This window comes from Streptomyces sp. NPDC048258 (assembly GCF_043201995.1).
GTDB lineage: Bacteria > Actinomycetota > Actinomycetes > Streptomycetales > Streptomycetaceae > Streptomyces.
The window spans coordinates 53,956-266,539 of record NZ_JBICZH010000010.1 but is presented as its reverse complement, the minus strand read 5'-3'; the positions used below and the strand labels follow the sequence as shown (position 1 = coordinate 266,539).

The following is a 212,584-nucleotide window of genomic DNA, read 5'->3' as shown; positions in this document are numbered from 1 at the left end:
GGGCTCCGCAGCGGGCTTCGCGTCCTCGGGCTCCGCCTTGGGCGCACCGGCGTCGGCCACCGGCTCCGCGCCCTCGGGCTCCACCGCGGGAGCGGGCACGGCCTTGTCGGCCTTGGGCTCCGCAGCGGGCTTCGCGTCCTCGGGCTCCGCCTTGGGCGCACCGGCGTCGGCCACCGGCTCCGCGTCCTCGGGCTCCACCGCGGGAGCGGGTTCGGCCTCGTCGGCCTCGGACTCCGCCACAGCCGCAGGCTCGGCACCCTCCGGCTTCGCCGCAGGCGCGGCGGCCGCGGGCTTCGCGTCCTCGGGCCCGGCCTTCGTCAACCCCAGCTTCGCGGCCGCAGGCTCCGCGCCCTCAACAGGCGCGGCCTCGGCCGACTCAGCCGGAGCCGCAACCCCCACATCATCGGGCTTCGCCGCAGGCGTCCCGTGCTCCGGCTTCGACATGCGTCCCCTCTGCGATCGTGCCGCCCGCTCCGGCGGCCCCGGCAGCTGCCGGGGTCCGCGGTAACCCGCCCCGGCAGAACCCTCATTGTTCCTCACTCCGCAACGGACGGGCGCCCCGGGTCCGCGGTTCCCCCTTCCGCATGCCGGAGTTACAACGGAACGATGTCGGGCGCCCCCAGCCGCGCCGCGTCCGCCGTCTGGTCGTCGGGCTGGCGCTGCGATTCCCGCTCCGCCTGGACCCGCTTCTCGTAGTGCTCCACTTCCTTCTCGATCTGCTGCTTGTCCCACCCCAGGACCGGCGCCATCAACTCCGCGCACTCCCGCGCCGACCGCGTCCCCCGGTCGAAGGTCTCGATCGAGATCCGCGTCCGCCGCGTCAGTACGTCGTCCAGGTGCCGCGCCCCTTCGTGCGAGGCCGCGTACACGATCTCCGCCCGCAGGTAGTCGTCCGCCCCGGCCACCGGCTCCCCCAGCCCCGGATCGGCGGCGATCAGGTCCAGCAGTTCCTCCGTCAGCGATCCGTACCGGTTCAACAGGTGCTCCACCCTCACCACATGAAGGCCCGTCCGGGCCGCGGTCCTCGCCCGCGCGTTCCACAGCGCCCGGTACCCCTCCGCGCCGACCAGCGGCACGTCCTCCGTCACGCACTCCGCGACCCGCTGGTCCAGCCCGTGCACCGCCTCGTCGACCGCGTCCTTGGCCATGACCCGGTACGTCGTGTACTTGCCGCCCGCGACCACCACCAGCCCCGGCACCGGGTGCGCCACCGTGTGCTCGCGCGACAGCTTGCTCGTCGCGTCCGACTCCCCGGCGAGCAACGGCCGCAGTCCCGCGTACACCCCCTGTACGTCGTCACGCGTCAGCGGCACCGACAGCACCGAGTTCACGTGCTCCAGCAGATAGTCGATGTCCGCGCTCGACGCCGCCGGGTGCGCCTTGTCCAGATCCCAGTCGGTGTCCGTGGTCCCCACGATCCAGTGCCGGCCCCAGGGGATGACGAACAGCACCGACTTCTCGGTCCGCAGGATCAGCCCGGTGCTCGAATGGATCCGGTCCTTCGGCACGACCAGGTGGATGCCCTTCGACGCCCGTACGTGGAACTGCCCGCGCTCCCCGATCAGCGCCTGGGTGTCGTCCGTCCACACCCCCGTCGCGTTCACGATCTGCTTCGCGCGGATCTCGTACTCCCCGCCGCCCTCGACGTCCCGCACCCGCGCCCCGACCACCCGTTCGCCCTCGCGCAGGAAGCCGATCACCCTCGCCCGGTTGGCGCAGTGCGCCCCGTACGCCGCGGCCGTCCGCACCAGCGTGGCCACGTACCGCGCGTCGTCCATCTGGGCGTCGTAGTACTGCAGGGCGCCCACCAGCGCGTCCTTGCGCAGCGCCGGCGCCACCCGCAGTGCGCGCTTGCGCGACAGGTGCCGGTGCACCGGCAGCCCCCGCCCGTGCCCGCTGGAGACCGACATCGCGTCGTAGAGCGCGACGCCCGAGCCGGCGTACAGCCGCTCCCAGCCCTTGTGCTGCAAGGGGTAGAGGAACGGCACCGGCTTCACCAGGTGCGGCGCGAGGCGCTCCAGCAGCAGGCCGCGCTCCTTGAGCGCCTCCCGTACGAGGGCGAAGTCGAGCATCTCCAGGTACCGCAGGCCGCCGTGGATCAGCTTGCTCGACCTGCTCGACGTGCCGGACGCCCAGTCGCGCGCCTCCACCAGCCCGGTCGACAGACCTCTGGTCGCCGCGTCGAGCGCGGTGCCGGCGCCGACCACGCCCGCGCCCACGACCAGTACGTCCAGCTCCCGCTCGGCCATCCGGGCGAGGGCCTCGGCGCGCTGCGCCGGTCCCAGTGTCGCTGTCCTCACGGCTGCCTCCCGTTTGGTGCGGGTGTCCCCCGCGTCGTGCGGGTGATCCCGCTCACATGCCCCGTTTCATGATTCTGACCGCCCGCACCCTCATCAGCCACCGCCTGTGGACAACACAACGGCGACCACCACCCCAGAATGCGACATATCTTTCATATATACGCCTAGTCTGACATTGCGCCAGCTCCCTCCGGGCTTCCCCCGTCCACAGGACTTGCGCGCGCATCCCCCTCATGTCAGGGAAGGGACGGCACCCCCATGCCCGCAGACCTCGCCGTCATCGGACTCGGCCATCTCGGCCTCCCCCTCGCCCAGGCGGCCGTCGCCGCCGGGATCGAGACGGTCGGCTACGACAGCGGTCCGGTCACGGACTCCACCCTCACCGCCGCCGAGATCCGCCGCATGTCGGCGGCCGGCTTCCGGGTCACCACCAACCCCGCCGAGCTCGGCCGGGTCCGCACCGCCGTCATCTGCGCGCCCACCCAGCTCGGCGCCGATCGAGCACTGGACCTGTCCGCCGTCGGCGAGGCCGGGCACGCGCTCGCCGCCCGGCTGCGCCCCCACACCACCGTGATCCTCGAATCCGCCGTCCACCCGGGCGTCACCGAGGACTACCTCCGCCCGATCCTCGAAGAGGGCTCCGGGCTCCGGGCGGGCCGGGACTTCCACCTGGCCTACTCCCCCAGCCGCCTCGACCCGGGCAACCGCACGCACGGCATCTCCAACACCCCCAAGGTGATCGGCGGCCTCACCCCCGCCTGCACGGAGTCCGCGCACGCCTTCTACGCCCGCCTCACCGAGAAGGTCGTCCGCGCCCGCGGCCTGCGCGAGGCCGAGACCGTACAGCTCCTGGAGACCAACTACCGGCACGTGAACATCGCCCTCATGAACGAGATGGCGGTGCTCTGCCACGACCTCGGTGTCGACCTGTGGGACGTCATCCGCTGCGCCGAGACCAAGCCGTACGGCTTCCAGGCGTTCCGCCCCGGCCCGGGAGTCGGCGGCCACGGGGTCCCCCTCGACCCGAACTACCTCCCCCACACCACCCGCACCCCCGGCCACCCCCTGCGCATGATCGGCCTGGCGCAGGAGATCAACAACCGGATGCCGCAGTACGTCATCCAGCGTTCCGCCACCCTGCTGAACGAGCACGGCAAATCCGCCCGCGGCGCCCGCGTCCTCCTCCTGGGCGTCACCTACAAGCCCGACCTCGCCGACCAGGAGGGCTCCCCGGCCCGCGAGATCGCCAGCCGCCTCCTCGACCTGGGGGCGCTCGTCAGCTACCACGACCCGTACATCACGGGCTGGCGGGTCCGGGACCAGCCGGTCCCCCGTGCCGAATCGTTGTACGAGGCCGCCGCCAACGCCGATCTGACGATCCTGCTCCAGCACCACCGCACGTACGACCTGCAAGGCCTCGCGGTGAAGGCCCAGTTGCTCCTGGACACCCGTGGCGCCAGCCCGGCGGGCGCGGCCCACCGCCTCTGAACGCACCGGGAAATGCCCCTCACGGATGTCATGGCCGCCTGCTAGCCTGCGGCGTCACTTATCTCGCACATACGTCCCCCTGGACACGTGTGCCCCACGCATCCCTGGGGGGGATCACCCATGAGCCAGAACATCCAGCCGCCCGCGCCCGACTCCGTCATCGAGGCGCCCGCCGCCCCGGCCCCGGCCCGCACCGGCAACTTCGGCCTCGGCATCGTCGCCGCCGTCGTCGCGGCCCTTGTCACCACCGGTGTCTACGGCGCGATCATCGGCGCCAGCGGCTACCAGATCGGCTACGCCGCCGTGGGTGTCGGAGCCCTCGTCGGCTTCGCCGCCGGCAAGCTGGGCGGCCCGAACCCGGTCCTGCCGGTCCTCAGCGCCATCCTCTCCCTGGCCGCCATCTTCGCGGGCCAGATCTTCGGCATCGCCTGGATCGCCGCGGACGAGCTCGGCACGACCACCATGGACGTGCTCGGCGTCGGCGTCTCCCCGCTGGTCGAGCTGTGGAAGGAAGCGTCGAGCCCCATGACCTACCTCTTCCTCGCCATCGGTGGCTACGCCGCCTTCCAGACGGCCCGCAAGATCGGCACCAACTGACGCGGTCGCACCGCACACGCCGGAGGGCCGGCACCCCGCTCGGGGTGCCGGCCCTCCGGCGTACGTACGGAAAGGAGCCGGTCAGCGGCTGTGCTGCGAGTCCGCGATCGTGACCTCGACCCGCTGGAACTCCTTGAGCTCGCTGTAGCCGGTGGTGGCCATCGAGCGGCGCAGCGCGCCGAAGATGTTCATCGAGCCGTCCGGGCTGTGCGACGGGCCGGTGAGGATCTCCTCGGTGGTGCCGACCGTGCCCAGGTCGACCTTCTTGCCGCGCGGCACGTCCTCGTGGACGGCCTCCATGCCCCAGTGGTTGCCCTTGCCGGGCGCGTCGGTGGCACGGGCCAGGGGGGAGCCCATCATCACGGCGTCCGCGCCGCAGGCGACGGCCTTCGGGATGTCGCCCGACCAGCCCACGCCGCCGTCGGCGATGACGTGCACGTACCGGCCGCCGGACTCGTCCATGTAGTCGCGGCGGGCCGCGGCCACGTCCGCGACGGCGGTCGCCATCGGGACCTGGATGCCGAGCACGTTGCGCGTGGTGTGCGCGGCGCCGCCGCCGAAGCCGACCAGGACACCCGCGGCGCCGGTGCGCATCAGGTGCAGGGCCGCGGTGTAGGTGGCGCAGCCGCCCACGATGACCGGGACGTCGAGCTCGTAGATGAACTGCTTGAGGTTCAGCGGCTCGGCGGCGCCGGAGACGTGCTCCGCCGACACGGTCGTGCCGCGGATCACGAAGATGTCCACGCCCGCGTCCACGACGGCCTTGGAGAACTCGGCGGTGCGCTGCGGGGAGAGCGCGGCGGCGGTGACGACGCCCGAGTCGCGCACCTCCTTGATGCGCTGCCGGATCAGGTCCGCCTGGATCGGCGCGGAGTAGATCTCCTGGAGACGACGGGTCGCGGACTCCTCGTCCAGCTCCGTGATCTCGTCGAGCAAGGGCTGCGGGTCCTCGTAGCGGGTCCACAGGCCTTCGAGGTTCAGCACGCCGAGGCCGCCGAGCTCGCCGATGCGGATCGCGGTCTGCGGGGAGACGACCGAGTCCATGGGGGCGGCCAGGAAGGGGAGCTCGAAGCGGTACGCGTCGATCTGCCAGGCGATCGAGACCTCCTTCGGGTCCCGGGTCCGCCGGCTCGGGACGATGGCGATGTCGTCGAACGCGTACGCCCTGCGGCCGCGCTTGCCGCGCCCGATCTCGATCTCAGTCACGTGTGGTGGCCTTTCCTCTGGGTCTGCCCGTCCAGTATCCCCGAACGCCGGAGAGTCGCGTTCCCATGACCGCTGTACGGACGTCACGGCGGGCACGGCGAAGGGGCGGGCCCGACGGGCCCGCCCCTCACACGGTCACTCTGTTCAGCCCTTGCGGCTGTAGTTCGGTGCTTCCACCGTCATCTGGATGTCGTGCGGGTGGCTCTCCTTGAGGCCCGCCGAGGTGATCCGGACGAAGCGGCCCCGCTCCTGCAGCTCGGGGACCGTGCGGCCGCCGACGTAGAACATCGACTGGCGCAGGCCGCCGACGAGCTGGTGCACGACCGCGGAGAGCGGGCCGCGGTAGGGAACCTGGCCCTCGATGCCCTCGGGGATGAGCTTGTCGTCGCCGCCCACGCCCTCCTGGAAGTAGCGGTCCTTGGAGAAGGAGCGCTGGTCGCCACGGGACTGCATCGCGCCGAGCGAGCCCATGCCGCGGTACGACTTGAACTGCTTGCCGTTGATGAAGAGCAGCTCGCCCGGGGACTCCTCGCAGCCCGCGAGCAGCGAGCCGAGCATCACCGTGTCGGCACCCGCGACCAGGGCCTTCGCGATGTCGCCGGAGTACTGGAGGCCGCCGTCGCCGATGACCGGGACGCCCGCGGCCTTGGCGGCGAGGGAGGCCTCGTAGATCGCGGTGACCTGCGGGACGCCGATGCCGGCGACCACGCGGGTGGTGCAGATGGAGCCGGGGCCGACACCGACCTTGATGCCGTCGCAGCCGGCGTCGATCAGCGCCTGGGCGCCGTCGCGGGTGGCGACGTTGCCGCCGATGACGTCCACGCCGGAGTTCGACTTGATCTTGGCGACCATGTCGCCGACCAGGCGGGAGTGGCCGTGGGCGGTGTCGACGACGATGAAGTCGGCGCCCGCCTCGATCAGGGCCTGGGCGCGGTCGTACGCGTCACCGGCGACACCGACGGCCGCGCCGACGAGCAGCCGGCCGCCCTTGTCCTTGGCGGCGTTCGGGTACTTCTCGGCCTTGACGAAGTCCTTGACCGTGATGAGGCCCTTGAGGATGCCCGCGTCGTCGACCAGCGGAAGCTTCTCGATCTTGTGGCGGCGCAGCAGCTCCATGGCGTCCACGCCGGAGATGCCGACCTTGCCCGTGACCAGCGGCATCGGGGTCATGACCTCGCGCACCTGGCGGCTGCGGTCCGACTCGAAGGCCATGTCGCGGTTGGTGACGATGCCGAGCAGCTTGCCCGCCGCGTCCGTGACCGGGACGCCGGAGATGCGGAACTTCGCGCACAGCTCGTCGGCCTCGCCCAGCGTCGCGTCCGGGTGCACCGTGATCGGGTCGGTGACCATGCCGGACTCGGAGCGCTTGACCAGGTCGACCTGGTTGGCCTGGTCCGCGATCGACAGGTTGCGGTGCAGTACGCCGACACCGCCCTGGCGGGCCATCGCGATGGCCATGCGGGCCTCGGTGACCTTGTCCATCGCCGCGGACAGCAGCGGAACGTTCACGCGCACGTTCCGGGAGATGAGGGAGGAGGTGTCGATCGCATCAGGCGACATGTCCGACGCGCCCGGCAGCAGCAGCACGTCGTCGTAGGTCAGTCCGAGCGTGGCGAATTTGTCGGGCACTCCGTCGGCGGTCATGACACCTTCCCAAATGGTCTTGCTCAGCGCGGATGTCCATGCTAACGGGATCCCGACGCGTCTCATTCCACGACCAAGGTCAAGCCCAATTTTCGTAGTTTCCTACGGAGATCCTTGCCGGGATTCTCGCGGGAATGCCTGTCGGCATTCCCGCGGGGACTCCTACTGCTCGGCGAGCGCGCGGAGCCGGCTGAGCGCCCGGTGCTGGGCGACGCGCACGGCCCCGGGGGACATGCCGAGCATCTGCCCGGTCTCCTCGGCGGTCAGCCCGACGGCCACCCGCAGTACGAGGAGCTCGCGCTGGTTCTCCGGAAGGTTGGCCAGCAGCTTCTTGGCCCAGGCCGCGTCACTGCTGAGCAGCGCCCGCTCCTCCGGACCCAGCGAGTCGTCGGGCCGCTCCGGCATCTCGTCCGAGGGCACGGCCGTGCTGCCCGGGTGCCGCATTGCGGCCCGCTGCAGGTCGGCGACCTTGTGCGCGGCGATGGCGAAGACGAAGGCCTCGAAGGGCCGCCCGGTGTCCCGGTAGCGCGGCAGCGCCATCAGGACGGCGACGCAGACTTCCTGCGCCAGGTCCTCCACGAAGTGGCGAGCGTCACCCGGGAGTCGCGACAGCCGGGTGCGGCAGTAGCGGATGGCGAGCGGGTGGACGAACGCGAGCAGGTCGTGCGTGGCCTGCTCGTCGCCCTCCACGGCTCGGCGTACGAGCGCGCTGACACCCCCGGCACTACCGCCTTTGGCGGCGCCGGTGGGGCCTGTGGCCGCGGGTGACCCCAGGGCCTCGTCGTCGCGCATCAATCCATGGTGCCTTGACGCCGGAGCTTCCGTGGCACCACGGCCGGTTTCGTGCATCGAAGCGTTATGAGCGGGTGCGCCGGAACTCATGATTGCGCCCTCCCCTCCCGCTCGGCCGAATGGTCCCCAAGGACGAGGACTCCACATCTCCAAGAATGCGGCACACCCTCAAGGATGCGGCATCGCGCACGAAGCGACACGTCCCCCGGATTGTGCCCCGCCAATCCCCGGGTGCGCACCGGGTACGGCGGGACACGGACCGGACCGCGACCCGTGGGTCAGCGGACCAGGCCCCAGCGGAAGCCGAGCGCCACGGCGTGCGCCCGGTCCGAGGCGCCGAGCTTCTTGAACAGCCTGCGGGCGTGCGTCTTGACCGTGTCCTCGGAGAGGAAGAGCTCGCGCCCGATCTCCGCGTTGGACCGGCCGTGGCTCATGCCCTCCAGCACCTGGATCTCACGGGCGGTGAGGGTGGGCGCCGCGCCCATCTCGGCCGAGCGGAGCCGGCGCGGGGCCAGCCGCCAGGTCGGGTCGGCGAGGGCCTGGGTGACCGTGGCCCGCAGTTCGGCGCGCGAGGCGTCCTTGTGCAGGTAACCCCGGGCGCCGGCGGCGACCGCGAGGGCCACGCCGTCCAGGTCCTCGGCGACCGTCAGCATGATGATGCGGGCGCCGGGGTCGGCCGAGAGCAGTCGGCGGACCGTCTCCACACCGCCGAGCCCGGGCATCCGTACATCCATCAGAATCAGGTCGGAGCGGTCGGCACCCCAGCGGCGGAGGACTTCCTCGCCGTTGGCAGCCGTCGTCACACGCTCGACGCCGGGCACGGTGGCAACCGCGCGACGGAGCGCCTCTCGGGCAAGCGGGGAGTCGTCGCAGACGAGGACGGATGTCATGACCGCCCTCCGCAGCTGCTGATGCGCGTCACCTTGAGCCTCCAGGCTGGTACGTATCGTCACCTGTGCGGTCGATGCTCCCGGACACCTGTCCGAGAACTTATTGGTTCAACCGCCTTCGCACTCTCAACGATGGTCACTCGAAAGAGTTACGGGTCGGACGGACACCTTCAGCACTCTACGTGAGGAAGCGATCACGCCGTTGGAGGCGCGAGCCGCTCGTCCTCCATCTGGAGCTATGCCCTATTTGGCGGCTTTCCTTCCGTTTGGCACGTGTCTGAGGCTAGATTCCCAATGAGTCATATTTACATCTACTACGACAGTAGGTGTGGAGACATGGACCGTATCCGCCTCAGTACCGGCACCAAGAGGACTACCAATGGCAGATTTCTCCCGCCTCCCCGGACCGAACGCCGACCTCTGGGACTGGCAGCTGCTCGCTGCCTGCCGCGGGGTCGACAGCTCCCTCTTCTTCCACCCGGAAGGTGAGCGGGGCGCGGCCAGGAGCGCGCGCGAGGCCTCGGCTAAAGAGGTCTGCATGCGATGCCCGGTGCGTTCGGAATGCGCCGCGCACGCACTCGCCGTCCGCGAGCCCTACGGGGTGTGGGGAGGCCTCACCGAGGACGAGCGCGAGGAACTGATGGGCCGCGCCCGGCATCGCCTGATCCCCGCATCCAGCACGATCGGACCGATCCCGCCGCACTGATACGAGTACAAACGTCCGAAGGAACGTTGCTGCGGTGTCCGCGAGATTCTCGGACCGCCGCCGTCGCCGGGCGTGTCGCAGTCCCGCGCGGAATGTCACCCGTTCGGCCGTACCCGACACCATGAGCACGGTCAGCGCGTGGCGGCCCGCTCCAGCTCGGCCAGGGTCGCGGCCACCGCCGGGACCCTGGCCAGGTCGGGCAGGGTCAGCGCCACGACCTCCCGCTCGACGGCCGGCTCCACGGCCACCGTGCTGACGCCCTTGGCCCGTACGGACTCCACCGCGAGCTCCGGCAGCACCGCGACGCCCAGCCCGGCACCGACCAGACCGACCACCGCCGGGTAGTCGTCGGTCGCGAAGTCGATCCGCGGGGTGAAGCCCGCGCTCTCGCACACCTCCACCAGATGGCGGCGACAGCGCGGACAGCCCGCGATCCACGGCTCGTCGGCCAGCTCCGCCATGCCCACGCGCTCCGCCCCGGCCAGCCGGTGCCCGTCGGGGACCAGCCCGACGAGCCGGTCGGTCAGCAGCGGGCGCACCACGAGGTCCTCCCACTCCGCCACGGAGCTCGACGATCCGCCGTACCGGAAGGCCAGCGCCAGGTCGCAGTCCCCCTCGCGCAGCATCTCCACCGAGCGCGGCGGTTCGGCCTCGACGAGGGAGATACGCGTGCCCGGGTGCTCGGCGCGCATCGCGGCGAGCGCGGTGGGCACCAGCGTGGAGCTGCCGCTGGGGAAGGACACCAGCCGGACCCGGCCCGCGCGCAGCCCGGCGATGGCCGCGACCTCCTCCTCGGCGGCGGTCAGCCCGGCCAGGATGCCCGCGGCATGCCGGACCAGGGCCTCACCGGCCTGGGTCAGCCGCATCTCGCGGCCGGTGCGGATGAGCAGCGGGGTGCCGGCCGACTGCTCAAGCGCCTTCATCTGCTGGGAGACGGCGGGCTGGGTGCAGCCGAGCTCGCGGGCGGCGGCGGAGAAGGACCCGGTCCCGGCGACAGCGCGCAGAACCCGGAGATGACGTGCCTCGATCACCTTTTGAGCATAAGCCCTGCTTTGACCGTCGCGCGAATACCGTTGTGACACTTTGGGGCGGGCTCGGTTAGCGTGTGCGCATGGGTCCCATGCATCTGATCTCCGTGAACGTCGGCCGCGCCGAGGCCGTCGACTACACCGACGCGGAGGGCGGGGTAACGGGCCACGGCAAGCGCCCGGTCCCCGGGCCGGTCCGCGTCTTCGCCCCGGGCCCGAGGGCGACCGGCCACGGCAGCGGCCTGGAGGGCGACACCGTGTGCGACCGCCGCCACCACGGCGGCGACCACCAGGCCGTCTACGCGTACGCGCGCGAGGACCTGGACCTCTGGGAGGCCGAGCTGGGCCGCGAGCTGCCCGGCGGGATCTTCGGCGAGAACTTCACCACCTCCGGCATCGACCTGAACGGCGCGCGCCTCGGCGACCGCTGGCGGGTCGGCGCGGACCTGGTCCTCGAAGTCGCCTCGGCCCGCATCCCGTGCCGGACCTTCCAGGGGGCCCTCGGCGAGAGCGCCTGGGTCAGGCGGTTCACCCAGGCGGCGCGGCCGGGCGCGTACCTGCGGGTGGTCGAGGAGGGCTCGGTCTCCCCCGGCGACGCCATCGAGGTCATCCACCGCGCGGACCACGAGGTGACGGTGGAATTCTGGTTCCGCGCCTTCACCACGGAGCGCGCGCTGCTGCCGCGCACCCTGGCGGCGGGCGACGCGATGGAGCCGGAGGGCCACGAGACCGTGCGCCGGTACGTGGAGAAGTACGGGGCCGGGGCCGGGGCGAGGTAGAACCACACCCGGGGCGGCTAGGTTGCGCCTATGACGACTGCGTTGATTACGGGATCCACGGCGGGCATCGGCGCCGCCTTCGCCCGGCGGCTCGCCGCCCAGGGCCACAACCTGGTGCTGGTGGCGCGTGACGCCAAGCGCCTCGGCGAGCAGGCCACCGAGCTGCACGACCGGCACGGCATCGAGGCCGAGGTACTGGCCGCCGACCTGTCCACCGAGGAGGGCATCGCGGCGGTCGAGGAGCGCCTCGGCGACCGCACCCACCCGGTGGACCTGCTGGTCAACAACGCCGGCTTCGGCAACAAGGGCCGCTACCTCGAGGTCTCCATGGCCGACGAACTCACCATGCTGAAGGTGCACGTCGAGGCGGTCCTGCGGCTGACCTCGGCGGCCGCCGGATCGATGCGCTCGCGCGGGCGCGGCGGCGTGATCAACGTGGCCTCGGTGGCCGCCTTCGTACCGCGCGGCACCTACGGGGCGAGCAAGGCCTGGGTCGTGCAGTTCACCCAGGGCGCGGCGAAGGACATGGCGGGATCCGGGGTGCGGCTGATGGCGCTGTGCCCCGGCTTCGTCCGGACGGAGTTCCACGAGCGCGCGGGCATGGGCACGGACAACATCCCCGGCTGGATGTGGCTCGACGCCGACAAGCTGGTGGCCGCGGCCCTGGCCGACCTGGCGCGGGGGAAGACGGTGTCGATCCCGGACCCGCGGTACAAGGCACTGATGGGCGTGGTGAAGCTGACGCCGCGCGGGCTGCTGGGCGGCGTGTCCTCGCGTACGGGCCGCAAGTACGGGCCGCAGTAACTCGCCGGTACACCAGCTGAATGGATGAAATCTACCTAAACTGGACGTGTCCCATCCAGCCCGGGAGACGCCATGACATTCGTACAGATAATCGATTACAAGACCAGTCGGCAGGACGACCTCAACCAGCTGCTCGACCGGTACGTCTCGCAGAGCCAGGGCAAGCGCACTGTCACCCACAGCATCGTGGGCAAGGACCGCGAGGCCGAGAACCACTTCGTGGACGTGGTCGAATTCCCCTCGTACGAAGAGGCCATGAAGAACTCTCATCTCCCGGAGACGGACAAGATGTTCCGGGAGATGGTGGCGCTCTGCGAGGGGATGCCCACCTTCACCAACCTCGACGTGGTCCGCGACGAGAACCTCAACAAGATGCTCGCGAACCGGGTGTTCGAGGAGATCCTCCAGAAGGGCAACATGGCGCTCGTCGACGAGTGCTTCGCGACGAACTACATCGACCACGACGTCAGCAAGGAGGAGTCCACCGTCATCGGGCGGGACGTCATGCGCGAGGACGCGCAGATGTGGCGCGCGGCCTTCGACATGACCTTCGACATCACGGCACAGCTGGCCGAGGGCGACTTCGTCACCACCGTGTGGACCTGGCACGGCACCCACAAGGGAGAGTTCATGGGAGTCGCTCCCACCGGGAAGACCTACGACATCCTCGGCAGCACCACCTTCCGCTGTCTGGACGGCGAGATAACCGAAGCCTGGTGGCAGTACGACATCGGACGCCTCATGCGCGAGATGGGCATGTCCGGGTCCTGACCACGGGTACGGGGAAGGCCCCGTTCCGCAACTGCGGAACGGGGCCTTCCTTACGCCGTGAGGCGATCAGTGGCTGTGGCCGTGACCGTGGCCGTGACCCGCGTCGCCCTCTTCCTCGGCCGGCTTCTCGACGACCAGGGTCTCGGTCGTGAGCAGCAGGGAGGCGATGGAAGCGGCGTTCTCCAGCGCGGAGCGGGTGACCTTCACCGGGTCGATGACGCCGGCCTTGACCAGGTCGCCGTACTCGCCGGTGGCGGCGTTGAAGCCCTGGCCCTTGTCGAGCTCGGCGACCTTCGAGGTGATGACGTACCCCTCGAGACCGGCGTTCTCGGCGATCCAGCGCAGCGGCTCGACGGCGGCGCGGCGCACGACCGCGACACCGGTGGCCTCGTCGCCGGTCAGGCCGAGGTTGCCCTCGAGGACCTTGACGGCGTGGACGAGCGCGGAGCCACCGCCGGAGACGATGCCCTCCTCGACCGCGGCGCGGGTCGCCGAGATGGCGTCCTCGAGACGGTGCTTCTTCTCCTTGAGCTCCACCTCGGTGGCGGCGCCGACCTTGATGACGCAGACGCCGCCGGCGAGCTTCGCCAGGCGCTCCTGCAGCTTCTCGCGGTCCCAGTCGGAGTCCGTGGACTCGATCTCGGCCTTGATCTGGTTGACACGCCCGACGACTTCCTCGTGGCTGCCGCCACCGTCGACGATGGTCGTGTCGTCCTTGGAGATCGTGACGCGGCGGGCGGAGCCCAGTACGTCCAGACCGGCCTGGTCGAGCTTGAGGCCGACCTCCTCGGCGATGACGGTGGCACCGGTGAGGGTGGCCATGTCCTGCAGCATCGCCTTGCGACGGTCACCGAAGCCGGGGGCCTTGACGGCGACCGCGTTGAAGGTGCCGCGGATCTTGTTGACGACGAGGGTGGAGAGCGCCTCGCCCTCGACGTCCTCGGCGATGATCAGGAGCGGCTTGGAGGCGCCGGCCTGGATGACCTTCTCCAGCAGCGGCAGGAGGTCCTGGATGGAGGAGATCTTGCCCTGGTTGATCAGGATGTACGGGTCGTCGAGGACGGCCTCCATACGCTCCTGGTCGGAGACCATGTACGGCGAGAGGTAGCCCTTGTCGAAGGCCATGCCCTCGGTGAACTCCAGCTCCAGGCCGAAGGTGTTGGACTCCTCGACGGTGATGACACCGTCCTTGCCGACCTTGTCCATCGCCTCGGCGATGAGCTCGCCGACCTGCTGGTCCTGCGCGGAGAGCGCGGCCACGGCGGCGATGTCGGACTTGTCCTCGATCGGACGGGCGGTCGCGAGGAGCTCCTCGGAGACGGCCTTGACCGCGGCGTCGATGCCCTTCTTCAGGGCGGCCGGGGACGCGCCCGCGGCGACGTTGCGCAGACCCTCGCGGACCAGCGCCTGGGCCAGCACGGTGGCGGTGGTGGTGCCGTCACCCGCGATGTCGTTGGTCTTGGTCGCCACCTCCTTCACGAGCTGGGCGCCCAGGTTCTCGTACGGGTCGTCCAGCTCGACCTCGCGAGCGATGGTGACACCGTCGTTGGTGATGGTGGGCGCGCCGAACTTCTTGTCGATGACGACGTTGCGGCCCTTGGGGCCGATCGTCACCTTGACCGTGTCGGCAAGCTTGTTGACGCCGCGCTCGAGGGCGCGACGGGCGTCCTCGTCGAACTTCAGGATCTTCGGCATGGGAGCGGTTCAGTCCTCTCGTTGCGATCCTCGGCCGCTCACCGCGACCTCCACCGCCTAGAACGAACTACGCCCCTCGCCGCCCGGCATCAGCAGGGTGACCAGGGGCGCAGCTCAAATCAAAACTGGAAGCGAATTACTTCTCGACGATCGCGAGCACGTCGCGAGCCGAGAGGACGAGGTACTCCTCGCCGCTGTACTTCACTTCGGTGCCGCCGTACTTGCTGTACAGCACGATGTCGCCGACGCTGACGTCCAGCGGGAGACGCTGGCCGTCCTCGAACCGGCCCGGGCCCACGGCGAGGACGACGCCCTCCTGGGGCTTCTCCTTCGCGGTGTCCGGGATGACCAGGCCGGAGGCCGTGGTCTGCTCGGCGTCGAGCGGCTGGACCACAATGCGGTCCTCAAGCGGCTTGATGGCAACCTTGGAGCTGGCGGTCGTCACGATCCGACCTCCCCCTTCGGAGATCCGGGGTTAACTGTCTGAGGTGGCGACCAGGTCGATCCGTCGTCGCGGGTGCCGGACCTGCCTGTCGCTGTGTTGGCACTCACCAGGGGCGAGTGCCAGGTGCGAGACTATTCCGGCGATTAGCACTCGGTCAAGCGGAGTGCCAATTCCCGCCGCCGGGCGTTGCGCGGATCAGGCCGCGGACCCCCGGAAACCCGGGCGGACGCATGTCCGGATCACCAGCCGCGCGGGGGCTTTGCGCCCGGTATATGACGCTTGGGGGCGTGCGCATCCTCGTGGTCGAGGTCGCGCACGACGGCCACCACGGCCTGGACATGGGCGGCCCGGACCCGTCGAACGCCTTCGGAAGGAACCACGGGGAGGACATCAACGTCATAGATGATATGAAGATAAAGCGCCTCATTGCCGAGCAGATCGGGCCCAAGGCCCCAGCGAGCCCGAGCGCACCGGGCGCCGCTTCCTCCTCGCCCGGCGCGGCCCCGCCGCCGTCCTCACCGCCGCCCTCCCCCGCCCCCGCGGCCGGTGGCGGCATCCCGTGCGTGGACTGAAACCCCTGACGTCGGCGGGCGTGCGCCGCCGCACCGAGGCACTGCTGCTGGTCTTCGTCGTCGCGATCGCCGTCCTCGGCCATGCCGCCGCGGGCCTCGCGATGAACGACGAGCTGCCGCCCAACCTCACCGGCTTCACGATCAGCATGACGCTGCTGTCGCTGGTGGGTCATCTGGGCGTGCGCCGCTTCGCCGCCTACGCGGATCCGCTGGTCTTCCCCCTGGCCATGCTGCTGACCGGGCTGGGGCTGGTGCTGCTGCACCGGCTCGACCAGGGGTACATCGAGCGGTACAACTCGGAAGCCAACGCGCCCGGGCAGCTGATGTGGACGGTGGTCGGGGTGGCCGCCTGCATCCTGGTGCTGGCACTGCTGCGCGACCACCGGCTGCTGCAGCGCTTCATCTACATCACGATGGCCCTGGCGCTGGTGCTGCTGATCGCACCGGCGTTCTTCGGCGCCGACACCTACGGCGCGAAACGGTGGATCAAACTCTTCGGCTTCTCGCTGCAGCCCGGCGAGTTCGTGAAGATCATGATCGCGGTCTTCTTCGCGGGGTACCTGGTCATCCACCGCGACTCGCTGGCCCTGACCGGCCGCAAGTTCCTGGGCATGCGGCTGCCCCCGATGCGCCAGCTCGGCCCCATCGTGACGGTGTGGATCGTCTCGATGCTGGTGCTGGTCTTCGAACGCGACCTCGGCACCTCGCTGATCTTCTTCGGTGTTTTCGTGGTGATGCTCTACGTCGCCACCGAGCGCACCAGCTGGATCGTGTGCGGCGTGCTCATGGCCGCGGCCGGCGCCTTCGTGGTGGGCTCGACGGAACCGCACGTCAAGGCGCGGGTGGCGGCCTGGCTGGAGCCGCTGTCCTACTACTGGGAGAACCGGCCCCCGGGGGTCACGTCCGACCAGTCGGCGCAGGCCCTGTTCAGCTTCGGCACGGGCGGCATCTCGGGCACGGGCCTCGGCCTGGGGCATCCCGAGCTGATCGCGTTCGCCGGCCGCAGCGACTTCATCCTCACCACGGTGGGCGAGGAACTCGGCCTGGCCGGGGTCATGGCCGTCCTGATCCTGTACGCCCTCCTCGTGCAGCGGGGGCTCCGGATGGCACTCGGCGCCCGCGACCCCTTCGGCAAACTCCTCGCCGTGGGCCTCGCCTCGGCGCTGGCCCTGCAGGTCTTCGTGGTCGCGGGGGGCGTGACGGGCCTGATCCCCCTGACGGGCAAGGCGCTGCCGTTCCTGGCCAAGGGCGGCTCGTCCCTCCTGGCCAACTGGATCATGATCGCCCTGCTGCTGCGCATCAGCGACAGCGCGGAACGCCAACGCGAGGCGGACGCCCGCGACCCGGTGGAAACGACGATCACCCCGGTGGTGTCGAGGGCGGGATGAATCCGGTGCTCCAGGGGGGCTCCTACAGGTAGTCCTCCAGCCGCCCTATCCGGTACCCCTGTTCCTGGATCCGCTGGAGCATCCGCGTCGTCATCTGGGTCTCCGTCGTGCCCTTGAGCTCGGACGGGCCGCGGAAGTGGGCCAGGATGATGTCGCCCGGTTTGAGGGCGGAGCCCTCGGCGTACTGGAAGTTGTTGATCTGCATCGAGACGCGCCACAGGACCAGGGACGAGACTCCGCACTCCGAGGCGGCCCGGAGGGTGTCGTCGTTGTAGTTCCCGAAAGGCGGGCGGAAGAACGGCGGGCGGTGGCCGAAGCGCTTCTCCAGGCGTTCCTGCTGGCCGCATATCTCGTGCTTCTGCGCCGCGTAGGACAGGGTCCGCAGGTTCGGGTGCGTCAGCGTGTGGTTGTTCACCGTGCTCGCCGAGCCGTTGTCGCGGAGCTTCTCGAAGTGCCCGTAGTCCGGCGAGGCCACACTGTCCGTCAGGAACATGCTGATCGGCAGCTTCAGCTCGGCCGCCATCTTCAGGAACTCGGGGTCCTTCTCCGCGCCGTCGTCGAAGGTCAGGAAGACGACCTTCTCCCCGGCCGGGACGGGTATTCGGTCGACCACCGGGACCTTGCCCGGGGCCGCCTTCGGTATCTCGGGCTTCTGGGCCGGCTTCGGGGCGTACTCCAGGGGGCCCTTCAGGCCCCACTTCCTGTACGCCTCGTCCGAAGCCGTGCCCGCCCCGCCCGCCCCGCCCGTCGGCGACGGCGCGGGCGGCGACACGGACGCGCCGGGGGCGCCCGGTGTCTCCTGCGTCGCCTTCGTCCTGGGCCCCAGCCGTTCGGTGGTGTCCGCGCCGTCCCCGCACCCCGTCAGGGACAGCGCGAGCGCGCCGGCCGCCAGCGTTCCGGCTACCAACCGGCGCGCGTGCTTCACAAGTAGTCCTCCAGGCGAGCCACGGCATACCCCTTGGCCGTGACGGTCTTCATGACATGACGGATCATGTCAGGCATCGTGCCCTTCCAGTCGTCCTTGCCCCGGAAATGCGTGAGGATGATGTCACCGGGGTGCAGATCGCGATCCCACTCCCGGTAGTCCATCCGGTTCGGGAAGGCCTCGGCGTTCCACAGCGGGACCGCCTTGATTCCGCAGGACTTGGCCGCGCGCAGCGTGTCCTGGTTGTAGTTGCCGTACGGCGGCCGGAAGAGGGTCGGCCGCTTGCCGAACTGCTTCTGGATCGTGTCCTGCTGGCCGCAGATCTCCTCGCGCTGCTGCTCGTACGACAGGCCCGGCATGTAGCGGTGGTTGAGCGTGTGGTTGTTCAGGGTGACGCCGGCGGCCTGCATCTCCTTGAAGTACGGGTAGTTGTCGCGAACGATGTAGTCGCTGAGGAAGGCCGTGTACGGGATCTTCAGCTCCTGCATCATCCTCAGGAACTCGGGATCCTTCTCCGCGCCGTCGTCGATCGTCAGGAAGACGACCTTGTCCTCCGTCGGGACGGTGGTGAAGACGTGCGGGTACTCCTCCTGGTCCTCCACCTCGAAGCCGTCGCGGGTGGTGATCTCGGGCTTCTCCTTGGGCGCCGCCGGGGCCGTCAGCGGCGTCTTGGCCAGCTTCCACTTCTTCGCTGCGGCGATGCGCGCCTGCTGGAACGCCTTTGCCTTCTCGGCGGCGCTGAGCGCGCCGGCCGCGCCGGCCTCCGTGCCCTTGGCGGCCTTCGCCTTCTCGGCCTTGTCCGGTGCGCCGGACTCCCCGGAGCCGCACGCCGTGCCGAGGGCGGCTACGAGCAGGGCGGCCACGGCCACCCCGAACCGGCCGCGCGGACCCGCCGCGTACCGGTGACCGTGTTGCGTCTTATCTTCCTTTTGTCGTACTAGCTGCATAGCTGCGCATCCTGGCACCCGACACGCGGGGTCCCCGGACGACACCGCGAGCGGAACCCGACCTTCCATCGACTGGCCCACACCGGCCGGCCCCGTCGCCGACAATGGACCCGTGACCCCCGAAGACTTCGCCGCCCTCCTCACCCCCGAGGGGCACGCCCTCCTCGACTCGCTCCGCGAGTACGACCCCGCCCAGGAGCTGGCCGTCGCCACCCGGCTGCGTCGCGAGCACCCCGCCGGGCTGGTCTCCGCCGCGCTCGGGCAGGCCCGGCTGCGGCAGCGCGCGGTGGCGAAGTTCGGCGCCGAGGACGCCTTCCGGATGTACTTCACCCCCGGCGGCGGCGAGATGGCCACCCGCGCGTCGGTGGCCTCGTACCGCGCCGAGCGGCTCGCCGACCTCGGTGTACGCAGCCTCGCCGACCTGTGCTGCGGCATCGGCGGGGACGCCCTCGCCCTCGCGCGGCTCGGCATCCGGGTGCTCGCCGTCGACCACGACCCGCTGACCGTGGCCGTCGCGCGGGCCAACGCCGAGGCGCTGGGGCTGGCGGACCTGATCGAGGTCCGGGAGGCGGATGTGACGGGCGTGGACGTCTCCTCGTACGACGCCGTCTTCATCGACCCGGCCCGGCGCGGGGGGCGCGGCCGGATCTTCGACCCGGAGTCCTACTCGCCGCCGCTGTCGTGGGCCGTGGAGACGGCCCGTACGGCGAAGTACGCCGCCATCAAGATCGCCCCCGGCATCCCGCACGAGGCGGTCCCGGCCGAGGCCGAGGCCGAGTGGATCTCCGACCAGGGGGACGTCAAGGAGGCCGTGCTCTGGTTCGGCACCGCGCCCGGCACCGTACGCGCCACCCTGCTGCCGGGGCCGCGCGCCCTGCACACCGCCGATCCGCTGCCCGACCCGGAGGCCGGGCCGGTCGGCCGCTGGCTGTACGAGCCCGACGGCGCCGTCATCCGCGCGCACCTGGTCGCCGAGGTCGCCGAGCAGCTGGACGGACGGCTGATCGACCCGACGATCGCCTACATCACCGCCGACGAGCTGCGCGCGACGCCGTACGCGACGGCGTACGAGATCACCGACGTGCTGCCCTTCGGCCTGAAGAAGCTGAAGGCCCTGCTGCGCGAGCGCGGGGTCGGCATCCTGACCGTGAAGAAACGCGGCTCCGCGATCGAGCCCGAGGAGCTGCGCAAGAAGGTCAAGCCGCAGGGGCCGAACTCGGCGACGGTCTTCCTGACCCGGGTGGCGGGTGCCCCGTCGATGCTGATCGGCGCACCGGCGAAGGCTGCTCCTACGGCGTAGGCGGGCCGAAGACCCGCATCGCCCAGCGGTAGTGCGCGCCCGCCTTGCCCAGTCCCAGCAGTCCCGTGATCCACAGGATCATGCCGAGGCCCATGTAGTACGCGATCTCGCCGTACTTCCCGTCGACCACCGGGACCGATGCCGCGGTCCCGAAGGTCAGGAACAGTCCCCCCGCGGCCAGCCCGAAGGAGGCGAGCAGCCAGACCAGGCTCCGGCCCGGCGCGCGCACCCGGGAGTCGGCGGCCGGATCCCGGTCCGACTCCGCCCACGCGTACAGCAGCCTGCGCACCTGGCGGTCCCGCCGGGCGCCCCAGGCGAACCAGAACCCGGCCGGCACCAGCACACCGATGCCGAGCACCGCGAAGACGAGGCCGAGGCCGAACGACATCACGTCGCCCTCCTCGAAGGCCATCAGGCCCATGGCGACGAAGGTCCAGCCGAGGGCGAAGACGGCCGAGACCGCCCAGAGCAGCAGCAGCCGCCCGACGCCCAGGCTCCGGCGGCCCAACTCCCGCAGGATGCGCGCGCGGTCGGCCCGTACGGCGCCCTCGTCCAGCCAGGCGCGCATGTGCGCGGGGGGCGGCGGAGGCGGAAGATCACGGCGAGGCATGCACATGACCATAGCCTCACCGCGGCCCGGCCCGGGAGCCGGACCGCGCCGGGTCGGCCGCCGGTCGGCCGCCGGTCAGCCGCCGGTGACCTCCACCGACTCGAACCGCCAGCGGTGCACCGCCCGCGCGATCAAGTCGGCTGCGGGCTCCGGGAGTTCGGGCAGGTCCGCCGACACCCCCTCGGCCGCCTCCCACCAGGTGACCACGAGGACCCGGTCCTGCGGGGCGCGGAACACCTCGCGGCGCACCGGCTCCCGGGCGAGGACCTGCGAACGGGCCCACTCCAGCAGTTCGTTGCCCCGGCCGTCGGCGGCCCGGGCCTCCCACATCAGTGCGACGGTGCTCATGAGTACAGGTTGTCCTTGCTCAACTCGTGCACGTGGTCGTGGTCGTGGCCGTGTCCGTGCGCGTGGCCGTGCCCGTCGGCGGTACCCGGCACGTGCGGGTCCGTCACCGGCAGCGAGGAGTCCGCCGACAGGTCCCAGTCCGAGGCCGGCCGGTTCCGCTTGACCATCTCCGCGCCCAGCGCCGCCACCATCGCGCCGTTGTCGGTGCACAGCTTCGGCCGCGGCACCCGCAGGATGATGCCCGCGTCGTCGCACCGCTCCTGCGCCAGCGAGCGCAGCCGGGAATTGGCGGCCACACCGCCGCCGATCATCAGGTGGTCGACCCCCTCGTCCTTGCACGCCCGGATCGCCTTGCGCGTCAGCACGTCCACCACGGCCTCCTGGAAGGACGCGGCCACATCGCGCACCGGCACCTCCTCGCCCGCGTTCCGCTTCGCCTCGATCCAGCGCGCCACGGACGTCTTGAGCCCGGAGAAGGAGAAGTCGTACGGGGCGTCGCGCGGCCCCGTCAGCCCGCGCGGGAAGTTGACCGCCTTCGGGTCGCCCTCGCGCGCCAGCCGGTCGATCACCGGGCCGCCGGGGAAGCCCAGCTGCAGCACGCGGGCGATCTTGTCGAAGGCCTCGCCCGCCGCGTCGTCGATGGTCGCGCCGAGCGGCCGTACGTCGGAGGTGATGTCCGGGGCCAGCAGCAGCGAGGAGTGCCCGCCGGAGACCAGCAGCGCCATGGTCGGCTCCGGCAGTGGCCCGTGCTCCAGCTGGTCCACGCAGATGTGCGAGGCGAGGTGGTTGACCCCGTACAGCGGCTTGCCGAGGGCGTAGGCGTACGACTTGGCCGCCGAGACGCCCACCAGCAGCGCCCCCGCGAGGCCCGGACCCGCCGTGACCGCGATGCCGTCGAGGTCGCGGGCGCTGACCCCGGCCTCCTTCAGGGCGCGCTCGATGGTGGGGACCATCGCCTCCAGGTGGGCGCGCGAGGCCACCTCGGGCACGACCCCGCCGAAGCGCGCGTGCTCGTCGACGCTCGACGCGACCGCGTCCGCGAGGAGGGTGGTGCCGCGGACGATGCCGACGCCGGTCTCGTCGCAGGAGGTCTCGATGCCGAGGACGAGAGGTTCGTCAGCCATTGCTCTCACTGCTCTCAGTTCGTGCTTGTGCGGGGTCGGTCAGTCGCATGACGAGCGCGTCGACGTTGCCGGGCTGGTAGTAGCCGCGCCGGAAGCCGATGGGCTCGAAGCCGAAGCGCTCGTAGAGCTTCTGGGCACGGGTGTTGTCCACCCGTACCTCCAGCAGCACCTCGGCGCACTCGAAGGCGGTGGCGGCGCGCAGCAGGTCGGTCAGGAGCCGGGCGCCGAGCCCGGTCCCCCACTGGTCGCGGGCGGCCGCGATGGTCTGCACGTCGGCCAGGTCGCCGGCGGCGGCCAGCCCGGCGTAGCCCACCAGCCGGCCGGTCCCCGCGGTGCGGCCGCTGTCGGGAAACGCCTCGGCCACCACGTAGCGGCGGGTGGCCCGCGGGCCGCGGGCGTGGGCGAGCTCGGACCAGAACATGCCCGCGGACCAGGCGTCCTCGGGGAACAGTTCGTGCTCCAGCTCCAGCACCGGCTCGATGTCCCACCAGCGCATCTCGCGGAGTACGACGTCAGGGGCGGCCGTCACTGCGGGGTGACCACCTTGTAGTTCTTGGGCACCTGGGCGTCGGGCCGGCGCAGGTAGAGGGGGGTCGGCGGAAGGAACTCCTCCCCGGCCGCGAGTCGTTCCACGGCGAGGGAGGCCAGCGCGGCGGCCGACTGGTGCTCGGGCCCGCGCGCGTCCGGGAAGACCTCCGGGTACAGCAGCGCGCCCTGGCCCACCGCCGGAAGGCCGGCGACCTGCTCGGCGATGTCGGCCGGCCGGTCCACGGCCGGCTCGCCGACCCGGGTCCGCGGGTCCTCGTAGCGCGCCCAGTAGACCTCCTTGCGCCGCGCGTCGGTGGCGACGGTGAAGGGGCCCTCGATCCCGGCGGCCCCCGCGGCGTAGGCGAGGCCGTCGAGGGTGCACAGGCCGTGCACGGGCACGCCCAGCACGGAGGCGAAGGTGGCGGCCGTGACGAGGCCGACGCGCAGCCCGGTGTAGGGGCCGGGGCCGACGCCGACGACGATGCCGGTGACGGCTTCGAGCTTCAGCCCGGCCTCGGCGAGCACCTTGTCGACGGAGGGCAGCAGCAGCTCCCCGTGGCGGCGGGCGTCGACCTGGTTCGACTCGGCAAGGACGGACTCGCCGTCGTGCAGGGCGACGGTGACGGCGGGCGTGGCGGTATCTACAGCGAGCAAGAGCACGCGAACAGCCTACGACTCCGGAACCCCAAGGGTTTGCGGGCGGTTGCGGAGCGGGCCTGCTGCTACCTTTCGACCAGGTATCCAGGCAGCGCGGAGAGGTGGAGCAAGGTGGCACGCAGCAGCTCGGGAATCGTGGCCGGGCTCACCGCCGCGGCAGTGGCCGCGGTCGGCTTCCTCGGCTACCAGGCGTCCGCGACGGCGCCCGCGCACCCCCCGAAGGCGGCCGCACAGGCCCCGGCCCCCGCCCCGAGCCAGTCCGCCGCCAAGCAGGACCCGTCGAAGCCCGTGCCCGTGCCGGAGGGATCCGGCACCGGGGTGCGCGTCGTGTACTCGGTGGGCCAGAAGCGCGTGTGGCTGGTCGGCGACGCCGGTCAGGAGCCGAAGTCGTTCACGGTGATGCCGAGCACGGTGCACCCGAAGGCGGGCAGCTACCTGGTCGGCTCGCGCTCGGGCGCGGTCACCGGCTCGGACGGGGTGCCGATCGAGCACGTCGTGCGGTTCGCCACCGTGGAGGGCGTGGCGATCGGCTTCAGCGCCCGCGGGGACGGCGCGACGCCGGCGCCCGATCCGGACAAGAAGACCGGCGGCATCCGCATGACGAAGGCCGACAGCGACGCGATGTGGGCCTTCGCGACGATCAACTCGAAGGTCGTCGTCGTTCCCTGAGGGCACGACTTCACCCGTACGAGCTCAGCACGCCGTACGCTCAGGCCGCTTCGGACTCCGGAGCGGCCTGTTCGCGTACGCCGCCGTCCGGCCCGTCCTCGTCCGCCGGTACGTGTTCCCGCGCGGGCGGCGTCGAGACGGCGGTGGCGGCCACCCCGGCGGCGAGCAGCGCCCGCATCGACACGACGGACGGGCGGGGTTCGCGCTGCGCTCCTGATGGTGCCGACATGGCTGCCTCCTGGGCCCCGGCACGCCGAACTTAGGCATACCTAAGAAACTCTCGGTACCATGTCATCACGGGCGCCGCCGCGGGCGCAATATCTTGCCGACGAGTTGTCGGTACGTTTACTCCGTGAGGGCGCCGGCCAGCGCGTCCAGCCCGGCCCCGCCGGCCCAGCGCGCCCCGACCCCGCGGACCGACACCTGCCGTACGTCGTCCAGGACCTCCTCGTGGCCGACCGCCCGGGCGATCACCACGTGCAGCCGGTCGTCGGAGAGCTCCTCCACCTTGCCGTCGCCCCACTCGACGACCACGACGGACTCGGGCAGCGAGACGTCGAGGTCCAGGTCCTCCATCTCGTCCAGCCCGCCGCCCAGCCGGTACGCGTCCACGTGCACCAGCGGGGGCCCACCGCCCAGCGGCGGGTGTACACGGGCGATCACGAAGGTCGGCGAGGTCACGGCCCCGCGCACGCCCAGGCCCTCGCCGAGCCCGCGCGTCAGCGTGGTCTTGCCCGCGCCCAGCTCGCCGGTGAGCAGGACGAGGTCGCCCGGGCGCAGCAGGCCGGCGAGCCTGCGGCCCAGTTCGCGCATCGCGTCCGGGGAGTCGACGGTGATCCGGGTCTCGGCCCCGGCGCCGGCGCCTGCCTCAGGTCCCGGTGCCTGGCTGCGCTGTGCTTCCAGCGGTACTTCTTCCATGCCCGCCAACGTTAGTCGGTGCGGCGCCCGGGACCGCCCCGGTGCGCGCCAGCAGCTCGGTCAGCAGCCACGTCACCGTCTCCGGGTGCTCCAGCATCATCAGGTGCCCGGCGGACTCCAGGACCACCAGCTCGGCGCTCGGCAGCGCCTCCTTGATGGCCACGCTGTGCCCGGCCGGGGTGATCATGTCCTTGTCCCCGGCGATGACGGTGACGGGGATGTCCGCGAACCGCTGGAGCGCGGCGGTCTTGTCGTGGCTCTGGAAGGCCGGGTAGAACTCGGCGACCACGTCGATCGGGGTGGCCTCGATGAGCCGTTCCGCGAAGCGCGCGACGGCCGGGTCCACGTCCCGGGAACCGAACGAGTACATCTTGATCATGCCGGCGAAGAGGTCGGCGGTGGCCCTGCGGCCCTTCTCCACCAGCTCCACCTGCGAGCCGAGCGCCTTGAGCACGCCCGGCAGGATGCGGCGTACGGCACCGAGGCCGACGGAGGGCAGCCCGTACGTCACCTCGTCGAGGCGGCCGCTGGAGGTGCCGACCAGGGCGACGCCGACGACGCGGTCGCGTACGAGGTCGGGGAACTGCTCCGCGAATCCCATGATGGTCATACCGCCCATCGAGTGACCCACGAGGATCAGCGGGCCCTCCGGCGCGGCGGCGTCGATGACGGCCTTCAGGTCGCGGCCGAGCTGCTCGATGGTCACCGGATCGCCGTCCGCCTGGGCCAGTCCGCGGGCGCTGCGGCCGTGGCTGCGCTGGTCCCAGTAGAGCGAGCGGGCCACTCCGCGCAGGGCGGCGCGCTGGAAGTGCCAGGAGTCCTGGCCGAGGCAGTAGCCGTGGCAGAAGACGACGGTGGCCGGCGGGGCGGGCTTGCGGCGCAGCCGCGACCGCGGCCGCTTGTCGTCCTCGGGGAGCTCGTCGACCTCGTAGTAGAGCTCGGTGGCGTCCTCGGCCTGGCAGGTCCCCTGCGTCCCGCGCAGGGACCCGTAGTCGCCCGCGGCGTCGAGGGCGAGGCGCGCCTTCATGCGCATGCCGCGCCCGACGGTGATCCGTTCGACCGCGACACCGGCCGCCGCGCCCGCGGCTATCACGCCGATGGCGGCGCCGGCCCAGCCGGCCTTGCGCCAGTTCTCGCTCACGCCGCCGCCCTCACTCCGTCTCAGGCGCCCAGGTACACCCGGGGCACGCGCCCTCCGATACGGGTGACGATCTCATACGCGATCGTGTCCGACGCTTGAGCCCAGTCCTCGGCGGTGGGCTCGCCGCGCTCCGCGTCCCCGAAGATGACGGCTTCGTCGCCCACCGCGGCCGTGTCGCCGTCCAGGTCGACCACGAACTGGTCCATGGCCACGCGCCCGGCGACGTGGTGGATCCTGCCGCCGACGAGGACCGGGCCGCGCCCGGAGGCGTGCCGCGGGATGCCGTCGGCGTAACCGGCCGGAACCAGCGCGAGGGTGGTCTCGGCGTCGGTGACGTAGTGGTGCCCGTAGCTCACGCCGTGCCCGGCCGGGACGGCCTTGACCAGCGCGAGGGAGGCCTTGAGGGCCATGGCGGGCCGCAGGCCCAGCTGGGCCGGGGTGCCGAGCTCGGGCGCGGGCGAGACCCCGTAGACGGCCAGCCCGCAGCGCACGAGGTCGAAGTGGGACTCGGGCAGGGTGAGGGTGGCGGGCGAGTTGGCGATGTGCCGGACCTCGGGCTCGACGCCCTCCTTCTCGGCGTACGCGAGCATGTCGCGGAAGGCCGTGAGCTGGAGCTGGATGGACGGATGCCCGCGCTCGTCGGCGCAGGCGAAGTGCGACCACAGGCCGGTGACCCGGACGGTGCCCTCGGCCTGGGCGGCGACGGCCGCCCCCACGAGCTCCGCCCAGTCGCCGGGCTGGCAGCCGTTGCGGCCGAGTCCGGTGTCGGCCTTGAGCTGGATCCTGGCGGGCCGGCCCGCCGCCCTGGCGGCTTCCCGTACCTCGTCCAGGGCCCACATCCCGCTGACGGAGACGTCGAGGTCGGCCTCGACGGCTTCCCGCCAGGGCCCGCCGGGGGTCCACAGCCAGCACATGATCCGGCCCTCGACGCCGGCGGCGCGCAGCGCGAGCGCCTCGTCGGGCGTGGCGGTACCGAGCCAGGTGGCGCCGGCCTCCTGGGCGGCCTTGGCGCAGGCCAGGGCCCCGTGCCCGTAGGCGTCCGCCTTGACCACGGCCATCAGCTCGGCCCGGGGTGCCCGTTCGCGCAGCGCGCGCACGTTCCCCCGCACGGCATCGAGGTCGATCTCGGCGTACACACGCGTCGGTGTCTCGTTCATCCCCCACAGTCTCTCAGAACCCCCGCCTGCCCCCTGGTCGGGGCGCTGCGCGCGCCGCCGCCCCTGGGCGGCGCCCCGATGTTTCAGCCCCGCCGGCGTTTGAGGCGCGGGGTCCGGGGGCGGAGCCCCGATCTCCAGCCCCGCCGGCGCTTGAGGCGCGGGGTCCGGGGCGGCGCCCCGATCTCAGCCCCGCCGGCGCTTGAGGCGCGGGGTCCGGGGGCGGAGCCCCGATCTCAGCCCCGCCGGCGTTTGAGGCGTGGGGGTCCCCCCGGACGGAGTCTGGCGGAGGGTCCGGGGCGGCGCCCCGGCAGCGGCGCCGCACCTGGGCCCGTCACGGTCGGCGGACGTCCCGCCAGGCGCCGGGCAGGGCTTCGGCCACTTGCTGGGCCAGCACAGGGGCCCCGGAGCCGGCGGCCAGCCGTCCGGCCAGGCCGTGGAGGTACGCCGCCACCGACCCGGCGTCCGGCCCCGACAGTCCGGTCGCCAGCAGCGCACCGGCCAGCCCGGACAGCACGTCCCCGCTCCCGGCCGTGGCCAGCCACGGAGTACCGGTCGGGTTCACCCGGACGGGCGAACCGCCGGAGGCGACCAGCGTCGTCGAGCCCTTCAGCAGCACCGCCGCCCCGTACCGGCCCGAAAGCCGCCGTGCCACGCCCAGCCGCCCCGCTTCCACCGATTCCCGCGACACCCCCAGCAGCGCCGCCGCCTCCCCCGCGTGCGGGGTCAGCAGGGTCGGGGCCGTCCGGGCCCGCAGCACCTCGGCGTCCAGCCCGCGCAGCCCGTCCGCGTCGACCAGTACCGGCACGTCCTGCGCCAGCAGGTCCGCGACCTCCCCGCCGCGCCCCTCCCCCAGCCCCGGCCCGACCACCCACGCCTGTACGCGGCCCCGCCCGATCAGCGTCTCGGGGAAGCGCGCGAGCACGGCCTCCGCCGCCGGCCCCACGTACCGCACCGCGCCCGCGCCGCCCCGCAAGGCCCCCGCCACGGCCAGCACGGCCGCGCCCGGGTACTGGAGGGACCCGGCGGCGATCCCGACGACCCCCCGCCGGTACTTGTCGCTCGACGCCGTCGGCCCCGGCAGCCGCCCCGCCACATCCGCGTGCTGCAGGGCCTCCACGGCGGGGCCGGACAGCTGCAGCCCGATGTCCACCAGGTGCACCACGCCCGCCCGCGAGGCCCCGGGGTCGATCAGCAGCCCGGGCTTGTACGCCCCGAAGGTCACCGTCACATCGGCCGTGACGGCCGGCCCCGCCACCTCCCCGGTGTCCGCGTCCACCCCGCTCGGCAGGTCCACGGCGACCACGGGGACCCCCCGCGGGATCCGCTCCACCAGCGCGGCGGCCGCCGGCCGCAGCCCGCCCCGCCCGCCGATCCCGAGCAGCCCGTCCACCACGAGGTCCGCCCGCTGCGGGAGCTCCGGCTCGATCCGCCCGCCGGCGGCCCGCAGCGCGGCCAGCCCGCCCGCGTGCATCCGCTCGGGGTCCATCGGCACCGCCGTCACCCCGGCCCCGCGCCGGGCGAGGCGCGCCCCGGCGTAGAGCGCGTCGCCGCCGTTGTCGCCGGGCCCGACGAGCAGGACGACCCGCCCTCCGTAGACCTTGGGCAGCAGCCCCGCGCAGACGGCGGCCAGCCCCGCCGCGGCCCGCTGCATGAGGGCGCCTTCGGGCAATCGGGCCATCAGCTCGCGCTCGGCGGCCCGTACGGTCTCCACGCTGTAAGCAGTACGCATGGCACCAGCCTGCCCGACGAGGGGGGTTATCCCTCGGCGATGACCACGGCCGAGGCGACACCGGCGTCGTGACTCAGCGAGATGTGCCAGGACTTCACGCCCAGCGCCAGCGCCCGCGCCTCGACCGTCCCGGACACCCGCAGCCGCGGCTGCCCGGAGTCCTCCACATACACCTCGGCGTCCGTCCACAACAGGCCGCTGGGCGCGCCCAGCGCCTTGGCCAGCGCCTCCTTGGCCGCGAACCGGGCGGCGAGCGAGGCGATCCCGCGCCGCTCACCGCTCGGCAGCGTCAACTCGGCGTCGAGGAAGAGCCGCTGCGCCATGTTCGGCGTCCGCTCCAGCGCCGCGCCGAACCGCTCGATCTCCGCGACGTCGATCCCCACGCCGATAATCACAACGACAACCCCGCTTACTCCACCGTCACGGACTTTGCGAGGTTACGCGGCTGGTCCACCTCGTTCCCCCGCGCCGTCGCCAACTCGCAGGCGAACACCTGCAGCGGCACCGTCGCCACCAGCGGCTGGAGCAGCGTCGGCGTGGCCGGGATCCGGATCAGGTGGTCGGCGTACGGGACGACCGCCTCGTCACCCTCCTCCGCGATCACGATGGTCCGCGCCCCGCGCGCCCTGATCTCCTGGATGTTCGACACGATCTTGTCGTGGAGCACCGACCGCCCGCGCGGCGACGGGACGACCACCACGACCGGCAGGTCCTGCTCGATCAGCGCGATCGGCCCGTGCTTGAGCTCGCCCGCCGCGAAGCCCTCGGCGTGCATGTACGCCAGCTCCTTGAGCTTGAGCGCGCCCTCCAGCGCCACCGGGTACCCCACGTGCCGCCCGAGGAACAGCACGGTGTCCTTGTCGGCGAGGGACCGCGCGAGCGCCCGGACCGGCTCCATCGTCTCCAGTACGGTGTCCACCGCCGCGGCGATGTCCGACAGCTCGCGGATCACCGCCTCGATCTCGTCGCCCCACTTCGTGCCCCGTACCTGCCCGAGGTACAGCGCGACGAGGTAGCAGGCCACCAGCTGTGTCAGGAACGCCTTGGTCGAGGCGACGGCCACCTCGGGACCGGCGTGCGTGTACAGCACGGCATCGGACTCGCGCGGGATCGTCGACCCGTTCGTATTGCAGATGGCCAGCACCTTGGCGCCCTGCTCGCGCGCGTGCCGCAGCGCCATCAGGGTGTCCATGGTCTCGCCGGACTGCGAGATCGCGACCACCAGCGTCCGCTGGTCCAGGATCGGGTCGCGGTAGCGGAACTCGCTCGCCAGCTCCGTCTCGCACGGGATGCGGGTCCAGTGCTCGATGGCCAGCTTCGCGATCATGCCCGCGTGGTACGCCGTACCGCACGCCACGACCACGACCTTGTCGACCTCCCTGAGCACCGAGACGGGGATGCGCACCTCGTCCAGGGTCAGCGAGCCGCTCGCGTCGATCCTGCCCAGGAGGGTGTCGGCGACAGCCTTCGGCTGCTCGGCGATCTCCTTGAGCATGAAGTAGTCATAACCCCCCTTTTCGGCCGCCGAGGCGTCCCAGTCCACGTGGTACGCCCGCACGGACGCGGGCGAACCGTCGAAGTCGGTCACCGTGACCCCGTCGCGGCGGAGTTCGACGACCTGGTCCTGCCCCAGCTCGATCGCGGACCGGGTGTGGGCGATGAACGCGGCCACGTCCGAGGCGAGGAAGTGCTCTCCCTCTCCAACGCCCACCACCAGAGGCGAGTTCCGGCGCGCACCGACCACCACGTCCGGCTCGTCGGCGTGCACCGCGACCAACGTGAAGGCGCCCTCCAGCCGTCGGCACACCTGTCGCATCGCCGCCGCCAGGCCCCCGGTCGCCGAGAACTGCTCGGCGAGCAGGTGCGCCACCACCTCGGTGTCCGTCTCGGACTCCAGCCGGTGCCCGCGCTCGGCCAGTTCGGCGCGCAGCGCGGCGAAGTTCTCGATGATGCCGTTGTGCACGACGGCCACCCGCCCGGAGTTGTCCAGGTGGGGATGGGCGTTGACGTCGGTGGGTCCGCCATGGGTGGCCCACCGGGTGTGCCCGAGCCCGGTGGACCCGGTCGGCGGTGGGTTGCCGACCAGTTCCTTTTCCAGATTGACGAGCTTCCCGGCCTTCTTCACGGAGGTCAGGCCCCCGTCGGAGAGCACGGCGACGCCCGCCGAGTCGTAGCCGCGGTACTCCAGCCGCTTGAGTCCGGCGATGACCACATCGAGCGCCGACTGCGCTCCCACGTAACCCACAATTCCGCACATAGGCCGCAGCGTACGCCGAAGTCGGCCGCCTGCCCCGTACCCGAACAAGACGAAAACCCGCCCCGGCGAATGGCGCCGGAGCGGGGTTGACGTTCAGTCAGCCGGGGCAGTTCAGCCGAGCTTCTTGACCTGCGCGTCGACGACGGCCTTCGGCTGCTCGGCGGTGCCGGCCAGGCTCAGGGCCGAGAAGGTCGCGAGGGTGTTGCCCTTGCGGACGACCACGAGCTCCATGCTCATCACGTCGCCGTCCGCGTCACCCGTCACGGTGTACGCGAGGGCCTCGTCGCCCGCGGTGACGGCAGCGCCCGGGGCCACCTTCGTGATCTTGAGGGAGTCGCCGCCCTGGCCGCCGGTGTAGCCGCCGGCGCAGGCCGTGCCCGCGGTCTTCACCGCCGCGAAGGCCTCCTCCGCGCCCTTGCCCTCGTACGAGGCGAGGGTGACCGACGTGGCGGTGGCGCCCAGGGCGCCCAGGGCGGCCTTGGCCTTCTCCTCGGGGCTGGCGTCCGCGGCGGGCTCCTTGCCCTTGGCGACGGCCTTGGTCCGGGCCGTGCCCGCGGCGGTGCCGACCGGGTTCATGGACTGCGCCGAGACCAGCGGCTGGCACTGCGGCTTGTCGCTCTTCGCACCGGCCGCGGCGGCCGCCTCGGCCGGCGTGGCCTCCTTGACGACGTGGTCCGGCAGGTCGGCCTGGACCACGATCACACCGGCCAGCTCGGCGTTCGTCTTCGCCTTGGCGGCGGCGGCCGGGGCCGACGAGGACGCGGGGGCCGACGGCTTGGCGTCCGTCTTGGTGTCGGCCTTGTCGCTGCCGCAGGCGGTGGCCAGCAGGGCCAGGGACACCGCGGACGCGGTCAGGACGGTACGACGGACAAGAGCGGTACGCACGAAGATCTCCCCCATGGAACACAACGGATTCAGGGCAGCACGAAGAGTTCCTCCGAGCCGCGGTGATCCACAATGTACGGGCCGTTCGATCACCCGATCGGGATTTTTCGCGTCCCGCACTGATTGTGACCAGGGCGAGACCCCCCCTTGCCCCGAATCGAGACCGCCCCCGCCACAACCGCCGGACCCGCCTCTCCCCGCCCCCACCCCCCGCTCCGTACGTGACCGACCACACCACCCACAACCGCCCCCGAGCCCCGACAATGGCGGTGTGATCACTTCGCCGCCACGAAGCAGCACGCCGGACAGCGCAACGGAGCGCAACGGCCGGGACGGGCACCCCACGCGCCCCGCCCACCGCCGGGGCCCCGAGCCCTCGCCGTACGTCGACCTCACCCGTGCCGAGTGGAGCGCCCTGCGCGAGCGGACCCCGCTGCCGCTCACCGCCGACGAGGTCGAGCGGCTCCGCGGCCTCGGCGACGTCATCGACCTCGACGAGGTCCGCGACGTCTACCTGCCGCTGTCCCGCCTCCTGAACCTGTACGTCGGCGCCACCAGCAATCTCCGGGGCACCCTCAACACCTTCCTCGGCGACGCGGGCAACGGCCACGGCGCCCAGCAGGGCACCCCCTTCGTCATAGGGGTCGCCGGCTCGGTCGCCGTCGGCAAGTCCACCGTGGCCCGTCTGCTCCAGGCGCTCCTCGCCCGCTGGCCCGAGCACCCGCGCGTGGAGCTCGTCACCACCGACGGCTTCCTGTACCCGATGAAAGAGCTCCAGCGGCGCGGCCTCACCTCCCGCAAGGGCTTCCCCGAGTCCTACGACCGCCGCGCGCTCACCCGCTTCGTCGCCGACATCAAGGCCGGCAAGGACGAGGTCCGGGCCCCGGTCTACTCGCACCTGATCTACGACATCGTGCCGGGCGAGGAGCTCGTCGTACGCCGCCCCGACATCCTCATCGTCGAGGGCCTCAACGTGCTCCAGCCGGCCCTGCCCGGCAAGGACGGCCGGACCCGCGTCGGCCTCGCCGACTACTTCGACTTCAGCGTGTACGTGGACGCGCGCCCCGAGGACATCGAGCGCTGGTACCTCAACCGCTTCCGGAAGCTGCGCGAGACCGCCTTCCAGAATCCTTTCTCCTACTTCCGCAAGTACACCCAGGTCTCCGAGGAGGAGGCCCTGGAGTACGCGCAGACGATGTGGCGGACCATCAACAAGCCCAACCTGCTGGAGAACGTGGCCCCCACCCGCGGCCGCGCCACGCTGGTCGTGCGCAAGGGCCCGGACCACAAGGTCCAGAAGCTGAGCCTTCGCAAGCTCTGACCCCGCTCCCCGGACCGAATACTCTGCGGGCATGCTGCATCTGCGGATGATCACCCCGCACCACCTCACGGACCAGGTGGTGGAGCTGATCGACAAGACGGTCGGCACCACTCACCTGGTCGTACTGACCGGCGCCGCCCGCAACCCCGAGGGCGATCTCGTGCTGTGCGACGTCGCCCGCGAGGCGGCCGACGAGCTCCTCCAGGAGATGCGCGGGCTCGGCATCGACAAGACCGGCTCGATCGCCGTCGAGAACATCGACCTGTCGATCTCCAAACGCGCCGAAGCCGCGGAGGAGGAGGCGCCGGGCGAGGCCGCCGACGCGGTGGTCTGGGAACAGCTCGCCGAGTCGACGCACGAGGAATCCACCCTCACGATCACCTACAGCGTCTTCATGATCGTGGCGACGATGATCGCGGCCTGCGGCGTGGTCCTGGACAACGCGATCCTGATCGTGGGCGCCATGGCGGTCGGCCCTGAATTCGGCCCGCTCGCCGGCATCTGCACGGGCCTGGTGCAGCGCCGGCCGCGGCTCGCCGGGCGGTCGCTCTTCGCGCTGGTGATCGGCTTCGCGGCGGCGATCGTGGCGACGACGGTCTTCAGTCTGGGGATGGACGCGCTCGGCCTGTTCCACGAGGGAATGCTCGACGACCCCCGGCCCAACACCAGCTTCATCTGGCAGCCCGACCCGTTCTCCTTCGTCGTGGCACTGCTCGCCGGCGTGGCCGGCATGATGTCGCTGACGTCGGCGAAGGCCGGTGCGCTGGTCGGCGTGGCGATCTCCGTCACCACCGTCCCGGCGGGCGCCAACGCGGCCGTGGCACTCAGCTACGGAGATTTCGCCCAGATGTGGGGCTCGGCCATCCAGCTGGCGCTCAACCTGGGCGGCATCATCCTCTCCGGCACGCTCACCCTCATCGCCTGGAAACTGCTGTGGCGCACCCAGCAGAGCCGGATGATCCGGCAGCCGGGTGCGCCAGGAGCGGCGAACGGCGGGGGTTAGCCGAGCGCCGACTTCACGACGTCCGCGAGCCGGCCGGCCACCGCGCGGGCCTGCTCGATGTCGGCGGCCTCCACCATCACCCGTACGAGCGGCTCCGTACCCGACGGACGGAGCAGCACCCGCCCGGTCGTGCCCAGCTCGCGCTCGGCGTCGGCCACCGCCGCCGCCAGCTCCCCGGAGGTCCCGACCCGGGACTTGTCCACGTCGGGAACGTTGATCAGCACCTGCGGCAGCCGCTGCATGACGCCGACCAGCTCCGCCAGGGACTTGCCGGTGGCCGCGACCCGCGCCGCCAGCAGCAGGCCGGTCAGCGTGCCGTCACCGGTCGTCGCGTGGTCGAGGATGATCACGTGGCCGGACTGCTCGCCGCCCAGCGCGTAGCCGTGCTCCTTCATCGACTCCAGCACGTACCGGTCGCCGACCCCGGTCTGCACGACCTGGATGCCCTCGCCCTCCATGGCCAGCTTGAAGCCCAGGTTGGACATCACGGTGCCGACCACGGTGTTCTCGCGCAGCTGCCCGGCCTCGCGCATGGCCAGCGCCAGCACCGCGAGGATCTGGTCGCCGTCGACCTCCGCGCCGGTGCCGTCCACGGCCAGGCAGCGGTCCGCGTCACCGTCGTGCGCGATGCCGAAGTCGGCGCCGTGCTCGACCACGGCCGCCTTGAGCAGTCCGAGGTGGGTGGAGCCGCAGCCGTCGTTGATGTTCAGGCCGTCCGGCTCGGCGCCGATCGTGACGATCTCCGCGCCAGCCCGGGCGAAGGCCTCGGGCGAGACGTACGCGGCCGCGCCGTGGGCCTCGTCCAGGACGATCTTCAGGCCGTCGAGGCGGTTGGGGAGCACCCCGATGAGGTGGGCGACGTACTTCTCGAAGCCCTCGGTGTAGTCGGAGACGCGGCCGACGCCGGAGCCGGTGGGCCGGTCCCAGGGAGCGCCGGTGCGGTGCTCCTCGTAGACGGACTCGATGCGGTCCTCCAGCTCGTCGGCGAGCTTGTGGCCGCCGCGCGCGAAGAACTTGATCCCGTTGTCGGGCATGGCGTTGTGGCTGGCGGAGAGCATCACGCCGAGGTCGGCACCCAGCGCACCGGTGAGATACGCCACCGCCGGGGTGGGCAGCACACCGACGCGCAGGACGTCCACGCCCGCGCTCGCGAGGCCGGCCACGACCGCCGCCTCAAGGAATTCGCCCGAGGCCCGGGGATCCCGGCCGACCACGGCGGTCGCCCTGTGACCCGCGAACGTACCCGCCTCGGCCAGTACGTGGGCTGCCGCCACGGAGAGGCCGAGCGCGAGCTCCGCCGTCAGATCCGCGTTGGCAACGCCGCGTACACCGTCCGTCCCGAAGAGTCGTCCCACTGTTGTCCTCCCGAGTTTCCGCTTCGCTTTGTGACCGCTTGTGACAGGTATTTGCCGCTTGTGGCGGTAAACGAACCGCCCCGGCAGCACAGAGAGTGCTGCCGGGGCGGTTTCGTTGCAGAACAGCAGGCGCAGATTAACGCTTGCTGTACTGCGGAGCCTTACGGGCCTTCTTGAGACCGGCCTTCTTGCGCTCGACCGCACGGTCGTCGCGGGAGAGGAAGCCGGCCTTCTTCAGCGCCGGGCGGTTGTTGTCCACGTCCGCCTCGTTCAGCGCACGGGCCACACCGAGGCGCAGGGCGCCGGCCTGGCCGGAGACGCCGCCACCCGCGATGCGGGCGATGATGTCGTAGCGGTTGTCCAGCTCAAGGAGCTTGAACGGCTCGTTGACTTCCTGCTGGTGCACCTTGTTGGGGAAGTAGTCCTCAAGGGTGCGACCGTTGATCTTCCACTTGCCGGTGCCCGGAACGATCCGGACGCGGGCGATGGCGTTCTTGCGACGGCCCAGGCCGGCGGCCGGCTGGGGGTCGCCGAAGCGACCGGCAAGGGACTCGGAGGTGTAGTCGCCCTCGACGACGACCTCAGACTCGCTGGTGTACTCCTCGACGTTGCCCTCGAACTCGTCGACGGGGGTCGTCTCGGCGGTGGTCTCGGCCACGATGCTCCTCAGAATTTTCTACGTCTTAGGGGGTGGCCGGAACTACTGCGCGACCTGGGTGATCTCGAACGGCACCGGCTGCTGGGCAGCGTGGGGGTGCTGGTCGCCCGAGTAGACCTTCAGCTTCGAGAGCATCTGACGGCCCAGGGTGTTCTTGGGGAGCATGCCCTTGACGGCCTTCTCGACGGCCTTCTCCGGGTTGTTCGCCAGGAGGTCGTCGTAGCGCACGGAGCGGAGACCGCCCGGGTAGCCGGAGTGGCGGTACGCCATCTTCTGGGACGCCTTGTTGCCGGACAGGTGAACCTTGTCGGCGTTGACGATGATGACGAAGTCGCCCATGTCCATGTGGGGGGCGTAAGTCGGCTTGTGCTTACCCCGCAGGAGGGCAGCGGCCTGGGTCGCCAGACGGCCGAGGACAACGTCCTGGGCGTCGATGACGAGCCACTGGCGCGAGATGTCGCCGGGCTTGGGGCTGAACGTACGCACGCGTATGCCTTCGCTTCTTCAGTGGTGGTATCCCAAGGGCGCAAGCCCCACGGGAAGGTCCTGACAGGGTCACCACGGACGATCACGACAGCCCTCGTTCACATCGGGGACGCAACCCGTGTGAACCGCTGGTCATCGGTCCGGTGGACCGGCGCAAGGCCCTTTCACGTGAGAATGAGAAAGCCAATACGCATAACAAACCAGCAGGATACCCAAGCAGACCCTTACGGGTCAAAACGCGGTCCGCGATGCCGATTCTGCTGGCGTCGCGGCGCACTCCGGTTCGGTCCTGGGTGGGGACCCCGCAGTTGTTACGGGCTCCAGAGTAACCCGACCGGAGCGCAGCGCACGACGCGCCAGCAGAATCGAGAGCCCGCACAGGGTGGCGCAGTCCTTGAACGCCCGCCGCTTCGCCTCCAGCTCCCGGGGCCACGGAATCCCCGCCACCTGAGGCCCCAGGGCCGCCCAGAACCAGGGCGAGCGGGGCATCGAGCCCGGCCGCACCGCCGAGGCCAGCAGCAGCGGCAGCACCACCAGCAGGTAGTGGTCGAAGGACGGCCGCGAGACCAGGAATGCGGCGAGCATCACCATGCAGGCCGTCTCCACGAGCCGCAGCTCTCCCCCGTCCGTCTCGTCGTGCGTACGCCGCCACCGCGTCCAGGCCGCCCACAGCCCCGCCCCGGCGCCCGCGAAGGCCACCAGCACCGCCAGCGGCTCCGGCACCCCCAGCCGCGGCAGCACCGCGATCGGCGAGGCGTCCCACGGCAGCGCGTAGGAGTCCTGCCCCTGGAGCAGGAACGGCAGGGTCTTGGTGAAGAACAGCGACGGGTTCGGCATCAGCAGCGCGCCGGCCAGCGACATCCCCAGCGGCACCAGCACGGCCGCGGCCAGCCCCCGCCACCGCCGGGCCAGCAGGAAGACCAGCCCCATCGGCACCAGCATCGGCTTGCAGGCGATGGCCAGCCCCACCACCAGCCCGGCCGCCCCCCAGTGGCGCCGGTGCGCGAGCAGCAGCGCCACCGGCAGCGCGGCCGCCGAGATGGCCGTCCAGTTGCCGATCAGCACGAGGTTCACGTACGGCTTGTAGGCGAGGGCCAGGACCGGGAAGCCCACCACCGCGAAACGCGAGCGCAGCGGCACCGAGAACAGCCGCAGCGCCGCCAGCCAGCCCGCGCCCAGCAGCGCGGACATCCCGACCGGCAGGGTCCACCTCAGCACCGTCTGCGGAAGCAGCGCCTCGGGCACCGCCATCAGCACGGCGCTGGGCAGGTACAGGAAGCGCTTGTCCTCGTACGGGGACCCGCCCGCCAGCAGCGTTTCCGCGGCCTTGACCACGAAGGCGTTGTCCGAGCCCCAGTTCTCCCGCAGGCTCGTGGAGACGGCGATTCCCAGGAGCACGGCGAGCGAGAGGAGCTGCCAGGGCCGTGAGGCGGGCCGCAGCAGCCAGTCGATCAGCCGGTTGCCGGAGGTCTGGGTCTCCCACTTCATGAGCCAGATGCTAGGCCGCAGCCCCACGGCGACTTCCCCTCACTCCGGCAGGGGCGGTCTCCCCCTAGCGCTTGCGTTCGACTCTACGTTCGTCCCAGACGGGTTCCCGAGTCTCCCGCACAACACCGTCCGAACCGAAGACCAGGTAACGGTCAAAAGTGCGCGCGAACCAGCGGTCGTGTGTGACACACAGCACAGTTCCCTCGTACGCCTCCAGACCGTCCTGCAGCGCCTCCGCGGATTCCAGGTCCAGGTTGTCCGTCGGCTCGTCCAGCAGCAGCGCCGTGGTCCCCGCCAGCTCCAGCAGCAGGATCTGGAAACGCGCCTGCTGGCCGCCCGAGAGCTTCTCGAACGGCTGGTCGCCCTGGCGCTCCAGCTCGTAGCGGCGCAGGGCCCCCATCGCCTGGCCCAGGGGCTTGGCCGCCTCCGTCCACAGGATGTCGACGAGGGTGCGGCCGAAGAGCTCCGGGTGCGCGTGCGTCTGCGCGAAGTGGCCGGGAACCACCCGTGCGCCCAGCTTCCAGTTACCCGTGTGCTTGACGTCCTCGCCCGCCAGCAGCCGCAGGAAGTGCGACTTGCCCGAGCCGTTCGAGCCGAGCACCGCGACCCGCTCCCCGTAGAAGACCTCCAGGGAGAACGGCTTCATCAGCCCCGTGAGTTCCAGGTTCTCCACAGTCAGCGCCCGCACGCCGGTCCGTCCGCCCTTGAGCCGCATCTTGATGTCCTGCTCGCGCGGCGGCTCCGGCGGCGGGCCGGCCTCCTCGAACTTCTGGAATCGGGTCTGCATCGCCCGGTAGCGCGAGGCCATGTCGGGGCTGGAGGCGGCCTGGTTGCGCAGCCGCAGCACCAGGGCCTTCAGCCGGGCGTGCTCCTCGTCCCAGCGCCGCTTGAGCTCCTCGAAGCGCGCGAAGCGCTCCTTGCGGGCCTCGTGGTACGTCGCGAAGCCGGAGCCGTGCACCCACACGTCGCTGCCCATCGGGCTCGCCTCAAGGCTGATGATCTTCTCGGCGGCCTGGGTGAGCAGCTCCCGGTCGTGGGAGACGAACAGCACGGTCTTGCGGGTGGCCTTCAGCTGCTCCTCCAGCCACCGCTTGCCCGGGACGTCGAGGTAGTTGTCCGGCTCGTCGAGCAGCAGCACCTCGTCCGGACCGCGCAGCAGCGCCTCCAGCACGAGCCGCTTCTGCTCACCGCCCGAGAGCGTGCGCACCTCGCGGAACTGCGCGGTGTCGTACGGGATCGCCAGCGCGGCCATGGTGCAGACGTCCCACAGGGTCTCCGCCTCGTAGCCCTGGACGTCCGCCCAGTCGCTGAGCGCCTGCGCGTACGCCATCTGCGCGGCCTCGTCGTCGACCGTGAGGATCAGCTGCTCGGCCCGGTCCACGGCCTTCGCGGCCTCCCGGATCCGCGGCTGGGCCACGGAGACCAGCAGGTCCCGCACGGTCGTCTCGTCCCGTACGGAGCCCACGAACTGCGACATCACGCCGAGCCCGCCGCTGATGGTGACCCCGCCGCCGTGCGGCTGGAGCTCGCCGGAGACCAGCTTGAGCAGGGTGGTCTTGCCGGCCCCGTTCGCCCCGACCAGGGCGACCACCGAGCCCTCCCCCACGCGGAAGGAGACGTCGGGGAGCAGGACCCGCCCGTCGGGAAGGTAGTACTCCAGGTGGCTGGCTTCGAGATGTCCCATGCCGGGCATTGTCCCGGTCGGGCCGCGATCCGCCCAAACGGATTAGCAGCAGCCCGCCCCGGGAAGGGTCCGCATGTTCCGGGCCTCCTTGCTGCGCGCGGCCAGCAGCTCGTCCGCCGGGTAGCCGACCTCCTCCAGGGTCAGCCCGTGCGGCTTGACCACGTGCACCGAGGAGTCCCGTACGGCCGCCTCCAGCACCTTGCCGGGCCAGTCGGTCGGCCGGTGGCCGTCGCCGACGTGCAGCAGGGCCCCCACCAGCGAGCGGACCATGTTGTGGCAGAAGGCGTCGGCGCGGACGGTCGCCGTGATGATCCCGTCGTCGCCGCGCTCCCAGCTGAGCTGCTGGAGCGTACGGATGGTCGTGGCGCCCTCGCGCTTCCTGCAGTACGCGGCGAAGTCGTGCTCGCCGAGCAGCGGGGCGGCGGCCTCGTTCATGGCGTCCACGTCGAGGGGCCACTGGTGCCACAGCACGTGGCCGCGGCGCAGCGGGTCGACGCCGCCCTGGTGATCGCCGACGCGGTAGGCGTAGCGGCGCCAGATGGCCGAGAACCGCGCGTTGAAGCCCTCGGGGGCCTCGGCGACCTTCCACACCCGGATATCGTGCGGCAGCCGGCCGGCGAGGCGGCGCAGCAGCTTGTCGTGGTGCTCGGCCCACACCTCTTCGGCCAGGTCGAACTGCGCGACCTGCCCGCGGGCATGCACGCCCGCGTCCGTACGCCCGGCCACGGTCAGCTCGACCGGCTCGGACAGCCGCATCACGGTCTTCAGGGCCGATTCCAGCTCCCCCTGGACGGTCCGCAGCACGCGCTGCTTCGCCCAGCCGGAGAAGTCCTTGCCGTCGTAGCTCAGGTCCAGCCGCACCCGGACGTGCCCGGGCTCCACCTCGTCACTCACGTGACAGATCCTCTCAGAGTCGCCGAAATGCAGATCGGGCCCGCCCCCGGAAGGGGCGGGCCCGATCAAAGCCGATCAAGCAAGCTCGATCCCGAAGCGGGATCAGGCCTCCTTGGTCTCCTCGGCGGGGGTCTCGGTGGCCTCGGCCTTGGCCTCCGCCTCCTTGACCGCGCGCTTGGTGGCGGCCTCGGCCTCACCGGTGGCCTGCTGGGCGACCGTAAGGGCCTCGACCAGCTCGATCACGGCCATCGGGGCGTTGTCGCCACGACGGTTGCCGATCTTGGTGATGCGCGTGTAACCACCGGGGCGGTTCTCGTAGCGCGGGGCGATCTCGGTGAACAGCGTGTGCACGATGCTCTTGTCCGTGATCGTCTGCAGCACCAGGCGACGGTTGTGGATGTCGCCCTTCTTGGCCTTGGTGACCAGACGCTCGGCGTAGGGACGCAGGCGACGGGCCTTGGCCTCGGTGGTGGTGATGCGGCCGTGCTCGAAGAGCGCCTTCGCGAGGTTCGCGAGAAGGTGCTTCTCGTGCGCGGCGCTGCCGCCCAGACGGGCACCCTTTGCGGGACGCGGCATGGTGTTACTCCTTCATATCTGCACCGGCCGTGTCAGGTACCGGTGTCAGTTCCCCCGAGGCGGATGCCGCGGGAAAGATCTACGGGTGCTGCTTAGTACTGCTCGGTCTCGACGAAACCGGCGTCCGCGTCGTCGTCGGCGCCGAAGGCGTCGGCGGCGGCGGTCGGGTCGAATCCGGGCGGGCTGTCCTTGAGGGCCAGGCCCATGCCGGCCAGCTTCGCCTTGACCTCGTCGATCGACTTCGCACCGAAGTTGCGGATGTCGAGCAGGTCGGCCTCGGAACGCGCCACGAGCTCACCCACGGAGTGGATGCCCTCGCGCTTGAGGCAGTTGTACGAGCGGACCGTGAGCTCGAGCTCCTCGATCGGCAGCGCCAGGTCGGCGGCCAGGGCGGCGTCCGTCGGGGACGGGCCCATGTCGATGCCCTCGGCGTCGATGTTGAGCTCGCGCGCCAGACCGAACAGCTCGACCAGGGTCTTGCCGGCGGACGCCATGGCGTCACGCGGGCGCATGGCCTGCTTGGTCTCGACGTCGACGATCAGCTTGTCGAAGTCGGTGCGCTGCTCGACTCGGGTCGCCTCGACCTTGTAGGTGACCTTGAGGACCGGGCTGTAGATGGAGTCGACCGGGATACGGCCGATCTCCTGGCCCAGCTGCTTGTTCTGGACGGCGGAGACGTAGCCGCGACCGCGCTCGACGGTCAGCTCCATCTCCAGCTTGCCCTTGCCGTTGAGCGTGGCGAGGACCAGGTCCGGGTTGTGCACCTCGACACCGGCCGGGGGCGCGATGTCGGCAGCGGTGACCAGGCCGGGACCCTGCTTGCGCAGGTACATCACGACCGGCTCGTCGTGCTCCGAGGAGACGACCAGCTGCTTGATGTTGAGGATGATGTCGGTGACGTCTTCCTTGACACCCGGCACGGTGGTGAACTCGTGCAGGACGCCGTCCACGCGGATGCTGGTGACAGCGGCACCCGGGATCGAGGACAGGAGCGTACGGCGCAGGGAGTTGCCGAGGGTGTAGCCGAAGCCCGGCTCCAGCGGCTCGATCACGAACCGCGAGCGGTACTCGTCGACGACCTCTTCGGTCAGCGAAGGACGCTGAGCGATAAGCATGTCTGTGTTCCTTCAGTCGTGGACGCCCACTATTTGACGCCCGACGGGATGCCGTACCGGGGTACGGCTACTACAAGGGTACGGGCGGTACGTCCCCCGAAGGGTTCGTACCGCCCGGACACTCAAGAACGCACAAGTGCGTCCGCTGCGTCAGACGCGGCGGCGCTTCGGCGGGCGGCAGCCGTTGTGCGGGGTGGGGGTGACGTCCTGGATCGAGCCGACCTCGAGGCCGGTGGCCTGGAGGGAGCGGATCGCGGTCTCGCGGCCGGAGCCCGGACCCTTGACGAAGACGTCAACCTTGCGCATGCCGTGCTCCTGCGCGCGGCGGGCGGCCGACTCGGCGGCCATCTGCGCGGCGAAGGGGGTGGACTTGCGCGAGCCCTTGAAGCCCACGTGGCCGGCGGAGGCCCAGGAGATCACGTTGCCCGAGGGGTCGGTGATCGAAACGATGGTGTTGTTGAACGTGCTCTTGATGTGGGCGTGCCCGTGAGCGACGTTCTTCTTTTCCTTGCGGCGCACCTTCTTGGCAGCGCCCTGACGACCCTTGGGGGGCATCTAAATCTCCTACGGGAGGTGGTCGGTCCTACAGCGCAAGACCGCTGAACAGGACTACTTCTTGCCCGGCTTCTTCTTACCGGCGATCGCGCGACGCGGGCCCTTGCGGGTACGCGCGTTCGTGCTGGTGCGCTGACCGTGCACCGGCAGGCCACGACGGTGGCGGATGCCCTGGTAGCACTGGATCTCGATCTTGCGGCGAATGTCGCCCTGGATCTCGCGGCGGAGGTCACCCTCGGTACGGAGGTTGGCGTCCACGTACTCGCGGATCTTGACGAGGTCCTCTTCGGCCAGGTCACGAACGCGGGTGTTCGGGTTCACGCCGGTGGAGGCGAGGATCTCCTTGGACCGGGTGCGCCCGATACCGAAGACGTAGGTGAGTGCGATCTCCACACGCTTTTCGCGCGGGATGTCAACACCGGAAACGCGTGCCACAAATGGCTCCTGTGTGATCGGGGGTCTTCCGCAGAACCACTCCCGACCGCCGACCACCCTTGATGGATGGTGGTACGTCCGGGTCCCCGGCCCCCGCCGGAGGTACCGCCGGCCCCGTACAGGGCTGGGCGGGTTCTGCGTATGTACGTTTTCTTACGTCGCGCGAAGAACTGCGGAAGGCAGGTCGGTCGGCGTGCGTCAGCCCTGGCGCTGCTTGTGGCGCAGGTTGTCGCAGATGACCATGACCCGACCGTGACGGCGGATCACCTTGCACTTGTCGCAGATCTTCTTGACGCTCGGCTTGACCTTCATGTTGGTGAGGTTCTCCGGGTCAGTGCCACCACCCGCGCCGGGACAAGACGCCCAGGCGGGAGTGAAGACAAGATCTACTTGTATCGGTAGACGATCCGGCCACGCGTCAGGTCGTACGGAGACAGCTCCACGACGACCCGGTCATCAGGGAGGATGCGGATGTAGTGCATGCGCATCTTGCCGCTGATGTGCGCGAGGACCTTGTGACCGTTCTGGAGTTCCACCTTGAACATCGCGTTCGGGAGGGACTCGATCACGGTGCCCTCGATTTCGATGGCACCTTGCTTCTTGGCCACGCTTCGCCTTTCGAATCGGCTACCTTGATCGGCCTCGCGCGCCATGCAGGCATGGAAGTGCACGAGAGCCGACGAGTCAGTCTACGTCAGGGCACCCAGAAAGACGAATCCGGAAAGTTTGCCCCAGAGTGTAGATCATTACGCCAGAGGGTCCGGAGCCGTGGTGACCCCGGCCCCTCTTCCCCATGCCGCTCTCGCGGGCTCGGCGCTGGCGCGCCTCAGATGCTTCGAGCGGCTGCGCCGGACTCCGTCCGTCGACCACCCGGCCGGGGGACGCGGAGCATGGGCCCGGGCGCCGGCGTCAGCCCAGAGGGTCCGGAGCCGTGGTGACCCCGTACTCCGCCAGCTTCGCCTTGCCGCAGTCCGGGCTCGTCAGGACGATGGGTCCGTCCTCGGTCAGGGCGATGGAGTGCTCCCAGTGCGAGGACCAGGTGCCGTCCGTCGTGATGACCGTCCAGTCGTCCGCCAGGACCTCGGTCTGGGCCGTGCCCAGGGAGACCATCGGCTCGATCGCCAGGCAGACGCCCGGGACCAGCTTGATCCCCTTGCCCCGCTTGCGCGAGACGTAGTTCAGCAGGTGGGGGTCCATGTGCATCTCGGACCCGATGCCGTGGCCGCCGTAGTCCTCGATGATCCCGAACTTGCCGAGGCTGTGCTCACCGGTGGACGGGCGCGGCTGGCGCTTGATGTACGTCTCGATCGCCTTCGAGATGTCCACGAGGCGGTTGCCGAGCTTCATGGCGGCGATACCGGCCCACATGGACTCCTCGGTCACCCGGGAGAGCTCCACGAGCTCAGGGGCGTGCCCGGTGCCCACGAAGGCGGTGTACGCCGCGTCCCCGTGCCAGCCGTCGACGATCGCGCCGGCGTCGATCGAGATGATGTCGCCGTCCTTGAGGACCGTCTTGTCGTCCGGGATGCCGTGGACGACGACCTCGTTCACCGAGGTGCAGATGGTCGCGGGGAAACCGCCGTAGCCGAGGAAGTTCGACTTGGCCCCGGCGTCCGCGATGACCTTGCGGGCCACCATGTCCAGATCCCGTGTCGTGGCGCCCGGGACGGCCGCCTCACGGGTCGCCGCGTGGATCGCGGCGACGACCAGCCCTGCCTCGCGCATCTTCGCGATCTGCTCGGGGGTCTTGATCTGCACCATGGGACGGGCCTTCCCTCTTTTGCGGCTGAACCGCCGCCGCTCTCGCGGAGGTGGTTGATCTCCGCTGTGGTTCCTCAATTATTGGCTGATGTCACAAGAAGCCGCTTCATGCAGATGGCCGCGGCGCCCCGAGGGCACCGCGGCCGTACCTGCACAACAACGGGTGACTACTTCTGCAGCGCTTCCATCGCGCGCTTCGTGACGTCCGCGACCTCACCGAGGGCGGGGATGGTCACGAGCAGGCCCTGGGCCTTGTAGAAGTCGATGATCGGCTCGGTCTGCGTGTGGTAGACCTCCAGCCGGTTGCGGACCGTGCCCTCCGAGTCGTCGCCGCGCTGGTACAGCTCGCCGCCGCAGGTGTCGCAGACACCCTCTGTCTTCGGCGGGGCGTACGTGACGTGGAAGACGTGCGCGGAGTCGTTGCGGCAGATCCGGCGGCCGGCGATCCGCTTGACGACCTCGTCCTCCTCGACCTCCAGGTCGAGGACGGCGTCGAGCTTCATACCCGCGGCCTGGAGCATCTCGTCGAGCGCCTCGGCCTGGGAGACGTTGCGCGGGAAGCCGTCGAGCAGGAAGCCGTTCACCGCGTCGGGCTGCTCCATGCGGTCCTTGGCCATGCCGATGGTGATCTCGTCGGGGACGAGGTCGCCGGCATCCATGAACGCCTTGGCGCGCAGGCCGAGCTCGGTGTTCTGGCTGATGTTGGCCCGGAACAGGTCGCCCGTGGAGATGTGCGGGATCGACAGGTTCTTGGCAAGGAACGCGGCCTGCGTTCCCTTGCCCGCACCGGGCGGTCCAACGAGGACGATTCGCATCAGCGGAGGAACCCTTCGTAATTACGCTGCTGGAGCTGGCTCTCGATCTGCTTCACGGTTTCCAGACCCACACCCACGATGATCAGGATGCTCGTCCCGCCGAACGGGAAGTTCTGGTTCGCTCCGAAGCCCGCCAACGCCATCGTCGGCACAAGAGCGATGAGACCCAGGTACAGCGACCCCGGCCAAGTGATCCGGTTGAGCACGTAGCTCAAGTACTCGGCGGTAGGTCGACCGGCACGAATACCCGGGATGAACCCACCATACTTCTTCATGTTGTCTGCAACTTCCTCGGGGTTGAACGAGATCGCCACGTAGAAGAACGCGAAGAAGACGATCAGGAGGAAGTAGGTCGCGATGTAGTACGGGTGGTCGCCCTTGACGAAGTGCTTCTGGATCCAGGTGGCCCAGCCGGCGGTGGAGCCGCTGAACTGGACGATCAGCGCCGGGATGTACAGCAGCGACGAGGCGAAGATGACGGGGATGACACCCGCCTGGTTCACCTTGAGCGGGATGTAGGTCGAGGTACCGCCGTAAGCACGGCGGCCGATCATGCGCTTCGCGTACTGGACCGGGATCCGGCGCTGCGCCTGCTCGACGAAGACCACCAGGGCGACCATCGCGAGGCCGACGAGGATGACGACACCGAACTCGACCCAGCCGTCGGCGATCTTGCCCTGGAGCTTGATCTGCCAGAGGGCGCCGATGAAGCCGGCGGCGATCGAGATGAACATGAGGATCGACATGCCGTTGCCGATGCCGCGGTCGGTCACGAGCTCACCGAGCCACATGACGACACAGGTACCGGCGGTCATGGTGACCACCATGACGATCGTGGTGAAGATCGACCGGTCCGGGACGATCTGGCTGGCGACCTGGCAGCCCTGGAACAGGGCACCAGTGCGGGCGGTGGCGACGAGGCCGGTGCCCTGCAGGATCGCGAGTGCGACCGTCAGATAGCGCGTGTACTGAGTGATCTTCGCCGTGCCGGACTGTCCCTCTTTTTTGAGGTTCTCCAGCTTCGGGATGACCACGGTCAGCAGCTGCAGGATGATGCTCGCGGTGATGTACGGCATGATGCCGAGCGCAAAGATCGTGATCTGCAGCAGCGCACCGCCGCTGAACATGTTGACGAGACCGAACAGCCCGTTGCTGCTGCCTGCCTGGTCGACACAGATCTGAACGTTCTTGTAGCTCACGCCGGGTACCGGGATGTGGGACCCGAGCCGGAACAGCACGATGATGCCGAGCGTGAAGAGCAGCTTCTTGCGCAGGTCGGGCGTCTTGAACGCCCGGGCGAACGCGGTGAGCACGGTGCCTCCTGCGACCCCCGCGCTACTGCGTCAGAGGTGACGGTCTGAGGGATCGACGAATACGACAAAGCAAAGGTGCACGCCACCTTACCGGCGAGTGTGCCTCCCGTGGAACGACCGACCGGGGATGCCCCATATGTGAGGCATCCCCGGTCGGGTTTCGAGCTATTTGGTCACTGGATTCGTCTTAGACGAGCTCGGTGACCGTGCCGCCGGCAGCGGCAATCTTCTCCTTGGCGGAGGCGGAGACGGCGTCAACCGAAACCTGCAGCGCCACGGAGAGCTCGCCCTGGCCCAGGACCTTGACGAGGCTGTTCTTGCGAACCGCGCCCTTGGCGACCAGGTCGGCCACCGTGACCTCTCCACCCTCGGGGTAGAGAGCGCCGAGCTTGTCCAGGTTGACAACCTGGAACTCGGTGCGGAACGGGTTCTTGAAGCCCTTGAGCTTCGGCAGGCGCATGTGGAGGGGCATCTGCCCACCCTCGAAGCGCTGCGGGATCTGGTAGCGGGCCTTCTGGCCCTTCGTACCACGACCGGCCGTCTTACCCTTCGACGCCTCACCACGACCGACACGGGTCTTCGCGGTCTTGGCGCCGGGGGCGGGACGGAGGTTGTGGGCCTTCAGCGGGCTGTTCTCAGCCATGTTAGTCAACCTCCTCAACCGTCACGAGGTGGCGGACGGTGTGAACCATTCCGCGGAACTCGGGGCGGTCCTCCTTGACGACCACGTCGTTCAGGCGCTTGAGCCCGAGCGAACGCAGAGTGTCGCGGTGGTTCTGCTTGCTGCCGATGTACGACTTCGTCTGCGTGATCTTGAGGCGAGCCATTACGCACCCGCCCCAGCACGTGCACGAAGGAGAGCCGCGGGGGCGACGTCCTCGAGGGGCAGACCACGGCGAGCCGCGATCTCCTCGGGACGCTGCAGGCCCTTGAGGGCCGCCACGGTCGCGTGCACGATGTTGATCGCGTTCGAAGAGCCGAGCGACTTCGACAGGATGTCGTGAACGCCGGCGCACTCCAGAACGGCGCGCACCGGGCCACCGGCGATAACACCGGTACCGGGGGAAGCCGGCTTCAGGAGCACGACGCCCGCGGCACGCTCGCCCGTGATCGGGTGAGGGATGGTGCCCTGGATGCGCGGAACCTTGAAGAAGGACTTCTTGGCTTCCTCGACACCCTTGGCGATGGCCGCGGGAACTTCCTTGGCCTTGCCGTAACCGACACCTACAGTGCCGTCACCGTCGCCCACCACGACCAGCGCGGTGAAGCTGAAGCGGCGACCACCCTTGACAACCTTGGCGACGCGGTTGATCGCGACAACGCGCTCAACGTAAGCGGTCTTCTCGGCGGCAGGGCCACCGTCGCGACCCTTCCGGTCCCGCCGCTCGCCGCCACCGGCACCGCTTCCGCGGCGCTGGGGTCCAGCCATTGGATTACCTCTCTCTGTTACGTCCGTGAGTCCCGGAACCGGGGCTTAGAACTTCAGCCCGGCTTCGCGGGCGGCGTCAGCCAGAGCGGCAATGCGCCCGGCGTATCGGTTGCCACCGCGGTCGAACACGACGGTCTCGACACCCGCGGCCTTGGCACGCTCGGCGACGAGCGCGCCGACAGCCTGGGCGTGGGCGCTCTTGTCGCCTTCGCCACCGCGGATCGAAGCGTCCAGGGTCGACGCGGACGCCAGGGTGTGACCCTGGAGGTCGTCGATGACCTGAGCAACGATGTTGCGGTTGGAACGCGTCACGACGAGGCGCGGACGCTCCGCCGTACCCGAGACGTTCTTGCGGATGCGGATGTGGCGGCGTGCCTTGGCAGCGCGCTTGTACGCGTCGCCCTTGGCGATCTTCACACCGTATGCCATGGCTACTTACCAGCCTTTCCGACCTTGCGGCGGATGACTTCGCCGGCGTACTTGACACCCTTGGCCTTGTACGGGTCGGGCTTCCGCAGCTTGCGGATGTTGGCGGCGACCTCGCCGACCTTCTGCTTGTCGATGCCCTCGACCGAGAACTTGGTCGGCGACTCGACCTTGAAGGAGATGCCCTCGGGCGCCTCCACCAGGATCGGGTGGCTGTAGCCGAGCTGGAACTCCAGGTTGGAGCCCTTCGCGGCCACGCGGTAACCGACACCGCTGATCTCGAGAGCCTTGACGTATCCCGTGGTCACACCGGTGATCATGTTCGCCACCAGCGTGCGGGACAGGCCGTGCAGGGCCTTGTTCTGACGCTCGTCGTTCGGGCGGGTGACGTTCAGAACGCCGTCCTCACCCTTGACGATCTCGATCGGCGCCTTGACGGTGAGCGCGAGGGAACCCTTGGGGCCCTTCACAGCGACCGCCTGGCCGTCGATGGTGACGTCCACACCGGCGGGAACCTGGATGGGGAGCTTGCCGATTCGCGACATTGCTTTTCCTCCGTTCCCGACTACCAGACGTAGGCGAGGACTTCCCCACCTACGCCCTTCTTGCCTGCCTGCTGACCGGTCAGGAGACCGTGGGACGTGGAGATGATCGCCACGCCCAGGCCGCCGAGGACCTTCGGCAGGTTGGTGGACTTCGCGTACACGCGCAGACCGGGCTTCGAGATCCGCTTGATGCCCGCGATGGAGCGCTCACGGTTCGGCCCGAACTTCAGCTCGAGGACGAGGTTCTTGCCGACCTCGGCGTCCTCGACCTTCCAGCCGGTGATGAAACCCTCCTGCTTGAGGATCTCCGCGATGTGCGACTTGATCTTGCTGTGCGGCATCACGACGGTGTCGTGGTACGCCGAGTTAGCGTTACGCAGACGCGTGAGCATGTCTGCGATCGGGTCAGTCATGGTCATGAAGTGGCCTTCGGCCTCTCTCGCCGGGGTTTCCTGTATGCGCCATCCCTCTCCCCACTCAGTGGCGGGACGGGTGCGGTGCGGGGACCTACGGCGTAGTAAGTCGTTATGGGCGGCGGACGCCCAACCACACAAGCCTAAGGCATGCGCGGCCGGGCACCCACCGTCCAGATGCTTACCGAGAGTGCCTGGTACCCCCCAAGTCCTTGCGGACGAGGGTGATTTACCAGGAGCTCTTGGTCACGCCCGGCAGCTCGCCACGGTGAGCCATCTCACGAAGGCACACGCGGCACAGGCCGAACTTGCGGTACACGGAGTGGGGACGACCGCAGCGCTGGCAGCGGGTGTACGCACGCACACCGAACTTGGGCTTGCGGGCAGCCTTCGCGATGAGAGCCTTCTTCGCCATCTCGCTTACGCCTCCTTGAAGGGGAAGCCGAGGTGACGAAGGAGCGCGCGGCCCTCAGCGTCGTTGGTCGCCGTGGTGACCACGGTGATGTCCATACCCCGGGTACGGTCGATCTTGTCCTGGTCGATCTCGTGGAACATGACCTGCTCCGTGAGACCGAAGGTGTAGTTGCCACGGCCGTCGAACTGCTTCGGCGACAGACCACGGAAGTCACGGATACGCGGAAGCGCGAGCGACAGCGTACGGTCCAGGAACTCCCACATGCGGTCACCACGGAGGGTGACGTGGCAGCCGATCGGCTGACCCTCGCGCAGCTTGAACTGCGCGATGGACTTGCGGGCCTTCGTGACGGCCGGCTTCTGACCGGTGATCGTCGTCAGGTCGCGGATGGCGCCGTCGATCAGCTTGGAGTCGCGGGCGGCGTCGCCCACACCCATGTTGACCACGATCTTCACGAGACCGGGGATCTGCATGACGTTCTCGTAGGAGAACTCCTCACGCAGCTTGCCCGAGATGTCCTCGCGGTACTTCGTCTTGAGACGCGGAGTGGTAGCCATCAGATGTCCTCACCCGTCCGCTTGGCAACGCGGATCTTGTTGCCCTCGTCGTCGAAGCGGAAACCGACGCGGGTAACGACCTTCTGGCCGTCCTTCTCCACAACCAGCTGAACGTTGCTGACGTGGATCGGCGCCTCGGTGATCACGATGCCACCGGTCTGCGAGCCACCAGCGGTCTGGCCGGCCTTGGTGTGCTTCTTGACCCGGTTGACACCCTCGACGAGGACGCGGTTCTCAGCGGGGAAGGCGACGATGACCTTGCCCTGCTTGCCCTTGTCCTTACCGGTGATGACCTGAACCAGGTCGCCCTTCTTGATCTTCATGCTTACAGCACCTCCGGCGCGAGCGAGATGATCTTCATGAACTTCTTCTCGCGCAGCTCACGGCCCACCGGGCCGAAGATACGGGTGCCGCGAGGGTCGCCGTCGTTCTTCAGAATGACGGCGGCGTTCTCGTCAAAGCGGATGTACGAGCCGTCCTGGCGGCGACGCTCCTTGACGGTGCGAACGATGACCGCCTTGACGACGTCACCCTTCTTCACGTTGCCACCGGGGATCGCGTCCTTGACGGTGGCGACGATGACGTCACCGATGCCCGCGTAGCGGCGACCGGAACCACCGAGAACACGGATGCAAAGGATTTCCTTGGCACCAGTGTTGTCGGCGATACGCAGTCGCGACTCCTGCTGGATCACGTGTATCTCCTGTTTGTCTGCCGGTTCCCGGCGGGGGCTTCACTCCGAGGAGCTGGGCCCCCACCGAGCCTGGCGGAACGAATCCGGGGGAAACCCCCCGGACGAATTACTTGGCCTTCTCGAGGATCTCGACGATGCGCCAGCGCTTGCTCGCCGACAGCGGACGCGTCTCCATGATGAGGACGCGGTCGCCGACGCCGGCAGCGTTCTGCTCGTCGTGAGCCTTGAGCTTGTTCGTACGGCGGATGACCTTGCCGTACAGGGCGTGCTTCACGCGGTCCTCGACGGCGACGACGACGGTCTTGTCCATCTTGTCGCTGACGACCAGACCCTCACGGGTCTTGCGGAAACCGCGCTCGGTCTTCTCAGTCACGTTGTTCTCGCTCATCAGGCGCTCTCCACCGTCTCGATACCGAGCTCACGCTCGTGCATCAGGGTGTAGATGCGAGCGATGTCCTTACGGACGGACTTGAGCCGGCCGTTGTTCTCCAGCTGACCCGTGGCCGCCTGGAAGCGGAGCTTGAACAGCTCCTCCTTGGCCTCGCGCAGCTTGCCAACGAGCTCCTCGTTGCCGAGCTCACGCAGCTCGGACGCCTTGGTTCCCGTCGCCATCACGACTCACCTGCCTCGCGCCGAACAATCCGGCACTTCATCGGAAGCTTGTGAGCAGCGCGGGTGAGCGCCTCACGAGCAATCTTCTCGTTCGGGTAGGACAGCTCGAACATGACCCGGCCCGGGTGCACGTTGGCGATCCACCACTCGGGAGAACCCTTACCGGAACCCATGCGGGTCTCGGCAGGCTTCTTCGTCAGCGGGCGGTCCGGGTAGATGTTGATCCAGACCTTGCCGCCACGCTTGATGTGGCGGGTCATCGCAATACGAGCCGCCTCGATCTGGCGGTTCGTCACGTACGCCGGGGTCAGCGCCTGGATGCCGTACTCACCGAACGTGACCTCAGTACCGCCCTTCGCCATACCACTGCGCTTGGGGTGGTGCTGCTTGCGGTGCTTGACCCTACGAGGGATCAGCATGTCGGTCAGGCCTCCGTTCCGGTGCTCTCGGCCGGAGCGGCGGCGGGAGCGTCGGCCTTGGGGGCCTCGGCACCAGCAGCCTGCTGCGGCTTGCGGCCACCACGGCCGCCGCGCTCGCCACCACGGCCACCACGGCCGGCGGGACGGTCGCCAGCGCCCTGAGCACCACGGGCCGGGCGGTTACCCGCACGGGCCGCAGCGTTCTCGGCGCGAACCTCGGCGATGTTCTTGACGTCGCCCTTGTAGATCCAGACCTTCACACCGATACGGCCGAAGGTGGTCTTGGCCTCGAAGAAGCCGTAGTCCACGTTCGCGCGCAGCGTGTGCAGCGGCACACGACCCTCGCGGTAGAACTCGGAGCGGGACATCTCGGCGCCGCCGAGACGGCCGCCACACTGGATCTTGATGCCCTTGGCGCCGGCCTTCATCGTGCCCTGCATGCTCTTACGCATGGCGCGACGGAAGGAGACGCGGGAGGAGAGCTGCTCGGCAACGGCCTGGGCAACCAGCTGAGCGTCAAGCTCGGGGTTCTTGACCTCGAGGATGTTCAGCTGGACCTGCTTGCCCGTGAGCTTCTCGAGGTCGCCGCGGATGCGGTCGGCCTCGGCGCCACGGCGGCCGATGACGATGCCCGGACGAGCGGTGTGGATGTCCACACGCACGCGGTCACGGGTGCGCTCGATCTCAACCTTCGAGATGCCGGCGCGCTCCATGCCGGACGTCATCATCCTGCGGATGGCGACGTCTTCCTTGACGTAGTCCTTGTACAGCTTGTCGGCGTACCAACGCGACTTGAAGTCGGTGGTGATGCCGAGCCGGAACCCGTGCGGGTTTACCTTCTGGCCCATTACCGGGAACCTTCCTTGCTGCTGACGACCACGGTGATGTGGCTGGTCCGCTTGCGGATCCGGTAGGCACGGCCCTGCGCACGCGGACGGAACCGCTTCAGGGTCGGGCCCTCGTCCACGAACGCCTCGCTGATGACCAGCGTGGAGGCGTCCGGGTGGTTGTAGTTGTGTGCGGCATTGGCAATGGCGCTGTCAAGCACCTTGCCAACCGGCACGCTCGCGGCCTGCGGGGCGAAACGCAGGACCGCCTGAGCCTCCGTGGCATCCATGCCACGGATAAGGTCCACCACTCGGCGGGCCTTCATGGGCGTGACGCGGATGTACCGCGCCTGGGCCCTGGCTTCCATGGTTGTCCCTTCGGTGTAAGTCATAGTCGTAACCACCCCGCCTTTAGCGGCGCTTCGACTTCCGGTCGTCCTTGACGTGGCCGCGGAAGGTGCGAGTCGGCGAGAACTCGCCGAGCTTGTGGCCGACCATCGACTCGGTGACGAACACCGGGACGTGGGTCTTGCCGTTGTGCACCGCGATGGTGTGACCCAGCATGCTGGGGATGATCATCGAGCGACGGGACCAGGTCTTGATGACGTTCTTGGTGCCGGCTTCGTTCTGGACGTCCACCTTCTTTACGAGGTGGTCGTCGACGAAGGGCCCCTTCTTGAGACTGCGCGGCATCTAAACCCGCTCCTAGCGCTTCTTGTTCGTCTTGCGGCGGCGGACGATGTACTTGCTCGAAGCCTTCTTCGGCGAGCGAGTACGACCCTCCTTCTGACCCCACGGGGAGACCGGGTGGCGACCACCACTGGTCTTGCCCTCACCACCACCGTGCGGGTGGTCAACCGGGTTCATCGCGACACCGCGGACGGACGGGCGAACGCCCTTCCAGCGCATGCGGCCGGCCTTGCCCCAGTTGATGTTCGACTGCTCGGCGTTGCCGACCTCGCCGACGGTGGCGCGGCAGCGCGCGTCGACCAGGCGGATCTCACCGGAAGGCATACGAAGGTGGGCCATCGTGCCCTCCTTCGCCAGCAGCTGCACGGAGGCACCCGCGGAACGGGCGAACTTGGCGCCACCACCGGGACGGAGCTCGATCGCGTGGATCGTGGTACCGACCGGGATGTTACGGAGGGCCAGGTTGTTGCCCGGCTTGATGTCGGCCGTGGGGCCGTTCTCAATCCGGTCGCCCTGCTTCAGAGCCTTCGGCGCGATGATGTAGCGCTTCTCGCCGTCCGCGTAGTGCAGGAGCGCGATGCGCGCAGTGCGGTTGGGGTCGTACTCGATGTGCGCGACCTTGGCCGGCACGCCGTCCTTGTCGTGACGACGGAAGTCGATCACGCGGTAGGCGCGCTTGTGTCCACCACCCTGGTGGCGAACGGTGATCCGACCGGTGTTGTTACGGCCGCCCTTGCTGTGCAGGGGGCGAACCAGCGACTTCTCCGGCGTGGACCGCGTGATCTCGACAAAGTCGGCGACGCTGGAGCCACGACGGCCCGGGGTCGTCGGCTTGTACTTGCGGATACCCATTTCTCAGTCCTCGTCCGATTCCGGACGACTAGACCTCCGTTAGGAGGCCTGGCCGCCGAAGATGTCGATTCGGTCGCCCTCAGCGAGGGTCACGATGGCGCGCTTGGTGTCAGCGCGCTTGCCGAAACCGGTCTTGGTGCGCTTGCGCTTACCCTGACGGTTGATCGTGTTGACCCCGGTGACCTTGACCCCGAAGACCGCTTCCACGGCCTGCTTGATCTGGGTCTTGTTGGAGCCAGGCGCGACGATGAACGTGTACTTGTTCTCGTCCAGCAGCGCGTAGCTCTTCTCCGAGACAACCGGCTTGATCAGCAGGTCGCGCGGGTCAGTGAAGGTCTTGCTGGTAACGGTCGCCTCAGACATCAGGCGTCGCTCCCTTCGGTCTCATCGGCCTTGGGGCCAGACACGAAGGACTCGAAAGCGGCCTGAGTGAAGACCACGTCGTCAGAGACGATCACGTCGTACGTGTTCAGCTGGCCCGGCTCCAGGATGTGAACCTGGGGCAGGTTGCGGGCGGACAGCCACGCGGCCTCGTCGGCGCGCTCGACGACCAGGAGCAGGTTCTTGCGCTCCGAGATCTTGCCGAACAGCGTCTTGGCGGCCTTCGTGGAGGCGGAACCCTCGACCACGCCGGTGACGACGTGGATGCGGGAGTGACGCGCACGGTCCGAGAGGGCACCGCGGAGGGCGGCGGCCTTCATCTTCTTCGGGGTCCGCTGGGAGTAGTCACGCGGCTGCGGGCCGTGGACAACGCCACCGCCGACGAACTGCGGAGCACGGGTCGAACCCTGGCGCGCGCGGCCGGTGCCCTTCTGGCGGTACGGCTTGCGGCCACCACCACGGACTTCGCCACGACGCTTGGTCTTGTGCGTGCCCTGACGGGCAGCAGCCAGCTGGGCGACAACGACCTGGTGGATCAGCGGAACGCTGGTCTTCGCGTCGAAGATCTCCGCGGGGAGCTCGACGGTACCGGCCTTGTCGCCTGCCGGCGAAAGGATGTCAATGGTGCTCATTACCTCAAGCCCCCTTGGCCGCGGTACGGACCAGGACGAGGCCGCCGTTCGGACCGGGGACCGCGCCCTTGATGAGGAGCAGACCCTTCTCCGCGTCAACCGCGTGGATGGTCAGGTTCTGGGTGGTGACACGCTCGTTGCCCATACGACCGGCCATGCGCATGCCCTTGAAGACACGCCCAGGGGTGGCGCAGCCACCGATCGAACCGGGGGAGCGGTGCTTGCGCTGCACACCGTGACCGGCGCCGAGGCCCCGGAAGTTGTGCCGCTTCATGACACCGGCGAAGCCCTTGCCCTTGCTGTTGCCCGTGACGTCAACCTTGACGCCGGACTCGAACACCTCAGCAGTGATCTCCTGGCCGAGCGTGTACTCGCTGGCGTCGGAGGTGCGGAGCTCCACCAGGTGGCGGCGGGGGGTCACGTCGGCCTTGGCGAAGTGGCCCTTGAGGGGCTTGTTCACCTTGCGCGGGTCGATCTCGCCGAAGGCGATCTGGACCGACTCGTAGCCGTCGATGTCGTTCGTACGGACCTGGGTAACGACGCAGGGTCCGGCCTTGACCACGGTCACCGGGACGACACGGTTGTTCTCGTCCCAGACCTGGGTCATGCCGAGCTTCTCGCCCAGGACGCCCTTGATCTGCTTTGCCATCTTCTCGACGCCTCTCAGAGCTTGATCTCGATGTCAACGCCGGCCGGAAGGTCCAGGCGCATCAGCGAGTCAACGGTCTTGGGGGTCGGGTCGAGGATGTCGATCAGGCGCTTGTGCGTGCGCATCTCGAAGTGCTCGCGCGAGTCCTTGTACTTGTGCGGCGACTTGATGACGCAGTACACGTTCTTCTCAGTGGGCAGCGGCACCGGGCCCGCGACCGACGCACCAGTGCGCGTCACCGTCTCGACGATCTTCTTCGCCGAGGAATCGATGACCTCGTGGTCGTAGGCCTTGAGCCGGATGCGGATCTTCTGTCCCGCCATGGCTACTCCGTAGTCCTGTCTGTATGTGGAAACGCTCTGGCTCTCGGTCGGCTGCGGGACGGATCCCGCGGCTTCTCTCCGACCCACGCGGTCGGGCGTGTCGCACTCCCTCTACAGAAAATTCCCATACGGAAATTCCCTCGTCCAAGGGGGTGCGGTCCCTGTGACCGCGTTTCGGGGGAGAAACACCCACCGAGCGCCTGGTGGGCACCGTGCTGACACTTCCCAGAAGATTCCCGTACGTCCGTCCCCATTGCTGCCCCGGAAGGCAGATTAAGGACGACGAGTACTGTGGGACTCGCTTCCGGTCCTCCCGGCGGGAGGCGCGCAGCATCGGCACTCAGCCGAGCAACTTGAGTAGTCTGCCATACGAGGCACGTACCTGGCCAATCGGGCGGAAGAGAATACCCCGCCACGCTGAGTGGTCAAACTGCCGCACCCGTATCGCCCGGCGGGGTTTCTCCCCCGGTCAGGAGCGCGACACGGTCCCGCAGCCCTCCTGGCGGGTCGCGTCGATGCTCTTGCTCCGGTCGTACGGGTCCTCGGGTGTTCCGGAGGGCCTCGTACCGGTCACCGGGTCCGCGTCGAAGGCCGGGTGCACGTACCCGTCGTACACCTCGCACGCGCTGTTCGCGAGGTCGACGCGGTAGGCGTCGAGCCAGAGCCGCCCGGCGGTGGCCTCCCACTTGCGCGGGTCGACGATCGAGAAGGTCATCTCGCGGCGCACGATGGTCCGCTCGACCTGGTCCGCGCCCTCCTTCGCCTTCACCAGCGGGTAGACGAACGTGTAGTCGGCCAGCACCTTTGCCTGACCGGGCTCCTTGCCGGGCTCCACCCACATCCGGCCGCGGACCTTGACCACGTCGCCCACGAGCTTGAGCTCGGCCGGGTCGTACCGGGTGAACGCGTTCAGCGGGTCCTGGTCCTTGCCTGGCTTGGCCAGCGACGCGTCCAGGCGCTCCACCGTCTCCGGGTCCTTCGGATCCAGCACGGCCAGCGCGGCCTCGGGCCGCCCTCCCCGCAGGGTCGCCGGGTCCAGGTTGGCCGCGATCAGGAACTCCTTGGCCTTCCCCAGCGCCGCCGCGACCTTCTCCGCGGACAGTCCGCCGACGGCCGTGGCCTCGGGGAGCTCGATCCCGGCGGCGCCGTCGGCCCACTGGGCGGCCGGGGAGCCGCGGAAGGGTTCCCGCAGGGTCGGCCGGTCCGGGTCCACCGACGGCGGCGGAGCGGTCGGGCGTACCGACTCCGCGGGTATCGGCGCCGCGGCCTTGGCGTCGTGCCGGGCCTCCGCCCTGCCCGTGACGCGGTCGATCAGCAGCTCGGGGCGTACGGCGATCAGCGCGATCCCGGCGATGAAGACGATGGCCGCGGCGGCCTTGAGCCGGCGCCTGCCCGCCCTCTCCCGCCGCACGGGGGCGGTGCGCCAGCCCGGCGGTTCCGGCTCGTTCCGCAGCCGCTCGGTGACCATCCGCGCCCGCGCGGAGGGCTCCCTCGGCGCGTCCCCCGCCCCCTCGGCGGCCTGCTCCATGAACCGGGCCCACTCCTCGTCGGAGAGGCCCGGCCTGTCGTTGTCGTTGTTCCCCATGTCCCACCCCTGGTACGGCCGAGAGGCCCCGCACCTTTCGGTGCGGAGCCTCTCACCTGCGGTTCTGCACGATCTAGATCACTTGCTGAAATACCCGGTGATGTCCGCGATCAGGTCCACGGTCCCCTGGTTGTTGTAGAAGCTGACCTTCCCGTCCACCACCGGGACGATCACCAGGTTCGGGATCGTGAGGCCGGGGGTGAAGTTCAGGTTCGAGGCGCTCGTACGCGTCGTACCGCTCGGGAAGACCGAGACGAAGCTCGGCTCCGTCGGGTTCGTCGCCGTCACGTTCAGCACGACCGCCTTGACCCCGGTGGCCGGGATCCCCTCGATACCCGCCACCGGCAGGGTGACCACGGTGCCGCCGGCGACCTTCGCCTGCGGGACACCCAGGCCCGCGCGGGTGTCCATCAGGCGCTTCGGGCCGATGTTGGTGTGCGTCGAGCCCGCGGTGCTGTCCGAGAAGTAGCCGGTGACGTCCGCGATCAGGTCGACGGTGCCCTGGTTGTTGTAGAAGCTGACCTTCCCGTCCACGACCGGGACGACCACCAGGTTCGGGATCGTCTGGCCCGGGGTGAAGTTCAGGTTCGACGCGCTCGTACGCGTCGTACCGCTCGGGTACACCGAGACGAAGCTCGGCTCCGTCGGGTTCGTCGCCGTCACGTTCAGCACGACCGCCTTGACCCCGGTGGCCGGGATCTCACCGACGCCGGCGACCGGGAGGGTGACCGAGGTGCCGCCGGCGACCTTGGCCTGCGGGACGCCGAGGCCCGCGCGGGTGTCCATCAGGCGCGTCGGGCCGTAGTTGGTGTGGGTGGCGCCCGCACCGCTCGACGTGAAGTAGCCGGTGACGTCCGCGATCAGGTCGACGGTGCCCTGGTTGTTGTAGAAGCTGACCTTCCCGTCCACGACCGGGACGACCACCAGGTTCGGGATCGTCTGGCCGGGGGTGAAGTTCAGGTTCGAGGCGCTGGAGCGGGTCGTACCGCTCGGGTAGACCGAGACGAAGCTCGGCTGCGTCGGGTTCGTCGCCGTCACGTTGAGTACGACGGCGGTCACGCCGCTCGCGGGGATGCCGCTGTTGCCCGCCACCGGGAGGGTGACCGAGGTGCCGCCGGCGACCTTCGCCTGCGGGACGCCCAGGCCCGCCCGCGTGTCCATCAGGCGCGTGGGGGTGACCGGGACGAACTTGACGTCCTTGATCTCCGCCACGACGGTGACCGGGAGGCTGGTGGCCACCTTGCCGTTCGTCGTGGTCGCCACGACCTGGAGCTGGTGGCTGCCGACGGCCAGCGTGGTGGAGGCCGTACGGGCGGTGCCCGCGGTGGTCGCGACCGGCTTGCCGTCGACCAGCAGCTCGAACTGGGTCACCAGGGCGCTGGCCGTGCTGGTCTCCCAGCTGAGCGACACCGGACCGGGGGTCTCGATCGGGGTACCCGGCTTGGGCGCGACCCCGTTCACCGAGGTGATGTTCAGCTTCGCCGCGGGGCCGGACTTACGGATGGTGTCCAGCTGCGGGTAGAGCGAGTTGCCCGGGCACTGGGTGTTGAAGCCGTCCCGGTGACCCGACAGCGTCTTGAACGTGTACGACTGCTTGTCGATGAAGTCGGTGCCGAAGAAGTTCTTCTGCGTGGCGCCCGCGGTCAGCGTCGTCGTGCCGTTCATGTCGCCGTCGTACTGGCCCAGCTTGTACGCGGCGACCTTGGAGATGGATTCGAGCGCGGCGGCCGAGGCCCCCGCGGTCGTGTAGTCGCCCAGTACGGCGATGCCCGTCGACTCGGCGTTCCAGCCGAAGGTGTGCGCGCCGTAGACGGGCTGGTCGGTGCCACCCTGACGGCCCTCGAAGACCGTGCCGCACTTGTCGACCAGGAAGTTGTAGCCGAGGTCGCGCCAGCCGTTGGACTGCACGTGGTAGACGTGCAGGCTGCGGACGATGGCCGCGGACTCGGAGCACTCGTACGGCGCGGTGGCCGCCGTGTGGTGGACGAAGACCGCCTTGACCTTGCCCCCGGTGAGGTAGATCGGGCCCTCGTTGTTCAGGCTCTCGTCCGCACCCCACGCGACGCGCGAGACCATGTCGGGCTTCGGCGCCGTGGAGGCGGGCCCGGGGGTCGTCGGCGGCGTGGTGGGCGGGTCGCCGTCCGCCGTCGGGAGGGCGAAGGCCACCGGGGCGGCGCCCAGGTTGGCGTCCTTCTTCTTGGCGGCCGGGGCGGCGCCCGGGTCCACCAGGTTGAGCTCCAGTCCGGCGGGGAGCGCGGCGGCGTTGCCGCCCACCCGTACCTCGGCGCCGTCGGACGGGCCGACCCAGACGGGTTCGGTCGCGCCGCGGAGCCCCGGGCGCTTGCCGTCGAGACCCGCCTTGGCCGCTTCCAGGGTGATCCACTTGGACCACTCGCCGGTCTCCGCATCGCGGGTACGGGCCTCGATGGTCCCCTTGACCTCGGCGGCCGGGTCCGTCCAGGAGACGCCCAGGAGGCCGAAGGGCTTGGTGTCCTGCTGCGAGAGGACGGCCTTGCCAGCCCCCTGCGACTTCAGCGCGAGCTTGTGGACCTTGCCCGTGACGGGACCGTTCGCCTTGCCCGAAGCGCGGTAGCGCGCCCCTGCGTTGTCATCCAGGGAGTCCGCGCCGAAACCGTTGGCCGCCCCCTGGAATCCGAGTACCGCAACCACACCGAGCGCGGCTGCAAGAGCAGTACCGCGCACACGCCCTATCTTCAAGTTGTCCCAACCCCTTTGGCGAACACACCAGGTGAGAGCACTGGTTGACCGGGATACTACTGGCTCCCGGTGACAGCCGATCGGGGTGGGACGACGTGGTCCGTTTCAGTCGGGTTCGTACGGGTGCGCTATTCCACCGACTTGTCCTTGAAGGGCGCCTTGCGGCCGCAGACGGCGGGCCAGTCCTTGGCCACGATGTTCGCGCACCAGATCTCGCCGTCGTCCTTGAACTGCTTCCAGAGCTTGACGTTGAGGTCGTCGCAGTTCTTGACCGGCGAATAGCGCGGGCACTGGCCGTTCGGCTTCTTGATCACGTGCGCACGCCAGGCGTCGAGGCCCATGGTGTTGTCCGACTCGGGCGCCGGCATGTAGCGGTTGGCCGACCAGGACGCCCCCATCGTGGCGAACAGCGCCACCGCGCACACCATGCCGGCCGAGAGCTGCCGCACCGCCCGGCGCGGGACGACCCGCGCCGCCGGGTCGGCCCCGGCCGGGCGCAGGGTGCGCTCGGCCCAGCCGGTACCCCGCTGGACCACCATCATCATGCCCAGCACGGCCAGGATCATCAGGCAGTACATGATGATCCACGTGGTCCGGGGGAAGAGCTGCACCGCCTTGTCGTGCGCCATGTTCGAGGCGAACCAGAAGCGGGCCAGCCAGGCACCCGCGAGGACCGCCGCCGCGGTGCGGACCATGATGTTCCGCAGGCCCAGGCCGACTCCGAGGCCCACGCCGAAGAGCAGCAGCAGCGCGAAGCCGGTCTGTCCCGCCATGTCGCCGGAGACCGGCCAGTCCTGGTAGGTGAGGGTTCCCGTCCGGTCGGAGGTCCAGCCCAGGACGTACGCCGGGTCCGCGTACACCCCGAGGTACGCGTAGCGGTCCGGGGTCTGCGCACCGAGCCGCACCATCTGGTACAGCAGCGGGGCGCCGATCACTCCGGCCGTGACCAGGACGGCCGCGACGAACGCGGCGGCCCGCTTCACCGTGGGGGCGCCCGCCCGCCACGGGAAGAGGAAGAGGAAGAGCAGGGCCGCACCGGGCGCGGCCCAGACGTACCAGCCGGAGTACCAGAGGAACAGCACGCCGAAGACCAGGCCGAGTGCCACGCCGCGCAGCACCAGGGACTTCAGGGAACGGGTGCCCGCCTTGCGCACCTGCAGCAGGCAGTAACCGAGGAGCGGCAGCAGCACGACCATCACGACGTGGCTGTACGGGCGGATCGGGTCGAGGAAGACCACCGCCGCCGGGACGGCGATCAGCAGGGCCCAGAACGGGCGGAGCAGCAGGCGCCACGCCAGGTACGCCATCGGGCCGAACAGGGCGCTGAAGAAGATCTGCATGTCCTGCAGGGCGAAGCCCGCCTGGCCCAGGCCGTCGTAGCGGACCTTCGCCCAGAGGGCCATCAGCGCCGGGAACGCGGGCGGGTAGATGCCCGACATGCCCTCGCCCGACAGGAACGAGTTGGCCATCTCCACCAGGACGCTCGGGTCGCCCTCCTGGCCGCCGAGCGGATGCGGCGTCCCGCGCAGCGCGACGACCACGCCGCCCGCCACCACGCCGGTGGCCAGACCGGCGAGCGCCGCGCAGACCAGGCGCTTCACCAACTGGTGGCGCCACGGGCGCCCGCGGTACGCGGTGTAGAGGAGCAGTGCGAGCAGGGGCAGCCCGAGCAGGGCCGCGTACTGCTGCATCTTGGCGAGGCCGCTGACCTGGCCGATGCGGTTGATCGGGTTGACGCCGATGCGCGTGCACAGCAGCGTGTAGCCGAGGGCCGCCACGAGACTGACCACGACCTCGGCCAGGGGGAGCACCCAGCGCCGGGACCGCCACGCACGGCTCCGGGAAACGGACGAGAGGCGCTTGCCTTCCGCTTCCTCGGAGGGGCGGTGCTCCGAGCCGGCCTGTCCGACCGCCTCGGGGGCCAGGTGTGTCATCTCAGTCCGTTTCGTGGTGTGCGGATCGGCTCAGTTCTGGCCGGAGGTGAAGGCGTGCTTCGCCAGGGTGCGGGCGCCCTCCCGGTGCCCGCGGCGCAGGGCGCCGGGAAGCATGGTGAGCGCGTGCAGGCGGGACGCGCTGTGGAAGCGGGCCGCGCGGGCCGCCTTGGGCCAGCCCCGGGCGTCCATCCGCGCGGCGACCGCGGCGAAGTACCGCGCGGCCTCGGTGAAGCGGGTGCCCGAGAAGGCCTGCACCGACGACTCGCTGACGGCGTGCCTGCGGTACTGGAAGACCGTGGTCGAGCTGTCGATCACCATCTCCTCGCCGTCCTCCAGCAGGTCGACCACCAGCGCCAGGTCCTGGATCACCGAGTAGTCGTCGCGGAAGTTCACCTTGCGCAGCGCCTCGCCGCGCCAGGCGATGGAGGGGAAATACAGCCAGTTGCCGCGCAGCACGCTGGCGGCCAGTTCCTCACCGGCCATCAGCCGACGGCCCTTCACCTGCGGCGCGTACAGCCGCTTCTTGGTGTTGTCCGCGAGTCCGCCCTGCGTCACGCGGCCTTCGCCGTCGATGACCTCGACGCCGGGCTGGACCATGCCGATGCCCGGGTGGGCGCCGATGATCGAGCGGACGGTCTCCAGGTAGTGCGGGTGCAGGAGGTCGTCGCAGCCCATGATGACCACGTAGTCGGACTCGGAGCGCTCCACGCACTTCTGGAAGTTCTTGGTGATGCCGAGGTTCTGCTCGTTGCGGGTGTACTGGACCCGCTCGTCGCCGAGCTGCTCGAACCAGCCGGGTACGTCCGGCTCCTTGCCGTCGTCGATCACGACGAGCCGGAAGTCCGGGTCCGTCTGCGCCAGGACGCTGCGCACCGCGTCCTGCATCAGCTGCACGTCCCCGTAGTAGGGGAGCATGAAGTCGAACGTCGCCATGGAGCGTCAGGCCTTCACGGAATCGGAGTCGGCAGCGGCATCGACATCGGCGTCAGCGGCCGCCGGTGCGGCGGGCGCGGGTACGGCGGGCGCGGGTACGGCGGGCGCGTCCGGGCCGAGGCGCTCGTCGTTGTGCCGGAGGCCCTCGTTGATGGCCACCGTCCGGGCCAGGTCGGTGATCTTCTTCTCCAGCGACCGGAAGCGCAGGAAGGTGTTGAGCGTGAGGAAGCCCATCGCGAGCACCATCACGTAGAGCACCAGGTCGGTGCCTCGGCCGACGCCGAGCTGATGGGCGACCCAGGTGACGTCGGTCGGGCGGAGCACCGCGTACACGTTGACGACGACGAACACCGAGAACGCTATGCGCTTCCAGGCCCGGTTCTTCGCCTGGCCCCAGGTCCGGATGAACATCAGTGCCATGGACACCGAACCGAGGATCAGCAGCAGCTGGATCCAGAAGTACTTCATCGACGCCCACGCTCCCGCAGCGAAATGTCAAAAAGGATGTTGACGCCGTTGATCAGGGACTGACCCTTGGCGCGTGAGTAATCGGTGTAGAGGATGTCCACCGGGACCTCGGTGACCCGCAGTCCGGAGCCGGCCAGGAAGCCGACGAGCTCGGACGCATGGGCCATGCCGTTCATCGTGATGTTCAGCTGCTCGGCGGCCTTGCGGCTCAGCACGCGCAGGCCGTTGTGCGAGTCGGTGAGCTTGAGCTTGCGGGCGGTGGGGCTGACCGCGGCGGCCGTACGCAGCACCACCTGCTTGATCCACGGCACCTGGCCGTTCTGCTCGATGAAGCGGGAGCCGAGGACGACGTCGGCCTCGCCGCCGCGCAGCACCGCGACCATCGTCTCGACGTCCTTGGTCTGGTGCTGGCCGTCGGCGTCGAAGGTGGCGAAGTACTGGGCGCCGGGCTGGGCGAGCGCGTAGGTGAGACCCGTCTGCAGCGCCGCGCCCTGGCCGAGGTTGACGGGGTGTCGCACCAGGTGGGCGCCGGTGGTCGCGATGTGCTTGGCCGAGTCGTCCGTGCTGCCGTCGTCGACGACGACGATGTTGGGGAACGTCTTGCGGGCCCCCTCGACCACGTCGGCGATCACCTGGCCCTCGTTATAGGCCGGTATGACCAGCCAGACATCGTCGTATTGGGACACGGTAGCTCCAGCGGAACGGGGCACAAACGAGTGCTCGGTGATCGGTGTGACGTCGTGGGCCTGCATGGTCATTTACCGACCGCACCCACGCCCGGGCTGCTTGTGTCGGCCATCTGCCCGGACCCTTCAGCGGCCGGTGCAGCCGCTCCGGGGAAGCTCAGCCTCAGAGCTGCCAGCATAGCGAGCACGGTGGCGACGGAACCGAGCGCGTAGGCAACGATCACGCGCAGGGCCACATCGCCCGGTATCAAGGTGATGCCCACCAGGACCGCGGTACCGACGGCCCAGCAGAGCAGTTGCAGGTTGTGCCGCTTGAATACCATGAGCGCCTGTCCGAGCACCATCGCGAACATGTACGCCACGGTGCCCGCGGACATCAGGAAGAAGTCGAAGCTGCCCAGCACCGGCTCGGCCTTGAAGAGCACCTCGATCAGCCAGGGTCCGAGCACCGTCGCGGGCACTCCGCCGAGCAGCCCGAGCGCCCCGACGACCACGCCGATCCGGCGCAGCATCGCCCAGAACGCTGCCCGGTCTCCGGCGGTGAAGGCGGCGGTGAGACCGCTGAGCAGCGAGGCCTGCAGCGAGCCGAAGACGAAGAGCGGCACCCGGGCCAGGACCAGCGCGCTGAGCAGGGCCCCGATCAGGGCGCCGTCGGTGGGGGCCAGCAGCTTGGTGCTCATCACCGCGGCGTTGACGACCAGCTGGGACAGCAGGGTCGCGCAGATGAGCAGGCCCAGTCCGCTGTACAGATCCCGCCAGGCGATGGGTTCGCCGGGGCCGACGGCGCGCAGCAGCGTCGGCAGGGTGACCAGGGTCGCGATGACGGGCGCGACGGCCAGGACCAGGCTGAAGGCGAGCGCGGAGTGCAGCCCGAAGAGGGCGCAGCCGGCCGCGAGCACGATCCGCAGGCCGCCGTCGACGGCGAGCTGGGTGCCGTACGCGCCGAACCGGCCGAGGCCGGCCAGCACGCCACGGGTGAGGTAGCAGACGGCCATGCCCGTGAAGGCGCCGCCGAGCGCGGCCACGAGGCCCCGGTCACCCTGGAACAGCAGGTCCGCGATCGGGCCCGCGCCGAGGCCCAGTACGAGCAGGGTCGCCCCAAGGATCCCCGCGGTGAGCACGGTGGCCCGGCGGAGCACCGGGGCGGTGCCCTGGCCCAGCACCACACGGGCCGAGACGATCCGGGTGAGCTCCTGCTCGATGGGGAAGAAGACGCCGATGCCGATGGACATCACGATCGTCCACAGCACCGAGACGTTCGCCATGGCCATGCCCCGCTCGGCCAGGCTGTGGCCGGCCACGCCCAGGTGGACGTAGGAGGCCGCGCCGAGCACGACGGTGCCGCCGGCCACCGCGACGGTGCCCGGCGGCAGCGCCGCGGTCAGCTTGTTCAGCAGGGCCCTCATCCCGTACGGCCGTCCCGGGCCTGCGCGGCCAGCGCGGTGAAGACCGGGGTGCCGAGGGCCTCGGCCAGCTGCTCCCGCCAGTCGGGCAGCGGGGCCAGGCCGGCCTCGGCCCAGCGGTCGTGCGCGAGCACGCTGAAGGCGGGGCGGACCGCGGGGCGTACGAACGCCGCGGAGTCGGTCGGACGGATCCGCTCCGGGTCCAGGCCGCTCAGCCGGTAGCTCTCGCGAGCCAGCCCGAACCAGGTCGTCCGGCCGCTCGCGGTGCCGTGGTAGACCCCGCCGGGGGCGCGGCCGTCCTGCGCGGCGAGGCCGAGTTCGACCAGTCGGCGGGCGAGCGCGTACGACCAGGTGGGCTGGCCGTGCTGGTCGTCGACGACGTCCAGGGTGTCCCGCTGGGCCGCCAGCTTCAGCATGGTGGCGACGAAGTTCGGGCCGTTCTCGCCGTACAGCCAGGCGGTGCGGACCACGTAGCCGTCCTGCGGCAGCAGCTCGGCGACGGCCTGCTCGCCGACCAGCTTGGTACGCCCGTAGGCGTTGACCGGGCCGGTCTCGGCGTCCTCGCGGTACGGCTCCGAGGCGTCGCCGGGCAGCACGTAGTCGGTGGAGACGTGCAGCAGGCGCGCACCGGCCGCGGCGCAGGCCCCGGCGAGCACGCGGACGCCGGTGCCGTTGACGGCGGTGGCGGCGTCCTCGGCCGTCTCCGCACCGTCCACGTCCGTCCAGGCGGCGCAGTTGACGACCACGGCGGCGCCCTCGACGGCGGCCCGGACGGCTGCCGGGTCGGTGATGTCGAGGTCGGCGCGGCCGAGGCCCACGGCCTCGATCCCGGCGTCCTTCAGGACGGCCAGGACGTCCTGGCCGAGCATCCCGGCGGCGCCGGTGACGAGCCAGCGCGTGGCCCCGGAGTCGGCGGTCACTTCTGCAGCGCCGCCTTCACCTTGAGCGGCTCCCACCAGGCGCGGTTCTCGCGGTACCAGTCGATGGTGGCCTTGATGCCGTCCTCGAAGGTGACCTGCGGCGCGTAGCCGAGCTCGGCGCCGATCTTGCTGATGTCGATCGAGTAGCGGAGGTCGTGGCCCTTGCGGTCCTCGACCTGCTCGACCATGTCCCAGCCGAGGCCCGCGGCCTCCAGCAGCACGCCGGTGAGCTCCTTGTTGGTGAGCTCGGTGCCGCCGCCGATGTTGTAGACCTCGCCGGCGCGGCCCTTGCGCATGGCCAGGTCGATGCCGCGGCAGTGGTCGGAGACGTGCAGCCAGTCGCGCACGTTGCCGCCGTTGCCGTACAGCGGGACCTTCTTGCCGTCCATCAGGTTGGAGACGAACAGCGGGATGACCTTCTCCGGGAACTGGTAGTGCCCGTAGTTGTTGGAGCAGCGGGTGACCACCACGTCCATGCCGTGGGTGCGGTGGTAGGCCAGCGCCAGCAGGTCGGACGACGCCTTGGAGGCGGAGTACGGGGAGTTCGGCACCAGCGGCCACTCCTCCGTCCAGGAGCCCTCGCTGATCGAGCCGTAGACCTCGTCCGTGGAGATGTGGACGAAGCGGCCGACGCCGTGCTTGCGGGCGGAGTCCAGCAGGACCTGCGTACCCACCACGTTGGTCATCACGAAGGGGCCCGCGCCGGCGATGGAGCGGTCCACGTGGGACTCGGCGGCGAAGTGCACGACGACGTCGTGACCGGGCATCACCTGGTCGACGGCCTCGGCGTCGCAGATGTCGCCCTTGACGAAGGTGTATCCGGGGTGGTCCGCGACCGGCGCCAGATTCGCCTCGACGCCGGAGTAGGTCAGCTTGTCGAAGACCGTGATCCGAGCGGCGGCATCTGCACCGAGCTGCTGGCGGACGAATTCTGAACCGATGAAGCCGGCGCCGCCGGTCACGAGGATGCGCATAATACGAAGAGTCTAGCGGCCTGCCGAACGTCACATTCCCTTGGCTCGGCTCCCCTGCACGCTCTCGCATAGGGTTCACCCATGCGTGGAATCCTTTTGGCCGGTGGCACCGGATCGCGACTCTGGCCGTTGACCCGGGCCGTTTCGAAGCAGCTGCTGCCCGTCTTCGACAAGCCGATGATCTACTACCCCCTCTCCACCCTGGTGATGGCGGGTATCAGTGAAATCCTGATCATCACCACCCCGGAAGACCGCGAGCAGTTCGAGCGGCTGCTCGGCGACGGCTCGCAGTTCGGCCTGCGGCTGGAGTACGCCGTCCAGGAGCGCCCGGAGGGCATCGCCCAGGCCTTCGTCCTCGGGGCCGACTTCATCGGTGACCAGTCCGTCGCGCTGATCCTCGGCGACAACATCTTCCACGGCAGCGGCCTCGGCACCCGGCTCGCCCAGCACACCGACTCCAAGGGCGGCCGGGTCTTCGCGTACCCGGTGGCGGACCCGACGGCGTACGGCGTGGTGGAGTTCGACGAGAACGGCCAGGCCATCTCCATCGAGGAGAAGCCGGTCAAGCCCAAGTCCCGCTACGCGGTGCCGGGCCTGTACTTCTACGACAACCAGGTCGTCGAGATCGCCCGCGGCCTGAAGCCCAGCGCCCGCGGCGAACTGGAGATCACCGCGGTCAACGACGCGTACCTCCAGGCCGGCGAGCTGAACGTCACCATCCTCGACCGCGGTACCGCGTGGCTGGACACCGGCACCTTCGTCTCGATGGTGCAGGCCTCCGAGTTCGTCCGCGTCATCGAGGAGCGCCAGGGCTTCAAGATCGGCTGTATCGAGGAGGCGGCCTGGCGGGCCGGCCTGATCGATTCCGCGCAGCTGCGCGAGCTCGCCCAGCCGCTCACCAAGAGCGGTTACGGCGACTACCTGCTGGCCCTGCTCGACGAGGAGGACGCCCGATGAAGTTCCGTGAACTCTCCATCGAGGGCGCCTTCGAGGTCACCCCGCAGCTGCACGGGGACCCGCGCGGCCTGTTCACCGAGTGGTACCGCTTCGACCGGCTGGCCGAGGTGGTCGGCCACCCGCTGAACCTGGCGCAGGCGAACCTCTCGGTCTCCTCCGCGGGCGTGGTCCGCGGCATCCACTTCGCCGATGTGCCGCGCGGCCAGGCCAAGTACGTGACCTGCGTGCGCGGCGCCGTGCTCGACGTCATCGTGGACCTGCGGGTCGGCTCCCCCACGTTCGGCACGTGGGAGGGCGTCCGGCTGGACGACGTGGACCGCCGGGCGGTCTACATCCCCGAGGGCCTCGGCCACGGGTTCTGCGCGCTGAGCGACGACGCGACGCTGTCGTACCTCTGCTCGGAGACGTACAACCCGACCGGCGAGCACTCGGTTCACCCGCTCGACGCCGACCTGGCCATCGAGTGGCCGGCCGACGTGCCGCTGCTGTCCGCGCGTGACGAGGCCGCCCCGTCGCTGGCCGACGCGGTCGCGTCCGGGCTGCTGCCCGACTACGCGGCCTGCAAGGAGTTCACCGAGTCGCTCCGCGTGAACCGACCCGCCTGACCCACCGCTGTCACGAGAGGAGGGCCGCACCCGAAAGGGTGCGGCCCTCCTCTCGTTCACCGTTCCCTCCCCGCTACGCCGAAGGGCCCCGCCCCACCGCCGAAGCGGTGGGCCGGGGCCCTTCAGTGCAACTTGGCGCTCGCGTCAGCGAGCTACCAGGTCAGAGCACGAATTACTTCGTGATCTTGGTGACCTGGCCGGCGCCCACGGTACGACCACCCTCACGGATGGCGAACTTCAGGCCCTCCTCCATGGCGACCGGCTGGATCAGCGCGACCGTCATCTCGGTGTTGTCGCCCGGCATGACCATCTCCGTGCCGGCCGGCAGGGTGACGACACCCGTGACGTCCGTGGTACGGAAGTAGAACTGCGGACGGTAGTTGTTGAAGAAGGGGGTGTGACGGCCACCCTCGTCCTTCGACAGGATGTAGGCCTGGGCCTCGAACTCGGTGTGCGGCGTGACCGAACCCGGCTTGATGATGACCTGGCCGCGCTCGACGTCCTCGCGCTTGATGCCACGGAGGAGCAGACCGACGTTCTCACCGGCCTGGCCCTCGTCGAGCAGCTTGCGGAACATCTCGATACCGGTGACCGTGGTGGTGGTCTTCTCTTCCTTGATACCGATGATGTCGACGGTCTCGTTGACCTTCAGGACACCACGCTCGATACGGCCGGTGACGACCGTACCGCGACCGGTGATCGTGAAGACGTCCTCGACGGGCATGAGGAACGGCATCTCGGTGTCACGCGGCGGGGTCGGGATGGCCTCGTCGACGGCGTCCATGAGGCCGATGAGCTTGTCGCCCCACTCCTTGTCGCCCTCGAGCGCCTTCAGCGCGGAGACGCGGACGACCGGCAGGTCGTCGCCCGGGAAGTCGTACTCGGAGAGCAGCTCACGGACCTCGAGCTCGACGAGCTCCAGGATCTCCTCGTCGTCCACCATGTCGGCCTTGTTGAGGGCGACAACGATGTACGGAACGCCGACCTGGCGGGCCAGGAGCACGTGCTCCTTGGTCTGCGGCATCGGGCCGTCGGTGGCGGCGACCACGAGGATCGCGCCGTCCATCTGCGCGGCACCGGTGATCATGTTCTTGATGTAGTCCGCGTGACCCGGGCAGTCGACGTGGGCGTAGTGACGCGCCTCGGTCTGGTACTCGACGTGCGCGATGGAGATGGTGATACCGCGCTGGCGCTCCTCAGGAGCCTTGTCGATCTGATCGAAGGCCGAGGCCGCGTTCAGGTCCGGGTACTTGTCGTGCAGCACCTTGGTAATGGCGGCCGTGAGGGTCGTCTTACCGTGGTCAATGTGACCGATGGTGCCGATGTTGACGTGCGGCTTAGTCCGCTCGAACTTCGCCTTCGCCACGGGGGTCCTCCTGAGAGTGGTTCTGTACGCCTTACAGATCGGCGCCAGGTGATCTTTGCTGGATAGCCGGCTCCCCCGGGGCAACGGGAGATTTCCTCCTGTTGCCCCAGAGGCTCCGGTGGCAAGCCTAAAGCGTGAACTCGGAAGAGTTACTCGCCCTTGGCCTTCGCGATGATCTCCTCAGCGACGTTCCGGGGAACCTCGGCGTAGGAGTCGAACTGCATCGAGTAGCTGGCGCGACCCGAGGTCTTGCTGCGGAGGTCTCCGACGTAGCCGAACATCTCCGAAAGGGGCACGAGGCCCTTCACGACGCGAGCGCCGTGACGCTCCTCCATGGCCTGGATCTGGCCACGGCGGGAGTTGATGTCGCCGATGACGTCACCCATGTAGTCCTCGGGCGTGGTGACCTCGACGGCCATCATCGGCTCAAGGAGCACGGGAGAAGCCTTGCGCGCGGCCTCCTTGAAGGCCTGCGAACCGGCGATCTTGAACGCGAGCTCGGAGGAGTCGACCTCGTGGTAGCCACCGTCGAGAAGCGTGACGCGAACGCCCGTCATCTCGTAGCCGGCCAGGATGCCGAACTGCATGGCCTCCTGCGCACCGGCGTCGACCGAAGGGATGTACTCCTTCGGCACGCGGCCACCGGTGACCTTGTTCACGAACTCGTACGCCGGACCGTCGGTCTCGGTGATGGGCTCGATCGCGATCTGCACCTTGGCGAACTGACCGGTACCACCGGTCTGCTTCTTGTGGGTGTAGTCGTGACGCTCGACGGCCTTGCGGATCGTCTCGCGGTAGGCCACCTGCGGCTTGCCGACGTTGGCCTCGACCTTGAACTCGCGCTTCATACGGTCGACCAGCACCTCGAGGTGCAGCTCGCCCATACCGCCGAGGATGGTCTGGCCCGTCTCCTCGTCCGAGTGAACGTGGAAGGAGGGGTCCTCCTCCGCGAGACGCTGGATGGCGACACCCAGCTTCTCCTGGTCACCCTTGGACTTGGGCTCGATGGCGACCTGGATGACCGGAGCCGGGAAGTCCATGGACTCCAGGATCACGGGTGCCTTGTCGTCACACAGCGTCTCACCGGTGGTGGTCTGCTTCAGGCCCATGACGGCGACGATGTCACCGGCGCCCACCGCGGCGATCTCTTCACGCTTGTTGGCGTGCATGCGGTAGATCTTGCCGATGCGCTCCTTCTTGCCCTTGACGGAGTTCAGCACCGCAGTGCCGGCCTCCAGGCGGCCCGAGTAAACCCGGACGAAGGTGAGCTTGCCGAGGTGCGGGTCGCTCATGATCTTGAACGCCAGAGCCGCGAGGGGCTCCTCGTCGGAAGGCTTGCGCTTCACGACGACCTCGGCGTCGCGGACGTCGTGGCCTTCGATGGCCTCGATGTCCAGCGGCGACGGCAGGTAACGGACGACGGCGTCGAGCAGGGGCTGAACGCCCTTGTTCTTGAACGCCGTGCCACAGAACACCGCGGTGATCGTGGGCTCGCCCTTGCCCTTGCCGCTGTTCAGGATGATGCGACGGACGGCGGCGTGCAGCTGCTCCACGGACGGCTCGTCGCCGTTCAGGAAGAGCTCCATGATCTCGTCGTCGTTCTCGGCGACGGTCTCGACCAGCTTGCCGCGCCACTCTTCAGCAGCCTCGGTGTGCGTGGCCGGGATGTCGACGACGTCGTACATCTCGCCCTTGGTCGCCTCGGCGGACCAGACGAACGCCTTCATCGTGACGAGGTCGACGACACCAGTGAAGTCCATCTCGGCACCGATGGGGAGCTGCATGACGATCGGAACCGCGCCAAGGCGGTCCTTGATCATGTCGACGCAGCGGTGGAACTCGGCGCCGGTGCGGTCCAGCTTGTTGACGAAGCAGATGCGCGGCACGCCGTAGCGGTCCGCCTGACGCCAAACGGTCTCGGACTGCGGCTCCACACCGGCGACACCGTCGAACACGGTGACGGCACCGTCGAGGACGCGGAGCGAACGCTCCACCTCGACCGTGAAGTCAACGTGACCCGGGGTGTCGATGATGTTGATGGTGTGGTCGACGTCCTCGAGCGGCCAGTGGCAGGTCGTCGCGGCGGACGTGATCGTGATGCCGCGCTCCTGCTCCTGCTCCATCCAGTCCATCGTGGCAGCGCCGTCGTGGACTTCACCGATCTTGTAAGACACACCGGTGTAGAACAGGATGCGCTCGGTGGTGGTCGTCTTGCCCGCGTCGATGTGAGCCATGATGCCGATGTTGCGCACCTTGGCCAGGTCAAGCGAAGTGGTAGCCATATCGGCTCAGTCTTCTCTCGGTCTCGATGTGGGTTGGGACTACCAGCGGTAGTGCGCGAAGGCCTTGTTGGACTCGGCCATCTTGTGCGTGTCCTCGCGCTTCTTGACGGCAGCGCCAAGACCGTTGGAGGCGTCGAGCAGCTCGTTCATGAGGCGCTCGGTCATGGTCTTCTCACGACGGGCGCGGGAGTAACCCACGAGCCAGCGGAGGGCCAGGGTCGACTGGCGACCCGGCTTGACCTCGACGGGGACCTGGTAGGTCGCGCCACCGACACGGCGGGACTTGACCTCGAGGGACGGCTTGACGTTCTCCAGCGCGCGCTTCAGCGTGATGACCGGGTCGTTGCCGGTCTTCTCGCGGAGGCCTTCCATGGCGCCGTAGACGATGCGCTCGGCGGTGGAGCGCTTGCCGTTCAGGAGGATCTTGTTGATGAGCGACGTCACCAGAGGAGATGCGTAGACCGGGTCGATGATGACCGGGCGCTTCGGGGCGGGGCCCTTACGAGGCATTCTTACTTCTCCTTCTTGGCGCCGTAGCGGCTGCGGGCCTGCTTGCGGTTCTTGACAGCCTGGGTGTCAAGCGCACCGCGGATGATCTTGTAACGAACACCCGGCAGGTCCTTCACACGGCCACCACGCACGAGCACGATCGAGTGCTCCTGCAGGTTGTGTCCCTCACCCGGAATGTAAGCGGTGACCTCGATGCCAGAGGTCAGACGCACACGCGCGACCTTACGCAGCGCCGAGTTCGGCTTCTTCGGGGTGGTCGTGAACACACGCGTGCAGACGCCGCGACGCTGGGGCGAAGCCTCAAGCGCGGGGGTCTTTGTCTTCTCGACCTTGTCCTGCCGGCCCTTACGGACCAGCTGCTGGATCGTAGGCACTACTTCTCCGGTTTCTGTGTGCCGTGTAGTGAAGCTAACCTGGAACATTTGCCGACCCACGCGGTCGGGTGTGTCGGATCCGGCGGACCTCCGCGCAAGCACGGAAACGCATGGATCGCGGTGGCCGATACGGGCTCTCCTGCGGTTGATGGACACGCACGGGAGCCCAGGCACACCCCAGGCACAAGGTCTGAGCGTACCTACCGCAACCACTCCGGTCAAAACAAAAGCCCGGCCGCCGGAGCGGGGAGATCGCCACGACCCGTGCGCCGCATGGGCGACACCCCCGTGCGGCCCCGCCGACTCGCACATGTGGTAGAGGCGTGGTAAAGACGCCCAGGTCAGTCCCCCCAAGAGGGCCGGCCCCGCGGCGGCCCCGTACGAGCACATGCGCGAGCCCCCGCACGCGGCCCCGCACCGGCCCCCTAAACTGCCCAGCGATTCAGCCCAAACGGCACGACCATCAGGGGAGCGGGACATTGGGGACGGTCACCTCGGAGCCGGTCACGGCGGACAGCCCGCGCCCCGACAGCGCCCGGGACCTCCCCTCCCCCCGCCGCCGGCGTCCTCGGCTCGCCCCGCTGTACGGGCCCCTGCTCGCCTTCCTGATCACCTCGGGCGCGTTCTGCGCCGCCTGGGTGGCGCGCGGCACCTTCCCCTTCGGCGACACCGGCCGGGCCATCAACGACCAGGCCAACCAGTACGTGCCCTTCCACCGCGCGCTGTGGGACCTGGTCCACGGCCAGGCCGCCGGTGACGTGCTCTTCACCTGGCGCGGCGGCTTCGGACAACAGTTCCTGTCCGACTACTACACGTACCTCGGCAACCCGTTCTCCTGGCTGACCGTCCTGGTCCCGCGCGCCCACGTCGACCTCGCCGTCTTCGCGCTCACCCCGCTCACCATGGGCACCGCCGCCGCCCTGATGACGGTGTACCTCGGCAAGCTGCACCCGGGCCCGTGGTGGCAGCGCGGCGTCCTCGGCGCCTGCTACGGCCTGTGCGGCTGGGCGCTCAGCGACGCCTCGTACATCCCCATGTGGCTGTGGGGCCTGGTCGCGCTCCCCCTGCTCGGCATCGCCGTCGAGTGGTGCCTGGAGGGGCGCCGCTGGCCGGGCGCGGCCCTGCTGGTCGCGCTCGCCTGGTACGGGAACTTCTACACGGCGATGATGGCCACGATGGCCGCCTGCGTCCTGCTGGCCATCCGCCTGATCACCCGCGACATGACGGGCGGGCAGCAGCTGCGCGCCCTGTGGCGGGTCTCTACGGCCGCCGCGACCGGGGTGCTGCTCACCCTGCCGCTCCTGCTGCCGTCGTTCCTGTCCAGCGGCTCGGCACAGCCCACCCAGGCCGCCGCCTTCGACCCGGTCCGGATCGAGGTCTTCCTCGCGGGCATGCTCCCGGCCACCCACCTGTGGGGCGGGCGTCCGCGCCTGTACATCGCCTCGCTCGGCCTGATCCTGGCGGGCTCCTTCGTCTTCAACGCCGCCCTGGCGCGCAAGACCCGCCTGGTGTGGGCGGCCGCGACCCTGCTGGTGGTCGCCTCGTTCCAGTTCCCGCCCACGCAGTACGTGTGGCACGGGCTGGCGGTGCCCAACGGCAACCCGTACCGCGAGGCCTTCGTCTTCAGCGGCATGGTGGTCGTCCTGGCCTGGCTGGCGCTGGCCCACCGGCCGCGTCCGCTCCACCTCGCGCTCACCGCCGGCCTGCTGGTCGCGGCCACCTTCGCACTCCGGCACACCGACGACTTCGGCGGCTGGACCTGGCCCGCGGTGCTCGGCGGCGGGGTCCTGTCGCTGCTGGCGCTGATCCTGCTCGCGCTGGGCGAGAAGCGCCGGTACCTGATCCCCGTCGCGGCCGTCCTCATGGTCGGCGTGGTCTTCGCCGAGTCCACGGTGGCGGCGGCCAACGCGGACGCCCGCCGGGCCCGCGAACGCTGGGCGAAGCCGACCGCCACCTCGAACCGGTCGATCGCCGACCACTACGACGCCGTCCGGCGGGTGGACGGCTGGCCCGCCCACCGGACCGACTCGGGCGCGCCGCAGACCTCGTACAACGACGCCCTCGCCCTGCGCGCCGAGGGCCCGCAGTACTACAGCAGCTACCTCCCGGAGGCCACGTACCGGGCGCTGGAACCCCTCGGCTACGGCTTCAAGAACGACGGCCGGACCTTCTTCGGCGCCGACAACCCGGTGCTCGACGCGATCTTCTCGATCGGTGCGCGGGTCCGCCCCGGGACCGCCCCGGGCAGCTGGACGGGCTCGACCTTCCCCGCGCCCCCGCTGGTCACGGTCCGCTCCGCCCCCTACACCTCGCCGAACCCGGCGGGCAGCGTCTACGCCCGCCAGGAGAACGTCCTGGGCGCCACCGTCTACCAGGTCCCGCAGGTCACCCGCGGCGGCAGCGCCACAGAGCAGACGTACGCGGCCCGGTGCGCCCCCGGCTCCGAGGCCTACTGGTACTCCCCCGAGCTCTACGGCACCCTCCGGACCGGCGGCGCCGAACGGCAGCTGGAGGACCAGATGTCCGGCGTGATCCCGCTGGGCCGGGTCCCCGCCTCCGGCCGGCTCGACGTCACCGTGCACACCCGTACACAGGGCGCGACCGCCGGGGACCACCCGCTGGGCTGCCTGGACCGTGCTGCGCTCGACCAGGCCGTCGCCCGGCTGAGCGCCGGCGGGGCCACCGAGGTCAAGGCGGGCGGCCACACCATCGAGGCCACCCTTCCCGAGGGCGCCGCCGGCACCGCGGTCTTCGCGATGACCGACATCCCGGGCTGGCAGTGCTCCGCCCCCGTGCGCGACTTCCACGGCCTGGTGTCGCTGCCCCTGGCCCCCGGCGCGAAGAAGGTCTCCTGCACCTTCACCCCCAAGGGCCTCACCCCGGGCCTCGCCGCCGCCACCCTCGCCCTCCTGGCCCTGGTCTCGGTCACGGTGGCGGGCGCGCGCCGACGCCGCGCGGGCGGGAGCGCGTGACCGGGCACTGTCCGTGATCGTCCGGCTCCAATCTCGTGGTTCCGGATCTGCGAGGGGCCCGCGGTCAGTACATTGACCGCCCTGACGCATCGGGGCGGGGGGCCGCATGGCTGTGGAGAACCTCCCGGGCGACGGAGGGCTGGACGACCGGGTCCCCTTCCTGGCCCGGCTGGAGCACGAGGACGGTACGGCGTTACGCGCGCTCGGCCGTGAACTGGCCTTCGCGCCGCGCGACCGCCTGATCCACCAGCACGAGCCCTCGTCGCACGTCCTGCTGGTCCTGCACGGCTGGACCAAGGTGACCATCGCCGCCCCCAACGGCTACCAGGCGCTGCTCGCCCTGCGCGGGCCCGGCGACATCCTCGGCGAGTCCGCCGCCCTGACCGGGCGCGTCCGCTCCGCCACCGTGACCGCGCTGGAGCCGGTCCGGGCCGTGGCCGTCGACCACGAGGCGTTCCGCGCGTTCCTCGCCGCCTGCCCCGCGGTCGCCCTCCAACTGCTCGCCCTCACCTCCGACCGCACCCGCGCCGCCGACCGGCGCCGCCTGGAGTTCGCGTCGTTGAGCGTGCGCGAACGCCTCGCCGTCCTGCTCCTGGACCTGGCCAGAACCCACGGCCGCGCCACCCCCGCAGGCGTGGAGCTGACCGTTCCGCTCACCAAGGAAGAGCTCGCCGGGGCCGTCGGGGCCTCCCGCGAGATGGTCCAGCGGGAGCTCAAGGAGCTCCGCGAACGCGGCGTCGTGATCACCGGCCGCCGGGCCTTGGTGATCGTACGGCCGGACGTCCTGCGCCGGATCGCGCAGTCGCAGCCCCCGGCCTAGCCACACCCGCAGGGGCTGACCGCGCCTTCAGTGCACGGCGTCACACTCCGGGTGCGTCATCCGCCCTCACGGCGGCGCACCCGCCTGCCCCACTCTCTTGTCACAGCAGGGATCCGCCGGGATCCACCACGAGAGGCGATCATGAACGACCCACTCCCCCGCACCATCCTCCTGGTCGACACCGAGCGCTACAGCGACCGCGACGACGTCCAGCAGGCCTTCCTCCGCCGGATGCTCTACGACGTCGTCGACCGGACCCTGCTGGCCGCCGGTATCGACCAGACGTTACGGCTGCGCGCCGACCGCGGCGATGCGATCATGGAGCTGATCGACCCGGGCGCTCCGCTGACCACACTGCTGCGCGCCCTGCTGACCGAGGTTCCCGCCCAGCTGCGCGCCGTGAACCGGCTGGCGGCCAGCTCGGCGCAGATCCGGCTGCGGGCCGTGCTCGCGACCGGGTACGTCGCGATCGACGAGTTCGACGGCTGGGTCGGCACGGACCTCAACCACGCCTGCCGGCTGCTGGACGGCGAACCCCTGAAGGAAGCCCTGCGCGAGCGTACGGACGACTACGCGCTCTGCGTCTCGGAGCCGGTGTACGCCGGCATCGTGCGGCACAACCACACCGGGATCCCGGCCGAGGAATTCACCGCGGTCACCATGCCCAGCAAGAACGGCCCGCTGGGCGCGTGGCTGTACGGGCCCCTGCCGAAGGGCGGCCCGGCGCCGGAGCCCGAGGGGGACTCCGGCGCCAGGAACGGGGCAGCAACGGCGGCCCGGTCGGCGAACCAGATCAGCGGCGGGCAGTTCGGCGGCACCAACTACGGCATCAACGGCGGCACCTTCCTCGGTGACATCCAGCTGGGCGGCGGTGACCGCCGATGAGCACCCCTGTGGCGGAGGCCCCGGTACCGGCCGAGGGCCCGGACCAGGCGGAATCCCCGGCCGAGCCTGCGGCCGCGGCCGCAGCTCCGGCTCCGGCGGAGGAAGCGCCCCAGAGCGCCTACGACGCCCGGCGCGACCTCTTCCGCGGCATCCCCGACGCCATGCGCGCCGGCGTCGGCGGCGGGCAGTTCGGCGGCCTCAACCAGGGCATCAGCGGCGGCACCTTCCACGGCGGCGTCACCGTGAACCACGTGACGGTCGGCGGCGCCGCGCACACCTCCGGCGAGGTCCCGAGAGCCACTCTCGCCCGTCTCGACCAGGTGTTCGTCGAGGACGGCAGCAACTTCCAGGACCTGCTGGAGCAGCTGCGCAAGGAGCGCGTCCTGGTGCTCACCGGCCCCCGTTTCACCGGCCGGCGCACCGCCGCGCTCCTGCTGCTGCGGCGCCTGGGCACCACGTCGGTCCACTCGCTGGACCGCAGCACCTCCCCCGAGGACCTGGCCGACCGGCTCGGCACCGGAGAGGCGCGCGGGTACGTCCTGTGCGACCCGATCACCACGCGGCGCCAGCCGCTGCGCGACACGCACCTGCTGGCCGCCAGGGACAAGCTCGACGACCACAGCTTCCTGGTGATCACCGCCGGCCCGCACACCCACCTGGAGGGCATCTCGGGCCACCCCTGGCAGCCTCCCGGCACGGCGGCCGTCCTGCGCTCCTCGCTGCGCGCCCAGGTGGACGACGAAGGCGAGTTGCGGCGACTGCTCGCCCTGCCCGCCGTCACCGACTTCCTGAACAGCCACCACCAGCTCCGCGAGGCCGCGCGTTTCGCGACCGTACTGGGGCGCCACTCCCTCCACGGCGGCGACCCGTCGGAGATCGAGACCTTCTCCCAGGGCGCCCTGGAGCAGCAGATCCAGGAGTGGTTCGAGGACCAGGACGGGACGCTCCACCTGCGGGAGAAGGCCTTCCTCGTCGCCCTCGCCGCCTTCCACAAAGGGCCGTACGCCCTCACCGCCGAGCTCAGCGACCTCCTCTTCGGCCTCCTCCAGCGCACCGAGGACCCGGATGTGCCCGCGGCCGTCCCCGTCTTCGGCACCAACCCCGCCAAGCGCCTCCAGCTGGCCCGCGCCATCCGCTACCCGAAGGAGGAGCAGACCGAGTGGGGCCCGGTCACCCAGTCGATGGCCGCCTTCCAGGACGACCGCCTCGCGGCGGTCCTGCTCCGCGAGGTGTGGACCGGCCACCCGTCCGCCCGCCCCGCGCTGGTCGGCTGGCTGCGGCTGCTCGCCGCCGACGGGCGGTCCTTCGTACGCACCCGGGCCGCGTCCACCGTCGCCGTGCTCGCCCTCCACGACCTGCCCTCCGCGATGGCCCTGGTCATCGAGGAATGGGCGCTGTCCGACCGCCCGTGGCTGCGGATCGGCGCCGTCAACGCCCTCACGCTCGCCCACATCATCGGCACCCCGAACATCCCGCGGATCATCGACCGCTGGTGCGCCGACGACACGAGCCACCTGCGCCTGCGCTGGGCCGCGATCCGCGTCCACGGGCTGATCGGCGAAGAGCGGCCGACGGAAACCGTCGAAGCACTGCGCGCCGTCGCCCGCACGCTCAACAAGGACCCGGAGTCGCAGGCCGAAGTCGCCCAGTCCGTCGAGCTGCTGCTCCTCTCCGAGGCGCGCGACGAGGTCCTCGCCGAACTGCTGCGCACGCGCGACGACGACGTGGTCGCCGTCCACGTCCTGCTGAACGGCTTCCTGCGCGCCTGCCGGCACACCGAGGGCGACGAGCCCCACGGCCGCCCGCTGGTCCTCGACTGGTACGCCCGGGCCGTCACCGGAAGGCCGGAGTCCGCCCAGGGCATCGCCTCCCTGTGGCGGGCCGCCCTCGACGGCTTCAGCATCGAGAGCCCCCTCGATCTGCTGCACGACTGGGTGGTGGCCGCGGACCGCGACCACGCCACCGAATGGGCGCTCGCCGCCCTGCTGCCCGCCCTGGTCACCCGCACCGACGAGCGCAACCGGCTGCTCCACCTGCTGACCTTCGGGAAGGACGGGCTGGTACCCGCCGTCTCCGAGCGCCTGCTGACCGTACTGCCGACCCACTGAACCGAGGAGAAGCCGCACGATGTCCGATCCCCGCCGCCACCCCGACTGGGAGCAGCCGGCCGACCGGCGCACCCAGCTGATCGACCCGGTGATCACCGTCCAGCAGCTGGGGCGGTTCGAGGTCTTCCGCAAGCTGCAGACCCGCATCGACCACGCCCTGGTCTTCTCTACCGCCAAGGGCGGGTACGTCGCCTTCCTGCCGCCGCAGCGGCCCGGCTCCACCCGCGGCTACACGGCGGTCTACGAAGTCGACACGGGAGTCCACCACATCCGGTCGGAGGTCGAGCTCCCCAGCGATAACGACGCGTTCCAGTTCGTCGTGGTCGTGGAGATCAGCTGGCAGGTGACGGACCCCGCCCGGTTCGTGGAGAGCCGTCACCGCGACGTGCCCCGGCTGCTGCTCGGTGAGCTGGAGCAGGCCGCACGGCCGGTCGCCCGGCGCTTCTCCATCGCGCAGAGCGCCGAGGCCGAGGTGGAACTGCTGCGGGCGCTGCCCGCGGCCGGCCCGCTCGGCCGGACGTGCGGGCTCCAGACCTCCTGGACCGTCCGGCTGCGGCGCGACCAGGAGAACATCGACCACCAGCTGCGCATGCAGGCCATCCACCACGGCACCGACGAGCAGATCCTCACCGAGCAGCTCGGCATGCGCTACGACGTCCAGCTCGACCAGCGGGCCCGCCAGCAGGACGAGCTCACCACCGAGCGGGCGCTGGCGTACGGGGGCCGGCAGCACGAGCTGGTGCTGCGGCAGCAGCAGTGGGAGCACCAGCAGCGCCTGGAGCTGAGCCGTCAGCAGGCGGAGCTCCAGCGGGTCGAGGCGGAGAAGATCGCCTTCTACCAGTGGCACCTGGAGCAGGGCGGCGTGCACGCGTGGGCCCTGCACCTGGCCCAGCACCCCGAGGACTCGGCCCTCGTCATGCGGACCATGCGCGAGGACCAGCTCCAGATGATCCGGGACCAGATGAGCCTGGTCAGCCAGGTGCTCAGCGACGGCGGGGCCGAGCGGCACGAGCTGCAGGGACCCAAGCAGCTGGCGCTGCGGGCCATGAACGACATCCTGAACCAGCGCCTCCCCGGCGTCCCCCACGACCCGACCCCGCCCTACCCGGGCCAGCTCCCGCCCGGGCCGCCGATGCAGGGCGTACCCGCCCAGGGCTACGGCCCGGCCGCACCCCAGCCGCCCGCAGGCCCGCCCGGGCCGCCGGTGCAAGGCGTCCCCGTACCGGGCTACGGCCCGGCCGCACCCCAGCCGCCCGCGGGCGCGCCCGGAGCGCCGGTGCAAGGCGTCCCCGTACCGGGCTACGGCCCGGCCGCACCCCAGCCGCCCGCGCCCGCGGGCCCGCCGGTGCAGGGTGTGCCGGTACCGGGCTACCCGCCGGCCGCACCGCAGCAGCCCGCGCCGTACGGACCGTCCCCGACGTTCGCCCAGTGGGAGCCGCCGCCCGGGTACGGGACCGCTCCCGTACAGCCGCCCGCCCCCGCGGCCGAGCCCGAGTCCCAGCCCGAGCCCCAGGCCCAGGCCCAGCCCGACGAGGAAAGGCCGCAGCCGTGACCGCGACGCAGTCCCCGGCCCCGGCCCCGACACCGCCCGCACCCGCGCCCGCGCCCGGCGGGGAGGCCGCCACCCGGCTGCTCGCCGACGTGCGCGCCGAGATAGCCCGGGCCGACAGCAAGGCCTCGGTGCTGGTCGGAGCCCTCGGGATGACCGCCGGGGTGATCAGCGCCCTGCTCGCCGGCAAGGGCTGGCGGCCCGGCTCGCTCTCCGCACCCGGCACGGCCGTCTGGTGGGCGGGGGCCGCCGCACTCGCCCTGGCCCTGCTCGCCCTGCTGCTGGCGGTGCTGCCCCGGTACCGCTCGGCCGAGTGGCGGCCGGGCTCCCCGCTCTCGTACTTCGGCGACATCCGCTCGGCGGTCCGCCAGGGCCGCCTGGCCGAGGCCCTCGCCGACACCGACCGCGACCCCGCCGCCTCGCTCATGGCCGCGCTCGCGGAAAACAGCCGGATCGCCGCCCGCAAGCACCAGTGGATCAGGACCGGCCTGTTCGCCCTCTGCGCCGGCGCGGTACTGCTCCCCGCCTCCCTGCTCATCGGCTGACGTCCCCGATACGACGAAGGATTCACCGTGAACCAGCCACCCGAACCCCAGTACCCGCAGGGTCCCCAGTACCCGCAGGGCCCGCAGTACCCCCAGAGCCCGCCACCTCCGGCGTATCCGCAGCAACAGCCGCCTCAGGCACCCGCCTACCCGCAGCAGCAGCCGCCTCAGGGACCGACGTACCCGCAGCAGCAGCCGCCTCCGCCCCAGGCCCCCGCGTACCCGCAGTACCCGCATTACCAGCAGTACCAGCAGCCACCGCAGGCCCAGCAGCAGCCCTCGTACCCCCAGTACCAGCCCGCCCCCGCGGCCCCGCCGGCCCCGTTACACGCACCGCCCGCCCCGCCGACCCCGGCGCCGCTGGACGACCTGGAGTACCAGAACGCCCCCGGCACCCGCGTCCACCTCAAGGCGCACCAGCGCAGCGCGGACGCCACCGCCTTCGGCCAGCTCGCGCTGCACGTCCCCGGGTTCCTGATGAGCCTGATGGTGGTCCTGCTCCTCGCCACGATCCTGGAGGCCCTGTCCGGACTGCCCTACTGGGTCCCCACCCTGCTCTGGATCGCCTCCGGGGCCCTCGTCTTCCACCGCCCCAGCGAGGACTTCTTCGCCCGCCACCTGCTGCGTCTGCAGCGCCCGCTCCCCCACGAGCTCGCCGCGCTCTCCCCGGTCTGGCGCGAGGTCACGGCCCGCGCCGGCGTCGACGGCGACCGCTACGAGCTGTGGATCGAGGACACCCACCACCTCAACGCGTACGCGGCCGCCGGCCACATCGTCGGCGTCACCCGGTACGCCCTGGAGAACCTGCCCAAGTCCCAGCTCGCGGCCGTGCTCGCCCACGAGCTCGGCCACCACACCGGCGGCCACGCCTGGTCCGGGCTGCTGGGCTGGTGGTACTCCCTGCCCGGGCGGATCGCCTGGCAGGTCATCCGGGCCGTGACCGTGTTCGTCATCCGGTTCACCAGCTTCTTCTCCTACCTGGCCGCCGGATTCGTGATCATCTTCGTCGGCCTGTTCACCCTCCTGACGATCACCGCCACCTACGGGCTCCCGCTGCTGCTCCTCGTGATGCCCTACCTGACGGCCGCGGTGGGCCGGCGCGCCGAGCTGCGGGCCGACGAACACGCGGCCGTACTCGGCTTCGCGCCGATGCTCGCCCAGATGCTGCACGGGGTGATGGCCCAGGAGGAGCAGGAGAAGCACGCGGTGCTTGTCCAGACCGGGAAGCCGTTCACCGAGCCCGGCACCCTGGACCGGCTGCTCTCCACCCACCCCGACCACCGGACCCGGCTGCACCACCTCCAGCCGTACCTCCAGCCGCCCCGCCAGTAGAAACGCCGCAGGGCGGCCACCCTCTCGGGTGACCGCCCTGCGGTTACTGCTCTGGTCCGACTCAGCCGTTGTACGGGCCGTAGTCGTAGTCCTCCAGCGGGACAGCCTGGCCGGAGCCGGTGCCGAAGGGCGAGTAGTCGATGTCGTCGTAGCCGACGGCCGAGTACATCGCGGCCTTGGCCTCCTCGGTGGGCTCCACCCGGATGTTGCGGTAGCGGGCGAGGCCCGTACCGGCCGGGATGAGCTTACCGATGATGACGTTCTCCTTGAGGCCGATCAGGGAGTCGGACTTGGCGTTGATCGCCGCGTCCGTCAGAACCCTGGTCGTCTCCTGGAAGGACGCCGCCGACAGCCACGACTCGGTGGCGAGCGAGGCCTTGGTGATACCCATCAGCTGCGGACGGCCGGAGGCGGGGTGACCGCCCTCGGTGACCACACGACGGTTCTCGGTCTCGAACTTCGACCGCTCGACCAGCTCGCCCGGCAGGAGCTCCGCGTCGCCGGACTCGATGATCGTCACGCGGCGCAGCATCTGCCGGATGATGATCTCGATGTGCTTGTCGTGGATCGACACGCCCTGCGAGTTGTAGACCTTCTGGACTTCGCCGACCAGGTGGACCTGGACGGCACGCTGGCCGAGGATGCGCAGCACGTCGTGCGGGTTGGTGGCACCCATGGTGAGCTTCTGGCCCACCTCGACGTGGTCACCCTCGGACACGATGACCTTGGCGCGCTTCGAGATCGGGAAGGCCGTCTCGTCGCTGCCGTCGTCGGGCGTGATGACGATCTTCTTCGTCTTCTCGGTCTCCTCGATCCGCACGCGGCCGGCGGCCTCGGAGATCGGGGCGACACCCTTCGGGGTACGGGCCTCGAAGAGCTCGACGACACGCGGCAGACCCTGCGTGATGTCGTCACCGGCCACACCACCGGTGTGGAAGGTACGCATCGTCAGCTGGGTACCGGGCTCACCGATGGACTGGGCGGCGATGATGCCGACCGCCTCACCGATGTCGACCAGCTTGCCGGTGGCGAGCGAGCGTCCGTAGCAGAAGGCACAGGTGCCGACCGCGGACTCACAGGTCAGGACCGAGCGGGTCTTGACCTCCTCGACGCCGTTGGCGACCAGGGCGTCGATGAGCACGTCACCGAGGTCGACGTTGGCCGGCGCGATGACCTTGCCGTCGATGACGACGTCCTCGGCCAGCATGCGGGCGTAGATCGAGGTCTCGACGTCGTCGGCCTTGCGCAGCACGCCGTCCTCGCCGCGAACGGCGATCTTCAGCTTCAGGCCGCGCTCGGTGCCGCAGTCCTCCTCGCGGATGATCACGTCCTGCGAGACGTCCACCAGTCGACGGGTCAGGTAACCCGAGTCGGCGGTACGCAGGGCGGTGTCCGCCAGACCCTTACGGGCACCGTGCGTGGAGATGAAGTACTCCAGAACGGTGAGGCCCTCACGGAAGGACGCCTTGATCGGACGCGGGATGGTCTCGTTCTTCGCGTTCGACACCAGACCACGCATACCGGCGATCTGTCGCATCTGCATCATGTTTCCTCGGGCACCCGAGTCAACCATCATGAAGATGGGGTTCGTCTTGGGGAAGTTCGCGTTCATCGCCTCGGCAACCTCGTTGGTCGCCTTGGTCCAGATCGCGATGAGCTCCTGCGTGCGCTCGTCCTTGGTGATCAGACCGCGCTCGTACTGCTTCTGGACCTTCTCGTCCATCGCCTCGTAGCCCGCGACGATGGCCTTCTTGGCCTCGGGCACGACGACGTCGGAGATGGCCACGGTGACGCCCGAACGGGTCGCCCAGTGGAAGCCGGCCGCCTTCAGGTTGTCGAGCGTCGCCGCCACGATGACCTTGGGGTAGCGCTCCGCCAGGTCGTTGACGATCTCGGAGAGCTGCTTCTTGCCCACCGAGTAGTCGACGAACGGGTAGTCCTCGGGCAGCAGCTCGTTGAAGAGCGCGCGGCCCAGGGTGGTGCGCAGACGGAAGCTGTCGCCCGGCTGGAACTCCTGCTCGCCTTCCTCGGCGACCGGCGGCACCCAGCCACGCGGCGGGATGGTGCCCACCGGGAAGCGGATGTCGACGGACGACTGGAGCGCGAGCTCGCCGTTGTCGAACGCCATGGTCGCCTCGGCCGTGGAGCCGAACGCGCGGCCCTCGCCCTTGACGTCACGGAGCTCACCGTCGGTGGTCAGGAAGAACAGACCGAGGACCATGTCCTGGGTCGGCATCGTGACCGGACGGCCGTCGGCCGGCTTGAGGATGTTGTTCGAGGACAGCATCAGGATGCGGGCCTCGGCCTGCGCCTCCGCGGAGAGCGGCAGGTGCACGGCCATCTGGTCACCGTCGAAGTCCGCGTTGAACGCGGTGCAGACGAGCGGGTGGATCTGGATGGCCTTGCCTTCGACCAGCTGGGGCTCGAAGGCCTGGATGCCGAGGCGGTGCAGCGTGGGCGCACGGTTCAGCAGGACCGGGTGCTCGGCGATGACCTCTTCGAGCACGTCGTAGACGACCGTACGGCCGCGCTCGACCATGCGCTTCGCCGACTTGATGTTCTGCGCGTGGTTCAGGTCGACCAGGCGCTTCATCACGAACGGCTTGAAGAGCTCCAGCGCCATGGCCTTGGGCAGACCGCACTGGTGCAGCTTCAGCTGGGGACCGACGACGATCACGGAACGCGCGGAGTAGTCCACGCGCTTACCGAGAAGGTTCTGACGGAATCGACCCTGCTTGCCCTTCAGCATGTCGCTGAGGGACTTCAGGGGACGGTTGCCGGGACCGGTCACCGGACGACCACGACGACCGTTGTCGAAGAGGGCGTCCACGGCCTCCTGAAGCATGCGCTTCTCGTTGTTCACGATGATCTCGGGGGCACCGAGGTCGAGGAGGCGCTTCAGACGGTTGTTGCGGTTGATCACGCGGCGGTACAGGTCGTTCAGGTCGGAGGTCGCGAAGCGGCCACCGTCCAGCTGCACCATCGGACGCAGGTCCGGCGGGATCACCGGCACGCAGTCCAGAACCATGCCCTTGGGCTTGTTGCTGGTCTGCAGGAACGCGGAGACGACCTTGAGGCGCTTGAGCGCACGGGTCTTCTTCTGGCCCTTGCCGGTACGGATGATCTCGCGGAGGCGCTCGGCCTCCTCCTCGAGGTCGAAGGACTCCAGGCGCTTCTGCAGCGCCGCGGCGCCCATGCAGCCGTCGAAGTACGTACCGAAGCGGTCGCGCAGCTCGCGGTAGAGCAGCTCGTCGCCCTCGAGGTCCTGGACCTTGAGGTTCTTGAAGCGGGCCCACACCTCGTCGAGGCGGTCGATCTCGCGCTGGGCGCGGTCACGGAGCTGCTTCATCTCGCGCTCGGCGCCTTCGCGCACCTTGCGGCGCACGTCGGCCTTCGCGCCCTCGGCCTCAAGTTCGGCCAGGTCGGTCTCGAGCTTCTTGGCACGGCCTTCGAGGTCCGCGTCACGGCGGTTCTCGATCTGCTGGCGCTCGACGGAGACGTGGGCCTCCAGCGACGGGAGGTCGCGGGTGCGGCGCTCGTCGTCCACGAACGTGATCATGTACGCGGCGAAGTAGATGACCTTCTCGAGGTCCTTCGGCGCGAGGTCCAGCAGGTAGCCGAGGCGCGACGGGACGCCCTTGAAGTACCAGATGTGGGTGACGGGAGCGGCAAGCTCGATGTGGCCCATCCGCTCACGGCGCACCTTGGCGCGCGTGACCTCGACGCCACAACGCTCACAGATGATGCCCTTGAAGCGGACACGCTTGTACTTGCCGCAGTAGCACTCCCAGTCCCGGGTAGGACCGAAGATCTTCTCGCAGAAGAGTCCGTCCTTCTCGGGCTTGAGGGTGCGGTAGTTGATGGTCTCCGGCTTCTTGACCTCGCCGTGCGACCAGGTTCGGATGTCGTCCGCGGTGGCAAGGCCGATCCGCAGCTCGTCGAAGAAGTTGACGTCGAGCACTGTGCGTCAATCCCTCTTTCGGGGTCGAGTCTCAATCATGGTCTGAACGGTCCCGGGGATGACGGGGGGCTCTTGAGCGAGCCCCCCGTCAGGCCCGTCAGACCTCTTCGACGCTGCTCGGCTCACGCCGGGACAGGTCGATACCGAGCTCCTCCGCCGCGCGGAAGACGTCCTCGTCGGTGTCGCGCATCTCGATGGACATGCCGTCCGAGGACAGCACCTCCACGTTGAGGCAGAGCGACTGCATTTCCTTGATGAGCACCTTGAAGGACTCGGGAATGCCCGGCTCGGGGATGTTCTCGCCCTTGACGATGGCCTCGTAGACCTTCACGCGGCCGGTGACGTCGTCGGACTTGATGGTCAGCAGCTCCTGGAGGGCGTAAGCGGCGCCATAAGCCTCGAGCGCCCACACCTCCATCTCACCGAAGCGCTGGCCACCGAACTGTGCCTTACCACCCAGCGGCTGCTGCGTGATCATCGAGTACGGACCGGTCGACCGCGCGTGGAGCTTGTCGTCGACCAGGTGGTGGAGCTTGAGGATGTACATGTACCCGACCGAGATCGGGTCCGGGAACGGCTCGCCGGAGCGGCCGTCGAACAGGCGTGCCTTACCGGTCGGGAGCACCATGCGCTCGCCGTCGCGGTTCGGGATGGTGTGCTGCAGCAGGCCGGCCAGCTCGTCCTCGCGGGCGCCGTCGAACACCGGGGTGGCGACGTTGGTACCGGGCTCGACCTTGTCGGCGCCGATCGCCTGGAGGCGCTGCGCCCACTCGTCCGCCAGACCGGAGACGTCCCAGCCGCGGCTGGCGAGCCAGCCGAGGTGGATCTCCAGGACCTGTCCCGGGTTCATTCGGGACGGGACACCCAGCGGGTTCAGGATGATGTCGACCGGCGTGCCGTCCTCAAGGAAGGGCATGTCCTCGATCGGAAGGATCTTGGAGATGACACCCTTGTTGCCGTGGCGGCCGGCGAGCTTGTCACCGTCGGTGATCTTGCGCTTCTGGGCCACGTAGACGCGGACCAGCTGGTTCACGCCCGGAGGAAGCTCGTCGCCCTCCTCGCGGTCGAAGACGCGGACACCGATGACCTTGCCGATCTCACCGTGAGGGACCTTGAGCGAGGTGTCACGCACCTCGCGGGCCTTCTCACCGAAGATCGCGCGGAGCAGGCGCTCCTCCGGGGTCAGCTCGGTCTCACCCTTGGGCGTGACCTTGCCGACCAGGATGTCGCCGGCGACGACGTCCGCACCGATGCGGATGATGCCGCGCTCGTCGAGGTCCGCGAGGACCTCCTCGGAGACGTTCGGGATGTCCCGGGTGATCTCCTCGGGGCCGAGCTTGGTGTCACGGGCGTCGACCTCGTGCTCCTCGATGTGGATCGAGGAGAGGACGTCGTCCTGCACGAGGCGCTGCGACAGGATGATCGCGTCCTCGTAGTTGTGACCTTCCCACGGCATGAACGCGACGAGCAGGTTCTTGCCGAGGGCCATCTCGCCCTCTTCGGTCGCCGGTCCGTCGGCGAGGACCTGGGACTCGATGATCCGGTCACCCTCGTTGACGATGACCTTCTGGTTGACCGAGGTGCCCTGGTTCGAGCGGGAGAACTTGGCGACGCGGTACGTGGTGTACGTGCCGTCGTCGTTGGCGACGGTGATGTAGTCGGCCGAGACCTCCTGGACGACACCGTCCTTCTCCGCACGGATCGAGTCACCGGCGTCGACCGCACAGCGGTACTCCATGCCGGTACCGACGAGCGGCGCCTCCGCCTTGATGAGCGGAACGGCCTGGCGCATCATGTTCGCGCCCATGAGGGCACGGTTGGCGTCGTCGTGCTCCAGGAAGGGGATCATCGCGGTCGCGACGGACACCATCTGGCGCGGGGAGACGTCCATGTAGTCGACGTCGTCGCCGGCGATGTAGTCGATCTCGCCGCCACGACGGCGGACCAGCACGCGGTTCTCGGTGAAGCGCATGTCCTCGGACAGGCCGGCGTTGGCCTGGGCGATGACGAAGCGGTCTTCCTCGTCGGCGGTCAGGTAGTCGACCTCGTCGGTGACGACACCGTCGACGACCTTGCGGTACGGGGTCTCGACGAAACCGAACGCGTTGACGCGGCCGTAGGACGCGAGCGAGCCGATCAGACCGATGTTCGGGCCTTCAGGGGTCTCGATCGGGCACATGCGGCCGTAGTGCGACGGGTGGACGTCACGGACCTCGAAGCCGGCCCGCTCACGGGACAGACCACCGGGGCCCAGCGCCGACAGGCGGCGCTTGTGGGTCAGGCCCGACAGCGGGTTGTTCTGGTCCATGAACTGCGACAGCTGGCTGGTGCCGAAGAACTCCTTGATGGAGGCGACGACCGGCCGGATGTTGATCAGGGTCTGCGGCGTGATCGCCTCGACGTCCTGGGTGGTCATGCGCTCACGCACGACGCGCTCCATACGAGCCAGACCCGTGCGGACCTGGTTCTGGATGAGCTCGCCGACGTTGCGCAGACGACGGTTGCCGAAGTGGTCGATGTCATCGGTCTCGACCACGATCGAACGGCCGGACTCGCCGGTCGTCTCGGTCTCGCCGGCGTGCAGCTTGACCAGGTACTTGATCGTCGCGATGACGTCGTCGGTGGTGAGCACACCGGCGTCGAGCGGCTCGTCGGCGCCGAGCTTCTTGTTCACCTTGTAGCGGCCGACCTTCGCGAGGTCGTAGCGCTTCGGGTTGAAGTAGAGGTTCTCGAGCAGCGTCTGAGCGGCCTCACGGGTCGGCGGCTCGCCCGGGCGCAGCTTGCGGTAGATGTCGAGCAGCGCGTCGTCCTGGCCCTGGGTGTGGTCCTTCTCCAGGGTGGCGCGCATGGACTCGTACTCGCCGAACTCCTCGAGGATCTGCTCGGTGGTCCAGCCGAGAGCCTTCAGGAGGACGGTGACGGACTGCTTGCGCTTGCGGTCGATGCGGACACCGACCATGTCGCGCTTGTCGATCTCCATCTCCAGCCAGGCACCCCGGGACGGGATGATCTTGGCGGAGAAGATGTCCTTGTCGGACGTCTTGTCGATGGAGGAGTCGAAGTAGACACCAGGGGAACGGACAAGCTGCGACACGACGACACGCTCGGTGCCGTTGATGACGAAGGTGCCCTTGTTGGTCATGAGCGGGAAGTCGCCCATGAAGACCGTCTGAGACTTGATCTCTCCGGTCTCGTTGTTCGTGAACTCGGCCGTGACGAACAGCGGAGCCGCGTACGTGAAGTCGCGCTCCTTGCACTCGTCGACAGAGTTCTTCGCCGGCTCGAAACGGTGGTCGCGGAAGGTCAGCGACATCGACCCGGAGAAGTCCTCGATCGGCGAGATCTCCTCGAAGATCTCTTCCAGACCGGACTTGGTGGGGACGTCCTGTCCACTCTCAAGCGCCGACTCGACGCGAGACTTCCAGGCAGCATTGCCGAGAAGCCAGTCAAAGCTCTCGGTCTGCAGCGCCAGGAGGTTCGGAACCTCGAGGGGCTCCTTGATCTTTGCAAAGGAGATGCGCAGCGGGGCAGTGCTGGCACCGGTGTTCGTATTGGTCGAGGCGTTGCGCGAGGCGGCCAAGAGGGGGTCCTTCCGAGGGCTCGGACTCACTACGCGCGTACCGGTCCCAGCCGACACAGAAGACAGGCGCTCCCGATCTGGTCAAAAGTCCAGGTCAGGGCGGATCAATCAAGTGTGCTCAAGCGTGGGCATGTCCCTGGCGACGGGCAGGGGACAGCTAACAGGCAGCGCAAAGGGTCAGTGTAGCCACTTGGCTCACTGATGTCCAGACCAGGTTTCCGGAAACCGGCAACAGGCCTTCCCCATGTTGTTGAAACCAACCCTGCATGCATCCAACGCTGCGGCCCTCGAACACAGAGCGCGTATCAGTACTGCCCTCTTCGTAGTCGATCCATGCCTCGGATCTCGGATCGAGGCGGTCGAGCTTGCGACGGGTCTGAGAATTGCGCGCCACGTCCCGTTCGTCAAGGCCCCCTGCTCCGAGCGGATCATCTCCGGACCCAGCTTCGAGGCAACGATGATCACCCTACTCCCCAACGAGACCAGGGCAAGTCAGGCACTACGGGTACGCCAAAGGGCGACCACCCTTACGGGTGATCGCCCTTGGTTGGAGCCCCTAGAGGGCCCCAGAGGTGTTACTTGACCTCGACGGCCGCACCGGCGCCCTTGAGGGACTCGGCAGCCTTCTCGGCGGCCTCCTTGGTGACCTTCTCGAGGACGGGCTTCGGGGCGCCGTCCACGAGGTCCTTGGCCTCCTTGAGGCCCAGGGAGGTCAGCTCGCGCACGACCTTGATGACCTGGATCTTCTTGTCGCCGGCACCGGTGAGGATGACGTCGAACTCGTCCTGCTCCTCGGCGGCCTCGACCGGACCACCCTGGACCGGGCCGGCAACGGCGACGGCCGCGGCGGCGGTGACGTCGAACTTCTCCTCGAAGGCCTTCACGAACTCGGAGAGCTCGATGAGGGTCATCTCCTCGAACTGGGCGAGGAGGTCGTCCTGAGAGAGCTTCGCCATGATGGGCGATCCTTCCACTAATTCGGCAGGTGCCGGATGTATATAGAGGCGGGCGTTACGGCCCGCTACGACCCACGCACTAGGCGGCGTAGATCAGTGCGCGAGCCGAATTACTCGGCACCGCCCTGCTCGGCGAGCTTGACGCGAAGCGCTTCCGCAGTGCGGACGAACTTCGACGGCAGCGCCTGGAAGAGCGAGGCAGCCTGAGACTGCTTGCCCTTGAACGCGCCGGCCAGCTTGCTGAGCAGAACCTCGCGGGACTCGAGGTCCGCAAGCTTCTTGATCTCATCGGCGGTGAGCGCCTTACCATCAAGGACACCCGCCTTGATGATGAGATTCGGGTTGTCCTTGGCGAAGTCACGCAGGCTCTTCGCCGACTCCACCGGGTCACCGGTGATGAAGGCGACCGCGGTCGGACCAGCGAAGTGCTCGTCCAGCGCGGTGATCCCGGCCTGGTTGGCCGCAATCTTGGTCAGCGTGTTCTTCACCACGGCGTACTGGGCGTTCTCACCGAGCGAACGACGCAGCGTCTTGAGCTGCGCGACGGTGAGACCCCGGTACTCGGTCAGCACGGCGGCGTTCGAGCTCTGGAACTGGTCCGTGAGCTCGGCTACCGCGGCAGCCTTGTCGGGCCTTGCCATAGAGCGTCGGCCTCCTTCCGGGTGATGAGGACCGCTCAGAAGGGGCTGAACAAAACGAAACGCCCCGGCGCATGCGCACGGGGCGTAAGCTCAACCGAATTACTCCGGGAGCTTTTCCACGAACACCTGCGCAGGACGTCCGCGCTCAGCGGATCCTTCGGCCGCCGCACCCTTGCGGGCACGGCAACGACCAGCGGTCTTTGGCTTCTGGGGAAGCGTACGTGAAGGGGTCCAGTCGAGGCAAATCGCCTCAGGAGCCGCTGCCCTTCAGCACGTCGTCGAAGGAGACGGCCTGGTCGGCGGGCGGTGCGGTGACCGGGGCCGCCGCGCCGAAGTCGGAGAACTTCGCCGTGGTCCTGGACGTGCCCTCGGCGTCGGTGCTCACCGAGTCGACGCGGACGGGGTAGCCGTCCTGGCCGATCCACAGGTCGACCTCGAAGGCCGTGACGTGCTTCACGGAGTCGTGGAGGTACTGGCGGTTCTTCTCCTCCATGACCTTGGTGGACTCGTCCGCCGCGAGCAGGTCCGCGTTGGTGAAGCTGCCCTTGTAGTGCCGGGCGTCGATGCCGTCGGTCTTCTCGGCCCCGACCAGCGTGAGCTTGGTCTGGCCCAGCAGCATCGCGAGGTACTCGGCCGGGTCCTCGTTCAGCCGGACGCCCGGCTTCCCGTCCTTGGACAGCTCCAGCCTCATCCAGGTCTTGCCGTCGATGGGCTTGTCCATCTTGGTGTAGACGGTGTCACCGATCACGACCGACTGCGCGCCGGTGTGCTTCTCGTCCTTGAGCGTCACGTCGTGGCTGGACGGGTACCAGCCCTTCGTGCCGGACTGGCCGGTGGTCTTGCCGTCGCTCCCGACGGTGGAGATCTCGGCCTTGGCGAACTTGGCCGCCGCCGTCTTCACGTACGAGGCCTTCACCGCGTCCGCCGGCGTCTGGGCCCCGGCTTCCGCGGCCTTGCCCCCGCCCGCCGCGCCCCCGCCCGCCGTGCCGCTGCCCGCCGTGCCGCTGCCCGCGGCGGCCTTGTCGCCGCCGCAGGCCGTGAGGCCGCCCACGAGCAGTGCGGTACCCGCCATCGCGATACCGGCCCGGGTCCGGACAGCCTTGTGCATCTGGTTCTCCCCCGTGAATGGATCTTTCAACAACCGGATACGGACCGGCCGCATCCGCGCGGGGCCGGTCAGGCCCCGGCGCCGGTCCCGCCCAGTTCCTTGAGCATGGCGAAGAGGTCGAGGGTCTCGTTCTCCGGCGGGGCCTGAACGGTGGCCGCGGAGCCGTAGTCCGAGTAGTAGGCGTCCATGTTCATGGACCCCTGGGGCATGCGGATGCCGACCTTCATGTGGACCGGGTAGCCGTCCTTGTTCACCCAGACGTCCATGTCGTAGTCCACGATGCCGGACTTCTTCATGGCCTCGACGAGCTTCGTGCGGTCGGCCTCGGACAGCCCCTTGGAGGACTCGTTGGCCGCGAGCATCTCCGCGAGGGTCAGGGTGCCCTTGTAGTGCTCGGTGTCCGTGCCCTCGACCTTCTCGGCGCCGAGGTGCTTCACGTTCGGCGAGCTGAGCAGCAGGGCGAGCTGCTTGGCCGGGTCCTGGCTCTGCTCCATGCCGCCGACGCCGCCGAGCTTCTTCAGCGCCTCCGCGTCCCCCGAAGCCTCCGCGGCCGCCTTGATGTCCAGCTTCATCCAGCGCTTGCCGTCCATCCCCTCGGACATCGGGGAGTCGGCCGGCATCTCCATGAACATGACGTCGTTCGACATGATCATGCGTATGGAGTCGACTCCGGAGCCCGGGGTGAGCGCCCCCTTCATGGTGATGTCCATGACGTTCGGGTCCCAGCCCTGGACGCCCGTCATCTCCATGGTGCCGCCGCCACCGGCGGACGCGGGCATCGACATGGTCATGCGGACCTTGGCCGACTTGGCGGCCGAGGTCTTCTTGTAGGCCGCGGTCAGCGCCTCGGTGGCGGAACCGCCCGCCACCGGCGTGCTCGGCTGCGCGGACGCACTGGCGGCGGCCTTGCCCGAGTCGTCCTTCTTGCCGTTCTCGCACGCCGTGGCGCCGCCCACGAGCAGTACGGCGGCCAGCGCGGCGCCGACGGTCTTCTTCCGGTAAACAGACACGGAGGTCCCCACCCCTTTGGTGATCGTTGGTCAAGGCGACCTTACGTTCCCCCGCCGACGGATCGCGCGCCCATTACCCCGCATCACGGCACATGTGGCGCTGAACACGGAAACGGGCCCCCCGCCACCCCGTGAGGGGGGCGAGAGGCCCGTTGCGACGATCAGAGCCGTGAGGCTCAGACAGCAGCCGGGTCTTCCTCGACGAGGAGGTTCCGGGTGCGGTTCTGGTCCAGCAGGATGCCGGGACCCATCGTGGTGCTCAGGGCGGCCTTCTTGATGTAGCGGCCCTTCGCGGCGGACGGCTTCAGACGGAGGATCTCGTCCAGGGCCGCGCCGTAGTTCTCGACCAGCTGCTCATCGGAGAAGGAGACCTTGCCGATGATGAAGTGCAGGTTCGAGTGCTTGTCGACGCGGAACTCGATCTTGCCACCCTTGATCTCGGTGACAGCCTTCGCGACGTCCATGGTGACGGTGCCGGTCTTCGGGTTCGGCATGAGGCCACGGGGACCGAGCACGCGGCCGAGGCGGCCGACCTTGCCCATGAGGTCCGGGGTGGCGACAACGGCGTCGAACTCGTTGAGGCGGTTGCCCTTGGCGATCTCGTTGATCAGCTCGTCGTCGCCGACAATGTCGGCGCCGGCGGCTTCCGCGGCCGCAGCACGGTCACCGGTCGCGAAGACCAGGACCCGGGCGGTCTTGCCGGTGCCGTGCGGGAGGTTCACGGTGCCACGGACCATCTGGTCGGCCTTGCGCGGGTCGACACCCAGGCGGAAGGCGACCTCGACGGTGCTGTCGAACTTGGTCGCGGAGGTCTCCTTGGCGAGACGGACGGCCTCGAGCGGGGCGTACAGCTTCTCCCGGTCGACCTTGGCGTCCGCAGCGCGGAGAGTCTTGCTGCGCTTCACTTCTGCTCCTGTGTTGTGACTTCAGGCATGGAGTCGTGGTGCGGACCAGCGCTTGGTCCTACCACTGGTGGTGCTGGGGGGTGGCTGGATCAGCCTTCGACCGTGACGCCCATCGAGCGCGCGGTGCCGGCGATGATCTTCATCGCGGCGTCGACGTCGTTGGCGTTCAGGTCGGGCATCTTCAGCTCGGCGATCTCGCGGACCTGGGCGCCGGTGAGCTTGGCGACCTTGGTCTTGTGCGGCTCGCCGGAGCCCTTCTCGATGCCCGCGGCCTTCAGGATGAGGCGCGCGGCCGGCGGGGTCTTGGTGATGAAGGTGAAGGAACGGTCGTCGTAGACCGTGATCTCCACCGGCACGACCATGCCACGCTGCGACTCGGTCGCGGCGTTGTAGGCCTTGCAGAACTCCATGATGTTGACGCCGTGCTGACCGAGCGCGGGGCCGACCGGCGGAGCCGGGTTGGCCGCACCGGCCTTGATCTGGAGCTTGATAAGCCCCGTGACCTTCTTCTTCTTGGGAGGCATTGCTCTCTCCGGGTCCTAGTGAGAGTTTTCGCCGCCAATCCGGTCATCCGGATGGAGGCATACCGCACCACGATAACGGGTATCGCTGCGGGGCTAAAAACCGAGCAGGTCAGACCGCCCTTCAGAGGGCGATCTGACCTGTCCGGAAGCTGAGTCTCAGAAGAGGTGGATCAGTTCTTCTGAATCTGGTCGAAGCTGAGCTCGACCGGGGTCTCGCGGCCGAAGATCTCGACGAGACCCTTGACCTTCTTCGAGTCCGGGTTGATCTCGTTGATGGTCGCCTGGAGCGTCGCGAACGGGCCGTCGGTGACGGTGACCGAGTCGCCGACCTCGAAGTCGAGCACCTCGATCGTGCGCTTGACGGCGGGCGCCGGCAGACCGGCCTCTTCCGCGGCGGCCTTGGCGGCCTTCTCCTGCGCCTCCGGGGCGAGCATCTTGACGATCTCGTCCAGGGTCAGCGGGTACGGGTCGTACGCGTTGCCGACGAAGCCGGTGACGCCAGGCGTGTTGCGGACGACGCCCCAGGACTCGTTCGTCAGATCCATGCGGACGAGAACGTAACCGGGCAGCTTGTTCTGCCGGACGTTCTTGCGCTCGCCGTTCTTGATCTGGACGATCTCTTCCTCGGGCACCTCGGCCTGGTAGATGAACTCCTCGACGTTCAGCGAGACGGCGCGCTGCTCCAGGTTGGCCTTCACGCGCTTCTCGTAGCCGGCGTAGGTGTGGATCACGTACCACTCGCCGGGCAGGAGGCGCAGCTCGTCGCGCAGGGCCTGGATGGGGTCGACGGGCTCGGCGGGCTCGACCTCGGCGGCCTCCTCGGCCTCCTCGTCGGCTGCGGCCTCGACCTCGGCCTCGGCGTCGCCCTCTTCCTCGGCGTCGTCGGCGGCCGGCTCGACCTCGGCGTCGTCCTCGATCTCGGCGTCAGCCTCGACCTCGTCCTCGACGTGCAGCGCGGCCTGTTCGGCGGCGACACCCGCCTTGGCGTCGGCGTGCTCGGCCTCGTCGGGGTCCACAGCGTCTGCCGCCTCGACGATGTCGAGCTCGTCCTCGACGGACTCGACGGAGTCGCGGCTCGCGTTCAGGTTCGGGTCAGACACGGTGGCTGCTTCTTCCTGGATACAAAAGGTGGTGGAACATGCGAAAACGGGCGGCACCCATCAAGGCGCCGCCCTCCGCGGGGATCAGCCGAAGACGAACTTGATGGCTTCCTGGAACCCATAGTCAATCACGGTCACCAGACCGATCATGATGACCACGAAGACAATCACCACGGTGGTGTACGTCGTGAGCTGGTTGCGAGTGGGCCATACAACCTTGCGGAGTTCCGCGACGATCTGGCGGTAGAACAGCGCGAGACGGCCCAGAGGGCCCTTCTTGCCGCGCTTGCCGCCCTTGCGGGCCTTCTTCTCGCGAGTCTCGTCCTCGGCGTCAGGCATGTCGATGGAGCCCAGGGCGTCCGTCACGTCTCTCACCTGAATCCGGGTCGTGGCCGTACCGCGCCCGGTTGCGCCGCACGGCGTTGCATCGAAGTACGTACCTGCGCACACACATCCGAGAAGGAGTGTGGAGCAGGGCCGGAGGGACTCGAACCCCCAACCGCTGGTTTTGGAGACCAGTGCTCTACCAATTGAGCTACGACCCTTTGCGTCCCCCAACCTACCGCATCCAAGCGAGTGCACGGAGTGCTCACGCTCTGGGGTGGTCGGCGAGGTCCAACGACAGGTGAGTGTACGTGAACCGGGCCCTGACGTCGAACAGAACCCGGCGCGGCATCCGCAGGTCCGGTAACTGAAACGGTGTGCGGCGCCTCTTTGCCGTCTGGGACGATTGCCCGCATGACCTCTGCAACGCCTTCTTCCGAGCGCCGGGTGTCCGCCCGTATCGGCGCCATCTCCGAGTCCGCCACCCTCGCCGTCGACGCCAAGGCCAAGGCCCTCAAGGCCGCCGGGCGCCCGGTGATCGGCTTCGGCGCGGGCGAGCCCGACTTCCCGACCCCGGACTACATCGTCGAGGCCGCGGTCGAGGCCTGCCGCAACCCCAAGTACCACCGCTACACGCCGGCCGGCGGCCTGCCCGAGCTCAAGGCCGCGATCGCCGCGAAGACCCTGCGCGACTCCGGCTACGAGGTCGACGCGTCCCAGGTCCTGGTGACCAACGGCGGCAAGCAGGCGATCTACGAGGCCTTCGCCGCCATCCTGGACCCGGGCGACGAGGTCATCGTCCCGGCTCCGTACTGGACCACCTACCCGGAGTCCATCCGTCTCGCCGGCGGTGTCCCGGTCGAGGTCGTCGCCGACGAGACCACCGGCTACCGCGTCTCCGTCGAGCAGCTCGAAGCCGCCCGCACCGAGCGCACGAAGGTCGTCCTCTTCGTCTCCCCGTCGAACCCGACCGGCGCCGTCTACTCCGAGGCCGACGCCGAGGCGATCGGCCGCTGGGCGGCGGAGAAGGGCCTGTGGGTCCTCACGGACGAGATCTACGAGCACCTGGTCTACGGCGACGCGAAGTTCGTCTCGCTCCCGGCGATCGTCCCCGAGCTGGCCGACAAGTGCATCATCGTCAACGGCGTCGCCAAGACGTACGCGATGACCGGCTGGCGGGTGGGCTGGATCATCGGCCCCCGGGACGTGGTGAAGGCCGCGACCAACCTGCAGTCGCACGCCACCTCCAACGTCTCCAACGTGGCCCAGGTCGCGGCGCTGGCCGCCGTCTCCGGCAACCTGGACGCGGTCCACGAGATGCGCACCGCCTTCGACCGCCGCCGCCAGACGATCGTGCGGATGCTGAACGAGATCGACGGCGTCATCTGCCCGACCCCGGAGGGCGCGTTCTACGTGTACCCCTCGGTCAAGGCGCTCCTCGGCAAGGAGATCCGCGGCAAGCGCCCGCAGACCTCCGTCGAGCTCGCCGCCCTGATCCTCGACGAGGTCGAGGTCGCGGTCGTCCCGGGCGAGGCCTTCGGCACCCCGGGCTACCTCCGCCTCTCCTACGCCCTCGGCGACGAGGACCTGGTGGAGGGCGTCTCCCGCGTCCAGAAGCTCCTGTCGGAGGCCAAGGCCTAGGCCTGACGCGGCCGGCAGCCCACCCCTGAGCGGCGTCTCCCCTACCGGGGCGGCGCCGCTCAGTCATTCCCGGGCCGCGGGCGGCACCACCCGAATCCAGCCCCGCCGGGCACAACCCGCCGGCGTTTGAGGCGCGGGGCTTGGGACGGAGCCCCGGTCTTTCAGCCCCGCCGGCGTTTGAGGCGCGGGTCCGGGCTGCGCCCGGGAGGCCCCGCGCAGCGGCCCCTCCCCCACCCCCGACCCCGCTCGCCCGTTCGGGCAAGCCCCCAATAGGTAAAACCCCCTCCCGCCGAGCGCAGCGGTACGGCAGGATCACCGGATGGAGCACGCACGCGATCTCACGCTTCTGCCGAAAGCCCACCTGCACCTGCACTTCACCGGGTCGATGCGACCATCGACCCTCCTGGAGCTCGCGGACAAGTACGGCGTGCGCCTCCCCGACGCACTGACCGCCGGCGAGCCGCCCAAACTCCGCGCCACCGACGAGCGCGGCTGGTTCCGCTTCCAGCGGCTCTACGACGCCGCCCGTTCCTGCCTCCGCGAGCCCGACGACATCCGGCGCCTGGTCCGCGAGGCCGCGGAGGAGGACGTACGGGACGGCAGCGGCTGGCTGGAGATCCAGGTGGATCCCACGTCCTACGCCCCCCTCCTCGGCGGGATGATCCCGGCCGTCGAGATCATCCTCGACGCCGTGGACAGCGCGTCCCGCGAGACCGGCCTCGGGATGCGGGTCCTCATCGCCGCCAACCGCATGAAGCACCCCCTCGACGCCCGCACCCTCGCCCGCCTCGCCGTCCGCTACGCCGACCGCGGCATCGTCGGCTTCGGCCTCTCCAACGACGAGCGCCGCGGCATGGCCCGCGACTTCGACCGCGCCTTCGCCATCGCCCGCGAGGGCGGCCTCCTCGCGGCCCCGCACGGCGGCGAACTCACCGGCCCCGCCTCCGTCCGCGACTGCCTCGACGATCTCCACGCCTCCCGCATCGGGCACGGCGTACGCGCCGCCGAGGACCCCCGGCTGCTCAAGCGGCTCGCCGACCGGCAGATCACCTGTGAGGTCTGCCCCGCGTCGAACGTGGCCCTCGGGGTCTACGAGCGGCCCGAGGACGTCCCGCTGCGCACCCTCTTCGCAGCCGGGGTGCCGATGGCGCTCGGCGCGGACGACCCGCTGCTGTTCGGGTCCCGGCTCGCGGCGCAGTACGAGATCGCCCGCCGCCACCACGGCTTCACGGACGCGGAGCTCGCCGAGCTGGCCCGCCAGTCGGTGCGCGGTTCGGCCGCGCCCGAGGACGTACAGGCCAAGCTGCTGGCCGGGATCGACCACTGGCTCACCGGGTGAGCCGCAGGTCCCCCTCGTAGCAGTCGGCGCGCACCCGTCCGCCGTCCGGGAAGCCGATCTCCAGGTGCGTGCGCCCCTGCTCGGGCAGCGCGAACTCGGCGACCGAGGCGACCGTCTCGCCGAGGTGGCGCAGGAAGGGGTGGTCGCCGAGGTCCTCGCCGACCTCGATGCGGCCCCACTCCCCCATGTCGTACGGCTCGTGCGGGGCGGCGGACTCGACGATGAGGCACTGGTCGGACCCGGTGGTGATGCGGATGGAGTCCCCGACGCTGTCGATGAGCCAGACGTCGAGGGGAGCCTCGGAGCGCTCGCCGTCGCTGATGTGCCAGGACGCGACGACTCGGCTGAGCGTGCGCCCCACGAGGCGGGTCGGGTCCGTACCGGCCCCGTGCAGGGGACAGAGCATGGGCGCCCGGGCTCCTCAGATGCTGACGCCGACCGTCACCGGCTCGTTGACCAGGGTGACGCCGAAGGCCGCGTGGACGCCCGCGACGACCTCGCGGGCCAGGACGAGGAGGTCCTCGGTGGTGGCCTCGCCCCGGTTGGTGAGGGCGAGCGTGTGCTTCGTGGAGATCCGCGCGGGGCCGGTGCCGTAGCCCTTGGTGAATCCGGCCTTGTCGATGAGCCAGGCGGCGCTGGTCTTCGTACGGCCGTCGCCCGCGGGGTAGGCGGGCGGGGCGGTGTCGGGGCCGAGGCGGTCCTGGACGCGGGCGAGGAAGGCGGCGTAGGCCTCGTCGGTCAGGATCGGGTTGTGGAAGAAGGAGCCGGCCGACCAGGTGTCGTGGTCGGCGGGGTCGAGGACCATCCCCTTGCCGGCGCGCAGACGCAGCACGGTCTCGCGGGCGGTGGCGGCGGGGACGCGGTCGCCGGCCCCGACGCCGAGGGCGCGGGCGGTCTCGGGGTACTTGATCGGCGCCGACAGCCCGCCGGCGTCCTCCAGGGCGAAGCGCACGCGCAGGACGACGTACCGCTCGGGCTCGTGCTTGAAGAGGCTGTTGCGGTACGTGAACGCGCACTCGGCGGCGGTCAGCGTGACCGTCTCGCGGCGGGTGCGGTCGTAGGCGACGACCTCGGTGATGGTGTCGCAGACCTCCTGGCCGTACGCCCCGACGTTCTGGATGGGGGTGGCGCCGGCGGAGCCCGGGATCCCGGCGAGGCACTCGATTCCGGCGAGGCCGGCTTCGACGGTGCGGGCGACGGCGTCGCTCCAGTTCTCGCCGGCGGCGAGTTCCAGGTGCGTGCCGTCGAGGTGGAAGCCGGTGGTCGCGATGCGCAGGGCGGTGCCGTCGAAGCCCTGGTCGCCGATGACCAGGTTGCTGCCGCCGCCGATGACGAGGAGCGGGGTGCCGCTCTCGTCCGCGGCCCGGACGGCGGCGACCACCTCGGCGTCGGTGGTCGCGGTGACCAGACGGGTGGCGGGCCCACCGAGGCGGAAGGTGGTCAGCGGGGCGAGGGGGGCGTCGTGGAGTTCCTGCACGTGGACAAGAGTACGGTCCGCACCCCTCGCATCCCTGCGGGGCCACGGACCGTGACTCAGTAGGCCGTCTTCTGCTCGGCCAGGCGGCGCTCCGCCTCGGCCCAGCCGATGGGGAGCTCGGCGGCCTTCACCGTCCAGAAGGTGAAGGCCGACTCCTTCATGAAGGCGGCGGCGGCCCGGGAGCTGGAGCGGTGCGGCTCGCTGCGGGCGAACCGGTAGAGCGCGTCCCGGTCCTCCCAGGCGGAGAGGGTCAGGAAGGTGCGGCCGAGGACGCGTGCCCGCAGGGCGACGCCGTGGGCGCCGGGGGCCTTGCGGATCTGGCCGATGATGCCGGGGGTCTTGAGGAAGAACCTGAGGGCGCCCGTGAGGGTGACGGTCTCGAAGCGGGAGGCCATGACGTAGACCTCGGCGTCGGGGGCGGCCTGGGTGGGGGTGGACCAGGGGATGTCGGGCATGGCGTCACTCCTTCATGGGGTCGCACGGACCGTAAGGGCTGCAACTGCCTTTTGAGTAGTACCTTGACGGACTGGATCAGCCGGCGACGGGAAGCTTGTCCGGGACCACGGCCGACGCGCCGACAGCCCGGGAGGGCTTGGCCCTGCCCGGCAGGAGCAGGGCGAGCGCGGCGGACAGGGCGACCGCGCCGGCGCCGATCCACAGGGCGGGGATCGTGCCGTCGGTGAAGGCCTGCGGGGACTCGTAGCCGCCCTGGGCGGAGAAGACCGAGGCCAGGACCGCGACTCCGAGGGCTCCGCCGACCTCGCGCAGGGCGTTGTTGGCGCCGGAGGCCTTGCCCTGGTCGGCCGGGGCGACGGTGGACATCAGGACGTTGGCGGCGGGGGCGAAGTAGAGGGCCATGCCGATCCCGCTGAGGATCAGCGGCGGCAGCTGGGCCGCGTACGAGACGTCCGCGCTCAGGATCGCCGCGAACCAGCCGAGGCCGAGGGCCTGGAACGCCAGCCCGGCGGCGACGACGGGACGGCCGCCGATGCGGTCGGAGAGGATGCCCGCGAAGGGGGCGACGATCATCGGCATGCCGGTCCAGGGGAGCATGCGCAGGCCCGCCTGGGTGGGCGAGTAGCCGGCGACGCCCTGGAGGAACTGGCTGAGCAGGAAGATCGAGCCGAACATGCCCAGGAACATCAGCAGGCTGGCCAAGTTGATCCCGAGGAAGCCGCGGTTCCGGAAGAGCCGCATGGGGAGCATGGGGTTCGCGTTGTTGAAGCCGTGGTGGATGAACCCTCCGACGAGCGCGGCTCCGACGATCAGGCCGGTGAGCACGGGGGCGCTGGTCCAGCCCTTGGCGTTGGCGTTGACCAGGGCGTAGACGATGCCGAAGAGGCCGCCGCTGATGAGCAGGGTGCCCGGGACGTCGAGGCGGGCGCCGGGGGCGGTGGACTCGGCGAGCCGCAGGCGGGCGAGCGGTATCAGGGCCAGGCCTATCGGAACGTTGAGCCAGAAGATCCACTGCCAGGAGATGTGCTCGGTGAGGCTGCCGCCGATGAGGGGGCCGCTGGCGACGGCGAGGCCCGTGACGGCGCCGTAGATGCCGAGGGCCATGCCGCGGCGGGCCGCCGGTACGGCGGCGGTGAGCAGGGTCAGGGTGAGCGGCATCATGATCGCGGCGCCGACGCCCTGGACGGCGCGGGCGGCGATGAGCGCGTCGATGCCGGACGAGAGCGCGGCGGCGGCGGAGGCGCCGGTGAAGATCGCGAGGCCCGCGATGAAGAGCCGGCGGCGGCCGAAGCGGTCACCGAGGGCGGCGCCGAACATGAGGAGGACGGCGAAGGTGAGCGTGTACGCGTTCACCGTCCACTCCAGGTCCTCCAGCTTGCCGCCGAGGTCCTCGCGGATGGCGGGAAGGGCGGTGGTGACGACGAGGTTGTCCAGGGCGGCCATGAAGCTGGCCACACCGGTGAGGACGAGGGCCCAGACGGCGGGCCCGCGGAGCTTGGTGTCCGGGTCTTGCGTGTTCACGATTTCCCCCTGCGGATTGTTAGTTATCGCTGACTAACTTTCGTGCGCATGAGCGGCCCGCCTGACAGACGGCATGCCCTCACTTCTCCAGGCGGCCCTTGCTGTGGGCCTCGGGGTACAGCCCCTCCCAGACCCGGTGCTCGGGCGGGAAACCCATGGCGGCGAGGGTGTTGATCAGCATCCCGTACGCCATGAAGGTCGTGGTCTCGCTCACGTCGCCGCCGAACGGCACGTGGACGGTGTCCCACAGCTCCATCCAGCCCTTCCGGACGAGCTCGCCGAGCTCGTGGTCCCCGGCCGCTTCGGCGGCGGCGACGGTGACGTACATCTGGAGCTGCATCTGGAGCTTGTCGGGATCCTCGGCGATGAGCCGGGTGTAGGCGTTCGCCATGGCCCGCGTGGCCTCCTCGCCGTACAGCCCTTCGGCGGCCTCGGCGAAGACCTCCCGGGTGTCGCGCAGACAGCGCTCGGCGGCGGCGAGGAAGATCGCGAGCTTGTTCGGGAAGAGCCGGAAGAGATACGGCTGCGAGACGCCCACCCGCTTGGCGATCGCCTCGGTGGAGGTCCCGTAGTACCCGCCGCGGGCGAACTCGTGCATCGCCGCGCGGATGACGCTCTCGCGCCGCTCTTCTGCGCTCATCCTTGCCATGCATTTAAGTTAGTGCTCAATCACTAACTTGGCAAGGAGTGGGGCTGCGGGGTGGGCGGGACGTGAGCGCCCCGCCCCGCCCTCACGCCAGTTCGACCACCGCGCGGGACATGCCCAGCACCTTCTGGCCGGCGCTCATGGCCGTCAGGTCGACCCGGACGCGGTTGTCGTCCAGCTTGGCCGCGACCTTGGCGGTGACCTCGATCAGGCCGCCCTGGTCGTCGTTCGGGACCACGACCGGCTTGGTGAAGCGCACGCCGTACTCGACCACCGCGCCCGGGTCGCCGACCCAGTCGGTGACCACGCGGACCGCCTCGGCCATGGTGAACATGCCGTGCGCGATCACGTCCGGCAGTCCGACCTCCTTGGCGAACTTCTCGTTCCAGTGGATCGGGTTGAAGTCTCCCGAGGCCCCGGCGTAGCGGACGAGCGTGGCGCGGGTCACGGGGAAGGACGCCGCCGGCAGCTCGGTGCCGACCTCGACGTCGGCGTACTGGATCTGCGCTGCCATGTCAGGCCTCCTCGGGGGCGCGGGAGACGAGCTTCGTCCACGCCGTCACCACGTGCTCGCCGGTCTCGTCGTGGACTTCGCCGCGGATGTCGATGATGTCGTTGCCCGCGAGGGACTTCACGGCCTCGATGGTGGAGGTCACCGAAAGCCGGTCACCGGCACGCACGGGGCGCGAGTACGCGAACTTCTGGTCGCCGTGCACGACGCGGCTGTAGTCCAGCCCCAGCTGCGGATCCTCGACGACCTGGCCCGCCGCCGCGAACGTGATGGCGAACACAAAGGTCGGCGGAGCGATCACATCGGGGTAGCCGTACGCCTTGGCGGCTTCGGGGTCGGTGTAGACGGGATTGGCGTCACCCACCGCTACCGCGAATTCGCGGATCTTCTCCCGGCCGACCTCGTAAGGATCGGTGGGCGGGTAGCTCCGCCCCACGAAGGACTGGTCGAGAGCCATGACTCACTACCTCCTGATGAAGGGACATGACGGAACACGAAAAACAGGTGCGGCATGTGCCACAGGCGCGGGGCGCCAAAACGACACAAGGCCGCCCCCAATGAAGGGGACGACCTCATGACGGTGCCTGTATACGAGACTTCGCTGGGGTCAGCGGGTCTCGCGGTGCGCGGTGTGCGAGTTGCAACGCGGGCAGTGCTTCTGCATCTCAAGACGGTCCGGGTTGTTACGCCGGTTCTTCTTGGTGATGTAGTTCCGCTCCTTGCACTCCACGCAGGCCAGCGTGATCTTCGGGCGGACGTCGGTGGCAGCCACGTGAGTGCTCCTTGACGGAAATTGGGACGGATGAACGCATACAAGAGTAGCCGACCGGGAGACCGACCCCGCAATCGGCTACTGTGTGTAGCGGCGACCGGACTTGAACCGGTGACACAGCGATTATGAGCCGCTTGCTCTACCGACTGAGCTACGCCGCTTTGATGTGATCCGCTCCCCACCCGAGGGTGGGGAACCTCTCTCACCAGAGCCCCAATGCGGAATCGAACCGCAGACCTTCTCCTTACCATGGAGACGCTCTACCGACTGAGCTATTGGGGCGAGCGATGAAGACATTACACGGTTGCCCGCCGATCGCCCAAATCCTTTGCGGGGACCGGGCTCCGAGGGGGTCCGGAAGCCTTTCTTGATCAGACCGCAGAGGCCTCTCCGGCCACTTCCGCCCCGGAATGTGTGCGGGCTCACGTCCCACCACCCGCGAACGGGGGCCGACCGGCGCCCCGTCGGCGCCTGTTGACGCCTGTTGACGCCTGTTGACGCCGACGGGGCGCACACGCGGGCGCCGAGGCGCACGCGCACCACACCGGTACGACTATTGCGCTCTTCCGTGAACCGGGCTGCCCCGCGCCCTAGGCTCTGAGCACGCTGCGTGATCTTGGGCCGCGGGCCGCGGCCAGGGCCCAGGAACCGCCCGAGCCACCGCAGGAGCGCGATGTCCGACAGCCAGCCGCAGCAGCCGTCCCACTCCCCTCGCAGCGGCCGCGGCGAGGGCGGCGGCCACGGACCCGCACACGGCCCCTCCCAGAGCCCCGCCCGCCTCCGCGTGGGCGGGATCGCGGCCGCCGCCGAGGCCACCACCCTGCTGCTCGCCGGGGCCCGCCTCACCGACGGCCGGACCGTCGACGTCCGCCTCAGCGGCGGCCGGATCCAGGCCGTGGGCACCGCGGGCAGCCTCCCGGCCCCCGCCCTCTCCCGCGTGGACCTCAGCGGCTATCTGCTGCTGCCCGCCCCCGCCGAGCCCCACGCCCATGGGGACACCGCCCTGACCGCCGACGGCGAGGGACCCGTCTCGTACACCCCTGACGAGGTCCAGCGCCGGGCCACCGAAGCGGCCCTGCTCCAGCTCGGCCACGGCGCCACCGCCGTGCGCTCGCACGTCCGGATCGGCGACGTGCACGGCCTCGGGCCCTTGGAGGCCGTGCTCCAGGCCCGCCGTTCGCTGCGCGGGCTCACCGACCTGACCACCGTGGCCGTACCCCGGCTGCTGACCGGGGTGGCCGGCGCCGATGGGCTCGCGATGCTGCGGGACGCGGTCAAGATGGGCGCCTCCGTGATCGGCGGCTGCCCCGACCTGGACCCCGACCCGACGGGCTTCCTGGAAGCCGTCCTGGAACTCGCCGACGAGCACGGCTGCCCCGTGGACCTGCACACGGACGGTGACGATCCCGCCCGCCTGTCCCGGCTCGCCGCGATGGCCGGCGGGCTGCGCCCCGGGGTGACCATCGGCCCCTGCGGCGGCCTCTCCCGGCTCCCGCTGGACGTGGCCGCCCGCGCCGCCGACCAGCTGGCCGCGGCCGGCGTACGGGTGACCTGCCTGCCCCAGGGCGACTGCGCGGCCCTGGAACGCCGCGGCCTGCGCGCCGCCCCCGTACGTCTGCTGCGGACCTCGGGCGTGCGGGTCACGGCCGGCAGCGGGGCGCTGCGCGACGCCGGGAACCCGGTCGGCCGTGGCGACCCGCTGGAGGCCGCGTACCTGCTGGCCTCCCAGGGCGGCCTCCGGCCGGGCGAGGCCTACGAGTCGGTCAGCTCCGCCGCCCGCGAGGCCATGGGCCTGCCGGAGGTCCGGGTGGAGGCCGGTTTCCCGGCGGAGCTGCTCGCGGTGCGCGGGGACCGGATCGCGGCCGTGCTCTCCCTCGCGTACAGCCGGATCGTGATCCACCGCGGGCGGGTGGTAGCCCGTACGAGTGCCGTGCGGGAGTACTGCGACTCCGCCGTCGCGGTGGCCCTGGACCTGCCCCGGCAGGGCCGTTCGGAGCCCGGACCCTGAAGGTTCGCCCGGCGTTCGCGGGCGTGGGCGCCCGGCTCGTCGTACGGTCGGGTCATGCGCATCGTCATCGCGGGTGGACACGGTCAGATCGCGCTGCGGCTGGAGCGCCTGCTCGCCGCGCGCGGGTACGAGGTCGCGGGCATCATCCGCGACCCGGCACAGGGCGACGACCTCAGGGAGGCCGGCGCCGAACCGGTGCTGTGCGATCTGGAGTCGGCCTCGGTGGAGCACGTGGCGGGCATCCTCCAGGGCGCGGACGTGGCGGTCTTCGCGGCCGGCGCGGGCGCCGGCAGCGGTGTCGGGCGCAAGGACACCGTGGACCGGGGCGCGGCGGTGCTGTTCGCCGACGCGGCCGAACGGGCACGCGTACGACGCTTCCTGATGGTCTCTTCGATGGGCGCGGACACGCACCACGAGGGCGGTGACGTCTTCGACGTCTACCTGCGGGCCAAGGGCGAGGCCGACGACCACGTCCGGACCCGGCTGGGCCTGGAGTGGACGATCCTGCGCCCCGGCTCGCTGATCGACGACGCCGGTACGGGCCTGGTCCGCCTGGAGGCGCGGACGGGCCGCGGGTCCGTGCCCCGCGACGACGTGGCGGCGGTGCTCGCGGAACTGGTCGAGACCCCGGCGACGGCGGGCCTGACCCTGGAGCTGACCTCCGGTTCGACGCCGGTCACCGTGGCCGTCAAGGACGTCGCGGGCAACTGACGGGGTATCGGCCCGGTCAGAACTCGGCGGTGACCTTGTCGTCGGACCGCCCGACCGAGTCCTGCCGGTACCGGTCCTCATAGGCCTGGCGGATCTTCTCGATGCGCGCGCTGCGCTCGTCGGCCTCTTTCTCGGGGTAGAGCAGCACCACCTCGTACGAGGTCTCGCGGACGGACCTGCCGTCCTTGCCGCGCCACTGGCCGTACCCGTCGTGGACGGTCAGCCCCTCGGGGAAGGCGGGGGTGATCTCGCGGTCCAGGAACCGCATGAACTCCGGCTCCCCGATCGGGTCGCGGCCGTCGGGGCGCTCCGTGCCGAAGTAGAGCCGGGTCTCCTGGTACGGCTCCCCCACGTCGGTGTGGAGCGCCGCTCCCACCAGGGCCGGAATCCCGGCGCCGAGCAGGGCGACGAGGACCCCACCGCTTGCTTTCCCCCGCGTGTCAAATGTCCATTTCACCCCTGGTGAACGAACAGGAGACCCCGACGATGCGGTCGATGACGGGCCTCACGGAGTCTCCAGCCGCCGGCGCCACCACGGATCACGCGGCGAGGCGTACGGATCGTTGAGGGTGCGCGCGAGGAACCGCTCGTCGAGCGGCGCGAGCACGGCACGCAGCTCGCGCGCGGGCCTCCGCGAGAGGCGGTGGCAGATGGCCTCCAGCGTCTGCCGGTGGTCTCCGCCCCAGGCGGGCTCACAGCACGGGCATTCGCTGAACCACCGCGGGTACGTCACCCAGGGCCCTGGCTCGTACACCGTCTCGCGCCAGCCGCGCAGAGCCTGGTGGGCAGCGCCCGGCGCATAGGCCCGGCGCTCGATGCGGGCGATCTCTGCGACGGTCTTGGCGGAGAGCCCGGAGATGACGGCTCGGTCGTCCCCACGGCGCACTTTTCGGGGCAGGTCCGCCCGGACCTGCGACACGGGCTTACGCGGCATGGGCCTTTCGGATGCTGGTCATGCCGTCAGCATGCCCGCGCGCCCCGCTCGTGCCCACCGGTTTTCCGCCCGTAAGCCGTACGCCCGTAAGCCTGCAAGGGCAAGACGCATGCGAGAAGACCCCCGCTACAAGTAACGGGGGTCTCACATCGCGTGGCGACGCCAGGATTCGAACCTGGGTAGGCTAAGCCGACGGATTTACAGTCCGCTCCCATTGGCCACTCGGGCACATCGCCATGAGATGTCGCCGGCGAGTCCGCTTTGGGGCGGTGCTCTGTGGCAACGACGTAAACGATACCTGATGACCGGGGGTGCTTCGCCACCGGATTGATCAGCGCTGCGGCCGGGTGCGGTGGCTAGGCTTTGCGGAGCGGGCCGGGGATGTCCGGCCGCGCCCTCCGGGGCGATCACAACCGACTTCAAGGAGCCACAGCACATGGCCGACTCCAGTTTCGACATCGTCTCGAAGGTCGAGCGGCAGGAGGTCGACAACGCCCTCAACCAGGCCGCCAAGGAGCTCTCGCAGCGCTACGACTTCAAGGGCACCGGCGCCACGATCGCCTGGTCCGGCGAGAAGATCCTGATGGAGGCGAACTCCGAGGAGCGCGTCAAGGCCGTCCTCGACGTGTTCGAGACCAAGCTGGTCAAGCGCGGGATCTCGCTCAAGGCGCTGGACGCCGGCGAGCCGCAGCTGTCCGGCAAGGAGTACAAGATCTTCGCCACGATCGAGGAAGGCATCTCCCAGGAGAACGCCAAGAAGGTCGCGAAGATCATCCGGGACGAGGGCCCCAAGGGCGTCAAGGCCCAGGTCCAGGGCGAGGAGCTGCGCGTCAGCTCCAAGAGCCGTGACGACCTCCAGGAGGTCCAGGCGCTGCTCAAGGGCAAGGACCTGGACTTCGCGATCCAGTTCGTGAACTACCGCTGACCCAGGTCCCAGACCTGCCCGCACGCCGGCCCGGCGGTCCTCACGGACCGCCGGGCCGCGGCGGTTACGGGGGCCTCGGCGGTTACGGGTGTTGCAGGGGTTGCGGGGGTGTGTGCGGGGCGTGAGCGGCGCGTGCGCCACCGCGGGCTTCCGTGGGCACTTGGGTGGCCTGCATGCGCCCGGCAAGGTGGGTGGGGCATCCATCCACCGCGTGGCAGGGGGTTCTCGCATGCCTGGGGCCGGCACGTTTCGTGAAGACTTCGGGGCGTCCGTCGTCGTCGCGCTGGTCGCGTTACCCCTCTGTGTGGGCGTGTCCGTCGCCTCCGGGGTGCCGGCCGAGCTGGGGATCGTCACCGGGGTGGTCGGAGGGCTGGTCACCGGCTGGTTCCGAGGGAGTTCGCTGCAGGTGAGCGGGCCCGCGGCCGGGCTCACCGTGCTGGTCTACGAGGCGGTGCGGGCGTACGGTCTGCCCGCGCTCGGGGTGCTGGTGCTGGCCGCCGGGGTGGTGCAGCTGGGCATGGGGGTGCTGCGGCTCGGGCGGTGGTTCCGGGCGATCTCCGTCGCCGTCGTGCACGGGATGCTGGCCGGGATCGGGCTGGTGCTGATCTCCGGGCAGCTCTACGCCCTGGGCGGCGTGGAGGCTCCGGGGCAGACCCTGGCCAAGCTGAGCGGGGTGCACGAGCTCGGGGCGCAGGCCGACTGGGCCGCCGTGGCGCTCGGGGCCGGGACCATCGCCGTCATGTCGCTGTGGCGCCGGATGCCGGCGCGGGTGCGCCTGCTGCCCGGGGCGCTGGTGGGGGTGGCGGCCGCCACCGCCGTGGCCGCCCTGCTGGGGCTGCCCGTGGAGAGGGTGCGGGTGACGGGGGTGCTGGAAGCGGTGTCCCCTCCCGCCTGGGGCGACTTCGGTGTGCTGGCCTCCGTCGGGGCGATCGGGACCGTGATCGCGCTTGCGCTGATCGCCTCCGCCGAGACGCTGTTCAGCGCCGCCGCCGTGGACCGCATGCACGACGGGCCGAGAACGGAGTACGACCGGGAACTCATCGCCCAGGGCGTGGGCAACAGCGTGTGCGGGCTGCTCGGGGCGCTGCCGATGACCGCCGTCATCGTGCGCAGCGCCGCCAATGTGGAGGCCGGGGCCCGAACCCGGGCGGCCCGGGTGCTGCACGGCGGCTGGCTGCTGCTCTTCGCCGTGGCCTTCCCCCGGGCCCTGGAGGCCGTGCCGCTCGCCGCGCTGGCCGGGGTGCTGCTGCACGCCGGCTGGAAACTGCTGCCGGCCCGGGCGGTGGCCGCGCTGTGGCGGACACACCGGGGTGAGGCGGTGGTGCTGGTGGCCACCGCCTCCGCGATCGTGGTCACCAATCTCTTCGAGGGAGTGCTGGTCGGCCTGGGTCTCGCCGTCGCCAAGGCGGCCTGGGAGACCTCCCACGTGCACATCGAGGAGGTGTGGGAGGACGGCGATCTGTGCGTGCGCATCGTGGGGAACGCCAGCTTCCTGAGGCTGCCCAAGCTGCTCGACGCCCTGGACGCCCTGCCGCACGGGAAACCCGTGCGGCTCGATCTGAGCGGGCTGCGCCATCTCGACCACGCCTGCCTGACCGCCCTGGAGGGGTGGGAGCGCAAGCGGATGCCGCTCCCCGGCCGGGAAGGCGTCATCTAGGGCGGTTAGCCTCCGCCCCGTGGACAACGAGTTGAAGCGCAGCCTGGGAGTCTCCGACGCGGTCGTGGTCGGGCTCGGCGCAATGGTCGGCGCCGGAATCTTCGCCGCCCTCGCCCCGGCGGCACGCGCGGCGGGCGGCGCGCTCCTCGCTGCCCTCGCTCTGGCGGCCCTGGTGGCCTACTGCAACGCGCACTCCTCGGCGCGGCTGGCCGCCCGGTACCCGTCCTCCGGCGGCACGTACGTCTACGGGCGCGAGCGGCTCGGGCCCTTCTGGGGATATCTGGCCGGCTGGGGGTTCGTGGTCGGCAAGACCGCCTCCTGCGCGGCGATGGCCCTGACTGTCGGCGCGTACGTCTGGCCCGGGCAGCAGCACGTCGTGGCCGTCGCCGCGGTGGTGGCGCTGACCGCCGCGAGCTACGGCGGCGTGCAGAAGTCCGCCCGGCTGGCCCGGCTGATCGTGGCGGCGGTCCTGGCCGTGCTGGCCGGCGTGGTCGTGGTGTGCCTGTCCTCCGAGGCCGCCGACGCCGGGCGGCTCGGAGGCGAGGACTGGGGCGCCGTCGGCCTGTTGCAGGGGGCCGGGCTGCTGTTCTTCGCCTTCGCGGGCTACGCCCGGATCACCACCTTGGGCGAGGAGGTGCGCGACCCGGAGCGGACGATCCCGCGGGCGGTGCCGCTCGCCCTGGGGATCGCGCTGCTGGTGTACGCCGCCGTGGCGGTGGCGGCTCTGTCGGTGCTCGGCGCCGACGGGCTGGCGGGGTCGACGGCTCCGCTGGCCGACGCGGTCCGGGCGGCCGGCCGGCCCGGACTGGCCCCGGTCGTCCGGGTGGGCGCGGCCTTGGCGGCGCTGGGCTCACTGCTGGCCCTCGTCCTCGGGGTCTCGCGGACGGCCTTGGCGATGGCCCGGGACGGCCACCTCCCCCGTGCGCTGGCCGCCGTACATCCCCGGCATCACGTCCCGCACCATGCGGAGCTGGCAGTGGGTGCGGTCGTGGCGGTGCTCGCGGCCACCGCCGATCTGAGGGGCGCGATCGGTTTCTCCTCCTTCGGAGTGCTGGCCTACTACGCGATCGCGAACGCCTCCGCGTGGACTCTCGATTCAGGTGTCAAGGGCCGAGCCGTGGCAGCCGTCGGGCTGTCCGGCTGTGTGGTGCTGGCCTGCGCGCTGCCCCTCGCGTCGGCGGTCTCGGGGGCGGCGGTGCTGGCGGTCGGCGCGCTGGCCTACGGTGTGCGCCGGCGGTTCAGATCCGGGATCTGAACTCGGTCCAGGGAGCCAGTTCCAGGTCGAGCTCCTCCCCCAGGGTGGACTCCTCGCAGAACCAGGCGGTGCCGTCCAGCCAGCCGCGGAGCCAGCCGGCCAGACTCGGGGTGTCGATGGACCAGGCGAGGTCGGACTCCCCTGGATTCGGGTCGAACAGCAGCACCTGGGCCGTCTCGGAGCGGCAGTCCACGCAGGCGTACACGGCGCAGCCGAAGTCGGCTATCGGCAGTACGCCCTCGGGCCAGCGCCACCCGGACGCGCGCTGCGCCTCATATGTCCCGACGGCCTGACGAAGCGGCAGCACCCCTGCTCCGGGCCGAATCCGCCGTCGCCGACGCGCGTGTAGAGCGCGGCGAGCAGCGGCGGCAGGGCGAAGCCGAGTATGCCCTCGGCGTGGGCGATCTCCCCGGTGGCCGGCGGCGCGGGCAGGGGCCTTCCCTGCCCGCGCGCGGAGTTGCGTACGCGGTCTGCGACTTGCTTCAGCAACTGCTCGGTCTCGTTCATGCGTTCATGGTGACCCACCCCACTGACAGCCCGCTCAGCCTGTGGATAACTCAGCCGAGGACGACCTCGATCCGCCGTTAGCGCAGGAAGGCGACGAGCTCGTCGCAGGTGTGCGGGGAAGGGCCCCTTGACCCCGAAGCCGCCGCACAGGGCGTCCGAGACGGCGAGGGATCCTTGCCGACGGTCACGTCATAGCTGCTCGTCGTCGTGGTCCTCGTCCTCGCCTCACAGGGCGAACGCGGTCACCGAGAGGCGAACGGGGCGTCCGTGGGGACGATTTCGCGGCCCAGCGGGAGCAGGGAGAGCGGGACCATCTTGAAGTTGGCGATGCCGAACGGGATGCCGATGATCGTGATGCACAGCGCGAGGCCGGTGACGATGTGGCCGATGGCCAGCCACCAGCCCGCCAGGACCAGCCACAGGACGTTGCCGATGCAGGAGGCGGCGCCCGCGTCGCGGCGCTCGACCGTGGTGTACCCGAAGGGCCACAGGGCGTAGACGGCGATGCGGAAGGCGGCGATGCCGAAGGGGATGCCGATGATGGTGATGCAGAGCAGCACCCCGGCGAGGACGTAGCCCAGGAACAGCCAGATACCGCTGAGGATGAGCCAGATGACGTTCAGGATGGTCTTCACTGTCGGCGGCCTGCCATCTGTTCGAGCCGGGCGATGCGCTCGGCCATCGGAGGGTGTGTCGAGAACATCTTAGAAAGACCTTCGCCTGGGCGGAACGGGTTGGCGATCATCATGTGGCTCGCCGTCTCCAGGCGGGGTTCCGGGGGCAGCGGGAGCTGCTTGGTGCCCGCGTCGAGCTTGCGCAGGGCGCTCGCCAGGGCGAGCGGGTCCCCGGTGAGCTGGGCGCCGGACGCGTCGGCCTCGTACTCACGGGAGCGGCTGATGGCCAGCTGGATCACAGCGGCGGCCAGCGGGCCGAGGATCATGATCAGCAGCATGCCGAAGAGGCCCGGTCCCTCGTCGTCGTTCGATCGGCCGACCGGGATCAGCCAGGCGAAGTTCACCAGGAACATGATCACCGAGGCGAGGGCTCCGGCGACGGACGAGATCAGGATGTCGCGGTTGTAGACGTGGCTGAGTTCGTGGCCGATGACTCCGCGCAGTTCGCGCTCGTCGAGTATGCGCAGGATGCCCTCGGTGCAGCAGACCGCGGCGTTGCGCGGGTTGCGGCCGGTGGCGAAGGCGTTGGGCGCCTCGGTGGGCGAGATGTAGAGGCGGGGCATGGGCTGGCGCGCGGACGTGGAGAGCTCGCGCACCATGCGGTAGAGCGCGGGGGCCTCGAACTCGCTGACGGGGCGGGCGCGCATCGCGCGTAGAGCCAGCTTGTCGCTGTTCCAGTACGCGTACGCGTTCGTCCCGAGGGCGATGAGGACGGCGACGATCAGGCCGGTCCGTCCGAAGAAGCTTCCGATGACGATGATGAGTGCGGACAGCCCGCCGAGGAGTACGGCGGTCTTGAGCCCGTTGTGCCGGCGGTGCACGGTACGCCCTCCAAGTGGTGCGGCAGGGGGACCCGGAGCGAGGGCCTACGGTCCAGTGGACCCTCCCTTCCTGGTCAACGCGAGGTGAGGGCGTCTGGTTCCCAGGGCACGACTGCCCCGCCGCCCGCGTGGCGGGGGCGGCGGGGCAGGGACAGGCGTTGCTCCGTACGGGTTATTGCGGGAAGAGGCTGCCCGACGCGACGCGCAGGACCAGCTGCGGGGCGCCCGAGAGGACCAGGGCGGTCACGGCGGTGAGCACGATGGCCGCGGTGACCGGCCAGGGGGCCGTCGTACGGGTCTCGGCCGCGCCCTCGGGCATGCGGAACAGCAGCGCGGTCCAGCGCAAGTAGTAGTAGAGGGCGACGACGACGTTGATCGCCATGACGACGGCCAGCCAGCCCAGGCCCGCGTCGACCGCGGACCGGAAGACGATGACCTTGGCGAAGAGGCCGATGATGCCCGGCGGCAGGCCGGCCAGGCAGAGCAGGAAGAAGGCCAGCGAGAGGGCGGCCAGCGGGCGCTCGGCGTACAGGCCCCGGTAGTCGCTGATCCGGTGGAGCGGCTTGGTACGGGCGACCAGCGCGGCCACGGAGAAGGCGCCCAGGTTCACGGCGGCGTACATCAGGGCGTAGGCGACGGTGGAGCCGATCTGGTCGCGGTCGGAGTACGCGGCCGCGGCGATCGGGACGAGCAGGTAGCCGGCCTGGCCGACCGAGGACCAGGCGAGCAGCCGTACGGCGCTGTTCGGGCGGTCCGCGGACTGGCGCAGGGCGGCGGCGTTGCCCAGCGTCATGGTGAGCGCGGCGAGGACGGCCAGGGCCGGGCCCCAGATCTCGGAGTACGCCGGGAAGGCGATCACCGTGACGAGGATGAGGCCGGTGAAACCGACGGCCTTGCCGATCACCGAGAGGTAGCCGGCGATGGGCAGGGGGGCGCCGACGTAGGTGTCGGGGACCCAGAAGTGGAAGGGGACGGCCGCGGTCTTGAAGGCGAAGCCGACGAGGGTGAGCGCGACGCCGACCATGGCGAGGGTGTCGAGCTGCCCGGGGACGTCCTGGAGGCGGTCGGCGACCTGGGTGAGGTGCAGGGAGCCGGTGGCGGCGTAGACGAAGCTGACGCCCATCAGCGACACGGCGGTGGCGGCGACGGAGGAGAGGAAGAACTTGAGGGCGGCCTCCGAGGAGAGGCGGTCGCCGCGGCGCATGCCGACGAGGGCGAAGGCGGGCAGCGAGGCCACTTCGAGGGCGACGATCAGAGTGGCGAGGTCGCGGGAGGCGGGCAGCAGGGCGGCGCCGGCGGCGGAGGAGAGCAGCAGGAACCAGTACTCGCCTGCGGGCATGCGCGTGTCGCGGACGGCGGTGACCGACAGCAGGGCGGTGACCAGGGCGCCGGCCAGGACCAGGAACTGGATGACGAGCGCGAAGTGGTCGGCGGTGTAACTGCAGGCGGCCGGGTCGCCGGTGAGGCAGAAGGTGGTGCGGTCGCCCGCGCGCAGCGGCAGCAGGGTGGCGGTCGCGACGGCGAGGCCGGCGACGGAGATCCAGCCGAGGGCGGGCTTGGCGCGCTCGGGTACGAAGAGGTCGGCGATCAGGACGGCCAGGCCGACGGCGGCGGTGATCACCACGGGTGCGAGGGCGAGCCAGTCGACGGACTGGACCAGGCTGGGGGTGTCGGCGGAGAGGACCGTGAGGGCCTGGGCCGTCATGCGTTGCCTCCTGCGAGGAGCTTCTGGACGGCCGGGTCGGTGAGGCCGAGGAGGACAGCGGGCCACAGGCCGGCGAGGACGGTGAGGGCGACGAGCGGGGTCCAGGCGGCGAACTCGTAGCGCTGGATGTCCGCGACGGCGAGCTCGGGGCCGGACTTCGGGTCGCCCATGCAGACGCGCCGCACGACGATCAGGAGGTAGGCGGCGGTGAGCAGGGTGCCGAACGCTCCGATGGCCATGAAGGTGAGGAAGGCCGGGCGGGACAGCCCCTCGGCGGGCTCGAAGGCGCCGAAGAGCGCCAGCATCTCGCCCCAGAAGCCGGCCAGGCCGGGCAGGCCCAGGGAGGCGACGGCGGCGAAGGCGAGGAACGCGCCCATGCGGGGGGCGCGGCCGTAGAGGGCGGCGCCGGTGGCCCCGGCGAGGGTGTCGAGGTCGGCGGTGCCGTAGCGGTCCTTGAGGGCGCCGACCAGGAAGAAGAGCAGGCCGGTGATCAGGCCGTGGGCGATGTTGGCGAAGAGCGCGCCGTTGACCCCGGTGGGGGTCATGGACGCGATGCCGAGGAGCACGAAGCCCATGTGGCCGACGGAGGAGTACGCGATGAGGCGCTTGAGGTCGCCCTTGTTCCCCTTGCGGGCCAGGGCGAGGCAGGCGAGGGATCCGTAGACGATGCCGACGACTGCGAAGGCGGCCAGGTAGGGGGCGAAGGTGGCCATGCCGTCGGGGGTGACCGGGAGCAGGATGCGGACGAATCCGTACGTGCCCATCTTGAGCAGGACGCCGGCCAGCAGGACGGAGCCGACGGTGGGCGCGGCGGTGTGCGCGTCCGGCAGCCAGCTGTGCAGCGGCCACATCGGGGTCTTCACGGCGAGGCCGATGCCGATGGAGAGGACGGCCAGGAGCTGGGTGGTGTGGGTCAGTTCGCGGCCGTTGTCAGAGGCGAGTGCCACCATGTCGAAAGTGCCGCTCTTCAGTCCGATGAGCAGCAGACCGAGCAGCATGACGACGGAGCCGAGGAGCGTGTAGAGGATGAACTTCCAGGCGGCAGCCTGCCGCTGAGCACCGCCCCAGCGGGCGATGAGGAAGTACATCGGGATGAGGACCATCTCGAAGGCGAGGAAGAAGAGCAGCAGGTCGAGTACGGCGAAGGTCGCGAGGGTGCCGGATTCGAGGATGAGGAGCAGGGCGACGAAGGCCTTCGGGGAAGGGCCTTCGGGGAGCTTGAAGTAGCTGTAGAGCGCGCAGAGGAAGAACAGCAGCGCGGTCATCAGGAGGAGGGGGAGCGAGATGCCGTCGATGCCGAGGTGGATCCGGACGTTCAGCGCCTGGATCCAGCTGATGTCCGTCGTCGCCTGGAAGCGGGACGGGGCGTCGTGGTCGAAGCCCAGGGTGAGGGCGATCGCCGCGGCGAGGATGACGCCGGTCACGGTCACACCGTGGCGGAGCACGGCCTGTTCGGGGCCGCGGCCCTTGAGGCCGGGCGGGGGCGGCAGGAGGGCCGCGGCGGCGCCGAGGAGCGGTGCGGCCACGATGAACGCCAGAAGGAACTGCATCACGGACGGGCTGATATCAATCACGGCTGACTCACGGCTCACGATCCGGCGTTGACGTTGGCGAGGACGGCGGTGGCGATCGCCAGGACCACGGCGCCGGCGAGCAGGGCGCTCAGGTAGCTCTGCACGTTGCCGGTCTGGGCCCGGCGTACGAGGCTGCCGAGCAGCCGGGGGCCGGTGCCCGCGCCGCGGACGTACGTGTCCACGACCTCACGGTCGAGGAAGCGGACCAGGCCGGCGGCCGCGAGGACGGGGCGGACGAAGAGCCGGTCGTAGACGGCGTCGAGGTGGAAGCCCTCGGCCGCGTGGCGGTGCAGCGGTCCGAGGAGCGCCTTGCCGGGGTCCGGGGCGGAGCCGGCCGGGACGGCGGGGTGGTCGTGGGTGACCTCGGCGACCTCGGGGGTCTCGGCGGCTGATTCGGCGGCGGCGACGGACGCGGACAGGCCGGCTCCGTACCCGGCGGCGACGGCCTTGACCGTGGCGCGCTGCCAGAGGGCGTAGGTGACCATCACGCCGACGACCGCGGCGCCCGTGCCGAGGATCGAGGTGACCAGGGTCGGGGTGAGTTCCCCGCCGTCGAACCAGTCGGCGATGGGGCCCGCCGCGAGGCCGAAGCCGACCGAGGGGATCGCGAGCAGCCACAGCACGCCGGTCATGGCGAGGGGTTCCTTGCCGTGGTCGGGGGCGGCGGCGCCCCGGCCGCGGAAGGCCATCAGCCACAGCCGGGTGGCGTAGGCGGCGGTGAGCAGGGCGGTCAGCACGCCCGCGACCAGGACCACCCAGCCGGCGCTGCTGGGCGCGAACTCCGAGTGGCCGGTGGCGGTGTGCTCGGCGGCGACGAGGACGGCTTCCTTGGAGAAGAAGCCGGCGAACGGCGGGATCGCGGCGAGCGCGAGCAGCGCGATCGTCATCGTCCAGAAGGCGTCGGGAATGCGCTTGGCCAGGCCGTCCATACGGGACATGGCGGCCAGGGAGTTCGTACCGGCGGCGTGGATGATCACGCCCGCGCCGAGGAACAGGAGCGCCTTGAAGGCGCCGTGGGACAGGAGGTGGAAGACGGCGGCGCCGCGGTCGCCGACGGCCAGGGCGCCGGTCATGTAGCCGAGCTGGCCGATCGTGGAGTAGGCGAGCACCCGCTTGATGTCGTCCTGGGCCAGGGCGGCGAGGCCGGAGCCGACCATCGTGACGGCCGCCATGACGGCCATGACCACCAGCGCGGCCTGGGAGGCCGCGAAGACGGGGAGGAGGCGGGCGACGAAGTAGACACCGGCGGCGACCATCGTCGCGGCGTGGATCAGCGCGGAGACCGGGGTCGGGCCCGCCATGGCGTCCGGGAGCCAGGTGTGCAGCGGGAACTGCGCGGACTTGCCCGCGACTCCGGCGAGCAGGAGCAGCGCGATCAGCGTCGGGTGGTCGAGCCCGCCCGCGGCGACGGTGCCCAGGATCTTCGTGATCTGGAAGGAGCCGGCGTCGGTGGCGAGCGCGAACAGGCCGATCAGGAAGGGGACGTCACCGAGCTTGGTGACGAGGAAGGCCTTCAGGGAGGCGGAGCGGGCCGCCTCGGTCTCCCAGTAGTGGCCGACCAGGAAGTACGAGCAGATGCCCATGACCTCCCAGCCGACCAGCAGCACCATCAGGTCGCCGGAGTAGACGACGAGCAGCATGGCGGAGGTGAACAGTGAGACCAGAGCGGCATACGACGGGTAGCGCGGGTCCTCGCGGAGGTACGCCGTCGAGTAGAGCTGTACGCAGGTGGCGACGACCCCGACCAGGACGGCGACCAGCGCGGCGAAGCCGTCGATGTAGAGCGAGAGGTCGATCGGTACCGAGCCGGTCGGGGTCAGCTCGGTCGCGGTGCTGATCGGCGCGCCGCCGCCCTGCCGGATGGCGACGACCACGGCCAGTACGGCCGCGCCCAGCGTCGGCAGGATGGCGAGGGGCCGGACGAATCCGGGGGCGGTGCGGCCGAAGAGAAGTCCCGCGACCGCGCCCAGGAAGGGCAGGAGGGGGACCAGGACGGCGAGGGTCGTGGTGCTCACGCGGTGACCTCGCTCTGGTTGTTCGGGGCGGGCTCGTGGCCCTCGGCGGTGTCGCGGAGCCGGTCGACGTCCGAGGTGCCGCGGTTGCGGTACACCATCAGCACGATCGCGAGGCCGATGCCGATCTCGGCGGCGGCGATGGCGATGGTGAAGAGGGTGAGGGCCTGGCCGGCGTGCAGGGTGTCGCGCAGCCAGACGTCGAAGGCCACCAGGTTGAGGTTGACGGCGTTGAGCATCAGCTCGACGGACATCAGGACCAGGATGGCGTTGCGGCGGGCGAGCACTCCGTACAGGCCCGTGCAGAAGAGCAGCGCCGCGAGCACCGCGGGGTAGGCGAGGTGCATCAGCGCTGCCCCTTCTTGTCGCCGGTGCCGGCCCGTCCGGCGGCGGCGTTGTCTTCAACGGGGCTGTCCTTGCGGGACAGCACGATGGCGCCGATCAGGGCTGCGAGGAGGAGGACGGAGAGCGCTTCGAAGGGCAGCACCCAGTGCTGGAAGAGGATCTCGCCGGAGACCTTGGTCGAGCCCTGGACGGGGCCGTCGAGGTCGATCCAGGCCGTCCGGAAGGCGTCGACGACGACCCAGACGAGTGCGACGGCCGCGACGCCGGCGACGCCGGCCGCGACCCAGCGGTTGCCGGAGTCGGCGTCCGGGGAGCGGCCGATGGGCGCCTTGGTGAGCATCAGCCCGAAGAGGAGGAGGACGACCACGGAGCCGAGGTAGATCAGGACCTGGACCCAGGCGATGAACTCGGCGGTCAGCAGCAGGTACTCGACGGCGATGCCGCCGAGCGCGACGACCAGCCAGAGGGCGGCGTGCACCAGTTGCTTGGTGGTGACCGTGACGAGGGCCGCGCCGAGGGTGGCGAGGCCGACGAGGACGAAGGCGATCTCGACGCCGACCGGGGAGAGGAAACCCGCGCCTGGGGCGGCGGCCGCGAGGTGGGCGGTGAGCATCAGGCGGTGCCTCCCGCCGGGTCGGTACCGGGGCCGGGGGTGCCGGGCTCGGTGGGCGTGGCCGCTGCGGCTTCGGCCTGGGCGGCTTCGGCGGCGGCTGCTGCCGCGGCGGCCTCGGCCTTCTCCACGGCCTTGCGGGCGGCGGCGATCTCCTTGGGTTCCTCGGCGGCCGGGTCCAGGGCGGGCGGGGCCGGGACGGTCCACATCCACTCGCGGAGCTTGTCGCGCTCGTGGGTCAGGTCGTGGATGTCGGTCTCCGCGTACTCGAACTCCGGCGACCAGAAGAGGGCGTCGAAGGGGCACACCTCGATGCAGATGCCGCAGTACATACAGAGGGAGAAGTCGATGGCGAAGCGGTCGAGGACGTTGCGGCTGCGCTCACGGCCACCGGGGGTGGACGCCGGGACCGTCTCCTTGTGGGAGTCGATGTAGATGCACCAGTCGGGGCACTCACGGGCGCACAGCATGCAGACCGTGCAGTTCTCCTCGAACAGGCCGATGACCCCGCGGCTGCGCGGCGGGAGCTGGGGCTGGACCTCGGGGTACTGGGCGGTGTGCGAGCGCTTCGTCATCGTGCGCAGCGTCACGGCAAGGCCCTTGGCGAGGCCGGATCCGGGGATGGGCATCAGTTCATCGCCACCTTCACGATGCCGGTGAGCGCGATCTGGGCGAGCGCGAGCGGGATGAGTGTGGTCCAGGCGAGCTTCTGGAGCTGGTCCTCGCGCAGGCGCGGGTAGCTCACGCGGAGCCAGATCACGACGAAGGCGAGGATCGCGGTCTTGAGCAGGGTCCAGACCCAGCCGAGACCGTCGGCGCCGAAGGGTCCCTGCCAGCCGCCGAGGAAGAGGACGGTGGTGAGGGCGCAGAGGACGACGATGCCGGCGTACTCGGCGAGCAGGAACAGCGCGAAGCGCAGGCCGGTGTACTCGGTGTACGCGCCGAAGATGATCTCGGAGTCGGCGACGGGCATGTCGAAGGGGGGCCGCTGGAGTTCGGCGAGGCCGGCGGTGAAGAAGACGAGCGCGCCGACGATCTGCCAGGGCAGCCACCACCACTGGAAGCTCTCGACGATGCCGGTGAGGGAGACCGTCCCGGCCGCCATGGCCACCGAGGCGGCGGCGAGCAGCATGGGCAGCTCGTAGGCGAGCAGCTGGGCGGCGGTGCGCAGGCCGCCGAGCATGGAGAACTTGTTGGCGGAGGCCCAGCCGGCCATGAGCGAGCCGAGGACTCCGACGCCCATGACGGCGAGCACGTAGAAGATGCCGGCGTCGATGACCTGGCCGATCGCGCCCTCGCCCGGGCCGATCGGGATGGCGATGAGGACGAGGAGGTACGGGAGCAGGGCGACGGCGGGGGCGAGCTGGAAGATCCGGCGGTCGGCGTTGGCCGGGACGATGTCTTCCTTCTGCGCGAACTTCACGCCGTCGGCGACGAGCTGGGCCCAGCCGTGGAAGCCGCCGGCGTACATGGGGCCGAGGCGGCCCTGCATGTGAGCCATCACCTTGTGCTCGGTCTGCCCGACTACGAGCGGGAGCACGAGGAAGACGGCGAAGACGACGATCAGCCGCAGGGCGACGTCGAGGACGTCGTTCACGCGTCGCCTCCGTTGTCAGGGGTGGGGTCCGGGGTGGTGTCCGGGGTCTGGTCAGGCTGGCCGCCGCCCGCCTCCGGCGGGGGTGCCGGGGACTCACCGTCCGAGGCCTCGGCCTGCCGCCCGGACGCATCCGGCTTCGCCGGGGGCTCCTCGAAGGCGGGCTTCGGGTTGTGCCAGGGCGCGTCCGCGCTGCGGGGGGCCGGGCGCCGGGCCGCCTCCGGCGCGGTGGCCTGGCTCGCCGAGCCATCGGCCGCGGAGCGGGTACGGCGGGCAGGGCGGGGGCCCTCGGCTTCGGCTTCCGGCGCGGCCGGGGTTTCCGGCACGGCCGGGGCTTCCGGCGTTTGCGGAGCAGCCGGGGCTCCCGGCGCAGCCTGGCTCGCCGAGCCGTCGGCCGCGGAGCGGGTACGGCGGGCGGGGCGGGGGCCCTCGGCTTCGGCTTCCGGCGCGGCGGCCGGGGTGCCCGGGGTTCCCGGCGCAGCCGGCGTCGCCGGGGCTCCCGGGGTTCCCAGGGCTGCCGGGGCTGCCGGGGTGGCCGGGGTCGCCGGCGCAGCCGGGGTCGCGGGGGCTCCCGGCGCGGTCGGAGTGGTCGGGGGCGTCGGCGTGGTTTGGCTGGCCGAGCCGTCCGTGGTCGAGCGGGTGCGGCGGGCAGGGCGGGGCTGGGTCTCCGCCGTCGGGGTGTCCGTCGACGGGGTGGGTGTCGGCTGGGTGGCCGAGCCGTCCGTGACCGAGCGGGTGCGGCGGGCGGGGGCGCCCTCGCGGGGGGTGCGGGCGGGGGCGCCCGCCGCGCCGGCGGCGCGCGGGGTGCGGGCCGGGCGGGCGGGGGCCGGCGGGAGCTGGCCCTTCATCGGGCCCCAGTCGTTGGGGTCCGGGACGCCCGGCGGGAGCATCTGGCGGCGCTTGGGGGCGTCCGGATCGTGGGCCTCGCCCGGCTCCTTGGCGCCGGGCCAGGCCTTGGCGACGCGTGCGGCCAGGACGAAGTCCTTGCGCAGCGGGTGGCCCTCGAAGTCCTCCGGGAGGAGGAGGTGGACCAGGTGCGGATGGTCGGTGAAGACGACCCCGAACATCTCGAAGGTCTCGCGCTCGTGCCATTCCGCGCCCGCGTACACGGCGACCGCCGAGGGCAGGGAGGGCGCGGAGTGCGGGACGGTGGTGCGCAGCAGCAGGCGGCGTACGCGGTGGTTCTCCAGAGAGACGACGTGCGCGCAGATCCGGAAGCCGGTGCCCGGCTCGTCCACCGCGCTCAGCCAGTCGAAGTACGTGCAGCCCAGCTTGTCCCGGGCGATCTCCAGGGAGGAGATCCAGGAGCCGACCGGGACGTCCACCGTCAGGACGTCGTACGAGGACGAGCCCACGGCTTCTTCGCCGAAGACCATCGGCGCCGCGTCGGGAAGGGAGTCGTAGAGGTTCACGCGCCGGCCCCAGGGGGTGTGACCAGGCCGCTCGTCAGCTGGGCCACGGACGGACCCGATGCGTAGCGGTCCGCCAGCGACTCGCGGGCGATCTTCTCCTGGAGCTTGAGGATGCCCTGGAGCAGGGCCTCCGGGCGGGGCGGGCAGCCGGGCACGTAGACGTCGACCGGGATGATCTGGTCGACGCCCTTCGTCACGGAGTACGAGTCCCAGTACGGGCCACCGCAGTTGGAGCAGGCGCCGAAGGAGATGACGTACTTCGGCTCCGGCATCTGCTCGTAGAGCCGCTTCACGGCCGGTGCCATCTTGTCCGTGACCGTGCCCGAGACGATCATCAGGTCGGCCTGCCGGGGCCCGGGCGCGAAGGGGATGACGCCGAGGCGGATGAAGTCGTGGCGGGCCATCGACGCGGCGATGAACTCGATCGCGCAGCAGGCGAGGCCGAAGTTGAAGACCCACAGGCTGTACCGGCGGCCCCAGTTCAGGACCACCTTCATCGGTTCCGGGGCGAGGCGGGAGAGCACTCCCAGGCGCTTGGGCTCCGGGAGCATCACACTCTCGGTCTGTGTCACAGCCGGTGTCACGTCCATTCGAGGACGCCCTTCTTGTACGCATAGAGCAGGCCGACGGCCAGGAAGCCCAGGAAGATGAACATCTCCACCAGCGTCGTGGCGCCGTAACCGGCGGCGGCGAACACCGTCGCCCATGGGAACAGGAAGATCGAGTCGACGGCGAAGATGACGTAGAGGAACGCGTAGACGTAGTAGCGGACCTGGGTGTGCGCCCAGCCCTCGCCGACCGGGTCCACACCGCACTCGTAGGTCAGCAGCTTCTCGTGGGTCGGGACCACGGGCCGCAGCAGGCGGCCGGCACCGAAGGCCACGGCCACGAAGAGCACACCGAGCAGCGCCAGCAGGCCGACGACCGAATAACTCCGGAAGTAGTCCGCCGCGAGCACGGTTACGGTCGATACCGTTGGTTCGGGCACGTCCGTTCCTCGCTCCTCGGTCACTGTCGACGATCTGTTACACGCGGGAGTCTAGGGCCTGCCTCACACGGGGTGGGGTTATCCCCCGTTCACAGCACCCCGGCCACCCCATGGCATCAGCGGACGGCACTTGGCAGGCTGTGCCGCATGACCACGAGCCAGGACATCCCCGACAACGACCGGCCTCCGCCCGTCCGCGCCGTCTTCAGCGCCGTGACGTGGAAGGAGATCGCCTATCTGGTGAGCAACTTGCCGCTGGCGATCGTCGGATTTGTTTACGCAGTTGTCATGGTGACGGGCACGGGTGTGCTGTCCGTGACCGCGGTCGGACTTCCGCTGCTCGCATGTGGTCTCTATCTGTCTCGGCAGTTGGGACGGTTGGACCGGGCACGAGCCCGGGCACTGTTGGGCGTGCGGGTCGACGAGCCGACGCCGATTCCCGGCCCGCGGCGGGCCGGCGGGTTCTTCCCCTGGCTGTGGACGAGCATCAAGGACCCGGTCGGCTGGCGGACGGTGCTTTACCAGCTGGTCCGGCTCCCGTGGGGATTGCTCACCTTCACGGTAGCGCTGAGCGGGCTGTTCGTGCTGTGGCCGGTGCTGCCGTACGTGGTGCGGATGCTGGCGAACGCGGACCGCGCGATGGTACGGGGGCTGCTGTCGCCGTCCGACGGGCTGGAGCGGCGGATCGCGGAGCTGGAGTCCGACCGGGGCGTGGTCGTGGACACCGCCGCCGCCGACCTGCGGCGCATCGAGCGGGATCTGCACGACGGGGCGCAGGCCCGGCTGGTGGCCCTCGCGATGGGGCTGGGCCTGGCGAAGGAGAAGCTGCTGGAGGACCCGGAGGGCGCGGCGGCGATGGTCGACGAGGCCCACGGGGAGGTGAAGCTGGCGCTCCAGGAGCTACGGGACCTCGCGCGCGGGATCCATCCGGCGGTGCTGACCGACCGGGGCCTGGACGCGGCGCTCTCGTCGGTGGCGGCGCGGTGCGTGGTGCCGGTGAAGGTGGCGGTGGATCTGCCGGCGCGGCCGGCGGAGGCGATCGAGGGGATCGCGTACTTCGTGGTGTCGGAGCTGCTGCAGAACGTGAGCAAGCACGCGCGGGCGCTGGGCGCGAGCGTGGAGGTGTGGCGGGCGGGGCCGCGGCTGCTGATCCGGGTGACGGACGACGGGCGGGGCGGGGCCGGTGCCTCCGGCGGGAGCGGGCTGGCGGGGCTGGCGGAGCGGCTGGGCGCCGTGGACGGGGTCTTCGTCGTGGACTCTCCGGAGGGGGAGGGGACGGTGGTGACGGCGGAGCTGCCGTGGCGCGACCGCGCGTAGCCGGGCCCTTTGGTTCGTGATCGGGACTCCCGTCCGGGGTGGGCGGGGGTCCCGTCGCGTGTCCGGGCGCGGCGCCGCTTCCCGGGGTGAGCGGGGGTCCCGTCGCGTGTCCGGGCGCGGCGCCGCTTCCCGGGCCTCCGCCCCAGACCCCGCGCCTCAAACGCCGGCGGGGCTGATTGTGGCTGCGGCGCCGTTGCCGGGGGCGCTGCCCCCGGACCCCGCGCCTCAAACGCCGGCGGGGCTGGGGAAGGGTGGGGTTAACCCCCCATCCGACAGGCCGACTCGCCGCATGGTTCCCGTGGGATGGGGGCGACAGGGTGGAGGGGTAACGGGAAGACGGGAAGGGCGGGTCGGGATCATGGGCAACGGGATGGGTACGGGCGGTGGGATCGGGGCGGTGTTGCGGGCTCCCGTCGAGCGGCGGACCTGGCACGAGTTCGGGTATCTGCTGGTCGGGCTGCCGCTGAGCATCCTGTACTTCTCGCTCGCCGTCACCGGCCTGAGCCTCGGCGCCGGGCTGCTCGTCACCTTCCTCGGGGTCCCGGTCCTCGCCGGTGTGCTCGCCGTGTGCCGCGGGTTCGGCCGACTGGAGCGGGGCCGGGTGCGCGCCCTGCTCGGGACCGACATCGCCGGTCCGGCTCCGGTCCGGGCGAAGAAGAGCGGCCCCCTCTCCGCGATGGGGGCGCTGCTCAAGAGCGGGAGCGCCTGGCGGCACGTGCTGTACTCCGTGATCCACTTCCCGTGGGCGGTGTTCAGCTTCTGCGTGGCGCTGGTGTTCTGGGCGTCCGGGTGGGCCTACCTGCTGTATCCGCTCTGGTTCTGGGTCTTCCCGGCCTACACCGACCAGCCCGGGCTCCAGCTCTTCCAGAACGGCGACTACTCCTTCTACCTCGACTCCCCCGCCGAGATCGCCCTCACCTGCCTGGCCGGGCTGGCCTTCACCCTCGCCACCCCCTGGGTGATCCGGGCCCTGACCACCGTCGACCGGGTCGTGGTCGGCGGGCTGCTCGGGCCGTCCCGGCTGGACAGCCGCGTGAGCGAGCTGGAGTCCGACCGGGGCGTGGTCGTGGACACCGCCGCCGCCGACCTGCGGCGCATCGAGCGGGATCTGCACGACGGGGCGCAGGCCCGGCTGGTGGCCCTCGCGATGGATCTGGGGCTGGCCAGGGAGAAGGCCACGGAGGACCCGCGGGCCGCCGCCCGCATGGTGGACGAGGCCCACGGAGAGGTGAAGATCGCCCTCCAGGAGCTGCGCGACCTGGCCCGCGGCATCCACCCGGCGGTGCTGACCGACCGGGGCCTGGACGCGGCGCTGTCGTCGGTGGCCTCGCGGTGCGCCGTTCCGGTACGGGTGACCGTGGATCTCCCGGCCCGGCCCGCGGCGTCGATCGAGGGGATCGCGTACTTCACGGTCTCGGAGCTGCTCCAGAACATCAGCAAGCACGCGCGGGCACGGGTCGCGAGCGTGGAGGTGTGGAAGTCCGGGGAGCGGCTGCTGATCCAGGTCGCCGACGACGGCCGGGGCGGGGCGGGCGCCGGGGCCGGGACGGGGCTGGCGGGGCTGGCCGAGCGGCTGGACGCCGTGGAAGGGGTGCTGGTCGTCGACTCCCCCGTCGGGGTCGGGACCACGGTCACCGCCGAGCTCCCGTGGCGCCCGTAGGCGCTCCTCAAGACCTCCCGGTACCCCTCGACACCCGTCGACACCCCTCGCGTGTTCGAAAAACTCGCCCCGTACGCCCACTCGTTGGTCCGGCCCTGCCTTGATCCAGCCTTGAGGCTGGGATGCTTGGCTGTGCCAGGGAGTGCGGGAACGAGTGGACGCGGGAGCTGCTGAATCGTGAACGACAGGGTGCGGGTGGTCATCGCCGAGGACTCGGTGCTGCTGCGTGAGGGCCTGACCCGGCTGCTGACCGACCGGGGGCATGACGTCGTGGCCGGCGTCGGGGACGCGGAAGCCCTGATCAAGACGGTGGCGGAGCTGGCGGCGGAGGACGCGCTGCCGGATGTGGTGGTGGCCGACGTACGGATGCCGCCGACGCACACCGACGAAGGCGTACGGGCCGCCGTCCGGCTGCGGCGCGACCACCCCGGGATAGGCGTGCTCGTGCTGTCGCAGTACGTGGAGGAGCAGTACGCCACCGAGCTGCTGGCCGGTTCCAGCACCGGGGTGGGGTATCTGCTCAAGGACCGGGTGGCCGAGGTGCGGGAGTTCCTGGACGCGGTGGTGCGGGTGGCCCGGGGCGGTACCGCTCTGGACCCCGAGGTCGTCGCCCAGCTGCTCGGCCGCAGCCGCAAGCAGGACGTGCTGGCGGGCCTGACCCCGCGTGAGCGCGAGGTGCTCGGCCTGATGGCCGAAGGCCGCACCAACTCCGCCGTGGCGAAGCAGCTGGTCGTGAGCGACGGAGCGGTGGAGAAGCACGTCAGCAACATCTTCATGAAGCTGGGCCTGTCGCCGAGTGATGGGGATCACCGGCGTGTACTGGCCGTTCTCACCTACCTGAAATCTTGATCGACTGACACTCTGTCAGATATGGCATACCGGTCGGGCCGTCTCGATGGGCGGTCCAACGGTCCAGAATGTGGCCGCCCCCGGAGCGCCGACCGTCGTAGGGTTGGTTCTGGGGGTGCCCACGCCTCGAAGGAGGTCCAGTTCAGTGACCAGCCAGGTCAGTAGCCCGGCCGAGCAGGCCGACGGGGCCGGGGGTGCGGTTGTCGGTGGACAGCGCACCCCGGCGGGTCCGGGCGGCAAGGAAGTCCGCCGCCTCGATCGTGTGATCATCAGATTCGCGGGTGACTCCGGTGACGGTATGCAGCTCACCGGTGACCGGTTCACCTCGGAGACGGCGTCGTTCGGCAACGATCTGTCCACGCTCCCGAACTTCCCCGCCGAGATCCGCGCCCCTGCCGGAACCCTGCCCGGCGTGTCGTCCTTCCAGCTGCATTTCGCGGACCACGACATCCTCACGCCCGGTGACGCCCCGAACGTGCTGGTCGCGATGAACCCCGCCGCCCTGAAGGCGAACATCGGCGACGTGCCGCGCGGCGCGGAGATCATCATCAATACCGATGAGTTCACCAAGCGCCCCATGGCCAAGGTCGGCTACCAGACCTCTCCCCTGGAGGACGGCTCCCTCGCCGCCTACAGCCTCCACCCCGTCCCGCTGACCACCCTCACCGTCGAGGCGCTGAAGGATTTCGGGCTGTCCCGCAAGGAGGCCGAGCGCAGCAAGAACATGTTCGCGCTGGGCCTGCTGAGCTGGATGTACCACCGGCCGACGGAGGGTACGGAGAACTTCCTGCGGCAGAAGTTCGCGAAGAAGCCGCAGATCGCGGAGGCGAACGTGGCCGCCTTCCGGGCGGGCTGGAACTTCGGGGAGACGACGGAGGACTTCGCGGTCTCCTACGAGGTCGCCCCGGCGAGCCAGGCGTTCCCGACCGGCACCTACCGCAACATCTCCGGGAACCTGGCCCTGTCGTACGGGCTGATCGCCGCCGCCCAGCAGGCCGATCTGCCGCTCTACCTGGGCTCGTACCCGATCACCCCGGCCTCGGACATCCTGCACGAGCTGTCGAAGCACAAGAACTTCGGCGTGCGGACCTTCCAGGCCGAGGACGAGATCGCCGGCATCGGCGCCGCCCTCGGAGCCGCCTTCGGCGGGGCCCTGGGCGTGACCACCACCTCCGGCCCCGGTGTGGCGCTGAAGTCCGAGACGATCGGCCTGGCCGTCTCCCTGGAGCTGCCGCTGCTGATCGTGGACATCCAGCGCGGCGGGCCCTCCACCGGGCTGCCCACCAAGACCGAGCAGGCCGACCTGCTCCAGGCGATGTACGGGCGCAACGGCGAGGCCCCCGTCCCCATCGTCGCGCCGCGCACCCCCGCGGACTGCTTCGACGCGGCCCTCGACGCGGCCCGGATCGCGCTCACCTACCGGACCCCGGTCTTCCTGCTCTCCGACGGCTACCTCGCCAACGGATCCGAGCCCTGGAGGATCCCCGACGTCGCCGACCTGCCCGACCTCAAGGTCAAGTTCGCCACCGGACCCAACCACGCCCTCACCGACGGCACCGAGGTGTTCTGGCCCTACAAGCGCGACCCGGAGACCCTGGCCCGCCCGTGGGCGGTCCCCGGCACCCCCGGCCTCGAACACCGCATCGGCGGGATCGAGAAGCAGGACGGCACCGGCAACATCTCCTACGACCCCGCCAACCACGACCTCATGGTCCGCACCCGCCAGGCCAAGATCGACGGAATCCAGGTCCCCGACCTCGACGTCGACGACCCGGACGGCGCGCGCACCCTGGTCATCGGCTGGGGCTCCACGTACGGCCCCATCACCGCCGCGGTACGCCGTCTGCGCGCGGCCGGCCACCCCATCGCGCAGGCTCATCTGCGCCACGTGAACCCCTTCCCGGGGAATCTCGGAGAGGTCCTGAAGCGTTACGAAAAGGTAGTGGTGCCGGAGATGAACCTCGGGCAGCTCGCCACCCTGGTCCGGGCGAAATACCTGGTCGACGCGCAGTCGTACAACCAGGTCAACGGAATGCCGTTCAAGGCGGAGCAGCTCGCGAAGGTTCTCGAGGAGGCCATCAATGACTGAGGTGACCGACGCCCCCACCCTGCTGTCGCTGGTGCCGAAGGCCGAGGCCGTGCAGTCGGCGAAGGACTTCAAGTCGGACCAGGAGGTCCGCTGGTGCCCCGGCTGCGGCGACTACGCCGTCCTCGCCGCCGTCCAGGGCTTCATGCCCGAGCTCGGCCTGGCGAAGGAGAACATCGTCTTCGTCTCGGGCATCGGCTGTTCCTCCCGCTTCCCGTACTACATGAACACCTACGGGATGCACTCGATCCACGGCCGTGCCCCGGCCATTGCCACCGGCCTGGCCACCTCCCGCCGCGACCTCTCCGTCTGGGTCGTCACGGGTGACGGCGACGCGCTCTCCATCGGCGGAAACCACCTCATCCACGCCCTGCGGCGGAACGTCAACCTCAAGATCCTGCTGTTCAACAACCGGATCTACGGTCTGACCAAGGGGCAGTACTCCCCCACCTCCGAGGTCGGCAAGATCACCAAGTCGACCCCGATGGGTTCCCTGGACGCGCCCTTCAACCCGGTGTCCCTGGCCATCGGCGCGGAGGCCTCGTTCGTGGCGCGGACGGTGGACTCCGACCGCAAGCACCTCACCGAGGTGCTGCGCGCGGCCGCCGACCACCAGGGCACGGCGCTGGTGGAGATCTACCAGAACTGCAACATCTTCAACGACGGGGCCTTCGAGGTCCTGAAGGACAAGGACCAGGCGCAGGAGGCCGTGATCCGGCTGGAGCACGGGCAGCCGATCCGCTTCGGCACCGACGGGCACAAGGGCGTCGTCCGGGACCCCGCCACCGGCGACCTCCAGGTCGTCGCGGTCACCCCGGAGAACGAGTCGCGGATCCTGGTCCACGATGCGCACGGCACCAGCCCGACGGCGGCGTTCGCGCTCTCCCGCCTCGCCGACCCCGACACCCTCCACCACACGCCCATCGGTGTCTTCCGCGACGCCGAGCGGCCCGTCTACGACACGCTCATGTCCGAGCAGCTCGACACGGCCATCGACCGCAACGGCAAGGGCGACCTCGCGACCCTGCTGAGCGGCAACGACACCTGGACGGTCGTCGGCTGACCTGCGCGACGCCACGCCGCCCTCCCGCCCGGAGCGAAGCCCGGATCTCCCAGGAGATCCGGGCTTCGGCATGTCCGCGCAGTCTCCTCCCCGCAAGGCGGAACACTTTCTAAAAGTTAGCGCTTACCATAGGGTGGCGTTATCGCAGAGCGTCACCGCGCCACGCGCCACCGAATGGGGAGCAATCATGAGCATCGTCGTCACCGGAGCCACCGGAGCCCTCGGCCGTCTCGTCATCGAGGAGCTGCTGTCCCGAGTGGACGCCGACCGCGTCGCCGTCGTGGTCCGCGACGAGAAGAAGGCCGCCGACCTGGCCGAGCACGGGGTCGACGTACGCGTGGCCGACTACGACGACCCGGCCGCCCTGGCCGCCGCCTTCCGGGCAGGCGACCGGGTCCTGCTGATCTCCGGCAACGAGATCGGCCGCCGCGTCGCGCAGCACACCGCCGTTCTGGAGGCCGCGCGGGCCGCGGGCGTGGCGCAGCTCGCCTACACCGGCGTCCTGGGCGGCCCCGAGGCCGACTTCGAGCTGGCCGCCGAGCACCGGGCCACCGAGCAGGCCGTCCTCGACTCCGGGATCCCGTACACCTTCCTGCGCAACGGCTGGTACCACGAGAACTACACCCGCGACCTGGCCACCCACCTGGAGCACGGCGCGGTCGTGGCCAGCGCGGGCGAGGGCCGCGTCGCCTCGGCGGCGCGGGCCGACTACGCGGCCGCCGCGGCCGTGGTGCTCACCGGCGAGGGCCACCTGAACCGGGTCTACGAGCTCTCGGGCGACACCGCGTGGAGCCTGGCGGAGTACACCGCCGAGCTGTCGGCGCAGACCGGCAAGGAGATCGCGTACGCCGACGTGCCGGCGGCCGAGCACCTGTCGGTCCTGACCGGCGCCGGGGTCCCCGAGGGCTTCGCCGCGATCATCGTCGACGTGGACGCGGCGATCGCGCGCGGCCGACTGGCGGGGACCAGCGGGGACCTGGCACGCCTGATCGGGCGCCCGACGACCCCGGTATCCGAGGCCATCGCGGCCGCGCTGGCCTGACCCCGCCACGCAAGCCCCCGCGAGTGTCATGAGTATCTCCCGGAAACGGGCATGACATCCGCCCCCTGCGGGCGATACCGTCGTCAGGTTGGCTTGAAGTCGTACAGGAGGCCCCGTGAAGGCGGAGAACGAGCAGCGCACGGGTTTGCTCTACGGATTCGGCGCATACGGGATGTGGGGGCTGGTCCCCCTCTTCTGGCCGCTCCTCAAGCCTTCCGGGGCCGTCGAGATCCTCGCCCACCGCATGGTGTGGTCCCTGGCCGTGGTCGGGGTGGCCCTGCTCGCGCTGCGCCGCTGGGGCTGGGTACGGGAGCTGCTCCGCCAGCCCCGCAAGCTCGGCCTGACCACGCTGGCCGCCTCGGTGATCAGCGTGAACTGGGGCCTGTACATCTGGGCCGTCAACAACGGCCAGGTCGTCGAGGCGAGCCTCGGCTACTTCATCAACCCCCTGGTCAGCATCGCGATCGGCGTGCTGGTGCTGGGTGAGCGGCTGCGCCGCGCCCAGTGGGCGGCGGTCGGCATCAGCTTCGTCGCCGTGCTGGTGCTCGCCATCGGCTACGGGCGGCCGCCGTGGATCTCGCTGATCCTGGCCTTCTCCTTCGCGACGTACGGGCTGATCAAGAAGAAGCTCAACATGGGCGGCCTGGAGTCGCTGACCGCCGAGACGGCCGTGCTGTTCCTGCCCGCCCTCGGCTACCTGCTGTGGCTGGGCGCGCAGGGCCAGTCCAGCTTCGCCTCGCACGGCGTCGGCCACTCGCTCCTGCTGGCCGCGACCGGGCTGGTCACCGCGATCCCGCTGGTGTTCTTCGGCGCCGCGGCGATCCGGGTCCCGCTGTCCACCCTCGGACTCCTCCAGTACATGGCCCCGGTCTTCCAGTTCGGGCTCGGCGTCCTCTACTTCCACGAGGCGATGCCGCCCGAGCGCTGGGCCGGATTCTCCCTGGTGTGGGCCGCGCTGGCCGTCCTGACCTGGGACGCGCTGCGTACGTCGCGGCGCTCCCGGGCGGCGCTCGCGATGGCGCCCGCCGCCGCCGTGGCACCGGCGCGCGAGCCCGCGTAGGACTCCGCAACAGCGCGCACGCGCGCCCCACGATCCCCGGTACGGAACCCCCGTACCGGGGATCGTCCGTTTTCCGAACTCCCCTGACCGAATTGTGGTCTTGACGGACAGTCATACTCTCGCTGAACATCAGGCTCGCACAGACGCACTATCGCTCACCTGCTCTATACCGCCCGTTCCGTCAAATCCCCGCGGAATCCCCGGAGCCCCCACATGAGCCTGTCCGTCTCCCGGCGCCTTGCCGCCGTGACCGCTTTCGCGGTCGCCGGCCTGTTCGCCGCCACCACTCCCGCCGCGCTCGCCGCCCCCACGGCGGTCGCCGCGGCCCCGACACCGCCCGACATCCCGCTGGCCAACGTCAAGGCCCACCTGTCGCAGCTCTCCACCATCGCCGCCAACAACGGCGGAAACCGCGCGCACGGCAGGACCGGCTACAAGGCCTCGATCGACTACGTGAAGGCCAAGCTCGACGCCGCGGGCTTCACCACCACCCTGCAGACCTTCACCTCCAGCGGCGCCACGGGCTACAACCTGATCGCCGACTGGCCGGGCGGCGACCCGAACTCGGTCCTGATGTCCGGCTCGCACCTGGACTCGGTGTCCGCGGGCGCCGGCATCAACGACAACGGCTCCGGTTCCGCGGCCGTCCTGGAGACCGCGCTCGCCGTCTCCCGTGCGGGCCTGCAGCCGACGAAGCACCTGCGTTTCGGCTGGTGGGGCGCGGAGGAGCTGGGCCTGGTCGGCTCGAAGTACTACGTCAACAACCTGCCGGCCGCCGAGAAGGCGAAGATCTCCGGCTACCTGAACTTCGACATGATCGGCTCGCCGAACCCGGGCTACTTCGTCTACGACGACGACCCGACCATCGAGCAGACCTTCAAGAACTACTACGCCGGCCTCGGCGTCCCGACCGAGATCGAGACCGAGGGCGACGGCCGCTCCGACCACGCCCCCTTCAAGAACGCGGGCATCCCGGTCGGCGGCCTGTTCTCCGGCGCCGACTACACCAAGACGGCGGCCCAGGCGCAGAAGTGGGGCGGCACCTCCGGTCAGGCCTTCGACCGCTGCTACCACTCCTCGTGCGACTCCCTGGCGAACATCAACGACACCGCCCTGGACCGCAACTCCGACGCCGTCGCCTACGCGGTCTGGAACCTCGGGGCGGCCACCCCGGTCCCGCCGGGCCCGTCCTTCGAGAACACGGCGGACGTGTCCGTCCCTGACTCCCCCGCCGCCGCGGTGACCTCGCCGATCACGGTCTCCGGCGTCACGGGCAACGCGCCCGCCACCACCAAGGTCGACGTGAACATCGTCCACACCTACCGCGGTGACCTGGTGATCGACCTGCTCGCGCCCGACGGCACGGCGTACCGGCTGAAGAACTCCTCCAGCTCGGACTCGGCCGACAACGTCATCGCGTCGTACACGGTCAACGCGTCCAGCGAGGTCGCCAACGGGGTCTGGAAGCTCCAGGTCAAGGACGTGGCCGGGCAGGACGTCGGCTACATCAACAGCTGGAAGATCACTTTCTGAGTGTCGCGTCGGGCTGCGGGTCCTGGATACGGGCCCGCAGCTCTTCGGCGACCGCCGAGATGTCCGCGCGGCCCAGCTTCGCCGCCTCGACCAGATCTCCGAGCTCCTCCGGCGAGGGCAGCTGCTTGGCCCCGGCCACGCGCAGGTACGAGCGGGTCGCGGCGGCCGCGTAGAACTCGTTCATCGGCGATTCCAGCGCCGGGCACACGGCGAGGGTGTGCAGAAACGCGGCGGCCCGCCACGCGGTGTCCGGGGCGGGCTGTTCGGGCACCAGTACGAGGTCGTTCTGGTGCCGGGCGACCGCGGCGGCCACCCCGGAGGGGTCCCAGACGGCGGGATCGGACGGGAGATGGTGGGCCAGAGCGGTCCAGGCCCACTCCATGGTGATCTTCAATTGCCGAACCGCTCCTGGAAGTAGCCCCAGTGGTCGGCGAACTCCTCTATGCCGGAGAGGAAGTTCTTCCGGTCGTCGTCGAGTTCGCGTTCCGTGACCTCGGTGATCAGCGCGGTGACCGTCGTCCCCAGCGCCGCCGCGCGCGCCTTCAGGCGTTCATGGAACTCTTCGTCCAGGCGGATGGTGACGTGTCTCGACATGCACACCACCGTACAGCGGGGCTGCTGTACGCAGGAGGGGAACGGCGGAAGGGTGGCCCGGGACACAGGTCCCGGGCCACCCTTCCGCCGTCGGCTGCTGCTTCGCGGCTGCCTCGTGGCTACTTGGCGGCGTTCGCCGTCTTCACCAGCTGGTCCTTGGTGACCGCGCCGACGTAGACCTTGCCGTCGTCCGTGATCAGGGCGTTGACCACGCGGGTGGAGAAGATCCGGCCCTCGCCGAACGTGCCGGTGACCTTGTCCCCGAGGGAGTCCATGAACTGCTTGGCCTCCTTGGGCGCGTTCTTGTCCTTCGCGGACTTCTCCAGGTCCGTGAGGCCCTTGCCCGCCCCGGTGTCGATCTGCGCGACGGTGGCCCAGCCCTCGCCGAGCACCTTCACATCACCCTTGCCGTTCGCACCGCCGGTCAGGGCGTCCAGGCCCGGGAAGGACTCCAGGGCCTTCCAGTGCTTGTCTTCCGGGGCCTTGCCCTTGCCCGCCTCGTCCGAGCCCTCGGTCACCTTGGCACCCTTGGGCGCGGTGAAGGCGAAGGTGTCGGCGGACGGCTTGGCGAAGTCCACCTTGGTGAAGCCGGCGTCCACGATCGGCTTGCCGCCCTGGGAGGAGAGCAGCTGCACGCGCAGCGGCACGCCGTTCTTGGCGTCGACCGCTATCTGGATCGCGCCGACCGTGGATCCGCCCTGCTTGGGCTTGAGCACCAGCTGGTAGGCGTCCCGCCCGGCCACCTGCGCCGTGTCGCCGACGCCGATGTCCGTGGTCGGGCCGGCGGCCTTCAGGACGTCCTGGGCCAGCTGCTGGGGCGAGGCCGCGAGCCGGTCGCCCGCCTTCCCGTGGTCGGCGGCGTCGCCCGCGTTCTTCTCGTGGAAGACCTCGTTCGACTTGGAGTCGTAGCCCCACACGTCGTTGCCGTTGTGGATGAGGCTGTACTCGTCCTTGCCGTCCAGGAAGGTCAGCTTCTGGCGGTCCGGGCCGTCGGCCGCGACGCGGAAGGTGTGCGTCCCGTTCGCCAGCTGCGCGACCTTGTCCTCCGGAGCGGCGGAGCCTCCCGCGATGCCGCCGCCGCCGAGCAGACCGCTCGCGATCTTCGGCAGGCCCAGGTCGGTGGTGATCCGGGCGGTGCCGGACAGCTCCTGTACGTCCGACGCGGCGATCTTCTCGATGAGCTGCTGCGCCGTCACCTTCGGCAGGTCGGGTCCGCCGGCGTTGGCGAAGGCCGGGACCATCGCGACGGTCGCCGCGGCCACACCCGCCACCGCGACCGGTACGGCGTACCGGGCGACCTTGCGAGAAGTCTTCGTGTTCGCTGCCATTTTGAGTGCCCTGCCCTCTGTGTCGACGGCGGCGACCCCCGTGTCGCCGCGCTCACCCGATCTGGTGGGGTTGATGACTCCATCTGACCAAATCGGCGCCGCGCGGGCGTCAGCCCCCGGACGCAACTGTGCGTACGCCCGTGGGATGACACGGAAAGGCCCTTCCTCCTCCGACCCGTAGGGGTCGGCCGGACGGAAGGGCCCGTTCCGCGGTTGCTATCCCGCCCGGTGCACCACCGCGTCGCACAGTTCCTCCAGCGCCGACTTCGCGGAGCACTCCGGCAGCGGCGCCAGCGTGGCCCGCGCGTCCTCGGCGTAGCGGATGGTGTCGCGGCGGGCCTGCTCCAGCGCGGGGTGCGCGCGGAGCCGGGTGAGCACCTCGGCGTGGCGGGCGTCGTCCGTCAGGTCCCCGTCCAGGAGCGCCACGAGCTCCAGGTCGTCCGCGGCGCCGCTCCGGGCGGCCATCTCGCGCAGCCGCAGTACGGGCAGGGTCGGGATGCCCTCGCGCAGGTCGGTGCCCGGGGTCTTGCCGGACTCGTGCGCGTCGGAGGCGATGTCCAGGACGTCGTCGGCGAGCTGGAAGGCGGTGCCGAGCCGCTCGCCGTACTGGGTCAGGATGTCGACGACGGACTCGTCGGCGCCGGACATCAGCGCGCCGAAGCGGCCGGAGACGGCGATCAGCGAGCCGGTTTTGCCGGCGATGACGTCGAGGTAGTGGGCGACGGGGTCGCGGCCGTCGCGCGGGCCGGCCGTCTCCAGGATCTGGCCCGTCACCAGCCGCTCGAAGGCCTCGGCCTGGATGCGGACGGCCTCCGGCCCGAGGTCGGCCAGGATGTGCGAGGCGCGGGCGAACAGGAAGTCACCCGTCAGGACGGCCACGGAGTTGCCCCAGCGGGCGTTGGCGCTCTCCACCCCGCGGCGTACGTCCGCCTCGTCCATGACGTCGTCGTGGTAGAGGGTCGCCAGGTGGGTGAGCTCCACCACGACGGCGGAGGGCACGATTCCGGGCGCGTACGGATCGCCGAAACGGGAGGCGAGCATCACCAGCAGCGGACGGAAGCGCTTGCCTCCGGCCCGCACCAGATGCTGTGCGGCCTCGGTGATGAAGGGGACTTCGCTCTTGGTGGCCTCCAGCAGACCCGCCTCGACGGCGGCCAGTCCGGCCTGGACATCGGTCTCAAGAGCCTGGTCCCGCACGCTCAGTCCGAACGGCCCGACGACGGTCACGAGGGGTACTCCTGTCTGCTGACGATCACGTTGACGATCACCTGGATTGTCGATGTGTCGCTGCCATCACTCAAGCCAGCGTATCGGGTCTGTTTTCGATCACCGAGAGCGCCTGTCCGGTCGCCACCCGCGCACCGCCCGAAGCGCACCGGTATGTTCGTGAGGAGCCGAATCAACCGGAGCATACGTTTTGTCCAGAACTGTGACCGATATAGAGGAACCCGCGGAACCCATACTTCGCGGACACGGGGCCGACGGCGACCGGGGGATGGACCCGGGCACCGCGGCCTCCGTCTCGGCGGCGTACGGGACCATGGTCTACCCCGTCTCCGTCGCGGGCGGATGGCTCGCCGACCGCACCCTCGGTTCGTACCGGGCCGTGGGGCTTCTCCGCCGCCGCCGTCGGGATGACCTCCGGCCTGGTCCGGTACGTCCTGGGCCGCCGCCATCCGGCCGGGCGCAAACACTCGGCCGAGTACGCCCCCGGGCCCGCCGCTATGCGCTCGGCCGTGCGGAGGACCGTCGGCGGCTCGCGCCGGCGCCCTGGCTGCGGCGCGCCACGCACCCGGTTCACTAAGGTGGTTCGCGCATGATCATCCGTACCGACTTCCCGTACGAGACCACCCGCGAGGATGTCCGGATCCCGATGCCCGACGGCGTCGAGCTGTACGCCCGCGTCTGGCGCCCGGTCACGGAGGAGCCCGTACCGGCGCTGCTGGAGTACCTGCCGTACCGGCTCACCGACTGGACCGCGCCGCGCGACTGGCAGCGCCACCCCTGGTACGCGGGGCACGGCTACGCCTCGGTGCGCGTGGACGTACGCGGCCACGGGTGCAGCGGCGGCCGCCCCGGCGACGAGTACGACGCCCGCGAGCTCGCCGACGGGGTCGCGGTGGTGGAGTGGCTGGCGGGGCAGCCGTGGTGCACGGGGGCGGTGGGGATGTTCGGCATCTCCTGGGGCGGCTTCAACGGCCTGCAGATCGCGGCGCTCGCGCCCGAGGCCCTCAAAGCGGTCGTCACCGTCTGCTCGACCGACGACCGCTACGACAACGACGTGCACTACGCGGGCGGCTCGGTGCTGGCCGTGGACATGCACGCGTGGGCGGCCGCCATGCTGGCCTTCGCCTCCCGCCCGCCGGACCCGGAGTTCGTGGGCGACGGCTGGCGGGAGCAGTGGCTGGACCGCCTGGAGGGCGTCGAACCGCTCATCCACACCTGGCTCTCGCACCAGACCCGCGACGGCTACTGGCGCCACGGCAGCGTCTGCGAGGACTACTCGGCGATCGGCGCGGCGGTCCTCGCCGTCGGCGGCTGGCACGACCCCTACCGGGACACGGTCCTGCGCCTGGTCTCCGCCCTGCCCTCGTCCCGGGTCCGGGGCCTGATCGGCCCGTGGTCCCACCAGTACCCGGACCGCGGGCTGCCGCCCGGCCCGGCGATCGGCTTCCTCCAGGAGACCCTGCGCTGGTGGGACCACTGGCTGAAGGGCGAGGACAACGACGTGATGGACGAGCCGCTGCTCCGCGCCTGGATCAGCGACTCCCACCCGCCGGCGACGGTGTACGACGAACTCCCGGGCCGCTGGGTCGGGGAGAAGTCCTGGCCCTCGGCGTCGGTCATCCCGGTCGCGTACGGATTCCAGGGCGCGCCGGTGGCCGTCGCCTCCCCTCAGCACACCGGGATGGACGCGGGCCGGTTCTTCCCGTTCGGCAACGACGCCGACCTGCCGCCGGACCAGCGGGAGGAGGACGCGAAGTCGGCCTGCTTCGAGTTCCCGGTGGCGGCCGGGGAGCCGGTGGAGATCCTGGGACGGCCCTCGGTGACCCTGCGGCTGCGCCTGGACGTGCCGTACGGACAGGTCGTGGCCCGGCTGTGCGACGTGGCGCCGGACGGCTCCTCGACGCTGATCACGCGGGGCGTGCTGAACCTCTCCGCCCGCCGGGGCCGGGAGCGGGCCGTGCCGTGGCCTGTGGGCGCGTACGAGGACGTCACCTTCGAGCTGAACGGCATCGGCCATGCCTTCCCGCCGGGACACCGCATCCGCCTCGCGGTGTCCTCGGCGTACTGGCCGTGGATCTGGCCGCGGGCCGGCTCCGAGGCGGGCTGGACCCTGGACCCGGCGGGCAGCGCGCTGACCCTCCCGGTGCGGGCCGCGTCGCCCGGCGGGGAGGGGATCGTCTTCGAGGCGCCGGAGCAGGCGGAGCCGCTGGGGGTCGTGTACCCGGCCACGCTGGACGAGCCGCGGCCGGAGCGGCTGGTCGTACGGGACGTCGCGCGCGGGACCTGGCGGCTGGAGGTGGACCCGCGGTACGGGGGGACCCGGGTGTACCCGGACGGCCTGGCGTTCAACGAGGACGCGCTGGAGGTGTACGAGATCCAGGACGCGGACCCGCTGTCCGCCCGGACGCGGTCGGACTGGCGGATCCGGCTCCATCGGCCGGAACGGGGCTGGGACGCGCGGGTGGAGACCCGGTCGGAGATCCGTTGCGACGAGGGCGGGTTCCTGACGTCGAACGAGGTGGTGTGCCGGGAGGGGGACGAGGTGGTCTTCCACCGGACGTGGGAACGCCGGCTTCCGCGTGCCGCTGGTTGACCGCCCTGGCGGCCGGCCCCGGGGCTCCGCCCCGGACCCCGCGCCTCAAACTCCGGCGGGGCCGGTTTGGCCGATGCGGCCTGCCAGCCCGGGGCTGGATTGCCCGCAGGGCAATTTCAGCCCCGCCTGGGGGCCCCTCCCAGCGGTAGCTGGGGGAGTTTGAGGCGCGGGTCCGGGCAGAGCCCGGTTTCTGGGGGCACCTCCCAGCGGTAGCTGGGGGAGAAGGGGCGGGGTGGGGAATGCCCCGCGCAGCGGCAACCCGTCCGCTACGCGAACAACCGCTCAAGCACCACCGCGATGCCGTCGTCCTCGTTGGACAGCGTGATCTCGTCCGCGACGGCGACCAGCTCGCGGTGGGCGTTGGCCATGGCCACCCCGTGGGCGGACCACGCGAACATCGGGACATCGTTCGGCATGTCCCCAAAGGCGATCGTCGCCGACGCCGGCAGCCCCAGGACCTCCGCCGCCCGCGCGAGCCCACTGGCCTTGTCGATGCCCGGCGGCTGGAGTTCCACCGTGTGCTCCCCCGCCATGGTGACGTTCACCAGGTCGCCGACCACCGACCGCGCCACCCGCGTCAGCTCGTCGTCGTCCAGCAGGGGATGCTGGAGCAGCACCTTGTTGATCGGGGCCGGCCAGAGGTCGCAGCGCCGCGGCACCCGTACCGTCGGCAGGTGCGGGTGCCACATCCGGTAGCCCGGCCCTATCAGCATCTCCGCGTCCACCCCCTCCTGGTTGACCGCCGCGTAGACCTCGCCGATCTCCGCCTCGATCTTGCCGAGGGCCACCTCGGCCAGCCCCCGGTCCATGCAGACGGAGTGCAGCAGGCGCCCGCGCGCCGCGTCGTACACCTGCGCGCCCTGCCCGCACACCGCGAGCCCCGTGTAGCCGAGGCCGTCCAGGACGTGCCGTACCTGCGGAACCGGGCGGCCGGTGACGATGATGTGCTGGGCGCCCGCCGCGCGGGCCGTCGCGAGCGCCGCGCACGAACGGGCGGAGACGGCGTCCCCGGCACGCAGCAGAGTCCCGTCCAGGTCGGTGGCGATCAAGGCATAGGGGAGGGCGGAAGTCACGGCGCCAAGGATACGGACCCCGTTGGACAAGTCCTACAAATAGTGCCCGAATCCGGCCTCCCGCACGCCCCACCAGCCACGTAACGTGTCAACAAGCCCCCGGGACACCCCCGGACCGCGTCGAAAGCGAGGCAGCACCCCATGCCCCAGCAGAGCCCCCTCGAGGTACCCGAGGGCGACCCGTTCGGGCCGCACAACCTCCCGTACGGCGTCTTCTCGACCGCCGGGGAGAGCCGGCGCCGGATCGGCGTGCGGATCGGCGGACACGTGCTCGACGCGGGGGCGGCCGCGGCCGCGCTCGGTTCCCCGTACGCCGGGCTGCTCGGGCAGTCCTCCCTCAACCCGCTGCTGGCCGCCGGTCGTACCGCCTGGCGCGATGTGCGCCGCGCGCTGACCGCCTGGGTCACCGACCCCGGCCACCGGCCCACGGTGGAGCCGCACCTGCTGCCGCTGGACGAGGTCGAGCTGCACCTGCCGTACGAGGTCGCCGACTACGTCGACTTCTACGCGAGCGAGCACCACGCCACCAACGTCGGGCGGATCTTCCGCCCGGACGGGGACGCACTGACCCCCAACTGGAAGCACCTGCCCATCGGTTACCACGGCCGGTCGGGGACGATCGTCGTATCGGGCACGGATGTCGTACGGCCCTCCGGGCAGCGCAAGGCGCCCACCGACCCGGCGCCCGTCTTCGGCCCGTCCGTCAAGCTCGACATCGAGGCCGAGGTCGGCTTCGTCGTCGGCACCCCGTCCGAGCTGGGGCGCCCGGTGGGGCTGGGCGAGTTCGAGGACCACGTCTTCGGGCTCTTCCTCCTCAACGACTGGTCGGCGCGCGACATCCAGGCCTGGGAGTACGTGCCGCTCGGCCCCTTCCTCGGCAAGTCCTTCGCCACCTCCGTGTCCGCGTGGGTGACCCCGCTGGAGGCCCTGGACGCGGCCCGTGTCGCCCCGCCCGCCCGGGACTTCCCGCTCCTGCCCTACCTGGACGACTCGGCCGCCGAGCGTCCCGGCGGCTTCGACCTGCGCATCACCGTGTCCATCAACGGACAGGAGGTGGCGCAGCCGCCGTTCGCGTCGATGTACTGGACCGCCGCCCAGCAGCTCGCGCACATGACCGTCAACGGCGCCTCCCTGCGGACGGGCGACGTCTACGGCTCCGGGACCGTCAGCGGCCCCGAGACGGGCCAGCGCGGCTCGCTGCTGGAGCTGACGTGGAACGGCCGCGACGCGATCGAACTCGCCGACGGCAAGCGCACCTTCCTGGAGGACGGGGACACCGTCACCCTCACCGCCTGGGCCCCCGGCACGGACGGTACGCGCGTGGGCCTCGGCGAGGTCACCGGCCGCATCGTGGGATCCCGCCAGGAGTAGCCCAGGCGGCGGGACGGCGCGCGATCAGGCGCTCGCCGCCGGCCCCGGCCCCGGACCATGACGGCGGTGGCGCCCAGTCCCGGCCACGGCCTCCCGCCCAGGCGGTGACACCGGAGCCCGGGGCCGAGCCCGCGCCGGAGCCCGCGCCGAGGGCCGAGCCCGCGCCCGACGGCGGTCGCGTCGAGTCCCGGCCACGGATCCCGGCCCGGACGGGAGCCCCGGCATCACAGCCCGAGTCGGAGCCGGAAGTGGGAGTGCTGAGTCCCGGCTACGGCCTCCGGCCCAGGCAGTGGCACCGGAGCCCGAACCTGACGGTCGTGGCGGGGAGACCCGGCCGCGGCTTCCGGCCCAGACGGCCGCCCCGGCACCGGAACCCGAGCCCGCGCGCGACGGTGGTGGGGCCGAGTCGCGGCCACGGATCCCGGCCCGGACGGAAGTCCCGGTGCCCGAGCCCGAGCCCGAGGCTGAGCCCGACGGGGGCGGACACGGATCGCGGGCCTGACCGGGGAGGTGCACGTGGCGCTTCGGCCGTTGCTGGGGGACCCGGATCCGCTGGTGCGGGGGGCCGCCCTGGCGGCCCTCGCCACGGCCGGCTGCCCGGACCCGTACGCCGCGACCGCCGTGGCGGCCCTGGCCGATCCGGCCTGGCAGGTCCGGGCGGGGGCGGCGGCCGGGCTGTCGGCCGCCGCCCCCGGGGCGGCCGTACCCGCCCTGGCCGAGGCCCTGGCCGACGACAACGCCGACGTCCGCAAGGCCGCCCTCCTCGCGCTGCTGGCCCACCGGGACACCCCGGCGGCCCGGGCCGCCCTCGCCACGGCGGTCGCCGACCCGGACGCGGACGTCCGCGCCTACGCCGCCCGGGCGGCCTGACCCGGCCGTCCGGCCTGCCGCCTGGCCGGACGGCGGCGGGCGGGCGATGCTCCTGGGGCTTCGACCAGACGATCCAGGAGTCCCCGTATGGCCTCTCGCACCGGCATGCTCGCCCTGGCCCTCACCGCCGCGGCGGCTCTCGCCACCCCGGCGGGACCCGCCGCGGCCAGTCCCGGCCCGGACTCGGCCGCATCCGCGTGGACCGGCCTCACCCGGGCCGCCCTGGCGAGCTCCCGGTACATCCGGGAGCAGACCGCGATCGAGGCCGGCTACGTCCCCGACACCTACTGCGTGGCCGACCCGGCGGGCGGCGGGGCCCTCGGCTACCCGCACTTCAACCACGCCTACGACAACTCGCTCGACCCCGAGAAGCCCACCGCCCTGCTGTACGAGGACGACGCGTCGGGCCGCCGCAGGCTGGTCGCCCTCGAATGGGTCGTCATGGACCGGGACGGGAAGCTCGAGACGGACGACGACCGCCCGAGCCTGTTCGGACAGCCGTTCAAGGGGCCGATCCCGGGCCGCTTCAAGGGCCAGAAGGTCCACTACGCCCTGCACGTGTGGCTCTGGAAGCCCAACCCCGCCGGGATGTACGCGACGTTCAACCCCGAGGTGCGCTGCCGCCCCGGCACCACCAAGCCCTGACCCCCCGTTCGGAGGCGCGCCGCGTGCACCGGCCCGAGGGCGCCGGGAAGGTGGACGAAAGCCCCCGAACGGCAGGAGTCCCGATGTCCGCCCGCACTCGCAAGGCTGCCCTGACCTGCGCGGTCGCCGCGTCGCTCGGCCTGGCCGCCATGGCCCCGGCCCACAGCGTCGAAGGACCCGCACCCGACCCGCGCAACCACAAGGCGATGGCGGACATGGCGACGGCGATCAAGGTGACGGCCAGGTACGTGGACGAGCGGCAGGCGCTCAAGGACGGGTACGTCCCGCACGGCACGTGCATGAACAACCCGTTCGGGGTCGGTGCCATGGGCGTGCACTACGTGAAGGACGCCTACTGGGGTTCGACGGACCCCCGCAAGCCGACTGCCCTCCTCTACAGCGCCGAGACGGACAAGCACGGCCGGCACAGGCTGCAGGCCGTGGAGTGGATGTCCACCGACGGCGACCAGGACCTGAAGACCGCCGACGACCGGCCGAGCATGTTCGGGCTGCCCTTCGACGGACCCATGCCCGGCCACTGGGCGGGCATGCCCAAGCACTACGACCTCCACATGTGGGCGTACCAGAACAACCCGGCCGGCCGCTTCCACAACTGGAACCCCGCCCTCAAGTGCTCCGGGCATATGACTCACTCGTAAGGGCGGCTTCTCGCGAGAACTCCGGCGATACGCTGAACGCACTCGCGAGACTGCGGCTCATGGGAGCACTGATGAACCCGGAAGACAGCTGGCCGATCCCGCCCCCGGGCGGCTGGACTGCCGACGACCTGGACACGCTTCCGAATCTGCCTCCGCACACGGAGCTGATCGACGGGAGCCTGATCTTCGCGAGTCCGCAGACCCTCTTCCATTCACGAGCGGTCAGCTTCTTCGAGTGGCAGCTACAGTCGCTGGTCCCGGAAGGCCTTGAGGTCCTCCGGGAGTTCACCATCGACATCGACCGGCGCAACCGCCCCGAACCCGACGTCATCGTGTGCCGTGAGGACGTCATCGGTGACCTGGCCCAGACCCGCCTTCCAGCTGAGACCGTCCTGCTGGCGGTCGAAGTCGTGTCTCCCGAATCCATCGACCGCGACCGCGAGACCAAACCGGTGAAATACGCCCGGGCCGGAATTCCGCACTACTGGCGCGTCGAGAACAAGGAAGGCCGAGCGGTCGTCTACGTCTTCGAGCGCGAGCCGGTGAGCGGTGGCTACGTCGCATCCGGGATCTTCCACGACCGTCTCAAGGTCTCCGTCCCGTTCCCCATCGACCTGGACCTGACCGCGATCACAGCGAAGCGGCGGCGGCCCGAATAGCGCACACGGCGAAGGGCCCGGCTCCCCCAGGGAGCCGGGCCCTTCGCCGGGCCGGACCGGTCAGCGGACGAACGTGCTCGCCTGGCCCGCCAGGTCCAGGAAGTACTGCGGGGCCACACCCAGGACCAGGGTGACCGCGACGCCCACCGCGATGGTCGTCATCGTCAGGGGCGACGGGACGGCCACCGTCGGGCCGTCGGCCTTCGGCTCGCTGAAGAACATCAGGACGATCACCCGGATGTAGAAGAAGGCGGCGATCGCGGACGAGATGACACCGACCACGACCAGCGCCCCCGCGCCGCCGTCCGCCGCCGCCTTGAACACGGCGAACTTGCCCGTGAAGCCCGAGGTCAGCGGAATGCCGGCGAAGGCCAGCAGGAACACCGCGAAGACGGCCGCGGTCAGCGGCGAACGGCGGCCCAGGCCCGCCCACTTGGACAGGTGGGTCGCCTCGCCGCCCGCGTCGCGCACCAGCGTGACCACCGCGAAGGCGCCGATCGTCACGAAGGAGTACGCGCCCAGGTAGAAGAGGACGGACTGGACGCCCTCCGCCGAGGTCGCGATGACACCGGCCAGGATGAAGCCCGCGTGCGCGATCGAGGAGTACGCCAGCAGCCGCTTGACGTCCGTCTGGGTCACGGCGATCACCGCGCCCGCCAGCATCGTGACGATCGCGACGCCCCACATCACCGGGCGCCAGTCCCACCGCAGGCCGGGCAGGACCACGTAGAGGAGACGGAGGAGGGCGCCGAACGCGGCCACCTTCGTCGCCGCCGCCATGAAGCCGGTGACCGGGGTCGGGGCGCCCTGGTAGACGTCCGGGGTCCACATGTGGAAGGGGACCGCGCCGACCTTGAAGAGCAGGCCCGTCAGGATCAGCGCCCCGCCGATCAGCAGCAGCGCGTCGTTGCCCATGGTGGAGGCCAGCGCCGGGTCGATCTTCGAGACCGTGCCGTCGACCACGTCGGCGATCACCGCGTACGAGACCGAGCCCGCGTACCCGTAGAGCAGCGCGATGCCGAAGAGGAGGAAGGCGGAGGAGAAGGCTCCCAGCAGGAAGTACTTCACCGCGGCCTCCTGCGACATCAGCCGCTGGCGGCGGGCGACGGCGCAGAGCAGGTACAGCGGGAGGGAGAAGACCTCCAGCGCGATGAACAGCGTCAGCAGGTCGTCGGCCGCCGGGAAGATCAGCATCCCGGCGATCGCGAACAGGGCCAGCGGGAAGACCTCGGTGGTGGTGAAGCCCGCCTTGACGGCGGCCTTCTCGCTCTCGCTGCCCGGTACGGACGCCGCCTGCGCGGCGAAGGAGTCCACCCGGTTGCCGTGCGCGGCCGGGTCGAGCCGCCGCTCGGCGAAGGTGAAGATCGCGACGACCGAGGCCAGCAGGATGGTGCCCTGCAGGAACAGCGCCGGGCCGTCCACGGCGATCGCGCCCATCGCCGCGATGTGCGCCTTGGTGCTCCCGTACCCGCCGGCCGCAAGGCCGACGACCGCCGCGAAGGCCGAGGCCAGCGCGGCGACGGCGAGGAACACCTGCACGTAGTAGCGGGACTTGCGCGGCACGAAGGCCTCGACGAGGATCCCGAGGACCGCCGCGCCCACCACGATCAGCGTGGGCGCGAGCTGCGCGTACTCGATGACCGGTGCCGGGATCCGGTCGACCGGAACCGGGGCCGCCATCGTCCACAGGCTGTGGGCAGCTGTCACTGTGCTCACTTCGCCGCCTCCCCATTCTTCGCCGGCACGGCCTCGACAGCCACTTCGGGCTTCGGGTCGGTCAGCTTCACATCCGACATGGTGTACTCCACCGCCGGGTTGACGATGTCCGTCAGCACCTTCGGGTAGACGCCCAGCCCGATCAGCAGCACGATCAGCGGGGCGACCACCAGCACCTCCCGCAGGCGCAGGTCCGGCATCGCACGGACCTCCTCCTTCACGGGGCCGGTCATCGTGCGCTGGTAGAGCACCAGCGTGTAGAGCGCGGCCAGCACGATGCCGATGGTGGCGATGACGCCGACGACCGGGTACCGGGCGAACGTGCCGACCAGGACCAGGAATTCACTGACGAAGGGCGCGAGCCCCGGCAGCGAGAGGGTGGCGAGGCCGCCGATCAGGAAGGTGCCGGCGAGGACCGGGGCAACCTTCTGGACGCCGCCGTAGTCGGCGATGAGCCGCGAGCCGCGCCGCGAGATCAGGAAGCCGGCCACCAGCATCAGCGCCGCCGTCGAGATCCCGTGGTTGACCATGTAGAGCGTCGCACCGGACTGGCCCTGGGAGGTCATCGCGAAGATGCCCAGGATGATGAAGCCGAAGTGCGAGATGGACGCGTAGGCGACCAGCCGCTTGATGTCGCGCTGCCCGACCGCGACCAGCGCGCCGTAGACGATGCTGATCAGGGCCAGGACGAGGATCACCGGCGTGGCCCACTTGCTCGCGTCCGGGAAGAGCCCGAGGCAGAAGCGGAGCATCGCGAAGGTGCCGACCTTGTCGACGACCGCGGTGATCAGTACGGCGACCGGGGCGGTGGACTCGCCCATCGCGTTCGGCAGCCAGGTGTGCAACGGCCACAGCGGGGCCTTCACCGCGAAGGCGAAGAAGAAGCCGAGGAACAGCAGCCGCTCGGTGTTGGTCGCCATGTCGAGCGTGCCCGCGGCGCGGGCGGCGGCGATCTCCTGGAGCGAGAAGTTTCCGGCGACCACATACAGCCCGATGACGGCGGCCAGCATGATCAGGCCGCCGACCAGGTTGTAGAGGAGGAACTTGACCGCCGCGTACGAACGCTGCGCGGCCGCGTTCTCGTCGGATCCGGAGTGGGCCCGGTCCCCGAAGCCGCCGATGAGGAAGTACATCGGGATGAGCATGGCTTCGAAGAAGATGTAGAAGAGGAAGACGTCGGTGGCCTCGAAGGAGATGATCACCATCGCCTCGACCAGCAGGATCAGGGCGAAGAAGCCCTGCGTCGGCCGCCAGCGGGACGAGGAGGTCTCCAGGGGGTCGGCGTCGTGCCAGCCGGCCGCGATCACGAAGGGGATCAGGAGCGCGGTGAGCGCGATCAGCGCCACCGCGATCCCGTCGACTCCCAGCTCGTAGCGGACGCCGAAGTCGGCGATCCAGGAGCGGGATTCGGTGAGCTGGTAGCGGTCGCCGCCGGGCTCGAAACGGATCGCGACGAGCACGGCCAGGGCCAGGGTCGCCAGCGAGAAGAGCAGGGCGAGCCACTTGGCGGCGGTCCTGCGGGCGGCCGGGACGGCCGCCGTCAGGATCGCACCGACCGCGGGGACCGCGGCCGTCACCGTCAGAAGCGGGAAACTCATCTCACACCGCCCTCATCAGCAGGGTCGCGGCGATCAGGATCGCCGTGCCCCCGAACATCGAGACCGCGTAGCTGCGGGCGTAGCCGTTCTGCAGCTTGCGCAGCCGGCCCGAGAGCCCGCCGACCGAGGCGGCCGTCCCGTTGACCACCCCGTCGACCAGGCTGTGGTCGACGTACACGAGCGAGCGGGTCAGGTGCTCCCCGCCGCGCACCAGCACGACGTGGTTGAAGTCGTCCTGAAGGAGGTCCCGCCGGGCCGCCCGGGTGAGGAGCGAGCCGCGCGGGGCGACGACCGGGACGGGCCTGCGTCCGTACATCGCCCAGGCGATGGCGACGCCGACGACGAGGACGACCATGGTGGCCAGCGTCACCGTCAGGGCGCTGACCGGCGGGTTTCCGTGCGCGTACCCGGTGACGGGCTCCAGCCAGTTCAGGAACCGGTCGCCGATGGCGAAGAAGCCACCGGCGAAGACCGACCCGAAGGCCAGCACGATCATCGGGATGGTCATGGACTTCGGGGACTCGTGCGGGTGCGGCAGCTCGCCGGGGTGCGCCTCGGCGCCGGGCTCGACACCGGGGGTCGTGGCCGGGTCCGGGGCGGGCTGCCAGCGCTTCTCGCCGAAGAAGGTGAGGAGCATGACGCGGGTCATGTAGAACGCGGTGATCGCCGCGCCCAGCAGGGCCACTCCGCCGAGGATCCAGCCCTCGGTGCCGCCCTTGGCGAAGGCCGCCTCGATGATCAGGTCCTTGGAGAAGAAGCCGGACAGGCCCGGGAAGCCGATGATGGCCAGGTAGCCGAGGCCGAAGGTGACGAAGGTGATCGGCATGTACGTGCGCAGGCCCCCGTACTTGCGCATGTCGACCTCGTCGTTCATCCCGTGCATCACGGAACCGGCGCCGAGGAAGAGGCCCGCCTTGAAGAAGCCGTGCGTCACCAGGTGCATGATCGCGAAGACGTAGCCGATCGGGCCGAGGCCCGCGGCCAGGATCATGTAGCCGATCTGCGACATCGTCGACCCGGCGAGGGCCTTCTTGATGTCGTCCTTCGCGCAACCGACGATCGCACCGAAGAGGAGCGTGACCGCGCCCACGATGGTGACCACGAGCTGCGCGTCGGGCGCCCCGTTGAAGATGGCGCCCGAGCGGACGATCAGGTACACGCCCGCCGTCACCATCGTCGCCGCGTGGATCAGGGCCGAGACCGGGGTCGGGCCCTCCATCGCGTCACCGAGCCAGGACTGCAGCGGCACCTGGGCCGACTTGCCGCAGGCGGCCAGCAGCAGCATCAGGCCGATCGCCGTCAGCTTGCCTTCCGACGTCTCACCGACCGCGCCGAACACCGGCCCGAAGGTGAAGGTCCCGAAGGTGGTGAACATGACCATGATCGCGATCGACAGGCCCATGTCGCCGACGCGGTTGACCAGGAAGGCCTTCTTGGCGGCCGTGGCCGCGCTGGGCTTGTGCTGCCAGAACCCGATCAGGAGGTACGAGGCGAGACCCACGCCCTCCCAGCCGAAGTACAGCAGCAGGTAGTTGTCGGCGAGGACCAGCAGCAGCATCGCCGCGACGAACAGGTTGAGGTAGCCGAAGAAGCGGCGGCGGCGCTCGTCGTGCTCCATGTACCCGATCGAGTACACGTGGATGAGCGTGCCCACCCCGGAGATCAGCAGGACGAAGGTCATCGACAGCTGGTCGAGCTGGAAGGCGATGTCCGCCTGGAAGCCCTCCACCGGGATCCAGGTCCACAGCTGCTGGTGCAGGGTCCGGTCGTCGGCGCTGCGTCCCAGCATGTCGGCGAACAGCACGGCGCCGATCCCGAAGGAGACGGCGGCGAGCACGGTGCCGATCCAGTGGCCGGACTTGTCGAGACGCCGGCCGCCGCACAGCAGCACCGCCGCTCCGAGCAGGGGCGCTGCCACCAGCAGCGCAATCAGATTCTCCACTGTGAACGCCCCTTACAGCTTCATCAGGCTGGCGTCGTCGACCGAGGCCGAGTGGCGGGTACGGAACAGCGACACGATGATCGCGAGGCCCACCACGACCTCCGCGGCGGCGACGACCATCGTGAAGAACGCGATGATCTGGCCGTCGAGGTTGCCGTGCATCCGCGAGAAGGTGACGAAGGCGAGGTTGCAGGCGTTGAGCATCAGCTCGACGCACATGAACAGCACGATCGCGTTCTTGCGGATCAGCACACCGGCCGCGCCGATGGTGAACAGCAGGGCCGCCAGGTACAGGTAGTTGACCGGATTCACTTCGAGGCCTCCTCTCGCCCGAGGCGCTCCGAGGACCGCTGCTCCAGTGCCTTGAGGTCGTCCAGCGCCTCGCTGGAGACGTCCCGGATCTGGCCGCGGGCGCGCAGCGTCTTGTTGACCGTCAGCTCGGAGGGGGTGCCGTCCGGCAGCAGGCCGGCCACGTCCACCGCGTTGTGCCGGGCGTAGACGCCGGGCGCGGGCAGCGGCGGGAGCTGGACGCCCTCGCGGACGCGGCGCTCGGCCAGTTCGCGCTGGGTGGCGGCCCGCTCGGTGCGCTCGCGGTGGGTGAGCACCATCGCGCCGACGGCCGCGGTGATCAGCAGCGCGCCGGTGATCTCGAAGGCGAAGACGTACTTGGTGAAGATCAGCTGGGCCAGGCCCTCGACGTGCCCGGCGGAGTTGATCCGGCCGAGCCCGTTGAAGTGGGTGAGGTTGGCGTGGCCGATGCCGGCGATCAGCAGGATGCCGAAGCCGAGACCGCACAGGACCGCCAGCCAGCGCTGCCCCTTGATGGTCTCCTTCAGGGAGTCGGCTGCGGTGACGCCGACGAGCATGACCACGAAGAGGAAGAGCATCATGATGGCGCCGGTGTAGACGATGACCTGGACGACGCCCAGGAAGTACGCCCCGTTGGCGAGGTAGAAGACCGCCAGGATGATCATCGTCCCGGCCAGGCTGAGAGCGCTGTGCACGGCCTTCTTCATCAGGATCGTCGCGAGTGCGCCGATGACGGCGACCGTGCCGAGGACCCAGAACTGGATCGCCTCACCCGTCGAGGTCAGGGTGGCTGCGGCGAGGGCGCTCATGCCTCCACCTCCTCGGACTTCTCCGCGACCTCGCCCTTGGAGACGGCCACCTGCCGGACCGTGCCGGGGGCCGCCCCCGTCACCCGTCCGCGGTAGTAGTCCGTGTCCTCCGTGCCGGGGAACATCGCGTGCGGCGCCTCGACCATGCCCTCGGTGAGACCGGCGAGCAGCTGCTCCTTGGTGTAGATGAGCGATTCGCGGCTGGAGTCGGCCAGTTCGAACTCGTTCGTCATGGTCAGCGCCCTGGTCGGGCACGCCTCGACGCACAGCCCGCACAGGATGCAGCGGGCGTAGTTGATCTGGTAGACCGCGCCGTACCGCTCACCCGGGGAGTAGCGCTCCTCCTCGGTGTTGTCCTCGCCCTCCACGTAGATGGCGTCCGCGGGGCAGGCCCAGGCGCACAGCTCGCACCCGATGCACTTCTCCAGACCGTCCGGGTGCCGGTTGAGCTGGTGCCGTCCGTGGAAGCGCGGGGCGGTGGTCTTGTGCTCCTCCGGGTACTGCTCGGTGAGGCGCTTCTTGAACATGGCCTTGAAGGTCACGCCGAAGCCGGCCACCGGGTTCTGCCACTTCTCATCAGACATTCTCAGCACCCTCCTCTCGGTCACTGTCAGTATTCGCCCCGCCACTGACAATCAGCTCCCGCTCTCCGCGGGGCCGTCGGCGCGGTACGGGTGCCAGGTGCTGGCCGGGCTTGGGCGGTACGGGGAATCCGCCCGCCAGCGGGTCGAAGGGCTCGGCCTCGGCGGCCTTGCCGGCCTCCTCGGCGGCGGCCTTCTCCCGCTTGTCGCGGAAGAGGTCGGCGACGAAGGAGAGGAGCAGGACCGCCACGACGGCGCCGCCGACGTAGAGGACGATCTCGCTGAAGTCGTACGCCTCGTTGCGCAGCGCCCGGACGGTCGCGACCAGCATCAGCCAGACCACGGAGACCGGGATCAGGACCTTCCAGCCGAGCTTCATCAGCTGGTCGTAGCGCACGCGAGGCAGCGTGCCGCGCAGCCAGATGAAGAAGAAGAGCAGCAGCTGCACCTTGAGGACGAACCAGAGCATCGGCCACCAGCCGTGGTTCGCGCCCTCCCAGTACGTCGAGATCGGCGCCGGGGCCCGCCAGCCGCCCAGGAAGAGGGTGACCGAGACCGCCGAGACGGTGACCATGTTGACGTACTCGGCGAGCATGAACAGCGCGAACTTGATCGACGAGTACTCGGTGTTGAAGCCGCCGACCAGGTCGCCCTCGGACTCCGGCATGTCGAAGGGGGCGCGGTTCGTCTCGCCGACCATCGTGATGACGTAGATGATGAAGGACACCGGCAGCAGGACGATGTACCAGCGGTCCGCCTGGGCTTCCACGATCGCCGAGGTCGACATCGACCCGGAGTAGAGGAAGACCGAGGCGAAGGCCGCGCCCATCGCGATCTCGTAGGAGATCATCTGCGCACAGGAGCGCAGGCCGCCGAGGAGCGGGTACGTCGAGCCGGAGGACCAGCCCGCCAGCACGATGCCGTAGATGCCGACCGAGGCCACCGCGAGGATGTAGAGCATCGCGATCGGCAGGTCGGTCAGCTGCATCGTGGTGCGCTGGCCGAAGATGGACACCTCGTCGCCCGGGGGCCCGAAGGGGATCACCGCGATGGCCATGAAGGCCGGGATCGCCGCGATGATCGGGGCCAGGACGTAGACGACCTTGTCGGCCCGCTTGACGATGACGTCTTCCTTGAGCATCAGCTTGACGCCGTCGGCGAGCGACTGGAGCAGGCCCCAGGGTCCGTGCCGGTTGGGGCCGATGCGCAGCTGCATCCAGGCGACGACCTTGCGCTCCCACACGATGGAGAAGAGCACGGTCACCATCAGGAAGGCGAAGCAGAACACCGCCTTGACGACGACGAGCCACCAGACGTCCTTGCCGAACAGGGACAGGTCCTCGGCGGCGAGCTGTACGAGGTCACCGTGTACCGCGTTCACGCGTCCACCTCCGCAGTGGTGCCGGCGGCGCCGGCCGGGGTCGCCGGGCCGATGCGTACGAGGGTGCCCGGGCGGGCGCCGGTGTCGGCGAGGACGCCCGACCCGGTGGAGTTCAGCGGGAGCCAGACCACCCGGTCGGGCATCTCGGTGATCCGGAGCGGGAGTTCCACGGAGCCGGCCGGGCCGGTGACCGCGAGGACGTCCCCGTTCTTGACGCCCGTCTCGGCGGCCGTGGCCGCCGACAGCCGGGCGTTCGCCTCGTGCCGTGTACCGGCCAGGGCGTCGTCGCCCTCCTGGAGCTTGCCCTGGTCGAGGAGGAGCCGGTGGCCCGCGAGGACCGCCTCGCCCGCTCCCGGACGGGGCAGCGGCACGGTGTCCGCGGACTGCTCGGCGGCGCGCTCCCCGGTCCACGGGCCGAGCCCGTCGAGTTCCCGGCGTACGGCGTGCACGTCGGGCAGCGCGATCGGCCGGTCGGCCGCGTCGGCCAGCATGTGCAGCACGCGGGCGTCGGCGGGGGCGAGCCGGCGGGTCATCTGGTCGGGCTTGAGCGCGGCCTCGAACGGCCGGACCCTGCCCTCCCAGTTGATGAACGCGCCCGCCTTCTCGGCCACCGCGGCGACCGGGAGGACCACGTCCGCGTGGTCGGTGACCTCGCTGGGCCGCAGTTCCAGGGAGACCACGAAGGCCTCCTGGAGCGCGATCCGGGCGCGGGCCGGGTCCGGCAGGTCCGCGACCTCGACGCCCGCGACCAGCAGGGCCGAGAGCTCGCGTCCGGCGGCGGCCTCGATGATCTGGCCGGTGTCACGGCCGTAGCGGTGCGGGAGTTCGTCCAGTCCCCAGGCGGTGGCGACCTCGTCGCGGGCCCGCGGGTCGGTGGCCGGGCGGGCGCCGGGCAGCAGCGACGGCAGCGCGCCCGCCTCGACGGCGGCGCGCTCACCGGCCCGGCGCGGGATCCACACCAGCGTGGCCCCGGTCGCGGTGGCGGCCCGTACGGCGGCGGTCAGCGCGCCGGGCACCCCGGCGAGGCGCTCCCCGACGATGATGACCGCGCCGGGCTGACGCAGCGCGTCGGCGGCGGCGGCCCCGCCGGCCTCCAGGCCGGTGCGGGAGGCCAGTGCGTCGAGCCACTCGGGCTCGGTGCCGGGGGCGGCGGCCAGCAGGGTGCCGCCCGCCTTGTCCAGGCCGCGGGTGGCGAAGGGGGCGAGGGCGAAGGTCCGCTGCTTGTGCTTGCGGTGGGCCTTGCGCAGCCGCAGGAAGACCCCGGGGGCCTCCTCCTCGGACTCGATGCCGGCGAGCAGCACCGCGGGCGCCGCCTCCAGCGAGGTGTACGTGACCCCGCCGCCCCCGAGGTCCTTGCCGGTGCCGGCCACGGTGGCGGCCAGGAAGTCGGCCTCCTCCGCGCTGTGCACCCGGGCCCGGAAGTCGATGTCGTTGGTGTCGAGCACCACCCGGGCGAACTTGGCGTACGCGTAGGCGTCCTCGACGGTGAGCCGGCCGCCGGTCAGTACTCCGGCCCGGCCGCGCGCGGCGGCCAGTCCGTTCGCCGCGGCCTCCAGGGCCTCGGGCCAGCTCGCCGGCTCCAGGACCCCGGCGGTGTTGCGTACCAGCGGGGTGGTGAGCCGGTCCCGCTGCTGCGCGTAGCGGAACCCGAAGCGGCCCTTGTCGCAGACCCATTCCTCGTTGACCTCGGGGTCGTCCGCGGCCAGCCGGCGCAGCACCTTGCCGCGGCGGTGGTCGGTCCGGGTCGCGCAGCCGCCCGCGCAGTGCTCGCACACGCTCGGGGAGGAGACGAGGTCGAAGGGGCGGGAGCGGAACCGGTACGCGGCGGAGGTGAGGGCGCCGACCGGGCAGATCTGGATGGTGTTGCCGGAGAAGTACGACTCGAACGGGTCGCCCTCGCCGGTGCCGACCTGCTGGAGCGCGCCGCGCTCCAGCAGCTCGATCATCGGGTCACCGGCGATCTCGTTGGAGAAGCGGGTGCAGCGCGCGCACAGCACGCACCGCTCACGGTCCAGCAGCACCTGGGTGGAGATCGGGACGGGCTTCTCGTACGTCCGCTTGCGCCCGTCGAAACGGGATTCGGCGTTGCCGTGCGACATCGCCTGGTTCTGCAGGGGGCACTCACCGCCCTTGTCGCAGACCGGGCAGTCCAGCGGGTGGTTGATGAGCAGCAGCTCCATCACCCCGCGCTGGGCCTTGTCGGCGACCTCGGAGGTCAGCTGGGTCTTGACCACCATGCCGTCGGTGCACGTGATGGTGCAGGAGGCCATCGGCTTGCGCTGGCCCTCGACCTCGACGATGCACTGGCGGCAGGCGCCGGCCGGGGAGAGGAGCGGGTGGTCGCAGAACCGGGGGATCTCGATGCCGAGCTGCTCGGCGGCCCGGATGACGAGGGTGCCCTTGGGAACCGAGAGCTCGGCCCCGTCGATGGTCAGCGAGACCAGATCTTCCGGCGGTACGGCGCCCCCTCCGCCACCGGCGGGAGCGTTACTGGTGACGGTCATGCGTTCACCTCCGTGTCAGCCCAGAGGGTCGACTTCTTGGGGTCGAAGGGGCAGCCCTTGCCCGTGATGTGCTGCTCGTACTCCTCGCGGAAGTACTTGAGCGAGGAGAAGATCGGGCTGGCCGCGCCGTCGCCGAGCGCGCAGAAGGACTTGCCGTTGATGTTGTCGGCGATGTCGTTCAGCTTGTCGAGGTCGGACATGACGCCCTTGCCGGCCTCGATGTCGCGGAGCAACTGGACCAGCCAGTAGGTGCCTTCGCGGCACGGGGTGCACTTGCCGCAGGACTCGTGGGCGTAGAACTCGGTCCACCGGGTCACCGCCCGCACCACGCAGGTCGTCTCGTCGAAGCACTGGAGCGCCTTGGTGCCGAGCATCGAGCCGGCCGCGCCCACGCCCTCGTAGTCGAGCGGGACGTCGAGGTGCTCGTCCGTGAACATCGGGGTGGAGGAGCCGCCCGGGGTCCAGAACTTCAGCCGGTGTCCGGGCCGCATCCCGCCGCTCATGTCGAGCAGCTGGCGCAGGGTGATCCCGAGCGGGGCCTCGTACTGGCCGGGCCCGGCCACGTGTCCGGAGAGCGAGTACAGCGTGAAACCGGGGGACTTCTCCGTCCCCATCGCCTTGAACCAGTCCTTGCCCTTGTTCAGGATCGCGGGAACCGAGGCGATCGACTCCACGTTGTTGACGACAGTGGGGCACGCGTAGAGCCCCTCCACGGCAGGGAAGGGAGGACGCAGCCGGGGCTGACCGCGCCGGCCTTCGAGGGAGTCGAGCAGAGCCGTCTCCTCGCCGCAGATGTACGCGCCCGCCCCCGCGTGCACCGTGATGTCGAGATCGAGCCCGCTCCCCAGGATGTCCTTCCCGAGGTACCCGGCCTCGTACGCCTCACGGACCGCCAGGTGCAGGCGCCGCAGGACCGGCACCACCTCGCCGCGCAGGTAGATGAAGGCGTGCTGCGAGCGGATCGCGTAGCACGCGATGATCATTCCCTCGATGAGGGAGTGCGGGTTGGCGAAGAGAAGGGGGATGTCCTTGCAGGTTCCCGGTTCCGACTCGTCCGCGTTCACGACGAGGTAGTGCGGCTTTCCGTCGCCCTGCGGGATGAACTGCCACTTCATTCCGGTGGGGAAGCCCGCGCCGCCGCGTCCGCGCAGGCCCGAGTCCTTCACGTACGCGATGAGGTCGTCCGGGGTCATCGCGAGTGCCTTGCGCAGACCCTCGTAGCCCTCGTGGCGCCGGTAGGTCTCCAGCGTCCACGACTCGGGTTCGTCCCAGAAGGCCGACAGGACCGGTGCGAGGAGCTTTTCCGGGCTCGTCCCGTTCTTACTCAGTTCAGTCGACACGGTCATCACTCCCCTCCCTCGGTGGTGCTCTCGCCGCGCGGGTGCACGATCGGGGTGTGCGGGGACTCACCGCGGGCGATGCGCAGCCCGATCAGGGAGGCGGCCCCGGCGCCGCCGGTGGCCTCGACCGCGCCCTCGCGCTCGTCGGGGAAACCGGCCAGGATCCGGGCGGTCTCCTTGTACGTGCACAGCGGCGCGCCCCGGGTCGGGGAGACCTCGCGGCCCGCCAGCAGGTCGTCGACCATGGCCTTGGCGGACTCGGGCGTCTGGTTGTCGAAGAACTCCCAGTTGACCATCACCACGGGGGCGAAGTCGCAGGCCGCGTTGCACTCGATGTGCTCCAGCGTGACCTTGCCGTCGGGGGTGGTCTCGTTGTTGCCGACCCCGAGGTGCTCCTTGAGCTCCTCGAAGATGGCGTCGCCGCCCATCACCGCGCACAGGGTGTTCGTACAGACGCCGACCTGGTAGTCCCCGGAGGGCTTGCGCCGGTACATCGTGTAGAAGGTCGCGACGGCCGTGACCTCGGCGGTGGTCAGGCCCAGTACGTCGGCGCAGAAGCGGATGCCGGTGCGCGAGACGTAGCCCTCCTCCGACTGGCAGAGGTGCAGCAGGGGCAGCAGCGCGGAGCGGCTGTCGGGGTAGCGGGCGATGACTTCCCGCGCGTCCGCTTCGAGCCGGGCGCGTACTTCGGCCGGGAAGTCGGGGGCGGGAAGCTGGGGCATCCCCAACTGGATGTCGGTCATCGGTCGACGCCTCCCATCACGGGGTCGATGGAGGCGACGGCGACGATGACGTCGGCGACCTGGCCGCCCTCGCACATCGCGGCCATGGCCTGCAGGTTGGTGAAGGACGGGTCGCGGAAGTGGACCCGGTACGGGCGGGTGCCGCCGTCGGAGACGACGTGCACGCCGAGCTCGCCCTTCGGCGACTCGACGGCGCTGTACGCCTGCCCGGCCGGTACCCGGAAGCCCTCGGTCACCAGCTTGAAGTGGTGGATGAGGGCCTCCATGGAGGTGCCCATGATGTTCTTGATGTGGTCGAGCGAGTTGCCGAGGCCGTCCGGGCCCATCGCCAGCTGCGCCGGCCAGGCGATCTTCTTGTCGGCGACCATCACCGGTCCCGGCTCCAGCCGGGCCAGGCACTGTTCGACGATCCGCAGCGACTGGCGCATCTCCTCCAGGCGGATCAGGAACCGCCCGTAGGAGTCGCAAGTGTCGGTGGTCGGCACGTCGAACTCGTAGTTCTCGTAGCCGCAGTACGGGTCCGACTTGCGCAGGTCGTGGGGCAGGCCCGCGGAGCGCAGGATCGGGCCGGTGGCTCCGAGCGCCATGCAGCCGGTGAGGTCGAGGTAGCCGACGTCCTGCATGCGGGCCTTGAAGATGGGGTTGCCGGTGGCGAGCTTGTCGTACTCCGGCAGGTTCTTCTTCATGGTCTTCACGAACTCGCGCAGCTGGTCGACGGCGCCCGGGGGCAGGTCCTGCGCGAGGCCGCCGGGGCGGACGAACGCGTGGTTCATGCGCAGTCCGGTGATCAGCTCGAAGATGTCGAGGATCAGTTCGCGGTCGCGGAAGCCGTAGATCATGATCGTCGTCGCGCCCAGCTCCATGCCGCCCGTGGCGATGCACACCAGGTGGGAGGAGAGCCGGTTGAGCTCCATCAGCAGGACGCGGATGACGGTGGCGCGGTCCGGGATCTGGTCGGTGATGCCGAGCAGCTTCTCGACGGCGAGGCAGTACGCCGTCTCGTTGAAGAACGGCGTCAGGTAGTCCATGCGCGTGACGAAGGTGGTGCCCTGCGTCCAGTTCCGGTATTCGAGGTTCTTCTCGATGCCGGTGTGCAGGTAGCCGATGCCGCAGCGGGCTTCGGTGACCGTCTCGCCGTCGATCTCCAGGATCAGGCGGAGCACTCCGTGGGTGGACGGGTGCTGGGGGCCCATGTTGACGACGATCCGCTCGTCGTCCGCGCGGGCCGCGGACTGGACGACCTCGTCCCAGTCGCCGCCGGTGACGGTGTAGACGAGGCCTTCGGTGGTCTCCCGGGAGGAGGCGTGATTCGAAGTGGACATCAGCTGTACGACCTCCGCTGGTCGGGAGCCGGGATCTGGGCGCCCTTGTACTCGACGGCGATGCCGCCGAGCGGGTAGTCCTTGCGCTGCGGGAAGCCCTGCCAGTCGTCCGGCATCATGATCCGGGTGAGGGCCGGGTGCCCGTCGAAGACCAGACCGAAGAAGTCGTACGTCTCGCGCTCGTGCCAGTCGTTGGTCGGGTAGAGGGAGACGAGCGAGGGGACGTGCGGGTCGCTGTCCGGTACGGACACCTCCAGCCGCAGGAGGCGGCCGTGGGTGAGCGAGCGCAGGTGGTAGACGGCGTGCAGCTCGCGGCCCTTGTCCTCCGGGTAGTGCACGCCGGAGACGCCGGTGCACAGCTCGAAGCGCAGGGCGGGGTCGTCGCGCAGGGTGCTCGCGACCCGGACGAGGTGCTCGCGGGCGATGTGGAAGGTCAGCTCCCCCCGGTCGACCACCGTCTTCTCGATGGCGTTCTCGGGGACCAGGTCCTGCTCCTCCAGGGCGCCTTCGAGTTCGTCGGCAACCTCGTCGAAGTAGGAACCGTACGGGCGGCTGGTGGCGCCGGGCAGGCGTACGGAGCGCACGAGGCCGCCGTAGCCGGAGGTGTCACCGCCGTTCCGGGCGCCGAACATGCCGCGCTGGACGCGGACCTCCTCGCCGTGGTCCCCGCGCTGGCCGGGGAGGTTCTGGCGGCTGAGTTCCTTGTCGGGGTTGGGTTCGCGGGTCTCACTCACCGGAGCAGCCCCTTCATCTCGATGATGGGGAGGGCCTTGAGGGCCGCCTCCTCCGCCTCGCGGGCCGCCTCTTCCCGGTTCACGCCGAGCTTGGAGCCCTGGATCTTCTGGTGGAGCTTGAGGATCGCGTCCATCAGCATCTCGGGGCGCGGCGGACAGCCGGGCAGGTAGATGTCCACGGGGACGATGTGGTCGACGCCCTGGACGATCGCGTAGTTATTGAACATTCCGCCTGAAGATGCACAGACCCCCATGGAGATGACCCATTTGGGAGCGGGCATCTGGTCGTACACCTGCCGCAGCACCGGCGCCATCTTCTGGCTGACCCTGCCCGCCACGATCATCAGATCGGCCTGGCGCGGCGAGCCGCGGAAGACCTCCATGCCGAAGCGGGCCAGGTCGTACCGGCCCGCTCCGGTGGTCATCATCTCGATGGCGCAGCACGCGAGGCCGAAGGTCGCGGGGAAGACGGATGACTTGCGCACCCAGCCCGCGGCCTGTTCGACGGTGGTCAGCAGAAAGCCGCTCGGCAGCTTCTCTTCCAGTCCCATGGGAAATTCAGCCCCTCAGTCCCATTCCAGGCCGCCGCGGCGCCACACGTAGGCGTAGGCGACGAAGACGGTGAGCACGAAGAGCAGCATCTCGACGAGCCCGAAGATCCCCAGGGAGTCGAAGGTGACGGCCCAGGGGTAGAGGAAGACAACCTCGATGTCGAAGACGATGAAGAGCATCGCCGTCAGGTAGTACTTGATGGGGAAGCGACCGCCGCCGGCCGGCACCGGAGTCGGCTCGATGCCGCACTCGTATGCCTCAAGCTTTGCCCGGTTGTACCGTTTTGGGCCGATCAGCGTGGCCATGACCACGGAGAAGATCGCAAACCCTGCGCCGAGGGCGCCGAGCACGAGGATGGGTGCGTACGCATTCACGCTCCTCGCTCCTTCCAGTCGTCCTTGACCGTTGGACCGCTGCACCGGCGCCGCGCCCCGCCTCGCGAAGATCGCGCTTTTGATCGAGCGCTTGCATGTGAGGCAGTTCACAAGCCGGACTGGTGCGCATCTTATGCCCGCTCCTCTGTGATCTGCGACACGGGTTGCAACAACGAGTTTGTGATCTCCACCACCTGACGAACGATCATGAAGTCCGATGAGTGGTGATCTTCATACGCGAAGCATCCACATGATCACCAAAGGTGACATCCGACCTCGTTACCGCAGGTAGGAGGGGTCGCGCACTATCAAACGGTGGCCATTGCAGGCAAATTGGCGACGGCGGCACTGGAGTGATAAAGGGATCGGCTTCGCCCGGTCGGGGGAGCCCGCGTGTACGGAGGTGGACACGGGGCAGACGCGGATCCCGAGGCGCCGTCGGCCGCGTGCGTCCGTTCACGAACCGGCCGGGCAGTTCACAGCGAGATCACGGACGGACCACAGTGTCCGCACAACGTGACGCTCCTGTGACCTGCGCCACTCTGAATTGATGCTTCCGAAAGAGGGCTTGGCCATCTGTGCGGCGGAATGGTAGGCCGAGGATCAATTCGGGACTTATTGCGGATAACCCATGATCACAGCCTTGTGAAGGCATGTCCGTTTAGTCCGTTACGGCGTCAATAAGGAGCGCGACGCGCCCGGTTCGTGCGATTCGCACGCAACTGTGGCGCAAGCCACGTTTCTTGAAGGGAACCCGGGCGCCCTGATAGCGGTTGTCCTCATGTCCCACACCGCTCACATACCCAGCCACCGGAAGCCCCGCCGCAGCGCCTCGAAGCTCGCGGTCCGCGCCGGAGTTGCCGGTGGCGTCCTCAGCACCCTCGCCATGGCCGGCACCGCGAGCGCGTCCCCGTCCGCCGAGCCCGTGGCCGAGACGACGCTCGAAATGCCGGTCCTCAACCTGGACCTTGCCGCCGAGGTCTCCTCCGCCGTCACCACGGCCGCCGAGAACACCCGTGCCGCGGCCGTCGAGGGCGAACTGACCGCCCAGGAGGAGAGCGCCCGCACCGGCGCCGCCGCCGAGGCGAAGAAGGCCAAGGAAGACGCCCAGCAGAAGGCCGACGCCGAGAAGAAGAAGGCCCAGGAGGAGGCGGACCGCAAGGCTGAGGCCGAGCGCGCGAACCGCTCCTCCGCGCGCGCCACGCTGTCGACCAAGTCCTCCGGCGCGACCTCCAGCGACGGCTCCGGTGCCTCCGTGGCCGCTCCGGCGACCGGCTCCGCCGCCGCCATCGTGAACTTCGCCCGCGCGCAGGTCGGCAAGGCGTACGTCATGGGCGGCACCGGCCCGTCCTCGTTCGACTGCTCGGGCCTCGTCCAGGCCGCCTACCGTCAGGCCGGCATCTCCCTGCCGCGCATGTCCCAGGCTCAGTCCTCGGCCGGCACCTCGGTCTCGCTGAGCGCCCTGCAGCCGGGTGACATCCTGTACTGGGGCTCCAAGGGCAGCGCGTACCACGTCGCCATCTACGTCGGCGGCGGCAAGTTCGTCGGCGCGCAGAACCCCAGCACGGGCATCGTCGAGCGCAGCCTGAGCTACGACAAGCCGACGGGCGCCGTCCGCGTCCTCTGAGCGGTCCGCGCCCTCCGGGCCGTCTGAGCCGTCCGCGCTGAGCCGTTCGAGCCGAGCCGTCCGGAAACGCACGAAGGGCCGGTACTCCCCCGCTCGGGGGTGGAGTACCGGCCCTTCGGCGTTCCTCAGGCGAGGCTCGCCGCGTTGTGGTTCACGCGCAATTGAGTCGGCCCCGGCCGAAAGGGCCGGGGCCGAGTGATCGAGGGATCGAGGGGCCGGTCGGTCAGCCGAGCGACGCCGCGAGCTTGAGGCGCGCGTCGCGCTGCTTCTTGTACAGGGCGAGGGTTTCGGCGTGCTCCTCGACGAGCCGCTTCTGGTACGCCGCCTCGGCGGCCGCCCAGATCCCGACGAGGTTCACCTCGCGCTTGCACGCCACGTCCTTGGTGGCGACCGCGACCGCCTTGGGGCCGGCCTTGTCGTTCTGCAGGCCCAGTTTCTCGATCACCTCGTACGGCGTCCTGACGCCGCCGTACCCGGACTTGGCCATGCATTCCGACCATTTCGCGAGCACGTCCCCGACCCTGGAGTCCTCCTGCGCCCGGGTGTGCGCCTCCGAGGCGAGGCCGAATGTGAACAGCAGGTCCACACTGTCCTTCGTCGGCGCGTAGAGCTTGCGGTAACCCTCCCGCTGGCAGCCGCCCGCGGGCACCTTCTGCCCGCCGACGGTGAGACCGCTGTCCGCCGCCTGGGCCTCCTCGTCACTCACCGGGCCCGGGTCGGCCTGGCCCTTGTCCTCGGGGCGCTGCCCGAACAGGACGGTGGACGCGCTGTCGCTGAGCTGCGGCACCGACGGCCGGGGCGGGCGCTCGCGCCCCGCGTCCGGGTTGTACCCGTACGTCGCCGCGCGCACGGGATCGGCGATCCCGAAGAGGTTCTGATGCCGGTCCTCCTTCGGGGTGGCGCCGTCCGCAGCGGGTTTCGGCGGCTGCTCGTAGGAGAACCCGTAGCGGGCCATGCACTGGGCGGTCAGCCGATACTGCGCAGCGTCCATCCGCCCGCGCTCGCCGTCCGTATCCGTGTACGCGTCCATCGGGAGCGAGAGCGAGATCGTGGCGGGGTTGACGGAGACAGGGCCGAGGGCGGGTTCGCCGCCGCTCGCGCCCTTCGCCCCACCGGCTTCCGCGCACCCCGCCAGGAGGGTCGCTGCCAGCAGGGCGGCCGCCGCGGTGGAGCAGCGGCGCTGTGCGGATGGCATCTGGTGGGTTCCTTCGGTACGGCGGCGTTCCTGCTGACCTGCGGATCCGAGGGCCTACTGAACGTAGAACCGCGACGAGCTGATCTTGTTCTTGAAGTTGCTGGACGCATTGCCGATGTGACCGATGGGAATGGAGCCCTTGATTCCGCCGTAGTTCCAGTCCGTGTAGACATTCCAACCGAATACGTCACGGTTCCAGTAGGACTCCGTGTTGTCGTTCACCCAGTCCGTGCGACCGTGGCAACCGGCGGGACCGTAGAACTTGTTGTCCGTGAACGTGTCGTCGTCGTTGTTGTAGTCGAAGACGCAGCCGCCGCGGTCGACCAAGTAGTACAGCCCCATCTCGTACTGCTCGAGATAGCCGTCATGCACGGACGCCGAGGCGGGGGCGGCCGTCGCCACCAGCAGGGCGGCCGCGATGGCCGCAGGGGCGGCCGCGAGACGCAGTCCACGCAGGTTCTTGTTCATTCACACATTCCCCACCGTAGAAATAGACAGTGCGGGATTCCACAACTGCCTTAGGTCAAGCGGGATTTAAGCCCAGACGACATCCACACACAAGGAGAGTCTCAATCTACGGACTGTCAAAAAGGCGTCGTGAGACGGGGGTTGTAGCTCTGGAAAACATTCCCTAGGATCACGAACCGCGTTCACAGTCATTCCCATTGTGCGGACGCTCCCATTCCACATTCCCACCCCGAGGGAAGCGCCAGCATGCGCAAATACGCCATCGCCCTTTTCTTCGCCGTGTCCCTCACCCTCACCGCCTGTTCGGGTGACGGCGAGCCCAAGGCCAGTGACAGTCCCCCGCCCACCGCGGCGGAGATCGCCTACTACGACTGCCTGAAGGGACAGGGAATCAAGATCGTCCACCTGGACTACGGGGCTCCCCGCGTGGACAAGGACGATCCGTCCGCGAAGAACCTCCCCGCGGCTCAGGAGGCGTGCAAGGACAAGGTCCCGCCGGAGCCCTCTCCCGTGCAGGCCGACCCGAAGGTGCTCGACGCCGCCCGCAAGGAGACCGCCTGCATGCGCGCGGAGGGCGTCACCTGGTATCCGGATCCGGACCCCGTGACCGCCGAGTTCGACGACAAGGGGCTCACCGTCGAGCAGCGGGGCGAGCTCAGGACCAAGCACCGCGACGCCCTGCTGAAGTGCAAGGGGAAGGCCAAGGGCGGGCCCGACGGCGTGCTCGGCGGATGAACGAGCTGCAGGACGTCGTGGAAGACGTGAGTGAGGACGCGCAGGGCGACACGGCTGCCGTCAAGGGGGCCGCGCCCGGATCCTCCCCGCTCCACCGGGGCCGGCGCGTGGTGCTCGGGCTTGTCGGTGGGGCCGCGCTGATGGCTGTCGGCGGATTGCTGGCCACCACGCTGGTGAAGTCCCCGGCGCAGGTGGCCGCCGAGACCGGGCCGCCGGCGCAGGGAGTGCTGACCGCGGAGGTCGAGCGGCGGGTGCTCGCGCAGAAGGTGGTGATGCGCGGGACCGTGGTCGCCGACCAGAGCGTCGAGGTGGCCCCGCAGCCCCGCTCCGGTGACGGGGCGGGCACACCCGTCGTGACCAAGCTGCCGCTCAAGGCCGGGGACCCGGTCGCGGCCGGGCAGCTGCTGGCGGAGGTGTCCGGGCGGCCCGTGTTGACCCTCAAGGGGACCCTGCCCGTCTACCGCGACCTCAAGCCGGGCGCCACCGGCGACGACGTGGCGCAGCTGCAGCAGGCTCTGCGGGACCTCGGGCACGGCACCGGCGGCGACGTGAAGGGCGTGTTCGGGGCGGGTACGAAGACCGCTCTCGCCGCGCGCTACAAGGCCATCGGGTACGACCCGCTGCCCGCCGTGGCGGACGGCGCGGACGTGCTCAAGGCCGCACGGGAGGCCGTACGGTCGGCCGAGTGGGCCGTGGAGGACGCCGAGGCCGGCCGCAGGGGCAAGACGACCGCTCCCGGCCCCTCCGCCTCCCCGGGCACGACGGGCACGACAGGCACGACGGGCACGACGGGCACGACGGGCGGTGAGAAGACCTCCGGCGGCACCGACGGCGGAACCGGCGACTCCGGCCGGAGCCTCGCGCGTGCCCGCCAGGCGCTCACCGACGCCCGGGCCAAGCTGACGGCGGCGGAGGCCGCCGACGGGCCGATGCTCCCCGCCTCCGAGACCGTGTTCCTCAGGTCCTTCCCCGCCCGCGTCAGTGCTGTCGGCGGCCGCATCGGCGGCCCCGTGTCCGGAGCGGTGCTCACGCTGTCCGCGGGTGAACTCGTCGTCGAGGCCTACCTCAAGGAGGACAAGAAGCAGCTGCTGCGCGCCGGCATGGCGGTGGTGGTCTCCTCCGAGGTCGCCGGCACCGACGTGAGGGGCGAGGTGGCGCTGGTCGCCACCGAGCGGTCCACCGGCCAGCAGAACGGGCCGCAGTCCGACCAGAACGGCCAGAGCGGCCAGAGCGGCCAGAACGGCCAGAGCGGCCAGAGCGGTGGCTCCCAGAGCGGCCAGGGCGGTGGCTCCCAGGGCAAGGGCGGCGGCGGAGCCGATCTCGGCTACCGGATGGTGGTCCGCGCCGACCAGCCACTGCCCGCAGGTTTCGCCGGGCAGGATGTCCGGCTGACCATCGAGTCCGCCGCCACCGACGGCGAGGCGCTCGTGGTCCCGGTCACCGCCGTCTCCGCGAGCCCGGACGGCCAGACCCTCGTCACGGCCGTCGCCGCCGACGGCACGCAGCGGCGCATCGCGGTCCGGGCCGGCACCAGCGGCGACGGTTACGTGGCCGTGGCCCCCGTCCAGCCCGACGACCTCGCCGCCGGTACGAAGGTCGTCATCGGCGCCGCCCCCAAGGGGACGGACAAGGGGACGGACACCGGGTCGGGCAAGAGGTCGGGCAAGTGAGGTTCCCCCGCGCGCGCCGCCCCCGGGAGGACGAGGAGCCGGAGCCCGGCACCCCCGTCATCGAATTCCGCGGGGTCGGCCTCACCTATCCCGGGCCGCCGCCCGTCGAGGCCCTGCACCCCTGCGAGCTGGTCGTCCGGCGCGGCGAGTTCATCACCGTCGTCGGCCCCTCCGGCTCCGGGAAGTCCACCTTCCTCAACGTCGCCGGGCTGCTCGACTCCCCCACCAGCGGCCGGTACCTCCTCGACGGGATCGACACCGCCGCGCTCCCCGACCGGGAGCGCACCGCCCTGCGGGGCCGCCGGATCGGCTTCGTCTTCCAGTCCTTCCACCTGCTGCCCCACCGCAGCGCCCTGGAGAACGTCACCCTCGCCATGCTCTACACCGGAACACCACGCGCGCAGCGCCTCGTACGGGCCCGCGAGGCCCTCGACCAGGTCGGTCTCGGGCACCGGGCCGGCGCCGTGCCCGGGCGGCTGTCCGGCGGCGAGCGCCAGCGCGTGGCCATCGCCCGCGCCCTCGTCGGGCGGCCCTCACTCCTGCTGTGCGACGAGCCGACCGGCAATCTCGACTCCGCCAACACCGCTTCCGTACTCGGCCTGCTGGACGAACTGCACGGCGCCGGGATGACCGTCCTCGTCATCACGCACGATCCCGAAGTGGCCCGGCGCGGAGCCCGGACCGTCACCATCCGCGACGGGCGGCTGCGTACGTGAGCACCGTCGCCCCCACCCGGCTGTCCGTACGCGACGCCCTCGCCGAGGCCGTCGCCGGGATGCTGCGCCGACCCGGCCGGGCCGTGCTCACCGCGCTCGGGACCGTCCTCGGCGTCGGCAGTTTCGTCGCCGTGCTCGGCCTGACCGCCACCATCTCCTCGCAGATCGACGGCCGGTTCAACGTACTGACCGCCACCGAGGTGACCATCGAGGACGTCGCCGGCCGGCAGAACGAGTTCGCCGGCCCCGGCTTCCCCGCCGACGCCGAACAGCGGCTGCGCCCGGTCGCGGGCATCCGCAGCGCCGGGGTCCTGTGGACCGTGCGCCTGGACTCGACGACCACGATCGGCGCCCTGCCCTCCGGCGGCAGCACCTCGTCCGGCACCACCGTCGTCGCCGCCTCCCCCGGGGCCGTCGCCGCGCTCGTGCCCACCGTCCAGGAGGGCCGCCTCTACGACGAGTTCGCCGAGGGGAGCCGGCAGCGCGTCGTGCTCATCGGCAGCGGCGTCGCCGAACGCCTCGGCATCACCACCCTGGCCACCCGGCCCGCCCTCTACATCGGCCGGGAGCCCTTCACCGTGGCGGGCGTCATCGCCGACGTGGAGCGCAAGCCGGAGAACCTGCTGTCCGTGCTCGTGCCCCGGGCCACCGCCGAGGAATTGTGGGGGCCGCCCGCACCCGGCGCCGCGAGCATGCTGATCGCCACCGAGCTCGGGGCCGCCCGCCAGGTCGCCGATCTCGCCCCGCTCGCGCTGCGCCCCGACCATCCCGAGTACCTGAAAGCCGTACCGCCCCCCGACCCCCGGACGCTGCGCTCCGGCGTCACCTCCGACCTGAGCGCGCTCTTCCTGCTGCTCGCCGGGATCTGCCTGGTGATCGGCGCGGTCGGGATCGCGAACACCACGCTCGTCGCCGTGCTGGAGCGGACCGGCGAGATCGGGCTGCGGCGCGCGCTCGGCGCCCGTGGACGGCACATCTCGGCGCAATTCATTACAGAATCGGCAGCCTTGGGCGCCCTCGGCGGCCTGGTCGGCACCTCGCTGGGCGAGCTGACCGTGGTCGCCGTGTCCGTCCTGCGCGACTGGACCCCGGTGATCCACCCGGCCACCGTCGCCGCGGCCCCGCTCGCCGGGCTGCTCACCGGACTACTGGCCGGGCTCTATCCCGCCTGGCGGGCGGCCCGTGTCGAACCGGCCGAAGCCCTGCGAAGATGAGGACAGCAGTGGCTCGTTCCGACCGCTAGACCTTGGAGGTGGTGGTCCCGTGAACCTGAATCCGTACGAGTACCACGGCGCCGGCGATCCCACCGCCGGCCCGGCCGCGCTCGGGCTCGGCCTCCTCGGCATCGGCGGCTGGCTGCTGACCACCGCCCGCCCCTGGCAGAAGCCGGGCAACGCCCTCACGCTGGGGCTCGGCTGGAGCGCCTCGGGGGCGCTGCTGCTGTGCGGTCTGGTGCTGCTGGCCAAGTGCGTGCGTACGGTGCACGGCGGCGCGGACGCGGAAACGGAAACGGAAGCGGGCCGCGGCGGGGAACCCCCCGCCCGGCCCGCCCGTTCGTCCGACTGAGCCGCCCGAGCCCCGTCAGGCCTTCGGAGCCACCTTCGAGAGGCCGTTGATGATGCGGTCCATCGCGTCGCCGCCCGTCGGGTCGGTCAGGTTGGCCAGCATCTTCAGCGTGAACCTCATCAGCACCGGGTGGGTCAGGCCGCGCTGCGCGGCGACCTTCATGACCTTCGGGTTGCCGATCAGCTTCACGAAGGCGCGGCCCAGCGTGTAGTAGCCGCCGTAGGTCTCCTTGAGCACCTTCGGGTAGTTGTGCAGCGCCAGTTCGCGCTGGGCCGGGGTGGCCCGGGCGTGCGCCTGCACGATGACGTCGGCCGCGATCTGGCCCGACTCCATGGCGTAGGCGATGCCCTCGCCGTTGAACGGGTTGACGAGACCGCCCGCGTCACCGACGAGCAGCAGGCCCTTGGTGTAGTGCGGCTGCCGGTTGAAGGCCATCGGCAGGGCCGCGCCGCGGATCGGCTGCGTCATGTTCTCGGGGGTGTAGCCCCAGTCCTCCGGCATGGACGCGCACCAGGCCTTGAGGACCTCGCGCCAGTCCAGCTCCTTGAAGGCGGAGGAGGAGTTGAGGATGCCGAGGCCGACGTTGGACGTGCCGTCGCCCATGCCGAAGATCCAGCCGTAGCCGGGCAGCAGCCGGTCCTGGGGGCCGCGTCGGTCCCACAGCTCCAGCCAGGACTCCAGGTAGTCGTCGTCGTGCCGGGGCGAGGTGAAGTACGTACGGACGGCGACGCCCATCGGGCGGTCCTCGCGCCGGTGCAGGCCCATGGCGAGGGACAGCCGGGAGGAGTTGCCGTCGGCGGCGACGACCAGCGGGGCGTGGAAGGTGACGGGCGTCTTCTCCTCGCCCAGCTTCGCCTGCACACCGGTGATGTGCCCGGTGCGCGGGTCGCGGACCGGCTCGCCGACGTTGCAGCGCTCGTACAGCCGGGCGCCGGCCTTCTGCGCCTGGCGGGCCAGGGTCTCGTCGAAGTCGTCGCGCTTGCGGACGAGTCCGTAGTCCGGGAAGGAGGCGAGTTCCGGCCAGTCCAGCTGGAGCCGCTGTCCGCCGCCGATGATGCGCAGGCCCTTGTTGCGGAGCCAGCCGGCCTCTTCGGAGATGTCGATGCCCATCGCCACCAACTGCTTGGTGGCGCGCGGGGTCAGTCCGTCGCCGCAGACCTTCTCGCGCGGGAAAGCCGTCTTCTCCAGCAGCAGGACGTCCAGCCCGGCCTTGGCGAGGTAGTAGGCGGTGGTCGAGCCGGCGGGCCCGGCCCCGACGACGATCACGTCCGCGGAGTGTTCGGAGAGGGGCTCGGTCACTGCGGGGTCTCCCGAAGGCTCGATACTCGATAAAGGGTGCCCAACGGCACCGGACATGTGCAGTCTATGCAGCGAGAGAGATCGCGAACCGAAGGGCTGCCCCCGATGACCACCTCGCCGACCCGGCCGCTTCCCGCCGTACAGCTCCGCGTGCCCACCGACGAGGACGCGCGGGCCTGGCACCGCGTCTTCGACGACCCCGAGGTCATGGAGTTCCTCGGCGGTCCCGCCGAGCTGTCGCTGTACGAGGAGTTCACCGCGCGCCAGCGCATGCACGACGCACAGCTCGGCTACTGCCTGTGGACCCTGCTGGACGGGGAGGGCGCGGTGATCGGCTTCACCGGCGCGCAGCCGTGGCCCGCGGAGAAGGAGTGGGGGCCGGTCGGCCAGATCGAGATCGGCTGGCGGCTGGGGCGGCGGCACTGGGGGCGGGGGTACGCGTACGCGGCTGCGCTCGCCACGCTGGAGCGGGTGCGGGAGGCCGGGCTGTCGCACGTCGTGGCGATGATCAACGACGAGAACGTCCGCTCGATAGCCGTGGCCGAGCGGCTCGGCATGACCTTGGCGGAGCGCTTCCTGCTTCCGAGCGGCACCCGCTACGGCCGCCGCTACGAGCTGTCGCTCCAGCCGGGCTGACCGGGCCGCTGCGCGGAGCCTCTGCCCGACCTGGGCCTCAACTCCCCGGGCTACCGCTGGGAGGTGCCCCCAGGCGCGGCTCAAAGACCTGGGGCTCCGCCCCAGACCCTCCCCCAGACTCCGTCCGGGGGGACCCCCACGCCTCAAACGCCGGCGGGGCTGGATTTGGCTGATGCCGCCTGCCTGGCGCGCAGCGCATTGATCCCGCCGGGCACAACCCAGCCCCGCCGGCGTTTGAGGCGCGGGGGTCCGGGGGCAGCGCCCCCGGCAACGGCGCCGCGCCCGCCCCGGGACCGGCCCCGCCCCGGCGCAGCCAAGCCGGACCTTGCCAAGCCCCCGGCAGCGGACCGGCGCAGCCAAGCCGGACCATGCCAAGCCCCCGGCAGGGGCTAGGTCTAGAACACCGACAAGCCCGTCAGGGTCGTGAAGCGGTCCAGGGCTGCCACACCCGCTACCGAGTTGCCCTGGGGGTCCAGGCCCGGGCTCCAGACGGCCAGGACGCACTGGCCCGGGACGACCGCCACGATGCCGCCGCCGACGCCGCTCTTGCCCGGCAGGCCCACCCGGTACGCGAACTCGCCCGCCGCGTCGTACGTCCCGCAGGTCATCATCACCGCGTTGATCTGCTTGGCCTCGCTGCGCGTCAGCAGCCGCGACCCGTCCGCCCGCAGTCCGTGCCGGGCCAGGAAGAGCCCGGCACGCGCCAGGTCCGCGCAGCTCATCTCGATCGAGCACTGCCAGAAGTAGTGGTCCAGCAGCGCCGGCACCGGGTTGTCGATGTTCCCGTACGAGGCCATGAAGTGGGCGACGGCGGCGTTGCGGTCGCCGTGCTCCTGCTCGGACGCGGCGACGTCCGCGTCGAAGCCGATGTCCGGATTGCCGCTCTCCGTCCGCAGGAAGCCGAGCAGTTCGCTGCTCGCGTCCCCCGTCAGGGTCTGCAGCCGGTCCGTGACCACCAGCGCCCCCGCGTTGATGAACGGATTGCGCGGGATGCCGTTCTCGTACTCCAGCTGCACGAGCGAGTTGAACGGGTTGCCGGACGGCTCCCGCCCGACCCGCTCCCACAGGCCGTCGCCGCCCTCGGCCAGTGCCAGGGCGAGCGCGAACACCTTGGTGATGGACTGGGCGGAGAAGGGGACCTGCCAGTCCCCGACCCCGAAGACGTTGCCGTCGAGGTCGGCGATCGCCATCCCGAACCGCCCGGGGTCCACGGAGGCGAGCGCCGGGATGTACTCGGCGGGGGTGCCGCTGCCCACCAGCGGGGCGGTGTCGGCCGCGATCCGCTCCAGCAGCCCTGCGTAGTCGAACGGGACAGCGTCCACAGGTCAGTCCTTGATGCCCCGGTGCAGCGCCACGATGCCGCCGCTGAGGTTGCGCCAGGCCACCTTGGACCAGCCGGCCTTCTGCAGCAGCCCCGCCAGTGCGGGCTGGTCCGGCCACTCGCGGATGGACTCGGCGAGGTACACGTACGCGTCGGGGTTCGAGGACACCGCGCGGGCCACCGGCGGCAGGGCCCGCATCAGGTACTCGGTGTAGACGGTGCGGAACGGCGCCCACGTGGGCTGCGAGAACTCGCAGATGACGACCTGGCCGCCGGGCTTCGTCACCCGGTACAGCTCGCGCAGCGCGGCGTCCGTGTCCTGGACGTTGCGCAGTCCGAAGGAGATCGTCACGGTGTCGAAGACGTCGTCCTTGAACGGCAGCTTCGTCGCGTCCCCGGCGGTCAGCGGCAGCCAGGAGTGCTTCTTCTTGCCCTCCCGCAGCATGCCCAGCGAGAAGTCGCAGGGGACGACGTACGCGCCGGTCGCGGCGAAGGGCAGCGAGGAGGTCGCGGTCCCGGCGGCCAGGTCGAGGACCTTGTGCCCGGGGCGCGCGCCGACCGCCTTGGCGACCTCCTTGCGCCAGATCCGGGCCTGGCCGAGGGAGAGGACGTCGTTGGTGAGGTCGTAGTTCGCCGCGACCCCGTCGAACATGGAGGCGACTTCGTGCGGCTGCTTGTCCAGGGAAGCCCTTGTCACTGGTGTTCGCCCCTCGGTGTGCGTGCGGATCGGCGGGTACGGGCCCATCCTCTCAGGCCGGGTGCGGCCGGGGAGACAGGCCCCACGGCCGGAGGGAACCGGACAACTGGTCCGAAGGACAGTTACGCCCGGGGCCCCTGGGACCGTTGACTGGGGGCGGTGCGGCCCGGTGACGGTCACCCATTGGATCATGGGCCTTTGACCAGCGGCCGGATCCGTGGCGGCCGCCACGAGCAAAGGGCTTCACGATGCCGGCAGGCCATTCCACCGGTCGCTCCCGCCTCAGCCCGCGCGCCCAGCGCCGGGCCGAGCGGCGCAAGCGGCTGCGGCGTACGTTCATCATCGGTTCGGCGGCCCTCGTCGCGGTCTCGGCGACCGCGTACGCGATGGTCCCGGGCGACGATGCGGCTGCGAAGGCGGACGGCCGGCCCGCGGCGGCCCGGAACGACCAGCAGGACGGGGAGCCCGCCGAGGGCTCGGACGCGGCCGCGCAGGGCGGCAGACGCTCCCCCGACCCGGCGAGACCCTCCGGCTCCCCCTCACCCCGACCCCCGGGCTCGCCCACGCCCGCCGCCCCCAGCCCCGCGGCGCCCTCCTCGGCGGTGCCGGCTTCCGGGCCGGGCACCTTCAAGGCCTCCGGCGCCTCCGGCACCGCGCACGGCAAGGGGCCCGCCCTGCGCTGGCGGATCGAGGTCGAGGAGGGCAGCGGGGTCGACCCGGACTCCGCCGCCCGCTCCGTCGAGGCGATCCTCGGGGACCCGCGCGGCTGGACCAGGGACCCGAAGTACGGCTTCCGGCTCGCCGGACCGGGCGAGCCGGTGGACTTCACCGTGAAGATCGCGACACCCACGACCACCGACCGGCTGTGCGAGGTGGTCACCCCCGAGCTGATCGGCGAGACCAACTGCCGGGCCGGGCACACCGTCGTGGTCAACCTCAAGCGCTGGCAGGAGGGGTCACCGCAGTTCAGCGGCCCCGTCGAGGAGTACCGGGCGCTGATCGTCAACCACGAGGTCGGGCACGAACTCGGCCGCGACCACGAGACCTGCCCGGGCCCGGGCAAGCCCGCGCCCGCGATGATGCAGCAGATCAAGGGCCTGCTCGGATGCAAGTCGAATGCCTGGCCGTTCGACGCGAACGGAACTTATCTGTCCGGCCCGAGCGTCCCTTAACCGGGAGAGCCGGCCACGGGATGGTCCGGCCGGGGGCGAGGAGTCGGAACCGTGCGCGTCGTCAGCTTCACCGTCCCCGCGTGGTTCCCCTCGTACGAGACCCCCGGCGCCCAGGACACCCCCGACGCCCAGGTCCCGCCGCAGGCCCAGCTGACGGAGCAGGAGTCGGCCGTGTTCCTGTGCCTGGCCACCGGCGCCTCCAACCGGGAACTCGCCGCCGAGCTGCAACTGTCCGTCAGCACGGTCAAGTTCCACGTGGTGAACATACGGGCCAAGCTGGGCGGCATCAGCCGCCTGCAGGCCTGCCTGCTCGCCGCCCTCGCCCGGCAGGACACCAGGCAGGACGCCCGCCAGGACACCGGGCTCAGCGACGGCGGTGCAGCAGCCGGCCCCCGATGACGGTGGCCACGCACGTGGTCGCGCCCTCACCGGGCAGCGCGTCCAGGTCCGCGACCGCGAAGACCGCGAACCGGGCCGGGGCGCCCGGCTCCAGGACCCCGTGGAAGGCCTCTTCTGCGTTCTCCCGCCCGGCGAACGGGTTCAGGGCGGGCAGCCCTTCGCAGGGGGCCGGCGGCAGGACCGTGAGCCCCGAGCGGACCACCGCCGTGCGCACCGCGGGGATCGTGAAACGGCCGGTGACCGCCACCACCCCGCGGGCCAGCAGCTTCTGGGTGCCGCGCCGGGCGCTGTTGCCCCACCGCGCCTCGGTCATCTTCAGGGCGTCGAGCGCTTCCTGCCCGCTGACCGGGTCGGTGCCGAGCTCGGTGGTCTCGGACGGATCGTCCGGGTAGTACGTCCGCTCCAGCAGCGTGTCCGCCCCGCGCACCAGCAGTCCCGGGGTGAGCACCCCGGGCCAGCGCCGGACCCGCGCGTGCGGGTACCGCTCGGTGAGTTCCGCGAACGGGCCGAGCGCCTCGATCCGGTCGCCCTCGACCAGGACCGCGCCGTCCCGCAACGGCGCCGATCCCACTCCGGCGACGAGGAGTTCGGCGGTGTGCAGCGTGCGCATCAGTTCGTGGAGATGAGCTTCAGCTCGGGGTGCGCGGTGCCGCCCTCGATGGCGGTGGAGGAGATGTGCGACACGACGCGGTCGTCGGCCGGGTCGTTCGCCGGGTCGTCGTGCACCAGGAGGTGCTCATATGTCGTCGCGCGCTGCGCCGGGGTGCGGCCCGCCTTGCGGATCAGGTCGATGATCTCCTGGCGGTTGGAGCGGTGCTTGGCACCGGCCGAGGAGACGACGTTCTCCTCCAGCATGATCGAGCCGAGGTCGTCCGCGCCGTAGTGCAGCGAGAGCTGGCCCGCCTCCTTGCCGACGGTGAGCCAGGAGCCCTGGATGTGGGCGATGTTGTCGAGGAAGAGGCGCGCGATCGCGATCATGCGCAGGTACTCGAAGATCGTCGCCTGGGTGCGGCCCTTGAGGTGGTTGTTCTCGGGCTGGTACGTGTACGGGATGAAGGCGCGGAAGCCGCCCGTACGGTCCTGCGTGTCCCGGATCATCGCGATGTGCTCGATGCGCTCGGCGTTGGTCTCGCCGGTGCCCATCAGCATGGTGGAGGTGGACTCCACGCCCAGCTTGTGGGCGATCTCCATGATCTCCAGCCAGCGCTCGCCGGACTCCTTGAGCGGGGCGATCGCCTTGCGCGGCCGCTCCGGCAGCAGTTCGGCACCCGCGCCGGCGAAGGAGTCGAGGCCGGCGGCGTGGATGCGCTTGATGGCCTCCTCCGCCGAGACGCCCGAGATCCGGGCCATGTGCTCGACCTCGGACGCGCCGAGGGAGTGGATGACCAGCTGCGGGAAGGCCTTCTTGATGGCGGAGAAGTGGTGCTCGTAGTACTCGACGCCGTAGTCCGGGTGGTGCCCGCCCTGGAACATGATCTGCGTGCCGCCGAGCTCCACGGTCTCCGCGCAGCGGCGCAGGATGTCGTCGAGGTCGCGGGACCAGCCCTTCTTCGTGTCCTTGGGGGCCGCGTAGAAGGCGCAGAACTTGCACGCCGTGACGCACACGTTCGTGTAGTTGATGTTCCGCTCGATGATGTACGTGGCGATGTGCTCGGTGTCGGCGTAGCGGCGGCGGCGCACCGCGTCGGCGGCCTGGCCGAGCGCGTGCAGCGGCGCGTCGCGGTAGAGGTCGAGCGCCTCTTCCTTGGTGATCCGGCCCCCTGCGGCGGCGCGGTCGAGGACAGACTGGAGAGCGGCCTGGTCGGTCACCGGTGCGTCACCTTTCGGCGGTGTGTCAAGAGGTACGGACCGATCCAGCCTACGCCAGCGGCCGTCGGCGGCGATCAGGGGCTACGGGTCAGGTCGCCCTCGGGGTTACCGGCCGGACCGTCCCCCGACTTGTAGTGCAGCGTTCCGTTCTCGTTGAGGGTGAACCGCTCGTCGGCGGAGCCGTTGGAGCAGATCCCGGGAGCCGGGTTGGGGCCGCCGGCGGTGTCCAGCACGAGCGAACGGTCGGTGGCGGAGGCCAGCTTCCAGTCGCCGCTGCAGTCGGTGCCCAGGACGGCCAGGACGGACTTGTCCCGGGCGACGGCCTCGCCGACCTTGCCGCCCTTGATGGTGATCTCGAACTCGGTGGAGACCCCCATGCGGGCGGTGGTGACCGTGCCCTTCCACGTGCCGGTGAGTGCCTCGGGGACGTCGCCACGGGTCCCCTTGGGGGGCTGCGTGGCGCTGTCCTTCGTGCTCGGCGTGGCGGCCGGAGCCGAGGAGGCCGAGGTGGAGGGCCGCGCACTGCCGTCGGCGAGATCCCGGCCCTCGTCGCCTTGCCCGGGCAGCAGGCCCATCCCGTACAGCCCGCCGGTGAGTCCGGCCAGCACGGCGGCCGCGGCGAGCACGAGGGTGCAGCTGAACCGCCGCCCGGCGGCGCTGACGGTGACCTGCCGCCCGTCGGGGGCGTTCCTGGGGGCGGGCACACCCCCGCCGGCGGTCTCGGTCGGGCTCCCGTACACACCGCCGCCCGCGCCGAAGGAGCCGTACGGTCCCGCCGGGGCGGGGGCCGGGTACGGGGAGCCGTCCGCGGCCCCGGCCGCCGGGCCCTGGCCGCCGTAGGAGGGGTCGGGCGCCCCGAAGCCGCCTCCCATGGGGCCCCCGTAGGCGGCGGAGGTGAACGGCACCGGGCCGGACGGGCTCTCCGTGGCCGCCGCGTCCAGGTCGAGCAGGGCCACCGCCGCCCGGCTGGCCTCCTCGACCAGGGGCGCGGGGAGCCAGCCCGGGGCGAGCAGGGCCCCGTCGAGGGCCGCCGCGATCGCCTCGGGGGTGGGCCGGTCGGCGGCCGTCTTGGCCAGGCAGGCCTCGATCAGCTCGCGCAGCTGCCCGGCCGGGACCGCGCCGAGCTCGGGCGGTTCGTGGACGACCTTGTAGAGGAGGGTTGCCGAGTTGTCCCCGGTGAAGGGCGGGCGCCCGGTCGCCGCGAAGGCCAGTACCGCCCCCAGCGAGAACACGTCGGCCGCCCCGGTGATCCCCTTGCCGAGGATCTGCTCGGGCGACATGTAGCCCGGCGAGCCGACGGAGACCCCGGTCGAGGTGAGCGAGGCCGTGCCGTCCGTGGCCCGGGCGATCCCGAAGTCGATCAGCCGGGGCCCGTCGAGGGTCAGCATCACGTTCGACGGCTTCACGTCCCGGTGTACGAGGCCCAGCCCGTGCACCGCCACCAGGGCGCGGGCCAGCCCCGCGCCGATCGCCCGTACCGAGGTCTCGGGCAGCGGCCCGTGCGCGGCCAGCGCCCGGTCCAGAGAGGGGCCCGCCACGTACCCGGTGGCCACCCACGGCACCGGGGCCTCCGGATCCGCGTCGAGCACGGGCGCGGTCCACTCGCCGCCCACCCGCCGGGCGGCCTCGACCTCGCGGCGGAAGCGGGCCCGGAACTCCTCGTCGGCGGCGAAGTGCGGATGCACGATCTTGACGGCCACGGTCCGGCCGCCGGCGCTGCGCCCCAGGTAGACCCGGCCCATGCCACCCGCGCCGAGCCGGCCGAGCAGCCGGTACGCGCCGATGGTCCGCGGCTCACCGGCTTCGAGCGGCTGCATCGCGTCCCCATCCCCCGAGATCGTTGACCTGACCAAGCAGCACCTTAGGGCGTCACGTGGTCCCGCCGCGGCAGGAGGAGGGATCCCGCACCCCCTTCGCATTCCCCTTGCGGATACCGAAAGGCGAAAGGAGCGGGAATTCGCGGTGAACCGGTAACCGGTAACCGGAAACCGGTCAGTGTTCCGGGACGGCCGCGTTCAGGAGTTCCAGGGACACATCCGAGGCGTACCCGGTCGTCGGACCCGTACGGCGTGCGAATTCCCTTACGCCGGCCAGTTGTTCCGGCCCGAAGCGGAAGTCGAGCGTCGTGAAGTACCGCTCCAGCAGCTCCGCGTCGAAGGCCTCCCAGCGGGCCGCCTGCTCGGCGACCTTGGTGACCTCCTCCAGGGACACGTCCCGGGAGGCGAGGAACGCCTCGTGGACCTTCTGCACGACAACGGGCTCGCGGACGAGGTAGTCCTTGCGGGCGGCCCAGACGGCGAAGACGAACGGCAGCCCGGTCCAGTCCTTCCACATCTGCCCCAGGTCGTGCACGGCCAGGCCGAGCCGGGGGGCGTCGTGGAGCGAGGCGCGCAGCGCGGCGTCGCCGATGAGCACGGCCGCGTCCGCCTCCTGCATCATCAGGCTGAGGTCGGGCGGGCAGGTGTAGTAGTCGGGCTGGACCCCGTACTGCTCGGAAAGCAGCAGCTGGGCGAGGCGTACGGACGTACGAGAGGTGGAGCCGAGGGCGACGCGGGCTCCGTCGAGCTGCTCCAGCGGCACCTGCGAGACGATCACGCAGGACATCACGGGGCCGTCGCAGCCGACCGCGATATCGGGGAAGGCGACGAGCTGGTCGGCGTTGCGGAGGAACTCCACGAGGGTGATCGGGGCGATGTCCAGCTCCCCCGCGACGAGACGTTCACTGAGCTTCTCGGGGCTGTCCTTGGTCAGCTCCAGGTCCAGCAGCGTGCCGGTTCTGGCCAGCCCCCAGTAGAGGGGCAGGCAGTTCAGGAACTGGATGTGGCCGACGCGGGGCCGGCTGCGATAGACGTCCACATCGCGAGACTAGCCCCCGCATCTCCGTCAGCCTTCCGACGGGTCTCAAACGTCCGAGTGACGTGATCTTTCCCTCTGGTCTCGGCCGCAGGGTGCGTGCTAGGCTCGTCGCAAGTTGCAGTTTGGTTTCCCTTGCAGTACGAGGCCTGCGGAGAATGTGACCCGCAGGCTTTTGTAGTTTTCAGACTTCTTAGCAGGTTCTGGAGCAGGGCGACCCTTTGGCCCATAGGAGGGCTCATGGCTACCGGAACCGTGAAGTGGTTCAACGCTGAAAAGGGCTTCGGCTTCATCGCCCAGGACGGCGGCGGCCCGGATGTCTTCGTCCACTACTCCGCGATCAACGCCTCTGGCTTCCGCTCCCTGGAGGAGAACCAGACGGTGAACTTCGACGTCACGCAGGGTCCGAAGGGCCCGCAGGCGGAGAACGTCACCCCGGCCTAGTCGCCTGGGCCAACCTAATCGCGGTTGGATAAGCAGTACCCAAGGAGCCCTGTCACCTCTGCGCGAGCAGAGCGGCAGGGCTCCTGCCTTGTCTCCGGGAGGGCGCAGCCCCTCCCCGGTGGGGGACGGGGGCAACGCACGAGGCCGCCCGGCACCGTTTCCACGGTGCCGGGCGGCCTCGTCTGCTGTTACTTGGCGGTGGTCGGGGTGGGGACCGTGGCCGGGGCCGTGATCTTGATGTCCAGGATCAGGGTCACGTTCTGCGGGGTGATCAGGCGCAGGGAGTACGTCCCCGCGGCCAGGTCCGCGTCGGTGAAGATCTCCGGCAGGATGATCTTGCCGTCGGCACCCGCGGTGAGCAGCGGCAGGCTGAAGACCTTCTTGCCGGTCTCGTCCTTGAAGTACGGACCCTTCGCGGTCGCCGGGTCCACGGGGACCCACTTGCCGTCCGCGTCCTTCACGACCAGCTCGGTGCGGATCTCCGTACCCGCCACGGCCTTGCCCTTGGCGGTGGCGAGGACCTCGACGCCCTTGACGCTCGTACCGGCGACCGCCTCCAGCGGCTTCGAGCCGTCCGGGCGGGCCAGCAGGTCGGCGAACGGCTTCGGCGTGACCGTGCCGGTGAAGGCCGCCGAGAGCTTGCCCACCTTGTCGTAGGCCGAGACCCGCAGGGAGAAGGTGCCCGCCTTGGCGCCCGCCTTCAGCCCCGGCGCGGCCGCGATGCCCTGGGCGTCCGCCTTGACGACCAGCGAGTTCGCCGGAGTCTGCGGGAACGCGGTGCCGCCGGTGGTGTCGGCCTCGATCGCGAAGACGACCTCCTGCCCGACGGCGGGCTTGCCGTCGCTGAGGACCACCTTGACCCGCGGGACCTCGGCGAACGCCGTCCCGGCCTCGGCCGTGAGACCGGGGCCGCCGAGCACCGCCAGGTCCGCCAGGTGCGGAGCCGGAGTGGGGGTCGGCGTGGGCGTCGGCGTGGGGGTCGGAGTCGGTGTGGGCGTGGGCGTCGGCGTCGGCTTCGGGGCCGGCTTCTGCTGGGGCTGCGGCTGCGGGGTGGGCAGGGTGCCCGGCGGCTCCGTCGGGTAGTTGCCCACGGGCGGGTTCGGCACCTCGGCGGCGCCGCCGTTCTGGTACTGCCGCATGTAGCCGAGCACGGTGTTCACGTACTCGCGCGAGTTGTTGTAGCTGAGGATCGCCGAGTCGAGCTTGGCCGGGTCCGAGAGGTCCCGGTCGCCCGCGCACAGGTAGAGCCCGGCGCCCAGCGCCGCGTCGTACAGGTTGTTCGGGTCGCGCTTGGCGTCGCCGTTGCCGTCGGCGCCCCAGGTCTTCCACGTGGAGGGGATGAACTGCAGCGGGCCGATGGCCCGGTCGTACTCGGTGTCCGCGTCCCACTCGCCCTTGTCGGTGTCGCGGATCTCCGCGAAGCCGTTGCCGTCGAGGCGGGGGCCGCGGATCGGCTTCTCGGTGTAGCCGTCGGCCTTGAGCCCGTAGCCCGAGGCGTGCACGGACTCGACCCGGCCGATGCCGGCGAGCAGCTGCCAGGGCAGCTTGCAGCCGGGGAGCGCGGCGGCCACCGACAGCTCGGCGCGCTTGTAGGCGTCGAGGGCGGTCGCGGGTATCCCGCTGGCCCCCTCCGTGGCGGTCCCGCCCGGGGGAACCTGCGGATCGGCGACGTCCCCCGGCAGGTCCAGCCGGGCATCACCACGGTCGGCGGCCTGCGGGCTGTCCGGGGTCGGCTCGGACTCCCCCGCGTCGGCGGTCGACGGGTTGGTCACGACCGCGGCGGTGGTCAGGCTGGCCGCGAGTGCGGCCGTGCACAGGACCTTGCGCGAGGTGTTGACGAGGTGACGGTGAAGCGGCTTCACAGTGCGGCGATCCCCCCAGGAGCCGTCAGAGGTGCACGGCCGATCGGGCCGTGGATATCCACTGTCTATCAGGTATTCGGAGGAGACTCGCCGTCCCCCCTGCAGATGTGACACACCATTCGTCTCGGCTTCACCGGGCTCTCACGACCGAACGACCAGAGGACCCAAGTCCCCGCCCGGAATGCCCCGTTCTGCTCGGCAGCCGGCCAGGGCCCCGGTCCGGCCCTCGGGCCACCAGCGGCCGTGACCGGCTGCTACGTTCCGGCGGATGAGAGCACTCGTGTACGACACCGCCTTCCGCGCACGGGCGAACCGCAAGCAGGCCTGGGGCTTCGGGCTGATCGCCGTCGCCTCGGGCATCTGGCTCTGGCTCGCCTGCCAGGTGCTGCTCCCGTACTCCGTGGAGCACGGCCGGAACGACCGGGAGTGCGCCTCGCGGGTCTTCTACGAGAGCACGCGGGAGTCGTACGCCGACGCGGAGGGCACCACCTGCGCGATGGAGCGCGACTGGGCCGACCTCCTCGCGGTCCTCCTGCTCTCCCTCCCCTTCGCCGTCGTCGGCACGGTCCTCTACACCTCGGGCGCCGCGGACAACCGCTTGAGCCGCCACGTGGCCGAGGTGAACCGCCTCACGGAGTTCCCCGGGAAGTCCTGACAGAAAGCTCCTGGAGGCCGGCGCTGTCGCTCGCTCAGCTGACGGCGTCGAGCAGCAGCTTCGCGGCCACCGCCGCCCCGTCGGTGCGGAACGTGCCGGCCACGGCGGTCGCCCGTACGCGGGTCTCGGGGGTCAGGGCCGTCCTGAGCGCGGCCGACAGGGACTCGACGGTCGGAACCGGACCGTCGTGCGCCGCGCCGATGCCCAGGCCGGCCACCCGGCCGGCGAAATAGGGCTGGTCCGCCCCCTGGGGCACCACCACCTGGGGCGCGCCGGCCCAGGTGGCCGTCGTCGTCGTGCCCGCGCCGCCGTGGTGCACGACGGCGGCCACCCGGCGGAACAGCGCCTGGTGGTTGACCTCGCCGACGACGAAGCAGTCGTCCTGGTCGTCGATCAGGGCCAGGTCGGCCCAGCCCCGGGCCAGGACCGCGCGGCGGCCCTGCGCGCGGATCGCCTCGATGACCACCCGGGCGACGTCCTCCGGGTCGCGCAGGGGAATGCTGCCGAAGCCCACGTACACCGGCGGTGCGCCGCCGTCCAGGAACGTCTCCAGCTCTTCCGGGAGCGGGCGTTCGTCCGGCAGCACCCAGGCGCCGGTCTGCACCACGTCGAGGTCCGCCGGCTGCTGCCACGGGGCCAGGACCGGGTCCGCGGCCAGCCACGGCCGGTCGGTGAAGACGTGGTCGCGGACGTTGTCCACCGGCGGGAGGCCGATCGACACCCGGTGGGTGTTGATCGCCTCGCCGAACACCGCCTGCGCGTCCTGGGCGTCCCGGTCCCACAGCACCCGGTTGTCGGTCACATCCGAGGGGAGCGGCCTGCCCGGCCGCGGCATCGGCGGGTGGTGCGGCGACGGCAGGCTGACCGGCTGGTAACTCGCGTACACGTAGCGGATGCCCAGTTTCTCGGCCACCGACTTCACACCGGCCACGGCCGGCACGAGACCGGTCGCCACCAGCACGTCACAGCCCTCGGCCGCCACGGTGACGTTGTCATGGAACGCGGCGACCAACTCCGCCGCACGCCGGGGCACGCCCCCCGACGAGGGCGGCGTCTTCCCGGTCACCAACGCGCGCACCGACTGCCCGGTCGGCACCATCTCCACGCCGACCCCGGCCAGCCGCTTCGCGAACTCCTCGTCCGGCGGCGCGCACACCCGCACCTCCGCGCCGAGTTCCTGCAACCGCACCGCGAGTCCCACCAAAGGCTCGACGCCCCCGCGCGAATCGTACGCAGACAACAACACCCGCATTCCGTACTCCCGTTGCCGCAGATCAAGGCCTAGGTGGGAGATTCTGCGGCACGCCCCGATCCTTGCCGCAAGCCCCCCGGTTCGCTATACGTTGAGAGTGGAAAGGAGTGAGTACTCCCCCTTTCTACGCGGAATCCCAGTACTGACCGAGCTCCGGCCGGATCGCGGTGAGCTGCTCGCGGACGTACGGTCACGCCGACGCATGGCCCTGGGGCCTGCCCGTGTCCGGCAGCCCCATGGTCTGGCTGTACTCGTCCGCCAGCCAGATGAACAGTGTCTTCACCGCGCCGAGACCGTACGCAAGTTCGTCCAGAGCGCGTTCGGTCTCCTTGTCACCCGGCCAGCCGGCCAAGAGCTCTGTCGCCGCTTCGGCGGTCACATCCACATGGCCCGAGCCCTTGAGGAGACCCATGAGGACGGTGCGCACTCCGGGGTCGCCGGGCCACCCGGCTCCGATTGCCTGGACGGCGGCGATCCGCACCTTCGGCTCCTCGTCGGCGACCAGGTGTACGAGGCAGCCGAGCGTTGACTCGTCCCCTCGCCAGCCCTCCTTCAAGGCCGTCGCGACAGCCGAGCGGCTGGGTGCGTCAGCGCTGTCGGCCAGGGAGACGATGTGGTCGCGGACCCAGGGATCGCCGGGAAAGGCGACGGCCAGTGCTTCCACGGCGTACGGCCGGTCCCAACGGTCCGTGGCCATCGCAAGGTAGATGTCCCGCGACTCCGGGTCACCGGGCCACCCATGGGACAGCGCGCGCACGACGGCCCTGTGGACTTCCACACGATGCTCCGTCGTCTTCGCCAGACGCAGGAGGGCCGCGCGGGCCTCACGATCGCCGGGACATGCCGCGGCGAGACCGTCGATGGCCACGAGGAGCGTCCCGGGGTCGTCGATCAGGTGCAGCAAGGCCTCGCGCGTCTCCGGCCGATCCGCCCAGCGTGCTACGAGCGACCTGGCGGCCTCACGGCGAAGGCTTTCGTCAGGGAGCTTCGTGGCGGCGAGGAGGACAACGAACTCGTCGTCGACGCCCGGGTGTTCCGTCGGACCGACGGTCTGTTCCAGCGCGCGGGCGGAGTCGTCGGCACTGGCGTTGAGGGCCTGGGCCTTGGCCAGGGCGCCGGCGATGTCGTCGAGGGCGGGCCGGGCCAGGAACTCCTGCGGAATCAGCGCCGGCGCGGGCCCGGCGCCGTGGGTGGGCGCCGTGGTGAGGTCGGCGGCGTCCGGGTGCAGCGCCAGCCTCCGCAGGTCGCTGCGCGCCCGCTCCCAGAACCCTTCGAGCGTACGGATGCGGGCGACGGCCCGGTCCGCTTCGGTTTCCGCGGTGCGCTTGTGGGTGAGGGCCTGCCGGGTCTCGTCACGCAACCGTGCGATCCGTTCGGCATCGCCCGCACCGTGCTGGGCGCGCGCCAGCAGGGCGTCGCGGTCGGCGATGATGTCGCGCAGCGCGCTGATGATGAACCACAGGGTGGTCATGAGGAACTGGGCGTCCCGGAGCGCGAAGCGAAGCCGCGTCTCGGCGTGCCGGGCGCGTTCGAGCTCCACCTCCAGACGGAGGGCGGCGAGGATGTCCTTGTGCGTGGCCGCGTGCGTGGCCGTGTCCGCGTCCGTCTTCGGGACGACCGGGGCGGGGTCTTCGGCTGCGGCACGGAGAAGCGCCCGCGCTGCCTCGCACCGTTTGCGGTAGTCCTCGGCGGTCAGGCCGGCGGCCCGGCTGGTGATCCTCAGGAACTCCCGGGTGAACGGCCATGACGGCACGGGCGTCAGGCCCTTGAGGAGCCGGTCCACGTGGGAGTTGGAGCAATGGATCTTGGCGAGCGGGTCGGGGGAATCCGTACCGGCCACCCGCGCGGCGGACACCTTCTTGGCCGTCAGGAGACCGTCCGCGATGTCCCGGCTGCCCAGGCCGGCTTGTCGCGCCTCCTGGAGCAGGAACCTCGTCAGCTGCTGCCGGGGACCGTCCTCGGACGCTTCCCGGTCCCGGTCCCGGTCCCGGCCCCCTGATTCGACCATTCCGCCCGCCCCGTCCCCGTCACCGCGTCCCTGGGACGAACCGGTGACGGGCGCCCTGCCCGCCCTTGGTCCCAGCACGTCCCCGTGTGTCCCGACAGTCCTTGGGCGCACTCGCCCGGTTGTCCATTGTCACCTCACCGCGCCCCGCCTGACGGAGGAACGGGGCACACCGTGAAGGAGACCGCTCATGCATTCCGTTCCCGACCAGGTGGACGCCGCGCAGGTGTGCGCCGCGGCGCCGCAGGGCCTGCGCGAGACCGTCGAGACCGTGCTGACGCAGGCGGCACCCGAGTTCCTGGGCGGCCTGATGGTCGTCGTCCTCGTGGCCGCCGTCGGCTGGGCGGTACGAGGGGGAGGCCGCCCCCGTAAGTGACGGCATGGGCGGACCACGTGCGCGGCGCCCGGTGAAGGACACCGGGCGCCGCTCACGTCATGGGCGCGCCCCCGCTCGCCCGCGCGGTCCCTGGGGCCTGGGCCGACCTCGTACGGTTCAGCCGCGCGCCGTCGTGGCCGACCGTACGACCGGGATCCACAGGGCCGCTTCGGCCTCGCCCGAACCGTCCGGCCTGACCCGTAGGATCTCGGGACCCGGTCGGCTCTCGTACGGGTTGGACGGGAACCACTGGGTGAACACGTCCCGCCACAGGTGCTGGAGCGCCTGCGGGAAGGGGCCGGAGTTCTCGAAGACGGCCCAGGTGCCCGCCGGAACGGAGAGCACGTCGAGGTCCTGCGCAACGTCGGCCGCGCTCGTCACCACGGCGTGGTAGTAGTCCAGTTCGGTCCCCTCGGCCCGGCTGGGGTCGAGGTCGTCACTGACCGAGACGATCCCTTCCGGGTCCTGGTCGGACAGGCCGGCGATCCGCCGTACCGTGTCCTGCCCGATGCCTCGGACGAACTCGGCGATGGCCGGGTTCGCGCCCTCGTGGACGAGGGGTACACGGGCCTTCTTGCCCACCACCTTGAACGCGTCCTTCTCCACGACCTTGTACTGCATGCTGCTGCTCCCTTCGACGACGAGTCGGAAGGACATCCGGGGCTGTGACTGCAGGGCCGCGCCGGTCTGCCGGGCTTCGCCCGGTCCGACGCCGTGCACGGCGCGGAACGCACGGGCGAAGGACTCGCCCGAGCCGTAGCCGTACCGCACGGCGATGTCGAGCAGCGTCCGCTCGCCGGCCAGTACCTCGGCGCCCGCGACCGTCAGCCGCCGGCGCCGGATGTACTCCGACAGCGGCATCCCGGCGAGGGCCGAGAACAGCCGCCGGAAGTGATACTCCGACGTCACCGCGACCCGTACCAGCTCGCCGATGTCGATCACCCCGTCGAGGCGCGCCTCGATGTGGTCCATGGCCTGGTTGAGCCCTTCCAGCACCCCGGGCCTCCTTCCGTTGCACGCCTCACGCTAGGAAGGAGCGCCCCTCCCGCACCCGACATCCTGTGCCGGGTCCGGTCGGGTCGGCAGCACGTCCGGGGTGTTGTGGGCTACGCGGCGGGGGTGTGGGTGATGGTCAGTTTGGTCCCGGTGAGCCGTGCGACGAGACGCAGGGTGAAGCCGTTCTCCGTGAGGGAGTCGGTGGACTCCTGCGGGCCGTCCGGCTTGTCGGCGATGGCCAGTTGCGCGGAGATCCACTCCCTCTGCCGAGTGGTCGCCTTTCCGTCCAACGCGATGTCCGCGCACTCCGCCAAGGTGGCTGCGACCTTCTCGGACATCGAGTTCTGGGCCATGCACTCGACCTGACGCGCTCGGCCGTCGTCATCGTCGGCCATCCGCACCCAGAGGGTGAACCCCTCCGGGAGGACCCGCTTCGCCTCCGCCGGTCCCTGACCGTAGCGCCCCTGCCGGTGGACCTCCATTCCCCATCGCGTGGCGATCTTTCCCATGATCGCGGCCGCCTTGGGGCCGGGGAACGCCGGATTGCTCCACGTCTGCGAGGGGGAGGGTGTGACAGATGGGGACGGCGAGTCGGCCGTCCCCGCAGGCTTGCCTGACGGCTCGTCAACGGATGTACAGCCGCCCAGCAGGATCACCGAGCACGCCAGCAGGCCACCGACCACACGATCACGAACGCGTATGCCGCCCACTGATCCGGGCCGGCCGATGTCCTCAGTCATGAGGCGCCACCCTAGCCGCAGTCCCCGCCCGGCTCCCGCTCCCCGCAGCCCAGGACCCTCCCGCCCCTCACTCCCCGTACAACCCCCCGATCACCCCCGCGTACCGCTCCGCCACCACCCCCCGCCGCAGCTTCAGCGTCGGCGTCAGGGTCCCCGCCTCGACCGAGAAGTCCTCCGGGAGGACGTGGAAGGCGCGGATGCGGGCCGGGCGGGAGACCGTGGCGTTCGCCTCCGTCACCGCCGCCTCGATCAGGGCGTGGACCGCCGGGTGGGTGGACGGGGTGGGGCCCGGGTCGAGGCCCTCGCGGGCCGCCCAGGCCGTGATCTCCTCCGCGTCCAGGGTGATCAGTGCGACCGGGTGCGGGCGGTGGTCGCCGATCATGACCGCGCGGGAGACGTAGCGGGAGCGCTGGATGGCGAACTCGACCTCCGTCGGGGTGAGGTTCTTGCCGGCCGAGGTGATGATCAGCTCCTTCTTGCGGCCCGTGATGCGCAGGAAGCCGTCACCGTCCAGTTCCCCCAGGTCGCCCGTGTGCAGCCAGCCCTCCGCGTCGAGGGCGTCGGCGGTCGCCGCCGCGTTCGCGTGGTAGCCCGGGAACACCATCGGCCCCCGCGCCAGCACCTCCCCGTCCGCCGCGATCCGCACCTCGCAGCCCGCGATCGGGCGGCCCACCGTCCCGTAGCGCACCGCGTCGGGGTGGTTGAGGGAGATGACGCCGCCCGACTCCGTCATCCCGTACCCCTCGAACACCTCGATCCCGCAGGCCCGCAGGAAGTCCAGGGTCGCCGGGGCGATCGGGGCGCCGCCGGTGAGCGCCCACTTCAGCCGGCCCCCGAACGCACCCCGGACCAGTGAGTACAGCGACTTCTCGGCCGCCTCGTACTCCCCCCGCCGCGCCTCCGGCAGCCGGCCCTCCGCCGCCAGCACCCCCACCCGTACGGCCTCCTCGAAGCGTTCCCGCCCGCCCTCCTGCGACTCCGCCAGCGCGAGCACCACCGAGTGGAGCTTCTCGAACAGCCGTGGCACCGACGGGAGGTGCGTGGGCCGCACCACCGACAGCTCCGCCAGTACGTCCTCGATCCGGCCGCCGAAGTAGCAGAGCTCCCCGCCCTCCAGCAGCGTCGTGAACTGGATCAGCTGGGCCAGCAGGTGCGCGAGCGGCAGGTAGAGGTACGTCGAGTCGCCCGGGCCGCCCTTGACCAGCGGGAGGGTGGCGTCCTGGATCGCGCCGAGGTTCGCGTGGGTGAGGCGGCAGCCCTTCGGGAGGCCGGTGGTGCCCGAGGTGTAGACGATCGACGCGTCCGCGTCCGGTCGGACGGCGGCGGCGCGGGCGAGGAGTTCGGGCTCCGGCACCTGCGGCAGGGCCGGCAGCTCGTCCATCGCCACCACCGCCCGCAGCGCGGGCAGTTTCCCCCGCAGCGGCTCGACCCGTACCGCCTGCGCCTCGTCGTCGCAGACCACGACCACCGCCTCGGAGTCCGACAGCACCCAGGCGAGCTCCTCCTCCCCCGCCGTCGGATACACCGGTACGAGGACCGCGCCCGCCGCCAGCACCCCGAAGTGGGTGTACGTCCACCGCGGCCGGGTCTCAGCGAGTACGGCGACCCGCTCGCCCGCGACCACCCCCAGTCCGAGCAGCGCGCGCCCGACGGCCCGTACCTCCGCGGCCAGTTCCCGGTACGTACGGGTCTGCCAGCCGCCGTCCGGCGCCCGGAACCTGAGGGCCGCCTCCGGCCCGTACCTCGCCTCGGTCCACTGGGTGAACTCCGCCAGCGTGCTCGGCCGACCGTCCATCGCATGCCTCCCCGGGGGTTGGTGACCTCCGACGCTAGGCAGCCGGGGCGGCCCGGCGGCATGACCGGAAGCGTCACCCCCGCTGACCGCAGCGCTCATCTCCCGCTCGCCGGATGCGCATCCGGCGCGGGTGGGCATGGGGAACACCGCTGCACACTCTGCCCGTTGGCCCTTTCGACAGTGGTCACGTGACCGTCTTGTAGGTTGCGTACAGCGACTTCACGGCAGAGACGGAGCGTCCGGGATGACCGACACCGAGTCCGCCCGGCCCCGCGCGGCCGGCAAGAGCACGTGGGAACTGCCCCTGCTGGCACTCGTACCGGCGGCGGCGATCAGGCAGTTCACCGACCATTCCACGCCGTGGCTGGTGATTTCCTGGGTGTGCTGCGCCCTGTCCGCCGTACTGCTGGCGGCCGGCTGGTCGACGGTGACCCGGGACGGGATGCGCGGACCCTTCTCCTGGGCCGTCTGCCTTCTCGCGCACGCGGTTCTCGCCGGGCAATTGATATGGCTCGTCCGGAGCTGAATCCGGAACCGACACCACGGCGGTGCTGGGCGTACTGCCGCCGGGACGCCAGGACGGACCGATCCCGCCTCACGTCGTGCGCCCGCTTCCGTATCGCCCGGCGGCGCGGGGAGTTACCGTCGGTCCCATGGGGAGGCGGACGATCACCGTGCACCATGTGCGTGCCGTGCTCGCGGGGGCCCGCGGCAGCGGCATCGACACCGTGCCGCTGCTCCAGGAGGCGCAGATCCCGCCGCTGCTGCTGGGCGACGACCGGGCGCGGATCACGCCCGCGCAGTTCGCCCGCCTGTTCCGGGCGCTGTACCGGACCACGCAGGACGAGTTCCTCGGCCTGAGCGCCGTCCCGAGCCGCCCCGGCACCTTCGCGATGATGTGCTACGCCTCGCTCGGCTGCCGGGATCTGGGCGCGGCCATGGAGCGCGCGGCCGCGTTCTACGGGCTGTTCCCGGGCGGGCCGGAGCTGGCGCTCGAAGTCGACGGTGCCGAGGCCCGGTTCACCGTGCGCAACGACTTCGCCCGGGACGAGGTGGGGGCCCCTCCCGGCGGTAGCCGGGGGAGTTTCCTCACCGAGTGCGTGCTCGCCATCTGGCACAGGCTGAGCAGCTGGCTGGTGGGCCGGCGGATCCCGCTCGCGTACGCCGCCTTCTGCTATCCGCCGCCGCCGCACAAGGACGAGTACGAGATCCTGTTCGACTGCCCGGTCCGCTTCGGGGCCGGGCGTACGGGCGCCGCCTTCGACGCGCACTGGCTGACCGCGCCGCTCGTACGGGACGAGCCCGCGCTCGACGCGATGCTGCGCCGGGCCCCCTTCGACCTGCTGTCGCGGCCGGAGTACGGGACCACGGTCGCGGAGCAGGTACGCCGGGCCCTCACCCAGCAGCTGCGCGCCTCGCCGCGGCTGCCGGCGCTGGGTGAGGTGGCGGCGCGGCTGGCGGTGTCCCCGGCGACGCTGCGGCGGCGGCTCCAGCAAGAGGGGACGTCCTTCCAGCAGCTGAAGGACCACGTGCGGCGGGACGCGGCGATCGCGGGCCTGGCGGAGAGCGGTGAGCCGATCGCGGAACTCGCGGCGCGGCTGGGCTTCTCGGAGGACACCGCGTTTCACCGGGCGTTCCGGCGCTGGACGGGCACCACCCCGGGCGCGTACCGGATCGCCTCGGGCGGGTAGCGGGCCGTACCCTGCGGGGCCGCCGAGCCCCCACCTGCGCCGCCGCCGCGCAAGCGCCCCCGAGCTCCGCCCGGGCCTTCTGGGGCTCCGCCCCAGACCCCGCGCCTCAAACGCCGGCGGGGCTGGATGAGGCCGGCGTTTGAGGCGCCGGCAAGGCACGGCAGTGGTCAGCGGCGGCGGGTGAAGAGGGCGGTCAGGGACGCGAGGAGCAGGCCCGCCAGGCCCAGCGCGGCGAGCGCGAGGGTGCCGAGGTGCAGGACGGTCTCCCAGGTCTCCGGCTTGCCGTAGACCCGGTCGCCCAGCGCACGCGCCTCGCCCGCGAAGGCGAGCTTGCCGCCACCGTCGCGCGTGATCTGGTCGGCGTACGAGTACAGCGTCCCGGTGTGCGCGACCCCGCCGGCCGTCCACCGCGTGCCCTCGCACTTGGCGGTGCCCCGGCTCCCGCTCCCGCTGCCGCCTCGGACGAAGGTCTCCGTCCCGCAGCGCGAGGGCAGTTCGACGGTCGTGGCGGTGCCGAAGGCGTACGCGGCGCCCCACCCCGCCGGCTTCTGGGAGGCGCTGCCGACGAAGAAGAAGACGAAGACGGCTATCCCGGTGAGGACGAGGCTGAGCGTCGCCCGCTGCTTGAACTTCTCCCCGCGTGCGGCCACCAAATCCCCCAAGGCGGTTGTGTCCACGTCAAATCGACAGGTTCGGGCCACCCGATGGCCGGTTTCCGCCCCTGCGTGTCGCGTGTTTGTACCGCACCCGCGCCCCACCCGACAAGGCCTGCGATTCCCGGCCAGGAAAGGTGAGCTGCGCGGTCAGCGACCTTCTGACCGGTCGGTCACTACCTTCACCTCACCTACCCCCGCACGGACCGTTCTTGGGAGAGCCGCCCATGCGCATCCGCAGCACCGCCCTCGCCGCCGTGGCCACCCTGGCCCTCTCGGCCTGGATCCCCGCCACCGCCGCCCGGGCCGAAGAAGCCACCGCCCGCCCCGGCGACGTCGTCAGCAGCGCCCCCTCCGCCTTCCACCCGCTGCCCGGCCAGCCCACCAACACCAAGGCCTGGAAGATCCACTACCGCTCCACCACCGCCGACGGCGCCCCGAACACGGTCTCCGGCACCGTCATCGTCCCGCAGGACGGCCGCACCGGCCCGCGCCCGCTCATCACGTACGCCGTCGGCACCGTCGGCATGGGCGACTCCTGCGCGCCGAGCAACAACCCTCCCGTACGGAACCGCCATGGAGGCCAACCTCATCCAGCAGCTCACCCTGCGCGGCTGGGCGGTGGTCGTCACCGACTACGAGGGCCTCGGCACCCCGGGCGTGCACACCTACACGGTGGGCCCCTCCGCCGGACACGCCGTCCTCGACGCGGCCCGCGCCGCCCAGCGCCTGCCCGAGGCGGGCCTCTCCGCCACCGGCCCGGTCGGCATCATGGGCTACTCCCAGGGCGGCCAGGCCAGCAGCTGGGCCGCCGAGCTGCAGGGCTCGTACGCCCCCGATCTCCAGGTCAAGGGCACCGCGACCGGAGGAGTTCCCGGCGACCTGCTGAAGGTGGCCGGGTTCAACAACGGCTCCTACGGTTCCGGGCTCATCTTCATGGCGGCGGCCGGACAGGACGCGGCCTTCCCCGAACTGCGGCTGGACTCCTACCTCAACCCGGCGGGCAGGCTGCTGGTCGCCGGAATGAAGGAGAACTGCGTGGCGATCGACTCGATCGCCGGCTCCTTCAAGCGGATCTCCGACCTCACCACGCGCGACCCGATCGCCCAGCCGGACTGGCAGGCCCGCCTGAACCAGAGCAGGCTCGGGCGGACCGCCCCGGCCGCGCCGGTGTACCAGTACCACGCGCTCGCGGACGAGTTGATCCCGTACGGGGTGGGCCGCCAACTGCGCTCCGACTGGTGCGCGAAGGGCGCGAACGTCGAGTTCGACACCATCTGGCTCGGTGAGCACGTCAGCGGCGTGATCACCCATTCCCCGGCGGCCGGGAACTGGCTCGCTGACCGCTTCGCCGGGCGCGCGACCCACGCGAACTGCCCGGACAGGGCCTAAGCCCTGTCCGGACCTGGGCCTCGCCGCCCTGCCCCGCCGGTCACCCTCCGGCGGGGCAGGACCGCGTCCCGGAGGGCAGCCGCCCTTCGAGCAGGAAGCGGTCCGCGTACTCCCGTACGCAGGACGAGGTCGCGTAGCCGGTGTGCCCGTCGCCCTTGTGGTCCACGACCACCGCCGAGCCCAGCCGCTCCGCCGTCTCCTCCGTCCACTCGTACGGGGTCGCCGGGTCCCCGCGGGTGCCGACCAGCAGCATCCGCGGCGCGCCCGGGCGGTCGATCCGCCGGATGAAGTCGGTGCCGGCGGGGCGCCCGTAGCAGGAGAGCACCGTCATCAGCTGGCGCGGTCCGAAGACCTTGGAGGCCTTGAGGAACTCGCCCTTCAGACCGGCCAGTTCCTCCTCTATGGACGCCGGGCTGGCCTTGGCGTTCGACCGGTCCGGGTCGTCCGCGCAGGTCACGGCGGTGAGGGCGGCCTCGGCGTTGTCCGCGGGCACCGTCCCGGGCCCGTCGTCCCGCTCCTCGTCCCCGTGGGCGTCGGAGGGGTCCGTCGGGCCGCCGAGCTGGAGCAGCCCCACCGGGTCGCGGTTCCGCTCGGCCATCGCCAGCGCGTCGGCGAGCGCGGGCCACGTCTCCCGCGAGTAGAGGGCGGAGCCGATGGAGCCGACGGCATCCTGCCCGGTCACGTACGAGCCGTCCTGGCCGACCAGCGGCTCCTCGTCCAGCCGCGCCACCAGCGCGTCGACCTTCTCCTTGGCGGCACGGGTATTGCTCCCGTAGACGCAGCCCTGCCGGCGGGCGCACCAGGACAGGAAGCGGTCCAGGGCCCGCTGCTGACCGCGCGCCGTCATGAGGGCCTGCTCCGCCAGCGGTTCCGTGAGGGTGTCGACGCCGTCGAGGACCATACGGCCGGTGTTCCCCGGGAACTGCGCGGCGTACACGGCGCCGAGCCGGGTCCCGTAGGAGAAGCCGAGGTAGTTGAGCTTGCGGTCGCCCAGCACCCGGCGCATCACGTCCATGTCGCGGGAGACGTTGACGGTCCCGATGTACGGGAGGACCGGGCCGGAGGCGAGTTCGCAGCGCCGCACCACGGCGCGCAGGGCGGCCAGCTGCGCGGCGGCGTCGGCCGCGACCTCGTCGCCGGTCTGCTGGGAGCCGGCGCAGGAGACGGGCTCGCTGTGGCCGACGCCGCGGGGGTCGAAGGCGACGAGGTCGTAGCGCTCGTTGAGGCCGGCGAAGGCCTCGGGGTCGGCGGCCAGGCCGGCGATGCCCGGGCCGCCGGGGCCGCCGTAGTTCAGCACGAGCGAGCCGAGGCGCTTCTCGGGATCGGAGGCCGGTATCCGGGCCAGGGCGATCTCGACCGTGCCCTTGGCGGGGGCCGCGTAGTCGAGCGGCACCTGGACGGTCCCGCACCGCATCCCGGCGGGCACGTGCTTCTCGGGGCAGTCCCCCCACCGGATGCGCTGCCCGTGGAAACGTTCCAGCCGGTCGCCGGCGGCGGGCGTGGGGGCCGGGGCGACACCGAGGCCGGCCAGCAGCAGCACACAGGCGGCGGCCTTGCGGGAGCGGGCTCGGGATCGGGATCGGGATCGGTGCACTGCACCCTCCTCGGGTGGCCCCCCGGACCGGTCTGCCCACCATAAGCGCCCTCCCGGGCCCTCGCCTGGTCAGGCCGCCAGGCGGGGGCCCGGGAGGGCGCCGAATCCGGCCTCGCCGCCGTTCGGGGACCGGGTCCGGGCAGGGCCCGGGGACTCACCGGTCCCGCGGTGCCCGGTACAGCTCCTCGATCCGGTCCCGGTAGTCGCGGGCGATCGCGCCCCGCTTGAGTTTCAGCGAGGGCGTCAGGTGCCCGCGCGCCTCCGTGAAGTCGCCCGGGAGGACGGCGAAGCGGCGGATCGACTCGGGGCGCGACACCAGCTGGTTGGCCTCGTCGACCGCCCGCTGGAGGTCCGCCAGCAGTTCCTCGTCCCGCACCAGCTCGTAGATCGGCACGCCCTGCTTCTTGTGCATCTGCCGCCAGTGCAGCAGCCCGTCCGGTTCCAGGGTGATCAGGGCGGTGACGTACGGCCGGTTGTCGCCGACCACCATGCACTGCCCGACCAGCGGGTGGGCCCGCAGCCAGTCCTCCAGCGGTGCGGGGGCCACGTTCTTGCCGCCGGAGGTGATGATCAGGTCCTTCTTGCGGCCGGTGATGGTGAGGTAGCCGTCGGCGTCGAGTTCGCCGATGTCGCCCGTCGCCAGCCAGCTGCCGGCGGGCAGGCCCTGCCCGCTGTTCCAGTACCCGGCGAAGACGTGGCGCCCGCCGAGCAGCACCTCGCCGTCGTCCGCGATCCGTACGCCCGTGCCCGGCAGCGGCCAGCCGACCGTGCCCAGCCTCGGCCGCTGCGGCGGGGTGACGGTGCTCGCGCCGGTCGTCTCCGTCAGCCCGTAGCCCTCGAAGATCTCGATCCCGGCGCCGGTGTAGAAGGCGGCGAGCCGCCGGCCCAGCGGGGAGCCGCCGCTCAGGATGTAGCGGACGCGGCCGCCGAGCGCGGCCCGGATCCGCCGGTAGACGAGCGGGTCGTACAGGGCGCGCGCGGCGCGCAGCACGAGGCCCGGGGCCTTGCCCTCGACCAGCTCCCCGAAGCGCTGCGCGATCCGCGCCGCCCGGTCGAACGACGACGCCCGGCCCATCTTCTCGGCGGTGGCACGGGCGGTGTTGTAGACCTTCTCCAGCACGTACGGGATGGCGAGGAGGAAGGTCGGCCGGAAGCCGGCGAGGTCGGCGAGGAGCTCCTCGGTGCTGATGCTGGGCGCGTGCCCGAGCTTCACCCGGGCCCGCATGCAGCCGACGGCGACCATCCGCCCGAAGACGTGGGACAGCGGCAGGAAGAGGAGGGTCGAGGCCGGGTCCTTGCTGACGGACTTGAAGACGGGGTGCAGCAGCTCCACCGCGTTGTCCACCTCGGCGAAGAAGTTGCCGTGCGTGATGACGCAGCCCTTGGGCTGCCCGGTCGTGCCCGACGTGTAGATCAGGGTCGCGACGGAGTCCGGCGTACGGGCGGCCCGGCGCCCGTGCACCACCGCGTCGGGCAGGTGCTCCCCGGCCTTGACCAGCCGGGCGATCGCGCCGGTGTCGAACTCCCACAGGTGCGCCAGCCACGGCAGGTTGGCCCGCTCGGCGCTGATGATCCGCGCCTGCGCGGTGTCCTCGACGGCGCAGGCCACGGCGCCGGAGTCGTGGATGATCCAGCGGGCCTGGAGGGCGGAGGAGGTCGGGTAGACGGGTACGGTGACCAGCCCGGCGGCCCATCCGGCGAAGTCGAGCAGGGTCCACTCGTAGGTCGTGCGGGCCATGATGGCGAGCCGGTCGCCCTCGCGCAGCCCTTCGGCGATGAGGCCCTTGGCCACGGCGAGCACCTCGGCGGCGAACTCGGCGGCCGTGACGTCCCGCCAGGTCCCGTCCCGGTCCTTGCGCGCGAGCACCGCCTCGCGGGGGGCCTCCCGGGCGTTGTCGAAGGGGATGTCCCCGAGCGAGCCCCGCTCCGCAACCGGCGCCAGCGCGGGCACCCGCACCTCGCGCACCACCCCGTCGACGACTGTCTTGACGGGCTCGACGGCTCTGACCAGCCTCAGCTCGGCTTCCACGGCGCACTCTCCTCGGTTCGGCACGAGCGTTACCGCCGGTAATCTACGGACCCGCACCGCCGCCGGACACCCCCCTGACCCCGTTCTTCACGGACGCTCCACGCCACGGCCGCACCGAGGGCCCCAGGGTCCGATCTTCACGCTGTGCCGCAGCGACCCGGATGACGCGAAGCACGCGGCGGCCACGGCCCGGTCGGCGGCGAACACGTGCCCCCGCCGCCCTAGAGGTAGTACGTGCCCGGGTCGGCGTTGAGCGCGAGGCCGGTCACCAGCAGCACGCCGATGCCGGTGATCCCGTTCCGGCGCCGCGCGGGATCGGCGCAGAGGACGACCAGCGCCGGGCCTACCGCCATGGCCCCGGCGGTCAGGGCCGTGGACCCGGGGAGCTCGCGCCGGGAGATGCCGGCGAGGACGACGATGGTGAAGAACTGGAGGGCCAGGGCGGCCGGCACCGTCGCCTTCAACGGCCGTACGTCGAACACCCGCAGGACCAGCAGGAGTACCGGCATGGCCAGGAACACCCAGAGACCGATCCCGGCGAGCGGGTAGAAGGTCACGCAGATCGAGGGGCTGTCCGCGCAGCTCCGCAGGTCCTCCTCCATGGCCCACAGCCACAAGGCCTTCGCCATCCAGCCCGTGACCGCGCCGGCGACCGCGGTCCCCGCCATCCCGTAGAGCTTGTTCATGCAGCAGAGGCTGGCACCCCGGCGGGCCCGGGTCCTGAGTACGGATACTCAGGCGCTCCGTGGTCGGACGGGCAGTCACGGCAGCGGCCCGGTGCGGGAGCGCGGAAGGCGCGTTCGCAGCCGTCGCAGTTCTGGAGCGGGTCGGGGCGGCGGACCGGCCGGGCCGCCGGGGCCGGGGGCAGGTGCGGCGGGAGCAGCGCGGTGAGGCGGTACGCGAGTACGGCGGCGGGGCTGTGCATGGGCTCGGGGAGGTTCGCGGCCAGGACCTGCCCGACGGCACCGGGGTCGGCCCCGCGTTCCAGCCAGGCCGATACGCCCGGCGCGAGCCGCCGTACGTCACGCTCGGCCAGCAGCAGCCGCGGGTCGTGCCGTCGCAGGCCGGCGAGCAGCGCGACGGCCCCGGGGTGCAGGTGCTGCGGCGCGGGCTCGGGCTCGGCGGCCTCCCGCGGCTCGGGCTGCGGCTCGGGCTGCGGCTCGGGTTGAGGCTCCGGTACGGGATCCCGGTCCGGCGGCGGCGGAGGCGGCATGCCGTCGGGGGCGACGGCCCCCGGCTTGTTGTACGAGTACGTCCGGGTCACCACCCGCCCGGCGTGCAACCGCTCGCGCCGCCGCTCCAGGTAGCCGTGGCGCTCCAGCTCCCGCAGGGCGGAACCGATCCGGATCTCCCCCTCCGGGAACCGCTCGGTGAGCGCCTTGATGCCGACCGGGGCCCCGTCGGGCAGCGACTGGATGTACGCCGCGACCCCGATCGCCGTCGCCGACAGCTCGCGGTGCTGGAGGAGGTGGTTGCCGACCACGGTGTAGTGACTCGTGTGCCGGGTGTTGACGTGAATGACACCGGATCGGGGGGTCCCGGAGCGAACACGGGACGACTCGCGCGAAGCCGCGCTAGGGTACTCAAGAGCCATGGGGAAGGTTTCGGCTTCCTGCTTGGTCAGGCCCTCGACCGGGATTGCAGTCCCGCCGGGGGCCGTCTCATGTCTGCGGTTGTCGGGGCGAGCATATGCCCGCCAACCAGTCCGGAATCCAGCCCAGTTGGCACGATTCACCCGACCGAGCGACGCGGGCCGGTGGGGTTGGGTCGGTTGGTTCTTTCCCCCGGTTCTTTGGCTTCTTATGCGTCTAAGCACGCCGGATCGCGGAGCCCCGCGACGCGGCGGCGAAGGACACCTCCGCCCACACCACCTTGCAGGGAACCGGCCCTTCCCTCACGCCCCAACGGTCCGCGAGCGCTTCGACCAGCACGAGCCCCCGGCCCGCTTCACGGATCTCCGGGATCCGGTCCCCCCGGGCGTCCGTCACCTCGATGCGCAGCACGTCAGGGGCGACGGTGAGAGCCAGCCTGAAATCGCGCCCGGGCACACGCCCGTGAGTGACGGCGTTCGCGGCGAGCTCGGCGATGATCTGGCCGGGCTCCACCAAGGGAAGCCCCCAGGAACGGAGTTGTTCGATGGCGAGCATGCGTCCGAGACGTGCACCACGCGGAGTCGCGGAGAGCTGGACGTGGAAGTCGACGAGTTGAGGAATCACGTCACTCAGCGTGGCCGTCCGTGCGTACCGTGAGAAGCGACGCCGCCCGTACGTCCCGCGTTTGTCCGGGGCTTGTCCGGTGCTGTCCTGCCTGTCCGGACCAGGTGACGGGCACGGAGCGTTGAGGAATTTCGGTGCGGCGGAGGTGGGCGCGCATGAGCGTGGACAGTGACGGTACGGAAGACGCCGGCTGGGACGTCGACCCCGAGGACGAACAGGGCGTGGCGGTACTGGCCGCGCTCGGCCGCCAGCTCAAGGTGTGGCGCGAGGAGGCGGGCATGCGGGCCGCCGACTTCGGCACGGCGGTCGGATACGGGGAGGACCTGGTCCGCAAGGTCGAGGCGGGCAAGCGGATCCCCCGCCCCGAGTACCTGGACAGGGCGGACGAGGTACTGCGCGCGGGCGGGAAGATCGCCGCGATGAGGGCGGACATGGAGCAGGTCCGCTATCCGAAGAAGGTCCGGGAACTCGCGAAGATGGAGGCCACGGCAGTCGAGATCGGGGCGTACCGCATCCACGGGATACACGGTGTCTTGCAGACGGAGGAGTACGCCAGGGCGCTCTTCGAGATGCGTCAGCCTGCCTACACCCAGGACGAGGTGGAGCGGTACGTGGCCGCGCGCATGACCCGGCGAGCACTCTTCGACCGTACTCCGGCTCCGTCGCTCAGCATCGTCCAGGAAGAGGCGAGCCTGCGCCGCCGCATCGGAGGCACAATGGTTTGGCGTCGACAGCTCGAACGTCTGCTGGAGGTGAGCCGGTTGCGACATGTGGCTCTCCAGGTGATGCCGACCGACCGCGAGGTCCATGCCGGTATGGACGGCGGGATCGAAGTGCTGAAGTTCGGGGACGGTAGCGCGGTGGGCCGCTCGGAAGGCGCCTTCGGCGGGCGCCCGGTCTCCGACCCGAGGCAGCTCCGGATCCTTGAGCTGCGCTATGGCATGATCCGGGCCCAAGCGCTCACGCCCCTGGAGTCGCGGGGCTTCATCGAGGAACTGCTGGGAGAGACATGATCGACTACCCCGAGCTGCACTGGTTCAAGAGCAGCTACAGCGATGGCAGCGAAGGCGACTCCTGCGTCGAGGTGGCCACCACCCCCGCCACCATCCACGTCCGCGACTCCAAGGACACCCGCCTCCCCCACCTCGCCTTCACCCCCCGCGCCTGGACGGGATTCGTCTCGCACGCCTGACCCCCGTGTTACACAATGACCCGTGCCACGGCGGGGAGTTGATGTACGGACCCGGGGGGACCATGCGTACGGGAGAGCACTTCTCCGGGCGGTACCGGCTGGACGCCCGGCTCGGGCACGGCGGCATCGGCGAGGTGTGGCGGGCGTACGACGTCGAGCTCGGCCGGCCGGTCGCGGTGAAGGTGCTGCTGGAGTTCGACACGACGGACGAGCTGCTGCGGCGGTTCCGCCGCGAGGCGGCCATCGGGGCGCGGCTCCAGCATCCGGGGATCACGGTCGTCCACGACATCGGGCAGCACGAGAACCGGCTGTTCATCGTGATGGAGCTGCTGGAGGGCGAGGACCTCGCCCACTCGCTGAGCCGGTCCCCGAACGGTCTGCCGGTGACCGAGGCCATCGGAATGGCGTTGCAGGCCACGGAGGCGCTGGCCGCCGCGCACGCCCAGAAGGTGGTGCACCGCGATCTCAAGCCCGCCAACCTCTTCCTGCTGACCGACGGCCGCCTGAAGATCTGCGACTTCGGCATCGCCCGTACCGCGGACGCCACCAGCGGGCTGACGGTCACCGGCCGGCCGTTCGGCACTCCGTCCTACATGGCTCCCGAGCAGTGGCGCGGCGAGCACGTCGACGCGCGGTGCGATCTGTACGCCCTGGGGTGCGTGCTGCACGCCCTGCTGACCGGCGCCCCGCCCTTCCCCGTCACCGCTCAGCCCTGGGTACTGATGCGCCGGCATCTGGACGAGACACCGGCGGACCTGCGCACCGTACGGGCGGACGTGTCGGCCGATCTCGCGGAACTGGTCGCTTCGCTGCTGGCCAAGGACCCGGCCGAGCGACCGGACGCGCCCACCACCGCCGAGCGCCTGCGCGCGATCCGCAACCCGGCCCCCGCCGCCCCCGGCCTGCACGCCGCCCCCACCGAGCCCGCGCTGCCGCCCCGCCGCGAACCGGCACCGCCGCGCACCCCAGGTCGCGGCCCGCGCCGCCGCAGCGTCGTCCTCGGCGGCCTTGCCGCACTGGCGGCGGCGTCGGGAGGGACGTACGCGGCGCTGAGCCTCACCGACGGGGGCGACGGCTCCCGCGCGTGGCGCGTTCTCACCGGCCACACCGGAGTCGTGTGGTCGGTGGCCATCAGCCGCGACGGCAAGACCCTCGTCAGCGGCAGCGGCGACAACACCATCCGGCTCTGGGACATCGCCTCCGGCATCAGCGACCATCCCCTCTCCAGCCACACCGGGAGCGTGCGGTCGGTGGCGTTCGGTCCCGACGGCGAGACCTTCGCCAGCGGTAGCGCCGACAAGACCATCCAGTTGTGGAGCCGGAACTCCCGCACCGCGACGGTCAGCCTCAACGGCCACACCAACACCGTGGTTTCGGTGGCGTTCAGCCCGGACGGCAAGACCCTCGCCAGCGCCGGCTGGGACAACGCCGTCAGGTTGTGGGACATCACCTCCTCCTCCAGCCAAACCCTCACCAGCGAGACCGACACCCCCCGTTCGGTGGCATTCGGCCCGGACGGCAGGTTGGTCGCCAGCTGCGGCGCCGACAACGATGTGCGGCTCTGGGACATGACCTCCAGCACCAGCGCCGTCAGCCTCCGCGGCCACACCCGAAGCTTGGAGGCGGTGGCGTTCAGCCCCGACGGCAAGACCCTCGCCAGCGGCAGCCGCGACACCACCATCCGGCTCTGGGACATCACCCGACGCACGAGCATCTACACCTTCACCGGCCACGTCAGCGACGTGACGTCGGTGGCGTTCAGCCCGGACGGCAAGACCCTCGCCAGCGGAGGCAGCGAGCACACCATCCGACTCTGGGACATCAACTCCCGCACCAGCACAGCCACCCTCACCGGCCACACCGGTGAGGTGACCTCGGTGGCGTTCAGCCCGGACGGCAAGACCCTCGCCAGCGGAAGCAACGACTCCACCATCCGGCTCTGGAAGCTCTCCTGACGTCAGAGGTGCCGTTTTCCCCGTATTAGCATGCACATGATCCATCATTTCCGGGTCAAGTCAGGGGGAACCACGTGTCGTTCGATACCGAATGGGCTCAGCACAAAGCTGTCGCCCTGGCCGGGCCGCAGTCGCCCGCGATGCGGCGGGGCCAGGTCGCGCCCGAGACGGGCGGCAGCCCGGCGGGCAGCCTGCTGGCCGGGGCCCGGTCCATCAACGGCAACGCCAACCTCCTCATCGAGATCGCCGCGCTCCTGCACGAGGGCCGCCCGGACGGCGACGCGAGCACGATGGCCCGCGCGCCCCGCGCGCACGAGGACGTCTCGAAGGAAGCCCTCCACTTCGCCCGGTTCGCCGACGACCAGTTCAAGGACACGATCGCCCTGTTCGCCGGCCTCGCCACCCGCCTCAAGACCACCGGCACCGGCTTCGCCCACGTGGACGACGACACTGCCCGGTCCTTCCTCTCCAACCTCCTCGACTCGGGGCAGTACGTACCGCCGGAGTGCAAATGAGCGGGCTCAGCCACCGCAATGACGTCGCGTTCCTGGAGGAGTGCAACCCGGCCCTCGTCGAGCGCAACGCCGCCGAGTTCCGCCGGCTGCGCGACCTCCTCGTCCAGGTCGAGGAACCCGCCCGGCGGGCGGAGACCCGTACGCAATGGCAGAGCGACGGCAGCCACACGTACACCCGACGCCTCGGCGAGGCCCGCCAGTTGGTGACGCACATGGCCGAGGGCTACGACAAGGCGGCGAGCGCCCTGAACGCCTACGCCGCGGCCCTCACCACCGCCAAGTCCCACTACCGCAACGGCAAGCTCTCGGAGCGGGCGCTCGCCGCGCTGATCGGTACGAAGGGCACCGCGATCACCAAGGTCGCGCAGGAGGCCGAGCCGATGCGGCAGTGGGAGGACATGCGGGCGACGACCGGGGTCTTCGACTGGCTGGCCGAGGCCACGATGGACGTGGACGACATCCGGGACGAGGCGAACCGGCTCCACGACGCCGCGGGCGGCAGCTTCCACCTGGCGAAGACCACCGAGCAGGAGGCCCGCAGCACCTGCGTGCACGCGCTGAAGCAGGCGTACGAGTTGCTGCCCGACTTCCAGGTCAAGGGCGGCGGGAAGCGGCCCGACCTGTACGCCGCGATGGCGGACATCCGCCGGGAGGCGGCGGAGGCCCGCACCAGCCCGCTGACCCACCTGCCGGGCAGCGGCCCGAAGCGGGAGATGGCGGGGCCGCTCGGGAACGCCGAGATGTCACCGGAGCTGCGCGACATCCGGATGCGGATCGCGGGGCTGCCCGAGGTCGACGACAGCTACTGGAACCCGCCGGAGGGCGACAAGGAGAAGGCGGCCTGGATCTCCCAGAAGAAGGAGATCCTCCGGGCGGCCGCCCAGCACGCGGGACTGCCCGAGGAACTGGTCGCGGGCATCGCCTGGAAGGAGATCGCCGGCCAGCCCGGAATCGTCGACGACGGCATCGACACGATCCGGCAGTGGGCGGGCTCCCCCCTGAGTCCCATCACCCCCGAGAACCTCTTCAGCCGGGCGGGCGGAACGCCCGACGAGACCTCCTTCGGCCCGATCGCCATCCAGCTCCGGCGCGGCGCCGAGGTGCTCGGCTACGATCCGGCGCACCTCACCGGCGATCAGCGGGCCCTGGTGGAGGAGTCGCTCCAGGACCCGAGGCAGAATGCCTTCATCGCCGCGGGGTTCCTCGCCCAGATCAAGGCCGAGGCGGGCTACGGCGACGTCCCCGCCGACCAGCTGACCGATGCCCAGATGCGGGAGATCGCCGCCCGCTACAACGGCGGCCCGTACTGGCAGTCGGACAAGGCCCGGTCCTACGGCGACGACTTCGGCGACAGCCTCGGCAAGGTGAAGGACGCGATGCGATGACGTACCGCCGCTGGTGGATCGGCGTACCCCTCGCGCTCCTCCACCTGCTGAACACCGCCGTCGTCTATTTGGCCGTGGCCTACGGTCCGGCGGGCGTGTGGGACGAGCAGGGGTACGCCGGGACCGAACTGGAATGCCTGCTCGCCCTCTTCCTGAGCGTGAGCGCGGTCCTGATCACCCTCGTCCCGCCCGTCCGCCGGGCGTTGGGCCTGTGGTGGCTCGCCCCGCCGTTCGTCCTGGGAGGGATCGCATGGGTCCGTATCGCGACGCTCGGATGAGACTTCCCCGCGAGAACATCGACCTGCCCGAGGACCAGGGGTGCCTGCGCTGGGTGCTCGGGATCCCGCTCGCCCTCGTCTACCTCCCCGCGGTGCACCTCTGCTTCCTCGCCCTGATCGCGCGGCCGGCGCCCCGCGACGACCTCGCTCGCGAGGACATCCGCTTCATGGCCGACATGTCGGTCGTGCTGTGTCTCCTGGGACTGCTGATCACCATCACCCCCGTGTTCCGGCGGACCATGGGCCGTTGGTGGTACGCGCTGCCGTTCCTGCTGGCGACGGTCGCGTACGCCCGCGGGCACATGACGTGAGGGCTCGGGATACCGGAAGACGCCACAGCCCCCGCCCGGACGGGGGCGGAGGCTGCGGCGAGTGCGGGACGGGTCGGGCGGCCGGGGATCAGGCGGCCACGGCCACCGGCTCCCGCGTGGCGGCGGGCTCGTCCAGCGGGGAGGCCGAGGCGGTCGCGTAGGCCTCCTTGTCCAGGATTCCCTCGCGGGCCGACACGATGACCGGGACCACGGCCTGGCCGGCCACGTTGGTGGCGGTGCGCACCATGTCCAGGATCGGGTCGATCGCCATCAGCAGGCCGACACCCGCCAGCGGCAGGCCCAGCGTGGAGAGGGTCAGGGTCAGCATGACCGTCGCGCCGGTCAGACCGGCCGTCGCGGCCGAGCCGATGACCGAGACGAAGACGATGAGCAGGTACTCCTTGATGCCCAGCTGCACGTCGAAGATCTGCGCGATGAAGATCGCGGCGAGCGCCGGGTAGATCGCGGCGCAGCCGTCCATCTTGGTGGTGGCGCCGAACGGGACGGCGAAGGAGGCGTACTCCTTCGGGACGCCGAGGCGCTCGGTGACCTTCTGGGTGACCGGCATGGTGCCGACCGAGGAGCGGGAGACGAAGGCCAGCTGGATGGCCGGCCAGGCGCCCTTGAAGAACTGCAGCGGGCTGACCTTGGCGACGGTGGCGAGCAGCAGCGGGTAGACGCCGAACATCACGAGGGCGCAGCCGATGTAGATGTCGGCGGTGAAGGTCGCGTACTTGCCGATGAGGTCCCAGCCGTACGTGGCGATCGCGGTGCCGATCAGGCCGATGGTGCCGATCGGGGCGAGGCGGATGACCCACCACAGGGCCTTCTGGAGGAGCTCCAGGGCGGACTCGGCGAGGTCGAGGACCGGCTTGGCCTTGCCGCCCAGCTGGAGGGCGGCGATACCGGCGACGACGGCCAGGAAGACGATCTGGAGGACCTTGAGCTCGGTGAACGGCGTGACGATGTCCGTCGGCACGATCCCGGTCAGGAAGTCGATCCAGGAGCCGGTCTTCTTCGGCTCCTTGCCGTCGGCGGCGGTGAGGCCGGTGCCCGCGCCCGGGTCGGTCAGCAGGCCGAGAGCGATGCCGATGCCGACCGCGATCAGCGAGGTGATCATGAACCAGAGCAGCGTGCGGGAGGCGAGCCGCGCGGCGTTGTTCACCTTCCGCAGGTTGGTGATGGACACCAGGATGGCGAAGAAGACGAGCGGGGCGATGGCCAGCTTCAGCAGCTGGACGAAGATGTCGCCGACCTTCTCCAGCGTGGTGCCGAGCCAGCTGACGTCCTGGCTGCGGGCTATCCAGCCGAAGAGGACGCCCAGGGCCAGACCGGCGACGATCTGGGCCCAGAAGGGGAACTTGAAGGAGGCCTTGACGGGGGCCTGGGGGGTCGCGGACACGGACACTCTCCGGAGATGGCGCACGAAGACAGGGGGAAGTTCTGCGGTGGTGACGCGGTGCGGCAGCCGCCTGGGGTCACCTCCCGGGCGGAGCCTGGGGGAGAAGGGCCGGCCGGGACCGCCAGGACCGCTGCTGGATCGATTCAGCTCAACAGCAACAGGCCGCGGACACACGGCGGCAGAGGTCGACGTGCAGGCGCGACACGAGCGGGACGCTCGCGGTCATCGGGTGCGCAGCTGTGGTCGACATGTTGAACACGCTAACACTTCTGCTTTGAGAATCTCAAAGGCGTTCTTTGAGGCAGGGGCGCACGAGGCTCACGGGATCCCCTCCGCCCGGCGCCGCACCGCCCCGGAAAAACCGAACGCCCCAGCGTTACGGGCGGTATTCCCGTTGCTGGGGCGGTTCGGTGTGTGATGAACCCAACTGCGCTGTTTACGAGTTCACGCGCGCCGCGTCGTCGGCCAGGTCCTCCTGGCTGCGGTTCGCGGCGAGCTTCTGCTTCGCATCCGCGACGCGGCCGGAGATCTGCTCGGACATCTGGTCCCGCTGCTTGCGCAGGAGGACGAAGGAGAGCGGGGCGGACAGCACGAGGGCGAGCAGCACGACCCAGGCAAAGTTCGCGTCCCCGAGCCCGGCGGGCACCCAGCCGAGGCGGACCAGGCCCGCGACGACGACGAGGCATCCGACGAAGATGCCCAGACGCATCGCGGTGTAGCGGATCGTTGCGCTCGGCTTGAGGGACACGGTGACCCCTTCTCTCTCGTCGTGGTCGTTCGGCGGCACGTGCCCGTCCAGTGAAGCACGCCGGGCCCCCGCCCCGGCCCGCTGGGGTCAGTGCAGCGGCAGCAGCATCGTGATGTCGTCGCGGTCGTCGCCCGGGGCCACCCGGATGGCGTCGGGGACGCGGCCGACCTCCTTGTAGCCGCAGGAGGCGTAGAAGTGCTCCAGGCCGTGGCCTCCGCGGGCGCCGAGGCGGATCGCCTCGATGCCCTCGATCGAGCGTGCCGCGTCCTCCACCGCGGCCATCAGTTCGCGTCCGCGACCCTCGCCCTGGTGGCGCGGGTGGACCATCACCGTGTACGCCCACAGCCAGTGGAGCTGGAGGCGGTGCGTGTTGTGGGTGAGGAAGGCGGTGGCGGCGACCCGACCCTCCTCGTCGTGCCCGACGATCAGCCGGCTGCCTCCGTCGGCGACGGCGGCGAGCTGCCGGATCAGCGCCGGGCGGATGTCGTCGGCGGTGACGGGGGGCACGAAGCCCACCGCGCCGCCCGCGTTGGACACGTCCGTCCACAGGTTGAGGATTCCCGCGTGCAGGGCGGGGCCGACGACCGGATCCAGGGTGAATGTAATAGCCACAGCCTGATGTTATCTATTACACCCATACGGGTCCAGCACCGACGAAGCCCCGATCCGGCCGGATCGGGGCTTCGTTGTTCCGTGGCAGCGCGCGCGAGGTCAGACGCGCATCGCCTGCGGCGTCTCGCGCAGACCCGCGTCCGGGCCGGGGTACTCGCGGATGATCTCGTAGCGCGTGTTGCGCTCGACCGGCCGGAAGCCCGCCTCGCGGATCAGCTCCAGCAGGTCCTCGCGGCCCAGCTTGTTCGGGGTGCCGTAGTTGTCCGCGTCGTGCGTGATCTTGTACTCGACGACCGAGCCGTCCATGTCGTCCGCGCCGTGCTGCAGCGCGAGCTGGGCGGTCTGCACGCCGTGCATCACCCAGAAGACCTTGACGTGCGGCACGTTGTCGAAGAGGAGACGGGACACCGCGAAGGTCTTCAGGGCCTCCGCGCCCGTCGCCATCGTCGTCCGCGCCTGCAGCTTGTTGCGTACCTTGCCGTCCTTCATGTCCACGAAGTCGTGCTGGTAGCGCAGCGGGATGAAGACCTGGAAGCCGCCGGTCTCGTCCTGGAGCTCACGCAGCCGCAGCACGTGGTCCACGCGGTGGCGCGGCTCCTCGATGTGCCCGTACAGCATCGTCGAGGGGGTCTTGAGGCCCTTCGAGTGCGCGAGCCGGTGGATGCGCGACCAGTCTTCCCAGTGGGTGCGGTGGTCGACGATGTGCTGCCGGACCTCCCAGTCGAAGATCTCCGCGCCGCCGCCGGTGAGCGACTCCAGGCCGGCCTCGATCAGCTCGTCCAGGATGTCGGAGGCCGACATCCCGGAGATCGTCTCGAAGTGGTGGATCTCGGTCGCCGTGAACGCCTTCAGCGAGACGTTCGGCAGCGCCTTCTTCAGCTCGGAGAGCGAGCGCGGGTAGTAGCGCCACGGCAGGTTCGGGTGCAGGCCGTTGACGATGTGCAGCTCGGTGAGGTTGTCGTTCTCCATGGCCTTGGCCAGGCGCACGGCCTCCTCGATGCGCATCGTGTACGCGTCCTTCTCGCCCGGCTTGCGC

211 protein-coding genes, 4 tRNA genes and 4 pseudogenes (1 of these 219 cut by a window edge) are annotated in these 212,584 nt (G+C 70.5%); 65 read left to right on the top strand and 154 right to left on the bottom strand.

Translation table 11 applies throughout. The features are described from left to right. Both ACGFYQ_RS23895 and ACGFYQ_RS23890 read right to left on the bottom strand, forming a co-directional pair. Positions 1–240: pseudogene (locus tag ACGFYQ_RS23895) on the bottom strand (hypothetical protein); the annotation flags it as partial. A 353-nt stretch (positions 241–593) separates the two neighbouring features. Then, the gene (locus ACGFYQ_RS23890; protein ID WP_393746994.1) at positions 594–2,300 is read right to left on the bottom strand and encodes a glycerol-3-phosphate dehydrogenase/oxidase; all 1,707 of its coding nucleotides are present in this window, start codon (positions 2,298–2,300) and stop codon (positions 594–596) included. Between the two features lie 258 nt (positions 2,301–2,558). On the opposite strand from ACGFYQ_RS23890, the gene ACGFYQ_RS23885 reads away from it, so the two are divergent. Together ACGFYQ_RS23885 and ACGFYQ_RS23880 are read left to right on the top strand one after the other, a co-directional pair. Then, positions 2,559–3,788 carry a nucleotide sugar dehydrogenase gene (locus ACGFYQ_RS23885; RefSeq protein ID WP_393746992.1) on the top strand — a complete coding sequence of 410 codons (1,230 nt, stop codon included), beginning with the start codon at positions 2,559–2,561 and terminating at the stop codon, positions 3,786–3,788. Positions 3,789–3,908: 120 nt separating this feature from the next. After that, complete coding sequence (locus ACGFYQ_RS23880; RefSeq protein ID WP_393746990.1) at positions 3,909–4,385, top strand: hypothetical protein; 477 nt, start codon at positions 3,909–3,911, stop codon at positions 4,383–4,385. 81 nt (positions 4,386–4,466) lie between these two features. Here the strand turns inward: ACGFYQ_RS23880 and ACGFYQ_RS23875 are convergent, their stop codons facing one another. The 4 genes from ACGFYQ_RS23875 to ACGFYQ_RS23860 form a co-directional block, all read right to left on the bottom strand. Continuing rightward, positions 4,467–5,591: a GuaB3 family IMP dehydrogenase-related protein gene (locus tag ACGFYQ_RS23875; RefSeq protein WP_393746988.1), complete on the bottom strand. Its 1,125-nt coding sequence runs from the start codon at positions 5,589–5,591 to the stop codon at positions 4,467–4,469. Positions 5,592–5,735: 144 nt separating this feature from the next. Beyond that, positions 5,736–7,235, bottom strand: a complete 1,500-nt coding sequence (guaB, locus tag ACGFYQ_RS23870) for an IMP dehydrogenase (protein WP_393746985.1) — start codon at positions 7,233–7,235, stop codon at positions 5,736–5,738. Between the two features lie 162 nt (positions 7,236–7,397). Beyond that, positions 7,398–8,027: a sigma-70 family RNA polymerase sigma factor gene (locus ACGFYQ_RS23865; protein WP_030389108.1), complete on the bottom strand. Its 630-nt coding sequence runs from the start codon at positions 8,025–8,027 to the stop codon at positions 7,398–7,400. A gap of 278 nt (positions 8,028–8,305) precedes the next feature. Then, positions 8,306–8,917, bottom strand: coding sequence for a response regulator transcription factor (locus tag ACGFYQ_RS23860; RefSeq protein ID WP_003948568.1), 612 nt, complete (start codon positions 8,915–8,917; stop codon positions 8,306–8,308). A gap of 379 nt (positions 8,918–9,296) precedes the next feature. Between ACGFYQ_RS23860 and ACGFYQ_RS23855 the strand changes: the two genes are divergently transcribed. Beyond that, on the top strand, positions 9,297–9,623 hold the full coding sequence (locus ACGFYQ_RS23855; RefSeq protein WP_053786417.1) for a WhiB family transcriptional regulator: 327 nt from the start codon (positions 9,297–9,299) through the stop codon (positions 9,621–9,623). A gap of 131 nt (positions 9,624–9,754) precedes the next feature. Here the strand turns inward: ACGFYQ_RS23855 and ACGFYQ_RS23850 are convergent, their stop codons facing one another. Beyond that, positions 9,755–10,654 (bottom strand): LysR family transcriptional regulator, encoded by a 900-nt coding sequence (locus tag ACGFYQ_RS23850; RefSeq protein ID WP_393746982.1) that lies wholly within the window; start codon positions 10,652–10,654, stop codon positions 9,755–9,757. Positions 10,655–10,743: 89 nt separating this feature from the next. Here ACGFYQ_RS23850 and ACGFYQ_RS23845 point away from each other — a divergent pair, with 89 nt between their 5' ends. The 3 genes from ACGFYQ_RS23845 to ACGFYQ_RS23835 all read left to right on the top strand — a co-directional run bounded on the left by ACGFYQ_RS23845 (position 10,744) and on the right by ACGFYQ_RS23835 (position 13,005). Further along, positions 10,744–11,430 carry an MOSC domain-containing protein gene (locus ACGFYQ_RS23845; RefSeq protein ID WP_393747140.1) on the top strand — a complete coding sequence of 229 codons (687 nt, stop codon included), beginning with the start codon at positions 10,744–10,746 and terminating at the stop codon, positions 11,428–11,430. Positions 11,431–11,460: 30 nt separating this feature from the next. Then, complete coding sequence (locus tag ACGFYQ_RS23840; protein WP_393746980.1) at positions 11,461–12,234, top strand: SDR family NAD(P)-dependent oxidoreductase; 774 nt, start codon at positions 11,461–11,463, stop codon at positions 12,232–12,234. 72 nt (positions 12,235–12,306) lie between these two features. Continuing rightward, positions 12,307–13,005 carry an ester cyclase gene (locus tag ACGFYQ_RS23835; protein ID WP_393746978.1) on the top strand — a complete coding sequence of 233 codons (699 nt, stop codon included), beginning with the start codon at positions 12,307–12,309 and terminating at the stop codon, positions 13,003–13,005. 66 nt (positions 13,006–13,071) lie between these two features. On the opposite strand, the gene groL is transcribed toward ACGFYQ_RS23835, so the two are convergent. Both groL and groES read right to left on the bottom strand, forming a co-directional pair. Continuing rightward, on the bottom strand, positions 13,072–14,700 hold the full coding sequence (gene groL / locus ACGFYQ_RS23830; RefSeq protein WP_393746976.1) for a chaperonin GroEL: 1,629 nt from the start codon (positions 14,698–14,700) through the stop codon (positions 13,072–13,074). 136 nt (positions 14,701–14,836) lie between these two features. Beyond that, complete coding sequence (gene groES, locus ACGFYQ_RS23825) at positions 14,837–15,145, bottom strand: co-chaperone GroES (protein WP_030230757.1); 309 nt, start codon at positions 15,143–15,145, stop codon at positions 14,837–14,839. A gap of 287 nt (positions 15,146–15,432) precedes the next feature. Between groES and ACGFYQ_RS23820 the strand changes: the two genes are divergently transcribed. Together ACGFYQ_RS23820 and ACGFYQ_RS23815 are read left to right on the top strand one after the other, a co-directional pair. Next, positions 15,433–15,717: a hypothetical protein gene (locus ACGFYQ_RS23820; RefSeq protein ID WP_393746974.1), complete on the top strand. Its 285-nt coding sequence runs from the start codon at positions 15,433–15,435 to the stop codon at positions 15,715–15,717. Beyond that, positions 15,705–17,105 (top strand): FtsW/RodA/SpoVE family cell cycle protein, encoded by a 1,401-nt coding sequence (locus ACGFYQ_RS23815; protein ID WP_393746972.1) that lies wholly within the window; start codon positions 15,705–15,707, stop codon positions 17,103–17,105. Before ACGFYQ_RS23820 ends, ACGFYQ_RS23815 begins: the two co-directional genes overlap by 13 nt. Before the next feature lie 22 nt (positions 17,106–17,127). On the opposite strand, the gene ACGFYQ_RS23810 is transcribed toward ACGFYQ_RS23815, so the two are convergent. Together ACGFYQ_RS23810 and ACGFYQ_RS23805 are read right to left on the bottom strand one after the other, a co-directional pair. Continuing rightward, positions 17,128–18,030 (bottom strand): polysaccharide deacetylase family protein, encoded by a 903-nt coding sequence (locus ACGFYQ_RS23810; RefSeq protein ID WP_393746970.1) that lies wholly within the window; start codon positions 18,028–18,030, stop codon positions 17,128–17,130. Continuing rightward, positions 18,027–18,899: a polysaccharide deacetylase family protein gene (locus ACGFYQ_RS23805; RefSeq protein ID WP_393746968.1), complete on the bottom strand. Its 873-nt coding sequence runs from the start codon at positions 18,897–18,899 to the stop codon at positions 18,027–18,029. The genes ACGFYQ_RS23810 and ACGFYQ_RS23805 overlap by 4 nt, the downstream gene beginning before the upstream one ends. Positions 18,900–19,089: 190 nt before the next feature. Here ACGFYQ_RS23805 and ACGFYQ_RS23800 point away from each other — a divergent pair, with 190 nt between their 5' ends. Beyond that, positions 19,090–20,277 (top strand): methyltransferase domain-containing protein, encoded by a 1,188-nt coding sequence (locus tag ACGFYQ_RS23800; protein ID WP_393746966.1) that lies wholly within the window; start codon positions 19,090–19,092, stop codon positions 20,275–20,277. On the opposite strand, the gene ACGFYQ_RS23795 is transcribed toward ACGFYQ_RS23800, so the two are convergent. From ACGFYQ_RS23795 to tsaB, 5 genes are all read right to left on the bottom strand, one after another. Then, positions 20,267–20,887 (bottom strand): hypothetical protein, encoded by a 621-nt coding sequence (locus ACGFYQ_RS23795; RefSeq protein WP_393746964.1) that lies wholly within the window; start codon positions 20,885–20,887, stop codon positions 20,267–20,269. The two genes, ACGFYQ_RS23800 and ACGFYQ_RS23795, sit on opposite strands and share 11 nt — an antisense overlap. 75 nt (positions 20,888–20,962) lie before the next feature. Further along, positions 20,963–21,235, bottom strand: coding sequence for a hypothetical protein (locus ACGFYQ_RS23790; protein WP_393746962.1), 273 nt, complete (start codon positions 21,233–21,235; stop codon positions 20,963–20,965). Next, the gene (gene tsaD, locus ACGFYQ_RS23785; RefSeq protein WP_393746960.1) at positions 21,232–22,359 is read right to left on the bottom strand and encodes a tRNA (adenosine(37)-N6)-threonylcarbamoyltransferase complex transferase subunit TsaD; all 1,128 of its coding nucleotides are present in this window, start codon (positions 22,357–22,359) and stop codon (positions 21,232–21,234) included. The genes ACGFYQ_RS23790 and tsaD overlap by 4 nt, the downstream gene beginning before the upstream one ends. Further along, positions 22,352–22,855 carry a ribosomal protein S18-alanine N-acetyltransferase gene (rimI, locus tag ACGFYQ_RS23780; protein ID WP_362395470.1) on the bottom strand — a complete coding sequence of 168 codons (504 nt, stop codon included), beginning with the start codon at positions 22,853–22,855 and terminating at the stop codon, positions 22,352–22,354. The genes tsaD and rimI overlap by 8 nt, the downstream gene beginning before the upstream one ends. A gap of 29 nt (positions 22,856–22,884) precedes the next feature. Then, positions 22,885–23,547, bottom strand: a complete 663-nt coding sequence (tsaB, locus tag ACGFYQ_RS23775) for a tRNA (adenosine(37)-N6)-threonylcarbamoyltransferase complex dimerization subunit type 1 TsaB (RefSeq protein WP_393746958.1) — start codon at positions 23,545–23,547, stop codon at positions 22,885–22,887. A gap of 108 nt (positions 23,548–23,655) precedes the next feature. Here tsaB and ACGFYQ_RS23770 point away from each other — a divergent pair, with 108 nt between their 5' ends. Then, positions 23,656–24,213, top strand: coding sequence for a hypothetical protein (locus ACGFYQ_RS23770; RefSeq protein WP_393746956.1), 558 nt, complete (start codon positions 23,656–23,658; stop codon positions 24,211–24,213). 40 nt (positions 24,214–24,253) lie between these two features. Here the strand turns inward: ACGFYQ_RS23770 and ACGFYQ_RS23765 are convergent, their stop codons facing one another. The 8 genes from ACGFYQ_RS23765 to ACGFYQ_RS23730 all read right to left on the bottom strand — a co-directional run bounded on the left by ACGFYQ_RS23765 (position 24,254) and on the right by ACGFYQ_RS23730 (position 32,300). Next, a complete protein-coding gene (locus ACGFYQ_RS23765) occupies positions 24,254–24,442 on the bottom strand; it encodes a hypothetical protein (protein ID WP_393746954.1) in 189 nt (62 codons plus the stop codon). Positions 24,443–24,558: 116 nt separating this feature from the next. Next, positions 24,559–25,131 (bottom strand): tRNA (adenosine(37)-N6)-threonylcarbamoyltransferase complex ATPase subunit type 1 TsaE, encoded by a 573-nt coding sequence (gene tsaE, locus ACGFYQ_RS23760; protein ID WP_393746952.1) that lies wholly within the window; start codon positions 25,129–25,131, stop codon positions 24,559–24,561. Next, positions 25,082–26,272 carry an alpha/beta fold hydrolase gene (locus tag ACGFYQ_RS23755; RefSeq protein ID WP_393746950.1) on the bottom strand — a complete coding sequence of 397 codons (1,191 nt, stop codon included), beginning with the start codon at positions 26,270–26,272 and terminating at the stop codon, positions 25,082–25,084. Before ACGFYQ_RS23755 ends, tsaE begins: the two co-directional genes overlap by 50 nt. A gap of 20 nt (positions 26,273–26,292) precedes the next feature. Further along, a complete protein-coding gene (alr, locus tag ACGFYQ_RS23750) occupies positions 26,293–27,429 on the bottom strand; it encodes an alanine racemase (RefSeq protein WP_393746948.1) in 1,137 nt (378 codons plus the stop codon). 331 nt (positions 27,430–27,760) lie between these two features. Next, positions 27,761–29,158: an NAD(P)H-hydrate dehydratase gene (locus ACGFYQ_RS23745; RefSeq protein WP_393746946.1), complete on the bottom strand. Its 1,398-nt coding sequence runs from the start codon at positions 29,156–29,158 to the stop codon at positions 27,761–27,763. Positions 29,159–29,184: 26 nt separating this feature from the next. After that, positions 29,185–29,553, bottom strand: a complete 369-nt coding sequence (locus tag ACGFYQ_RS23740) for a holo-ACP synthase (protein ID WP_393746944.1) — start codon at positions 29,551–29,553, stop codon at positions 29,185–29,187. 14 nt (positions 29,554–29,567) lie between these two features. After that, a complete protein-coding gene (glmS, locus tag ACGFYQ_RS23735) occupies positions 29,568–31,415 on the bottom strand; it encodes a glutamine--fructose-6-phosphate transaminase (isomerizing) (protein ID WP_393746942.1) in 1,848 nt (615 codons plus the stop codon). A 111-nt stretch (positions 31,416–31,526) separates the two neighbouring features. Then, complete coding sequence (locus ACGFYQ_RS23730; protein ID WP_393746940.1) at positions 31,527–32,300, bottom strand: hypothetical protein; 774 nt, start codon at positions 32,298–32,300, stop codon at positions 31,527–31,529. 271 nt (positions 32,301–32,571) lie between these two features. On the opposite strand from ACGFYQ_RS23730, the gene coaA reads away from it, so the two are divergent. Then, complete coding sequence (coaA, locus tag ACGFYQ_RS23725) at positions 32,572–33,621, top strand: type I pantothenate kinase (protein ID WP_393746938.1); 1,050 nt, start codon at positions 32,572–32,574, stop codon at positions 33,619–33,621. Positions 33,622–33,652: 31 nt separating this feature from the next. Beyond that, positions 33,653–34,624, top strand: a complete 972-nt coding sequence (locus ACGFYQ_RS23720) for a DUF389 domain-containing protein (RefSeq protein ID WP_393746936.1) — start codon at positions 33,653–33,655, stop codon at positions 34,622–34,624. Here the strand turns inward: ACGFYQ_RS23720 and glmM are convergent. From glmM to rfbB, 45 genes are all read right to left on the bottom strand, one after another. Next, on the bottom strand, positions 34,621–35,979 hold the full coding sequence (gene glmM / locus ACGFYQ_RS23715) for a phosphoglucosamine mutase (protein ID WP_393746934.1): 1,359 nt from the start codon (positions 35,977–35,979) through the stop codon (positions 34,621–34,623). The two genes, ACGFYQ_RS23720 and glmM, sit on opposite strands and share 4 nt — an antisense overlap. 136 nt (positions 35,980–36,115) lie before the next feature. Beyond that, positions 36,116–36,637 (bottom strand): 30S ribosomal protein S9, encoded by a 522-nt coding sequence (gene rpsI / locus ACGFYQ_RS23710; RefSeq protein ID WP_215143970.1) that lies wholly within the window; start codon positions 36,635–36,637, stop codon positions 36,116–36,118. A gap of 42 nt (positions 36,638–36,679) precedes the next feature. Continuing rightward, a complete protein-coding gene (rplM, locus tag ACGFYQ_RS23705) occupies positions 36,680–37,123 on the bottom strand; it encodes a 50S ribosomal protein L13 (RefSeq protein ID WP_393746931.1) in 444 nt (147 codons plus the stop codon). A 231-nt stretch (positions 37,124–37,354) separates the two neighbouring features. After that, positions 37,355–38,611, bottom strand: coding sequence for a glycosyltransferase family 87 protein (locus ACGFYQ_RS23700; RefSeq protein WP_393746929.1), 1,257 nt, complete (start codon positions 38,609–38,611; stop codon positions 37,355–37,357). A 64-nt stretch (positions 38,612–38,675) separates the two neighbouring features. Beyond that, on the bottom strand, positions 38,676–40,304 hold the full coding sequence (locus tag ACGFYQ_RS23695) for an ABC-F family ATP-binding cassette domain-containing protein (protein ID WP_393746927.1): 1,629 nt from the start codon (positions 40,302–40,304) through the stop codon (positions 38,676–38,678). A gap of 33 nt (positions 40,305–40,337) precedes the next feature. Then, entirely contained in the window at positions 40,338–41,189 is an 852-nt protein-coding gene (gene truA / locus ACGFYQ_RS23690) for a tRNA pseudouridine(38-40) synthase TruA (protein ID WP_393746925.1), read from the bottom strand. A 102-nt stretch (positions 41,190–41,291) separates the two neighbouring features. Continuing rightward, positions 41,292–41,765: a 50S ribosomal protein L17 gene (rplQ, locus tag ACGFYQ_RS23685; RefSeq protein ID WP_319733898.1), complete on the bottom strand. Its 474-nt coding sequence runs from the start codon at positions 41,763–41,765 to the stop codon at positions 41,292–41,294. A gap of 92 nt (positions 41,766–41,857) precedes the next feature. Continuing rightward, positions 41,858–42,880: a DNA-directed RNA polymerase subunit alpha gene (locus ACGFYQ_RS23680; protein WP_007265920.1), complete on the bottom strand. Its 1,023-nt coding sequence runs from the start codon at positions 42,878–42,880 to the stop codon at positions 41,858–41,860. A 150-nt stretch (positions 42,881–43,030) separates the two neighbouring features. Further along, on the bottom strand, positions 43,031–43,435 hold the full coding sequence (gene rpsK, locus ACGFYQ_RS23675; RefSeq protein ID WP_003956432.1) for a 30S ribosomal protein S11: 405 nt from the start codon (positions 43,433–43,435) through the stop codon (positions 43,031–43,033). A gap of 54 nt (positions 43,436–43,489) precedes the next feature. Then, a complete protein-coding gene (gene rpsM, locus ACGFYQ_RS23670) occupies positions 43,490–43,870 on the bottom strand; it encodes a 30S ribosomal protein S13 (protein WP_007265919.1) in 381 nt (126 codons plus the stop codon). Between the two features lie 198 nt (positions 43,871–44,068). Then, the gene (rpmJ, locus tag ACGFYQ_RS23665) at positions 44,069–44,182 is read right to left on the bottom strand and encodes a 50S ribosomal protein L36 (protein WP_003956441.1); all 114 of its coding nucleotides are present in this window, start codon (positions 44,180–44,182) and stop codon (positions 44,069–44,071) included. A 74-nt stretch (positions 44,183–44,256) separates the two neighbouring features. Beyond that, entirely contained in the window at positions 44,257–44,478 is a 222-nt protein-coding gene (gene infA, locus ACGFYQ_RS23660; RefSeq protein ID WP_003956442.1) for a translation initiation factor IF-1, read from the bottom strand. A gap of 301 nt (positions 44,479–44,779) precedes the next feature. Beyond that, positions 44,780–45,631, bottom strand: coding sequence for a type I methionyl aminopeptidase (gene map / locus ACGFYQ_RS23655; RefSeq protein WP_393746922.1), 852 nt, complete (start codon positions 45,629–45,631; stop codon positions 44,780–44,782). 167 nt (positions 45,632–45,798) lie between these two features. Continuing rightward, positions 45,799–46,446: an adenylate kinase gene (locus ACGFYQ_RS23650; protein WP_393746920.1), complete on the bottom strand. Its 648-nt coding sequence runs from the start codon at positions 46,444–46,446 to the stop codon at positions 45,799–45,801. Continuing rightward, a complete protein-coding gene (gene secY / locus ACGFYQ_RS23645) occupies positions 46,446–47,759 on the bottom strand; it encodes a preprotein translocase subunit SecY (protein WP_385401583.1) in 1,314 nt (437 codons plus the stop codon). Before secY ends, ACGFYQ_RS23650 begins: the two co-directional genes overlap by 1 nt. 187 nt (positions 47,760–47,946) lie before the next feature. Then, a complete protein-coding gene (gene rplO / locus ACGFYQ_RS23640) occupies positions 47,947–48,402 on the bottom strand; it encodes a 50S ribosomal protein L15 (protein WP_008739693.1) in 456 nt (151 codons plus the stop codon). Between the two features lies 1 nt (position 48,403). Beyond that, positions 48,404–48,586, bottom strand: a complete 183-nt coding sequence (gene rpmD, locus ACGFYQ_RS23635) for a 50S ribosomal protein L30 (RefSeq protein WP_005313525.1) — start codon at positions 48,584–48,586, stop codon at positions 48,404–48,406. Continuing rightward, positions 48,586–49,188, bottom strand: a complete 603-nt coding sequence (gene rpsE, locus ACGFYQ_RS23630; protein ID WP_073912880.1) for a 30S ribosomal protein S5 — start codon at positions 49,186–49,188, stop codon at positions 48,586–48,588. The genes rpmD and rpsE overlap by 1 nt, the downstream gene beginning before the upstream one ends. Before the next feature lie 45 nt (positions 49,189–49,233). Then, positions 49,234–49,617, bottom strand: a complete 384-nt coding sequence (gene rplR, locus ACGFYQ_RS23625) for a 50S ribosomal protein L18 (RefSeq protein ID WP_393746917.1) — start codon at positions 49,615–49,617, stop codon at positions 49,234–49,236. A 2-nt stretch (positions 49,618–49,619) separates the two neighbouring features. Continuing rightward, complete coding sequence (gene rplF, locus ACGFYQ_RS23620) at positions 49,620–50,159, bottom strand: 50S ribosomal protein L6 (RefSeq protein WP_393746915.1); 540 nt, start codon at positions 50,157–50,159, stop codon at positions 49,620–49,622. A 20-nt stretch (positions 50,160–50,179) separates the two neighbouring features. Continuing rightward, positions 50,180–50,578 carry a 30S ribosomal protein S8 gene (rpsH, locus tag ACGFYQ_RS23615; RefSeq protein ID WP_007265911.1) on the bottom strand — a complete coding sequence of 133 codons (399 nt, stop codon included), beginning with the start codon at positions 50,576–50,578 and terminating at the stop codon, positions 50,180–50,182. A 223-nt stretch (positions 50,579–50,801) separates the two neighbouring features. Beyond that, positions 50,802–50,987, bottom strand: a complete 186-nt coding sequence (locus ACGFYQ_RS23610; protein WP_003956452.1) for a type Z 30S ribosomal protein S14 — start codon at positions 50,985–50,987, stop codon at positions 50,802–50,804. A gap of 5 nt (positions 50,988–50,992) precedes the next feature. After that, complete coding sequence (gene rplE / locus ACGFYQ_RS23605) at positions 50,993–51,544, bottom strand: 50S ribosomal protein L5 (protein WP_215143988.1); 552 nt, start codon at positions 51,542–51,544, stop codon at positions 50,993–50,995. After that, a complete protein-coding gene (gene rplX / locus ACGFYQ_RS23600) occupies positions 51,544–51,867 on the bottom strand; it encodes a 50S ribosomal protein L24 (protein ID WP_073912889.1) in 324 nt (107 codons plus the stop codon). The genes rplE and rplX overlap by 1 nt, the downstream gene beginning before the upstream one ends. Before the next feature lie 2 nt (positions 51,868–51,869). Then, positions 51,870–52,238: a 50S ribosomal protein L14 gene (rplN, locus tag ACGFYQ_RS23595; protein ID WP_008739701.1), complete on the bottom strand. Its 369-nt coding sequence runs from the start codon at positions 52,236–52,238 to the stop codon at positions 51,870–51,872. A 106-nt stretch (positions 52,239–52,344) separates the two neighbouring features. Then, positions 52,345–52,626, bottom strand: a complete 282-nt coding sequence (rpsQ, locus tag ACGFYQ_RS23590; protein WP_030008467.1) for a 30S ribosomal protein S17 — start codon at positions 52,624–52,626, stop codon at positions 52,345–52,347. Further along, complete coding sequence (rpmC, locus tag ACGFYQ_RS23585; RefSeq protein ID WP_008739703.1) at positions 52,626–52,850, bottom strand: 50S ribosomal protein L29; 225 nt, start codon at positions 52,848–52,850, stop codon at positions 52,626–52,628. The genes rpsQ and rpmC overlap by 1 nt, the downstream gene beginning before the upstream one ends. After that, positions 52,850–53,269 (bottom strand): 50S ribosomal protein L16, encoded by a 420-nt coding sequence (gene rplP, locus ACGFYQ_RS23580; protein ID WP_008739704.1) that lies wholly within the window; start codon positions 53,267–53,269, stop codon positions 52,850–52,852. The genes rpmC and rplP overlap by 1 nt, the downstream gene beginning before the upstream one ends. 5 nt (positions 53,270–53,274) lie before the next feature. Beyond that, positions 53,275–54,117: a 30S ribosomal protein S3 gene (rpsC, locus tag ACGFYQ_RS23575; RefSeq protein ID WP_008739710.1), complete on the bottom strand. Its 843-nt coding sequence runs from the start codon at positions 54,115–54,117 to the stop codon at positions 53,275–53,277. Continuing rightward, a complete protein-coding gene (rplV, locus tag ACGFYQ_RS23570; protein ID WP_037792011.1) occupies positions 54,117–54,464 on the bottom strand; it encodes a 50S ribosomal protein L22 in 348 nt (115 codons plus the stop codon). The genes rpsC and rplV overlap by 1 nt, the downstream gene beginning before the upstream one ends. 43 nt (positions 54,465–54,507) lie before the next feature. Next, entirely contained in the window at positions 54,508–54,789 is a 282-nt protein-coding gene (gene rpsS / locus ACGFYQ_RS23565) for a 30S ribosomal protein S19 (protein WP_008739713.1), read from the bottom strand. A gap of 12 nt (positions 54,790–54,801) precedes the next feature. Continuing rightward, on the bottom strand, positions 54,802–55,638 hold the full coding sequence (gene rplB / locus ACGFYQ_RS23560) for a 50S ribosomal protein L2 (RefSeq protein ID WP_008739715.1): 837 nt from the start codon (positions 55,636–55,638) through the stop codon (positions 54,802–54,804). A gap of 39 nt (positions 55,639–55,677) precedes the next feature. After that, positions 55,678–56,001, bottom strand: a complete 324-nt coding sequence (gene rplW, locus ACGFYQ_RS23555) for a 50S ribosomal protein L23 (protein ID WP_030154694.1) — start codon at positions 55,999–56,001, stop codon at positions 55,678–55,680. Next, a complete protein-coding gene (rplD, locus tag ACGFYQ_RS23550; protein ID WP_030710344.1) occupies positions 56,001–56,651 on the bottom strand; it encodes a 50S ribosomal protein L4 in 651 nt (216 codons plus the stop codon). Before rplD ends, rplW begins: the two co-directional genes overlap by 1 nt. Positions 56,652–56,655: 4 nt before the next feature. Further along, on the bottom strand, positions 56,656–57,300 hold the full coding sequence (gene rplC / locus ACGFYQ_RS23545; protein ID WP_007265899.1) for a 50S ribosomal protein L3: 645 nt from the start codon (positions 57,298–57,300) through the stop codon (positions 56,656–56,658). 14 nt (positions 57,301–57,314) lie between these two features. Continuing rightward, positions 57,315–57,623, bottom strand: coding sequence for a 30S ribosomal protein S10 (gene rpsJ / locus ACGFYQ_RS23540; protein ID WP_003948644.1), 309 nt, complete (start codon positions 57,621–57,623; stop codon positions 57,315–57,317). 469 nt (positions 57,624–58,092) lie between these two features. Then, a complete protein-coding gene (locus tag ACGFYQ_RS23535; protein WP_393746911.1) occupies positions 58,093–59,208 on the bottom strand; it encodes a hypothetical protein in 1,116 nt (371 codons plus the stop codon). A gap of 78 nt (positions 59,209–59,286) precedes the next feature. Further along, positions 59,287–61,911: a peptidoglycan recognition protein gene (locus ACGFYQ_RS23530; RefSeq protein WP_393746909.1), complete on the bottom strand. Its 2,625-nt coding sequence runs from the start codon at positions 61,909–61,911 to the stop codon at positions 59,287–59,289. Between the two features lie 143 nt (positions 61,912–62,054). After that, positions 62,055–63,860, bottom strand: a complete 1,806-nt coding sequence (locus ACGFYQ_RS23525) for a hypothetical protein (protein ID WP_393746907.1) — start codon at positions 63,858–63,860, stop codon at positions 62,055–62,057. 30 nt (positions 63,861–63,890) lie between these two features. Next, a complete protein-coding gene (locus ACGFYQ_RS23520) occupies positions 63,891–64,793 on the bottom strand; it encodes a glycosyltransferase family 2 protein (protein ID WP_393746905.1) in 903 nt (300 codons plus the stop codon). Positions 64,794–64,799: 6 nt separating this feature from the next. Further along, positions 64,800–65,261: a DUF2304 domain-containing protein gene (locus ACGFYQ_RS23515; RefSeq protein WP_393746903.1), complete on the bottom strand. Its 462-nt coding sequence runs from the start codon at positions 65,259–65,261 to the stop codon at positions 64,800–64,802. After that, the gene (locus ACGFYQ_RS23510; RefSeq protein WP_362395196.1) at positions 65,258–65,947 is read right to left on the bottom strand and encodes a glycosyltransferase family 2 protein; all 690 of its coding nucleotides are present in this window, start codon (positions 65,945–65,947) and stop codon (positions 65,258–65,260) included. Before ACGFYQ_RS23510 ends, ACGFYQ_RS23515 begins: the two co-directional genes overlap by 4 nt. A 68-nt stretch (positions 65,948–66,015) precedes the next feature. Next, complete coding sequence (locus ACGFYQ_RS23505; RefSeq protein ID WP_393746901.1) at positions 66,016–67,353, bottom strand: hypothetical protein; 1,338 nt, start codon at positions 67,351–67,353, stop codon at positions 66,016–66,018. Further along, on the bottom strand, positions 67,350–68,270 hold the full coding sequence (rfbD, locus tag ACGFYQ_RS23500; RefSeq protein ID WP_393746899.1) for a dTDP-4-dehydrorhamnose reductase: 921 nt from the start codon (positions 68,268–68,270) through the stop codon (positions 67,350–67,352). Before rfbD ends, ACGFYQ_RS23505 begins: the two co-directional genes overlap by 4 nt. Further along, entirely contained in the window at positions 68,267–69,244 is a 978-nt protein-coding gene (gene rfbB, locus ACGFYQ_RS23495; RefSeq protein WP_393746897.1) for a dTDP-glucose 4,6-dehydratase, read from the bottom strand. The genes rfbD and rfbB overlap by 4 nt, the downstream gene beginning before the upstream one ends. Before the next feature lie 81 nt (positions 69,245–69,325). Here rfbB and rfbA point away from each other — a divergent pair, with 81 nt between their 5' ends. Both rfbA and rfbC read left to right on the top strand, forming a co-directional pair. Continuing rightward, entirely contained in the window at positions 69,326–70,201 is an 876-nt protein-coding gene (gene rfbA, locus ACGFYQ_RS23490; RefSeq protein WP_393746895.1) for a glucose-1-phosphate thymidylyltransferase RfbA, read from the top strand. Further along, a complete protein-coding gene (gene rfbC, locus ACGFYQ_RS23485) occupies positions 70,198–70,806 on the top strand; it encodes a dTDP-4-dehydrorhamnose 3,5-epimerase (RefSeq protein WP_393746893.1) in 609 nt (202 codons plus the stop codon). Before rfbA ends, rfbC begins: the two co-directional genes overlap by 4 nt. A gap of 172 nt (positions 70,807–70,978) precedes the next feature. Here the strand turns inward: rfbC and tuf are convergent, their stop codons facing one another. The 4 genes from tuf to rpsL all read right to left on the bottom strand — a co-directional run bounded on the left by tuf (position 70,979) and on the right by rpsL (position 75,338). Further along, on the bottom strand, positions 70,979–72,172 hold the full coding sequence (gene tuf, locus ACGFYQ_RS23480; protein WP_362301459.1) for an elongation factor Tu: 1,194 nt from the start codon (positions 72,170–72,172) through the stop codon (positions 70,979–70,981). A 149-nt stretch (positions 72,173–72,321) separates the two neighbouring features. After that, a complete protein-coding gene (fusA, locus tag ACGFYQ_RS23475) occupies positions 72,322–74,454 on the bottom strand; it encodes an elongation factor G (protein ID WP_393746890.1) in 2,133 nt (710 codons plus the stop codon). Between the two features lie 39 nt (positions 74,455–74,493). Beyond that, on the bottom strand, positions 74,494–74,964 hold the full coding sequence (rpsG, locus tag ACGFYQ_RS23470) for a 30S ribosomal protein S7 (protein ID WP_007265894.1): 471 nt from the start codon (positions 74,962–74,964) through the stop codon (positions 74,494–74,496). Positions 74,965–74,966: 2 nt separating this feature from the next. Next, positions 74,967–75,338, bottom strand: coding sequence for a 30S ribosomal protein S12 (rpsL, locus tag ACGFYQ_RS23465; RefSeq protein ID WP_007265893.1), 372 nt, complete (start codon positions 75,336–75,338; stop codon positions 74,967–74,969). Positions 75,339–75,817: 479 nt separating this feature from the next. Between rpsL and ACGFYQ_RS23460 the strand changes: the two genes are divergently transcribed. The 7 genes from ACGFYQ_RS23460 (at position 75,818) to ACGFYQ_RS23430 (ending at position 85,549) form a co-directional block, all read left to right on the top strand. Beyond that, positions 75,818–78,310, top strand: coding sequence for a YfhO family protein (locus ACGFYQ_RS23460; protein ID WP_393746888.1), 2,493 nt, complete (start codon positions 75,818–75,820; stop codon positions 78,308–78,310). Between the two features lie 106 nt (positions 78,311–78,416). Continuing rightward, the gene (locus ACGFYQ_RS23455; RefSeq protein WP_393746886.1) at positions 78,417–79,130 is read left to right on the top strand and encodes a Crp/Fnr family transcriptional regulator; all 714 of its coding nucleotides are present in this window, start codon (positions 78,417–78,419) and stop codon (positions 79,128–79,130) included. Positions 79,131–79,271: 141 nt separating this feature from the next. Then, positions 79,272–80,015 carry a hypothetical protein gene (locus ACGFYQ_RS23450; RefSeq protein WP_393746884.1) on the top strand — a complete coding sequence of 248 codons (744 nt, stop codon included), beginning with the start codon at positions 79,272–79,274 and terminating at the stop codon, positions 80,013–80,015. Continuing rightward, positions 80,012–82,123 carry a hypothetical protein gene (locus tag ACGFYQ_RS23445; RefSeq protein ID WP_393746882.1) on the top strand — a complete coding sequence of 704 codons (2,112 nt, stop codon included), beginning with the start codon at positions 80,012–80,014 and terminating at the stop codon, positions 82,121–82,123. The genes ACGFYQ_RS23450 and ACGFYQ_RS23445 overlap by 4 nt, the downstream gene beginning before the upstream one ends. Positions 82,124–82,142: 19 nt before the next feature. Further along, on the top strand, positions 82,143–83,675 hold the full coding sequence (locus ACGFYQ_RS23440; protein WP_393746880.1) for a hypothetical protein: 1,533 nt from the start codon (positions 82,143–82,145) through the stop codon (positions 83,673–83,675). Continuing rightward, positions 83,672–84,217 carry a Pycsar system effector family protein gene (locus ACGFYQ_RS23435; RefSeq protein ID WP_393746878.1) on the top strand — a complete coding sequence of 182 codons (546 nt, stop codon included), beginning with the start codon at positions 83,672–83,674 and terminating at the stop codon, positions 84,215–84,217. The genes ACGFYQ_RS23440 and ACGFYQ_RS23435 overlap by 4 nt, the downstream gene beginning before the upstream one ends. 27 nt (positions 84,218–84,244) lie before the next feature. Continuing rightward, positions 84,245–85,549 carry a M48 family metalloprotease gene (locus ACGFYQ_RS23430; protein WP_393746876.1) on the top strand — a complete coding sequence of 435 codons (1,305 nt, stop codon included), beginning with the start codon at positions 84,245–84,247 and terminating at the stop codon, positions 85,547–85,549. A gap of 61 nt (positions 85,550–85,610) precedes the next feature. Here the strand turns inward: ACGFYQ_RS23430 and ACGFYQ_RS23425 are convergent, their stop codons facing one another. From ACGFYQ_RS23425 to ACGFYQ_RS23375, 11 genes are all read right to left on the bottom strand, one after another. Continuing rightward, a complete protein-coding gene (locus ACGFYQ_RS23425) occupies positions 85,611–89,510 on the bottom strand; it encodes a DNA-directed RNA polymerase subunit beta' (protein WP_393746874.1) in 3,900 nt (1,299 codons plus the stop codon). 97 nt (positions 89,511–89,607) lie between these two features. Continuing rightward, a complete protein-coding gene (rpoB, locus tag ACGFYQ_RS23420; protein WP_393746872.1) occupies positions 89,608–93,090 on the bottom strand; it encodes a DNA-directed RNA polymerase subunit beta in 3,483 nt (1,160 codons plus the stop codon). A gap of 575 nt (positions 93,091–93,665) precedes the next feature. After that, entirely contained in the window at positions 93,666–94,046 is a 381-nt protein-coding gene (gene rplL, locus ACGFYQ_RS23415) for a 50S ribosomal protein L7/L12 (RefSeq protein ID WP_393746870.1), read from the bottom strand. Positions 94,047–94,156: 110 nt separating this feature from the next. Further along, the gene (gene rplJ / locus ACGFYQ_RS23410; protein ID WP_030710304.1) at positions 94,157–94,687 is read right to left on the bottom strand and encodes a 50S ribosomal protein L10; all 531 of its coding nucleotides are present in this window, start codon (positions 94,685–94,687) and stop codon (positions 94,157–94,159) included. A 250-nt stretch (positions 94,688–94,937) separates the two neighbouring features. Then, entirely contained in the window at positions 94,938–95,795 is an 858-nt protein-coding gene (locus ACGFYQ_RS23405) for a hypothetical protein (protein WP_393746868.1), read from the bottom strand. 68 nt (positions 95,796–95,863) lie between these two features. Beyond that, positions 95,864–96,805, bottom strand: coding sequence for a hypothetical protein (locus ACGFYQ_RS23400; RefSeq protein WP_393746866.1), 942 nt, complete (start codon positions 96,803–96,805; stop codon positions 95,864–95,866). A 176-nt stretch (positions 96,806–96,981) separates the two neighbouring features. After that, positions 96,982–97,710 (bottom strand): 50S ribosomal protein L1, encoded by a 729-nt coding sequence (gene rplA, locus ACGFYQ_RS23395; RefSeq protein ID WP_215144035.1) that lies wholly within the window; start codon positions 97,708–97,710, stop codon positions 96,982–96,984. A gap of 89 nt (positions 97,711–97,799) precedes the next feature. Further along, on the bottom strand, positions 97,800–98,234 hold the full coding sequence (gene rplK, locus ACGFYQ_RS23390) for a 50S ribosomal protein L11 (protein WP_008739735.1): 435 nt from the start codon (positions 98,232–98,234) through the stop codon (positions 97,800–97,802). Positions 98,235–98,404: 170 nt separating this feature from the next. Beyond that, a complete protein-coding gene (gene nusG, locus ACGFYQ_RS23385) occupies positions 98,405–99,334 on the bottom strand; it encodes a transcription termination/antitermination protein NusG (RefSeq protein ID WP_393746863.1) in 930 nt (309 codons plus the stop codon). A gap of 84 nt (positions 99,335–99,418) precedes the next feature. Then, positions 99,419–99,700, bottom strand: a complete 282-nt coding sequence (secE, locus tag ACGFYQ_RS23380) for a preprotein translocase subunit SecE (protein WP_030825982.1) — start codon at positions 99,698–99,700, stop codon at positions 99,419–99,421. Positions 99,701–99,806: 106 nt separating this feature from the next. Continuing rightward, positions 99,807–99,879, bottom strand: a tRNA-Trp gene (locus ACGFYQ_RS23375). 193 nt (positions 99,880–100,072) lie between these two features. Here ACGFYQ_RS23375 and ACGFYQ_RS23370 point away from each other — a divergent pair. After that, on the top strand, positions 100,073–101,299 hold the full coding sequence (locus ACGFYQ_RS23370; RefSeq protein WP_393746860.1) for a pyridoxal phosphate-dependent aminotransferase: 1,227 nt from the start codon (positions 100,073–100,075) through the stop codon (positions 101,297–101,299). A 319-nt stretch (positions 101,300–101,618) separates the two neighbouring features. After that, on the top strand, positions 101,619–102,638 hold the full coding sequence (locus ACGFYQ_RS23365; protein ID WP_393746858.1) for an adenosine deaminase: 1,020 nt from the start codon (positions 101,619–101,621) through the stop codon (positions 102,636–102,638). Here ACGFYQ_RS23365 and ACGFYQ_RS23360 read toward each other — a convergent pair. From ACGFYQ_RS23360 to ACGFYQ_RS23315, 10 genes are all read right to left on the bottom strand, one after another. Continuing rightward, the gene (locus tag ACGFYQ_RS23360) at positions 102,628–103,044 is read right to left on the bottom strand and encodes a hypothetical protein (protein WP_362395262.1); all 417 of its coding nucleotides are present in this window, start codon (positions 103,042–103,044) and stop codon (positions 102,628–102,630) included. The two genes, ACGFYQ_RS23365 and ACGFYQ_RS23360, sit on opposite strands and share 11 nt — an antisense overlap. Positions 103,045–103,059: 15 nt before the next feature. Next, complete coding sequence (locus ACGFYQ_RS23355; protein ID WP_393747136.1) at positions 103,060–104,175, bottom strand: UDP-N-acetylmuramate dehydrogenase; 1,116 nt, start codon at positions 104,173–104,175, stop codon at positions 103,060–103,062. Then, positions 104,172–104,570 (bottom strand): DUF3291 domain-containing protein, encoded by a 399-nt coding sequence (locus ACGFYQ_RS23350; RefSeq protein WP_393746855.1) that lies wholly within the window; start codon positions 104,568–104,570, stop codon positions 104,172–104,174. The genes ACGFYQ_RS23355 and ACGFYQ_RS23350 overlap by 4 nt, the downstream gene beginning before the upstream one ends. A 76-nt stretch (positions 104,571–104,646) precedes the next feature. After that, on the bottom strand, positions 104,647–106,092 hold the full coding sequence (locus tag ACGFYQ_RS23345; RefSeq protein ID WP_393746853.1) for a DHA2 family efflux MFS transporter permease subunit: 1,446 nt from the start codon (positions 106,090–106,092) through the stop codon (positions 104,647–104,649). 79 nt (positions 106,093–106,171) lie between these two features. Next, complete coding sequence (locus ACGFYQ_RS23340; protein WP_393746851.1) at positions 106,172–106,741, bottom strand: TetR/AcrR family transcriptional regulator; 570 nt, start codon at positions 106,739–106,741, stop codon at positions 106,172–106,174. 82 nt (positions 106,742–106,823) lie between these two features. After that, positions 106,824–107,252 (bottom strand): MaoC family dehydratase, encoded by a 429-nt coding sequence (locus tag ACGFYQ_RS23335; RefSeq protein WP_393746849.1) that lies wholly within the window; start codon positions 107,250–107,252, stop codon positions 106,824–106,826. Between the two features lies 1 nt (position 107,253). Continuing rightward, positions 107,254–107,706: a MaoC family dehydratase N-terminal domain-containing protein gene (locus ACGFYQ_RS23330; RefSeq protein ID WP_393746847.1), complete on the bottom strand. Its 453-nt coding sequence runs from the start codon at positions 107,704–107,706 to the stop codon at positions 107,254–107,256. A 150-nt stretch (positions 107,707–107,856) separates the two neighbouring features. Next, the gene (rpmG, locus tag ACGFYQ_RS23325) at positions 107,857–108,021 is read right to left on the bottom strand and encodes a 50S ribosomal protein L33 (RefSeq protein WP_376682812.1); all 165 of its coding nucleotides are present in this window, start codon (positions 108,019–108,021) and stop codon (positions 107,857–107,859) included. Between the two features lie 88 nt (positions 108,022–108,109). Beyond that, positions 108,110–108,182: transfer RNA gene (locus tag ACGFYQ_RS23320), tRNA-Met, on the bottom strand. 48 nt (positions 108,183–108,230) lie between these two features. Next, positions 108,231–108,303, bottom strand: a tRNA-Thr gene (locus ACGFYQ_RS23315). 391 nt (positions 108,304–108,694) lie between these two features. Here ACGFYQ_RS23315 and ACGFYQ_RS23310 point away from each other — a divergent pair. After that, a complete protein-coding gene (locus tag ACGFYQ_RS23310; RefSeq protein ID WP_393746844.1) occupies positions 108,695–110,029 on the top strand; it encodes an amidohydrolase family protein in 1,335 nt (444 codons plus the stop codon). A gap of 54 nt (positions 110,030–110,083) precedes the next feature. After that, positions 110,084–110,740, top strand: a complete 657-nt coding sequence (locus ACGFYQ_RS23305; protein ID WP_393746842.1) for an SDR family oxidoreductase — start codon at positions 110,084–110,086, stop codon at positions 110,738–110,740. A gap of 16 nt (positions 110,741–110,756) precedes the next feature. On the opposite strand, the gene ACGFYQ_RS23300 is transcribed toward ACGFYQ_RS23305, so the two are convergent. The 3 genes from ACGFYQ_RS23300 to ACGFYQ_RS23290 all read right to left on the bottom strand — a co-directional run bounded on the left by ACGFYQ_RS23300 (position 110,757) and on the right by ACGFYQ_RS23290 (position 111,910). Continuing rightward, the gene (locus tag ACGFYQ_RS23300) at positions 110,757–111,197 is read right to left on the bottom strand and encodes a DUF3574 domain-containing protein (protein WP_393746840.1); all 441 of its coding nucleotides are present in this window, start codon (positions 111,195–111,197) and stop codon (positions 110,757–110,759) included. A gap of 48 nt (positions 111,198–111,245) precedes the next feature. Next, entirely contained in the window at positions 111,246–111,674 is a 429-nt protein-coding gene (locus tag ACGFYQ_RS23295) for a hypothetical protein (RefSeq protein ID WP_393746838.1), read from the bottom strand. A gap of 154 nt (positions 111,675–111,828) precedes the next feature. Next, positions 111,829–111,910, bottom strand: a tRNA-Tyr gene (locus ACGFYQ_RS23290). A gap of 200 nt (positions 111,911–112,110) precedes the next feature. Between ACGFYQ_RS23290 and ACGFYQ_RS23285 the strand changes: the two genes are divergently transcribed. The 3 genes from ACGFYQ_RS23285 (at position 112,111) to ACGFYQ_RS23275 (ending at position 115,511) form a co-directional block, all read left to right on the top strand. Further along, the gene (locus ACGFYQ_RS23285) at positions 112,111–112,599 is read left to right on the top strand and encodes a YajQ family cyclic di-GMP-binding protein (RefSeq protein WP_030009008.1); all 489 of its coding nucleotides are present in this window, start codon (positions 112,111–112,113) and stop codon (positions 112,597–112,599) included. A gap of 229 nt (positions 112,600–112,828) precedes the next feature. Beyond that, complete coding sequence (locus tag ACGFYQ_RS23280; RefSeq protein ID WP_393746836.1) at positions 112,829–114,256, top strand: SulP family inorganic anion transporter; 1,428 nt, start codon at positions 112,829–112,831, stop codon at positions 114,254–114,256. Positions 114,257–114,275: 19 nt separating this feature from the next. After that, a complete protein-coding gene (locus ACGFYQ_RS23275) occupies positions 114,276–115,511 on the top strand; it encodes an APC family permease (RefSeq protein WP_393746834.1) in 1,236 nt (411 codons plus the stop codon). Here ACGFYQ_RS23275 and ACGFYQ_RS23270 read toward each other — a convergent pair. The 13 genes from ACGFYQ_RS23270 to ACGFYQ_RS23210 all read right to left on the bottom strand — a co-directional run bounded on the left by ACGFYQ_RS23270 (position 115,495) and on the right by ACGFYQ_RS23210 (position 127,753). Further along, the gene (locus tag ACGFYQ_RS23270) at positions 115,495–115,818 is read right to left on the bottom strand and encodes an SMI1/KNR4 family protein (RefSeq protein WP_393746832.1); all 324 of its coding nucleotides are present in this window, start codon (positions 115,816–115,818) and stop codon (positions 115,495–115,497) included. The genes ACGFYQ_RS23275 and ACGFYQ_RS23270 overlap by 17 nt on opposite strands. 442 nt (positions 115,819–116,260) lie before the next feature. Beyond that, on the bottom strand, positions 116,261–116,653 hold the full coding sequence (locus tag ACGFYQ_RS23265) for a YccF domain-containing protein (protein ID WP_393746830.1): 393 nt from the start codon (positions 116,651–116,653) through the stop codon (positions 116,261–116,263). Then, positions 116,650–117,513: a zinc metalloprotease HtpX gene (gene htpX, locus ACGFYQ_RS23260; protein ID WP_393746828.1), complete on the bottom strand. Its 864-nt coding sequence runs from the start codon at positions 117,511–117,513 to the stop codon at positions 116,650–116,652. The genes ACGFYQ_RS23265 and htpX overlap by 4 nt, the downstream gene beginning before the upstream one ends. Before the next feature lie 172 nt (positions 117,514–117,685). Continuing rightward, positions 117,686–119,218 carry an NADH-quinone oxidoreductase subunit N gene (locus tag ACGFYQ_RS23255; RefSeq protein WP_393746826.1) on the bottom strand — a complete coding sequence of 511 codons (1,533 nt, stop codon included), beginning with the start codon at positions 119,216–119,218 and terminating at the stop codon, positions 117,686–117,688. Next, positions 119,215–120,768 carry a NuoM family protein gene (locus ACGFYQ_RS23250; RefSeq protein ID WP_393747134.1) on the bottom strand — a complete coding sequence of 518 codons (1,554 nt, stop codon included), beginning with the start codon at positions 120,766–120,768 and terminating at the stop codon, positions 119,215–119,217. The genes ACGFYQ_RS23255 and ACGFYQ_RS23250 overlap by 4 nt, the downstream gene beginning before the upstream one ends. A 38-nt stretch (positions 120,769–120,806) precedes the next feature. Continuing rightward, positions 120,807–122,807 (bottom strand): NADH-quinone oxidoreductase subunit L, encoded by a 2,001-nt coding sequence (locus tag ACGFYQ_RS23245; protein WP_393746824.1) that lies wholly within the window; start codon positions 122,805–122,807, stop codon positions 120,807–120,809. Further along, entirely contained in the window at positions 122,804–123,151 is a 348-nt protein-coding gene (gene nuoK, locus ACGFYQ_RS23240) for an NADH-quinone oxidoreductase subunit NuoK (protein WP_030298116.1), read from the bottom strand. The genes ACGFYQ_RS23245 and nuoK (ACGFYQ_RS23240) overlap by 4 nt, the downstream gene beginning before the upstream one ends. Next, positions 123,151–123,762 carry an NADH-quinone oxidoreductase subunit J gene (locus ACGFYQ_RS23235; protein WP_393746821.1) on the bottom strand — a complete coding sequence of 204 codons (612 nt, stop codon included), beginning with the start codon at positions 123,760–123,762 and terminating at the stop codon, positions 123,151–123,153. Before ACGFYQ_RS23235 ends, nuoK (ACGFYQ_RS23240) begins: the two co-directional genes overlap by 1 nt. Continuing rightward, positions 123,762–124,388, bottom strand: a complete 627-nt coding sequence (locus tag ACGFYQ_RS23230) for a NuoI/complex I 23 kDa subunit family protein (RefSeq protein WP_393746819.1) — start codon at positions 124,386–124,388, stop codon at positions 123,762–123,764. The genes ACGFYQ_RS23235 and ACGFYQ_RS23230 overlap by 1 nt, the downstream gene beginning before the upstream one ends. Next, positions 124,388–125,356: an NADH-quinone oxidoreductase subunit H gene (locus ACGFYQ_RS23225; RefSeq protein ID WP_393746817.1), complete on the bottom strand. Its 969-nt coding sequence runs from the start codon at positions 125,354–125,356 to the stop codon at positions 124,388–124,390. Before ACGFYQ_RS23225 ends, ACGFYQ_RS23230 begins: the two co-directional genes overlap by 1 nt. Further along, a complete protein-coding gene (locus ACGFYQ_RS23220) occupies positions 125,353–126,729 on the bottom strand; it encodes an NADH-quinone oxidoreductase subunit C (RefSeq protein WP_393747132.1) in 1,377 nt (458 codons plus the stop codon). The genes ACGFYQ_RS23225 and ACGFYQ_RS23220 overlap by 4 nt, the downstream gene beginning before the upstream one ends. Before the next feature lie 32 nt (positions 126,730–126,761). Further along, on the bottom strand, positions 126,762–127,355 hold the full coding sequence (locus tag ACGFYQ_RS23215; protein ID WP_393746815.1) for an NADH-quinone oxidoreductase subunit B: 594 nt from the start codon (positions 127,353–127,355) through the stop codon (positions 126,762–126,764). Further along, entirely contained in the window at positions 127,346–127,753 is a 408-nt protein-coding gene (locus tag ACGFYQ_RS23210) for an NADH-quinone oxidoreductase subunit A (RefSeq protein ID WP_393746813.1), read from the bottom strand. Before ACGFYQ_RS23210 ends, ACGFYQ_RS23215 begins: the two co-directional genes overlap by 10 nt. Positions 127,754–127,900: 147 nt before the next feature. Here ACGFYQ_RS23210 and ACGFYQ_RS23205 point away from each other — a divergent pair, with 147 nt between their 5' ends. The 8 genes from ACGFYQ_RS23205 (at position 127,901) to ACGFYQ_RS23170 (ending at position 138,363) form a co-directional block, all read left to right on the top strand. Then, positions 127,901–129,070, top strand: a complete 1,170-nt coding sequence (locus tag ACGFYQ_RS23205) for a sensor histidine kinase (RefSeq protein WP_393746811.1) — start codon at positions 127,901–127,903, stop codon at positions 129,068–129,070. Positions 129,071–129,428: 358 nt separating this feature from the next. Continuing rightward, positions 129,429–130,730, top strand: a complete 1,302-nt coding sequence (locus ACGFYQ_RS23200) for a sensor histidine kinase (protein ID WP_393746809.1) — start codon at positions 129,429–129,431, stop codon at positions 130,728–130,730. 189 nt (positions 130,731–130,919) lie between these two features. After that, positions 130,920–131,579: a response regulator transcription factor gene (locus ACGFYQ_RS23195; RefSeq protein ID WP_030026962.1), complete on the top strand. Its 660-nt coding sequence runs from the start codon at positions 130,920–130,922 to the stop codon at positions 131,577–131,579. 145 nt (positions 131,580–131,724) lie between these two features. Further along, entirely contained in the window at positions 131,725–133,668 is a 1,944-nt protein-coding gene (locus tag ACGFYQ_RS23190; protein WP_393746807.1) for a 2-oxoacid:acceptor oxidoreductase subunit alpha, read from the top strand. Beyond that, the gene (locus ACGFYQ_RS23185; RefSeq protein WP_393746805.1) at positions 133,661–134,728 is read left to right on the top strand and encodes a 2-oxoacid:ferredoxin oxidoreductase subunit beta; all 1,068 of its coding nucleotides are present in this window, start codon (positions 133,661–133,663) and stop codon (positions 134,726–134,728) included. Before ACGFYQ_RS23190 ends, ACGFYQ_RS23185 begins: the two co-directional genes overlap by 8 nt. A gap of 187 nt (positions 134,729–134,915) precedes the next feature. Continuing rightward, positions 134,916–135,770: an SDR family oxidoreductase gene (locus ACGFYQ_RS23180; protein ID WP_393746803.1), complete on the top strand. Its 855-nt coding sequence runs from the start codon at positions 134,916–134,918 to the stop codon at positions 135,768–135,770. A 115-nt stretch (positions 135,771–135,885) separates the two neighbouring features. After that, positions 135,886–136,830, top strand: a complete 945-nt coding sequence (gene rarD, locus ACGFYQ_RS23175) for an EamA family transporter RarD (RefSeq protein WP_393746801.1) — start codon at positions 135,886–135,888, stop codon at positions 136,828–136,830. Between the two features lie 213 nt (positions 136,831–137,043). Next, complete coding sequence (locus ACGFYQ_RS23170) at positions 137,044–138,363, top strand: M28 family metallopeptidase (RefSeq protein ID WP_393746799.1); 1,320 nt, start codon at positions 137,044–137,046, stop codon at positions 138,361–138,363. Here ACGFYQ_RS23170 and ACGFYQ_RS23165 read toward each other — a convergent pair. The 4 genes from ACGFYQ_RS23165 to ACGFYQ_RS23150 form a co-directional block, all read right to left on the bottom strand. Then, positions 138,353–138,757: a hypothetical protein gene (locus ACGFYQ_RS23165; protein WP_393746797.1), complete on the bottom strand. Its 405-nt coding sequence runs from the start codon at positions 138,755–138,757 to the stop codon at positions 138,353–138,355. The genes ACGFYQ_RS23170 and ACGFYQ_RS23165 overlap by 11 nt on opposite strands. Further along, entirely contained in the window at positions 138,754–138,957 is a 204-nt protein-coding gene (locus ACGFYQ_RS23160; RefSeq protein WP_251055898.1) for a ribbon-helix-helix domain-containing protein, read from the bottom strand. Before ACGFYQ_RS23160 ends, ACGFYQ_RS23165 begins: the two co-directional genes overlap by 4 nt. Positions 138,958–139,076: 119 nt before the next feature. Beyond that, positions 139,077–140,285 carry an outer membrane lipoprotein carrier protein LolA gene (locus tag ACGFYQ_RS23155; RefSeq protein ID WP_393746794.1) on the bottom strand — a complete coding sequence of 403 codons (1,209 nt, stop codon included), beginning with the start codon at positions 140,283–140,285 and terminating at the stop codon, positions 139,077–139,079. Positions 140,286–140,501: 216 nt separating this feature from the next. After that, entirely contained in the window at positions 140,502–141,512 is a 1,011-nt protein-coding gene (locus ACGFYQ_RS23150) for a polyprenyl synthetase family protein (RefSeq protein WP_393746792.1), read from the bottom strand. Between the two features lie 233 nt (positions 141,513–141,745). Between ACGFYQ_RS23150 and ACGFYQ_RS23145 the strand changes: the two are divergent. Both ACGFYQ_RS23145 and ACGFYQ_RS23140 read left to right on the top strand, forming a co-directional pair. Continuing rightward, positions 141,746–142,045 (top strand): annotated as a pseudogene (locus ACGFYQ_RS23145) (hypothetical protein); the annotation flags it as partial. A gap of 56 nt (positions 142,046–142,101) precedes the next feature. After that, positions 142,102–144,105 carry a CocE/NonD family hydrolase gene (locus ACGFYQ_RS23140; protein WP_393746790.1) on the top strand — a complete coding sequence of 668 codons (2,004 nt, stop codon included), beginning with the start codon at positions 142,102–142,104 and terminating at the stop codon, positions 144,103–144,105. Positions 144,106–144,371: 266 nt separating this feature from the next. Here the strand turns inward: ACGFYQ_RS23140 and ACGFYQ_RS23135 are convergent, their stop codons facing one another. Then, the gene (locus ACGFYQ_RS23135) at positions 144,372–145,178 is read right to left on the bottom strand and encodes a Cof-type HAD-IIB family hydrolase (protein WP_393746788.1); all 807 of its coding nucleotides are present in this window, start codon (positions 145,176–145,178) and stop codon (positions 144,372–144,374) included. Between the two features lie 141 nt (positions 145,179–145,319). On the opposite strand from ACGFYQ_RS23135, the gene fahA reads away from it, so the two are divergent. The 5 genes and pseudogenes from fahA to ACGFYQ_RS23110 all read left to right on the top strand — a co-directional run bounded on the left by fahA (position 145,320) and on the right by ACGFYQ_RS23110 (position 149,382). Beyond that, positions 145,320–146,549 (top strand): fumarylacetoacetase, encoded by a 1,230-nt coding sequence (fahA, locus tag ACGFYQ_RS23130; RefSeq protein ID WP_393746787.1) that lies wholly within the window; start codon positions 145,320–145,322, stop codon positions 146,547–146,549. 522 nt (positions 146,550–147,071) lie between these two features. After that, positions 147,072–147,419: pseudogene (locus ACGFYQ_RS23125) on the top strand (HEAT repeat domain-containing protein); the annotation flags it as partial. Between the two features lie 87 nt (positions 147,420–147,506). Next, complete coding sequence (locus tag ACGFYQ_RS23120; protein WP_393746785.1) at positions 147,507–148,064, top strand: hypothetical protein; 558 nt, start codon at positions 147,507–147,509, stop codon at positions 148,062–148,064. Positions 148,065–148,147: 83 nt separating this feature from the next. Then, on the top strand, positions 148,148–148,723 hold the full coding sequence (locus ACGFYQ_RS23115) for a hypothetical protein (protein ID WP_393746783.1): 576 nt from the start codon (positions 148,148–148,150) through the stop codon (positions 148,721–148,723). 59 nt (positions 148,724–148,782) lie between these two features. Continuing rightward, positions 148,783–149,382 (top strand): Uma2 family endonuclease, encoded by a 600-nt coding sequence (locus ACGFYQ_RS23110; RefSeq protein WP_393746781.1) that lies wholly within the window; start codon positions 148,783–148,785, stop codon positions 149,380–149,382. 60 nt (positions 149,383–149,442) lie between these two features. Here ACGFYQ_RS23110 and nuoN read toward each other — a convergent pair whose 3' ends face one another. The 14 genes from nuoN to ACGFYQ_RS23040 are packed head-to-tail and all read right to left on the bottom strand — an operon-like array spanning position 149,443 to position 165,287. Continuing rightward, positions 149,443–151,062, bottom strand: coding sequence for an NADH-quinone oxidoreductase subunit NuoN (gene nuoN / locus ACGFYQ_RS23105; RefSeq protein ID WP_393747129.1), 1,620 nt, complete (start codon positions 151,060–151,062; stop codon positions 149,443–149,445). A 32-nt stretch (positions 151,063–151,094) separates the two neighbouring features. After that, positions 151,095–152,696 carry an NADH-quinone oxidoreductase subunit M gene (locus ACGFYQ_RS23100; protein ID WP_393746779.1) on the bottom strand — a complete coding sequence of 534 codons (1,602 nt, stop codon included), beginning with the start codon at positions 152,694–152,696 and terminating at the stop codon, positions 151,095–151,097. A gap of 1 nt (position 152,697) precedes the next feature. Continuing rightward, positions 152,698–154,638, bottom strand: a complete 1,941-nt coding sequence (nuoL, locus tag ACGFYQ_RS23095) for an NADH-quinone oxidoreductase subunit L (RefSeq protein WP_393746777.1) — start codon at positions 154,636–154,638, stop codon at positions 152,698–152,700. A 12-nt stretch (positions 154,639–154,650) separates the two neighbouring features. Continuing rightward, positions 154,651–154,950: an NADH-quinone oxidoreductase subunit NuoK gene (gene nuoK / locus ACGFYQ_RS23090; RefSeq protein WP_007265827.1), complete on the bottom strand. Its 300-nt coding sequence runs from the start codon at positions 154,948–154,950 to the stop codon at positions 154,651–154,653. Next, positions 154,947–155,756: an NADH-quinone oxidoreductase subunit J gene (locus ACGFYQ_RS23085; protein ID WP_393746774.1), complete on the bottom strand. Its 810-nt coding sequence runs from the start codon at positions 155,754–155,756 to the stop codon at positions 154,947–154,949. Before ACGFYQ_RS23085 ends, nuoK (ACGFYQ_RS23090) begins: the two co-directional genes overlap by 4 nt. Beyond that, positions 155,753–156,340, bottom strand: a complete 588-nt coding sequence (gene nuoI / locus ACGFYQ_RS23080) for an NADH-quinone oxidoreductase subunit NuoI (RefSeq protein WP_393746772.1) — start codon at positions 156,338–156,340, stop codon at positions 155,753–155,755. Before nuoI ends, ACGFYQ_RS23085 begins: the two co-directional genes overlap by 4 nt. Then, positions 156,333–157,718 (bottom strand): NADH-quinone oxidoreductase subunit NuoH, encoded by a 1,386-nt coding sequence (gene nuoH, locus ACGFYQ_RS23075; RefSeq protein ID WP_393746770.1) that lies wholly within the window; start codon positions 157,716–157,718, stop codon positions 156,333–156,335. Before nuoH ends, nuoI begins: the two co-directional genes overlap by 8 nt. Next, positions 157,715–160,222, bottom strand: coding sequence for an NADH-quinone oxidoreductase subunit G (locus ACGFYQ_RS23070; RefSeq protein WP_393746768.1), 2,508 nt, complete (start codon positions 160,220–160,222; stop codon positions 157,715–157,717). Before ACGFYQ_RS23070 ends, nuoH begins: the two co-directional genes overlap by 4 nt. Further along, a complete protein-coding gene (nuoF, locus tag ACGFYQ_RS23065; protein WP_393746766.1) occupies positions 160,219–161,568 on the bottom strand; it encodes an NADH-quinone oxidoreductase subunit NuoF in 1,350 nt (449 codons plus the stop codon). The genes ACGFYQ_RS23070 and nuoF overlap by 4 nt, the downstream gene beginning before the upstream one ends. After that, positions 161,568–162,305 (bottom strand): NADH-quinone oxidoreductase subunit NuoE, encoded by a 738-nt coding sequence (gene nuoE / locus ACGFYQ_RS23060; protein ID WP_393746764.1) that lies wholly within the window; start codon positions 162,303–162,305, stop codon positions 161,568–161,570. Before nuoE ends, nuoF begins: the two co-directional genes overlap by 1 nt. Beyond that, on the bottom strand, positions 162,302–163,627 hold the full coding sequence (locus ACGFYQ_RS23055; RefSeq protein WP_393746762.1) for an NADH-quinone oxidoreductase subunit D: 1,326 nt from the start codon (positions 163,625–163,627) through the stop codon (positions 162,302–162,304). Before ACGFYQ_RS23055 ends, nuoE begins: the two co-directional genes overlap by 4 nt. After that, complete coding sequence (locus ACGFYQ_RS23050) at positions 163,627–164,361, bottom strand: NADH-quinone oxidoreductase subunit C (RefSeq protein WP_393746760.1); 735 nt, start codon at positions 164,359–164,361, stop codon at positions 163,627–163,629. The genes ACGFYQ_RS23055 and ACGFYQ_RS23050 overlap by 1 nt, the downstream gene beginning before the upstream one ends. Beyond that, entirely contained in the window at positions 164,358–164,912 is a 555-nt protein-coding gene (locus ACGFYQ_RS23045) for an NADH-quinone oxidoreductase subunit B family protein (RefSeq protein WP_030010012.1), read from the bottom strand. The genes ACGFYQ_RS23050 and ACGFYQ_RS23045 overlap by 4 nt, the downstream gene beginning before the upstream one ends. Positions 164,913–164,927: 15 nt before the next feature. Then, positions 164,928–165,287, bottom strand: a complete 360-nt coding sequence (locus ACGFYQ_RS23040) for an NADH-quinone oxidoreductase subunit A (protein ID WP_008738438.1) — start codon at positions 165,285–165,287, stop codon at positions 164,928–164,930. Between the two features lie 781 nt (positions 165,288–166,068). Here ACGFYQ_RS23040 and ACGFYQ_RS23035 point away from each other — a divergent pair. After that, a complete protein-coding gene (locus ACGFYQ_RS23035; RefSeq protein WP_393746757.1) occupies positions 166,069–166,914 on the top strand; it encodes a C40 family peptidase in 846 nt (281 codons plus the stop codon). A gap of 223 nt (positions 166,915–167,137) precedes the next feature. Here the strand turns inward: ACGFYQ_RS23035 and ACGFYQ_RS23030 are convergent, their stop codons facing one another. Both ACGFYQ_RS23030 and ACGFYQ_RS23025 read right to left on the bottom strand, forming a co-directional pair. Then, the gene (locus tag ACGFYQ_RS23030) at positions 167,138–168,109 is read right to left on the bottom strand and encodes a hypothetical protein (RefSeq protein ID WP_393746755.1); all 972 of its coding nucleotides are present in this window, start codon (positions 168,107–168,109) and stop codon (positions 167,138–167,140) included. A gap of 54 nt (positions 168,110–168,163) precedes the next feature. After that, entirely contained in the window at positions 168,164–168,577 is a 414-nt protein-coding gene (locus ACGFYQ_RS23025) for a hypothetical protein (RefSeq protein ID WP_393746753.1), read from the bottom strand. Positions 168,578–168,823: 246 nt separating this feature from the next. On the opposite strand from ACGFYQ_RS23025, the gene ACGFYQ_RS23020 reads away from it, so the two are divergent. Genes ACGFYQ_RS23020 through ACGFYQ_RS23000 form a run of 5 tightly spaced genes read left to right on the top strand, consistent with a single transcriptional unit; the run spans position 168,824 to position 173,264 of the window. Next, positions 168,824–169,312: a hypothetical protein gene (locus ACGFYQ_RS23020; RefSeq protein ID WP_393746751.1), complete on the top strand. Its 489-nt coding sequence runs from the start codon at positions 168,824–168,826 to the stop codon at positions 169,310–169,312. Next, positions 169,309–170,982, top strand: coding sequence for a peptidoglycan-binding protein (locus ACGFYQ_RS23015; protein WP_393746749.1), 1,674 nt, complete (start codon positions 169,309–169,311; stop codon positions 170,980–170,982). Before ACGFYQ_RS23020 ends, ACGFYQ_RS23015 begins: the two co-directional genes overlap by 4 nt. Continuing rightward, positions 170,979–171,698: an ABC transporter ATP-binding protein gene (locus ACGFYQ_RS23010; RefSeq protein ID WP_393746747.1), complete on the top strand. Its 720-nt coding sequence runs from the start codon at positions 170,979–170,981 to the stop codon at positions 171,696–171,698. The genes ACGFYQ_RS23015 and ACGFYQ_RS23010 overlap by 4 nt, the downstream gene beginning before the upstream one ends. Then, positions 171,695–172,912, top strand: coding sequence for an ABC transporter permease (locus ACGFYQ_RS23005; protein WP_393746745.1), 1,218 nt, complete (start codon positions 171,695–171,697; stop codon positions 172,910–172,912). The genes ACGFYQ_RS23010 and ACGFYQ_RS23005 overlap by 4 nt, the downstream gene beginning before the upstream one ends. 49 nt (positions 172,913–172,961) lie before the next feature. Beyond that, a complete protein-coding gene (locus ACGFYQ_RS23000; RefSeq protein WP_393746743.1) occupies positions 172,962–173,264 on the top strand; it encodes a hypothetical protein in 303 nt (100 codons plus the stop codon). Positions 173,265–173,279: 15 nt separating this feature from the next. On the opposite strand, the gene ACGFYQ_RS22995 is transcribed toward ACGFYQ_RS23000, so the two are convergent. Further along, positions 173,280–174,563 (bottom strand): geranylgeranyl reductase family protein, encoded by a 1,284-nt coding sequence (locus tag ACGFYQ_RS22995; RefSeq protein WP_393746741.1) that lies wholly within the window; start codon positions 174,561–174,563, stop codon positions 173,280–173,282. A 105-nt stretch (positions 174,564–174,668) separates the two neighbouring features. Here ACGFYQ_RS22995 and ACGFYQ_RS22990 point away from each other — a divergent pair, with 105 nt between their 5' ends. Next, positions 174,669–175,199, top strand: coding sequence for a GNAT family N-acetyltransferase (locus ACGFYQ_RS22990; RefSeq protein ID WP_393746739.1), 531 nt, complete (start codon positions 174,669–174,671; stop codon positions 175,197–175,199). A gap of 395 nt (positions 175,200–175,594) precedes the next feature. On the opposite strand, the gene ACGFYQ_RS22985 is transcribed toward ACGFYQ_RS22990, so the two are convergent. Both ACGFYQ_RS22985 and ACGFYQ_RS22980 read right to left on the bottom strand, forming a co-directional pair. After that, the gene (locus tag ACGFYQ_RS22985) at positions 175,595–176,521 is read right to left on the bottom strand and encodes a glutaminase (RefSeq protein ID WP_393746737.1); all 927 of its coding nucleotides are present in this window, start codon (positions 176,519–176,521) and stop codon (positions 175,595–175,597) included. Positions 176,522–176,524: 3 nt separating this feature from the next. Continuing rightward, the gene (locus ACGFYQ_RS22980) at positions 176,525–177,217 is read right to left on the bottom strand and encodes a demethylmenaquinone methyltransferase (protein ID WP_393746735.1); all 693 of its coding nucleotides are present in this window, start codon (positions 177,215–177,217) and stop codon (positions 176,525–176,527) included. A 248-nt stretch (positions 177,218–177,465) separates the two neighbouring features. On the opposite strand from ACGFYQ_RS22980, the gene ACGFYQ_RS22975 reads away from it, so the two are divergent. Together ACGFYQ_RS22975 and ACGFYQ_RS22970 are read left to right on the top strand one after the other, a co-directional pair. Then, positions 177,466–178,389, top strand: coding sequence for a DUF3152 domain-containing protein (locus tag ACGFYQ_RS22975; protein ID WP_393746733.1), 924 nt, complete (start codon positions 177,466–177,468; stop codon positions 178,387–178,389). Between the two features lie 51 nt (positions 178,390–178,440). Further along, positions 178,441–178,788 (top strand): response regulator transcription factor, encoded by a 348-nt coding sequence (locus ACGFYQ_RS22970; protein ID WP_393746731.1) that lies wholly within the window; start codon positions 178,441–178,443, stop codon positions 178,786–178,788. On the opposite strand, the gene ACGFYQ_RS22965 is transcribed toward ACGFYQ_RS22970, so the two are convergent. The 4 genes from ACGFYQ_RS22965 to ACGFYQ_RS22950 form a co-directional block, all read right to left on the bottom strand. Then, entirely contained in the window at positions 178,754–179,398 is a 645-nt protein-coding gene (locus tag ACGFYQ_RS22965) for a hypothetical protein (protein ID WP_393746729.1), read from the bottom strand. The genes ACGFYQ_RS22970 and ACGFYQ_RS22965 overlap by 35 nt on opposite strands. Further along, positions 179,398–180,597: a cyclic dehypoxanthinyl futalosine synthase gene (gene mqnC / locus ACGFYQ_RS22960; protein WP_393746727.1), complete on the bottom strand. Its 1,200-nt coding sequence runs from the start codon at positions 180,595–180,597 to the stop codon at positions 179,398–179,400. Before mqnC ends, ACGFYQ_RS22965 begins: the two co-directional genes overlap by 1 nt. Positions 180,598–180,671: 74 nt before the next feature. Further along, complete coding sequence (locus tag ACGFYQ_RS22955; protein ID WP_393746725.1) at positions 180,672–182,414, bottom strand: serine/threonine-protein kinase; 1,743 nt, start codon at positions 182,412–182,414, stop codon at positions 180,672–180,674. A 175-nt stretch (positions 182,415–182,589) separates the two neighbouring features. Further along, positions 182,590–183,453 (bottom strand): menaquinone biosynthetic enzyme MqnA/MqnD family protein, encoded by an 864-nt coding sequence (locus ACGFYQ_RS22950; protein WP_393746723.1) that lies wholly within the window; start codon positions 183,451–183,453, stop codon positions 182,590–182,592. Positions 183,454–183,690: 237 nt separating this feature from the next. Here ACGFYQ_RS22950 and ACGFYQ_RS22945 point away from each other — a divergent pair, with 237 nt between their 5' ends. After that, on the top strand, positions 183,691–183,894 hold the full coding sequence (locus tag ACGFYQ_RS22945; protein ID WP_030012116.1) for a cold-shock protein: 204 nt from the start codon (positions 183,691–183,693) through the stop codon (positions 183,892–183,894). Positions 183,895–184,082: 188 nt separating this feature from the next. On the opposite strand, the gene ACGFYQ_RS22940 is transcribed toward ACGFYQ_RS22945, so the two are convergent. Further along, entirely contained in the window at positions 184,083–185,756 is a 1,674-nt protein-coding gene (locus ACGFYQ_RS22940; protein WP_393746720.1) for a lytic transglycosylase domain-containing protein, read from the bottom strand. Between the two features lie 268 nt (positions 185,757–186,024). Here ACGFYQ_RS22940 and ACGFYQ_RS22935 point away from each other — a divergent pair, with 268 nt between their 5' ends. Beyond that, the gene (locus ACGFYQ_RS22935) at positions 186,025–186,411 is read left to right on the top strand and encodes a hypothetical protein (protein ID WP_393746718.1); all 387 of its coding nucleotides are present in this window, start codon (positions 186,025–186,027) and stop codon (positions 186,409–186,411) included. A 34-nt stretch (positions 186,412–186,445) separates the two neighbouring features. Here the strand turns inward: ACGFYQ_RS22935 and ACGFYQ_RS22930 are convergent, their stop codons facing one another. Together ACGFYQ_RS22930 and ACGFYQ_RS22925 are read right to left on the bottom strand one after the other, a co-directional pair. After that, positions 186,446–187,663, bottom strand: coding sequence for a glycosyltransferase (locus ACGFYQ_RS22930; RefSeq protein WP_393746716.1), 1,218 nt, complete (start codon positions 187,661–187,663; stop codon positions 186,446–186,448). A gap of 190 nt (positions 187,664–187,853) precedes the next feature. Further along, on the bottom strand, positions 187,854–189,671 hold the full coding sequence (locus ACGFYQ_RS22925) for a HEAT repeat domain-containing protein (RefSeq protein WP_393746714.1): 1,818 nt from the start codon (positions 189,669–189,671) through the stop codon (positions 187,854–187,856). Between the two features lie 187 nt (positions 189,672–189,858). Here ACGFYQ_RS22925 and ACGFYQ_RS22920 point away from each other — a divergent pair, with 187 nt between their 5' ends. Further along, positions 189,859–190,044, top strand: coding sequence for a hypothetical protein (locus tag ACGFYQ_RS22920; protein ID WP_393746712.1), 186 nt, complete (start codon positions 189,859–189,861; stop codon positions 190,042–190,044). A 117-nt stretch (positions 190,045–190,161) separates the two neighbouring features. On the opposite strand, the gene ACGFYQ_RS22915 is transcribed toward ACGFYQ_RS22920, so the two are convergent. The 3 genes from ACGFYQ_RS22915 to ACGFYQ_RS22905 form a co-directional block, all read right to left on the bottom strand. Then, a complete protein-coding gene (locus tag ACGFYQ_RS22915; protein WP_393746710.1) occupies positions 190,162–191,040 on the bottom strand; it encodes a GyrI-like domain-containing protein in 879 nt (292 codons plus the stop codon). Positions 191,041–191,150: 110 nt separating this feature from the next. After that, positions 191,151–191,549 (bottom strand): hypothetical protein, encoded by a 399-nt coding sequence (locus ACGFYQ_RS22910; protein ID WP_393746708.1) that lies wholly within the window; start codon positions 191,547–191,549, stop codon positions 191,151–191,153. Positions 191,550–191,847: 298 nt separating this feature from the next. Next, positions 191,848–193,575 carry an AMP-dependent synthetase/ligase gene (locus ACGFYQ_RS22905; protein ID WP_393746706.1) on the bottom strand — a complete coding sequence of 576 codons (1,728 nt, stop codon included), beginning with the start codon at positions 193,573–193,575 and terminating at the stop codon, positions 191,848–191,850. A gap of 244 nt (positions 193,576–193,819) precedes the next feature. Here ACGFYQ_RS22905 and ACGFYQ_RS22900 point away from each other — a divergent pair, with 244 nt between their 5' ends. Further along, positions 193,820–194,101, top strand: a complete 282-nt coding sequence (locus ACGFYQ_RS22900; RefSeq protein ID WP_393746704.1) for a hypothetical protein — start codon at positions 193,820–193,822, stop codon at positions 194,099–194,101. A 127-nt stretch (positions 194,102–194,228) separates the two neighbouring features. Further along, positions 194,229–195,266 (top strand): AraC family transcriptional regulator, encoded by a 1,038-nt coding sequence (locus tag ACGFYQ_RS22895; RefSeq protein ID WP_393746702.1) that lies wholly within the window; start codon positions 194,229–194,231, stop codon positions 195,264–195,266. 167 nt (positions 195,267–195,433) lie between these two features. On the opposite strand, the gene ACGFYQ_RS22890 is transcribed toward ACGFYQ_RS22895, so the two are convergent. Beyond that, complete coding sequence (locus tag ACGFYQ_RS22890) at positions 195,434–195,916, bottom strand: hypothetical protein (RefSeq protein ID WP_393746700.1); 483 nt, start codon at positions 195,914–195,916, stop codon at positions 195,434–195,436. 230 nt (positions 195,917–196,146) lie between these two features. Between ACGFYQ_RS22890 and ACGFYQ_RS22885 the strand changes: the two are divergent. After that, positions 196,147–197,311: pseudogene (locus ACGFYQ_RS22885) on the top strand (lipase family protein). A gap of 40 nt (positions 197,312–197,351) precedes the next feature. Here ACGFYQ_RS22885 and ACGFYQ_RS22880 read toward each other — a convergent pair. The 5 genes from ACGFYQ_RS22880 to ACGFYQ_RS22860 form a co-directional block, all read right to left on the bottom strand. Beyond that, the gene (locus ACGFYQ_RS22880) at positions 197,352–198,905 is read right to left on the bottom strand and encodes an alpha/beta hydrolase (RefSeq protein WP_393746698.1); all 1,554 of its coding nucleotides are present in this window, start codon (positions 198,903–198,905) and stop codon (positions 197,352–197,354) included. Between the two features lie 154 nt (positions 198,906–199,059). After that, on the bottom strand, positions 199,060–200,934 hold the full coding sequence (locus ACGFYQ_RS22875) for an AMP-dependent synthetase/ligase (protein ID WP_393746696.1): 1,875 nt from the start codon (positions 200,932–200,934) through the stop codon (positions 199,060–199,062). A gap of 221 nt (positions 200,935–201,155) precedes the next feature. Next, positions 201,156–201,620 (bottom strand): hypothetical protein, encoded by a 465-nt coding sequence (locus ACGFYQ_RS22870; protein ID WP_393746694.1) that lies wholly within the window; start codon positions 201,618–201,620, stop codon positions 201,156–201,158. Continuing rightward, on the bottom strand, positions 201,617–202,528 hold the full coding sequence (locus ACGFYQ_RS22865; RefSeq protein WP_393746692.1) for a helix-turn-helix domain-containing protein: 912 nt from the start codon (positions 202,526–202,528) through the stop codon (positions 201,617–201,619). The genes ACGFYQ_RS22870 and ACGFYQ_RS22865 overlap by 4 nt, the downstream gene beginning before the upstream one ends. Positions 202,529–202,742: 214 nt before the next feature. Beyond that, entirely contained in the window at positions 202,743–203,081 is a 339-nt protein-coding gene (locus tag ACGFYQ_RS22860) for an ATP-binding protein (RefSeq protein WP_393747127.1), read from the bottom strand. A gap of 224 nt (positions 203,082–203,305) precedes the next feature. Here ACGFYQ_RS22860 and ACGFYQ_RS22855 point away from each other — a divergent pair, with 224 nt between their 5' ends. The 7 genes from ACGFYQ_RS22855 to ACGFYQ_RS22825 all read left to right on the top strand — a co-directional run bounded on the left by ACGFYQ_RS22855 (position 203,306) and on the right by ACGFYQ_RS22825 (position 208,786). Then, complete coding sequence (locus ACGFYQ_RS22855) at positions 203,306–204,163, top strand: helix-turn-helix domain-containing protein (RefSeq protein WP_393746690.1); 858 nt, start codon at positions 203,306–203,308, stop codon at positions 204,161–204,163. Next, positions 204,160–204,342 carry a DUF397 domain-containing protein gene (locus ACGFYQ_RS22850; RefSeq protein WP_393746688.1) on the top strand — a complete coding sequence of 61 codons (183 nt, stop codon included), beginning with the start codon at positions 204,160–204,162 and terminating at the stop codon, positions 204,340–204,342. Before ACGFYQ_RS22855 ends, ACGFYQ_RS22850 begins: the two co-directional genes overlap by 4 nt. A gap of 62 nt (positions 204,343–204,404) precedes the next feature. Next, entirely contained in the window at positions 204,405–206,297 is a 1,893-nt protein-coding gene (locus ACGFYQ_RS22845) for a WD40 repeat domain-containing serine/threonine protein kinase (RefSeq protein WP_393746686.1), read from the top strand. 74 nt (positions 206,298–206,371) lie between these two features. Beyond that, positions 206,372–206,812 (top strand): hypothetical protein, encoded by a 441-nt coding sequence (locus tag ACGFYQ_RS22840; protein ID WP_393746684.1) that lies wholly within the window; start codon positions 206,372–206,374, stop codon positions 206,810–206,812. Continuing rightward, positions 206,809–208,197, top strand: coding sequence for a hypothetical protein (locus ACGFYQ_RS22835; RefSeq protein ID WP_393746682.1), 1,389 nt, complete (start codon positions 206,809–206,811; stop codon positions 208,195–208,197). The genes ACGFYQ_RS22840 and ACGFYQ_RS22835 overlap by 4 nt, the downstream gene beginning before the upstream one ends. Beyond that, positions 208,194–208,475 (top strand): hypothetical protein, encoded by a 282-nt coding sequence (locus ACGFYQ_RS22830; protein ID WP_393746680.1) that lies wholly within the window; start codon positions 208,194–208,196, stop codon positions 208,473–208,475. Before ACGFYQ_RS22835 ends, ACGFYQ_RS22830 begins: the two co-directional genes overlap by 4 nt. After that, the gene (locus tag ACGFYQ_RS22825; protein WP_393746678.1) at positions 208,472–208,786 is read left to right on the top strand and encodes a hypothetical protein; all 315 of its coding nucleotides are present in this window, start codon (positions 208,472–208,474) and stop codon (positions 208,784–208,786) included. Before ACGFYQ_RS22830 ends, ACGFYQ_RS22825 begins: the two co-directional genes overlap by 4 nt. 88 nt (positions 208,787–208,874) lie before the next feature. Here ACGFYQ_RS22825 and ACGFYQ_RS22820 read toward each other — a convergent pair whose 3' ends face one another. The 4 genes from ACGFYQ_RS22820 to mqnE form a co-directional block, all read right to left on the bottom strand. After that, positions 208,875–210,194: a dicarboxylate/amino acid:cation symporter gene (locus ACGFYQ_RS22820; protein WP_393746676.1), complete on the bottom strand. Its 1,320-nt coding sequence runs from the start codon at positions 210,192–210,194 to the stop codon at positions 208,875–208,877. A 430-nt stretch (positions 210,195–210,624) separates the two neighbouring features. Next, a complete protein-coding gene (locus tag ACGFYQ_RS22815) occupies positions 210,625–210,897 on the bottom strand; it encodes a DUF4229 domain-containing protein (protein ID WP_393747125.1) in 273 nt (90 codons plus the stop codon). 126 nt (positions 210,898–211,023) lie between these two features. Continuing rightward, a complete protein-coding gene (locus ACGFYQ_RS22810) occupies positions 211,024–211,548 on the bottom strand; it encodes a GNAT family N-acetyltransferase (protein ID WP_393746674.1) in 525 nt (174 codons plus the stop codon). 99 nt (positions 211,549–211,647) lie between these two features. Beyond that, positions 211,648–212,584 carry the 3' portion of an aminofutalosine synthase MqnE gene (gene mqnE / locus ACGFYQ_RS22805; protein ID WP_393746672.1) on the bottom strand. 242 nt of this gene lie beyond the right edge of the window, so the window shows 937 of its 1,179 coding nt (coding positions 243–1,179); its start codon lies off the right edge, out of view — the gene reads right to left on this strand; its stop codon occupies positions 211,648–211,650.

Coding starts and splice junctions, on each gene's coding strand:
- rpsJ (WP_003948644.1), bottom strand. CDS start 57,623: ATGGCGGGACAGAAGATCCGCATCCGGCTCAAGGCCTACGACCACGAG.
- ACGFYQ_RS23700 (WP_393746929.1), bottom strand. CDS start 38,611: ATGAAGTGGGAGACCCAGACCTCCGGCAACCGGCTGATCGACTGGCTG.
- ACGFYQ_RS23160 (WP_251055898.1), bottom strand. CDS start 138,957: ATGTCGAGACACGTCACCATCCGCCTGGACGAAGAGTTCCATGAACGC.
- ACGFYQ_RS22900 (WP_393746704.1), top strand. CDS start 193,820: ATGACCGACACCGAGTCCGCCCGGCCCCGCGCGGCCGGCAAGAGCACG.
- rplJ (WP_030710304.1), bottom strand. CDS start 94,687: ATGGCAAGGCCCGACAAGGCTGCCGCGGTAGCCGAGCTCACGGACCAG.
- ACGFYQ_RS23865 (WP_030389108.1), bottom strand. CDS start 8,027: ATGCGCGACGACGAGGCCCTGGGGTCACCCGCGGCCACAGGCCCCACC.
- ACGFYQ_RS23155 (WP_393746794.1), bottom strand. CDS start 140,285: ATGGCAGCGAACACGAAGACTTCTCGCAAGGTCGCCCGGTACGCCGTA.
- nuoF (WP_393746766.1), bottom strand. CDS start 161,568: ATGACCGTGTCGACTGAACTGAGTAAGAACGGGACGAGCCCGGAAAAG.
- ACGFYQ_RS23535 (WP_393746911.1), bottom strand. CDS start 59,208: ATGGGGAACAACGACAACGACAGGCCGGGCCTCTCCGACGAGGAGTGG.
- ACGFYQ_RS22865 (WP_393746692.1), bottom strand. CDS start 202,528: ATGGCTCTTGAGTACCCTAGCGCGGCTTCGCGCGAGTCGTCCCGTGTT.
- ACGFYQ_RS23085 (WP_393746774.1), bottom strand. CDS start 155,756: ATGAGCGCCCTCGCCGCAGCCACCCTGACCTCGACGGGTGAGGCGATC.
- ACGFYQ_RS23790 (WP_393746962.1), bottom strand. CDS start 21,235: ATGAGCACCGTCGCACTGATGTGGGAGGCCCGGGCCGCCGACGGCCGG.
- rfbB (WP_393746897.1), bottom strand. CDS start 69,244: ATGCGCATCCTCGTGACCGGCGGCGCCGGCTTCATCGGTTCAGAATTC.
- rpmJ (WP_003956441.1), bottom strand. CDS start 44,182: ATGAAGGTCAAGCCGAGCGTCAAGAAGATCTGCGACAAGTGCAAGGTG.
- ACGFYQ_RS23295 (WP_393746838.1), bottom strand. CDS start 111,674: ATGCCGCGTAAGCCCGTGTCGCAGGTCCGGGCGGACCTGCCCCGAAAA.
- ACGFYQ_RS23720 (WP_393746936.1), top strand. CDS start 33,653: ATGCTGCATCTGCGGATGATCACCCCGCACCACCTCACGGACCAGGTG.
- rpsQ (WP_030008467.1), bottom strand. CDS start 52,626: ATGAGCGAGAACAACGTGACTGAGAAGACCGAGCGCGGTTTCCGCAAG.
- rpsG (WP_007265894.1), bottom strand. CDS start 74,964: ATGCCTCGTAAGGGCCCCGCCCCGAAGCGCCCGGTCATCATCGACCCG.
- ACGFYQ_RS22825 (WP_393746678.1), top strand. CDS start 208,472: ATGAGACTTCCCCGCGAGAACATCGACCTGCCCGAGGACCAGGGGTGC.
- ACGFYQ_RS22920 (WP_393746712.1), top strand. CDS start 189,859: ATGCATTCCGTTCCCGACCAGGTGGACGCCGCGCAGGTGTGCGCCGCG.
- ACGFYQ_RS22935 (WP_393746718.1), top strand. CDS start 186,025: ATGAGAGCACTCGTGTACGACACCGCCTTCCGCGCACGGGCGAACCGC.
- rplC (WP_007265899.1), bottom strand. CDS start 57,300: ATGGCAAAGCAGATCAAGGGCGTCCTGGGCGAGAAGCTCGGCATGACC.
- ACGFYQ_RS23885 (WP_393746992.1), top strand. CDS start 2,559: ATGCCCGCAGACCTCGCCGTCATCGGACTCGGCCATCTCGGCCTCCCC.
- ACGFYQ_RS23220 (WP_393747132.1), bottom strand. CDS start 126,729: ATGGTCTTCGGCGAAGAAGCCGTGGGCTCGTCCTCGTACGACGTCCTG.
- ACGFYQ_RS23250 (WP_393747134.1), bottom strand. CDS start 120,768: ATGCAGTTCCTTCTGGCGTTCATCGTGGCCGCACCGCTCCTCGGCGCC.
- fusA (WP_393746890.1), bottom strand. CDS start 74,454: ATGGCTACCACTTCGCTTGACCTGGCCAAGGTGCGCAACATCGGCATC.
- rplX (WP_073912889.1), bottom strand. CDS start 51,867: ATGAAGATCAAGAAGGGCGACCTGGTTCAGGTCATCACCGGTAAGGAC.
- ACGFYQ_RS23520 (WP_393746905.1), bottom strand. CDS start 64,793: ATGGCGACGTTCGACTTCATGCTCCCCTACTACGGGGACGTGCAGCTG.
- ACGFYQ_RS23695 (WP_393746927.1), bottom strand. CDS start 40,304: ATGCCCGGCATGGGACATCTCGAAGCCAGCCACCTGGAGTACTACCTT.
- ACGFYQ_RS23795 (WP_393746964.1), bottom strand. CDS start 20,887: ATGCCTCGCCGTGATCTTCCGCCTCCGCCGCCCCCCGCGCACATGCGC.
- rimI (WP_362395470.1), bottom strand. CDS start 22,855: ATGCGCTGGTGGGACATCGAGCCGGTGCTGGAGCTGGAGCACGAACTG.
- ACGFYQ_RS23255 (WP_393746826.1), bottom strand. CDS start 119,218: ATGACGGCCCAGGCCCTCACGGTCCTCTCCGCCGACACCCCCAGCCTG.
- ACGFYQ_RS23215 (WP_393746815.1), bottom strand. CDS start 127,355: ATGGACGTGACACCGGCTGTGACACAGACCGAGAGTGTGATGCTCCCG.
- ACGFYQ_RS23880 (WP_393746990.1), top strand. CDS start 3,909: ATGAGCCAGAACATCCAGCCGCCCGCGCCCGACTCCGTCATCGAGGCG.
- ACGFYQ_RS23285 (WP_030009008.1), top strand. CDS start 112,111: ATGGCCGACTCCAGTTTCGACATCGTCTCGAAGGTCGAGCGGCAGGAG.
- ACGFYQ_RS23650 (WP_393746920.1), bottom strand. CDS start 46,446: ATGCGAATCGTCCTCGTTGGACCGCCCGGTGCGGGCAAGGGAACGCAG.
- ACGFYQ_RS23365 (WP_393746858.1), top strand. CDS start 101,619: ATGGAGCACGCACGCGATCTCACGCTTCTGCCGAAAGCCCACCTGCAC.
- ACGFYQ_RS23610 (WP_003956452.1), bottom strand. CDS start 50,987: ATGGCGAAGAAGGCTCTCATCGCGAAGGCTGCCCGCAAGCCCAAGTTC.
- ACGFYQ_RS22990 (WP_393746739.1), top strand. CDS start 174,669: ATGACCACCTCGCCGACCCGGCCGCTTCCCGCCGTACAGCTCCGCGTG.
- ACGFYQ_RS23230 (WP_393746819.1), bottom strand. CDS start 124,388: ATGCCCATCCCCGGATCCGGCCTCGCCAAGGGCCTTGCCGTGACGCTG.
- fahA (WP_393746787.1), top strand. CDS start 145,320: ATGCCCCAGCAGAGCCCCCTCGAGGTACCCGAGGGCGACCCGTTCGGG.
- ACGFYQ_RS22895 (WP_393746702.1), top strand. CDS start 194,229: ATGGGGAGGCGGACGATCACCGTGCACCATGTGCGTGCCGTGCTCGCG.
- ACGFYQ_RS23450 (WP_393746884.1), top strand. CDS start 79,272: ATGAACGACCCACTCCCCCGCACCATCCTCCTGGTCGACACCGAGCGC.
- rpsC (WP_008739710.1), bottom strand. CDS start 54,117: ATGGGCCAGAAGGTAAACCCGCACGGGTTCCGGCTCGGCATCACCACC.
- nuoK (WP_030298116.1), bottom strand. CDS start 123,151: ATGCACCTCGCCTACCCCGCGGTGCTCGCGGCGCTGCTCTTCTGCACG.
- rplR (WP_393746917.1), bottom strand. CDS start 49,617: ATGGCATACGGTGTGAAGATCGCCAAGGGCGACGCGTACAAGCGCGCT.
- ACGFYQ_RS23030 (WP_393746755.1), bottom strand. CDS start 168,109: ATGCCATCCGCACAGCGCCGCTGCTCCACCGCGGCGGCCGCCCTGCTG.
- ACGFYQ_RS22815 (WP_393747125.1), bottom strand. CDS start 210,897: ATGCGTCTGGGCATCTTCGTCGGATGCCTCGTCGTCGTCGCGGGCCTG.
- ACGFYQ_RS23765 (WP_393746954.1), bottom strand. CDS start 24,442: ATGTCGGCACCATCAGGAGCGCAGCGCGAACCCCGCCCGTCCGTCGTG.
- ACGFYQ_RS23045 (WP_030010012.1), bottom strand. CDS start 164,912: ATGGGACTGGAAGAGAAGCTGCCGAGCGGCTTTCTGCTGACCACCGTC.
- ACGFYQ_RS23360 (WP_362395262.1), bottom strand. CDS start 103,044: ATGCTCTGTCCCCTGCACGGGGCCGGTACGGACCCGACCCGCCTCGTG.
- ACGFYQ_RS23525 (WP_393746907.1), bottom strand. CDS start 63,860: ATGACACACCTGGCCCCCGAGGCGGTCGGACAGGCCGGCTCGGAGCAC.
- ACGFYQ_RS23200 (WP_393746809.1), top strand. CDS start 129,429: ATGGGCAACGGGATGGGTACGGGCGGTGGGATCGGGGCGGTGTTGCGG.
- ACGFYQ_RS22845 (WP_393746686.1), top strand. CDS start 204,405: ATGCGTACGGGAGAGCACTTCTCCGGGCGGTACCGGCTGGACGCCCGG.
- ACGFYQ_RS23855 (WP_053786417.1), top strand. CDS start 9,297: ATGGCAGATTTCTCCCGCCTCCCCGGACCGAACGCCGACCTCTGGGAC.
- ACGFYQ_RS23110 (WP_393746781.1), top strand. CDS start 148,783: ATGGGAGCACTGATGAACCCGGAAGACAGCTGGCCGATCCCGCCCCCG.
- ACGFYQ_RS23340 (WP_393746851.1), bottom strand. CDS start 106,741: ATGGCAAGGATGAGCGCAGAAGAGCGGCGCGAGAGCGTCATCCGCGCG.
- ACGFYQ_RS23370 (WP_393746860.1), top strand. CDS start 100,073: ATGACCTCTGCAACGCCTTCTTCCGAGCGCCGGGTGTCCGCCCGTATC.
- rplD (WP_030710344.1), bottom strand. CDS start 56,651: ATGAGCACCATTGACATCCTTTCGCCGGCAGGCGACAAGGCCGGTACC.
- ACGFYQ_RS22925 (WP_393746714.1), bottom strand. CDS start 189,671: ATGGTCGAATCAGGGGGCCGGGACCGGGACCGGGACCGGGAAGCGTCC.
- nuoN (WP_393747129.1), bottom strand. CDS start 151,062: ATGGCGGCCCCGGTTCCGGTCGACCGGATCCCGGCACCGGTCATCGAG.
- rplW (WP_030154694.1), bottom strand. CDS start 56,001: ATGTCTGAGGCGACCGTTACCAGCAAGACCTTCACTGACCCGCGCGAC.
- nuoI (WP_393746772.1), bottom strand. CDS start 156,340: ATGTCTGATGAGAAGTGGCAGAACCCGGTGGCCGGCTTCGGCGTGACC.
- guaB (WP_393746985.1), bottom strand. CDS start 7,235: ATGACCGCCGACGGAGTGCCCGACAAATTCGCCACGCTCGGACTGACC.
- ACGFYQ_RS22855 (WP_393746690.1), top strand. CDS start 203,306: ATGAGCGTGGACAGTGACGGTACGGAAGACGCCGGCTGGGACGTCGAC.
- rplK (WP_008739735.1), bottom strand. CDS start 98,234: ATGCCTCCCAAGAAGAAGAAGGTCACGGGGCTTATCAAGCTCCAGATC.
- rpmD (WP_005313525.1), bottom strand. CDS start 48,586: ATGGCTCGCCTCAAGATCACGCAGACGAAGTCGTACATCGGCAGCAAG.
- ACGFYQ_RS23015 (WP_393746749.1), top strand. CDS start 169,309: ATGAACGAGCTGCAGGACGTCGTGGAAGACGTGAGTGAGGACGCGCAG.
- glmS (WP_393746942.1), bottom strand. CDS start 31,415: ATGTGCGGAATTGTGGGTTACGTGGGAGCGCAGTCGGCGCTCGATGTG.
- ACGFYQ_RS23035 (WP_393746757.1), top strand. CDS start 166,069: ATGTCCCACACCGCTCACATACCCAGCCACCGGAAGCCCCGCCGCAGC.
- rpsH (WP_007265911.1), bottom strand. CDS start 50,578: ATGACCATGACTGACCCGATCGCAGACATGCTCACGCGTCTGCGTAAC.
- ACGFYQ_RS23115 (WP_393746783.1), top strand. CDS start 148,148: ATGTCCGCCCGCACTCGCAAGGCTGCCCTGACCTGCGCGGTCGCCGCG.
- rfbC (WP_393746893.1), top strand. CDS start 70,198: ATGAAGTTCCGTGAACTCTCCATCGAGGGCGCCTTCGAGGTCACCCCG.
- ACGFYQ_RS22930 (WP_393746716.1), bottom strand. CDS start 187,663: ATGCGGGTGTTGTTGTCTGCGTACGATTCGCGCGGGGGCGTCGAGCCT.
- rpsS (WP_008739713.1), bottom strand. CDS start 54,789: ATGCCGCGCAGTCTCAAGAAGGGGCCCTTCGTCGACGACCACCTCGTA.
- ACGFYQ_RS23310 (WP_393746844.1), top strand. CDS start 108,695: ATGTCCGACAGCCAGCCGCAGCAGCCGTCCCACTCCCCTCGCAGCGGC.
- map (WP_393746922.1), bottom strand. CDS start 45,631: ATGGTGCAGATCAAGACCCCCGAGCAGATCGCGAAGATGCGCGAGGCA.
- ACGFYQ_RS23350 (WP_393746855.1), bottom strand. CDS start 104,570: ATGCCCGACATCCCCTGGTCCACCCCCACCCAGGCCGCCCCCGACGCC.
- ACGFYQ_RS23180 (WP_393746803.1), top strand. CDS start 134,916: ATGAGCATCGTCGTCACCGGAGCCACCGGAGCCCTCGGCCGTCTCGTC.
- ACGFYQ_RS23445 (WP_393746882.1), top strand. CDS start 80,012: ATGAGCACCCCTGTGGCGGAGGCCCCGGTACCGGCCGAGGGCCCGGAC.
- ACGFYQ_RS22975 (WP_393746733.1), top strand. CDS start 177,466: ATGCCGGCAGGCCATTCCACCGGTCGCTCCCGCCTCAGCCCGCGCGCC.
- ACGFYQ_RS23020 (WP_393746751.1), top strand. CDS start 168,824: ATGCGCAAATACGCCATCGCCCTTTTCTTCGCCGTGTCCCTCACCCTC.
- ACGFYQ_RS23455 (WP_393746886.1), top strand. CDS start 78,417: ATGGCTGTGGAGAACCTCCCGGGCGACGGAGGGCTGGACGACCGGGTC.
- ACGFYQ_RS22835 (WP_393746682.1), top strand. CDS start 206,809: ATGAGCGGGCTCAGCCACCGCAATGACGTCGCGTTCCTGGAGGAGTGC.
- ACGFYQ_RS22910 (WP_393746708.1), bottom strand. CDS start 191,549: ATGGGAAAGATCGCCACGCGATGGGGAATGGAGGTCCACCGGCAGGGG.
- ACGFYQ_RS23330 (WP_393746847.1), bottom strand. CDS start 107,706: ATGGCTCTCGACCAGTCCTTCGTGGGGCGGAGCTACCCGCCCACCGAT.
- ACGFYQ_RS23335 (WP_393746849.1), bottom strand. CDS start 107,252: ATGGCAGCGCAGATCCAGTACGCCGACGTCGAGGTCGGCACCGAGCTG.
- ACGFYQ_RS23680 (WP_007265920.1), bottom strand. CDS start 42,880: ATGCTTATCGCTCAGCGTCCTTCGCTGACCGAAGAGGTCGTCGACGAG.
- ACGFYQ_RS23440 (WP_393746880.1), top strand. CDS start 82,143: ATGTCCGATCCCCGCCGCCACCCCGACTGGGAGCAGCCGGCCGACCGG.
- ACGFYQ_RS23305 (WP_393746842.1), top strand. CDS start 110,084: ATGCGCATCGTCATCGCGGGTGGACACGGTCAGATCGCGCTGCGGCTG.
- rplV (WP_037792011.1), bottom strand. CDS start 54,464: ATGGAAGCCAGGGCCCAGGCGCGGTACATCCGCGTCACGCCCATGAAG.
- ACGFYQ_RS23280 (WP_393746836.1), top strand. CDS start 112,829: ATGCCTGGGGCCGGCACGTTTCGTGAAGACTTCGGGGCGTCCGTCGTC.
- ACGFYQ_RS23515 (WP_393746903.1), bottom strand. CDS start 65,261: ATGAAGTACTTCTGGATCCAGCTGCTGCTGATCCTCGGTTCGGTGTCC.
- ACGFYQ_RS23055 (WP_393746762.1), bottom strand. CDS start 163,627: ATGTCCACTTCGAATCACGCCTCCTCCCGGGAGACCACCGAAGGCCTC.
- rfbA (WP_393746895.1), top strand. CDS start 69,326: ATGCGTGGAATCCTTTTGGCCGGTGGCACCGGATCGCGACTCTGGCCG.
- ACGFYQ_RS23205 (WP_393746811.1), top strand. CDS start 127,901: ATGACCACGAGCCAGGACATCCCCGACAACGACCGGCCTCCGCCCGTC.
- tsaD (WP_393746960.1), bottom strand. CDS start 22,359: ATGGCTGACGAACCTCTCGTCCTCGGCATCGAGACCTCCTGCGACGAG.
- ACGFYQ_RS23100 (WP_393746779.1), bottom strand. CDS start 152,696: ATGAGTTTCCCGCTTCTGACGGTGACGGCCGCGGTCCCCGCGGTCGGT.
- ACGFYQ_RS22945 (WP_030012116.1), top strand. CDS start 183,691: ATGGCTACCGGAACCGTGAAGTGGTTCAACGCTGAAAAGGGCTTCGGC.
- nuoE (WP_393746764.1), bottom strand. CDS start 162,305: ATGACCGACATCCAGTTGGGGATGCCCCAGCTTCCCGCCCCCGACTTC.
- ACGFYQ_RS23170 (WP_393746799.1), top strand. CDS start 137,044: ATGAGCCTGTCCGTCTCCCGGCGCCTTGCCGCCGTGACCGCTTTCGCG.
- rplO (WP_008739693.1), bottom strand. CDS start 48,402: ATGGCTGAGAACAGCCCGCTGAAGGCCCACAACCTCCGTCCCGCCCCC.
- ACGFYQ_RS22850 (WP_393746688.1), top strand. CDS start 204,160: ATGATCGACTACCCCGAGCTGCACTGGTTCAAGAGCAGCTACAGCGAT.
- ACGFYQ_RS22870 (WP_393746694.1), bottom strand. CDS start 201,620: ATGAACAAGCTCTACGGGATGGCGGGGACCGCGGTCGCCGGCGCGGTC.
- rplB (WP_008739715.1), bottom strand. CDS start 55,638: ATGGGTATCCGCAAGTACAAGCCGACGACCCCGGGCCGTCGTGGCTCC.
- rplF (WP_393746915.1), bottom strand. CDS start 50,159: ATGTCGCGAATCGGCAAGCTCCCCATCCAGGTTCCCGCCGGTGTGGAC.
- rplE (WP_215143988.1), bottom strand. CDS start 51,544: ATGGCTACCACTCCGCGTCTCAAGACGAAGTACCGCGAGGACATCTCG.
- ACGFYQ_RS23070 (WP_393746768.1), bottom strand. CDS start 160,222: ATGACCGTCACCAGTAACGCTCCCGCCGGTGGCGGAGGGGGCGCCGTA.
- ACGFYQ_RS23840 (WP_393746980.1), top strand. CDS start 11,461: ATGACGACTGCGTTGATTACGGGATCCACGGCGGGCATCGGCGCCGCC.
- ACGFYQ_RS22905 (WP_393746706.1), bottom strand. CDS start 193,575: ATGGACGGTCGGCCGAGCACGCTGGCGGAGTTCACCCAGTGGACCGAG.
- ACGFYQ_RS22955 (WP_393746725.1), bottom strand. CDS start 182,414: ATGCAGCCGCTCGAAGCCGGTGAGCCGCGGACCATCGGCGCGTACCGG.
- ACGFYQ_RS23845 (WP_393747140.1), top strand. CDS start 10,744: ATGCATCTGATCTCCGTGAACGTCGGCCGCGCCGAGGCCGTCGACTAC.
- ACGFYQ_RS23120 (WP_393746785.1), top strand. CDS start 147,507: ATGGCCTCTCGCACCGGCATGCTCGCCCTGGCCCTCACCGCCGCGGCG.
- ACGFYQ_RS22965 (WP_393746729.1), bottom strand. CDS start 179,398: ATGCGCACGCTGCACACCGCCGAACTCCTCGTCGCCGGAGTGGGATCG.
- ACGFYQ_RS23025 (WP_393746753.1), bottom strand. CDS start 168,577: ATGAACAAGAACCTGCGTGGACTGCGTCTCGCGGCCGCCCCTGCGGCC.
- ACGFYQ_RS23185 (WP_393746805.1), top strand. CDS start 133,661: ATGACTGAGGTGACCGACGCCCCCACCCTGCTGTCGCTGGTGCCGAAG.
- alr (WP_393746948.1), bottom strand. CDS start 27,429: ATGAACGAGACACCGACGCGTGTGTACGCCGAGATCGACCTCGATGCC.
- rpsK (WP_003956432.1), bottom strand. CDS start 43,435: ATGCCCCCCAAGGGTCGTCAGGGCGCTGCCAAGAAGGTGCGCCGCAAG.
- ACGFYQ_RS23235 (WP_393746821.1), bottom strand. CDS start 123,762: ATGCTCACCGCCCACCTCGCGGCCGCCGCCCCAGGCGCGGGTTTCCTC.
- ACGFYQ_RS22860 (WP_393747127.1), bottom strand. CDS start 203,081: ATGCTCGCCATCGAACAACTCCGTTCCTGGGGGCTTCCCTTGGTGGAG.
- rplL (WP_393746870.1), bottom strand. CDS start 94,046: ATGGCGAAGCTCTCTCAGGACGACCTCCTCGCCCAGTTCGAGGAGATG.
- tsaE (WP_393746952.1), bottom strand. CDS start 25,131: ATGGAAGAAGTACCGCTGGAAGCACAGCGCAGCCAGGCACCGGGACCT.
- ACGFYQ_RS23140 (WP_393746790.1), top strand. CDS start 142,102: ATGATCATCCGTACCGACTTCCCGTACGAGACCACCCGCGAGGATGTC.
- ACGFYQ_RS23860 (WP_003948568.1), bottom strand. CDS start 8,917: ATGACATCCGTCCTCGTCTGCGACGACTCCCCGCTTGCCCGAGAGGCG.
- ACGFYQ_RS23745 (WP_393746946.1), bottom strand. CDS start 29,158: ATGCGTACTGCTTACAGCGTGGAGACCGTACGGGCCGCCGAGCGCGAG.
- ACGFYQ_RS23505 (WP_393746901.1), bottom strand. CDS start 67,353: ATGAGGGCCCTGCTGAACAAGCTGACCGCGGCGCTGCCGCCGGGCACC.
- rpmC (WP_008739703.1), bottom strand. CDS start 52,850: ATGGCGACGGGAACCAAGGCGTCCGAGCTGCGTGAGCTCGGCAACGAG.
- ACGFYQ_RS23405 (WP_393746868.1), bottom strand. CDS start 95,795: ATGCACAAGGCTGTCCGGACCCGGGCCGGTATCGCGATGGCGGGTACC.
- ACGFYQ_RS22830 (WP_393746680.1), top strand. CDS start 208,194: ATGACGTACCGCCGCTGGTGGATCGGCGTACCCCTCGCGCTCCTCCAC.
- rplQ (WP_319733898.1), bottom strand. CDS start 41,765: ATGCCGCGTCCCGCAAAGGGTGCCCGTCTGGGCGGCAGCGCCGCGCAC.
- groL (WP_393746976.1), bottom strand. CDS start 14,700: ATGCCGAAGATCCTGAAGTTCGACGAGGACGCCCGTCGCGCCCTCGAG.
- ACGFYQ_RS23835 (WP_393746978.1), top strand. CDS start 12,307: ATGACATTCGTACAGATAATCGATTACAAGACCAGTCGGCAGGACGAC.
- rpsE (WP_073912880.1), bottom strand. CDS start 49,188: ATGGCTGGACCCCAGCGCCGCGGAAGCGGTGCCGGTGGCGGCGAGCGG.
- rplP (WP_008739704.1), bottom strand. CDS start 53,269: ATGCTGATCCCTCGTAGGGTCAAGCACCGCAAGCAGCACCACCCCAAG.